Annotated in this window: 156 protein-coding genes, 2 pseudogenes and 1 riboswitch (1 of these 159 cut by a window edge); of the genes and pseudogenes, 65 read left to right on the top strand and 93 right to left on the bottom strand. The window is 70.3% G+C overall.

Annotated elements, in window-relative coordinates:
• Positions 1-2,093 carry the beginning of an amino acid adenylation domain-containing protein gene (locus tag AB0M35_RS19130; RefSeq protein ID WP_363746882.1) on the bottom strand. 3,421 nt of this gene lie to the left of the window's left edge, so 2,093 of the gene's 5,514 nt are visible here — the first part of the coding sequence; it begins with the start codon at positions 2,091-2,093; the stop codon falls past the left edge of the window.
• Between the two features lie 137 nt (positions 2,094-2,230).
• Between AB0M35_RS19130 and AB0M35_RS19125 the strand changes: the two genes are divergently transcribed.
• Together AB0M35_RS19125 and AB0M35_RS19120 are read left to right on the top strand one after the other, a co-directional pair.
• Positions 2,231-5,074 (top strand): condensation domain-containing protein, encoded by a 2,844-nt coding sequence (locus AB0M35_RS19125; protein ID WP_363746881.1) that lies wholly within the window; start codon positions 2,231-2,233, stop codon positions 5,072-5,074.
• Positions 5,075-5,132: 58 nt separating this feature from the next.
• The gene (locus AB0M35_RS19120) at positions 5,133-5,660 is read left to right on the top strand and encodes a DinB family protein (RefSeq protein WP_363746880.1); all 528 of its coding nucleotides are present in this window, start codon (positions 5,133-5,135) and stop codon (positions 5,658-5,660) included.
• On the opposite strand, the gene AB0M35_RS19115 is transcribed toward AB0M35_RS19120, so the two are convergent.
• Positions 5,642-6,082 carry an SRPBCC family protein gene (locus tag AB0M35_RS19115; protein ID WP_363746879.1) on the bottom strand — a complete coding sequence of 147 codons (441 nt, stop codon included), beginning with the start codon at positions 6,080-6,082 and terminating at the stop codon, positions 5,642-5,644. The genes AB0M35_RS19120 and AB0M35_RS19115 overlap by 19 nt on opposite strands.
• A 284-nt stretch (positions 6,083-6,366) precedes the next feature.
• On the opposite strand from AB0M35_RS19115, the gene AB0M35_RS19110 reads away from it, so the two are divergent.
• Positions 6,367-9,183, top strand: coding sequence for a M36 family metallopeptidase (locus tag AB0M35_RS19110; RefSeq protein ID WP_363746878.1), 2,817 nt, complete (start codon positions 6,367-6,369; stop codon positions 9,181-9,183).
• 156 nt (positions 9,184-9,339) lie between these two features.
• On the top strand, positions 9,340-12,162 hold the full coding sequence (locus AB0M35_RS19105) for a M36 family metallopeptidase (RefSeq protein WP_363746877.1): 2,823 nt from the start codon (positions 9,340-9,342) through the stop codon (positions 12,160-12,162).
• Positions 12,163-12,226: 64 nt separating this feature from the next.
• Here the strand turns inward: AB0M35_RS19105 and AB0M35_RS19100 are convergent, their stop codons facing one another.
• Positions 12,227-12,685 carry an SRPBCC family protein gene (locus tag AB0M35_RS19100; protein WP_363746876.1) on the bottom strand — a complete coding sequence of 153 codons (459 nt, stop codon included), beginning with the start codon at positions 12,683-12,685 and terminating at the stop codon, positions 12,227-12,229.
• 38 nt (positions 12,686-12,723) lie between these two features.
• Between AB0M35_RS19100 and AB0M35_RS19095 the strand changes: the two genes are divergently transcribed.
• The 6 genes from AB0M35_RS19095 to AB0M35_RS19070 all read left to right on the top strand — a co-directional run bounded on the left by AB0M35_RS19095 (position 12,724) and on the right by AB0M35_RS19070 (position 17,267).
• On the top strand, positions 12,724-13,098 hold the full coding sequence (locus AB0M35_RS19095; protein ID WP_363746875.1) for a metalloregulator ArsR/SmtB family transcription factor: 375 nt from the start codon (positions 12,724-12,726) through the stop codon (positions 13,096-13,098).
• Between the two features lie 39 nt (positions 13,099-13,137).
• Positions 13,138-13,458, top strand: coding sequence for a metalloregulator ArsR/SmtB family transcription factor (locus AB0M35_RS19090; RefSeq protein ID WP_363746941.1), 321 nt, complete (start codon positions 13,138-13,140; stop codon positions 13,456-13,458).
• Positions 13,458-14,183 (top strand): cation transporter, encoded by a 726-nt coding sequence (locus AB0M35_RS19085; protein ID WP_363746874.1) that lies wholly within the window; start codon positions 13,458-13,460, stop codon positions 14,181-14,183. Before AB0M35_RS19090 ends, AB0M35_RS19085 begins: the two co-directional genes overlap by 1 nt.
• Before the next feature lie 109 nt (positions 14,184-14,292).
• Positions 14,293-14,373: a putative leader peptide gene (locus AB0M35_RS19080; RefSeq protein WP_350697899.1), complete on the top strand. Its 81-nt coding sequence runs from the start codon at positions 14,293-14,295 to the stop codon at positions 14,371-14,373.
• A gap of 122 nt (positions 14,374-14,495) precedes the next feature.
• Positions 14,496-16,940, top strand: a complete 2,445-nt coding sequence (locus AB0M35_RS19075) for a M14 family zinc carboxypeptidase (protein ID WP_363746873.1) — start codon at positions 14,496-14,498, stop codon at positions 16,938-16,940.
• Positions 16,941-17,009: 69 nt separating this feature from the next.
• The gene (locus AB0M35_RS19070) at positions 17,010-17,267 is read left to right on the top strand and encodes a DUF6767 domain-containing protein (protein WP_363746872.1); all 258 of its coding nucleotides are present in this window, start codon (positions 17,010-17,012) and stop codon (positions 17,265-17,267) included.
• Here AB0M35_RS19070 and AB0M35_RS19065 read toward each other — a convergent pair.
• Genes AB0M35_RS19065 through AB0M35_RS19035 form a run of 7 tightly spaced genes read right to left on the bottom strand, consistent with a single transcriptional unit; the run spans position 17,195 to position 23,276 of the window.
• A complete protein-coding gene (locus AB0M35_RS19065; RefSeq protein ID WP_363746871.1) occupies positions 17,195-18,136 on the bottom strand; it encodes an amidohydrolase family protein in 942 nt (313 codons plus the stop codon). The genes AB0M35_RS19070 and AB0M35_RS19065 overlap by 73 nt on opposite strands.
• Entirely contained in the window at positions 18,136-19,071 is a 936-nt protein-coding gene (locus AB0M35_RS19060) for an MBL fold metallo-hydrolase (RefSeq protein WP_363746870.1), read from the bottom strand. Before AB0M35_RS19060 ends, AB0M35_RS19065 begins: the two co-directional genes overlap by 1 nt.
• Entirely contained in the window at positions 19,068-19,865 is a 798-nt protein-coding gene (locus AB0M35_RS19055; RefSeq protein WP_363746869.1) for an ABC transporter ATP-binding protein, read from the bottom strand. Before AB0M35_RS19055 ends, AB0M35_RS19060 begins: the two co-directional genes overlap by 4 nt.
• Complete coding sequence (locus AB0M35_RS19050; protein WP_363746868.1) at positions 19,862-20,659, bottom strand: ABC transporter permease subunit; 798 nt, start codon at positions 20,657-20,659, stop codon at positions 19,862-19,864. The genes AB0M35_RS19055 and AB0M35_RS19050 overlap by 4 nt, the downstream gene beginning before the upstream one ends.
• A complete protein-coding gene (locus AB0M35_RS19045) occupies positions 20,656-21,477 on the bottom strand; it encodes an ABC transporter permease subunit (protein ID WP_363746867.1) in 822 nt (273 codons plus the stop codon). Before AB0M35_RS19045 ends, AB0M35_RS19050 begins: the two co-directional genes overlap by 4 nt.
• The gene (locus AB0M35_RS19040) at positions 21,474-22,484 is read right to left on the bottom strand and encodes an ABC transporter substrate-binding protein (protein ID WP_363746866.1); all 1,011 of its coding nucleotides are present in this window, start codon (positions 22,482-22,484) and stop codon (positions 21,474-21,476) included. Before AB0M35_RS19040 ends, AB0M35_RS19045 begins: the two co-directional genes overlap by 4 nt.
• A gap of 45 nt (positions 22,485-22,529) precedes the next feature.
• Entirely contained in the window at positions 22,530-23,276 is a 747-nt protein-coding gene (locus tag AB0M35_RS19035) for a class II aldolase/adducin family protein (RefSeq protein ID WP_363746865.1), read from the bottom strand.
• A 446-nt stretch (positions 23,277-23,722) separates the two neighbouring features.
• Here AB0M35_RS19035 and AB0M35_RS19030 point away from each other — a divergent pair.
• Positions 23,723-23,917, top strand: a pseudogene (locus AB0M35_RS19030) (MmcQ/YjbR family DNA-binding protein); the annotation flags it as partial.
• 46 nt (positions 23,918-23,963) lie between these two features.
• On the opposite strand, the gene AB0M35_RS19025 reads toward AB0M35_RS19030, so the two are convergent.
• The gene (locus AB0M35_RS19025) at positions 23,964-25,733 is read right to left on the bottom strand and encodes a family 43 glycosylhydrolase (protein ID WP_363746940.1); all 1,770 of its coding nucleotides are present in this window, start codon (positions 25,731-25,733) and stop codon (positions 23,964-23,966) included.
• A 378-nt stretch (positions 25,734-26,111) separates the two neighbouring features.
• On the opposite strand from AB0M35_RS19025, the gene AB0M35_RS19020 reads away from it, so the two are divergent.
• Together AB0M35_RS19020 and AB0M35_RS19015 are read left to right on the top strand one after the other, a co-directional pair.
• On the top strand, positions 26,112-26,873 hold the full coding sequence (locus tag AB0M35_RS19020) for an MBL fold metallo-hydrolase (protein ID WP_363746864.1): 762 nt from the start codon (positions 26,112-26,114) through the stop codon (positions 26,871-26,873).
• Complete coding sequence (locus AB0M35_RS19015) at positions 26,870-27,451, top strand: VTT domain-containing protein (RefSeq protein ID WP_363746863.1); 582 nt, start codon at positions 26,870-26,872, stop codon at positions 27,449-27,451. Before AB0M35_RS19020 ends, AB0M35_RS19015 begins: the two co-directional genes overlap by 4 nt.
• Here the strand turns inward: AB0M35_RS19015 and AB0M35_RS19010 are convergent.
• Both AB0M35_RS19010 and AB0M35_RS19005 read right to left on the bottom strand, forming a co-directional pair.
• Positions 27,384-29,705: an alkaline phosphatase family protein gene (locus tag AB0M35_RS19010; protein WP_363746862.1), complete on the bottom strand. Its 2,322-nt coding sequence runs from the start codon at positions 29,703-29,705 to the stop codon at positions 27,384-27,386. The two genes, AB0M35_RS19015 and AB0M35_RS19010, sit on opposite strands and share 68 nt — an antisense overlap.
• A gap of 183 nt (positions 29,706-29,888) precedes the next feature.
• The gene (locus tag AB0M35_RS19005) at positions 29,889-30,263 is read right to left on the bottom strand and encodes a hypothetical protein (RefSeq protein WP_363746861.1); all 375 of its coding nucleotides are present in this window, start codon (positions 30,261-30,263) and stop codon (positions 29,889-29,891) included.
• Positions 30,264-30,762: 499 nt separating this feature from the next.
• Between AB0M35_RS19005 and AB0M35_RS19000 the strand changes: the two genes are divergently transcribed.
• Both AB0M35_RS19000 and AB0M35_RS18995 read left to right on the top strand, forming a co-directional pair.
• Positions 30,763-31,560, top strand: a complete 798-nt coding sequence (locus tag AB0M35_RS19000) for an SAM-dependent methyltransferase (protein WP_363746860.1) — start codon at positions 30,763-30,765, stop codon at positions 31,558-31,560.
• 60 nt (positions 31,561-31,620) lie between these two features.
• Positions 31,621-33,168, top strand: coding sequence for a hypothetical protein (locus AB0M35_RS18995; RefSeq protein ID WP_363746859.1), 1,548 nt, complete (start codon positions 31,621-31,623; stop codon positions 33,166-33,168).
• 382 nt (positions 33,169-33,550) lie between these two features.
• Here the strand turns inward: AB0M35_RS18995 and AB0M35_RS18990 are convergent.
• A pseudogene (locus tag AB0M35_RS18990) lies at positions 33,551-34,966 on the bottom strand (hypothetical protein); the annotation flags it as partial.
• 244 nt (positions 34,967-35,210) lie between these two features.
• Between AB0M35_RS18990 and AB0M35_RS18985 the strand changes: the two are divergent.
• From AB0M35_RS18985 to AB0M35_RS18965, 5 genes are all read left to right on the top strand, one after another.
• Positions 35,211-35,939, top strand: a complete 729-nt coding sequence (locus AB0M35_RS18985) for a DUF305 domain-containing protein (RefSeq protein ID WP_363746858.1) — start codon at positions 35,211-35,213, stop codon at positions 35,937-35,939.
• Positions 35,940-36,149: 210 nt separating this feature from the next.
• A complete protein-coding gene (locus tag AB0M35_RS18980) occupies positions 36,150-39,308 on the top strand; it encodes a BTAD domain-containing putative transcriptional regulator (RefSeq protein ID WP_363746857.1) in 3,159 nt (1,052 codons plus the stop codon).
• 103 nt (positions 39,309-39,411) lie between these two features.
• A complete protein-coding gene (locus AB0M35_RS18975) occupies positions 39,412-41,046 on the top strand; it encodes a bifunctional 3-(3-hydroxy-phenyl)propionate/3-hydroxycinnamic acid hydroxylase (protein ID WP_363746856.1) in 1,635 nt (544 codons plus the stop codon).
• A 183-nt stretch (positions 41,047-41,229) separates the two neighbouring features.
• Positions 41,230-43,110, top strand: coding sequence for a Xaa-Pro dipeptidyl-peptidase (locus tag AB0M35_RS18970; RefSeq protein ID WP_363746855.1), 1,881 nt, complete (start codon positions 41,230-41,232; stop codon positions 43,108-43,110).
• A 133-nt stretch (positions 43,111-43,243) separates the two neighbouring features.
• Complete coding sequence (locus AB0M35_RS18965; protein WP_363746854.1) at positions 43,244-44,362, top strand: beta-eliminating lyase-related protein; 1,119 nt, start codon at positions 43,244-43,246, stop codon at positions 44,360-44,362.
• Between the two features lie 11 nt (positions 44,363-44,373).
• Here the strand turns inward: AB0M35_RS18965 and AB0M35_RS18960 are convergent, their stop codons facing one another.
• Positions 44,374-44,805, bottom strand: coding sequence for a MarR family winged helix-turn-helix transcriptional regulator (locus tag AB0M35_RS18960; protein ID WP_363746853.1), 432 nt, complete (start codon positions 44,803-44,805; stop codon positions 44,374-44,376).
• Positions 44,806-44,885: 80 nt separating this feature from the next.
• Here AB0M35_RS18960 and AB0M35_RS18955 point away from each other — a divergent pair, with 80 nt between their 5' ends.
• Entirely contained in the window at positions 44,886-46,679 is a 1,794-nt protein-coding gene (locus AB0M35_RS18955) for an ABC transporter ATP-binding protein (RefSeq protein ID WP_363746852.1), read from the top strand.
• A gap of 104 nt (positions 46,680-46,783) precedes the next feature.
• Entirely contained in the window at positions 46,784-47,617 is an 834-nt protein-coding gene (locus AB0M35_RS18950) for a metallophosphoesterase (protein ID WP_363746851.1), read from the top strand.
• A 15-nt stretch (positions 47,618-47,632) separates the two neighbouring features.
• Here AB0M35_RS18950 and AB0M35_RS18945 read toward each other — a convergent pair whose 3' ends face one another.
• Complete coding sequence (locus AB0M35_RS18945) at positions 47,633-48,604, bottom strand: GNAT family N-acetyltransferase (protein WP_363746850.1); 972 nt, start codon at positions 48,602-48,604, stop codon at positions 47,633-47,635.
• Between the two features lie 150 nt (positions 48,605-48,754).
• Between AB0M35_RS18945 and AB0M35_RS18940 the strand changes: the two genes are divergently transcribed.
• Genes AB0M35_RS18940 through AB0M35_RS18930 form a run of 3 tightly spaced genes read left to right on the top strand, consistent with a single transcriptional unit; the run spans position 48,755 to position 51,068 of the window.
• The gene (locus tag AB0M35_RS18940) at positions 48,755-49,684 is read left to right on the top strand and encodes an ABC transporter ATP-binding protein (RefSeq protein WP_363746849.1); all 930 of its coding nucleotides are present in this window, start codon (positions 48,755-48,757) and stop codon (positions 49,682-49,684) included.
• A 38-nt stretch (positions 49,685-49,722) separates the two neighbouring features.
• Complete coding sequence (locus AB0M35_RS18935) at positions 49,723-50,517, top strand: ABC transporter permease (protein ID WP_363746848.1); 795 nt, start codon at positions 49,723-49,725, stop codon at positions 50,515-50,517.
• Complete coding sequence (locus tag AB0M35_RS18930) at positions 50,514-51,068, top strand: TetR/AcrR family transcriptional regulator (RefSeq protein ID WP_363746847.1); 555 nt, start codon at positions 50,514-50,516, stop codon at positions 51,066-51,068. Before AB0M35_RS18935 ends, AB0M35_RS18930 begins: the two co-directional genes overlap by 4 nt.
• A gap of 49 nt (positions 51,069-51,117) precedes the next feature.
• On the opposite strand, the gene AB0M35_RS18925 is transcribed toward AB0M35_RS18930, so the two are convergent.
• The 5 genes from AB0M35_RS18925 to AB0M35_RS18905 are packed head-to-tail and all read right to left on the bottom strand — an operon-like array spanning position 51,118 to position 56,798.
• Positions 51,118-52,296 (bottom strand): acyl-CoA dehydrogenase family protein, encoded by a 1,179-nt coding sequence (locus AB0M35_RS18925; RefSeq protein ID WP_363746846.1) that lies wholly within the window; start codon positions 52,294-52,296, stop codon positions 51,118-51,120.
• A complete protein-coding gene (locus tag AB0M35_RS18920) occupies positions 52,293-53,246 on the bottom strand; it encodes an NAD(P)-dependent oxidoreductase (RefSeq protein WP_363746845.1) in 954 nt (317 codons plus the stop codon). The genes AB0M35_RS18925 and AB0M35_RS18920 overlap by 4 nt, the downstream gene beginning before the upstream one ends.
• A 5-nt stretch (positions 53,247-53,251) precedes the next feature.
• The gene (locus tag AB0M35_RS18915; protein WP_363746939.1) at positions 53,252-54,688 is read right to left on the bottom strand and encodes an aldehyde dehydrogenase family protein; all 1,437 of its coding nucleotides are present in this window, start codon (positions 54,686-54,688) and stop codon (positions 53,252-53,254) included.
• Between the two features lie 2 nt (positions 54,689-54,690).
• A complete protein-coding gene (locus AB0M35_RS18910) occupies positions 54,691-55,755 on the bottom strand; it encodes an oligopeptide/dipeptide ABC transporter ATP-binding protein (protein ID WP_363746844.1) in 1,065 nt (354 codons plus the stop codon).
• Entirely contained in the window at positions 55,752-56,798 is a 1,047-nt protein-coding gene (locus AB0M35_RS18905; RefSeq protein ID WP_363746843.1) for an ABC transporter ATP-binding protein, read from the bottom strand. Before AB0M35_RS18905 ends, AB0M35_RS18910 begins: the two co-directional genes overlap by 4 nt.
• Positions 56,799-56,921: 123 nt before the next feature.
• Here AB0M35_RS18905 and AB0M35_RS18900 point away from each other — a divergent pair, with 123 nt between their 5' ends.
• The 4 genes from AB0M35_RS18900 to AB0M35_RS18885 all read left to right on the top strand — a co-directional run bounded on the left by AB0M35_RS18900 (position 56,922) and on the right by AB0M35_RS18885 (position 61,593).
• Positions 56,922-57,449 (top strand): Lrp/AsnC family transcriptional regulator, encoded by a 528-nt coding sequence (locus tag AB0M35_RS18900; protein WP_363746842.1) that lies wholly within the window; start codon positions 56,922-56,924, stop codon positions 57,447-57,449.
• A 20-nt stretch (positions 57,450-57,469) separates the two neighbouring features.
• Complete coding sequence (gene nikB, locus AB0M35_RS18895; protein ID WP_363746841.1) at positions 57,470-58,417, top strand: nickel ABC transporter permease; 948 nt, start codon at positions 57,470-57,472, stop codon at positions 58,415-58,417.
• Positions 58,407-59,306 carry an ABC transporter permease gene (locus AB0M35_RS18890; protein ID WP_363746840.1) on the top strand — a complete coding sequence of 300 codons (900 nt, stop codon included), beginning with the start codon at positions 58,407-58,409 and terminating at the stop codon, positions 59,304-59,306. The genes nikB and AB0M35_RS18890 overlap by 11 nt, the downstream gene beginning before the upstream one ends.
• Positions 59,307-59,400: 94 nt before the next feature.
• Positions 59,401-61,593 carry a thiamine pyrophosphate-dependent enzyme gene (locus AB0M35_RS18885; protein ID WP_363746839.1) on the top strand — a complete coding sequence of 731 codons (2,193 nt, stop codon included), beginning with the start codon at positions 59,401-59,403 and terminating at the stop codon, positions 61,591-61,593.
• A gap of 178 nt (positions 61,594-61,771) precedes the next feature.
• Here AB0M35_RS18885 and AB0M35_RS18880 read toward each other — a convergent pair whose 3' ends face one another.
• From AB0M35_RS18880 to AB0M35_RS18850, 7 genes are all read right to left on the bottom strand, one after another.
• Entirely contained in the window at positions 61,772-62,752 is a 981-nt protein-coding gene (locus AB0M35_RS18880; protein ID WP_363746838.1) for a D-2-hydroxyacid dehydrogenase, read from the bottom strand.
• Positions 62,749-62,952: a tautomerase family protein gene (locus AB0M35_RS18875; protein ID WP_363746837.1), complete on the bottom strand. Its 204-nt coding sequence runs from the start codon at positions 62,950-62,952 to the stop codon at positions 62,749-62,751. The genes AB0M35_RS18880 and AB0M35_RS18875 overlap by 4 nt, the downstream gene beginning before the upstream one ends.
• Positions 62,953-62,957: 5 nt before the next feature.
• On the bottom strand, positions 62,958-63,830 hold the full coding sequence (locus AB0M35_RS18870) for a tetratricopeptide repeat protein (protein ID WP_363746836.1): 873 nt from the start codon (positions 63,828-63,830) through the stop codon (positions 62,958-62,960).
• A 67-nt stretch (positions 63,831-63,897) separates the two neighbouring features.
• Positions 63,898-65,514, bottom strand: a complete 1,617-nt coding sequence (locus tag AB0M35_RS18865) for an ABC transporter substrate-binding protein (protein WP_363746835.1) — start codon at positions 65,512-65,514, stop codon at positions 63,898-63,900.
• Positions 65,515-65,543: 29 nt separating this feature from the next.
• Complete coding sequence (locus AB0M35_RS18860) at positions 65,544-66,578, bottom strand: membrane dipeptidase (RefSeq protein WP_363746834.1); 1,035 nt, start codon at positions 66,576-66,578, stop codon at positions 65,544-65,546.
• 318 nt (positions 66,579-66,896) lie between these two features.
• Positions 66,897-67,541, bottom strand: coding sequence for a response regulator transcription factor (locus AB0M35_RS18855; protein ID WP_363746833.1), 645 nt, complete (start codon positions 67,539-67,541; stop codon positions 66,897-66,899).
• Positions 67,538-68,641 carry a histidine kinase gene (locus AB0M35_RS18850; protein WP_363746832.1) on the bottom strand — a complete coding sequence of 368 codons (1,104 nt, stop codon included), beginning with the start codon at positions 68,639-68,641 and terminating at the stop codon, positions 67,538-67,540. The genes AB0M35_RS18855 and AB0M35_RS18850 overlap by 4 nt, the downstream gene beginning before the upstream one ends.
• A 109-nt stretch (positions 68,642-68,750) precedes the next feature.
• Between AB0M35_RS18850 and AB0M35_RS18845 the strand changes: the two genes are divergently transcribed.
• Both AB0M35_RS18845 and AB0M35_RS18840 read left to right on the top strand, forming a co-directional pair.
• Complete coding sequence (locus tag AB0M35_RS18845) at positions 68,751-69,488, top strand: ABC transporter ATP-binding protein (protein ID WP_363746831.1); 738 nt, start codon at positions 68,751-68,753, stop codon at positions 69,486-69,488.
• Entirely contained in the window at positions 69,485-70,252 is a 768-nt protein-coding gene (locus AB0M35_RS18840) for an ABC transporter permease (RefSeq protein ID WP_363746830.1), read from the top strand. Before AB0M35_RS18845 ends, AB0M35_RS18840 begins: the two co-directional genes overlap by 4 nt.
• A 74-nt stretch (positions 70,253-70,326) precedes the next feature.
• Here the strand turns inward: AB0M35_RS18840 and AB0M35_RS18835 are convergent, their stop codons facing one another.
• Complete coding sequence (locus AB0M35_RS18835) at positions 70,327-71,532, bottom strand: helix-turn-helix domain-containing protein (protein WP_363746829.1); 1,206 nt, start codon at positions 71,530-71,532, stop codon at positions 70,327-70,329.
• A 154-nt stretch (positions 71,533-71,686) separates the two neighbouring features.
• On the opposite strand from AB0M35_RS18835, the gene AB0M35_RS18830 reads away from it, so the two are divergent.
• The 3 genes from AB0M35_RS18830 to AB0M35_RS18820 all read left to right on the top strand — a co-directional run bounded on the left by AB0M35_RS18830 (position 71,687) and on the right by AB0M35_RS18820 (position 77,523).
• A complete protein-coding gene (locus tag AB0M35_RS18830) occupies positions 71,687-73,957 on the top strand; it encodes an aminotransferase class III-fold pyridoxal phosphate-dependent enzyme (protein WP_363746828.1) in 2,271 nt (756 codons plus the stop codon).
• A 4-nt stretch (positions 73,958-73,961) separates the two neighbouring features.
• A complete protein-coding gene (locus tag AB0M35_RS18825) occupies positions 73,962-75,557 on the top strand; it encodes an FGGY-family carbohydrate kinase (protein WP_363746827.1) in 1,596 nt (531 codons plus the stop codon).
• A 151-nt stretch (positions 75,558-75,708) separates the two neighbouring features.
• Complete coding sequence (locus AB0M35_RS18820) at positions 75,709-77,523, top strand: hypothetical protein (protein ID WP_363746826.1); 1,815 nt, start codon at positions 75,709-75,711, stop codon at positions 77,521-77,523.
• Between the two features lie 61 nt (positions 77,524-77,584).
• Here the strand turns inward: AB0M35_RS18820 and AB0M35_RS18815 are convergent, their stop codons facing one another.
• The 3 genes from AB0M35_RS18815 to AB0M35_RS18805 form a co-directional block, all read right to left on the bottom strand.
• Positions 77,585-79,063: a cation:proton antiporter gene (locus AB0M35_RS18815; RefSeq protein ID WP_363746825.1), complete on the bottom strand. Its 1,479-nt coding sequence runs from the start codon at positions 79,061-79,063 to the stop codon at positions 77,585-77,587.
• 85 nt (positions 79,064-79,148) lie between these two features.
• Positions 79,149-79,376: a potassium transporter TrkA gene (locus AB0M35_RS18810; protein ID WP_203221421.1), complete on the bottom strand. Its 228-nt coding sequence runs from the start codon at positions 79,374-79,376 to the stop codon at positions 79,149-79,151.
• Positions 79,377-79,461: 85 nt separating this feature from the next.
• The gene (locus tag AB0M35_RS18805; protein WP_363746824.1) at positions 79,462-80,946 is read right to left on the bottom strand and encodes a glycoside hydrolase family 43 protein; all 1,485 of its coding nucleotides are present in this window, start codon (positions 80,944-80,946) and stop codon (positions 79,462-79,464) included.
• 288 nt (positions 80,947-81,234) lie between these two features.
• Between AB0M35_RS18805 and AB0M35_RS18800 the strand changes: the two genes are divergently transcribed.
• Positions 81,235-81,996 (top strand): glyoxalase, encoded by a 762-nt coding sequence (locus tag AB0M35_RS18800; RefSeq protein ID WP_363746823.1) that lies wholly within the window; start codon positions 81,235-81,237, stop codon positions 81,994-81,996.
• Positions 81,997-82,077: 81 nt separating this feature from the next.
• On the opposite strand, the gene AB0M35_RS18795 is transcribed toward AB0M35_RS18800, so the two are convergent.
• Entirely contained in the window at positions 82,078-82,539 is a 462-nt protein-coding gene (locus tag AB0M35_RS18795) for a VOC family protein (RefSeq protein ID WP_363746822.1), read from the bottom strand.
• Positions 82,540-82,739: 200 nt separating this feature from the next.
• Here AB0M35_RS18795 and katG point away from each other — a divergent pair, with 200 nt between their 5' ends.
• From katG to AB0M35_RS18770, 5 genes are all read left to right on the top strand, one after another.
• Positions 82,740-84,941: a catalase/peroxidase HPI gene (katG, locus tag AB0M35_RS18790; RefSeq protein WP_363746821.1), complete on the top strand. Its 2,202-nt coding sequence runs from the start codon at positions 82,740-82,742 to the stop codon at positions 84,939-84,941.
• Between the two features lie 265 nt (positions 84,942-85,206).
• Entirely contained in the window at positions 85,207-85,731 is a 525-nt protein-coding gene (locus AB0M35_RS18785) for a sigma-70 family RNA polymerase sigma factor (RefSeq protein ID WP_363746820.1), read from the top strand.
• Entirely contained in the window at positions 85,715-86,803 is a 1,089-nt protein-coding gene (locus AB0M35_RS18780) for a hypothetical protein (RefSeq protein ID WP_363746819.1), read from the top strand. Before AB0M35_RS18785 ends, AB0M35_RS18780 begins: the two co-directional genes overlap by 17 nt.
• Positions 86,800-87,810, top strand: coding sequence for an ABC transporter ATP-binding protein (locus AB0M35_RS18775; RefSeq protein WP_363746818.1), 1,011 nt, complete (start codon positions 86,800-86,802; stop codon positions 87,808-87,810). Before AB0M35_RS18780 ends, AB0M35_RS18775 begins: the two co-directional genes overlap by 4 nt.
• Positions 87,807-88,655 (top strand): ABC transporter permease subunit, encoded by an 849-nt coding sequence (locus tag AB0M35_RS18770; RefSeq protein ID WP_363746817.1) that lies wholly within the window; start codon positions 87,807-87,809, stop codon positions 88,653-88,655. The genes AB0M35_RS18775 and AB0M35_RS18770 overlap by 4 nt, the downstream gene beginning before the upstream one ends.
• Positions 88,656-88,728: 73 nt before the next feature.
• Here AB0M35_RS18770 and AB0M35_RS18765 read toward each other — a convergent pair whose 3' ends face one another.
• Positions 88,729-90,132 carry a PLP-dependent aminotransferase family protein gene (locus tag AB0M35_RS18765; protein ID WP_363746816.1) on the bottom strand — a complete coding sequence of 468 codons (1,404 nt, stop codon included), beginning with the start codon at positions 90,130-90,132 and terminating at the stop codon, positions 88,729-88,731.
• Here AB0M35_RS18765 and AB0M35_RS18760 point away from each other — a divergent pair.
• The gene (locus AB0M35_RS18760) at positions 90,131-91,084 is read left to right on the top strand and encodes a DMT family transporter (protein ID WP_363746815.1); all 954 of its coding nucleotides are present in this window, start codon (positions 90,131-90,133) and stop codon (positions 91,082-91,084) included. The genes AB0M35_RS18765 and AB0M35_RS18760 overlap by 2 nt on opposite strands.
• Positions 91,085-91,101: 17 nt before the next feature.
• Here AB0M35_RS18760 and AB0M35_RS18755 read toward each other — a convergent pair whose 3' ends face one another.
• From AB0M35_RS18755 to AB0M35_RS18745, 3 genes are all read right to left on the bottom strand, one after another.
• The gene (locus AB0M35_RS18755) at positions 91,102-91,917 is read right to left on the bottom strand and encodes an SAM-dependent methyltransferase (protein WP_363746814.1); all 816 of its coding nucleotides are present in this window, start codon (positions 91,915-91,917) and stop codon (positions 91,102-91,104) included.
• Between the two features lie 113 nt (positions 91,918-92,030).
• On the bottom strand, positions 92,031-93,056 hold the full coding sequence (locus AB0M35_RS18750) for a LacI family DNA-binding transcriptional regulator (RefSeq protein WP_363746813.1): 1,026 nt from the start codon (positions 93,054-93,056) through the stop codon (positions 92,031-92,033).
• Between the two features lie 250 nt (positions 93,057-93,306).
• Positions 93,307-96,576 carry a beta-L-arabinofuranosidase domain-containing protein gene (locus AB0M35_RS18745; protein WP_363746812.1) on the bottom strand — a complete coding sequence of 1,090 codons (3,270 nt, stop codon included), beginning with the start codon at positions 96,574-96,576 and terminating at the stop codon, positions 93,307-93,309.
• 386 nt (positions 96,577-96,962) lie between these two features.
• Here AB0M35_RS18745 and AB0M35_RS18740 point away from each other — a divergent pair, with 386 nt between their 5' ends.
• The gene (locus AB0M35_RS18740; RefSeq protein WP_363746811.1) at positions 96,963-98,153 is read left to right on the top strand and encodes a cytochrome P450; all 1,191 of its coding nucleotides are present in this window, start codon (positions 96,963-96,965) and stop codon (positions 98,151-98,153) included.
• Between the two features lie 190 nt (positions 98,154-98,343).
• Here AB0M35_RS18740 and AB0M35_RS18735 read toward each other — a convergent pair whose 3' ends face one another.
• From AB0M35_RS18735 to AB0M35_RS18705, 7 genes are all read right to left on the bottom strand, one after another.
• Positions 98,344-98,976, bottom strand: a complete 633-nt coding sequence (locus AB0M35_RS18735; RefSeq protein WP_363746810.1) for a hypothetical protein — start codon at positions 98,974-98,976, stop codon at positions 98,344-98,346.
• Positions 98,977-99,001: 25 nt separating this feature from the next.
• A complete protein-coding gene (locus AB0M35_RS18730; protein WP_363746809.1) occupies positions 99,002-102,184 on the bottom strand; it encodes a family 43 glycosylhydrolase in 3,183 nt (1,060 codons plus the stop codon).
• A gap of 70 nt (positions 102,185-102,254) precedes the next feature.
• Complete coding sequence (locus AB0M35_RS18725) at positions 102,255-106,991, bottom strand: discoidin domain-containing protein (RefSeq protein ID WP_363746808.1); 4,737 nt, start codon at positions 106,989-106,991, stop codon at positions 102,255-102,257.
• Positions 106,992-107,103: 112 nt separating this feature from the next.
• Positions 107,104-109,056 carry a beta-L-arabinofuranosidase domain-containing protein gene (locus AB0M35_RS18720; protein WP_363746807.1) on the bottom strand — a complete coding sequence of 651 codons (1,953 nt, stop codon included), beginning with the start codon at positions 109,054-109,056 and terminating at the stop codon, positions 107,104-107,106.
• A gap of 2 nt (positions 109,057-109,058) precedes the next feature.
• Complete coding sequence (locus AB0M35_RS18715) at positions 109,059-109,976, bottom strand: carbohydrate ABC transporter permease (protein ID WP_363746806.1); 918 nt, start codon at positions 109,974-109,976, stop codon at positions 109,059-109,061.
• A 5-nt stretch (positions 109,977-109,981) separates the two neighbouring features.
• Positions 109,982-110,899, bottom strand: a complete 918-nt coding sequence (locus AB0M35_RS18710; RefSeq protein WP_363746805.1) for a sugar ABC transporter permease — start codon at positions 110,897-110,899, stop codon at positions 109,982-109,984.
• A gap of 115 nt (positions 110,900-111,014) precedes the next feature.
• Entirely contained in the window at positions 111,015-112,313 is a 1,299-nt protein-coding gene (locus AB0M35_RS18705; RefSeq protein WP_363746804.1) for a sugar ABC transporter substrate-binding protein, read from the bottom strand.
• A gap of 413 nt (positions 112,314-112,726) precedes the next feature.
• Between AB0M35_RS18705 and AB0M35_RS18700 the strand changes: the two genes are divergently transcribed.
• Positions 112,727-113,728, top strand: a complete 1,002-nt coding sequence (locus tag AB0M35_RS18700) for a LacI family DNA-binding transcriptional regulator (protein WP_363746803.1) — start codon at positions 112,727-112,729, stop codon at positions 113,726-113,728.
• 75 nt (positions 113,729-113,803) lie between these two features.
• On the opposite strand, the gene AB0M35_RS18695 is transcribed toward AB0M35_RS18700, so the two are convergent.
• Complete coding sequence (locus AB0M35_RS18695) at positions 113,804-114,847, bottom strand: LacI family DNA-binding transcriptional regulator (protein ID WP_363746802.1); 1,044 nt, start codon at positions 114,845-114,847, stop codon at positions 113,804-113,806.
• Between the two features lie 198 nt (positions 114,848-115,045).
• Here AB0M35_RS18695 and AB0M35_RS18690 point away from each other — a divergent pair, with 198 nt between their 5' ends.
• Entirely contained in the window at positions 115,046-115,231 is a 186-nt protein-coding gene (locus AB0M35_RS18690) for a hypothetical protein (RefSeq protein WP_363746801.1), read from the top strand.
• Here the strand turns inward: AB0M35_RS18690 and AB0M35_RS18685 are convergent.
• Positions 115,215-118,496, bottom strand: coding sequence for a discoidin domain-containing protein (locus tag AB0M35_RS18685; RefSeq protein ID WP_363746800.1), 3,282 nt, complete (start codon positions 118,494-118,496; stop codon positions 115,215-115,217). The genes AB0M35_RS18690 and AB0M35_RS18685 overlap by 17 nt on opposite strands.
• Positions 118,493-119,935, bottom strand: coding sequence for a glycoside hydrolase family 43 protein (locus AB0M35_RS18680; protein WP_363746799.1), 1,443 nt, complete (start codon positions 119,933-119,935; stop codon positions 118,493-118,495). Before AB0M35_RS18680 ends, AB0M35_RS18685 begins: the two co-directional genes overlap by 4 nt.
• A gap of 126 nt (positions 119,936-120,061) precedes the next feature.
• Here AB0M35_RS18680 and AB0M35_RS18675 point away from each other — a divergent pair, with 126 nt between their 5' ends.
• Together AB0M35_RS18675 and AB0M35_RS18670 are read left to right on the top strand one after the other, a co-directional pair.
• A complete protein-coding gene (locus AB0M35_RS18675; protein ID WP_363746798.1) occupies positions 120,062-120,301 on the top strand; it encodes a hypothetical protein in 240 nt (79 codons plus the stop codon).
• Positions 120,302-120,377: 76 nt separating this feature from the next.
• The gene (locus tag AB0M35_RS18670) at positions 120,378-121,610 is read left to right on the top strand and encodes a cellulose binding domain-containing protein (protein WP_363746797.1); all 1,233 of its coding nucleotides are present in this window, start codon (positions 120,378-120,380) and stop codon (positions 121,608-121,610) included.
• A gap of 50 nt (positions 121,611-121,660) precedes the next feature.
• Here AB0M35_RS18670 and AB0M35_RS18665 read toward each other — a convergent pair whose 3' ends face one another.
• From AB0M35_RS18665 to AB0M35_RS18605, 13 genes are all read right to left on the bottom strand, one after another.
• The gene (locus AB0M35_RS18665) at positions 121,661-122,218 is read right to left on the bottom strand and encodes a dihydrofolate reductase family protein (protein WP_363746796.1); all 558 of its coding nucleotides are present in this window, start codon (positions 122,216-122,218) and stop codon (positions 121,661-121,663) included.
• 158 nt (positions 122,219-122,376) lie between these two features.
• Entirely contained in the window at positions 122,377-124,914 is a 2,538-nt protein-coding gene (locus tag AB0M35_RS18660) for a M14 family zinc carboxypeptidase (protein WP_363746795.1), read from the bottom strand.
• Between the two features lie 248 nt (positions 124,915-125,162).
• Entirely contained in the window at positions 125,163-126,764 is a 1,602-nt protein-coding gene (locus AB0M35_RS18655) for a DHA2 family efflux MFS transporter permease subunit (protein ID WP_363746794.1), read from the bottom strand.
• 255 nt (positions 126,765-127,019) lie between these two features.
• Positions 127,020-127,478 (bottom strand): DUF4913 domain-containing protein, encoded by a 459-nt coding sequence (locus tag AB0M35_RS18650; RefSeq protein WP_363746793.1) that lies wholly within the window; start codon positions 127,476-127,478, stop codon positions 127,020-127,022.
• A 19-nt stretch (positions 127,479-127,497) separates the two neighbouring features.
• Positions 127,498-128,961, bottom strand: a complete 1,464-nt coding sequence (locus AB0M35_RS18645; protein WP_363746792.1) for a glycoside hydrolase family 19 protein — start codon at positions 128,959-128,961, stop codon at positions 127,498-127,500.
• 2 nt (positions 128,962-128,963) lie between these two features.
• Positions 128,964-130,727 carry a TraM recognition domain-containing protein gene (locus AB0M35_RS18640; protein ID WP_363746791.1) on the bottom strand — a complete coding sequence of 588 codons (1,764 nt, stop codon included), beginning with the start codon at positions 130,725-130,727 and terminating at the stop codon, positions 128,964-128,966.
• Entirely contained in the window at positions 130,724-132,514 is a 1,791-nt protein-coding gene (locus tag AB0M35_RS18635) for an ATP/GTP-binding protein (RefSeq protein ID WP_363746790.1), read from the bottom strand. The genes AB0M35_RS18640 and AB0M35_RS18635 overlap by 4 nt, the downstream gene beginning before the upstream one ends.
• Positions 132,511-134,010 carry an SCO6880 family protein gene (locus tag AB0M35_RS18630; RefSeq protein ID WP_363746789.1) on the bottom strand — a complete coding sequence of 500 codons (1,500 nt, stop codon included), beginning with the start codon at positions 134,008-134,010 and terminating at the stop codon, positions 132,511-132,513. The genes AB0M35_RS18635 and AB0M35_RS18630 overlap by 4 nt, the downstream gene beginning before the upstream one ends.
• A gap of 29 nt (positions 134,011-134,039) precedes the next feature.
• Positions 134,040-135,269, bottom strand: a complete 1,230-nt coding sequence (locus AB0M35_RS18625; RefSeq protein ID WP_363746788.1) for a hypothetical protein — start codon at positions 135,267-135,269, stop codon at positions 134,040-134,042.
• A 1-nt stretch (position 135,270) separates the two neighbouring features.
• The gene (locus tag AB0M35_RS18620; RefSeq protein WP_363746787.1) at positions 135,271-136,014 is read right to left on the bottom strand and encodes a hypothetical protein; all 744 of its coding nucleotides are present in this window, start codon (positions 136,012-136,014) and stop codon (positions 135,271-135,273) included.
• A 60-nt stretch (positions 136,015-136,074) separates the two neighbouring features.
• Positions 136,075-136,422: a hypothetical protein gene (locus tag AB0M35_RS18615; RefSeq protein ID WP_363746786.1), complete on the bottom strand. Its 348-nt coding sequence runs from the start codon at positions 136,420-136,422 to the stop codon at positions 136,075-136,077.
• 62 nt (positions 136,423-136,484) lie between these two features.
• Entirely contained in the window at positions 136,485-137,162 is a 678-nt protein-coding gene (locus tag AB0M35_RS18610; RefSeq protein WP_363746785.1) for a hypothetical protein, read from the bottom strand.
• Positions 137,159-137,713, bottom strand: a complete 555-nt coding sequence (locus AB0M35_RS18605) for a hypothetical protein (protein WP_363746784.1) — start codon at positions 137,711-137,713, stop codon at positions 137,159-137,161. The genes AB0M35_RS18610 and AB0M35_RS18605 overlap by 4 nt, the downstream gene beginning before the upstream one ends.
• Before the next feature lie 637 nt (positions 137,714-138,350).
• Here AB0M35_RS18605 and AB0M35_RS18600 point away from each other — a divergent pair.
• The gene (locus AB0M35_RS18600) at positions 138,351-139,175 is read left to right on the top strand and encodes a hypothetical protein (RefSeq protein ID WP_363746783.1); all 825 of its coding nucleotides are present in this window, start codon (positions 138,351-138,353) and stop codon (positions 139,173-139,175) included.
• Between the two features lie 172 nt (positions 139,176-139,347).
• On the opposite strand, the gene AB0M35_RS18595 is transcribed toward AB0M35_RS18600, so the two are convergent.
• Both AB0M35_RS18595 and AB0M35_RS18590 read right to left on the bottom strand, forming a co-directional pair.
• Positions 139,348-140,256, bottom strand: coding sequence for a zf-HC2 domain-containing protein (locus tag AB0M35_RS18595; protein WP_363746782.1), 909 nt, complete (start codon positions 140,254-140,256; stop codon positions 139,348-139,350).
• An 89-nt stretch (positions 140,257-140,345) separates the two neighbouring features.
• Positions 140,346-140,915 (bottom strand): sigma-70 family RNA polymerase sigma factor, encoded by a 570-nt coding sequence (locus tag AB0M35_RS18590; RefSeq protein WP_363746781.1) that lies wholly within the window; start codon positions 140,913-140,915, stop codon positions 140,346-140,348.
• Between the two features lie 364 nt (positions 140,916-141,279).
• On the opposite strand from AB0M35_RS18590, the gene AB0M35_RS18585 reads away from it, so the two are divergent.
• Positions 141,280-142,920 carry a ricin-type beta-trefoil lectin domain protein gene (locus AB0M35_RS18585; RefSeq protein WP_363746780.1) on the top strand — a complete coding sequence of 547 codons (1,641 nt, stop codon included), beginning with the start codon at positions 141,280-141,282 and terminating at the stop codon, positions 142,918-142,920.
• A gap of 81 nt (positions 142,921-143,001) precedes the next feature.
• Here AB0M35_RS18585 and AB0M35_RS18580 read toward each other — a convergent pair whose 3' ends face one another.
• On the bottom strand, positions 143,002-144,513 hold the full coding sequence (locus AB0M35_RS18580; RefSeq protein WP_363746779.1) for a S8 family serine peptidase: 1,512 nt from the start codon (positions 144,511-144,513) through the stop codon (positions 143,002-143,004).
• 239 nt (positions 144,514-144,752) lie between these two features.
• On the opposite strand from AB0M35_RS18580, the gene AB0M35_RS18575 reads away from it, so the two are divergent.
• Positions 144,753-147,023 (top strand): hypothetical protein, encoded by a 2,271-nt coding sequence (locus AB0M35_RS18575; RefSeq protein WP_363746778.1) that lies wholly within the window; start codon positions 144,753-144,755, stop codon positions 147,021-147,023.
• On the opposite strand, the gene AB0M35_RS18570 is transcribed toward AB0M35_RS18575, so the two are convergent.
• Positions 147,002-148,603 (bottom strand): hypothetical protein, encoded by a 1,602-nt coding sequence (locus tag AB0M35_RS18570; RefSeq protein ID WP_363746777.1) that lies wholly within the window; start codon positions 148,601-148,603, stop codon positions 147,002-147,004. The two genes, AB0M35_RS18575 and AB0M35_RS18570, sit on opposite strands and share 22 nt — an antisense overlap.
• 270 nt (positions 148,604-148,873) lie before the next feature.
• On the bottom strand, positions 148,874-150,100 hold the full coding sequence (locus AB0M35_RS18565; RefSeq protein ID WP_363746776.1) for a ricin-type beta-trefoil lectin domain protein: 1,227 nt from the start codon (positions 150,098-150,100) through the stop codon (positions 148,874-148,876).
• A 301-nt stretch (positions 150,101-150,401) separates the two neighbouring features.
• On the opposite strand from AB0M35_RS18565, the gene AB0M35_RS18560 reads away from it, so the two are divergent.
• The gene (locus AB0M35_RS18560; RefSeq protein WP_363746775.1) at positions 150,402-150,989 is read left to right on the top strand and encodes a hypothetical protein; all 588 of its coding nucleotides are present in this window, start codon (positions 150,402-150,404) and stop codon (positions 150,987-150,989) included.
• Between the two features lie 9 nt (positions 150,990-150,998).
• Positions 150,999-151,598, top strand: coding sequence for a copper resistance CopC family protein (locus AB0M35_RS18555; protein ID WP_363746774.1), 600 nt, complete (start codon positions 150,999-151,001; stop codon positions 151,596-151,598).
• On the opposite strand, the gene AB0M35_RS18550 is transcribed toward AB0M35_RS18555, so the two are convergent.
• The 13 genes from AB0M35_RS18550 to AB0M35_RS18490 all read right to left on the bottom strand — a co-directional run bounded on the left by AB0M35_RS18550 (position 151,586) and on the right by AB0M35_RS18490 (position 173,501).
• Positions 151,586-154,600 carry an AMP-binding protein gene (locus AB0M35_RS18550; protein WP_363746773.1) on the bottom strand — a complete coding sequence of 1,005 codons (3,015 nt, stop codon included), beginning with the start codon at positions 154,598-154,600 and terminating at the stop codon, positions 151,586-151,588. The two genes, AB0M35_RS18555 and AB0M35_RS18550, sit on opposite strands and share 13 nt — an antisense overlap.
• A gap of 334 nt (positions 154,601-154,934) precedes the next feature.
• Positions 154,935-156,284, bottom strand: a complete 1,350-nt coding sequence (locus tag AB0M35_RS18545; protein WP_363746772.1) for a cytochrome P450 — start codon at positions 156,282-156,284, stop codon at positions 154,935-154,937.
• Positions 156,281-156,853 carry a flavin reductase family protein gene (locus tag AB0M35_RS18540; protein WP_363746771.1) on the bottom strand — a complete coding sequence of 191 codons (573 nt, stop codon included), beginning with the start codon at positions 156,851-156,853 and terminating at the stop codon, positions 156,281-156,283. The genes AB0M35_RS18545 and AB0M35_RS18540 overlap by 4 nt, the downstream gene beginning before the upstream one ends.
• 20 nt (positions 156,854-156,873) lie before the next feature.
• Positions 156,874-157,314, bottom strand: coding sequence for an acyl-CoA thioesterase (locus AB0M35_RS18535; protein ID WP_363746770.1), 441 nt, complete (start codon positions 157,312-157,314; stop codon positions 156,874-156,876).
• A 1-nt stretch (position 157,315) separates the two neighbouring features.
• Positions 157,316-163,054, bottom strand: a complete 5,739-nt coding sequence (locus tag AB0M35_RS18530) for a type I polyketide synthase (RefSeq protein ID WP_363746769.1) — start codon at positions 163,052-163,054, stop codon at positions 157,316-157,318.
• Positions 163,051-164,061 (bottom strand): enediyne biosynthesis protein, encoded by a 1,011-nt coding sequence (locus AB0M35_RS18525; RefSeq protein WP_363746768.1) that lies wholly within the window; start codon positions 164,059-164,061, stop codon positions 163,051-163,053. Before AB0M35_RS18525 ends, AB0M35_RS18530 begins: the two co-directional genes overlap by 4 nt.
• 6 nt (positions 164,062-164,067) lie before the next feature.
• On the bottom strand, positions 164,068-166,017 hold the full coding sequence (locus AB0M35_RS18520; RefSeq protein WP_363746767.1) for a CRTAC1 family protein: 1,950 nt from the start codon (positions 166,015-166,017) through the stop codon (positions 164,068-164,070).
• Between the two features lie 371 nt (positions 166,018-166,388).
• On the bottom strand, positions 166,389-167,384 hold the full coding sequence (locus AB0M35_RS18515; protein ID WP_363746766.1) for a DUF1702 family protein: 996 nt from the start codon (positions 167,382-167,384) through the stop codon (positions 166,389-166,391).
• Positions 167,385-167,442: 58 nt separating this feature from the next.
• Positions 167,443-168,501 (bottom strand): carboxymuconolactone decarboxylase family protein, encoded by a 1,059-nt coding sequence (locus AB0M35_RS18510; RefSeq protein WP_363746765.1) that lies wholly within the window; start codon positions 168,499-168,501, stop codon positions 167,443-167,445.
• The gene (locus AB0M35_RS18505) at positions 168,498-170,153 is read right to left on the bottom strand and encodes a GMC family oxidoreductase (RefSeq protein WP_363746764.1); all 1,656 of its coding nucleotides are present in this window, start codon (positions 170,151-170,153) and stop codon (positions 168,498-168,500) included. Before AB0M35_RS18505 ends, AB0M35_RS18510 begins: the two co-directional genes overlap by 4 nt.
• Positions 170,150-170,680, bottom strand: a complete 531-nt coding sequence (locus AB0M35_RS18500) for a DUF5987 family protein (RefSeq protein WP_363746938.1) — start codon at positions 170,678-170,680, stop codon at positions 170,150-170,152. The genes AB0M35_RS18505 and AB0M35_RS18500 overlap by 4 nt, the downstream gene beginning before the upstream one ends.
• Before the next feature lie 330 nt (positions 170,681-171,010).
• Positions 171,011-172,513 carry a polyketide synthase dehydratase domain-containing protein gene (locus AB0M35_RS18495; protein WP_363746763.1) on the bottom strand — a complete coding sequence of 501 codons (1,503 nt, stop codon included), beginning with the start codon at positions 172,511-172,513 and terminating at the stop codon, positions 171,011-171,013.
• 40 nt (positions 172,514-172,553) lie between these two features.
• On the bottom strand, positions 172,554-173,501 hold the full coding sequence (locus AB0M35_RS18490) for a DUF1702 family protein (RefSeq protein ID WP_363746762.1): 948 nt from the start codon (positions 173,499-173,501) through the stop codon (positions 172,554-172,556).
• Positions 173,502-173,960: 459 nt separating this feature from the next.
• Here AB0M35_RS18490 and AB0M35_RS18485 point away from each other — a divergent pair, with 459 nt between their 5' ends.
• The 6 genes from AB0M35_RS18485 (at position 173,961) to AB0M35_RS18460 (ending at position 191,469) form a co-directional block, all read left to right on the top strand.
• The gene (locus tag AB0M35_RS18485) at positions 173,961-174,767 is read left to right on the top strand and encodes a TIGR03084 family metal-binding protein (RefSeq protein ID WP_363746761.1); all 807 of its coding nucleotides are present in this window, start codon (positions 173,961-173,963) and stop codon (positions 174,765-174,767) included.
• Positions 174,768-175,228: 461 nt separating this feature from the next.
• Positions 175,229-175,972 (top strand): helix-turn-helix transcriptional regulator, encoded by a 744-nt coding sequence (locus tag AB0M35_RS18480; protein WP_363746760.1) that lies wholly within the window; start codon positions 175,229-175,231, stop codon positions 175,970-175,972.
• A gap of 732 nt (positions 175,973-176,704) precedes the next feature.
• Positions 176,705-178,117, top strand: a complete 1,413-nt coding sequence (locus tag AB0M35_RS18475) for an MFS transporter (RefSeq protein ID WP_363746759.1) — start codon at positions 176,705-176,707, stop codon at positions 178,115-178,117.
• Between the two features lie 64 nt (positions 178,118-178,181).
• The gene (locus tag AB0M35_RS18470) at positions 178,182-178,676 is read left to right on the top strand and encodes a helix-turn-helix domain-containing protein (RefSeq protein WP_363746758.1); all 495 of its coding nucleotides are present in this window, start codon (positions 178,182-178,184) and stop codon (positions 178,674-178,676) included.
• Positions 178,677-178,817: 141 nt separating this feature from the next.
• On the top strand, positions 178,818-190,559 hold the full coding sequence (locus tag AB0M35_RS18465) for an amino acid adenylation domain-containing protein (protein WP_363746757.1): 11,742 nt from the start codon (positions 178,818-178,820) through the stop codon (positions 190,557-190,559).
• 124 nt (positions 190,560-190,683) lie between these two features.
• Positions 190,684-191,469 carry a VOC family protein gene (locus tag AB0M35_RS18460; RefSeq protein WP_363746756.1) on the top strand — a complete coding sequence of 262 codons (786 nt, stop codon included), beginning with the start codon at positions 190,684-190,686 and terminating at the stop codon, positions 191,467-191,469.
• An 82-nt stretch (positions 191,470-191,551) separates the two neighbouring features.
• Here the strand turns inward: AB0M35_RS18460 and AB0M35_RS18455 are convergent, their stop codons facing one another.
• Both AB0M35_RS18455 and AB0M35_RS18450 read right to left on the bottom strand, forming a co-directional pair.
• On the bottom strand, positions 191,552-192,529 hold the full coding sequence (locus AB0M35_RS18455; RefSeq protein WP_363746937.1) for a ribonucleotide-diphosphate reductase subunit beta: 978 nt from the start codon (positions 192,527-192,529) through the stop codon (positions 191,552-191,554).
• A 47-nt stretch (positions 192,530-192,576) separates the two neighbouring features.
• Positions 192,577-194,952, bottom strand: coding sequence for a ribonucleoside-diphosphate reductase subunit alpha (locus tag AB0M35_RS18450; protein ID WP_363746755.1), 2,376 nt, complete (start codon positions 194,950-194,952; stop codon positions 192,577-192,579).
• 133 nt (positions 194,953-195,085) lie between these two features.
• A riboswitch (cobalamin riboswitch) is annotated at positions 195,086-195,294 on the bottom strand.
• A gap of 242 nt (positions 195,295-195,536) precedes the next feature.
• Here AB0M35_RS18450 and AB0M35_RS18445 point away from each other — a divergent pair.
• Positions 195,537-198,914, top strand: a complete 3,378-nt coding sequence (locus AB0M35_RS18445) for an endo-1,4-beta-xylanase (protein ID WP_363746754.1) — start codon at positions 195,537-195,539, stop codon at positions 198,912-198,914.
• A gap of 86 nt (positions 198,915-199,000) precedes the next feature.
• Here the strand turns inward: AB0M35_RS18445 and AB0M35_RS18440 are convergent, their stop codons facing one another.
• From AB0M35_RS18440 to AB0M35_RS18430, 3 genes are all read right to left on the bottom strand, one after another.
• On the bottom strand, positions 199,001-202,069 hold the full coding sequence (locus AB0M35_RS18440; RefSeq protein WP_363746753.1) for a hypothetical protein: 3,069 nt from the start codon (positions 202,067-202,069) through the stop codon (positions 199,001-199,003).
• A 152-nt stretch (positions 202,070-202,221) separates the two neighbouring features.
• Complete coding sequence (locus tag AB0M35_RS18435; protein WP_363746752.1) at positions 202,222-205,101, bottom strand: BTAD domain-containing putative transcriptional regulator; 2,880 nt, start codon at positions 205,099-205,101, stop codon at positions 202,222-202,224.
• Between the two features lie 241 nt (positions 205,102-205,342).
• On the bottom strand, positions 205,343-206,347 hold the full coding sequence (locus AB0M35_RS18430; protein ID WP_363746751.1) for a glycoside hydrolase family 11 protein: 1,005 nt from the start codon (positions 206,345-206,347) through the stop codon (positions 205,343-205,345).
• Between the two features lie 551 nt (positions 206,348-206,898).
• On the opposite strand from AB0M35_RS18430, the gene AB0M35_RS18425 reads away from it, so the two are divergent.
• Both AB0M35_RS18425 and AB0M35_RS18420 read left to right on the top strand, forming a co-directional pair.
• Positions 206,899-207,927 (top strand): 1-aminocyclopropane-1-carboxylate deaminase, encoded by a 1,029-nt coding sequence (locus AB0M35_RS18425; RefSeq protein WP_363746750.1) that lies wholly within the window; start codon positions 206,899-206,901, stop codon positions 207,925-207,927.
• 137 nt (positions 207,928-208,064) lie between these two features.
• Entirely contained in the window at positions 208,065-208,757 is a 693-nt protein-coding gene (locus AB0M35_RS18420; protein ID WP_363746749.1) for a GntR family transcriptional regulator, read from the top strand.
• Positions 208,758-208,832: 75 nt separating this feature from the next.
• Here the strand turns inward: AB0M35_RS18420 and AB0M35_RS18415 are convergent, their stop codons facing one another.
• The gene (locus AB0M35_RS18415; protein ID WP_363746748.1) at positions 208,833-209,480 is read right to left on the bottom strand and encodes an NAD(P)H-dependent oxidoreductase; all 648 of its coding nucleotides are present in this window, start codon (positions 209,478-209,480) and stop codon (positions 208,833-208,835) included.
• Positions 209,481-209,597: 117 nt separating this feature from the next.
• Here AB0M35_RS18415 and AB0M35_RS18410 point away from each other — a divergent pair, with 117 nt between their 5' ends.
• A complete protein-coding gene (locus AB0M35_RS18410; RefSeq protein WP_363746747.1) occupies positions 209,598-210,083 on the top strand; it encodes a MarR family transcriptional regulator in 486 nt (161 codons plus the stop codon).
• A 204-nt stretch (positions 210,084-210,287) separates the two neighbouring features.
• Here the strand turns inward: AB0M35_RS18410 and AB0M35_RS18405 are convergent, their stop codons facing one another.
• The 6 genes from AB0M35_RS18405 to AB0M35_RS18380 are packed head-to-tail and all read right to left on the bottom strand — an operon-like array spanning position 210,288 to position 218,255.
• Positions 210,288-212,684, bottom strand: a complete 2,397-nt coding sequence (locus AB0M35_RS18405) for an RICIN domain-containing protein (protein ID WP_363746746.1) — start codon at positions 212,682-212,684, stop codon at positions 210,288-210,290.
• Positions 212,685-212,737: 53 nt separating this feature from the next.
• Complete coding sequence (locus AB0M35_RS18400; protein ID WP_363746745.1) at positions 212,738-213,589, bottom strand: sugar phosphate isomerase/epimerase family protein; 852 nt, start codon at positions 213,587-213,589, stop codon at positions 212,738-212,740.
• 5 nt (positions 213,590-213,594) lie between these two features.
• Positions 213,595-214,779, bottom strand: a complete 1,185-nt coding sequence (locus AB0M35_RS18395; RefSeq protein WP_363746744.1) for a substrate-binding domain-containing protein — start codon at positions 214,777-214,779, stop codon at positions 213,595-213,597.
• A gap of 13 nt (positions 214,780-214,792) precedes the next feature.
• A complete protein-coding gene (locus AB0M35_RS18390) occupies positions 214,793-215,770 on the bottom strand; it encodes an ABC transporter permease (RefSeq protein ID WP_363746936.1) in 978 nt (325 codons plus the stop codon).
• A 2-nt stretch (positions 215,771-215,772) separates the two neighbouring features.
• Positions 215,773-216,747, bottom strand: coding sequence for an ABC transporter permease (locus tag AB0M35_RS18385; RefSeq protein ID WP_363746742.1), 975 nt, complete (start codon positions 216,745-216,747; stop codon positions 215,773-215,775).
• Positions 216,744-218,255 (bottom strand): sugar ABC transporter ATP-binding protein, encoded by a 1,512-nt coding sequence (locus AB0M35_RS18380; protein WP_363746740.1) that lies wholly within the window; start codon positions 218,253-218,255, stop codon positions 216,744-216,746. The genes AB0M35_RS18385 and AB0M35_RS18380 overlap by 4 nt, the downstream gene beginning before the upstream one ends.
• Positions 218,256-218,763: 508 nt before the next feature.
• Between AB0M35_RS18380 and AB0M35_RS18375 the strand changes: the two genes are divergently transcribed.
• On the top strand, positions 218,764-222,327 hold the full coding sequence (locus AB0M35_RS18375) for a ThuA domain-containing protein (protein ID WP_363746739.1): 3,564 nt from the start codon (positions 218,764-218,766) through the stop codon (positions 222,325-222,327).
• An 86-nt stretch (positions 222,328-222,413) separates the two neighbouring features.
• On the opposite strand, the gene AB0M35_RS18370 is transcribed toward AB0M35_RS18375, so the two are convergent.
• Positions 222,414-222,950, bottom strand: coding sequence for a hypothetical protein (locus tag AB0M35_RS18370; protein ID WP_363746737.1), 537 nt, complete (start codon positions 222,948-222,950; stop codon positions 222,414-222,416).
• Positions 222,951-223,069: 119 nt separating this feature from the next.
• Between AB0M35_RS18370 and AB0M35_RS18365 the strand changes: the two genes are divergently transcribed.
• Complete coding sequence (locus AB0M35_RS18365; protein WP_363746735.1) at positions 223,070-223,585, top strand: TetR family transcriptional regulator; 516 nt, start codon at positions 223,070-223,072, stop codon at positions 223,583-223,585.
• 373 nt (positions 223,586-223,958) lie between these two features.
• On the top strand, positions 223,959-226,256 hold the full coding sequence (locus tag AB0M35_RS18360; protein ID WP_363746734.1) for a cellulose binding domain-containing protein: 2,298 nt from the start codon (positions 223,959-223,961) through the stop codon (positions 226,254-226,256).
• Between the two features lie 87 nt (positions 226,257-226,343).
• Here AB0M35_RS18360 and AB0M35_RS18355 read toward each other — a convergent pair whose 3' ends face one another.
• Both AB0M35_RS18355 and AB0M35_RS18350 read right to left on the bottom strand, forming a co-directional pair.
• Positions 226,344-228,935, bottom strand: a complete 2,592-nt coding sequence (locus AB0M35_RS18355; RefSeq protein WP_363746732.1) for a tetratricopeptide repeat protein — start codon at positions 228,933-228,935, stop codon at positions 226,344-226,346.
• Positions 228,936-229,350: 415 nt separating this feature from the next.
• Positions 229,351-229,881 carry a pyridoxamine 5'-phosphate oxidase family protein gene (locus AB0M35_RS18350; protein ID WP_363746731.1) on the bottom strand — a complete coding sequence of 177 codons (531 nt, stop codon included), beginning with the start codon at positions 229,879-229,881 and terminating at the stop codon, positions 229,351-229,353.
• 407 nt (positions 229,882-230,288) lie between these two features.
• Here AB0M35_RS18350 and AB0M35_RS18345 point away from each other — a divergent pair, with 407 nt between their 5' ends.
• Positions 230,289-230,525: a hypothetical protein gene (locus AB0M35_RS18345; protein WP_363746729.1), complete on the top strand. Its 237-nt coding sequence runs from the start codon at positions 230,289-230,291 to the stop codon at positions 230,523-230,525.
• Positions 230,526-230,686: the final 161 nt, after the last annotated feature.

Genomic DNA, 230,686 nt, shown 5'->3' with positions numbered 1-230,686 from the left:
CCGGTGGCCAGTGCGAGATAGAAGACGGTGACGCTGAAGTCGAACGACATCGACTGCAACAGCCCGTACCGGGCGGCCGGGACGATCCCGAACCGGTCGGCGACCCCGTCCAGATAGCGCAGCACCTGCCGGTGGGCCACGGCCACGCCTTTCGGGGTGCCGGTGGAGCCGGAGGTGTAGATGACGTAGGCGAGGTGTTCACCGGTCGCTACGGCGTCGGGTGCGGTGTCCGGCCCGGCGGCGACGGCGTCGGCGATCTCGTCCAGGCAGGCCGCGTCCACCTGCGCCGGCAGCAGGTCACGCAGCTGCGCGCTGGTCAGCACGATCTTCGGGCGGGCGTCGGCGAGCATCCGGCCCAGCCGAGCGGCCGGCTGCTCCGGGTCCAGCGGCAGGTAGGCCCCGCCCGCGCGGAGCACCCCGAGCAGCGTCGCGGCCAGCTCGACCGACTGTTCCAGCAGCACTCCGACCAGGCTGTCGGGCCCGACGCCGCGACCGCGTAGCCAGGCGGCGAGCTGGTCGGCCCGCCGGTCCAACTCCCGGTAGGTGATCGTCTCCGACTCACCCACCACCGCCGGGGCGTCGGGAGTGGCGGCGACATGCCGGTCGATCAGGTCGGCCAGGGTCTCCGCGCCCCCGGTGACCCCGGTGGTGTCGTCGCTGCCTGGTCGCCCCAGCGCCAGCGTGCGGTCCCGCTCGGCGGGGTCGAGCAGGTCCAGGTCGACCACCGGCCGGTCGGGCTGCGCGACCGCGCCGCGCAGCAGCGTCTCGAAGCTGGCCGCCAGTCGCCGTACGGTGGCGGCGTCGAACAGGTCGGTGTTGTAGACGAACATGCCGCGTAGGCCGTCGGCGCTCTCGCCGACGTACAGCGACAGGTCGAAGCGGGCGGTCGAGGCGTCGGTGCCCACGCCCTCAGCACGCAGTCCGGCCGGCCAGCCACTGCCGCCGTGGTCGTAGTTCTGCAGGGTGAACAGCACCTGGAAGACGGGCGTGCGGCTGACGTCCCGGGCCACGTTGAGTTCGGCGACCAGGCGTTCGAACGGGATCTCCTGGTGGGCCAGCGCCCGTACGACGGTGGTGCGGGTGCGTTTGAGCAGGGCGGTGAAGCTGGGTTCGGTGGCGGGGGTGTCCGGGCTCGCGGCGATCGGCGACAGGTCGGCGCGCAGGGCGAGGGTGTTGACGAACAGGCCGACGAGGTGCTCCAGCTCCGGCACGACCCGACCGGCGACCGGGGAGCCGATGGCGAAGTCCCGCTGGCCGCTGTAGCGGAACAGGACGGCTTGCAGGCCGGCGAGCAGCGTCATGTAGAGCGTGCTGCGGTGGGTACGGCTGAGTCGGCGCAGCCCGTCGGTGAGTTCGGTGTCGAAGGCGAAGCGGTGGGTGCCACCGGCGTACGACAGCACGGCCGGGCGGGGCCGGTCGGTGGGCAGCTCCAGCGGCGGTACGCCGGCCAGCACCCTGCTCCAGTAGGCGAACCCGTCGCCGCTCGCCGGGCCGTCCAGTCGGGCCCGCTGCCAGGCGGCGTAGTCGAGGTAGCTGGTCGTCGGTGCCGGGGGTGCGGTGCCGCCGTCGCGCAGTGCGCCGTAGGTGGCGGCGACCTCGCCGAGCAGGATGTCCAGTGACCAGCCGTCGCCGACGATGTGGTGCATCGCCAGGTGCAGCAGCTGCTGGTCGTCGTCGATCCGGACCACGAGGGCCCGCAGCAGCGGCGCGGCGGCCAGGTCGAACGGGGTGTCGACGGCTGCGTTGACCAGTTCCCGGGCGGCCTGGTCGGACGCGGCGGTGGTGACCGTGACCGGTACCCGCACCTCGGGCAGTACCTGCACGACCGGTTCGCCGTCGGCGCTCTCGGTGAACCGCATGCGCAGGCTGTCGTGTCGGGCGGCGGTGGCGTCGAGGGCGGCCCGGAGCAGGTCGATCTCCAGCGATCCGCGCAGTCGCACCGTCGAGTAGAGGACGTAGGCGGCGGTGTCCGGGGTCAGCTGTTCGGTGAACCAGATTCTTTCCTGGCCGAACGACAGGCGAGGCCGATCGGTGGATCGGCCTGATTCAGGCGATCCGGCACGATTCGATGCCGGCGCGTCAACGTTTGTCACGCAGCGCCTCACTCCGATGACGGATGGGAGCCAGTAGTGTGCACGCCGCATCCAACAGGACGGATCGGCTGAATGGTCCACTGTGTAACACTCGATCGATCGATCCGGCAGCCAGACGGCCCGTTCTACCGTCGGGGATGCGATTCGCCGATGTCGTCATCCCGGCCGAGTGGGCTTCCGAGCCGCTGGCGCACGCCGAGTTCAGCGGCACCGGAGCCGCAACGGCGCCACTGACCTGGGCCCAGCAGGTGCTCTGGCGCTCGATCAGCCGGTTCGGCTCGAACCACCTGTTCCTCAACCTGAGGCGTACCATCGCGATCTCGGCGCGGGCCGCGACGGATGTGGCCACCGCGACCCGGGCGGTGAGTGCGCTGGTCAGCCGGCACGCCGCGCTACGCACCCGGCTTCCGCTGGTCGACGGCGAACCACACCAGGAGGCGGTGGCGACCGGCGTGCTGCCGGTGCTGGTCTGCGCCGGGATGGGCGACGGCGCCGAGGCCGCCCGAGCGGCCGCCGGTCGACTCGGCGACGTCGCGTTCGACCACGCCGCCGAGTGGCCGCTGCGCGTGGCACTGGTGACGGTCGACGACCGGGTACGGCAGGTCGTGCTCGTATTCAGCCACACCACGGTGGACGCCCACGCCGCCGAGGTGGTGTTGCGGGATCTTCGACTGTTGTTGCTACGCGGCCGCCTGTCCACGCCACCCGGCCCGCAGTCGATCGACGTGGCCCGGTTGCAGCACGGTGCGGACCGACGGCGCTCCGAGCGGGCGGCGGCGTACTGGCTGCGGGAGTACCAGCGTCTGCCGCAGGAGCCGTGGGAGGTGACCGGCCCGGGGCTCGTCCCCGTGGTGCGCCGGGGCGTGCTGGTCTCGTCGGCCATCGACACCGCCTCCCGGATGATCGCCGCCCGGCACCGGGTCAGCGCGTCCGCGGTGCTGCTGGCCGGCTATTACGCGGTCGCCGCCCGGCACAGCGGCCGTACGTCCTGCGGCCTGTTCCCGATGGCGCACAACCGGTTCCGCACCGAGTACGCCAACGCCGTGGCGAACCTGGGTCAGGTCGGCTTCTGCGTGGTGGACCTGGCCGGCCGGCCCGACTTCGCCGAACTGCTCGCCCGCGTCTGGACCGCCTCGCTCAACGCTCTGCGGCACGCGTACTACCAGTCATCCACACTGCGCGGGTCCTTCGCGGCGCAGGGCATCGAGTTCGACTCGATGTTCGCTCCGAACTACTACTACAACGACGTACGGCTGTCGGTCGGCGGCGGCGAGGTGGCACCCGAGGCCACCGCCGCTGACCTTCGGGCGGCCATGGCCGACAGCACGTTCTCCTGGACCGCCGGGCTGGAGCAGACGGCCTGGCACCTGCTGACCCACGTCGTGGACGAACCGGGCGGGGTGGGCATCACGCTGAGCGCCGACACCCGGCACATCGCGATGGACGCCGTGGAGACGTACCTGCGGGAGATGGAGGAGCTACTGGTCACCGCGGCCCACGCCGACGTGCCGTGGCCCTGGTCGCCGTCCCCCGGTCCGTCCCCCGCCGTCGCTGCGGCGGCCGATGGTGGGTCAGGTGTCGCCCGGTCGGTCGTGATCGACGGCGAGGAGATCGTCACGGCGCCGTTCGACGGTGGGCACGCCGCCAGCGCACCCCTGACCTGGGGGCAACGGGCGATGTGGCGCAGCCTGGACGAGTTCGACTCCCCCGCCGGGTACCGGGCGTTGAGCGTGGCCCGTCGGCTGCCCCTGTCCGCACGGGCAGAGGTGACCGTCGCGCGAGCGCTTGCGGCGATCGGTGCGCTGGTCAGCCGGCACGAGTCGCTGCGTACCCGGTTCCGCCGCCGCGACGACGAACTGCACCAGGAAGCGGCTGCGGCGGGCGGGCTGCCCGTGCTCGTGCACCCCGTGGTCCAGCCTGAGGCCGATCCCGACGGCCGCAAGGCTGCCGCCGCGTTGACCGACCGGTTGCGTGCGCCCCGCTTCGACCACGTCGCCGAGTGGCCACTGCGGACCGCGCTGGTCACCGTCGACGGCCGGGTACGGCAGGTCGTGCTGGTCTTCAGCCACGCCATCGCCGATTTCCACGCCAGCGACCTCGTGCTGCGCGACCTGCGGGCGTTGCTGGCCGGATCAAGGCTCACCGCACCGGGCCTCCAGTCGCTGGCGCTGGCCGGCCGGGAGCACGATGTCGAGCAGCGGCGCTCGCAGCGGGCGGTGGCGTACTGGGTGCGGCAGTTCGCCGGTCTCCCGCCGAGCCTGGCCGAGGCGGTCGGGCCGGCGCCGGAGCCCCGATACCGACGTGGTTCGCTGGTGTCCCCGGCGGTTCACCACGCGCTGCGGCTGATCGCGGCCCGGAACCGGACCAGCACCGCCAACGCGATACTGGCGGCCACCGTCGCCGGACTGACCGGCGACGGCGGGCAGCGCGCGTGCGGGATCGTCGTGATGGCCAACAACCGCTACCAGCCCGGGCATGCTCAGGCGATCGGCACGCTCAACCAGATCGGGCTGTGCCGGCTCGACCTGTCCGGCCGGCCCGGCTTCACCGAGTTGCTGTCCCGGGCCGGGCGGGCGGCACTGGACGCCTACCGGCACGCCTACTACGGCCCGGCGGTGTGGGAGCGCACCTTCACCGACCTGGGCCACGATCACCGGACCTTCCTGGCGCCCTACTGCTACCTCAACGACGCCCGGCTGCTCCGCGAGGTCGACCCACCGCCGTCGGGTCCGGACGAGGCCACCCTGCGGGCGCTGGTGCCGGACGGGCACTTCCGCTGGCTGGCCGAGCTTGAGCAGTTCCCGTGGCGGTGCCGGCTACAGGTACTCGACGCGGACGACGCGGACGAGTTGGTCGTCACGGCCGACACCCGGTACTTCCCGGCGCAGCGGGTCGAGCCGTTCCTGCGCGGCATCGAGGCGCTGTTGGTCGAGGCGGCCCACCGGGACGTGCCCTGGCCCTGGTCGCCGACCGCCGGATGACACGCACGTACACCGATAACCGCTCGACCAGCGCGCCGCCGGATGTGATGATCCGGCGATGTCTTCCTCCCGTCGCGACCTGCTGCGCTGGCAGTTCGACCTGACCTGGTCGTTGTTCGACTACCACCTGCAACAGGTGACGCCGGGCCAGTTCCGCTGGGAGCCGGTCGCGCACTGCTGGACGGTCCGCCGGGACGCGGCGGGCCACTGGGTGCCGGATTGGGCCGACACCGAGCCCGATCCGATACCCGTGCCCACCATCGCCTGGCTCACCTGGCACATCGGCTGGTGGTGGGGCGTCAGCCTCGACCACCTACAGGGCCGACCGCCACGCGAGCGCACCGCGGTCCACTGGCCCGGCGACGGTACGCCCACCATCGCCTGGCTCGGCGAACTGCGGGCGGAGTGGCTCGACGTGCTGGACCGACTCACCGACACCGACCTCGACCAGATCGCGCCGTTCCCGTGGCCGCACGACCCGGAGCACACCGTCGCGCACCTGCTCGCCTGGGTCAACGCCGAGTTGATGAAGAACGTCGCCGAGATCGGTCAACTCCGACTCCTGCATCAGGCGGCGCCGGCCTGACCGGCCATCCGGCGGGTCAGCTCGGCCGCCCGGTACGCCGCGACCTGACGCGCCTGACCGGCCACGAAACGCCGCAGTAGCGCCGGGGCGGTGGCGGTGATCTGCTCGCGCACCCGCGTGCCGGCCGCCTCGGCGGTCAGGTCGACCACCGCGCGCAGTCGCACCCGCCCTGGGCTGACCACATCGCTGACCAGTTGGGCGCCCGGCCGGGTGGCGACCATGCGTACCCGGATCCGGTTGTCCCAGTGCAGCAGTCGGAGGAACCGGAACCGCTCGACGGCAACGTAGTCGATCACCGTACGTCCCTCGGCGTCCCGGCTGATCCGCACGTCGCTCACCGCAACCACCAACGGCGACAGTCCGATGTAGCTGTGTGGGTCACTGAGATGGCGATACACCTCGTCCACAATGGACGAAACCACGCAGGTGGTCGTGAATGCGATGGAAGGATCCGGCCGCTCGGGCACGCCTCATCATGCCACGGCCACGAGAAACCGACATCTGTAGAAGTGAATCATCGAAATATTTGGTCATCAGTCGGATGACCGGCCGTGAGCTGCGCCGTAGCGTCAACGCGATTCACTTCGCACGGGTTCGGTCACGAAGCGTGACCGTCGTGCGAGTGTCGCGGACAGCCGCGACGGGCCGCTGCGGCGGTGGTGGATCGGAGCCCGCGCTGTCCTTTCAACCCCCAAAAGGAGCAAAGGTGCCCCTACAGCCCCATCGATCTCGTGGCCGACGTGCCGCAGGGGTGGTCCTCACCACCACCCTTGTCGCGTCACTGACCACACTCGCCGCCAATCCCGCCTCGGCCGCGCCCGAGGAGGCCCCGGCCCGGTCGAACCCGCTCTTCCTGACCGGCCCGAACGCGGGTGCCGCCGAGGACATCGCGATTCGCTACCTGCGCGGCAACGCCGCCGCGCACGGGGTGAACGCCGCCGATCTCAGCGACCTGAGCATCCTGTCCAGCTACACCAGCCGGCACAACGGTGTCACCCACGTCAACCTGGCGCAGCGCCACCAGAACCTGGAGGTGTTCGGCGCCGCCGCCACGGTGAACATCGCCAAGGACGGCAGCGTCATCCTGGTCGGCGACACTCTGGTCGCGGACCTGGCGAAGGGCACCTCCGGCACGGCGGACCTCAACGCCGTCGACGCGGTCGAGGCCGCCGCCGACGCGCTGGACCTGGCCGCGCCGAAGAGCCCCAAGGTCCTCAGCCGGGCCGGTGGCGCGGCGCAGAAGACCGTGGTCTCGGAGAGCGGCATCTCCGACGAGCCGATCCCGGCGAAGCTGGGTTGGCAGCCGACCGAGGACGGGCTGCGCCTGGCCTGGCAACTCGTCATCGACGACTCCTCGGACTCGCACCTGTGGAACGCCACCATCGACGCGGAGAGCGGCGAGCTGCTCGACGTCGACGACTGGACGACCCAGCACGAGGCCCACGAGGTCGCCGACAACCTGGACGCCCTGGCTCCGGGGCGGGCCACGACGCTGAACAGCGCCGGGTTCCACACCCATGAGCCGGTGCAGGACGGCTCGTCCTACCGGGTGTACGCCGGACCGGCCGAGAGCCCGAACGACGGACCCCGCACCGTGGTGACCAACCCGGCCGACCAGGTCGCCTCGCCGTACGGCTGGCACGACACCGACGGGGCGCCGGGCGCGGAGTTCACCACCACCCAGGGCAACAACGTCCACGCGTACCAGGACACCGACAGCAACAACGCCCCCGACTTCGGCAGCAGCCCGGACGGCGGGCCGAGCCTCACCTTCGACAACCCGGTCGACCTGAACGAGCACGCGCAGAGCTACCGGGACGCGGCGACGGCAAACCTGTTCTACTGGAACAACATCATCCACGACGTCACCCACCGTTACGGGTTCGACGAGGCGTCGGGCAACTTCCAGATGAACAACTACGGCCGTGGCGGCGTGGGCGGCGACTACGTCCGGGCCGAGGCCGCCGACGGCAACGGCACGAACAACGCCAACTTCTCCACCCCGGCCGCCGACGGCGCCGCCCCGCGGATGCAGATGTACCTGTGGCCGGGCAACCAGTTCGGTGCCCAGAACCAGGTCGTCGTGGACGGCGTGGGCTCGTTCGACGCGGGCTGGTCGCGGTTCAGCCCGGCCCCCTCGGTGGCCGGCCTGCCGGGGCACCGCTACGTCTACGGCGGCACCGGCTGCACCACGGCGACCTACCCGGCGACCCTGCCGGGCGGCAACTGGATCGCGGTCGTCGACGGCGGCACCGCGGCCTGCACCTACCTGCTGCGTACCCAGGTCGCCCAGTCCCTCGGCGCCAAGGCCGTCGTGGTGGCGCACAACGCCGCCGGGACCGCTCCGGTGCTGACCGGCGCCATGACCGGCACGCCGGTCGCCATCCCGGCGGTCGCGGTCACCCAGGCCGACGGCAACGCCATCAAGGCCGCCATCGCCGCCGGTGACGTCACCGGTTCGGTGCGCAAGCACCCGAGCCACCCGGGCATCCGGGACGGTGACTTCGACGCCGGCATCATCATCCACGAGTACGGTCACGGCATCTCCAACCGGCTGACCGGTGGCCCGAACATCAACTGCCTCAGCGGCAACGAGCAGATGGGTGAGGGCTGGAGCGACTACTTCGCGGTCACCATGCTGCTCGACCCGAGCGTCGACACCGCCGACGGGGTGCGCGGCATGGGTCCGTACGCCCTCTTCCAGGAGGACCGCAGCGGTGCCGGCATCCGGCCGCGCCCGTACTCGCGGAACATGGACATCCAGCCGTTCACCTACGACAGCATCAAGACCGGTGGCTGGCTCAACGGCACCTCGCTGGCCGCGCCGCACGGCATCGGTCACGGCTGGGCCGCCGTGCTCTGGGACATGACCTGGGACCTGATCGACCGGTACGGGTTCAACCCCAACGTGTACGACTCGTGGAACACCGGCGGTAACAACCTGTCGCTGCAGCTGGTCATGGACGGACTCAAGATGCAGGGTTGCGGCCCCGGCCTCGTCGCCGGCCGCGACGGCATCATCGCCGCGGACGCCGCCCTCACCGGCGGCGAGAACTCCTGCACCCTGTGGGCGTCCTTCGCCCGCCGGGGCCTCGGCTACAGCGCCGTGCAGGGCACCACCAACCGCAACGACAACACCGAGGCGTTCGACACCCACCCGTCCTGCCGCGGTGACTTCCTCAACCGTACGGGGATGACCACCCTCGACGCCGGCGACGCTGCCCCGATGCAGTTCCAGCTCGCCAGCAACCGGGGCCTGGACATCCTGGCCAGCAACTCCCCGTACTCGCGTCTGGTGGACTGCGACACCCTCCAGACCGTCCACCCCGACGACTCGATCACCCCGCGACCGACCCCCGTCAAGGCGGTCAACCCCGGAAAGTCGAAGATGTCGGTCAACGCCAACGGTCGGTACAACTACGTCTGGAAGACCGACCCCGCCTGGGCCGGCACCTGTCGAGAGTTCGTCCTCACCCTCGACAACGGATTCCAGTACCGCACCTACTTCAAGTTCATCGGCTGAATCCCTAGCAGCTGATCCGAAGTAGAGCCGGAGGGAGCGTCCCGCACGACGGAACGCTCCCTCCGGTGCGTTGCGCCCCTGACACCGTGGCTGACCACGGCCGCGGTGGATCGCGGTGACAAGCCGCCGGTATCCCGTACAGCGAAGGAGCCTTTGGTGTCCTCATCCCCCCGGAGATCTCGTGGTCGACGCAACGCCGCGTTGGTGTTGTCCACGACCCTCGTCGTGTCCCTGACATCGGTTTCCGCGCCCGCCTCCGCGGCGCCGGAGGAGGACGCGGGTAACTCGAACCCGATCTTCCTCACCGGCCCGAACGAGGGCGCCCCGGAGGCCGTCGCCGTGAACTACCTGCGGGCCAACCCGGTCCAGCACGGTGTCGGCGCGGCCGATCTCAGCGACCTCGCGGTGGCGTCGAAGTACACCAGCCGGCACAACGGCGTCACGCATGTGAACCTGGCCCAGCGGTACCAGAACCTGGAGGTGTTCGGCGCGACGGCCACCGTGAACCTGGCCAAGGACGGCAGTGTCGTCTTCGTCGGTGACAGCCTGGTGGCCGACCTGCGGGAGAACGCCGCAGGCGATGCGTCGCTGGACGCGGTCGAGGCGGTGGAGGCCGCCGCCGACGCCCTCGACCTGGCCGAACCGAAGAGTCCACGGGTGATGAGCCGGGCCGGTGGTGCGGCCCAGCGCACCGTGGTCTCCGGTAGCGGCATCTCCGACCAGCCGATCCCGGCGAAGCTGGGTTGGCAGCCGACCGAGGACGGGCTACGGCTGGCCTGGCAGCTAGTCATCGACGACTCGTCGGACCCGCACCTGTGGAACGTCACGGTCGACGCCGAGACCGGCGAACTGCTCGACAGCGACGACTGGACCACCCACGACAGCCCGAAGGACCTGGCTGCCACGCTGGGCCGACCGGAGCAGCAGGCGGCCACCGTCGCCACCCCGGGCATCGAGATCCCGACCGTCCTTCCGCGGAACCCCGCCGTCGACGGGTCCAGCTACCGGGTCTTCGAGTTCCCGAAGAACGACGCCAACGAGGGACCGCGCAACCTGGTGACCAACCCGGCCGAGGGGACCGCCTCGCCGTACGGCTGGCACGACACCGACGGGGTCCCGGGTCCCGAGTACACCATCACGCGAGGCAACAACGCCCACGCCTACACCGACCGGGACGCCAACAACCAGGTCGATCCGGGCAGCTCCCCCGACGGCGGACCGGGTCTGAACTTCGACTTCCCCGCCGACCTCGACGAGCACCCGCAGACCTACCGCGACGCTGCGGTGGTCAACCAGTTCTACTGGTGCAACATCGTGCACGACCTCACCTACGGCTACGGCTTCGACGAGCCGTCCGGCAACTTCCAGGTGAACAACTACGGCCGTGGCGGCGTCGGTGGCGACGACGTGATGTGCGAGGCGCACGACGGCTCCGGCCAGAACAACGCCAATTTCTCCACCCCGGCGTCAGACGGCGGCCGGCCCCGGATGCAGATGTTCCTCTGGCCGGGCAACCAGTTCGGCCTGCCCAACGCCGTGACGGTCGGTTCGGGTGCCACCGCCGCGACCTACCAGGCGGAGTACGCCCGGTTCACGCCCGCGCCCACCCGCGCCGGCTTCGCCGGCGACCTGGTGCTGGTCGACGACGGTGTCGGGGCGGCCGGCGACGGTTGCACCGCGTACAGCCTGCCGGCCGGCGCGATCGCCGTGATCGACCGCAGCAGCAGCTGCAACTACTACACCCAGGTCAGCAACGCGCAGCAGGCCGGCGCGGCCGCCGTGGTGGTCGTCAACAACGTGGCCAGCGCTCCGGTGGTGATGAACGGGTCGATGAACCCGGCGGTCGGCATCCCCGCGGTGATGGTGAGCCAGGCCGACGGCAACAGCATCAAGGCCGCCCTGCCGTCCTCCGGACGGGTGCACCGCAACCTGGACCGGCCGGCAATGCGGGACGCCTCGTTCCGCGCCGAAACGATCTTCCACGAGTACGGTCACGGGGTCTCGCTGCGACTCACCGGCGGCCCGACGGTCAACTGCCTGACCGGTAACGAGCAGATGGGTGAGGGCTGGAGCGACTTCCTCGCGATCGTCTCGCTGATCAACCCGTCGATCGACAATCCCGAAGGCCCGCGCGGTTACGGGCAGTACGCGTTGTTCCAGGACAGCCGCACCGGTGACGGCTTCCGGCCGCGCCCGTACTCGCGGAACATGGACATCCAGCCGTTCACCTACGACAGCATCAAGACCGGTGGCTGGCTCAACGGCACCTCGCTGGCCGCGCCGCACGGCATCGGTCACGGCTGGGCCGCCGTGCTCTGGGACATGACCTGGGACCTGATCGACCGGCACGGGTTCAACCCCAACGTCTACGACCCGTGGAACACCGGGGGTAACAACCTCGCTCTGCAACTGGTGATGGACGGATTGAAGATGCAGGGCTGTGGCCCGGGCTTCGTCACCGGCCGCAACGCCATCATCGCCGCCGACGCCGCCCTCACCGGCGGCGAGAACTCCTGCACCCTCTGGGCCTCCTTCGCCCGCCGAGGGCTGGGCTACAGCGCCGTGCAGGGCACCACCAACCGTGACGACAACAGCGAAGCCTTCGACACCCACCCGTCCTGCCGTGGTGACTTCATCAACCGTACGGGGATGAACACCCTCACCGCCGGATCGGCCGCGCCGATGCAGTTCCAGCTAGCCGGCAACCGGGGGCTGGACATCCTGGCCAGCAACTCCCCCTACTCCCGTCTGGTGGACTGCGACACCCTGCAGACCGTGAACCCTGACGGGCCCGTCACGCCCCGACCGACCCCGGTCAAGGCGGTCAACCCCGGCAGCTCGAAGATGTCCGCCAACGCCAACGGCCGGTACAACTACGTGTGGAAGACCGACCCCGCCTGGGCCGGCACCTGCCGGGAATTCGTCCTCACCCTCGACAACGGATTCCAGTACCGCACCTACTTCAAGTTCGTCGGGTAACCCCTGACGCAGAGCCGGGGAGCGTTCCGCACCGGAGCGCTCCCCGGTCCACAAGTAGGACGGATCAGGCGTAGAAGCCGGTACGCAACTCGATGCCGTGCTCCAGCCACGCCTTGAGGCAGCAGAGCATGTTCGTCCACCCCGCACAGTTGCCGTACGAGGCACGCTGCCCCTGCGGGGTGGGTCGCCAGCCTTCCTCGGCGATGGTGACCAGGGTGCGATCCTCGCCCAGCGGCTCGAACTCCATGGTGACGGTCGTCTGGTAGGCCCCGGTCGATTCCTCCCCGTCGTCGGCCGCCCAGCGCAGCACGATCCGTCGGTCCTGCTGCACCTCGACCACCTCGACCGGAAACGCGCCGGGGAAATCGGCGAAGTCCCAGCTCACGGTGGCACCGGTGGTGAGGCGGCCCTTCGCTCCGCCGGTGGTGAAGTAGTGGGAGAGCTGCTCCGGGTCGACGATGGCCTCGAACACCTCATGCACCGGACGGCTGATCCGGCCGGCGATCTTGAACCGCAGGTCCATGCTGATCTCCTCACGCTGACATGTTGTATTTTTATAACATGTCAGACGGTCGCGCCGAGCCCGACAACCCGGACCAGGATCTGGACGAGGTGTTCAAGGCGCTCGCCTCACCGACCCGTCGGCGCCTCCTGGACCTGCTCAAGGACCAGGCCCGCACCACCGGCGACCTGTGCGAACGGCTGGCCCCCCTGGACCGGACCACGGTGCTGCAACACCTGCGGGTGCTGGAGGCCGCCGGGTTGGTCATCGTCCAACGCAAGGGACGCGAACGGTGGAACCACCTGGATCCGCTGCCGATCAAGCGCATCCACGACCGGTGGATCGGCGCGTACGCCAGCGCGGCCGTGGACAAGCTCGCCGCTTTGAAATCCGCCCTCGAAGATCCGGCGTCGGATCAACGGTCCACCCCCTGACAGTTCAGTGGGCGCTGTACTATCTGCCGGGTGAGCACCATGACCCACGGAGGCGTCCTGTCCCGTTTCGGGCATGCCCTGTCCGACCCGGTCCGGGCCCGACTGCTGCTCGCCCTGCGGGAGAGCCCCGGCTACCCGGCCGAGTTGGCCGACCTGCTCGGCACCAGCCGGCAGAACCTCTCCAACCACCTGGCCTGCCTGCGCGGCTGCGGTCTGGTCGTGGCCGTACCGGAAGGCCGTCGCTCCCGCTACGAACTGGCCGATCCACGGCTCGCCCACGCTCTCGGCGATCTGCTCGACCTCGTACTCGCCGTGGATCCGACGACCTGCCCGCAGGCCGGCACGGACAGTTGCTGCTGATGGCCAGCCCACTGCCGATCGTCCCGATCGTCGTGGACGGGCCGCAGGCCGCACGCCGGGCTGTGCTGATCCGCCGGATCCGTTGGCTCGTCGCCGCGACCATCACCTACAACGTCGTCGAGGCGATCGTCGCGATCGTCGCCGGCACCATCGCCTCGTCCACGGCCCTGATCGGCTTCGGCCTCGACTCGATCGTGGAGGTGGCCTCCGCCGCCGCCGTCGCCTGGCAGTTCACCGCCGCCGACCCCGGGCGCCGGGAACGGACCGCCCTGCGGGTCATCGCCGTCTCGTTCTTCGGCCTCGCCGCGTACGTCAGCGTCGAGTCGCTGCGGGCGCTGTTCGCCGGCACCCAGCCGGAGCACTCCACGGTCGGCCTGGCCCTGGCGGCGCTGTCGCTGGCGATCATGCCGATCCTCTCCCTCACCCAGCGTCGGGCCGGACGCGAACTGGGCTCGGTGTCGGCGGTCGCCGACTCCAAGCAGACCCTGCTCTGCACGTATCTGTCCGCGGTGCTGCTCGTCGGTTTGGCTGTCAACTCACTGTTCGGCTGGTGGTGGGCCGACCCGATCGCCGCCCTCGTGATCGCCGCAGTCGCCGTACGAGAAGGCTGGGACGCGGCTCGGGGCCGGGCCTGCTCCTGCACCCCGGTCATCGCCGGCCAACTCGGCTCGACCGGTGGTTGCGCCGACGACGGATGCGCCGATGACGGATGCGCGAGCAGTTGATCACCGTCCACCGGTGATCGTCGTCCGGCACGTGCGCCACGGCCGTGCACGGTAACCGTCGGCTCATGAACCCTTGACACTCCGACGTGTCTCCATAAAGATCATTGTCGTGCGAAGCGCCTACCTGACGAAGCGGGGTCACATCGACCTCCTGCGCGTCGCCAGCGCTGCCTGTCGACCCTGCCGCTGACGCCGGGTCATCCCCTTCCCGCCCGCAGCGGGCGACTCCCTGCCGTAGGTCTCCGGCCCTATCCGCACGCCCGTGTACGGCATTCGCTCCATCCGACAGGAGAGCTGTCCATCGTGCACAAAATGTCCGTACGCCTGGCCACCGCCGGGCTCTCCCTCGCCCTGCTCGGCACGACAGCCTGGGCCGCGCCGGCCAACGCCTCGGCGTTGCCGGCCGTGCCACCGTCCTCACCGAGCATTCACCAGATCACCGGTTACCCCCGGCAGAACGTGCTTCCGGTCTGGCCGACCAACCCTGCCGACGCCTCCATCCCGATCGGCGTCATCCCCTACCACGAGATCGCGCCGAAGCTGAACGCGTTGCAGGCCGCCAGCAACCGGGTCTCCGCCCGGGTGGCCGGCACCTCCAGCAGCGGCCACGACCTGTACGCGGTCGTCGTCACCGCCCCGGAGTCCCGCCAGCAGGCCCGCCAGCAGGAGGAGTGGAAGCGCCTCATCGAGGAGGACCCGGTCCGGGCGCGCACCGACCGCAAGCTGCTGGCCGGGTACAAGACGCCGTTGTTCGTCAACGCCAACATCCACGGCAACGAGTGGGAGGGCACCGACGCGGCGCTGCGGGTCATCGAGGAGTACGCCACCAGCCGCGACCCCGAGGTGGTCCGGTTGCTGGAACGCAACCGGCTGATCTTCAACGTGACCGCCAACCCGGACGGCCGGATCGCCGGCACCCGACCCAACGGCAACGGGTACGACCTCAACCGGGATCTGACCATCGTCTCCCAGCCGGAGACGAACCTGATCCGCGAGCTGATCATCGACACCAAGCCGATCATCACGCTCGACCTGCACGGCTACGTCAACCCGACGCTGCTGCACCCGAGCACCCCGCCGCACAACGTCAACAACGAGTACGACCTGTTCATCAAGCACGCCCTGCCGAACGCCCTCGGCATCGAGGAGGACCTGCGGGCGCTCGGCTACGCCGAGACGCAGCGGGCCCGCATCCCGTTCCGGGACGACGCGCCGGGGGTCTGGGACGACTTCCCGCCGATCTACGTGCCGTCGTTCGCGTTGTTGCAGAGCAGCATCCCGTACACCATCGAGGCGCCGCTCAACCCGCGCGGGACCAACCTGACCCCGCAGGAGCGGCTCCGGCGTTCGGGCATCAACACCGACGTGCACGAGGTGGCGATCAAGTCGTCGCTGCGCTACATCCAGGAGCACCGGAACCAGCTGATCTTCGACCAGGCGGAGGTCTACCGGCGCGGCTGGGCCGGTGAGCCGCTGCGGGACATCCCCGACGGCTACGTGCCGGGTTGGGGCCCGGAGGACAACTACCAGACGGTCTTCCCCCGGGCGTACGTGATCCCGACCGGTGCCGGGCAGCGGTCCGAGCCGGCCGCCGCGCGCCTGGTCGACCTGCTCATCGGCAGCGGTGGCCGGGTGTGGCGGGCCAAGCAGTCGTTCCGGGCCGACGGCACGAGCTACCCTGCCGGCTCCTACGTCATCGACCTGCACCAGCCCAAGCGTGGCCTGGTCAACTCGCTGCTGGAGCCGGGCATCGACCTGACCGACCGGGTGGACGACCTGTACGCCGGCCCGGCGGCCTGGAGCCAGGGGCTGACCTGGGGCGCCACCGTCGACACGCTGTGGGACAAGAAGCTGCCGAAGGTGCAGCTGACCCGGGTGTACGACGGGGTGGCCACCGGCACCCTGCCGCCCGCCAACACCGACGTACGGCTCGACCTCCAGGACGCCGCCGACCTGCTGGTGGTCAACTCGCTGATCCGCAAGGGCCTGCGGGTCCACCGACTCGCCGACGGGTCGGTGGTGGTGCAGGCCACCCCGGGCAGCCGCAAGCTGCTCCAGGAGGCGGTCCGCACGCACGGCGTCACCTTCGAACGGGCCCCGGCCCGCTGGCAGGGCACCCCGCTGGGCGAGATCGTCGTCGGCTACCTGGGCGGCGTCGAGGCACGCGACACCCTGGCCGCACTCGGCTTCGCGACCCGGGCGGTCACCGCGGCGACGCTGGCCGACACGCTGACCGACGAGGTCGACGTGCTGCTGGTCGCGGGCAACCTCAACGTGGCGAACCTGACCGCAGCCAACCGGGCGGCGTTGGACGCCTTCCTGGCCCGGGGTGGCGGCGTGGTCGGCCTCGGCACCGCCGGGGCGAGCTTCGGCAACGCGACGTCGCTGCTGAACGTCACCGCCACCGCCGGGCCGTCGCTGGCCAGCGGGGTGGCGAACGTGGTGAACCGGGGTGGTCCGGTCACCACCGACGCCAGCAGGTACGCGTTCATCAGTCAGCCGGTCTGGTTCACCAACCTCGGGCCCGGGGTGAGCGTGGAGCAGTCGTACGCGGCGGACCCGCTGCTGGCCGGCTGGTGGGCGGCCACCGGGGCGAACGGGCAGGCCGCCGCCGCGAACCAGGCCAGCATCGTGCGCACGGTGAGTGCCGGTGGCAACGGGGTGGTGCTCTTCGGCACCAACCCGACGTTCCGGCTGCACCCGAAGGGGCTGCAACCGCAGCTGGGCCGGGCCCTGCTGTGGGCCGCGCGGCCGTGAGCTGACCCTGCGGGCCCCGGCGATCTCGCCGGGGCCCGCGTTGCCGTCCAGCCCCCGAACAGGGGCCGAATGGCCTGGTCACCGGGGGTACGCAGCGGACATCATGAGGACATGACGGGCCGTAGACCGGATGCCAGATGTCCGCTCCGCCCCGACCAGCCGTGCACCCTGTGCCAGCTGGACGTGACCGGCCCGCAGGACTGCCCGCTGGTCTACCTGGTGATGACCGACGACGAGTTGCGCGCCGGTACGCGTCAGGCGGCCAACAGCCGCAGGGCGTTGGCACCGGCGACCAGAGCACGCTCGGCCTCGTCGAGCCCGGCCTGAGTCAGGGCCGTCTCGACCCGTTCGCGGCTGGTCTCGCGCGCGCCGATCGGCCAGTCTCCGCCGACGAGGACATGGTCGGCGCCGAGCAGGTCGGTGGCGAACCTGATCGCGGCCGGGACGAAACCCATCGTGTCGAGGTAGACGTGGGCCCGCTGCGACGCCGGCGCCGACGCCGTGATGCGCTCCCCCTCGTCCGTCGCGGCGGCCAGGGAGAGACCTGCCACCCCGAGCATCGGGAACACCACGTGCAGCCCGGGCAACTCGGCCAGCACCCCGTCGGTCAGCAGCGACAGCAGCGCGGCGGCGTTGATGGTGCCGCGGGCCAGTGAGGTGCCGAACCGACCGAGACCCGCGAAGGCGAGGGTCATCGCCGCCGGGCTGATCGGATGCGCGAAGACCGGCACACCGAGTTCGGCCGCGACGGTGAGGGTGGGCCGGGCTGCCGCCGCGCCGAGCAGTTGCCCGTCCGTGGCGCAGTCGACCACCAAGCCGGACAGTCCCAGCTCCCGCACGGCGCGGACGGCCTCGGCGGCGGCGGCGTCACCGGCGAAGGCGTCGATGGTGGCCAGGCCCCGCAGCCGGTCCGGCGCGGTGGCCACCGCCTCGGCGAGATGGTCGTTGAGCCGACGCAGGTCGTCCGGGTGGGTGCGTTCGCCGTACGAGGTGACCAGGGCCGGCGGCGCGCTGAGCACCCGCAGGTCGACGCCGCACCGGCCGGCCTCGGCGAGCAGGCCGTCGAGGTCGGCGATGCGACGGGCCAGCACACGCCAGCGCCGCGCCAATTCGGGTGCGGCCTGGTGTGGTGGCAGAGCCGGGTACGCCGGACAGGCGTAGTGGGTGTGGAAGTCGGCGATGAACAACGGCGGCATCAGAGGTCGATGAAGGTGTAGGTGAAGCCACGCTCGGCCCGCTGCACGTAGCCGGCCGACGGGAACGGGAAGTGCGTCGGCACCAGCAGGTCGCCGGAGTCGGCGGCCCGTTCCAGCAGGCGACGGCGCTGGTCGGCCGAGTCGCCCGGTACGACGCAGTACCGGATGCTCCACTCCGGGCGTTCCAGCTGCACCCCGTGGTGCAGCATGTCGCCGGCGAACAACGCCCGTCGGCCGGCCGACTCGACCACCAGGTAGACGTTGCCGGGGGTGTGCCCGAACGCCGGTACCAGGTGGATCTCCGGGCTGAGCACGTGATCGGCGGGAATCAGGTCGAGCACCCCGGCGCCGCGCAGCGGCAGGATGCTGTCGGCGAGGTAGTCGCCCGTGCGTGCCATGGCCACCGCGCCCTCGGGGCCGGTCCACCAGTCGTACTCCTCGCGGACGACCAGGTAGCGGGCGTTGGGGAAGGTCGGCACCCAGCCGCCGGCGCCGTCGGAGCTGGTGGCGAAGCCGACGTGGTCGACGTGCAGATGGGTGAAGACCACCGTGTCGATGTCGTCGACGCTGACGCCGGCCCGCGCGAACTGTTCCAGGAAGGGCCGGTCGGCGCGGTCGAACACGCCGCCGTTGCGGGGCTTGCCGTTGCCGCCACCGGCGTCGACCAGGATCAGCCGGTCGCGGGTCTTCAGCAGGTGGGCTTCCTGGTTGAGCACGATCCGGCCGTCGCGGGTCCATGGCTCGGTCGTGTAGAAGGCGCCGTCGGTCCAGGGCTCGGTCGCCAACTGGGGAAAGAAGTCCGTCGGAAGCGGGAAGTAGTCGACCTCGCGGATCGGGAACACCTCGACGTCGCCGACGTGGAACGACCAGAGCGGACCGTCCCCGCCGCCGGTGTCCTGCCAGCGGGGCGCGGTGTCGGGCTGCGGGCTGTTCACGGGGCCACCTCTTCCAGTTGCGGTGTGCGGCGTACCTGTGCGTAGACCTGGGCGCGCAGTTCGCCGAAACGGGTGCAAGAGCGGGTGCCGAGCTGGTCGCGCTCGGCCGGCAGGTCGATCGGGAACTGGGCGATGACCCCGGCCGGTGAGGCGCCGAGGACGACCACCCGCTGGCCCAGGTAGACCGCCTCGTCGATGTCGTGGGTGACGAACAGGACGGTCATCGCGTACCGGCGCCAGAGGCGGGCCAGCAGATCCTCCAAATCGCCGCGGGTCTGGGCGTCGACGGCGGAGAACGGCTCGTCCATCAACAGCAGCCGGGGCCGGTACGCGATGGCCCGGGCGATGGCGACCCGTTGCTGCATGCCGCCGGAGAGCTGCCAGGGGTAGGCGTTGCCGACCTGGCCCAGGCCGACGGCGTCGAGCGCCTCGGCGACCAGTTCGTGGCGTTCGGCGCGACCGACGCCCCGGCTGCGCAGCGGCAGCTCGACGTTCTGCCGGACGGTCTTCCAGGCGAACAGGCTGCGCCCGTACTCCTGGAAGACCACGCCCAGGTCGGCCGGCGGTTCGGTGACCCGCTGCCCGGCCAGGAAGACGTCCCCGGTCGAGGCGGGCAGCAACCCGGCAATGATCTTGAGCAGAGTGGTCTTGCCGCAGCCGGAGGGGCCGACGACGGCGACGAACTCGCCGTCGTCGACCGTCAGGTCGACCCCGACCACGGCGTCCACGGTGCGTTCCCGCGACCGGTAGGACTTGCCCAGGTCGACGATCCGCAGCAGAGCGTCGGCGCTCACCACGACTCCTCTCGTCCGGTGGCGCCGCGATGCCACCGCAAGGCGCGCCGCTCGATGAGTTCGAAAATCTTCGCCAGGCCGAAGCCGAGCAGGCCGAGCAGCAGTACGCCGCTCCACATCTGGGGAATCGCGAAGGTGCGCTGGAACCGGATCACCGTGAAGCCCAGCCCGTCGGTGCTCATCAGCATCTCGCTGACCACCATCACGATGAGCGAGATGCCGAGGGCCTGCCGGGCCCCGGCGAAGACCTGCGGAGTGGCCGCGCGCAGGATCAGCCCGTGCCGGGTCCAGCTCCGCAGTCGGTAGGCGGCGGCGGTGTCGAGTTGGACGTCGTCGACGGCGCGTACCCCGTCGGCGGTGTTGAGCAGGATGGGCCAGACCGCGCCCGCCGCGATGACGATCAGCTTGGTGGCGTCGCCGATGCCGACGGCGACCAGCAGCACCGGAATCAGCACCGGGGCGGGAAGCACCCGGAAGTAGGCGAGGATCGGGCCGGTCAGTTCGCGTACCACCGACCAGCGGCCGACCAGGTAACCGACGCCGACGCCGACCAGCAGCGCCGCGGCGTATCCGACGGCGAGCCGCCGCAGGCTGGGCAACACGTCGCGGAAGAACACGTCGGAGAGCCACACCTGGCCGAACGCCTCGACGATGCGGCTCAGCGGCGGCAGGAAGATGTTGGTGCTGTCCGCGCTGAGCACCCACCAGCCGGTGAAGAGCACCACCGGCAGGCCCAGGGCGAGACCGGCAGCGCGAGCGCCCCGGTTCAGGCCGACGACGACGGATGTCTTCATCGGACCGCCACCTCGCGACGGGTCGCCACGTGCCAGTGCAGCAGCCGTCGCTCGGCCAGCCGAGCGGCCATGTCGAGGGCGATGCCCACCCCGCCGGTCAGCAGCACCAGGGCGTACATGCCGGTGAACTCGCCGGATTCCTGGCTGGACCAGATCAGCTCGCCGAGGCCGGCGGCGCCCATCACCAGGCCGCCGGTGACGGCCAGCGCGAGGGCCACCGAGACGATCAGCCGCAGCGCCGTGCCGAGGTACGGCAGCACGGTCGGCCAGGTGACGTGGACGATGCGACCCAGCCGACCCAGCCGGATGGTGCGGGCGGTGTCCACGGCCACCTGGTCGACGTCGCGCAGGCCGTAGAGCACCTGGAACAGCACGATCCAGAAGCAGGAGACGGCGACCAGCAGTACGGTGATCTGCGCGACGTCGAGCACCAGGACCAGCACCGGGATCAGCACGATCGACGGCACCGGGCGCAGGAAGTCCAGGGTGGACGAGGTCACCCGCAGCAGCCACCGTACCGAGCCGACGGCGAAGCCCACCACGACTCCGGCCACCAGCGCGATCAGCAGGCCGACCGCCGCGACCAGCAGGGTACGGCCGGTCGCGGTCCAGAACCGCGCCTCGGTGAGCAGTTCGGCGGCGCGCGGCAGGATGGCGGACAGCGGCGGCACGTGCAGCGGTGAGAAGAACGCCCGGGTCACCGCCTCGTAGCTGACCGCGGCGAGCAGTAGCCCGATGATGCCGAGGATCCGGCGGCTGGCGATGCCGCCGCCGGCCAGCCCTCGGGCGTGGGCCTGCGCGCGGCTGCTGGTGGTCACGGCAGGATCAGCTCGTCGAGGTCGGGTGTCGTGCTGATCAGGCCGTCGCGTTGCGCGTACCCGGCCAGTTTCTCGGCGGCCTGCCGGCTGACCTCGTCCCGCCAGCCGGTGATGGTGATCCGGCCGGCCACCTCCGGGGTGATCTGGGTGAAGGTGGGGATCTTCGCGCGGACCTCGTCCTCGTGCTCGCGGGCATAGGCGTACGCCTCCCTGATCGCGGCGCGGAACGCGGTGACCACCTCGGGCTTGCGCTGCACCAGGGCGCCGGAGGTGTACCAGGCCGAGACGGTGAGGTCCTCGGCGAGGTCGGTGAAGCCCCAGCCGATCGGCACCGCGCCCTGCGCCTTGGCTGCGGACAGGAACGGCTCGACCACCCAGGCACCGGCCACCCGGCCCTCGCTGACGGCGGCGGGCACCTGCGGGAAGGGAATCTCGACCAGCTTCAGCGATTCCGAGTCGCCGCCGTCGGCGCGGACCGCCTCCCGGGCGGCGGCTGCGGCGATGTTGGTGAGGATGTTGACCGCGACGGTCTTGCCTTCTAGCTGTTTCGGGCTGGTGATGCCGGAGTCTGCGGCCACCACCAGTGCGCCGTAGTCGGCGCCGGCCTTGCCGGTCGAGGCGGAGGCCGGCACCACCGCCTTGACGTCCAGGCCCTGGGTGCGGGCGACGATGAGGGTGGTGAGGTCGCCGGTGGCGAAGTCGACCTTGCCGGCGAGCACCGACGGCACCGAGGTCAGGTCGGAGGTCTCGGTGTCCACCTCGACCTTCAGGCCGTGCTTGGCGAAGATGCCCTTGTCCTCGGCGAGGTAGATCGGAGCGAGGTGACCCAGCGGCGACGAGGCCAGGGTGATCCTGGTCAGACCGCCGTCCGTGCCGGCGGCGTCGGCGGAGTCGTCCGAGCCGCAGCCGCTCAGGGCGGTGGTGAGCAGCACGGCGGCGAGCAGGCCGGCGACGCCACGGCGGGGTACGGGGAGAAGGTGGCGGCCGATCGGGTCGGTGCGGAACATGGCTGTGCTCGATTCTCGGGTTGCGGAGGGGATTTCGGCGCCGGGTCAGAAGCGCAGGCGCAGGTCGAGGTCCTTGACCTGGTCGGGGAAGGGCGTCACGCCACCGAGGGCGAGCGCGCCGAGGCTGGACACGGCCGCCTCCTCGATCGCCACCACCAGGCTCGCGGCGTGCTTCGCGTCGTCACCGGCGACGAGCAGGCCGTGGTTGCCGAGCAGCACTCCGTACGTCTGCGGGTGGGCCTGGTAGGTCTCGGCGATGACCCGGACCGCCTCGGCGGTGCCGCGTGGCGCCCACGGCGCCACCGGGACATCCACCGACTGGCCGTGCACCAGCAGCGCCTCGTAGCGGGCGGGAAGACTGACCGAGGCGAGGGCGTAGCTGGTCGCGTGCGGCGAGTGGGTGTGGATGACCGCGTTGACGTCCGGGCGGGTTCGGTAGACGCCGACGTGCATCTTCAGGATGGCGGCCACCGACGGGGTGGGTACGCCGTATCGCACCTCGCCGTCGAGGTCGACCACGACGACCTCGTCGTTGACCGTACGCAGTCCCGGCAGACCGACCCGCAGGTCGCTCGCCGGCCAGGGGCGCAGCAGTTCGCCCGCGTTGACCGCGAGCAGGTTGTCGTGTCCGGGCAGGCGGACGCTGATGTTGCCGTGGCCGCTGGCGGACATCGCCGAGGCGGCGAAGATCCGGTTGATGCCGGTGGTCAGGTCGGTACGGGCGGCGGCCAGTTCGTCGACGCCGAACGGGGCGTTGCGCAGGGCCGAGGGTGTGGGGGTGTGCAGAGTCATGGCGTCGCAGCCTTGTCGTCGATGGGTGTGCCGGATTAGCCCGCCGGGTGGCGGGCAGTGATGATCAGCGGTTTTCGCCGGAAGGCGGGGCGGGACCCGGTGCGGGTCCACGCAGGCCCGGGGCACCTAGGGTGCCGACGTCGGGGGGCGGATCACCGCTCGTCGCCTGCTGGTCGGCCGCAATCGTGGTGAGGGATTGGTGCCGCGCCGATCAGGCGCCGGCGACCGGCGGCCGGGTCAGCGGCCGGTACAGAGCGCGCTGCCGGTGCGACCGTAGTCGACCGCGCGACGGGCGGTCAGCAGCAGGGACATAACCCTAGTATGCCCGTAGGATTTAGGGGTGATCAAGCCGGGTGCCCCTGTGACCTGCACCCCAGCCGGGTCGGGCACCCGACGAGCCGGACAGCAGCCGACCGCGCGGAGGCGAACCCGCGCCGCCCGGCTCGGCCGGCGAGCTGATCGCCGCGGAGCCGGAGATCTACTTCCGGCCGCCCTATGTGGGGCATCGCGGCTGGGTCGGGGTACGCCTGGACACCGGCGTCGACGCCGACGAGTTGGCCGAGGTCATCGAGGACAGCTACCGGCTCGTGGCGCCCAGGACGCTGGTGGCCCGCCTCGACGCCGCCGCCCCGCAGGGCTGAACGGTGGGCCCGACCGGGACGGCCGGGCCCACCGCGGGTCAACCGGTCACTGGAAGGAAACGTCGTCGAGGTAGAGGCCGTCGGTGCCCGAGGCCGTCTCGACGTAGAAGCGGGCATTGGACAGGGTGCCGCTCCACGACACGGTCGCCGTGCCGGTGAGTTGGGTCCAGCCGTTGGCGTTCACCGTCGCCGCCGGGGCCAACTGGATGTAGTTCGTGGTGCCGTTGGCGGTCAGCGCCAGGGTCGGCCGCACCGAGGGCGTACCGCTCTGCGAGCGTACCCAGAGGGTCGTGGTGTAGGTCCGGCCGCTGGTCAGCTGCGAGGTCACGTCCTGGCTGGGGCCGTTCCACGATCCGGTACGCCCGGAGTGCAGCAACGACCGTGACCCACTGCGTACGACGTTGGTGGGCGACGACAGCGTGCCGCTGCCGAACACTGACCAGCCGGTCGTACCGTTCTCCATGTTGCCGTTGGTCAGCAGGTTTCCGCCGCTACCCGAGCCACCGGTGAACCGCCAGTTGTTGATGTTCAACAGGTAGCCGCTGCCGCCGGTGAAACGCAGGTAGAGGTCCCGGGTGCCGGTGGCGCCGCTGACGTTGCACGAGGTGTTGGTCCAGTTCTGCCAGCCACCGGTGCCGGACACGGCGCAGGTGCCGACCAGTGGGCCGGTGGCGCTGTCCAGCCGCAGTTCGATGTTGCCGCCGCTGGACCCGGAGGCCACCCGGGCGGTGAAGGACGACGCGCCGGTGCCGAAGGCGACGCCCCGGACCCGGATCCAGTCGCCGTTCTCGATGAAGCCGACGTTCACCCCACCTTCGCTGGACGCCTCGGTCTCGATGCCGTTGCCCCAGTTGATGGTCTCGGCCTCCTGGGTGACGTACGGGTTGAGGGTGCCGATCTGGGGCGCGCCGGCGGTGGTCATGTTCATCAGCGGAATCGACCCGTCGGCGTTGTAGGAGAAGCGTTCCACCGCCACGGAGCGGGTGTAGCCGCTGCCGCCGGGCAGCGCGCCGTTGTGGTAGAAGAAGTACGAGTTGCCGGCGTAGTCGATGATCCCCGGGTGGTTGGTGAAGCTGGCGCCCTGCCGGGGCATGACGGTCCCCCGGTAGGTCCACGGCCCGGTCGGGCCGGGCGCGGTGGAGTAGCCGATGAACTCGCTGCAACACTCCGCCGCGAAGACGTTGTAGTAGACGCCGTTGCGCTTGTAGACCCAGGGGCCTTCCTCGTACAGGGTCGGGCGGCTGGAGTTGCCGGTGCGGGTGCCGAAGCCCGCGGTGGTCAGCGGGATCTGCGTCGGGCTTCCGGAGAACGAGATCATGTCCTGGTTGAGCCGGACGTACCACAGGTTCGGGTTGCCCCAGTAGAGGTAGGCCTGACCGTTGTCGTCGATGAAGGCGTGCGGGTCGATCTCACCGTTGCCGACCAGCGGACGGCCGAGCGCGTCGCGGAACGGCCCGGTCGGCGAGTTCGACACCCCGACGCCGAGGACCATCTGCCCGTTCGAGCGCTGCCGCACCGGCACGTACCAGTAGAACTGGCCGTTGCGTTCGATGACGTGTCCGGCCCAGGCGTTCGCGTCCGCCCAGGCGAACGTGCCCAGGTTCATCGGCACCCCGTGGTCGGTCCAGTTCGACATGTCCGTCGAGGAGAAGACCCGCCACTCCTTCATGGTGAAGTACGTCGACCCGTCCTCGTCGCGGCCGGTGTAGAGGTAGACCCGGCCGTTGTGCACCAACGGCGCCGGATCGGCGGTGTAGACGTGCTGGACGACGGGGTTGTCCGCCTTCGCCGGTGCGGCGAAGAACGTCACCAGCATCAGTGGGACGGCCAACCAGGCGATCCGACGCCTGGCTGGCGTACTGCGCAGCAGCGGGGGTACGAGTTTCACAATGGACTCCTGAGGGTGGTGGTAGGCGTCGGTCAACCGGCCGGTCCGGGACGGGACCGCTGTGGCCGGGCGGAACACGACGCCGACAGCTGATCGAGCCATTAGAGGTTGTGAATGTTAGCGCCAACATCAATTCGTCGGCCGCTCCCATCACCCGCGCGTCACGCTAACATGTGAGCGATCACATAAACAAGAAACCGGTCGATCCCTACCACCCGCTTTCCGGAGTCGGTGGGTGGCGGGTGCGGCTGGACCGGGAACGCGGACGGATACCGTGGCAGACGTGGCGACGGTACGGGTGACGGTGTGGTCCGACTGACCTGGCACGGGCACAGCACCGTATGGCTGGAGGATTCCGGCACCCGGCTGCTCACCGATCCGCTGCTGCGTGACCGGCTGGCCCATCTGCGACGTCGACGCGGCCCCACTCCCCGACTGCCCGGCACCCCGGACGCCGTACTCGTGTCGCACCTGCACGCCGACCACCTGGACTTCGCGTCGCTCCGCCGGCTGCCCGCGCAGACCCCGCTGGTGGTGCCGGCGGGAGCCGCGCGACTGGTCCGCCGGGTCCTCGGCCCGGCCGCCGACAACTGCACCGAACTCTCTCCCGGCGAGCAGACCACCGTCGGCCGCGTCACGGTCCGCGCCGTACCCGCGGCTCACCCCTCCGGCCGTGGGCCCTGGTCCCGACAGCAGGCGCCCGCCATCGGCTACCTGATCACCGGCCAGGCCCGCACCTGGTTCGCCGGCGACACCGGTCTCTTCGACGAGATGGCCACGATCGGGCCGGTCGACCTGGCGTTGATGCCGGTCGGCGGATGGGGTCCCACGCTCGGTCCCGGCCACCTCGACCCGTCGGCGGCGGCCGAGGCGGTACGCCGCGCCGCCGCGAGCTGGGCGGTGCCCATCCACTACGGCACCTTCTGGCCGCTCGGGTGCGACCGGATTCGCCCCGACCGGTTCCTCCACCCCGGCGACGACTTCGCCCGGCACGCCGAGGCCGTCGCCCCCGGCACCCAGGTGGCGGTCCTGCACCCGGGTCAGTCCGTCACCGTGCGTCAGCCATGACCGCGACGCTCGGCGCGCTGGCCTGGCTCACCCTGGTGGTGTTGTTCGGCGCCGTCGTCCCGGTGGTGCCGACCGGCGCGGCGGTCAGTGGTGCCGCAGCCCTGGCCGCGCACCAGGATCCGGTGATCGTGCTGCTCGTCGTGCTCGCCGGGGCGATCGGGGCGTACGCGGGCGACCTGGCGGTCTACCTGGCACTGTGTTGGGGCGGGGAGCGCATCGCCCGGCGGCTGCGCTGGCTGCGCGGCCCGCACCGACTCGACCGGGTGTCGGCACGGGTACGCGAGGGCGGCGTGTCGATGTTCCTGGTGTCCCGGTTGGTCCCGGGTGGCCGGTTGCCGGTGCTGCTGGCGGCGGCGGTGTCCGGGGTGACCTGGCGTCGTTTCGCCGTGGTCAACCTGCCGGCCAGCCTGCTGTGGTCGGTGCTGTACGCCGTGATCGGCGTACTCGGACGGGCCATCTTCCCCGAACCGTGGCAGAGCGTGGTGGCCGCGATCCTGCTCGTGATCCTGGTCAGCCAGGGACTGGGCTGGTGGGGACGACGTCGGCCGGTGCCGGTTCAGCCACCGACGGCGCCGTAGTCGGCACCCGCTTCGGCCGTTCCACCTGTTCGGCCCGACGCGGCCGGGGCTGATCGGCCACTGGTGGGGCCGGTGAGACCGGCTCCGCCGCGTCGTCGGGCCGGCGCAGGCCGAGCCGGTGCAACCACCCGAGCAGTTGGCGGTGCACCGCGTCCGGTCCGACCAGTTCGCCCTCCTGCGGCCAGTCGGCGGGGTGAATGAGCAGAGCCTCGTTCTGCCACCCGCCGAGCCCGCCGTGGCTGCCGACCAGTTCCTCGAAGGCCGGCACCTCCTCCAGTCCGGGCTCCACCGCGCTGATCACCACGAGGTCACCGACGTGCTCCATCTCCTGGTGGCGCAACAGGTCGTGCCGGGCTCGCGGCCCGTACGGGGTCAGCGGATCATCGCCGTCGACCTGGCCGTCGCGCAGCCGATGGATGCCGCGCGCTCCGATGGCCAGTGGACCGGCGGCGGAGCCGACCACGACCAGGCCGATGCCGCGATGTGCGGTCAGGCCGTGGATCAGCCCGGGGGCCACGGCGTCGACGTGTTCCCGGGTCAGTCGCCCCGGATGGTGGGCAAGGTAGATCATCGCCAGGTTTCCGGAGGCCACCACCACGGTCTCCGGCTCGCTGCGGTCGACCGCCGACGGGTCGGCCGCGTCCGGCGTCCCGCCCGCCGATCGGGCGGCCACCCGGGTCGCCGTGGCGGTCATCCCGCTGTGGCCGGTCACCTCGGTGAGCAGTCGGTCGACCCGGTCCCATGTCTCGGGGCGCCCGACCGCCTCGTCGTCGGTGGGTTCCGGCAGAACCGCCTGCGTCGCGGTCAGTCGCTTCACCAGCTGGGCCAGCGACTCGCCATAGCGCTGGCGGAACGTGGCACCCTGACTCTGCCCGTGGTCGCTGAGCACCACGACGTGGTAGGGCCGGGCCCCCTCGACGGCCAGTCGTTGCAGGATGCCGAGGGTGTGGTCGAGCGTCTCCAGGGCGGCCATCGCCTCCGGACGGGCCGGCCCGGCGTGGTGGGCCACCTCGTCGTAGTCGACGAAATCGCAGAAGATCACCGGCGTGCCGCGGGCCATCTGCTCGGCGATGAGCGCGACGTTGAGGTCGCTGAGCAGGCTGGCCAGGGGCCGCAACGCCAGGTGGGAGCCGCCACGGTCGGCTCTGGGCTGCACGCCGCGCACCCGCCTGCGCCGGGCCCCGTGCAGTTCCCGCAACGTTTGACCGGCGCCGAGCACCACCGCTCGGGCGAATCCGTACGGGCTGGTCATGAACGCCGCGTAGCCCGGGGTGGATCGCCCGGGCAGCCCGGCGCGGCTGACCGTGAACAGGCTGGTGGGGGCATCGCCGGAGAAGGCGGTGCTGATGCTGACGCCGCCGTCGCGCAGCAGACCCCGCCCGGTGGAGATACGTCGCTCGACCTCGGCCGCGTCCCGGGGACGGCTGGTGACCATGAGCCGGCCCGGTTCACCGTCGGCTGTCGCCTTCTCGTACCAGCGGTAGGCCGGCACGTGGTTGACCTCGCCGTACAGCAGGCCCGCCTGCGCGGCAGGGGTGGTGGCCGGCAGCCCGGTGTGCCAGCGGGTCATCCGGTGACTGCCCGAACGCAGCCAGCGACCGATGGTGGGCAGGTTGCCCGCGCGTACCGCCCACTGCACCACCGGGGTGGCCACCCCGTCGAGCTGGATGATCAACAATCCGTCGGGCTGAGGTTCGACCGCCTCGATGGGCGCGGCAGTGGGCCGACGCCGCAGTCGCCAACGCGGGCGGCGGTCCACGCTACGGCGGACCCGACCCATCAGCCGCAGCATCTCGCTGACGAACGAGTCGTCGGTGCCGGCGTCGGCCAGCCAGTTCACCACCGCGGCGAGTACCACGGCCAGCCAGGCGGCGGCGAACGCCACCGGAAACCCGGCCGCCTGCGCCTCGGGGGCCAGCCACAACGCCACGTACATCACGACGGCCTGGACACCAACCCCGATGGCCAGGGCACCGAGCCCGCCCAGGGCGGTGGCCAGCGCCAGCAGCAGGGGGCGTAACACCGCGCCGACCACCGCGACCAGGCCGACCAGCCACAACAGGCCGACCAGGCCGGTGGTGGTCACCCCGGGCAGCAGCCAGAACGTCGCGCTGAGCACCACGAACGAGGTCACCATGCTGCGCAGCAGCGCCCGCATCCGGGCGATGGTCGGCCGATGGTAGTCCCGCAGCATCCGCAGGCCGAGCCGGACGGTCTCGGGTTGGGCCTGTCCGGCAGCCACCTGCGGTTCCATTCCGCCACCATGCCACAGCCGAACCAGCAAGATCCAAAAGGCGGAGTCGGATCAGCGGTGACAGCGCCCCGGAACGCTCCCGGGCGGATGGGCCGCTCGGGAGGTGTCCCCTCCCCTGGCGCCGGGCTGCCAGGTGCGCGGGCAAGGTCAACGGCAGCGCCGAAGTCTGGTCACCGCCGTGCGTCAGCCGGACCGGTCGTCGACCTCGACCGCGACCGACTCCGGGGCGCGCATTCGCCAGGCATCGGTGACCAGTTCGGCGAGGCGCTCGGCGTCCACCCGCGCCAGTCGCAGCATGACCAGGGGCAACCCGTCGTAGCCGGGGGTGGTGAAGAACGTCTCCGGCTCACCCAGCAGCAGCGCCTGCTTCTCGGCCTCGTCGCCGACGTACAGCACGGCGATGTCGGTGCGGATGGTGCGGGGCTTGCCGGGCCGGCGCTCGGGGTAGGACCAGACGAAGCCCTTGTCGGCCACCCGGAAGTCGAAGCCGTCGCTGTCGATCTCCATCACCTGGGGCAACGCCAGCGCCAGACGCCGCACGTCGTCGGCGTCAGCCATCGTGGCTCCCACTGGAGAGTGCCTGCTGCATGCCGCCAAGGCTAGTGGACGGGTCGGACATCACGACGCCATCGCCGCAGCCGACCTCCGCCGCCGGGTCGTCGCACACGGTCCGCAGCCTCGGCGAGGCCAGGTGGCCGGTCATCGCCGACGAACGGATCCAGGGCCGCAGCGGTCAGCGCGGTGATCGACTCCGTTTCGCCGAAACAGCGGTGTCCCACCGCTGCGTACCCCGCCGTTTCGGCGATACGGCGCACGCGTGGATGTGTTCGTACTGCCGTTCCCGCTCGGGGCTGGATCCTGCTGGCATCGGTTTGCTCCCGGTGACCTGGACGGAGACCCTCCCGCTGCACAGATGCCCAGGTCCAGCCGGGTCAAACACATCGACGGCCACCACCGTGGAGCGCCCCTCGACAGTGGACGTGTGCTGGGTAGGATGTGCCGGTCCTACCGCGGGGTGGTCCGCCCACCCGACGACTGCTGTCGATTGGAGCCTGGCATGGCCGGCCCTGACTCTGAACTCGCCACGGCCCTCCAGCCCGAGGTACCACACGCCGCACGGATCTGGAACTACTGGATGGGCGGCAAGGACAACTTCCAGTCCGACCGGGCCGCCGGGGACGCGGTGGCGGAGGTCTATCCCGAGATCGTCGTCATGGCGCGGCAGTCCCGCCGGTTCCTCACCAGGGTCGTACGGCACCTGACCGCCGAGGCGGGCATCCGGCAGTTCCTGGACATCGGCACCGGACTGCCCACGTTGCAGAACACCCACGAGGTCGCCCAGTCGATCGCGCCGGAGTCGCGGACCGTCTACGTGGACAACGACCCGATGGTGCTGGTGCACGCCCGGGCGTTGCTGGGCAGCACGACCTCCGAGGGGGTCACCACCTACGTACCCGCCGACTACCACGACCCGGAGAAGATCCTCACCGAGGCGGCCGCGACGCTCGATCTCGACCGGCCCGTCGCCGTGATGTTCATGGGCGTGATGGGCTACGAGCCGGATCTGGACGTGGTGCGTTCGATCGTGGGACGGGTGATGGCGGCGACCGCCACCGGCAGCCACCTGGTGTTCTGGGACGGCACCGACACCAGCCCGGCGGTCGTCTCCGGTGCCGAGCGGCTGGCCCGAAGCGGCGGCGTGCCGTACATCCTGCGCAGCCCGGAACAGATCGCCGGCTGCTTCGAGGGGCTGACAATGGTGGATCCGGGCCTCGTACCGATCACGTTGTGGCGCCCGGACGACGCCGACGCGGCGGCGATCGACGCCTACGGTGCGGTGGCGCGTAAGCCGTGAGCACTGATTCGTAGGGAAACACCGGATTCGGCGTGACCGCCGACGGCATAGCGTCGGGGGATGCTCAGAGCTCCGTTCGCGGGTCGGCCCGGCACCGGCCGCCTCGACGCGGCCGTCCTGCGTCGCTGGGTGGGCGGCGTACTGGCCCTTACCTGCGCTGTCGTGCTGACCGCCGGTTGCAGCAAGGTCAACCTCCCTGGCACCGGGGACGCCGACGACCGGTACGGGTACGCCCCGAAGCCGGACGACTCCGTGGTCTACCAGCCGGACGTGGTACTCGTCGAGGGCGGCGGCCGGGCCATCCGCTCGGTCAGCGACGACGGGTTCACCTACGTCATCGACGGTGACGCCAAAGGTGCGGACGAGGTCCAGCCCGGCAAGATCATGTTTGCCACCAGTCAGGCCGTCGGTCGGGTGGTGCGGGTGGAGAAGTCCGGCGGCGACCGGGCGGTCACCCTGGCCCCGGTGCAGCTGACCGACGTGATTCGCGACGCGGACATCACCTTCGACCAGCCGCTCGACCTGGCCGCTCAGGAATTCGCACCGCTACCCGACCTGCTCGGCGAGGTGGTCGAGGATCCGGCGCCGGCCACCCCCGTACTGCCCGACGCGGCCGACCTCGGCACGAACGCTATCGGGGTGGGCGGCGGTCTGCTCGGACGGGACGTGGGCCAGGCGTCCGACCTCCGGATCGCCGTGCCACCGATCGCCCTCGGGCCCGCTCGCGCTCCCGGTGGTGCGGGCGCGGCCCACAGCATGGAACGGAAGATCGGCGGGTGGGGCGTCACCGCCTATGTGGGCAGCACCGCGGTGGGCCTGACCGCTCAGCACACCACGGCCGCCTCCGGCCTCAAGGTCGACTTCGACATCCAGTTGCTGCTCAACAATCTGCGGCTGTCGGGCAACGTGAAGGTGACCAACGGGGTGATCCCACATCCTCGGTTCCGCATCGACGGGGTGCACGGCCTCGCCATCACCGTCGCGGCCGGCGCTCAGGGCGGGCTCAGCGACAACAAGAAGGCGCGGATCGAGCTTCCCATCGAACTGTCGCAGCCGATCATCATCGGCGGCTTTCCGGCGACGCTCAAGCAGACGTTCAAGTTTCTCGTCCAGACGGCGTTCACCGCGAAGAACGGCAACATCTCGGGCACCGGCCGGTGGGGCCTGACCGGCCCGATCGGGTACGAGGGGGGCTCGGTGCTCACGCCCACGTTCTCCGTTCAGGAGAGCATCATGCAGTCGCTGCGTGGGGTGTCGGTGGGCGTCGAGGCGATCGTGGTGGCCGCGGAGTTCCGCTTCGGACTGATGCTCGGCCTGCCGGTGGCCGGCGCCGGCCCGTTCGTCGGTGTGGTGGCCTCGCTGGGATTGACCAACGGTTCGGCGGCCGGACGGGTGGGTCTGCCGCTGGCCGGGCCGGCGGTGAAGTGTCGCGGCACCACGCTCGTGGTGACCGCCCGGGCGGGTGAGGGCCTCAACGTCTCCGAGCCGTTGGCCAAGGCCATCGAGATCGTGCTGGATGTGAAGATCCCGAAGGAGGCGACCTTCGTCAGCAAGGACATCATCAACCGCACCGTCGTCGAGCCGGACGTACCGCTGTGTCGGGACTGAAGCGCACCGGCCGGTGAACAGGGCTCCGGCCCGGCGGAAGGCCGCCGGGCCGGAGCTTGTGGTGCTGTTTACCGGTACCGGATCAGTGCTTGTGCACGCCGCCGGTGACCTTGCTCTTGTGGACGTGGCAGTGCTTGTGGTCCATCTCCTCGGTCTTGACCTTGCCCTTGACCGTGCTCTCCACGATCGACACCACCGAGGCCTTCTTGGCGTCGATGGAGCCGTTCACCGTCGAGTTGAAGATGATCAGGCCGGCGCCTTCCTTGACCTTGATCGAGCCGTTCTGGATCGCCCCGTCCATGCAGGTGATGCCGGACTTGACCTCCAGGCTGCCCTTCTTCTGCTTACCGGTCAGGATCTTCGTGCAGGCCGGGTAGCTGGGCTGGGTCTGGACGTTCAGCTCCTCGAAGGCGATCGCCCGCGCGTTGTTGGTACGCGGGTCGTCCAGCTTGAGGACGTCGAAGCCCTTTTGGATGTCGTTCGAGTAGATGTAGCCGTTGTGCCAGTACGCCGACCAGGATCCACCGAGGATGGACCGGGTGTCCGACAGCGGACCCCGCTCCCAGTAGGCGATCTCGAACGGGTTGGCGGAGTCGGTGAAGTCGATCACCGAGATGCCGCCCTGGTACCACGCCTGGACCATGATGTCGCGGCCCATCGCCGGGATCAGCGAGCCGTTGTGGGCAACGCAGTTCTCCCGAGTGCTGTTCTCCCGCGGGATCTTGAAGTAGCTCTTGAAGACCAGCTGGCGGTTGGCCCCGGAGCCGACGATGTCGTAGATCGCGTTCGCGCCCTGGTTGTCCCGGTAGCTGGGCGTGCAGATCGCGCCGCTGCCGCCACCGAGCTCGTCGGTGAACAGCACCTTGGTGCCGGCGTTGTTGAACGTGGCCGAGTGCCAGAACGCGAAGTTCGTGTCCTGGACCTGGCTCAGCACCACCGGGTTCTCCCGGTCGGAGATGTCCATCAGCACACCGTCACCCATGCAGGCGCCGGCCGCGAGGTCCAGCTCCGGGTAGGCGGTGATGTCGTGGCAACCGCTGGTGCGGGCGCCGCCGCCGTCCGGGAAGAGCACCGGAGTGGAGACCACGGCCGCGCTGGTCGGGTTCGCCAGCGGGACCTTGATGATCGAGATCTTGTCGTGCGGCGTCTTGCAGTACGCCGCGGTCGCCGACGGGCTGTACGACTGGACGTAGACGTAGAGGTCCGTCGCCTTGACCGTCTTGGCCTTCTTGCCCTTGCCGACGACCTTGTCCTTGCCGGGGACCAGCGTCAGCGTGTGCGAACCGCAGTCGGTGCGGACCGACTTGATGTACTGCGGGTTCGCCTTGTCGCTGACGTCGAAGATCCGGACGCCCTCCCAGTGGTCCGGGTTGGCCACCGAGCCGGCGCTGCTGTTGCACGAGTCGTCGCTGCGCGCCGAGTCGACCGCGAAGAACAGCAGGTTGCCGAAGACCGACGGGTCGCCCTGTCCACCGGGGCAGATGACCTGGCTGACCACCTGCGGCGAGGCCGGGTTGCTGACGTCGAAGACGTTGAACCCGTTGTAGTTGCCGGCGAACACGTGGTCGCCCTGGAACGCCAGGTCGCTGTTGTACGACGATTCGGCGGCGAGGCCGCCGAACTTCGGCAGGTTGGCGATCTGGGTGAGGTTGGGGCTGCTGACGATCTCGTCAACGCCCGGGATCACGTTGGCGGCCGCGCTCGCCGGCGCCGCCGCAACGGTGCTGAACAGGAGCGCACCGGTGGCGGCCAGGCCGAGGAAGAGCCTGCGCCTTCCACGTGATGTTGGTTGGGACATGTAGGTACACCCTTCGTCGTGGGTGAATCGGGGGTAGCGGGACGATAACCTGGACCACCAGGAATTTTTGTGATTTGGACCACAGTAGACCCGACACCATGATCACGATTAGGCAACACCAGGAGCACGAACAACCGCAGGAACGACTAATGACGCCTTTTCCACGTCCCCAACCCCTGCTGTCATATCCGCAGGTCGCGTTACGATCCCGGCCAACCTCGGGTCCCACGGCGGGAGGCAAGTCGTGCTAGGCGTACGGATAAGCAAGGTTTTCCGCCAGTCGCGGGCGGTCGTGCTGATCGAACTGGCCGTGCTGGCGGTTCTGGTCAGCGTGGCCGCGGTGCTGCTCTGGTTGCCCGAGGACGACACGGAGCCGGCGGCGACGGCGAGCCCGACGCAAGCCATCGAGTTGCCCGGCCTGCCGGACTCCACCGCGCCGGTGTTGATGCCCGGCCGCCCCGGCGAAGAGGCACGGACGGCCCCGGCAAACGAGGTGTCGGCCCTGCCGCGCCAGCCGCACAACAACGCGGACATCCGCTTCGTCACCATGATGATCCCGCACCACGAGCAGGCCTTGGTGATGGCCCGACTGGTCCCCGACCGAGGTGAGAACGAGCAGCTCAAGCGCATCGCGGCGCGCATGCTGGCGGCCCAGGAGCCCGAAATCAAGTTCTTGGAGACCTGGCTGGCCGAGCGCGGTCTGGACCGCAACTCCGGCGGCGACCACCGGCACACGATGTCCGGCATGCAGTCGGCGGAGGCGCTGAACCGTCTCACCGCCGCTCGCGGCGCCGAGTTCGACCGGATGTTCGTCGCCATGATGACCGAACACCACGAGGGTGCGATCAAGATGGCTGACGAGGCGCTCGTGCTCGGCAGCGAGCCCCTCATCAACGAGATGGCCAGCAGCGTGATCGTGGAGCAGAACGTCGAGATCAACCGGATGCGCGCGGCCCTGGCGAGCGCCAGCTAGACGCGGTGAACGGACGCGGCAACGCCGGGCGTGCCGCGCACGCTCATCATCCGCGAGGCCATCGACGGCGCCAAGACCATGGGCTGACCAACAGAGCATGAGCACGGCGGCAGGCCGGAGTCCCCTCAGGGCGTCGGGCTTCAGCTGCCGGGCCTGAAGCCAGGGCTGGCATACTCGGCCGGGCCAGGTCGGGCCGAAAATGGTGGTGGAGTGCAGTTCCGGGTGCTGGGGCCACCGGAGGTGGTCCGGGACGGGCAGGTGGTGCCGCTCGGCGGGCCCAAGCAGCGAGCGTTGCTGGTGCTGCTGCTGCTTCGGCCGAACCGGTTCGTCGCCACCGACTGGCTAGTCGACGCCCTGTGGGACGGCCGACCGCCGCCCAGTGCCGATATCACCCTGCGCACGTACGTGGCGGGGCTGCGCCGGGCCGTGGAGCCGCACCGCTCGCCCCGCGAGGCGGCCCGCATCCTGCGTAGCCAGCCGAAGGGTTACCAGCTGCGGGTCGACCCCGACGACATCGACGCGATCCGGTTCCGGCGACTGGTGGAGCGGGCGGCCGACCGGCTGAGCGCCGGGGAACCGGCGGCCGCCGAACGCGACTACGCCGAAGCGCTGCGGCTCTGGCGGGGCGAGCCGATGACCGGGGTCGGCGAGTTGGCCGTGGTACGCCCCGAGGCGGCCCGGCTGACCGAGCTGAGACTGATCGCCGAGGAGGGACGGTTCACTGCGGCAGTCGCCGCCGGCCGGCACACAGCGGTTCTCGCCGAGCTGCGCCAGTTCGTGGCCGACCATCCGGTACGCGAAGCCGCCCGCGCCCAGTTGATGCTGGCGTTGTACCGGTCCGGCCGGCAGACCGAGGCGCTGGCCGCGTACGACGAGGGACGCCGGATCCTGGTCGACGAGTACGGCATCGATCCGGGCGTGCAGCTGCGTGAGTTGCACGCGCTGATCCTGGACCAGGCGGTCGCGCCGGTCGTGACCGATCCGCTCGTCCTGCCGGGACAGGCCGCTGCCGGTCCACACCTCGTGCCGGTGGTGCCGGGTGACCCGACGGGACCGCTGGTGGGTCGGGGTGCGGAGCTGACCCGGCTGGTGACGGCGCTGACCGCGGCGACCGGTGAGCACGGCCGCAGCGCCGTTCTGGTCGGCGAACCGGGCATCGGCAAGACCAGCCTGGCCGCGACGGTCAGCGCCGTCGCGCAGGCCGAGGGCGTGGCGGTGGTGTGGGGGCACTGTCCCGATCTCGGGCAGGCGCCACCGTTCTGGCTGTGGCGGCAGGTGGTGCGGGCCCTCACGGCCATGCCGCAGGTCGGGACCAGCGGATCGGTACGCGGGCTCGACGGGTTCGCCGTCGGGCCGGCACCCGACTCGCCGGGCGAGGCGACCCCCGATCCGGCGGCCCGGTTCCAGGCGTACGAGGCGGTGGCGGAACTGGTACGCGCGGCGGCCGAGCCGACCGGTCTGCTCGTCGTCCTGGACGACCTGCATGCCGCCGACCCGGACTCGTTGCTGCTGCTGCGGTTCCTCGTCCCGGCGCTGGCCGGCACCCGTGCCCTGGTCCTGGCCACGCTGCGGCCGTACGAACACGACGCGACGCTGGTGGCGACGGTGGCGGAACTGGCCCGCGGGCCGGGCTTCGGTCAACTGCGGCTGGCCGGGCTGCCCGCCGACGCGGTGGCCGATCTGGTGCGTCAGCGCACCGGCGCACCACCTTCCGAGCCGATGCTGGCGCGGCTGGTCAACCGGACCGGCGGCAACCCGTTCTTCATCACCGAACTACTGCGGGCCCCAGCCGATCCGGCCGGTACGGACCTGCCGCCGAGCATCCGGGACACCGTCCGGCTGCGCCTCGGCGGGCTGCCCGCACCGGCCCGCGACTGTCTGGCGCTGCTCGGCGTGGCCGGCAACGATCTGGACGCGACCACGATGGCCGAGGTCCTTCGGATGCCGGCGGAGACCGTCGCCGAGGCACTGAGCGCGGCCTACACCGCCGAGTTGGTGACCGAGGCCGATCCGGGCGGGGTGCGGTTCCGTCATCCGCTCTTCGCCGAGGTCGCCTACGCCGAGTTGACCCCGCCCCGGCGGGCCGTCCTGCACGCCCGGCTGGCCGACGCCTACGAGCGGTCCGGTGCCGTCGGCCCGGCCGAGTTGGCGCGCCACTACGGGCAGGCGGTCGGGCTCGGTCACGAGGCGGAGCATCTGAAGTGGTCGCTGGCCGCCGCCGACGACGCCACCCGGCGGTTCGCCTACGAGGACGCGCTCGGTCATCTGGGGCGGGCGGCACACCGGCTGGCCAGGGCCGCCGGTTCCACGGCGGCCCGCACCGAGCTCGACGTGCAGCTGCATCGGGCCGCGCTGCTCCAGATGACGGTGGGCGTCGGTGCCGACGCCGTCGACCAGGTCTGCGCCCGGGCCCGCGAACTACTCGGGCTGGTGGAACCACACACCGACGTGCGGCCGGCGTTGTGGGCCCTGGGTGAGCTGGCCGCCAATCAGGCCGATTTCGCCGGCTGCGTCGAGTTGGCCGAGCGGCTGGTCCGGGCCGACGCCGCCGACACCGACACCGACACCGACACCGACACCGACGGTATGGACCTGACCGTCGCGGCCGGCGAGTACCTGCTCGGTGTGGTCGACTATTTCACCGGGCGGCTGGGCGGGGCCGACGAACGGCTCACCGCCGCGATCGACCGGCTCCGGACACTGGACCCGCAGCTGCTCGGCCGGCAGGTGGGTCGCCTGCCGGTGCTGGCTGCCTACAACTTCCGGGCCCTGGCCAGGTCACTGCGCGGTGACCGGGTCGCCGCCCGACGGGACATCCGGGCCGCCGAACTGCTCGCGGAGCAGCTGGACGACCCGTACGGCCGGGCCAATGCCGCGTTGTTCGCGGCCTGGACGGGGCTTCAGGAGCGGGACGTGCCGACGGTGCGTGCCGCCGCCACCCGGTGCCAGGAGATCGGTGCGACGAACGGCATGCCGCACTTCGTGACCACCGGCGGCTTCTTCCTGGAGTGGGCCGCCGCCCGGGACGGCGCACCCGAGCGGCTGGCGGCGATGCGCGCCGCGGCGGAGGGCATCTACCGTCCCGGGCTGCGCGCCACCCGCACCGTCACCTTCAGCGCGATGGCCGAGGCGTACCTGGCTGCGGGTGACCGCGACACCGCGGCGGCGCTGGCGGAGGAGGGCCTGGTTGTGGTGGACCGGCTCGGTGAGACGGTGCTCGCCGCCGAACTGCACCGGGTGCGCGGTCTCGCCCGCGACGACCCGGCCGCCCTGGCGACCGGCGCCCGGCTCGCCGCCGACCAGGGCGCCGGCCTGCTACTCGCCCGATTCCCAGAGCCACTCACCGGCTGCTCCACAGCCGGTTCCTGATCTTCTCCACGCCATCTCCACGCGCCCTCCACACCCGGCTGTTGTGCTGACCACCGTCAGATCCGAGCCCGGGTACCCGGGCGGTCCTGTGGGAGGAACAGTCATGAAGCCCGCTCAGCCGGCAGCCGTAGAGGTCGACGTCGTGGTGGTCGGTTGCGGTCCGGTCGGCGCGTTGACCGCGAACCTGCTCGGCCTGCGCGGGGTGAGCACACTGGTCGTGGAGCGCAGCACGACGCCGCACGGTCAGCCCCGGGCGTTCTCCTGCGACGACGAGGCGTTGCGGATCTACCAACAGGTCGGCCTGGTCGACCGGATCGGCGACGACCTGCACCAGCCGACGCGGGCCGACTACGTCAACGCCGCCGGGCGTACCTTCGCCACCATCGACTTCTCGCAGGTCGACTTCGGATTCGGGCACGCGCCGCTGAACTTCTTCGACCAACCTCGACTGGAGCACGTCCTGCGGGGCGGGCTGGACCGGTTCGACCACGTCGAGCTGCGGCTGGGCACCGAACTGGTCAGCCTGTACCAGGACGACGACCGGGTGCACCTGGTGCTGCGCGACGTGGCCACCGGGCAGTCGTACCCGGTGCAGGCCCGGTACGTACTGGGTTGCGACGGGGCCCGCAGCACCACCCGCGCGGCCGTGCACATCCCGCTGGCCGGGGCGAGTTACGCCGAACCGTGGTTGGCCGTATCCGGTGACGTGCCGCCGGAGGCGATCCGCACGCCGCACACCACCTTCGTCTGCGACTGGCGGCGGCCGGCGTTCGTCTCCCCCGGTGCGCGGGGCAGCTACCGGGCCGAGTTCATGCTCCAGCCGGGCGAGACCGAGGCCGACATGACTCGCCCGGAACGCCTCGCCGAGTTGGTCGAGCCGTACGTCGATCCGGCGCGGTTCACCGTCACCCGGGCGGTGATCTACACGTTCCACCATCTCATCGCGCAGCGCTGGCGGGAGCGTCGGGTGTTCCTGTTGGGCGACGCCGCCCACCAGATGCCCCCGTTCCTCGGGCAGGGGCTGTGCAGCGGGCTACGAGACGCGGCGAACCTGACCTGGAAGCTCGCCCTGGTGCTCGACGGCGACGCCGACGCGGCACTGCTGGACACGTACGAGACCGAACGGCGCCCGCACACGGCGGCGATGGCGGACACCAGCGTCCGGCTCGGGCGGGTCTTCCTGGCCCGCAGCCGTCGCGCGGCCTGGCTGCGGGACACCGCGCTGCGGGCCGCGCAGACCGTGCCCCGGGTCCGCCGGTTCGTGCGGCGCTTCGAGTTCAAGCCGCTGCCGGCGTACGACTGTGGTCTGTTCGCCGGCGGGCGACGGTACGGTGCGGTGGGCACGATGTTCCCGCAGCCACGGGTCACCCTGCTCGGATCGACCACTCCGGTCCTGCTGGACGAGGTGCTTGGTGCCGGCTTCGCGCTGCTGGCCACCGCTGTGCCGGCCGAGGGGCCGGGATCGTCGGGGCTACCGGTGCGCACCGTCGTGGTGCATCCGGCCGGCACCGGATCGACGGCCCCGCCGTCCGCCGAGCCCGACGGTGCGCAGCTGCACGTCGTCGACGTCGACGGTGTGCTCATCTCCTGGCTGCGCCGGCACCGGAGCACGGCGGTGGTCCTGCGGCCGGACCGCTTCGTCTTCGCGCTCGGTTCCGTTGCGGACGATGCGCTGCTCCCCCGGCTCGCTGCGGCGCTCGGCGCACCCGAGTCGGTCGGCCAGTCCACGCCGATCTGAGCGTACGGCGAGGGCGCCGACGTCGGGTGGAACGATCGCCGCGACACCGTCCCTTTCGGACTTACCGCCGGTCAGCGGGCTGTGCGGGGGTGCCGCCGACGGGGTGACGAGGTCTAGCATGTGGATCATCAACCCTCACCCCTGGTTGACTTCGGCCAACAGCCGAGCGAAGGGACAACACACGTGCGACGAACCCCCCATCTAGCCCTGGTGGGCGTGGGTGTGACCGGTGCGCTGGTGCTCAGCGCCAGCCCGGTCGCCGCGAAACCCACGCCCTCCACCACCACTGGCATCGTGGTCAGTGACGGCATGACCCAGCCGGTCTTCTCGCTCGCCGACGCGATCGAGGAGCGGGTGTACGTCGAGACTCCGGTGGACACCGACGGCGACGGCCGCCGTGACCGGGTGGCCATCGACATCTCCCGTCCTCGGGAGACCGCCACCGAAGGCTTCAAGGTGCCGGTCATCTTCGAGCACAGCCCGTACCGCAAGGGCACCTGGGGCAGCGTGCCGTACCACAGCGTGCTGGTGGACGAGCTGCCGCAGAACGGGCTGACCCACCGGTCCGCGTCGCTGGCCGCCGACGTCGAGGTCCAGGGTGCGGTGACCAAGCCCAACCTGCCCGGCCAGCTGGACGACTACTACGTGCCGCGCGGGTACGCGGTGGTGCTCGGCCAGAGCGTCGGCACCGGCGACTCGGACGGCTGCTCGACCAGTGGCGACCAGGCCGAGACGCTCGGCACCAAGGCGGTCATCGACTGGCTCAACGGTCGGGCGAAGGGGTACGACGCCAGCGGCGCGCCGGTCACCGCCGGCTGGAGCACCGGCGCGGTCGGCATGACCGGCGCCTCCTACAACGGCACCCTGCCCAACCAGGTCGCCACCACCGGGGTCAAGGGTCTCAAGACCATCGTGCCGGTCGCGGCGATCAGCAGCTGGTACGACTACTACCGGGCCAACGGCCTGGTCGTCGCGCCTGGCGGCTACCAGGGTGAGGACGCCGACATCCTGGCCAAGTACACCGCCGGTCGGGCCCGCTCCGAGGGCCACTGCGCCGACGAGATGGCGAAGCTGACCGAGGAGCAGGACCGGGTCACCGGTGACTACTCGAAGTTCTGGGCCGACCGCGACTACCTCGACGCCAAGAAGGTCAAGGCGAGCGTCTTCGTGGTGCACGGCCTCAACGACTGGAACGTGCGTACCGAGCAGTTCGCCGGCTGGTGGGACGAGCTCACCAAGCACGACGTGCCGCGCAAGCTCTGGCTGCACCAGGGTGGACACAGCTCGCCGGGCAACACCGCCGCGGTGACCCTGCCCGACGGTCGGACGTGGACGTACAAGCAGACCGAGAACCGCTGGTTCGACTTCTGGCTGTGGAACGTGCCCAACGGCATCATGGACGAGCCCACCGCCGTGGTGCAGCGCGAGAACCGGGTCAACACCACGTACGCCAACTGGCCGGACCCGGCCACCCGTGAGGTCAAGCTGGCGCTCGGCGCGACCGACGCGACGAGCCCGGGCACGCTGATCGCCGGCAAGCGTCCCAAGGACGCCACCGTCGAGCAGAGCTTCGTCGACAACGGCCGGACCCTGTCGCCGAACGCGCTGGTCGCCGCGCCGGACGTGGCCAGCCCGAACCGGTTGGTCTACCGCACCCCGGAGCTGACCCAGGAGGTACGGATCTCCGGGCGCGCGGAGATGCGGCTGCGGATGGCGATCGAGAACAAGCCGGACGCGAACCTGACCGCGTACCTGGTCAACTACGGGCCGGCCGGCTCGACCGCCGCACCGACCGTGGTGACGCGCGGATGGCTGGACCCGCAGAACCGCAAGAGCGCGTCGCGCAGCGAGCCGCTGAAGCAGGGCAAGCTGTACGACCTGAAGTGGACCCTGGAGCCGAAGGACTACGTCTTCCCGGCGGGTCACCGGATCGGCGTGGTGATCTTCTCCACCGACCAGGCCTACACCCTGCTGCCGTTGGGCGGCACCGAGTTGCGGGTCGCGCCCAAGCACAGCGAGCTGCGCCTGCCGGTGGTCGGCGGAAAGAAGGCCCTCGCCTTCTGAGTTTCTGGCCCACCACGTACGACCCACGGGTCCGCCGCCGGTACACCGGTGGCGGACCCGCTCGTTCGCGCCGAGACCCCCACACATGATCACGCTTGTTGCCAAAGATTGGCAACAAGCTAGGCTGCTCGGCATGAGCCCCGAACCCCCTCCGTCGCAGAACTCCGGCCAGCACCAGGTGCCCGCACCGGCCCGGGCCGTACGACGGTCTTTGTTCCTGCACTCCGCACTCCATCGCCGACCGCAGGAGATGTTGCGGGGCATGCTGGAGCAGGTCGACGCCGACACACCACCCAACGGGCCGGACGGGCCGGTGGCCGTCCTGGAGCGGCGGATCGCCGCACTGCTCGGCAAGCAGGAGGCGCTGTTCTTCCCGTCCGGGACGATGGCGCAGCAGGTAGCCCTACGCATCCACGCCGACCGCCGGGGGCGCCGGGCGTTCGCCGCCCACCCGCAGGGCCACCTGGAGGTCTGGGAACATCGGGGGTACGCCGTCGTGCACGGGTTGCGTTGCCACCCGGTCGGCGACCGGCACCGCCTGATGCGCCTGGCCGACCTGGCCGCCGTCGGCGAGCCGCTGGCGGCGGTGGTCTGGGAACTTCCGCAGCGCGACATCGGCGGCCTGCTGCCGGAGTGGGACGACCTGGTCGCCCAGACCTCGGCGATGCGCGAACGCGGCGCGGCGATCCACCTCGACGGTGCGCGCCTGTGGGAGGCCCAGACGTACTACGCCCGACCGTTCGCGGAGATCGCCGGATTGTTCGACACCGCGTACGTCTCGCTCTACAAGGTGCTTCAGGGCACCGGCGGTGCGGTGCTCGCCGGGCCGCCCGACATCCTCGCGGAGGCCCGGATCTGGCGGCGCCGGCTCGGTGGCGACGTCTACGACGCCTGGCCGGTCGCGCTCGCCGCCCTGCACGGCCTGGACACCCACCTGCCCCGGCTGGCGGCCTACCGCGACCACGCGGTGGCGATCGCGGCGGCCATCACGGCCGACGGGGTGGCCCGGGTGGCGCCGAACCCGCCGCAGACGCCGCTGTTCCACGTGCACCTGCCCGTCGGCCCGGCCACCGCCGACTGGGCGGCCGAGGCCCTGCTCGCCGACACCGGGGTGGAGTTGTTCGGTCGCACCCGGTCGGCGCCGGACCCCGACCGGTGCTCGTTCGAGGTCACCATCGGGGAGAACGCCATGGCGTTCACCCCCGACGAGGTCGTCGCCCTCCTGCACCGACTGCTCGAATACGCGACCTGACGGTCAAGGATTCAGATCCGCAGGGTACGCAGGATGCGGGTCAGCTCGGCCCGGTCGGCGTCGTCGAGGTGCCCAAAGAAGCGGTCCGCCGCCGCCCGGCGGGCCGCGCGGATCTCGGTGCCGACCCGGTGGCCCTGCTCGGTGAGCGCGACCAGGGTGGCCCGCCGGTCGGCCGGGTCGGGGCGACGCCTGACGAGCCCACGTTGCTGAAGGTCGTCGATGACCTCGGTGGCCGAGCGGGGCGCGATGCGTAGGTGCTCGGCGATCGTGCCGGGGCGCGCCTCGCCGAGCCGCGCCAGCACGCCGAGCGCCCGGGACTGGCTGGGGGTGACCGCCCACGGCGCGAGGGCCTCCCGCGTCTGGCGGCGCAACCGCGAGGCCACCGCCCTGAAGATCTCCGCCAGGCTCTCGTCGTCGACGCTGCCGGTGGTGGGCTCGGTCACCGGAATACGGTAGCACAAGTTACGGTTGCAACCTCATAGAGAGGTAACCTCAACAGTATTCCCGACGGAAGGCGGTTCCCTTGGAACCCATCCCCAGCGGCCGCGATCGCGGCCACCGCACGCTCAGCGCCGCAGAGAAGGCGCAGGCCCGCGAGGTGTCGCTGCGCCGCATCGGCCGCCTGTTCACCCCCCACCGGTCCGCGCTGGCCGGCGTCACCGCGATCATCGTGGCCTCCTCGATCATCGCGATGGCCACCCCCTTCCTGCTGCGTACGGTGATCGACCGGGCCCTGCCGGAAGGCGACGTGACCCTCCTGGTCTGGCTGGTCCTCGGCATGGTCGCGGTGGCCGCCGTCACGGCCGTCCTCGGCGTCGTGCAGACCTGGATCTCCACCCGGGTCGGTCAACAGGTCATGCACCGGCTGCGCACCGACGTCTTCCGCCACCTCCAGCGGCAGTCACTGGGCTTCTTCACCCGAACCCGCACCGGGGAGGTGCAGTCCCGGATCACCAACGACATCGGTGGCATGCAGTCGGTGGTCACCTCCACCGCCACCGCCGTGGCGTCCAACCTCACCACCGTGGTCGCGACCGCGGTCGCCATGGTGGCGCTCTCCTGGCAGCTCTCCCTGGTCTCGCTGGTCGTACTGCCACCGGCGATCTGGCTGACCCGCCGGGTCGCCCGGATGCGGCGGGAGATCACCGCCCGACGCCAGCGTGAACTCGCCGACCTCAACGTCACCGTCGAGGAAGGGCTGTCGATCAGCGGGGTGCAGCTGGCCAAGACCCTCGGGACCGGGCCCGCCCTGATCGACCGGTTCACCGCCTCCTCCGCCCGGCTGGTCGACCTGGAACTGCGCAGCGAGCTGGCCGGCCGCTGGCGGATGGCCTCGATGAGCGTCATCTTCGCCGCCGTACCGGCCGTCATCTACCTCGCCGCCGGCCTGCCCGGCACCGCCGGCACGCTGAGCATCGGCACCCTGGTCGCCTTCACCGCCCTGCAGAGCGGTCTGTTCCGGCCGCTGACAGGGCTGCTCAACGTGGGTGTCTCGCTCGCCGCGTCGCTGGCGCTGTTCGCCCGGATCTTCGAATACCTGGACCTGCCGGTCGACGTGGCCGACCCCGCCGAACCGGTCCGCCTCGACCCCACCCGGGTACGCGGGCAGTTGCGCTTCGAGGACGTCACCTTCACCTACCCGGGCAACGACACCGCCGCGCTCGCCGGGATCACCCTCGACGTGCCCGCCGGGTCCAGCCTCGCCGTCGTCGGCGAGACCGGCTCCGGCAAGAGCACCCTCGCCGGGCTGATCAGCCGGCTGTACGACCCGACCGCGGGCCGGGTCACCATCGACGGAGTCGACCTGCGTGACCTGCGCCTGACCGAGCTGGCCGCGATCGTCGGCGTGGTCAGCCAGGAGACGTACCTGCTACACAGCACGGTCCGGGAGAATCTGCGCTACGCCCGGCCGGATGCGTCGGACACCGAGATCGAGCAGGCCGCCCGCGCCGCCCAGATCCACGACCTCATCACCGGCCTGCCCGACGGGTACGACACCATGGTCGGCTCGCGCGGCCACCGGTTCTCCGGCGGCGAGAAGCAGCGGCTGGCCATCGCTCGTACGCTGCTGCGTGACCCGCGCATCCTGGTCCTCGACGAGGCCACCAGTGCCCTGGACACCGAGACCGAACGGGCCGTCCAACGGGCGTTCGACGCGCTCGCCGAGGGGCGTACCACGATCACCATCGCCCACCGGCTCTCCACGGTCCGCGACGCCGATCAGATCGTGGTGCTCGACCACGGCCGGATCGCCGAGGCCGGCGACCACCACAGCCTGCTGAACCGCCAGGGCCGCTATGCCACCCTGGCCGCCTGAGCGGCCGGCCCCGACTGTCGGAGCTGGACGGTGAAGCGGTCCGACCGGCATTACGGTCCTTTCAGGGGCTGCCGGTGGGCGGGCGGGCTGGGATGATCGACGGGATGGCTGGATCACTCTTCGCAACCAGCGACCTACACGTCGCGTACGCCGAAAATCGACAGATCGTCGACCGGGTCGAACCGGAGTCCGTCGACGACTGGCTGATCGTCGCCGGTGACGTCGGCGAACGCTTCAGTGACGTCGAACGGACGTTACGCCTGCTGCGCAGCCGGTTCTCCCAGGTGATCTGGGCGCCCGGCAATCACGAGTTGTGGACTCACACAGCCGATCCGGTACGCCTGCGCGGCGAGCACCGTTACCGGGATCTGGTCCGGATGTGCCGGGACATCGGCGTGCTCACCCCCGAGGACGACTACGCCGTCTGGCGCGGGTCGGGCGGACCGGTGACGATCGCACCGCTCTTCCTGCTCTACGACTACACGTTCCGGCCGGCAGGCGCGGCCACCAAGGAGGAGGCGCTGCGGCAGGCGTACGACAAGGGCGTGGTCTGCACCGACGAGATGCTGCTGCACCCGGACCCCTATCCGGACCGGGAATCCTGGTGTCATGCCCGGGTGGCGCAGTCGCAACGCCGCCTCCAGGAGACGGACCCGCAACTGCCGACCGTGCTGATCAACCACTGGCCGTTGGTGCGCCAGCCCACCGAGGTGCTGTGGTATCCGGAGTTCGCGCAGTGGTGCGGGACGGTCCTCACCGCGGACTGGCACGTACGGTTCCGTGCCGCCGCGGTGGTCTACGGCCACCTGCACATCCCGCGGACGACCTACTACGACGGCGTACGGTTCGAGGAGGTCTCGCTCGGCTATCCCCGGGAGTGGAGCCGCCGGGGCGCAGCGCCGAACCCGCTCCGCCGGATCTTCGGGACGCACCCGTGATCGGCGGCCCGGCTGTCAGTAGCCGATCGTGCGATGCAGGCGAAGGAACGACTCGCTGAAGCCGAGTCTCGGCCAGGTGCGCGATGACAACAGGTTGGTCACCCGCCAGTCGGTGACCACGCAGTCGAAACCGCTGTCGACGGCCCATTCGACGACGGCCGTGCCGAGCGCCCGGCCGGCACCGGCCCCACGGGCCGGTGGGAAGACCGCGGCGTAGCCGAGGAACCCGGCGTTGTCCGGGCGGGCCGGGCCGAGGTGGCTGCTCGACTTCTCCAGCGCACACCCGATGGCGGAACCGATCACCTTGCCGTCGCGTACGGCGACGAAGGTGGCGTACTCCGGGTTGTCGATGTCGTCGGCCCAGTCGTCGAGGCTCTCCTCGACCGTGCCGACCCGACCGGCCGAGAAGGTCGGTGACAGCCCCTGGTGCACCGGTAGTTCGAGGTCGAGCCGGGCGAGTTCCGGGATGTCGGCCCGGGTGGCCCGGCGCACCGACAGGCCTTCCACCAAGGGCACCACCGCCGGCTTCGTCGCCGGTCGGACAGCGTGCGCGTGCTGCTGGCCGAAGCCCAGCCGGAACCAGGCCCGGACCAGATCCTCGTCGTACGCCGGCACCACGACATAGTGCGCGGTACGGCCCTCGTCGACCCAGCGGGTCGCGGCCGCCGCGTACAGGTCGCGCATCACCTCGGCGTCGGTGGCCGCCTGCCCGGCCGCTTCGACCCAGATGTTCGGCCCCCACAGCGGCGAGGGCTTCGGCGCGCCGAGCACGAACCCGACCGGTTCGCCGGCCCTGGTCGCGACCGCACCGGAGGCGTCAGGGGTCTCGAACGCGGCGGTCACCTCGGCGACGGCGGCCTCGATCGCCTCGAAGCGCGACGACAGCAGCGGCTGCGCGACCCGGTGCCGGCGGTGCCGCTGCGCCAGCAGCGCGCCGCAGGCAGTCAGGTCACTGGCCACGAACGGCCGGATCTTGATCGGGGACATGGACGGCAAGGTAGTCCGCAGGACCACGCCCGGCACCCGATTTTCCGCGCCCACCCGCCGACCTAGGGCGGATCGGGAGTACGGGTCGGTCCCGGTGAGGTGACTCACCCCGGGACACGCACCCTACCTACCGATAGGTAGGCTCGACCCATGACCTTCGACCCGATCGTGCACGTCGTCGAGCTGACCAAGATCTACGGAACCCGTACCGCCCTCGACGGCCTCACCCTGACCGTCACGCAGGGCAGCCGATTCGTCGTACTCGGGCACAACGGCGCGGGCAAGTCCACGCTGCTGGAGATCGTCGCGACGCTGCGCGTGCCGACCTCGGGCTCGGTGCGGGTCGCGGGCCTCGACACCGCCACGCAGGCGCGCGAGGCCGGGCGCCTGATCGGCCTCGCGCCGCAGTCGAACGCCCTGGACCCGCTCGCCTCCCCGGCGGAGGTGCTCGACTTCCAGGCAGTGGCCCTGGGGCTGGGGCGCCGTCAGCGCACGCGCCGCACCCGCGAACTTCTCGACCTGTTCGGCCTCGGCGAGCATCGCGCGTCCCGGGTGGCCAAGCTGTCCGGCGGCACCCGTCGCAAGCTGGACCTGGCCGTGGCGCTCGTCGCCGAGCCGGCGTTGGTGATCCTGGACGAGCCGACCACCGGCCTCGACCCGCTTGCGCGCATCGACTTCTGGGCCGAGCTGACCCGGCTCAACCAGGGCGGCACCACCCTGCTCATCTCGACCCAGGACCTGCACGAGGCGGACGTCCTCGCCACCGACATCGCGGTGCTGCGCGAGGGCACGGTCGTTGCTCAGGGCACCCCGGCAGCACTCAAACAACGTGTGGGTACGCGCACGCTGACCCTCGACCTGTCCAGCGACGTCGCCTCGAAGGCCCTCGTCTCGTCCTCCCGGGTCGGTTTCCGCGCCGACTCCGACCACGGCAACCGGGTACGCCTCGGCGTCTCCGACGACCCGGCGGCGTTGAGGAACGCCTTGGCCGAGATCAGTGGCGTGGCCGGCGAGATCACCGGACTCCACCTCGACGAGGCGTCACTCGACGACGTGTTCGTCGCCCTGGCCGCCCGCTGACCCGTCACTCACTTCCGCTGCCACCCGAAAGGCGTCCGATGACCCTCCCGCTGGCTGTTGCCGCGCCTCGCCGTTCCCCCGCTCCGGTCGTCCTCGCGGCCGTGCGGCGATCCACCCGAGCCGTGCTCCGCTCCCCCGCGCTGCTGATCGCGCCCGTCGCGCAGAGCCTGTTCTTCCTGCTCGTCTACGCCGGACAGCTCACCACCGTGGGCAGTTCCTACCTGGGCGGGACAAGCTTCATCACGTTTCTCCTGCCGCTGATCCTGCTCACCGGGGTCGCCACCGGCGCGGGTGCCGCAGGCACGCTCGTGCTGCGCGACATCACCAGTGGATACCTCGACCGCCTCCGCCTGGCCCACGGCAGCACGACCCCGTTCCTCGTCGGCCCGGTCGTCGCCGCGCTGATCGCGGTCATCCTGCAGATGGCGGTCACGGTCGTCGGCGCGGCGGTGATCGGCTACCGGCCGGCCAGCTGGCCCGGGGTGCTCGCGATGCTGATGCTGATGCTGATGCTGGGGCTCGGTGTCGCGCTGCTGAGCACCGCGCTCGCCATCCGGACGGTCTCGGCGTCCACCACCGGGCTGGTCACGCTCGCCGTGTTCGGCCTGTCCTTCTTCACCGGCGTCTTCGCGCCGGTGGACGACCTCGCGACCTGGATGCGGTTGATCGCCACGGTCAACCCGCTGACCTATATCGTCGAAACCGCCCGTCAGCTCGGCAGCGGCGACCCGCTCACCGCTGCCCCGATCGGCGTCGCGGCAACCGGCACCCTCGCTGTCGCCGGGATCGCCGCCTGTGCCCTGGCCCTGCGCACCGCGAGGAAGAACCGATGAGCCCCAGCGCCGACACCCGTGCCCAGATCATGGACGCCTTCGCCGAGCAACTCGCCGCGACCGGTTACCAGGGCATCTCCCTCGCCGCGGTGGGGCGTACCGTCGGCATCCAGAAGCCCTCCATCTACCACCACTTTCCGGGTGGCAAGGAGGACCTCTACATCGCGGTCGCCGAACGGTACATCCGAGACGTCGGTGGGCGGCTTTCCGCCGCCCTGGCCGACCATCGTGATTTCGAGCAACGGCTGCGCACGCTCGCCGCTGTGGTAGCCGAGCAGAAGGGTGAGTCGATCACCTTCGAGCAACGCATCTACGACGCGCTCCCGCTGGTCTCCGACGAAACCCGTGAGCATGTCTCGGCCAGCTACGTCGCGCTGCTGCTGGATCCTGTCACCGGGTTCTTCACCGAGGCGCGGGACGAGGGCGTCGTCGCCGGTGAACCGGCGTTCCTGATGAACGCGTTCCTGCACCTCGCCCGCGCCGCGGACCTCACCGACGACACCGGCCCCGCCCGGATCGTCGCGCTCTTCCTCGACGGCGCACGCCGGTGAGGCGGCGCCCGGCGCCCCTACCCCCTCGCGAGGCGCCGGGCGCGCCGGCTCAGCGGAAGGCGGAGTGACCGGTGAGCACCTGCCCGATGATCAGCTGGTGGACCTCGGAGGTGCCCTCGTAGGTCAGTACGGATTCGAGGTTCGCGGCATGCCGGATGATCGGGTAGTCGAGGGTGATGCCGGCCGCGCCGAGGATGGTTCGGCACTCCCGGGCGATGGCGATGGCCTCCCGGACGCTGTTGAGCTTGCCGAGGCTGACCTGCCGGTGGTCCAGGGTGCCGGCGTCCTTCGCCGCGCCGAGGTGCAGCGCCAGCAGCATGCCCTTGCCCAGTTCCAGGCTCATGTCGGCGAGCTTGAGCTGGGTGGCCTGGTATGCGGCGAGCGGCCGGTCGAAGATCTGCCGGCTGCGGGCGTACTCGACGGTGGTGTCCAGGCAGTCCTGGGCCGCACCGAGCGCCCCGAAGACGATGCCGAAGCGGGCCTCGTTGAGGCAGGACAGCGGCCCGGACAGGCCCGCCGCCTCCGGCAGCATGGCGTCGGCGGGCAGCCGGACGTCGTCGAGGACGAGTTCGGAGGTGACCGAGGCGCGCAGCGACTGCTTGCGGGTGATCTCCGGGGCGGTGAAGCCGGGTGTGCCGGCGGGCACCAGGAACCCTCGGACACCCTCGTCGGTACGGGCCCACACCACCGCGACGTCCGCGATCGAACCGTTGGTGATCCACATCTTGGTGCCGCTGAGCACCCAGTCGCTGCCGTCACGGCGAGCCCGGGTACGCATGCCCGACGGGTCCGAGCCGAAGTCCGGCTCGGTCAGCCCGAAGCAGCCGATCGCCGCACCGGCGGCCATCGGGGGCAGCCACTGCTGCTTCTGCTCCTCCGAGCCGAACCGCCAGATCGCGTACATGGCCAGCGACCCCTGCACGGAGACCAGGGAACGCAGGCCCGAGTCGCCGGCCTCCAACTCGAAGCACGCCAGCCCGTAGGCGGTGGCGGAGGTGCCGGCGCAGCCGTACCCCTGCAGGTGCATCCCGAGTACGCCGAGGTCACCGAGCTCACGGGCCAGTTCCCGGGCCGGCAGCTGACCGCTGTCGTACCAGGTCGCGATCTCCGGACGGACCCGCCGGTCGACGAACGCGCGCACGGCGGCCTGCAGCTGCCGGGTGTCGTCGTCGATCAGCGAGTCGATCCCGAAGTAGTCGAGGGTGGACGCGGGAACGGTCAGGGTCACGGTCGGCTTCCTTCCGGCGCGGTCAGGTGCGCGATCACGCCACGCGCCACGGCGACGGCCATGGCGTCGAGCGCGTCGTGGGTCATCGCCGCCATGTGCGGGGTGGCGAAGACCCGAGGATGGTGTAGCAGGGGGTCGGTGGGATCGGGTGGCTCGGGGTGGAAGACGTCGACGGAGTACCCGCCGAGCCGCCCCGAGTCCAGCGCCGCGAGGACGGCGGCGACGTCGACGACGCCGGCGCGGGCCGTGTTGACCAGCAGTGCGTCGGGACGCATCCGGTCCAGCGCGGCCCGGCCGATCAGCCCGGTCGTCCGTTCGGTCTGCGGCACGTGCAGGCTCACCACGTCGGCGACACCCAGCAGGTGGTCCAGGTCGACCAGGCGTACGCCCTCGGGTGGGGTGACCGCCGCGACGTCGTACCCGATCACGGTCATGCCGAGCCCCTGGGCGCGGGCGGCCACGCCCCGGCCGATCGCGCCGAGCCCGACCAGGCCGAGGGTGCGCCCGGCGAGCATGGTGCCGGTCAGTCCCGCCCGGACCACGGCCGACGGCAGTGACCGGCCGGCGGGGAAGGCGCCCTGGGCCAGCGAGGCGGCAGCCAGCGGCGCCCGCCGGGCCAGCGCGAGGGCGGCCAGGATGACGAACTCGGCGACCGACTCGGCGTTGGCGCCGGGGGTGTTGACCACCCTGACGCCCAGGCGCTCGGCGGCGGCCAGGTCGATGCCGTCGAGTCCGGCGCCGTGCCGGCCGACGACCTTCAGCCGGGGCGCGGCCTCCAGCATGGCGGCGGTGACCGGTGAGGAGCGCACCACCAGGGCGTCGGCGGTGGCCAGCGGGCCGGCCAGCGCCATCGGGTCGGTGGCGTGGGCGATGTGCACGTCACCGGCCGCGCGCAGCAGGTCCAGCCCGGCTGCCGCGATCGGTTCGGTGAGCAGGATCGTCGGTGTCATGGCCTTCACCAGCCCGTGTAGCAGGTCACCGGGACGGTGTAGAAGTCCCGTGCGTAGCCGCCCTGTTCCCGGGGGCCGTGGTTGGAGGCGCCGGTGCCGCCGAAGGGCAGGTGCAGCTCCGTGCCGGCGGTGGGCAGGTTGACCGTGAGGATGCCGGCCCGGGCGTCCCGCTTGAACCGCTCGGCCGAGGACAGCGAGGCCGTGACGATACCGGCGGAAAGCCCGTACGCGGTGTCGTTGGCGACCTCGATCGCCTCGTCCAGGTCGTCGACCCGGATCACGCAGGAGACCGGCCCGAAGATCTCCTCGCGGGCCACCCGCATGTCGTTGCGGGCGGCGGCGAGCAGGGTGGGGCGCATGAACTGCCCGTCACCGGGTCGGTGCGTCCCGCCGGCCACCGCCGTCGCCCCCTCGTCCAGGCCGATCCGGACGTACTCCAGGTTCTGCGCCAGTTGTTCCGGGCTGACCACCGGCCCGAGCTGGCTGTGCGGGTCGAGCGGGTCGCCGACCCGCAGCGCGTCGGCGGCCTCGGCCAGCGCCGCGACGAACCGGTCGTGGATGCCGGCCTGCACGACGAGTCGGCTGGAGGCGGTGCACCGCTGCCCGGTGCTGAAGAAGCTGCCGTCGAGGGCGCAGCGGACGGCGACGTCGAGGTCGGCGTCGTCGAGCACGATGAGCGGGTTCTTGCCGCCCATCTCCAACTGGAACCGCTTGTTGCCGTGGTCAATGCAGCGGCGGGCCACGTGCGCGCCGGTGGTGGTGCTGCCGGTGAAGGAGATGCCGTCGACACCGGGTGCGGTGAGCAGCTCCTCGCCGACGGTCCGCCCCGGCCCCATGACCAGGTTGAACACTCCGGCAGGCGCGCCGGCGTCGACGATGATCCGGGCGAGTTCACCGGCCGAGGCGGTGACCAGCTCGGCCGGTTTGAGCACGACCGTGTTGCCGTACGCGAGGGCAGGCGCGACCTTCCATGCCGGGATGGCCAGCGGATAGTTCCACGGGGTGATGATCCCGACCACGCCCAGCGGGCGGCGGCGTACCTCGGCGTGCACGTCGTCGCGGGTGGACAGGTACACCTCGCCGGCCGGTTGCAGCAGTTGGTGGGCGTAGTAGCGGAACGTCTGGCCGGCGCGGGTCACCTCACCCCGGGCCTCGCCGAGCAGCTTGCCCTCCTCCCGCGCGAGCAGTACGGCAAGGTCGTCGATCCGGGCCAGGATGGCCTGACCGATCCGGTCCAGCAGGGCGATCCGCTCGCCGACGGGTTGGCGGGCCCACCCGGGCGCGGCGGCGCGGGCGGCACCGATCGCCGCCCAGACCGTGTCCGGGTCGGCCTGGGCGTACTCGCTGACGATCTCGTCGGGTCGGGCCGGGTTGGTGTTGGCCTGGCGGGGGCCGTCGACCCACTCACCGCCGACGAGGTTGAGGTGCCGGGGCGGATGCATCGTCACTCAGCACCCGCCCCGGTGGCGACCGGTTGGTCCTGGGGGCCGGAGTTCTCCGGGAAGTGGCAGGCCACCTGGTGACCGTCCGGCGTCGCGGTCAGCTGCGGCTGCTGGGTCGCGCAGATCTCCTGCGCCTTCCAGCAGCGGGTGCGGAACCGGCAACCACTGGGTGGGCTCAGTGGACTGGGTACGTCCCCGGTCAGGATGCGCCGTTTGCGTTCCACCTCGACCAGCGGGTCGGGGATCGGCACCGCCGACAGCAGCGCCTGGGTGTACGGGTGCCGGGGCTGGGTGTAGAGATCCTCGCACTCGCCGACCTCGACGACGGTGCCGAGGTACATCACCGCGATGCGGTCGCAGAGGTGCCGGACCACCGCCAGGTCGTGGGCGATGAACATCATGGTCAGCCCCAGTTCCTCCTGGAGCTGCTCAAGCAGGTTGACGATCTGCGCCTGGACCGAGACGTCGAGGGCGGAGACGGGCTCGTCGGCGACGATGAACTCGGGATTGCTGACCAGTGCGCGGGCGATGCCGACCCGCTGGCGCTGGCCGCCGGAGAACTCGTGCGGGTAACGCTCGTGCCACTGCGGGCTGAGTCCGACCAGTTGCATGGTCTCCAACGCCTTGGCCCGACGCCCGGCGGCGGGAAGGTCGGAGTGGACCAGCAGCGGTTCCTCGATCAGTTCGCCGATGCTCATGCGGGGATTCAGCGAGGCGTACGGGTCCTGGAAGACCATCTGCATCCGTCGCCGCATGGCTCGCATCGGGGACCGACTCAGCGTGGTCAGCTCGGTGCCGTCGAAGGTCACCGTGCCGGCGCTGGGCCGCAGCAGTTGGAGGATCGCCCGCCCGGTGGTCGACTTGCCGCAGCCGGACTCACCGACCACGCCGAGGATCTCGCCGCGCCGGATGTCCAGGTTGACGCCGGAGACGGCGCGCAGTCGACCGGCCCGCAGCGCGCCGCGCACCGGCACCTTGAAGTCGACGGCCAGGTCGCGTACCCGCACCAGGGTGGTGTCCGACCCGGCGACGGGTGTGGTGGGCGTGGCGATTGCGGTCTCGCTCATCGGCTCTCCTGTGTGACGGGGATGGCGTGCCGGTCCCGGGTGGAGAGCCATCCACCCTGCTCGGCGGGGCGCATGCCCCAGCATCGGGTCAACTGGCCCCGAGTCGGGGTCTCGTGCACCGTGGTCAGCGGGGGTGGGCTCTCCTGGCACAGCTCGCGGGCGTGTGCGCAGCGGGGGGCGAAGCGGCAGCCGGGCGGCATCTCCGACAGCTCGGGCGGGCGTCCGGCGATCGGGCGCAGCCGGCCGCCTCGGGCCAGGTCCAGTCGGGGCACCGAGCCCAGCAGTCCCCAGGTGTAGGGCATCTGCGGGCGGTGGAACAGGTCGACCGTCTCGGCCCGCTCGACGATCTGGCCGGCGTACATCACGTTGACCCGTTCGGCCATCCCGGCGACGACGCCGAGGTCGTGGGTGATGAGCAGGACCGCGGTGCGGGTCTGCCGGGCCAGGTCGCGCAGCAGATCCAGGATCTGTGCCTGGATGGTGACGTCGAGGGCGGTGGTGATCTCGTCGGCCAGGATCAGGCGGGGTTCGCAGGAGAGCGCCATCGCGATCATGACGCGCTGCCGCATGCCGCCGGAGAGCTGGTGAGGGTACGAACTCAGCCGCGTCTCGGCGGCCGGGATGCGGACCAGCTCCAACAGCTCGACGGCGCGCGAGCGCGCGGCCCGACGGCTCAGCCCGAGGTGCAACTGAAGAGACTCGGTCATCTGCCGGCCCACGGTCAGCACCGGGTTCAGCGACGTCATCGGGTCCTGGAAGATCATCGCGATGCCCTTGCCGCGTACGGCACGGAGCTCACGTGGTCGCAGGCGCAGCAGATCCTGGCCCTCGAACATCACCTGTCCACCGGTGACCTGCCCGGCCGGCGGCACGATGAGGCCCATGATGGACTGCGCGGTCGCGGACTTGCCGCAGCCGGACTCCCCCACCAGCGCCACCATCTCACCCGCGTCGACGGTGAAGGAGACACCGTCCACAGCGGTCACCGAACCACGGGCAGCGCGGAACTCGGTCCGCAGGTCCCGCACCTCCAACAAGGCCATCGAACCTCCTGGGATAGTTCTCCCGATCGCCGTCATTCGTCAACCAGGAGTGTTGCACAGACGATGTTCGTCGTCTAGGCTCCCAACAGCGACGAATTCCGTCATCACATCAGTTGGAGCGAGATGGCATCCAAAAGCTCGATCGAGAAAGATCGCAGCATCATCCGCGAACTGGTCCAGGACCCGAGGCAGACAAATGTCGCATTGGCGGCGAAGGTCGGCCTCTCCGAGGGATCGGTGCGGCGCCGGCTGGACCGGCTGATCACCGAGGGACAGGTGCACTTCGCGGTAATCCCCAGCGCCGCCTTCATGGGCCGCCCGGTGCACACACTCTTCGAGATCCAGAGCGCTCCGGGCACCACCGAGCAACTCATCGACAAGCTCGTGGCCATGCCGGAGATCGCGTACGTCTACCACGTGACCGGGCAGTTCAACATCATCGCCGTCGGCTACTTCTCGTCCAGCAACGCCATGCGCACCTTCTGGACAGAACAGCTCGGCCGCCTCGACGGGCTGATGGAAAGCCGGTCGGTCATGGTGCTGCGAGTCGCCAAGCGTGCCCACGAGTGGGCGCGCGACATCGCCGCCTCCGACGAGGAAGCCACATCGGACTCAGGACCGGAACCGGCCACAGCCGGTCCCGAGTCCTGACGGAGCAGGGAGCCTAGCCCGTGCTGCGCATCACGCTCACCCGGCTACTGTCGGTCATACCGGTCCTGTTCGGAATCTCGGTGATCTCGTTCCTGGTCATCCGCATGATTCCCGGCGACGTCATCAGTTCGATCATGGGTCAGGATTTCGGCGACCCCGTGGTCGAGGCGGAGATGCGCCGCTACTTCGGGCTTGACATGCCCGTCTACGAGCAGTTCCTGCGCTGGCTCGGCGCCCTGCTTCAGGGGGACCTGGGCACCTCGATGCGGACCGGGCAGCCGGTCCTTGAGGAGATCTGGCAGCGCTTCCCGTCGACCCTGCTGTTGGCGGTCTCGGCGCTGGTGGTCTCGATTCTCATCTCGATCCCGCTCGGGGTGCTCAGTGCCACCAAACGCAACGGGCTGCTCGACGCGGGCACCCGGATCGGCTCACTGATCGGCCTGTCCCTGCCGAACTTCTGGCTGGGCATCCTGCTGGTGTACGTCTTCTCGGTGTCCCTGGGCTGGTTGCCGTCCCAGGGTTCTGGCGATGGCGAGGGCTTCCTGGCCAGCCTGAAGTACCTCGTCCTGCCTGCGGTCACCCTCGGCGCCAGCCTGGCCGCGATCAGCATGCGGATGACCCGCTCCTCCATGCTGGAGGTCCTCAACCAGGACTACGTCCGCACCGCCCGAGCCAAGGGGCTCTCCGAGCGCCTCGTCGTCGCCCGGCACGCGCTGCGCAACTCGCTGATCCCGGTGGTGACCGTGCTCGGCATCCAGGCCGGCGCCCTGCTCGGCGGCACCGTCATCGTCGAGCAGGTCTTCGCCTGGCCGGGCCTGGGCACGATGGTCATCCGCGGCATCAGCCAGCGCGACTACCCGGTCGTCCAGGGCACCCTGCTCTTCCTGGCCTTCTTCTACGTCGTGGTCAACCTCCTCGTCGACCTCATCTACACCTACCTGGATCCGAGGCTGCGCAGTGGTCACTGAAGTCACCCCCGCCCGCCGCGCCCAGACCACCGGCAAGGCAGACCGTCGCAGTGTCCAACTGCTCCGGCTGATCACCCGTGACCGGGTCGGCGCGATCGGACTCGTCATCGTCGTGCTGATGACCGCTGCCGCAGTCCTCGCCCCGGTCATCGCGCCGTACGACCCGACCGCGATGTCGAACCAACGCCTCGCCCCACCCGGAGGCGACTTCCTGCTCGGCGCCGACGAGGCCGGGCGGGACCTGCTCAGTCGGGCACTCTACGGCGCGCGTACCTCACTGACGGTCAGCCTGGTCGTCGTACTCTGCGCCGGAGCGATCGGCGTGGTGCTGGGGTTGCTCGCCGGCTTCTACCGGGGCGTACTCGACGCGATCATCACCCCGGCCACCGACATCATGTTCTCCTTCCCCACCCTGCTGCTGGCCCTCGCGGTGGTGGCCGCCCGCGGACCCGGCACGGAGAACCTCATCCTGGCCCTGATCATCGTCTTCATCCCGAGCTTCGCCCGGATCGTGCGGGGCACCGCCATGTCGGTACGCCGGGAGCCGTACGTGGAGTCGGGCCAGGCGGTCGGGCTGAGCAACACCCGGCTCATCTTCAAGTACATCCTGCCCAACTCGGTGGCCCCGATCGCGGTGCAGTTCACCACGAGCCTCGCCTACGCGATCCTGATCGAGGCGTCGCTGGGCTACCTCGGTCTCGGCGTCCAGCCGCCGCAGGCCTCCTGGGGTTCGATGCTCTCCTCCGGCAAGGCGTTCATGGAGATGTCGATCTGGCCGTCGGTGGTCCCCGGAGTCTGCATCATGATCACCGTTCTCGGCTTCAACCTGCTCGGTGACACCCTCCGCGACATCCTGGACCCGCGCCTGCGCGGACGCTCCGGCCGCTGAGCCCACCGGCGGTTCGGGTGGTCGCCCCTACCGGCCACCCGAACCGCCGGTTCACCCGTACCGAACCCGGTTCGCCGACCCGCGAGGAGCACCCTTGGAAACCATCGACGAGCATCTGATCCGCCAGCTCACCGAGTGGTCCACGGGTCAGTCGACACCCGAGGAGACCTCCCCGGAGGTCGACGTCGATCCCGGACTGCTGCTGGCCTACCTGGACGCCCAGGTGCAGAGCCGGCACCTCGACCTCGCACTGCGCTGGTTGCAGTCGCAGCGCGAGGGCTTCTACACGATCGGCTCCAGCGGACACGAGAGCAACGCCGCCGTCGCACTGGCCCTGCGGCCCACCGATCCCGCTCTGCTGCACTATCGCTCCGGGGGCTTCTACGCCGCCCGCGCCGGCCAGGTGCCGGGCAGCAGCCCGATCACCGACGTACTGCACTCGGCGGCGGCCTCCCGCCAGGACCCGATCTCCGGCGGCCGGCACAAGGTCTTCGGCCACCGAGGGCTCAGCATCATCCCGCAGACCTCGACCATCGCCTCACACCTGCCCCGGGCGGTGGGCATGGCCTTCGCCCTCGGCCGGGGCGGCACGAGCACCGGCCACCCGGACGACGCGCTGGTGGTGTGCAGCTTCGGCGACGCCTCGGCCAACCACTCCACCGCCGCCGGTGCGTTCAACGCCGCCGGCTGGTGCGCCCACCAGGGCCTTGCGCTGCCGCTGCTGTTCGTCTGCGAGGACAACGGCATCGGCATCAGCACCCGTTCACCGCAGGGCTGGATCCAGCGGATGCTGTCCGCCCTGCCCGGTATCGACTACGCCTGCGCCGACGGCACCGACCCGGCGGGTCTCCTGGCCACGGCCGCCGAGGTGGCGCACCGGGTACGCACCGGCCGCCGTCCGGCCGTGCTGCACCTGCGCACCGTACGCTTCATGGGGCACGCCGGCTCCGATGCCGAGCTGGCGTACCGGACGCGTTCGGAGATCCTCGCCGACTACGCCCGCGACCCGATCCTGGCCACCGCGGCGGTGCTGGCCCGGCGCGGCGTGCTGAGCCCGGCCGAGACCCTCGCCCGTTACGAGGACGCCCGCAAACTCGTGATGGACCAGGCCCGGATGTTGTGCGGCCAGGTGGCCCGGCTGGACAGCCCGGCGGCGGTGACCGCGCCGCTGACCACCCGCCGGGTGGCCGAGGTCGCCGCGGCGGCGCAGCGCGGCGGCGCCGGACGGGAGCGGGTGTTCGGTGGCAAGCTGCCGGAACAGCGCGGCCCGCTCACCCTGGCCCAGTCCATCAACGCGGCGCTGCACGACGCGCTGCTGACCTGGCCACAGGCACAGGTCTTCGGCGAGGACGTGGCCCGCAAGGGCGGCGTCTACGGCGTCACCCGAGGGCTGCGCCGCACGTTCGGGGCCGCCCGGGTCTTCGACACGTTGCTCGACGAGCAGACCATCCTCGGGGTGGCGCTCGGCGGAGCGCTGGCCGGTACCCTGCCGATCCCGGAGATTCAGTACCTGGCGTACCTGCACAACGCCGAGGACCAGTTGCGTGGGGAGGCCGCGTCGTTGCGGTTCTTCTCCGCCGGGCAGTACCAGAACGGCATGGTGGTACGCATCGCCGGCCTGGCCTACCAGAAGGGCTTCGGCGGCCACTTCCACAACGACAACTCAGTGGCCGTACTGCGCGACATTCCCGGTCTGGCCCTGGCGGTCGCCGCACACCCGGCCACCGCACCGGCCCTGCTGCGCCAGTGTCTCGCGCTGGCCGAACAGGAGGGCCGGGTCTGCGTATTCCTCGAACCGATCGCCCTCTACCACCAACGTGACCTGCACGTCGACGGCGACGGCGGCTGGCTGGCGGAGTACCCGGCACCGTCGGACTGGGCCGCGACCGAGACCCCGCTGGGCGAGGTGCGCACCGTCCGCGAGGGCTCGGACCTGGCGATGGTCACCTTCGGCAACGGTGTCGCGATGAGCATGCGGGTCGCCGGCGCCCTGGCACGCGAGGGCGTCCGGACCCGCGTCGTCGACCTGCAGTGGCTGGCACCGATGCCGGCGGCGAGCCTGCTCGCCGCGCTCGACGGGATCAGCCGGGTGCTGGTGGTCGACGAGACCCGCGACAGCGGCGGGGTCTCCGAGGCGGTGGTGACCGCGCTGGTCGACGCCGGTCACCCCGGTCGGATCGCCCGGGTCACCAGCGTCGACAGTTACGTACCGCTGGGCCCGGCGGCCGACCAGGTGCTGCTGAGCGACGCCGACGTCCTCGCCGCAGCCCGCACCCTGCTCGGCTGACCGCCGCCGCCGCGGAGCTACCCGCTTCACCGGCCCCGACCGGGCCTGCCTGTCCTGGGCAGCCCCGGTCGGGGCCGGTTTGTCGTGACCGTCAGCGGTGCCGGTGGTGGCACCCACGGCACCGCCCAACACGTCGACGGCCCGCGCGTTGCCACGCGCGGGCCGTCGAGTGCCGGGATCAGTAGCCGAGATCCGGCTGGCGTTTCGTGCCGATCAGCTGCTCTCCGGCGAGGTACCGGTCGAAGTTGGCGCAGAAGTCGGCGTAGAGCCGTTGCAGGTTGCCCGATCCCCGGAACGATGTGTGCGGGGTGAGCACCGTGCGCGGCAGGTCCCACAGCCGGCTGTCAGCCGGCAGCGGCTCCTGCTCGAACACGTCGAGCACGGCACCACCGATCACCCCGCCCCGCATGGCGTCGACCAGGGCGTCCTCGACGATCAGCGCGCCCCGGCCCACGTTGACCAGGACCGCGCTGTCCTTCATGGCCGCGAAGTGCGCGGCGTCGAAGAAGTACTGGTTCTCGCTGGTCAGTGGCATGGCCAGGACCACCGAGTCGGCCTCGGGCAGCAGCGCGAGGTGCTCGGCGAACGGCACCACCCGGGTGAACCCCTCGGCCGGGGCGCCGGTCCGGTTGACCCCGATCACGGTGGCGCCCAGCGCCTCGGCCCGCCAGGCCACCTCGCGTCCGATCGCGCCGGTGCCGAAGACCAGCATGGTGCTGCCGATGACGTCCTGGCCCATCACCCGGATCCACTCGTGGCGCTGCTGCGCCGCGGCCAGTTCCGGAAACGCCCGGGCGTGCAGCAGCACCGCGCCGATGACGTACTCGGCGATCGGCACGTTGTACGAGTTCGGGGACCGGGTGTAGATCAGCCCCTCGTCGAGCCGGCGATGCCAGGCCTCACCGCCCACCCAGTCGAACCCGGCCGCGGTGATCTGGACCCAGCGGAGCTGGTGGCACTTGCTCAGCAGCGCGTCGAAGAGGTCCTCGTTCATCGCGCTGCGCAGGACCACCTCGGCGTCGAGGTACTCCTCGCGGATCGGCTCGTCGTCGGCGACCGCCGTGAACCGGCAGTGCGGGTACCGCTGCCGCAACTGTGGCAGCAACCCGGCCAGGTTCGGGGTGATCAGGACGTGCGGGCCGAGACCGTCGACGGTCACGACGATTCCTTCGCCTGCGCCGCCCGCCTGGTGTACGTCAACCCACCCTTGGCCCAGTTGTCGTGGGAGACCTCGTAGAGCAGGACGTGGGTGTTCTCCCGGGGGGAGCCGTACTTGACCAGCACGTCGGTCAGCTCGGCGATGATCGCGTCCTTGGTTTCCTGGTCACGCGGGCTGATCTCAGCACGGATGATCGCCATGGTTGTCAGTTCTCCTTGCTAGCCGTGGCCCCGGCGAAGTCCGGGTTGCGGGAGTACTCGGCCTGCACCGCCAGGTAGGCGAAGCCGTACCGGGCGTTGGTGTTCAGCACCTCGTCGAAGACCTTGCGAGCGGCGTCGATGTCGCCGTTGTAGTAGTACCAGTTGCCCAGGCCGTAGCCCTGGGTGACGGTACGCAGCGCGTTGCCGTCACACATCGCCCACAGCTCGTCCGGGGTGATCTGACCGGTGTAGAGCTGCATCCGGCCCTCGTACCCGACCAGGTGGTCCTCCTCGATCAGTTCGATCTTGCGGAACCGGTCGAGCACCTGCTCGGCCTCGTCCGGGCGGCCGAGCCGGCGCAGCGCCATGTACTGCCAGTCCTGCGAGGCCACCGTGCCCTCCTGGTGCCGCGAACAGCGCTCGGCCTCGCGGAAGCTGGGCAGGCACCCCTCGAAGTCACCGCTCAGGTACTGGGCGACGCCGAGGTGGTACCAGACGGAGGTGTGCAGGGTGGTCATGTAGCGGTCGAGCACCTGCGGGTTCTGCGCCGCCATGGTGTCGGTGAGGTGCTGCGGGCGTACGTCCTCGGGGCGGCCGAGGATCAGGCTGACGACGTCCTTCTCCACCTCGACCTGGTACATCTCGTACTCGTCCTCGACGTCGCCGAGCTGGTCCGCCGCGGCGCGCAGATCCTCGATGGCGCCGGCGTAGTCACCGAGGGAGATCCGCCGGTGCCCCCGGAAGCGCAGCAGGCGCGCGCTGCCAGGCTCCTGCTCCAGCGCCTCGGTGAGCAGCGCCACCGCCTCGGTGGGCTTGTTGAGATAGCCCTTCAGCCGAGCCGCGATGATGTAACGGTCGGTCAGTGGTACGGAGGTCATGGACTTGCCTTTCGTTACAGCCGGTGGTGGCGGGGGCAGCCGGGTCGGCCACCCCCGCCACGTCGCGTCAACGGTCGAGCCAGAGGTTCTTGTAGAACCGGTAGGTCGGGGTGGGGTCGCCCCGGTAGCCCATGACGTCCTTCTGCACAACGTCGAAGTCGGCGTTGAGGAAGGTCATGGCGACCGGTCCGCGCTCGGCGAGGATCTTCTCGGCCTGCTGGTACAGCTTGGCGCGCTTGTCCTGGTCCAGCTCCGAGCGGGCCTGCACGACGAGGCTCTCGTACTCCGGGTCGCTCCAGTTGCCGTAGTTGAGCCCACCGCCGGCGAGGAAGCTGGCGCTGAAGCGCTCGTCCGGGTCGTAGGTGAGACCGAAGCCGGACTGGTACATGTCGAACTCGCCCGACTTGGTCTTGGTGTCGGCGATGGTCGCCTCGACCGACTCGATCGTCACCTTGATGCCGATCTTGGCGAGCTGCTGCTGCTCCACCTCGGCCGAGCGCACCTGGAACGCCGAGGTGGCGATCACCATGAGTTTGGCCTCGAAGCCGTTGGGGTGGCCGGCCTCGGCCAGCAGCGCCTTCGCCTTCTCAATGTCCGGCTTGCCGTACACCGGCTCGGTCAGCGCGCCGAACCGGTCCGGCGGCAGGTAGCCCGCGTTGAGCGCGGTGCCGAAGCCGGAGTTCGCCACGTTGAGGATCTCCTGCCGGTCCAGGGCCAGGTAGATCGCCTGCCGGACCCGCACGTCGTCGTACGGGGCCTTGGCGGTGTTCAGCCGCAGGTGCAGCGAGAGCGAGCCGGACCCGCCGTACCACTTGAGCGCCTCGTCGCGCTTGAGCGCGTCGATGAACTCGGGCGCGGGCCGCCAGAGGAAGTCGACGGTGCCGCTACGCACCGCGGCGGCGCGGGCGTTGTCATCGGGGTTGAAGGTGAAGTCGATCCCGTCGAGGTACGGGACACCCTGTTCCCAGTACTTGTCGTGCTTGTCGAGCTTGATCGCCTGCCCGGTGACCCGCGACGCCAGCTTGAACGGGCCGCTGCCACCGTCGACGCTGCTGTTGAGGCCACCCTCGGCCTCGACCACCTCCTGGTCCACGATGGACGAGGCGGCGGTGGACAGCAGAGTCAGGATCGCCGCGTTCGGCGCGGCCAGGGTCATCTCGACGGTGTGCTCGTCGAGCGCCTTCACCTCGGAGATTCCCTCGTAGCTACGGGCCCGGGGAGCCCGGGTCGCCGGGTCCTGGATCCGCTCGATCGAGTACTTGACGTCGGCCGCGGTCACCTTGCGCCCGCTGTGGAAGTACGCGTTGTCCCGCAGCTTGAACGTCAGCTTCGTGCCGTCGGGGCTCTGCTCCCAGGACTCCGCGATCGCCGGCTTGATCTCGCCGCGGTACGACTGCACCAGCGACTCGTAGATCTGCTCGTTGATGACGAAGGCCGAGGTCTCCGACATCTTGTGCGGGTCCAGTTCGTTGGCGTCCAGCCGGATCATGATGCTGAGCCGGCCACCGGCCTTGGGGGTACCAGTCGGCTGCGACTCGTCCTCCAACCGGACGTTGCTGGTCAGGCCGTCGGAGCCGGTGGTCCCGTTATTGGTGGACGGAGGTTCACCGCCACCAGAGCAGCCGGCTGCGAGCGCCGCCACGACGCCCACCGCCAGCACCCTGGTCAGAATTCGGGTTTTCATGGTTCTCCTTGCGTGTAACGATGCGGCGCTTACCGATTGCCCGGCTTCCATGCCTCGCCAAAGACCCGAAGCCAGTTGCCGCCGAGGATCTTGGTCACCTCTTCCGGCGAGAAGCCGCCGGCGAGAAGCGCCTCGGTCAAGTTGGGGAACTTCGAGGCGTCGTCCATGCCGATCGCCCGACGCTCGTCCCACTTCCAGTCGCCGAGCAGACTCTTGAACTCACTGGCCTTCATCTGCTCGGCCCGCATCGCCTCGGTGAGCGTCTCGTCGTAGTCGGTGGCGATGGCGACGTGGTCGACGCCGGCCACCTCCACCACGTGCGCGACGTGCTCCACGAAGCGAGCCAGATCAGGACGCCGGGACGGGGCGTCCGGGTAGTAGAGGAATCCGGACAGGGTGGTGATGCCGATGACGCCGCCCTGCTCGGCGAGGCGACGCAGGTATCCGTCCGACTTGGCCCGGATGTGCGGCGACAGCACGTCGCAGAACGAGTGGCTGACCACGACCGGTTTGCTGGAGGCGTCCATCGCGTCCAGGCCGGTGCGCTCACCGCAGTGCGAGACGTCGACCAGGATGCCCAGCTCGTCCATGGCCTGGACGAAGGTGCGTCCCCGGTGGGTCAGTCCCGGGTCGACCCGCTCCCCGCAGCCGGCGCCCAGCAGGTTCTGCCGCTGGTAGGTCAGTTGCAGGATGCGGACACCCAGGTCGTAGAAGGCCCCGAGCAGGTCGAGGTCGACGCCGATCATCTCGGTGTCCTGCGGACCGAAGATGACCGCTTCCTTGCCCTCCGCCTTGGCCCGCTCGATGTCGGCCACGCTCAGCGCGAGCAGCACGTCGTCGGAGTGCTCGTCGATCCACCGGCGGCAGCGGTTCACCTCCCGCAGGGCGGTGGCCGTGTCCACGTACGGCGTGGTGACCGTGTGGTTGACAGCCGTGACGCCGCCACGCCGGATCCGGTCGAGGTGGGCGTCGCTGAGCTCGATCACCGTGCTGCCGTCCACCACGGTTGCGGCGGCGTGCAGCTCGGTTGCCGAGCCGGTGGCTTCGGCGGCGGAAGTGTTCACGTCATCTCCAGGATCCGGATGCAGAAGATGGAGCGACTCTACGAGGAACACCGTTTCATGTCCATAGAGCTGAAGAAACTCGTCGTATATTGATTCCAGAACGACGAAATTCGTCGTTTCAGCACTCTGAACATGCCCACGTAGATCAACTTTGAAGACCGCGACATCAAGCCGCTGAGCAGCGGATACGCAAAGAACGTCAATGGGCGGCCCGCTTGCGTCGCGAGCGGGCCACTGCTGCGGCGGTCACCCGACGGGCAGATGTCGGTACGCCGTCGACGAGTTCCCGTCCGGCGGGCCGGCATCGCCCGCGGTGGGTCAGTCCAGGATGCCCTCGTGCAGGGCGCGCAGCACCGCGTTCGTCCGGTCCCGGGCGCCGAGCTTGGTCAGGATCGTGGAGACGTGGTTCTTGACGGTGCCCTCGGCGAGAAACAGCGCACCGGCGATCTCGCGGTTGCTGTAGCCATGCGCGACCAGTCGCAGCACCTCCCGCTCACGCTCGGTGAGGCTCTGGACGGTGGGCGCGTTCGGGCCGGCCGGCGAGGGACCGGAGCGGATCGCCCGGAGCATCCGATCGGTGATCGACGGGGCGATGAGCGTGCCGCCCTCGGCGAGTGTGTGGATCGCCCTTGTGAGCTGTGCCAGCGTCACGTCCTTGAGCAGGTAGCCGCGCGCCCCCGCGCGGAGCGCTCCCAGCACCAGCGCGTCGTCGTCGAAGGTGGTCAGCACCAGCACCGGGATGTCGATGTCGGCGGCCCGGAGCTGTTCGATCGTCCAGATCCCGTCGAAGCGGGGCATCCGCAGGTCGAGCAGGATCACGTCGGGTGTGGTCCGCTCGATCACGGCGAGGGCGGCCCGACCGTCGGCGGCCTCGCCGACGACATCGACCTCGGCGACCTCCAGCAGCCCACGGATGCCCTGTCGAACGAGGGTCTGGTCGTCGACGACCACCACACGGATCATGACGCCGGCACCCGCGCGGTCACCCGGAACCCCGCCGCTGAATCGACGACCAGGTCGCCGCCGAGGGCCTCGAATCGTTCCCGCAGGCCACGCAGCCCGTTGCCGAACGTCGGGTTCCGCGCGCCGCGCCCGTCGTCGCGGGCGTCGAGCACGGTCATGGTGTCGTCACCGGTGACCGAGATCCGCAACTCGTACGCCCCGGCGTGCCGGATGGTGTTGGTGATGATCTCCTGCGCCGCACGGACGAACGCCGCGCCGCGCTCCTCGTCCACCCGCACGTCGGCCGACACGTCGATCGACACGTAGAGTCCAGGCAGGTCGCGCGCCATCCGGCGGAGCGCCTGTTCGAGATCGACGGTCTCCGTCCTCAGCTGTCCGACGGTGGCCCGGACGTCGCCGAGCAGTTCCCGGGCCACCCGGTCGGCCCGCTCCACATGCCCCCGCGCCGCGGCGCCGTCCAGGTGCCGGGCGGTCTCCAGCTCCAGGGTCAGCACGGTCAACTGGTGGCCGATCAGGTCGTGCAGCTCTCGGGAGATCCGCAGGCGTTCCTCGGTCCGGGCCGACTCCTCCAGCCGCAACCCGGCGGCTTTCAACTCGACGTGCGCCGCGGCGAGTTCGCGACGCATCCGCTGCTCCCGCAGCAGGGTCATCGAGCTGAGCAGCGAGGCCACCTGGATGAGCAGGTAGAAGCCCACGGTCAGGGTCAGCTCCGCCAGGGTGCGGGTGACCGGCACCGCGACGAGAATGATCACTGCTGTGTTCAGACCGACGACGGCCAAGCCGGCGTAGAAGGGCACCACGTAGACGCTCACCGCGGCGGTGAGCACCAGCAGCACCGGCAGGAGGCCCAGGGGACGCGCGGTGAGCACCAGTGCCCAGGAGGCGACGACGGCCACGCCGTACGCCATGTGGCGCCACCGGCCGGGCTCGGGTGCGGCGGTCGCGGTGAGCAGTGCCACCAGCAACACGACGAACAGGGTGATCCACCAGCCCCGCCCGATCAGCAGCTCGACAGCACCGAACAGACCTGGGACAGCGACGGCGACCGCCACCACGAGCATCGCGAGACCAGACCACTCATCGGTGCCGACCCGTCGCATGTCCCCACCCTAGGTGGGGTTCGTCCCGGTTACCGGTGCCGGAAGTCATGGTCGCGGGTGATGACTTCCGGCACAGGAATCGTCGTGGCGGCGCTCGTAGCGTCGGGGCATGACCAGTTCCGAGCCGGCGATCCTCGCCGAACACCTCACCAAGAGCTACCGCCACGTCCAAGCGGTCGCCGAGGTGAGCCTGCGGGTCGAGTCCGGCGAGACGATGGGCATTCTCGGCACCAACGGTGCGGGCAAGACGACGACAGTCGAGATGATCGCCGGGCTACGGGTCCCCGACCGGGGGCGGGTACGCGTGCTCGGCCTCGACCCCCGCCGCGACCGCGCCCGACTGCGGCAGGTGCTCGGTGTCCAACTTCAGGACGCCTACCTGCACCATGCGCTGCGCGTCAGCGAGTTGGTCGAGCTGTACCGCAGCTTCTACCCCGGCCCCCGCCCGGCCGACGAACTGTTGGACATGGTCGATCTGACCGCACAACGCCGGACCATCTTCGAGAAGCTCTCCGGTGGGCAGAAACAGCGACTCTCGATCGCCCTCGCGCTCGTCGGGCGGCCGCGTGTCGCGATCCTCGACGAGCTGACCACCGGCCTGGACCCGACGGCCCGGCGACGCATGTGGAGCACCATCGAGCAGCTCAAGTCCGAGGACGTCACCGTCCTGCTGGTCAGCCACGCGATGGAGGAGGTCGAACGGCTCTGCGACCGGGTCGCCGTCCTCGACGCCGGCCGGGTCGTCGCGGTGGACACGCCCGCCGGTCTGCGTACCCGGGCCGGCACGGACACCCTCGACGACGCGTTCGTCACGTTGACCGGCAAGGACCTGGAGGAGGCAGCATGACCACCGCGAGCATGCCGTACCGGCCCGGGGTGCGAGCCCTGCTCGTCCTCGTCGGCTGCGAGGCCAAGATGGTCGTACGGGACACCGCAGGGCTGGTCGTCCCGCTGGGCCTGCCGCTGCTGATCCTGCTGACCAGCGCCGGTTCGGCGAGCAACCAGGTCGTCGCCAACGGGCGTACGGCGTTGGAGGTCTTCGTCCTCCCGCTGGTGGTCACCATGGTCGTGGCGATGATCGGCATCATCAACATGCCGAGTTTCCTGGCCTATTACCGGCGTTCGGGCATCCTACGGCGGCTGGCGGTCACCCCGGTCTCGCCCGCTCTGGTGCTGGCCGCCCAGGCGATCGTGAGCGTCGTGCAGACGATCGTCGGCATCACGGTCGCCGCCGGGGTGGCGCTGCTGGCGTTCGGTGCCCGACCGCCGGCCGACGTCGCCGTGGCGCTCGGCATGGTGGCACTCACGATGGCGGCGATGTACGCCATCGGCATGCTGGTCGCGGCGGTCGCACCGACACCGAACTCGGCCGTGGCCATCGGGTTGGTCGCGTTCTTCCTCCTCGGCGCCCTCGGCGGCATGTTCGGCGGCCGGGACGCGTTGCCCGATCCGCTCGCCGAACTCGGTGGCTGGCTGCCCTTCGGCGCCGCCGTGGAGGCCATCTCGTCCGCCTCGACCGGCTCCGCCATCGACGCAGCACACCTGCTCGGTCTCGGCGCTACAGTCCTCGTCGGCACCCTGGTCGCCGGTCTGCTGTTCCGCTGGGAATGACCCCGACGACGTGTCGTCCGACAGTGCAGACCGGCCGCTTGCCGGCGTTGCTGCACGTCGTGCGGGCCGGCTGTTCAGGCGTCCGACCGACGGGCCGCGCTCTGCCCAGGACGCGGAGTACCGAAGTGGCTGGCCAGGACCACCAGCAGTTCGAAGCGGACGGCCGGGTCGTCGAGATCGGTGCCGTACCGGTCGCGGAGGCGTTTGAGGCGGTAGCTGACGGTCTGCGGGTGGACGAACAGTTCGGCGGAGATGTCGGCGCGCGAACCCCAGTGCCGCAGCCAGGCGTGCAGGGTTACCAGCAGGTTGTCCCGTTGCGCCGGGCGCAGGTCGTGCAGCGGGGCCAGCCTGCGGTCGGTCAGCACGGCCAGTGCGCCGGGTTCGCCGCGCAGGGTCAGCGACACGAGGTGCTCGTCGACGAAGACCGGCCCCGGGTCCGGGCCGACCAGCCCGGCGGCCTGTTCGGCGAGGCGTACCGCCGCGGGGACCTGCGACCAGGTCAGCGCCGGGGCGACCACCGCCCACCGACCGGCCAGCGCCGTGGTCAGGGCGGCGCGGGTCGTCCGGGGGCCGGCGTGCAGCAACAACACCGCGTCCCGGCCGCGCTCGACGACCAGGCCGTCCGTACCGAACCGGAACCGCGCGTCGCGGGCCTGCTCAAACGGCAGCAGTACGGGCACCACGGTGCTCAGGTCCGGCCAGCCGATCCGCGCGGCGGCGGCCTCGACGGCGCTCGGCATGCCGTCGCCGCGCAGCAGCAGTTCGGCGAGTTGCCGACGGCGGTCGTCCTGGCCGGCCTGCTCGCGGACCTGGAGGGCGTACCCGTCGGTGCTGGCGGCGGCCAGTTCGGCGACGTAGGCGCTGACCGCGTCGGAGAGGTCGATCAGTTCCTCGGTGTCGACCGGGCGTAGCCGGGCCAGGGACTGCGACGCGGTGCGCAGCAGGAGCCGGGCCGCCATCCGCAGCGCGGCGAGCAACGCCTCCGGGCCACGGTCCTCGCGTGCCTCGGCGGCGCCGAGCGCGACGAAGACCTCCCGGAAGCGGGGTGGCAGCGCCGGTTCGTCGGTGCCGACCAGGTCGAGGAAGCGGTCGAGGGCGACCTGGACGGCGGTGTGCACGTCGCGGGTGAACTTGTCGTCGGCGATGGCCGCGAAGGCGGGGGTGGCCTCGGTGACCGCGACCGCGACGGCGGGCACCGTGGCGGGCAGGTGCGGGCGCATGGCGGTGGCCAGGTCGGCGGGCAGGCGCTGCCAGGGGGTGGCGGACAAGGGCGCGCTCATCCGGCCGATTTTGTCACGGCAGGACAATTTCGGGCCGGATTCTCGCTGCCGAACGGACGGTGTCTCGGCCAGGCGGACCGGGCGAGGATGGAGCCGCCGCACGCCCTGCCGCTGTGCGACGGCAACGGTCAGGAGTCGACGGAGGAGAAGCGCCGTGCAGCATCGCCTGTCCCGCCAGCACGTGGTCGACATGTGCCGCACCATGCTCGCCCGTGGCTACCTCAAGGCGACCGAGGGCAACGTGTCGGTGCGGGTGCCCGGCCACCGGCTGTACGCGGTGACGCCGAGCAACTACGACTACGACCGGATGCGGGTCGAGGACATCTGCATCGTCGACTTCGACGGCAAGCACGTGCCCGACGACTCCGGAGTCGACCTCAAGCCGTCCATCGAGTGCGGAATGCACGCCAACATCTACCGGGAACGCCCGGACGTCAACGCGATCGTGCACACCCACCAGCCGTACGCCTCGGCCCTGGCCTTTCTGCGCAAGCCGATCCCGGCGCTCACCGACGAGCAGGTGCGGTTTCTCGGCCGCGAGGTGGCCATCATCGACTACGCCCCGTCGGGCACCTCGTTCCTGGCCCGCAACGTGCAGAAGAAGGTGGCCGGCGGGGACAACGCGTTCATTCTCGCCAACCACGGGGTGGTAGCGGTGGGCACCGACCCGGACCGGGCGGTGTTCAACATGGCGCTGCTGGAGAAGGTCTCCATCGCGTACCTGCTGGCGTTGACCAGCGAGGCGGGCAAGGTCTTCACCATCCCGACGGCGATCCGGGAGATCGCCTTCGGCAAGCTGCGCGCCGACGAGAAGCGCATCGCCGCGCAGATCACCGAGGCGGTCGAGCCGCTGCGGGTGCCGGCCGACGAGCAACTGCCCAGCGCCGACGCGACGGCCGCCGGCATCACCACCGCCGAGCCGGTCGAGGCCGACAGCGCAGCGGCGGGCGCCGCGACGCCGGCTGCCGAGTCGGCTCGGCTCGGGTACGCGATCAGCGAGTATCCCGACGTCGACGACGTGATGCGGCGGCTCAAGGCGTTGACCGCCCAGCCGATACGCGGGCTGCGCCACGACGCACTGCTCGACGTGTTGAACTACTTCGACACCAGGTGCCGGGCCAGTAAGGAGATCACCGACCGGGCCAAGCGGCGCATCCCCGGCGGGGTGCAGCACAACCTGGCCTTCAACTACCCGTTCCCCCTCGCGATCGAGAAGGCCGAGGGGGCGTACCTGGTCGACCGGGACGGCAACACCTACATCGACTTCCTCCAGGCCGGCGGGCCGACGATCCTGGGCAGCAACTACGGCCCGGTCAACGAACGCGTCGCCGAGGTGGTCCGCGACTGCGGGCCGGTGACCGGCCTGTTCCACGAGTACGAACTCAAACTCGCCGAGATCATCCACCGGTTCATGCCGCACATCCAGATGTACCGCTCCCTCGGTTCCGGCACCGAGGCGGTGATGGCGGCGGTACGCGGCGCGCGTGCCTTCACCGGCAAGAAGATGGTGATCAAGGTCGGCGGGGCGTACCACGGCTGGTCCGACACGATGGTCTACGGGCTGCGGGTGCCCGGCACGTACCGGATGAACGCCAAGGGCATCCCGTTCGGCGCCACCGCCCGCACCCGGGAGGCGTTCCCGCACGACCTCGGGCAGCTCAAACGCAAGCTGATCGAGAACCGGCTGCGCGGCGGCACGGCGGCGGTGGTGGTCGAACCGGTCGGCCCGGAGTCCGGCACCCGGCCGGCACCTCGGGACTTCAACGCGAAGGTCCGCGAGTTGTGCGACGAGTTCGGCGCGCTGCTGATCTTCGACGAGGTGGTCACCGGGTTCCGGCTCGGCCTGGGCGGCGCGGCCGGCTACTTCGGGGTCACCCCGGATCTGACCGTGCTGGGCAAGGCCGTTTCCGGCGGCTACCCGATGGCCGGTGGGGTCGGTGGTCGCGCGGACGTGATGGCGGTCTTCGGTTCCGGGCTCGACGGTAAGAGCGGGGCACACATCCAGGTCGGCGGAACCCTGTCGGCCAACCCGCTGTCCTGCGCGGCGGGTTACTTCGCCATCGAGGAGATGGCCCGGACCGGAGCGCCGGTGATCGCCGGGCGGGCCGGCGATCGGCTGACCCGGGGCCTGCAACGGCTGATCGACTCGTACGGGCTGCCGTACGTCGCGTACAACCAGGGTTCGATCGTGCACCTGGAGTGCAGCGGCGTGATGCTGCTGGACATGCGCAACCCGGTGAAGTTGCTCAAGGAGAACAAGGCCCGTAAGCGGCTGATGGAGCAGATGGGTGCGGCGTACACCGCACACGGCATCATCACCCTGGCCGGGTCCCGGATGTACACCTCGATGGCCGACACCGACACCGTCATCGACGACGCCCTGGCCCGCTTCGATCAGGTCTTCGCGCTGGTCGAGGGGGTCTGAGCCGGTGGCCGCCACCCCACCGCAGATCCTCGCGATCGACCTGGGCACCTCGGCGTTGAAGGCCGCCCTGGTCGCCGCCGACGGCACCGTCACCGGCTGGGCCGAGCGGCCCGTCCCGCTGCGGGTGCTGCCCGGAGGCGGCGCCGAGCAGGATCCGGCGACCTGGTGGGCGGCGCTCGGCGCGGTCGCCGCCGAGTTGGGTCACACCCACCCCGACCAGATGCGAGCGGTGACCGCCGTCTGCGCCTCCACCCAGGGCGAGGGCACCATCGCCGTGGACGCCGCCGGAGCACCACTGACCCCGTGCATCTCCTGGCTGGACATGCGCGGCGCACCTCACCTGCGTCGGCAGTTCGGCGGCTTCCCCGCGTACCAGGGGATGTCGGTACGCCGCATCGCGCGGTGGCTGCGGCTCACCGGCGGGATGCCCTCGCCGACCGGCAAGGACCCGGCCGCCCACATGCTGTTCGTCCGCGACGAACTACCCCAGGTGTACGCCCGCACCGCCGCGTTCCTCAACGTGCTCGACTGGATCAACCTGAAGCTCACCGGGCGGACGGTGGCCACCGTCGACTCGATCCTCACCTCGTGGGTGACCGACAACCGGCGCCCCGGCGACATCCGCTACTCCCCCGCCCTGGTCGCCGACTGCGGCATCGACGCCGACAAGTTGCCGCCGATCGTCGCCTGCACCGACGTGCTCGGCCCGCTGGCCCCGGCCGCCGCCGCGCACCTGGGGCTGCCCGAGTCGGTTCAGGTGGTCGCCGGGGCGATCGACAACAGCGCGGCGGCCATCGGCGCCGGCACCATCGGTGACAACGAACCGCATCTGTACGTCGGCACCTCTTCGTGGATCGCGGCGCACGTACCCCGGAAGAAGACCGATGTGGCCGCCGGCATCGCCTCGGTGCCCTGCGCCATCGGTGACCGTTACCTGATGACCGCCCTACAGGCCACCGCCGGAGCCAACCTGACCTGGCTGCGGGACAAGATCGTCGAGTACGACGACCCACTGCTCGGTGCCGGTCGCGTCAGCCGCGACGAGGGCACGATCTTCGACGCTTTCGACACGATCATCCCGACCGTGCCGCCGGGCGCCAACGGCGTGCTGTACACCCCGTGGCTGTACGGCGAACGCGCGCCCGTGGACGATGCGAACCTGCGGGCCGGTTTCCTCAACATCTCGCTGGACACCAACCGGTCGGACCTGCTGCGGGCCGTCTTCGAGGGAGTCGCGTTCAACACCCGCTGGCTCACCGGCGCGGTGGACCGGTTCCTGGGCGCGCCGGTCACCTCGATGGCCATCACCGGTGGCGGGGCGCTGTCCGACTCGTGGTGCCAGATCTTCGCCGACGTGCTAAGGGTGGAGATCCGTCGCGACGCCCGGCCGCTGGCGGTCAACGCCCGGGGCGCGGGCTGGATCGGTGCGGTCGGCACCGGGCTGCTCGACTTCGCCGACATTCCCGACCTGATGCGCACCGATCGGATCTTCACCCCGACGCCGGAGCACCGGGCGACCTACGACGAGATCTTCGCCGTCTACCGGGACCTGCACAAGCGGCTGGCCCCGGTGTACCGCCGGCTGCACCGTACCCGCTGACGCGGACCGGTGGGCGCCGCACGTCTCCCATCGAGTGGGATGATCAGCCCGACCAGTCGGCCCCGGAAGTTTCGGTATCCATCGATGATGGCGTTTCCCTGTCAACGATGCGAGGCTAGGACGCCGACGCTGGCCATCGACAGGAGGGTACGTGGAGACGATACGCCGGAAGTTTCTCGGCACCGCTCCCGCCGACGACCAGCAGCCGCCCCCTGACCAGGAGGAATCGGCACCGGAGTCCGATGCCGGTCAAGGAGGTCCGGCCGGTGCCCGCCGGACGGCGTCACGGCTGCTGCGTCACGAGTGGACCTTGGCGTCGTTGGCCGGTCTGGTGTTGGCCGTCGTCCTCACCTGGCCGACCTTGAGGCATCCGTGGACGACCATCCCCGGCGACATCGGGGATCCCACATTGCAGGCATGGCAGGTCGCCTGGGCCGGGCACGCCCTGATCACCGACCCACTTGCGCTCTGGCACTCCAATGCGTTGTTCCCGGAGGCATACACCTACGCCTACACCGACACCCTGCTCGGGTACGCGCCCGCCGGCATGCTCGGCGGCAGCATGGAAGCGGCCGTGTTCCGCTACAACCTGCTCTACGTCTTCGCCCACGCACTCGCCTTCGTCGGGGCGTACGCCCTGGTGCGTCAGCTGGGTGGCATCCGGACGGCGGCGGCGGTCGCCGGCATCGCCTGGGCCTTCGCGCCGTGGCGGCTCGCGCACAGCGGCCACCTGAACATCCTCTCCACCGGCGGCATCGCGTTGTGCCTGGCGATGCTGGCTCGTGGTCACGGCTGGTCGCTGCGGGAGGGGCACCGGCCGGCGCTGCACCGCCCGGGCTGGATCGTGGCCGGCTGGCTGGTCGCCACCTGGCAGGTGTGTCTCGGCCTCGCGATCGGCCTACCACTGATCTACATCCTGGCCGGCGCGGTGCTGGTGGTGTCGGCGGCGGTCGGTTGGCGCCGGTGGCGCAGCGGTCGGTGGGTCCTGGGTCGCCGGATGGTGCTGGCCAACCTGTTCGGTGGCGTCGTCTTCGGTGCGGTGTGCATCTGGCTGGGGACCACGTTCCTGCGGGTGGTGGAGCTGTATCCGCAGGCTCGCCGGGATCTGTCCTGGACGGAGATGTTCTCCCCGCCCCTGCGGGGTTATTTCATCGCTCCGGCGGACTCCTGGCTGTGGGGGGACTACTTCGAGCCCGCTCGGGCGCAGTTGACCTGGCCGCCGGAGATGACCCTGCTGCCCGGCATCACGTTGATCATGCTGGGGGTGGCCGGGCTGAGCTACTCGGTGTTCCGCCTCCGGCACCGCCTGCTGCTCGGGCTCGGTGTGCTGGTCAGCGGTGCACTCGGGCTGGGCAGCAACCTCATCGGTGACGGCGATCCGGGATACATGACGTTGTCGCGCCTGCTGCCCGGCTGGGACGCGCTGCGAACCCCCGGCCGGCTCATGGTGTGGACGAGCCTGCTGCTCGCCATTCTCGCCGCCGGCGCGATCACGGAGTTCGGGCGGCAACTGCCCACCATGCGGTGGCCGCGAGTGGTCGGGCGGATCGTGCTCCTGGTGCCGCTGCTGCTGGTCCTGGTCGAAGGCGTCAACCGGACCCCGCACCCGGTCGCGCCACCGGCGCCGACGGCGATCCGGTCGGCCCCCGAACCGTTACTGGTCCTGCCCGCCGAAGGCATCTCCGAATTCCACGTCATGCTCTGGTCCACCGACGGGTTCCCCCGGGTCGCCAACGGTTTCGCCAACTTCGTGCCGCCCCACCAACAGCAGATCCGCACGGTGAGCATGACCTTCCCCGATGCCAACAGCATCGCCTATCTGCGGCAGGTCGGCATCCGGTCGGTGGTCGTGCTGCCGGATCGGCTCTTCGGCACCCCCTGGGACGGCGTCACCACCCGACCGTTGGACGGTCTCGGCATCACCCGCGAGGAGGTCGACGGCGCGTTCGTCTACCACCTCGGCTGAGACGGACGGGCCGGCGGCGGCCGTGCAGGCGGGCCGCGGTGGCGCCACGCGGCGGCAGCACCTACTCCCGGGTCGCGCCCATCGGCTCGCGGACCAGGGCACCGTCGATGTAGCAGTAGCGCCAGTGCTCGCCGGGCTCCAACGACCGGATCAACGGGTGGCCGGTCTGCCGGTAGTGCTGCTCGGCGTGGCTGTTGACCGAGTCGCTGCAACAGCCCACCGCTCCGCAGGTCAGGCACATCCGCAACTGCACCCAGTCGTCGCCGGACTCCACGCACTGCGGGCACGCCTCGGCGTCGGACTCGGTGATGTTGATCCGGTCCAGGTGGGTGCAGGCGGTGCTGATGGTCTCTTCCCGCACGTACCGCCAACTGCCGTGCAGCAGCCGGTCGGGGATGATCCGCGCCAGGTAGCGGGAGTTGGCCGCGAGCAGCGGGCTTGCCACGGCCAGCACCAGCACGTACAGGGCGATGAACGGGCCGAGGCGGGCGTCCAGGCCGGCGGCGAGCGCGAGAGTGGCCAGGATCAGGGAGAACTCGCCACGGCCCAGCACGGTCAGGCCCACGTTTGCCGCGCCACGTTGGTTGAGCCCGAACAACCGACCGGCGATCAGACCGGCGAGCACATTGGTCACCACGGTCAGCAGGACGGCCAGCAGCACCGGCAGGGCCACCGAGCCGATCGCGCTGACGTTGATGCTGAGCCCGAACGCCACGAAGAACACCGCCGCGAAGACGTCACGCAGCGGCAGGACCAGCCGTTCCACCCGTTCCCGGATGGGAGTACGGGCCACCACCAGACCGATCATCAGGGCACCGATCGCGTCGGAGACGCCGATCTCGGCCGAGATGCCGGCCACCAGCACCACCAGCCCGACCATCAGGATGGCCAGCAGCTCGTCCTCGTTGCTGTCAATGATCTTGCCGACCAGCCGGGCACCGTACCGGGCCACGGCGAAGAGCGCCACCAGGTACGCGAAGCTGAGCCCGATGCGCAGCGCCAGTTCCCCCGCCGACCCGGCGCCCGACAACAGCGGCGACAGCAGCGCCAGGTACAGCGCGAGGAACAGGTCCTCGATCACGATGATGCCGAGAATGACCGGGGTTTCCGCGTTGGCCAACCGACGTAGCTCGATGAGCAGCTTGGTGGCGATGGCCGACGAGGAGATGCCCAACGCCCCGGCTATCACGAACGCCTCGTAGCCGCCCCAGCCGAGCGCGAACCCGAAGATCAGACCGGCGCCGATGTTGAGACCGATGTACGCGCCGGCCGCCACGAACAGTCGCTTGCCGCTGCCGAGCACCTGCTCCACTGGAAACTCGACGCCGAGATGGAACAGCAGCAGGACCAGGCCCAGCGAGGCGAGCAGACCCAGATCCTCGGGATGGGGAACCAGCACCGGGCCCGGGGTACCCGGGCCGAGCAGGATGCCGGCGAGCATGAAGAACGGCACCGTGGGCAGGTTGATCCGGCGACCGAAGCGGGCCAGCAGGCCCGCGATCAGCACAAGGGCACCGAAGCCCACGAGGTCGGCGTGCACGGTGAGGACTCCCGGGTGGACTCGACGGGCAGGGGCGGGGCGACGCGGGCCGTCGAGGTCACACCCGGGCCCGCGGCAGGACCGACTAGTCGGAGAAGTACGTGCCGGTCAGCAGCGCGCCCACCTTGCGGGCCTGCTCCTCCGACATCTCGATCACCGCCACCGGATCGTCCGCGCCGGCGGCGAAGACGTACAGGTCCCGGGCACCGTCACGGCGTACGACGATCGAGATCCGTTGGGTTTTGCTGCCCAGGTCGACGTCGTAGCGTTTACCGATGCCCGGCAGTTCCTGCACGTAGATGCCTTTACCCATGACCTCTCCCGCCGCCGCTGCGCGATCTCCTGCGCAATCGTACGAGCCCGACCGGCCGCCACAACTCAGGCAGGGTGGCTGAAAGTCACGACATCAACCGGAACGTTGCGTCGTTACGGCCCTGCGTGTCGGTGATCGGATCGAGGCGCAGCTGGTAGTCGTAGTGCCGGATGTACCGGTCGGGGTAGTTGTACGACTGGAACGACGACCAGCCGCTGTTGCCCAGCCCGGCGACCTGCCGGAAGGTGGCGTCGGCGGCGAAGACCGAACTGCCGTCATTGGCCGCCAGCACGAAGTCGAAGCCGTAGTGCCGCAGGTAGTAGCCGGGATAGTTGACCGACTCGAACGACACGTACCCGACGTTGTTGGCCAGGCCCGGCACCACCCGGAACTGGGCGTCCTGGCCGGGGTTGACGTTCGCGTCGATGCGTACGTCGTAGTTGGCGTGCCGTACGTAGCGATCCTGATGGGTGTACGCCTGGATCCGGTGCACCGGGGCGTTGCTGGGCCAGCGGGCGAGCACCCGGCTCTCCTCGGCGGCGGTCAGGTTGAGAATCGAGCCGTGCCGCTTACGGCTGGCCCCCATGTTGTAGTCGGACCTGGTCCGGAAGTTGTGCACGCTGCCCAGGTTCGTCGAGGTGATGGGCAGGTAGCCCCGGCCGGTGGCGTACTGGTCGAGATACAACGCCCACTCGTCGCGGCCGTTGAACTGCATCCACATCGGCCCCTCGACGACGTTGCCGCCGCCGGTGCCGTTGGAGATGCCCAGGTGGGACAGGTTGCCCAGGCTGGTCCAGGTGCCGAGGATCGAGTTGCTGGCCTCGATCGCGATGTGCCCGTCGGCGGAGGCCCGGTAGTAGCGGTAGCCGCCGACGCTGTTGGGCACCTCGATGATCTGGGTGTCGATGATGCCCTGGCCGCCGCTCGGACGCTCGATGTACAGCTGCGGGGCGGTGAAGGTACGGAAGTCGGTCGTGCGCACGTACCAGATCCGGTGCTTGGTGACACCGTTGCGCGGGGAGTTCGTCGCCCAGTAGATGACGTAGTCGCCGGTCGCCTGGTTGTAGATGGCCTCCGGCGCCCAGGCGTTGCCCGCGCCGGGGATCGCGCCCGCCACGTTGATCAACCAGGGGGTGGACCAGTTCACCAGGTCGCGCGACTCCCACACCACCAGGGAGGTGCTGCCCCGGTTGGCGGCGTCGTTCCACGAGGTGCCGCTGGCGATGCGCAGGTCGGTGGCGACGATCCAGTACCGGTCACCGGCGGGCGAGCGGACCAGCGCGGGGTCGCGGACACCACGCGTACCGAGGGTGGAAAGCAGGACGGGTCCGCCGTTGTTCAGGTCGCGCCAGGTCAGCCCGTCGCGGCTGTGGGCCAGGTAGATCTGCTCGCCGTTGGCGGACTCCCCGGTGAAGTGCGCCATCAGGTACCCGGTGAACGGGTCCAGCGCCGCAGCCTCGGCGTCCGCTCCCTGTGCGGCGGCCTCGGCGTGGGGTGCCTGCGCGGCGGGTAGCAACAGCAGGCAGGCGGCGGCGAGCAGCGCACTCATCCGACCCAGAACTCTCGACATCCGTTGCTCTCCTCGCCGGCGGGGTCCAGGGACGGCAATGCACGGCCGGGACGCTTGTGAGCGTTAACAACAGCCACCGGCAACCCGCCGGAATCACTGTTATCGGCTTGTTTCGCAAGTGTTGACGGCCACCCTCGCACTGTCAAGACATCGATGCGCATCGGTTGCCGCGAGGCCCACCCGAGCGCAGATCAGACCCGGCGACCGGGGCTCATCCCTCCGGGACCGCGGTACTACGACGTGGGCGGGTCAGACTGGTCAGGACATCGACCGGAACCGGGGGTACGGGTGAAGACGACCGAGGAACGGATAACGCCGAACGAGACCACCGTGCCACTGCTGCCCTGCGCGGCGGTGGACGAGACGATCACCTTCTGGCGGGCACTCGGCTTCGCGGTGACCTGGGAGCAACGCAAGCCGTACCTGTACCTGGCCTTCCGGTTCAGCGGCTTCGAACTGCACTACGGCCGTCCGCCGGGCGGATTCGACCCGGCCGGACAGACCGTCGGCTGCCTGGTGATGGTCGACACGGTCGCGCCGTACCATGCCGCGTTCGTCGCGGGGATGCGCGGCACGTACGGCAAGGTGCTGTCCCAGGGGTTGCCCCGGATCACCCGCTACCGGCCCGGCGCGTCCCGGTTCAGCGTCGTCGACCCGTCCGGCAACACCGTCACCTTCATTCGCCGCGACGAGCCGGTCGAGGTGGAGTACGGCGGGTCGAAGGAGCTGGCCGGTCTGGCCCGGGTGCTCGACAACGCCCGTATCCTGCGCGAGTTCAAGGGCGACGACCAGGCCGCCTTCCGGGCGCTGAACTCCGGACTGCGCCGCCACGGCGACGAGGCCCCTGCCGTGGAGCAGGCGTTGGCACTCGCCGCGCTCATCGAGTTGTCGACCGCGCTGGGCAAACTCGATCTGCTGCCCGCCTGGGGCGACCGGCTACGCGCGCTGTCGCTGACCGCCCCGGAACGCGAACAGATCCGCCAGTCCATTGCCAACCCCGACACCCTCACCCCCTGGCTCCCCCACCCCGACCGCCTCCCGCCCTGTTGATCAAGAGGTTTGGTCTCGGGAAGCGCATACCCGAGACGCAAACCTCTTGAGCAACAGCGACGGGTCCCCCGGGGTGGGCGGTTAGGGGTTGGTGGTGAAACCGTCCAGGGTGGCGCGTTCGTCGGGGGTGTGCAGTTCTTGGAAGACGGTGATGTGGAGGTCGGCGGGGGCGTCCAGGCGGGCGTTGACCGAGTGCCAGGGGGTGGTGGTGGGCGGGGCGACCTGGGTGGCGCCGGCGGCGACCAGGCGGTCGGTGGTGGTGGCGGTGTCGTCGACCTCGAACGCCACGCGCAGTCGGGGGGCGACCTGCTGTCCGACCTCGACCTCGTCGATCATTCGCTTCTGCGCCGGGTTGGCGATCTCCAGGGTGGCGCGGCCGGCGTCCAGGATCACCACCCGGGCGTCGTCCTCGCCGGAGTAGGCCGCCTGCTCGGGTAGGCCGAGCACGTCGCGGTAGAAGCGGACCGCCGCCTCGTAGTCGTCGGCCTCGACCACGAGCCGCAACTGGCGTACCGGCGACGCGGGTAGCTCAGACGGATTCACGTTTCGGTCTCCTACGCATCGGGGTGGACGCCCGTCACCGAGCGGGCGTCGATTTCGGCGTCCACCGGCGGCGCGGGCACGGCGTGCGCAACGCTACCGAAGGCGACTGCCGCAGCGGACGCATCCTGGCCCGGCACGCAGTGACTCGTGACCGGGACGGCCAGTTGACATAGGCGAGAACCCGTTTGAAGAGGAGAGACGTGTCCGAAAGCGAGAACCCGGTAATCCCCTCCCCGGCGCCGAAGCCGGGTCGACCGAAGACGAATCAGGACTGGTGGCCCAACCAGCTGAACCTCCAGGTCCTGCATCAGCACTCGCCCCGGGGCAACCCGCTGGGGGCGAGCTTCGACTACGCGGCGGAGTTCGCCGGCCTCGATGTCGAGGCGCTCAAACGCGACGTCTTCGAGGTGATGACCACGTCGCAGGAGTGGTGGCCGGCGGACTACGGCCACTACGGGCCGTTGTTCATCCGGATGAGCTGGCACTCCGCCGGCACGTACCGGATCGAGGACGGTCGGGGCGGTGCCGGCGACGGCGCGCAACGCTTCGCCCCGCTCAACAGTTGGCCCGACAACGCCAACCTGGACAAGGCCCGCCGGCTGCTCTGGCCGGTCAAGCAGAAGTACGGCCGGCAGATCTCCTGGGCCGACCTGCTGGTCTTCGCCGGCAACTGCGCGCTGGAGTCGATGGGCTTCAAGACCTTCGGCTTCGGCTTCGGACGCGATGACGTCTGGGAGCCGGAGGAGATCTTCTGGGGCCCGGAGGACACCTGGCTCGGCGACGAACGCTACAGCGGCGACCGGGAACTGTCCGGCCCGCTCGGCGCGGTGCAGATGGGACTGATCTACGTCAACCCGGAGGGCCCCAACGGCACTCCGGACCCGTTGGCGTCCGCCCGGGACATCCGGGAGACCTTCCGGCGGATGGCGATGAACGACGAGGAGACCGTCGCCCTCATCGCCGGCGGTCACACCTTCGGCAAGACCCACGGCGCCGCGCCCGCCAGCTACCTCGGGCCCGAGCCGGAGGGCGCGCCGCTGGAGGAGCAGGGGCTGGGCTGGCGCAACAGCTTCGGCACCGGCAAGGGCAACGACACCATCACCAGCGGCCTGGAGGGCGCCTGGACGCCCACCCCGATCACCTGGGACAACAGCTACTTCGACACCCTCTTCGGGTACGAGTGGGAGGTGCACGAGAGTCCGGCCGGCGCGAAGCAGTGGCGACCCAGGAACGGCGCCGCCGCCGACGCCGTGCCGTCCGCCCACGACCCCTCGATCCGGTACGCCCCGATGATGGCCACCAGCGACATCGCGCTACGCGCCGATCCGGCGTACGAACAGATCTCACGACGCTTCCATGAACACCCCGACCAGCTCGCGGAGGCGTTCGCGAAGGCCTGGTACAAGCTGCTGCACCGGGACATGGGACCGCTGTCGCGCTACCTCGGGCCGTGGGTGGCCGAGCCGCAGCTGTGGCAGGACCCGGTGCCGCCGGTCGACCACGAACTGGTCGACGCCGCCGACATCGACACCCTCAAGGCCGCCCTGCTCGCCTCCGGGCTGACCGTCGCCCAACTGGTCCGTACGGCGTGGGCCTCGGCGGCGAGCTTCCGCGGCACCGACCAACGGGGCGGGGCGAACGGGGCGCGGATCCGCCTTGAGCCGCAGCGGAACTGGGCGGTCAACGACCCGACCGAGCTAGCCACGGTACTGCCGGTGCTCCAGCGGGTGCAGGAGGATTTCAACGCGGGGCAGTCCGGTGGCAAGCGGGTCTCCCTGGCGGACGTGATCGTGCTCGGCGGAAGCGCCGCCATCGAGCAGGCGGCCCGCAGCGCCGGGTACGACGTCACGGTCCCGTTCGCACCCGGCCGTACGGACGCCAGCCAGGAACAGACCGACGTCCAGGCGTTCACCGTGCTCGAACCGAGGGCGGACGGATTCCGCAACTACGTACGGGAGGGTCAGAAGCTGTCGCCGGAGACGCTGCTGCTGGACCGGGCCAACCTGTTGACGCTGACCGCACCCGAGATGACCGCCCTGATCGGCGGCCTGCGGGCACTCAACGCCAACACGGGACAGGCGCAACACGGGGTGCTCACCGACCGGCCCGAGATGTTGACCAACGACTTCTTCGTCAACCTGCTCGACATCGACACCCGGTGGAAGGTGTCCGCCTCGACCGAGAACGTCTACGAGGGCCGCAACCGGGTCACCGGCGACCTCGTCTGGACGGCCACCGCCGTCGACCTGGTCTTCGGGGCGAACTCCCAGCTGCGCGGCATCGCGGAGGTCTACGCCAGCACCGACGGGCAGGAGAAGTTCGTCCAGGACTTCGTCGCGGCCTGGGTCAAGGTCATGAACCTCGACCGTTTCGACCTGCGGGCGACGGCCCAGCGCCGATAGGCGGCTCCGCAACGGCACGGGTAGCGCGGCGAACACTGCCGCGCTACCCGTTCGCGCTGCGCACGAGGCGGCCCGCCGGTGGGCGCGGCGACTGACCGGCGAGATTCGCGGACCGGTGTCACTTCCGGGTCGTCGGCGGTGCTTCCTAGGTATGGAGGAGGAAGCTGGTCTCGTCGCGCCGGGTCGGATGACCACCGTACCGACGGTCCGGTCCGGGCGCGGCCACGACGGGTCCGCAGGGCGAATCGCGCGGGGGGAGGACGGCGTGGTCAGGTCGGCCGCCGCCGGACGGGACGGGGTCCGCGCCGACCTCGAACAGGTCTTTCGGGCCTGTTATCCCCGGATCGTCGGGGTCGCCGCCCGGGTACTCGGCTCCCGCGTCGAGGCCGAGGACGTGGCGCAGGAGGTGTTTCTCGCCTTCGGGCGTTCCTCGGTGCCGGCCGGGCAGGCGGTGGGCTGGCTGTCGGTCGCCGCGGCGCACACCGCGCTGAACCAGGTCCGGTCCCGCCGTCGACGCGCCGCCCGGGAACAGTTCGCCGGTGACCCGCAAGCCGTGAGCCCCGACGTCGCCGACGCGGTGGTCACCCGCGACGAGCGCCGGCAGGTGCGGGTGGCGCTGGCCCGGCTGCCCCGCCGGCAGGCCGTCGCCCTGCTGCTGCGGCACAGCGGTCTCAGCTACGCCGAGGTCGCGGCCGCCCTCGACCTCTCCCCCGGCAGCGTCGGCACCACCGTACGCCGCGCCGAGTCCGCCCTACGCAAGGAGTTGAACCGTCATGCGTCATCCGACTGACGGCACCCTTCGCCGGCTCCTGGACGAGCCGGCCGGTGTCGCCGACGCCGACCGCGAGCACGTCGCGCACTGCCCGGTCTGCCTGTCCGCGCTGGCCGCCGCCCAACAGGACGCGACGATCGTCGCAGCGGCGTTGGCCGGGCCGCCGGACGTCGACGTCGACGCGGGCTGGCAGCGGCTGAGCGGTACCGTCGGCGACACCGGCCGCCGACGGACGCCCGCCGCCCCCCGGGCACGGCGGTGGCGGGCCGCGCTGCGCAGCCCGGTGGTCGCCGCCGTCGCCGTCCTCGCCCTGGTGGGCGGGGCCGGTGCCGCAGCGGCCGGCAACTGGTTGCAGATCTTCCACACCGAGCGGATCGCCCCGGTCACGATCGCCCAGGCCGACCTGGTCGCGCTGCCTGACCTGTCGGCGTACGGCGACGTCGAGATGACCGAGCCGGCCGACGTACGCCAGGTCGCCGACGCCGCCGAGGCGCAGCGGATCAGCGGCCTGACCCTGCCTCGGGTCGACCAACTGCCTCGGGGCGTGACGGGCGAGCCCACGTTCCAGGTCGGTGACCGCACCAGTGCGGTGTTCACCTTCTCGGTGGAGAAGGCGGCGCGCACGGCCGCCGCGGCGGGCGAACCGCTGCCGGAACCGCCCGCCGGTCTCGACGGCAGCCAGTTCCGGTTGAGCGCCGGCCCGGGGGTCGCCGCGGTGTGGGCGGCCGAACGCGGGGTGCCGAACCTGATCGTGGCGCGGATGGCCGCGCCGACCGCGTACTCCTCGGGAATCGAGTTCTCCACGGCCCTGGACTATCTGCTGTCCCTGCCGGGTCTGCCGGAGAACGTCGCGTCCCAGCTACGCAACTTCACCGGCGACGGTACGACGTTGCCGCTGCCGGTGAACGCCCGCTATCTGACCGCCACCACCGCCGACGTCCACGGAACGCCGGCCACCGTGCTCACCTCGCGCGACGGCGTACTGGCCGGGGTGGTCTGGGTCGACGACGCGACGGTCACCGCGGTGGCCGGGCCGCTGAGCGCCGACGAGGTGCTGTCGGTGGCGCGCGGGCTGCGGTGGGACCGATGACCGGCCCCGACACCGTCCGAAGCGACCCACCCGCCGGGCAGGTAAACGAGGCTTCTCTCGGTGCGGCGGGGCGGTTGGTGGCCGAGTTGCCACCCGCGCCGGCGGTGTGGTGCTCGGGGCTGCGCAAGCGGTACCGGCGACGCAGCGCGGTCGACGATGTTTCCTTCACCGTCGACCGGGGTGAGGTGGTGGGGCTGCTGGGCCCCAACGGCGCCGGCAAGACCAGCGTCATCAAGATCCTGCTCGGTCTGGTCCGGCCCGACTCGGGTGAGGTGCTGCTGCTCGGCCGGCCGGCACGCGACCCGCGGTCCCGGGCCCGGGTCGGCTACCTGCCGGAGCTGTTCCGGTACCAGCCGTGGCTGACCGCAGCCGAGGTGCTGGCCCTGCACGTCCGGCTCGCCGGCGCCGGGGTGCCGCAGCAGGAGCGGCAGGAGTGCCTGGCCGCCGTCGGTCTGGCCGACCGGGCCGATGACCGGGTGGGCGGCTTCTCCAAGGGCATGCAGCAGCGCCTCGGGTTGGCCGTGGCGCTGGTGGCCCGCCCGGAACTCGTCATCCTGGACGAGCCGACCAGCGCCCTGGATCCGCTCGGCCGGGCCGACGTGCGGGATCTGCTGCTCTCCCTCAAGGCGCGGGGCGTCGCCGTACTGCTCAACTCACACCTCATCGGCGAGGTGGAACGGGTCTGTGACCGGGTGGTCATTCTGGACTCCGGGCGGGTCGCCGCCGCCGGCACCCTCACCGAGCTGCTCGGCCGGCGGGAGCTGCGACTGCGACTCGACGGGGTGGACGAGTCGGCCCGCAACCGGTTGGCCGCCGCCGGTCCACTCGCCCAGGAGGGGAACCTGTTCACCGTCACGCTGCCGACCGATCCGGAGCCGAGGACCGTGCCGGACCTGGTGGCCGACCTGGTCGGCCTCGGCGTGCGCGTACACGCCGTCGAGCCTGGGCGGGTCAGTCTCGAGGAGCGGCTGCTGGCCATCCTCCGTGCAGGAGGTGACCGGCGATGACCGTCCGGACCGTACTCACCGTGGCCGCGCTCACCTTGCAGGAGGCCGCGCGGCGGCGGGTACTGCGCTCGCTCGGCGCGCTGAGCATCGTGCTGCTCGCGCTCAGCGCCTGGGGATTCTCCCGGATCGACGCCGAGTTCGGTGGGCTCACCAGCGGCGAGGCCCGACTGGTCGCGGCCATGGTGCTCAACCTGGTGATGTTCGGCCTGAGTCTGATCGCCGCGCTCGGTACGGCGTTCCTCGCCGGCCCCACCCTGGCCGGTGACATCGAGTCCGGGGCAGCACTGGCGATCCTGGCCCGACCGGTGCGCCGCTTCGCGGTGCTGCTCGGCAAGTGGTTGGGGCTGGTGGTCTTCGGTGCCGGCTTCGTCGCCCTGGCCGGCCTGGCCCAACTGCTGGTCGTCCGGGCCACCGTGGGCTACTGGCCGCCGGGGCCGGTGACCGGCCTGGCGCTGCTCGCCGCGCAGACCGTCGTCCTGCTCACCCTCGGTCTGCTGCTTTCCAGCGTCAGCTCACCGATGGCCTCGGGCGTGGTGGCCGTCGGCCTGTTCGGGGCCACCTGGATCGCGGGCGTGGTGGGCGCGTTCGGCACCGCCCTCGACAACGACGGCGTGGCCCGGGTGGGCACGGTGTCCCGGATGCTGCTGCCGACCGACGGGCTGTGGCGCGGCGCCATGAACGCCTTCCAGGACCCGACCGTGCTGATGCAGTTCGGCCCGGCCATGCAGGGCCACCCGTTCCTCAGTGACGCCTCGCTCACCCTCACCTATCTCGCCTGGGCCGGGCTCTGGGTCGCGCTCGTGCTCGGGCTCACCGGGATGGTGTTCCGGCGCCGCGACCTGTGAGTCGTGGGGCGCGGGCTCGTGCGGCAGCGCTCGCTGCCGCACGGGGCCTACCCGGGGTGCTGCCGCACGGGGCCTACCCGGTGTGCTGTCGTAGGGCACGGGACAGCCGACGGATGGCCTCGTCCATCAGTTCCGGTGGCGCGGCGGCGTAGGTGAGACGCAGGTGCGCGGCCGGGGGTTCGGCGGCGTACCAGGGTCTTCCGGGGAAGACGACGACGCCTTCGGCGGCTGCGGCGGCGGCCAGCGCGACGTCGTCGGTGCCCTTGGGCAGGCGGAGCCACAGGTGCAGGCCGCCACGGGGCACCGACTGCTGGCCGACGAGGTCCGGCAGGTGCCGGCGCAGCGCGGTCAGCAGCGCCTCGCGCCGGGCCCGCAATGCGGTGCGCAGCGCCCGGCGGTGACGTGCCCAGGCCGGGGCGGTGACGAACTCGATGGTGGCCTGCTGCAGGGGGCCGGCGACGAAGAAGTCGTCGAGCAGTCGGGCCGCACGCAGCCGGGCACCGGCCGGGCCGTGTGCCCCGATCGCGGCCACCCGCAGCCCGGGTGCGGCGGATTTGGTCAGCGAGCGCAGGTAGACGACGTGTCCGTCCGGGTCGTCGGCGGCCAGCGGCGGCGGGGCCGGCCCGTCGATGGTGAGGTCGCGGGCGTAGTCGTCCTCGATCAGGAACGCCCCGGCGTCGCGTACCGCCTCGGCGACCTGGGCTCGGCGGTGGGCGGCCAGGGTCGCGCCGTGCGGGTTGGCGTACAGCGGTTGGCAGTAGAACAGCCGGGCGCCGGTGCGGGCGAACGCGGCGGCGAGCTGGTCGGGTCGTACTCCGTCGGCGTCGGCGGGCACCGGCACCACCCGCAACCCGGCCGCCCGGGCGGCGGCCAGCGTGCCCAGGTAGGTCGGCGATTCGACGAGCAGGGCGTCGCCGGGTGCGGCGAGCGCCCGCAGCGCCGTCGACAGCGCGGCCTGCCCACCTGGACAGATGACCATGTCCTCGGCGCGCAGCCCGCCGCCGACCTCGCGGGCGAACCAGGCGCGCAGGTCCGCCCGTCCCTCGACGGGTCCACGCTGCCACGAGGCGGGTTGCCGGGCGGCGCGGGTGAGCGCGGCACCGAGCGCTGCGGCAGGCTGCAACTCCGCGTCGAGATAGCCGCCGGAGAGCGGGATCGCCCCGGCGGGCGGTAACGCCAGCAACGCCTGCATGTCGTCCTCGCCGGGACGGCGTGGGCCGAGGGCGACGGTCTGCCAGGAGAGGTCGACGGCGCGGGGCTCGGCCAGCCGAGCGGCGACATAGGTGCCTCGGCCGGGCCGGGTCTCGACCAGCCCTTCCCGTACGAGGTGCCGGATCGCCTCGGCGACGGTGACCGGCGAGGCCTGATGGCGGCCGGTCAACTCGCGCACCGACGGCAGCCGGGTGCCCGGTCCGGCGGAAGCTGCCAGCCGGCGCAGATCTTGGATAACGCGTCCGCTTGCGTTACCGTCATTCATGAGAGATCAGAGTAGCGCTACTGCGCGGCCGACGGTAACGCCCGGTCAGGCGGCCGGCTTCACTCTCGGCGCGCTGGGTGTGCTCGCGTTCAGCATGTCGCTGCCGGCCACCCGGATCGCCGTGCAGCAACTCGACCCGTGGTTCGTCGCCTTCGGCCGTTGCGTCGGCGCGGCCCTGCTGGCCTGGGCCTACCTGCGGATCACCGGAGCGCCGCGCCCGAGCCCCGGCCAGTGGCGTCGGTTGTCACTGGTCGCCCTCGGTGTCGTCGTCGGTTTTCCGCTGTTCACCTCGCTGGCGCTGACCGCCCAGACCGCCGCGCACGGCGCGATCGTCATCACCGTGCTGCCGGCCATGACCGCCGTGTTCGCGGTGCTGCGCGCCGGCGAGCGCCCACCGCCGCTGTTCTGGATCGCCAGCACCGGCGGGCTGCTGGCGGTGCTCACCTTCCTGATCGCCAACGGCGCGGCACTCGGTACGCCGGCCGTGGCCGACCTGTTCCTGCTCGCGGCGGTCGCGCTCGCCGGCCTGGGGTACGCCGAAGGCGGCGCGCTCGCCCGCGAACTGGGCGGCGCCCGGACGATCTGCTGGGCCCTGCTGCTCTCGCTGCCTGCCACGGTGCCGATCACCGCCGTCGCCGCCCTGGCCAACCCGCCACAGGCCGACGCCGGAGCCTGGTCGGCGTTCGGCTACCTCACCGTGGTCTCCATGTTCCTCGGCTTCTTCGCCTGGTACGCCGGGCTGGCCCGCGGCGGCATCGCCCAGATCGGCCAGATCCAACTCGCCCAGCCGGTGCTCACCCTGGCATGGTCGGCACTGCTGCTCGGCGAGCGGGTCACCCCGGCGTCGATCGCGGTCGCCGCGGTGGTGCTGGCCTGCGTCATGCTGATCCAGCGCACCCGCACCAGCAGGCAGGCGATCGTGGTTGCTCCGACGGCGACCCGACAGCGTTGACGGCGCCACCCGCCGGGTTACGGCTTGCGGCCGACCGCGCAGTACTGGTCGATCTCGGCGGGCTCGACATCCGTGCTGTCGGGTCGCCATCGGGTGACCGAGACGACACCGGGCTCGACCAGTTCCAGGCCGTCGAACAGCGCGGCGATCCGCTCGGGGCTGCGCAGGTGGTACTTCGGGTTGGCGGAGATGTTCCAGATCCGCACCGCCTCGGTGACCGCCTCGCTGGTGTCGCTGCCGTCGTACATCGCCAGGTAGCTACCGGACGGCAACTCGCTCATCACGCTGTCGATGATCGACTTCGCTTCGTCGTCGGACTCGACGTGGCCGAGGATCCCCATCAGGATGAGCGCGACCGGCTGATTCAGATCCAGCGTCCGCGCCGCCTCCCGGAGGATGGTCTGCGGATCCCGCAGGTCCGCGTCGACGTAGTCGGTGGCGCCCTCGGGCGTGCCGACCAGCAACGCCCGGGCGTGCGTCAACACCAGTGGGTCGTTGTCGACGTAGACGATGCGCGCCTGCGGGTCCACCGACTGGGCCACCTCGTGGGTGTTGTCGGCGGTGGGCAGGCCGGTGCCGATGTCCAGGAACTGCCGGATGCCAGCCTCACCGGCCAGGTAGCGCACCGCCCGGGTGAGGTAGGCCCGGGAGAGCCGGGCGTTCTCCGCCATCTGCGGCAGGTTCGTGATGATCTGGTCGCCGACCTGACGGTCGGCGGCGAAGTTGTCCTTGCCGCCGAGCAGGTAGTTCCAGATCCGAGCCGTCTGCGGCACACCGGTGTCCAACTTGGGCCTGTTCTGTTCGCCGCCGGCCACAGCCGTACCGTCCGCCACGATCGCACCTCAGTCTCGTCTGGACGAATGTCGAAATATGGGCAAGCTTAGAACGCAGGCCCTTACCGCGCGCTCAGCGGCCCCGCCACCGTGGGCGGTGACAGGGGTTTGTGCTAGCCGACCGGCAGCGTCGACTCGCGCATCACCACGCGACAGGGCAACTCCTCCGAGCGGGGTGTCGCGCCGTCGATGGCTTCGAAAAGCCGCTTGCCGGCCACCGCCCCCAGGTGCTTGAGGTTCATGTCGACACTGGTCAGGCGTGGTCGGGAATCGGCGGAGATGGCCTCCCAGTTGTCGAAGCCGATCACCGATATCGTGCCCGGCACGTCGCGTCCGAGGTCACGCAGCGCGTCCAGTACACCACGGCCGATCTGGTCGCTGCCGCAGAAGATCGCATCGACCTCGGGATGCTGCTCGACGATCATGTGCGCGGCGGCCCGGCCCCAGGATTCCTCCCACGAACCGAAGTAGGGCCGGTCGCCGACCATCCGCAATCCGGCTGCGGCGAGCGCGGCGGCGGCACCCTCGACCCGGTCCCGGGCGGCCTGGAACCCGGCTTCACCGGTGATGTGGGCGATGTTGCGCCGCCCGCAGGAGAGCAGGTGTTCGATGGCGAGGCGCCCACCGCCGACGTTGTCGGCGGTGATCGAGATGTCGGCCGGGTCGGCCGAGGGGGCGTAGACGTAGACCACCGGCACGGGGATGTTGCCGGCCAACGGCGGACGGGGGTCGGTGCGGGAGCCGACCACGATCAGACCGTCGACCCGGCGGGAAAGCAGCGCCTGCACGTGGTGCTTCTCGCGAATCGCGTCGCCGCGCGCGTCACACAGGAAGACCGAGACCTGCCCGGCCCCGAAGGCGTCCTCGGCGCCCATCAGGATGGGGATCGAGAAGCGCCCCTCCAGGTCGCTGGTCAGCAGGCCGACCGTGCCGGTGCGACCGCTGAGCAAGCCACGGGCGAGCGCGTTCGGCGCGAACGACAACAACTCCGCGGCCTCCAGCACGCGGACCCGGGTGGTGGCCCGCACCTCACCACGACCGTTGATGGCCTTGGACGCGGTCGCCACCGACACCCCGGCGAGCTTGGCCACGTCGGTGAGCGTGGGCGGACGCTTGGCGGGGACCTCGGACTCGGTCATGCGGTGCGTTCTCCTGACGCCGTCGGTCACTGAAACCTTTCCGGTAGTTTCGGCCGGGTGGCGGCTCGGCGCCCGACTCAACCCTGGTGGCTGGGCCGAACACTACACGGAAATTGTCGCCGGACGGCGCCGGGAAGCCGTGCCGTGACCGGCATCCCGAAAGCACTTTTCGGAGTTTCGTCGCAGCCGCGCGGTGACCGGCCAAGGCCCGCCGGGGGCGGCGCTTTCCGGGCGCCGCCCCCGCCCGGAATCAGGAGGCGCTGACGGCCGGATACGCCGCCTCGATCCGCGTCGTGACCGGCTCGCCGTCGACCGACCCGGTGACCACGACGGTCACCGTGCCGGCCGGCACCGCCGCGAGACGGGTGTTGAACGACTGGTACGCGGCCTTGCCCGCGGCGACGTCGGCAACCGTCCGGGAGCCGTACGCGGTGTTCAGCTCGACGGTCAACGGCACCTCGTCGGCGTTCACCGCGTTGACGGAGAGATAGACCCGGCCGCCGATGAGCTGCGTACGCACCTGGACCTCGACGTTCCAGGTGTGCCCCGGATCGAGTTCCTCGTTCGATCGGGCGGCCTGCGAGACGACGAGGTTACGCTCCGCCGTGGTGAACACGCCCGCCTCGACGAACTCCCCGGCGATGCGGGTCACCGTCGACACGAACCGGCCGTGGTTGGCGAACGGTGCCTCGTCCCAGACCAGGTCGAGGAAGGTCGGACCGTCGGTGCCGGGCGACGGGACGCCGGTCACGGGTACGTCGTAGTTCGGCAGGCCGTCGTTGCGCTTCCGGTTGGGTACGCCGGTGTCGACGGCACCGAACACGATCGTCGGCTCCACCCGCCGGAAGTACGACGAGGCCGCCTGCGTGTCGCCGATGTAGTACGGCCGCAGCGTGAAGCCGTGCGTGGCGAACAGCTGGTCCCCCGCCGCGGTGGTAGCCGCCGGGGTGATCGCCGCACGGGCGTAGTCACCGTCGCGCTTGAGATGGCGGTACAGCGACAGTTCGCGGTAGTTGCCGCTGCCCGGGTTGCCGAGGATCTGCAGCAGGACGGGCCCCCAGAACACCGACTGGGTGTCCGGGCGGTCCAGCGCCCGCTCGATGCGGATGCTGAACGGCATCCGGATCTCGACGACGTCGCCGGGCTGCCAACTGCGACGCAGGGTCAGGTAGCTGCCGGCGGTGGCGGTGACCTGTTGGGCGACTCCATTGATCGTGACGAAGAAGCCCTTGCGCACCCAACCCGGCACCCGCAGTTTGATGTCCAGCGGGCCACTGCCGTCCACGGTCAGCCTGGTGTGGTCCGCGCGCGGGTAGTCGGTCTGCTGGGTGATGGTGAAGTCGCGTTCCGCCCAGGTCAACGTCGAGGCGGCGTACAGGTTGACCCAGAGGGTGTTGCCGTCGGCGGATTTGAAGTAGATCGCTTCCTGGTACTTGGTGTGGTTCTCGACGCCCGTTCCGCCGCAGCAGGTCCCGGTGTTGCCGTAACTGCGGTTCGCGCCCGGGGTCAGCGGCTGGAAGTAGGTGACCTGCGGGTTGTTGACGCTGGTGCTGTCGGCGCGCGAGCCGGCGATCTGGTTGATCAGGCCCCGCTCGTAGTAGTCGAGGTAGGCCACGTTGTGCTCGTGGAAGAACAGGTTGCGGGCCAGTTTGAGCAGGTTGTACGTGGTGCAGGTCTCCGCGCCGCCCTGGGCGATCGAGTTGGCGATGTTGTCCCGATTCTGGAACAGCTCGATGTTGTTGTTGGAGCCCGGGTAGTTGCCGCCGGTGCCACCGTTGGCGTACATGCGGTGCGGGACGACCATGCCGAAGAAGTTCTTCGCGGCCTGGAAGTACTCGGCGTCCCCGCTGTGCTCGTAGACCCGCAGGTAGCCGACGAACTGCGGCACGTGCGAGTTGGCGTGCAACCGATCCGGGCGGCGGCGACCAGGGTTCGCCTGCGGGGTGACGACGAGGATGTCGCGGTTCTCGACGCAGGCGTCGAAGAGCGATTCCCGGTTGTCGAAGAGTTTGGCGGTCTCCAGGTGCTTCTGGTCGCCGGTGAGCGCGTAGATCTCGGGGAACACCTCGTTCGCGCCACCGGTCTCCCCGGCGATGTAGAGGTCCCACATGTAGTTGAGGTTGTCCCGGGTGATCGGACCGGCGTACGCGGGGTGGTTCTTGTCGCCGACGGTCAGTGCGAGATGCGCCCAGCCGGCCATCTTGGCCACGACGTCCAGGGCGGTGGCGTTGTCGGTGTGGTAGTACGCGTCGAGCAGACCCCGCATGATCTTGTGCTGGGTGTACCAGGGTGCCCAGGTGTTGGTGGTCGCGTTGCTGCCGTACACCGCCCAGCGGGGCGGACCGAGCCGCAGCACCGCGTCCTCCGGGATGGCACCGAGGTAGCCGGGGTGCGTCGGCACCCACAGGGCGCCTCCGCTGCTCTGGCTGGCCACGATGCCGCCGTCGCGGCCGTTGGGCGAGGCGTCGCGGATGGTGGTACCACCCTCCTCCTCGAACCGGTACCAGGCGATCGACCCGCCGCCGGTGCTGCCGGCCGGCGAGTCCTGCAGGGACTGGATCTCCTGCTGGCTCAGCGCCCGGTCGAAGATGTGGAACTCGTCGACGGTGGCGTTGAGCATCGCGTCGCCGTACTGTGACCGCCCGATCCACCGGTTGCCGGGGTTGCCGAGGTTCGCCGGGCTCAGTGTCATGTTGGTGTTCTGGCCGACCTGCTCGCCGTTGACGTAGAGCGTCCCGGTCTGCTGGGTCAGGGTCACCGCCAGGTGCACCCACTGGTTCGTCGGCAGGGCCGAGGTGCCGTCGATGCGCTGTTCGCCACCGCTGCCGCTGACGGTGATCGCGAATCGCGGCACGTTGCCGGTGACTCCGGCCCGCGGGGTCAGGAACATGTTGACCGTGGCGTTCTGACCGAAGTCGAACAGTCGGCTCCAGTTCTGCGCGGCGGCGAGGTTCACCCAGGTGGCGATGGTGAAGTCGGTGAGCTGGCTGATCGCCTCCTGGGGCAGGGTGACGTGTTCGGCCCGGCTGGGGCCGTTGAGCCGCAGCCCGCTGCCGAATCGGCCCGGCACCCGACCGATCTGTGGCACCTCCGGCTCCTCGGGCTCCTCGGGCTCCTCGGGGCCGGTGCCCATCCGTGCGGTGATCGCCGCCTGGCACGCCGCGAGTTCGCCGACCATCCAGTCGAGCTTGGTCTTGAAGATCGGCTCACCGTGATCGGCGTAGCCCTGCGCCAGAGCTGTCATGACGTGACCGGCCCAGTGGCCGCTGAGCAGACCACCGTCCTCCCAGCCGCCGGGGGCGGTGACACCGGCCGGGTTCGGTCGACCGGCCTGGTTGTTGAACAGCACCAGGAAACGTCGCTCGTCGAGCTGCCGGAGGTAGTTCTTCATCCGGTCGCGCTTCTCCTGGAACAGTCCCTCGCCCAGGGTCACGTCACGCAGGCGGAACGGCCGGACCGGGGCGGTGGCGCCGGGACCGAGATCGGTCGAGGTCACGGCGAACGCGGTCGGGGAGGTCACGGCCCCGGTCGTCGCGCCGGTCGTCGGACCGGCCTGGACCGCGGTGGCCGGGAGGGCGCCCGCGGCGACACCGACGGCTGATGCCTGCAGAACCTGGCGTCGGCTGACGGGGAGCTTGTCGAATTGCGCCACAGAGGATCTTCCTTCCAGGTGGGGGCAGCTGCGGATCCATCGCGGCTCCCCATGCGGCCCGGAACGCTCGCCGCGAGCCGGTGCCATGGCAGCCGGGTCCGAGCCATCGATGACGACGCTAGGTCGGGGGTGATCGATTGTTAACGCTCACCTTAGGCTCGGCGGAAGCCGAGATCAAGGAAAAGTCCCAGGATTGACACCTGCCGGAAACATACTTATGTTAGCGCTAACTGATTGACGGTCCGGGAGGTTCGGTGGCCGCCGCCTTTGGTGTCTCGGAGTTGTGGGATCCCGCCGTCCGCCGCGACCCGCACCCCTTCTACGACCGGGTACGAGCCAGCGGCGGGCCGGTGCCGCAGATCGACCCCGCCGGGAACCGGCTGTGGGTGGTCGCCGGGCACGCCGATGTGCTGGCCGGTCTGCGGCACCCCGAGATCGGGCACGAGGTGCACCGGCGGGACCCCGACGGGCGGCAGCCCAGCCCCGACGACCTGTCGGAGGCGGCGCGGATCGAGGCCCGCCAGCTCATCAACCTGGATCCGCCCGACCACACCCGACTGCGCGGGCTGGTCAGCGGCGGCTTCACCGCACGGGCCGTGGCCCGGCTGGAGCCCTGGATCACCGAACTCGCCGACCGGCTGATCGCCCGCGCCCGCCGCCTGGGGCACATCGACGCCATCACCGATCTCGCCGACCCGGTGCCGGTCAACGTCATCGCCGAACTGGTCGGCATTCCCGAGCCCGACCGGCCCCGGTTCCGCGCCTGGTCGGCGGCGATCGTGTCGGCCAGCGCCGAGGGCCCGGCGGCGACCAGCGCCTTCGGGGCGTACCTCGACGAGTTGGCCGCCGCGCGCCGGGCGGCACCGGCCGACGATCTGATCACCGCGCTGGTGGTCGCCGGGGACCGGGACGACCGGCTCGACCGGGACGAGTTGGTGGCCCTGGTGCAACTGCTGCTCATCGCCGGGCAGGAGACCACCGTGGACCTGATCGGCAACGGACTCCGGCTGTTGTTGACCCATCCCGAGCAGTGGCAGGCCCTGCGGGCCGACCCGTCGCTGGCCGCCGCGGTGGTCGAGGAGACGTTGCGCTTCCGGGGGCCGGTCGAGATCGTGCCGCCCCGGTTCGCCTTCGCCGACATCGAGTTGGGCGGCGGACGGATCCCGGCGTACGACCGGGTGGGTCTGTCGTTGTGGGGCGCGAACCGGGATCCGGCGGTGTTCGAGCGGCCGCACGAGTTCGACATCCACCGCACCGACGTGGGGCGGCACATCGCGTTCGGGTACGGCATCCACTTCTGTCTCGGCGCCCACCTGGCCCGGTTGGAAAGCCGGATCATGTTCGAACGGATCGCCGAGCAGCTGCCCGGCCTGCGTCTCGCGATCGACCCGGCGCAGCTCGACGGCTTCCGGCTGCATCACGACGGGCTGCCGATGCGGGTCTGAATCCGGGATGGGTGGCACCACCGGTCGGGATGCGGCGACGCGCCCGGCCGGCCCGACCGTTGCGTGGGTTGAAGCAGAGCAAAGGGCGCGCGTGGCACACCGCGGTCCGGTCCGTCGCACTCTCATGCCCACCCCCTGCGGCCACAGGTGACGGTCGGGGGCCGCCGGGCGGCGGCCCCCGACCGCCGTATCACTCGAACAGGGACAGGGTCAGCGTCGAGGTGTACGCACCCGCCTCGACATCCCCCGGAGTCCGCAGGAACAGATCCGCGTCAACCGTGTACTCGCCAGGAGTCACCGCACCCGAATCGAAGGTCGACACCAGCAACTCCTGATCCACCAGACCCACGTTGTTACCCGGCTGCGTCGGCTCGTCCAACACCGTCACGACCTCTTCACCCTCACTGACCAGACCGGTGTCACCACCGTCGATCAGCTTCGGCTTCCAACCCAGGTGACCGGCACCGATCGGCGCCTGCTCGGCGTCACCGACGAAATCGGTAGCGCTACCCAACACCGCCCACGCCGCACCCTCGGGCACCTCGTCGGGCGTACGGGTGTCGGTGACCGTCACCGTCGGCAGGGTGCCGGTGAACTGGCGGACCAGCAGCGTCGACCCGTCCTCCGACAACATCACCGAGTCGGCGGCGACCGACATGGCGAGGACACCCGGCTCCCGGATCTCCTCGATCTCGACGGTCACCTCCACCCCGGCCTCGTCACCCGGCTCGGCGAAGGCAGGCGAACCCACCGCCACCACACCGGCCAGCAGCGCACCGGACGCACCGGCGGCCAGCAGCCGCTTACGACTCCATGTGTTCATTCGCTTCTCCGTTGTTCATCGGTGATTACTGGGCTTGTCGGGGGTCGGCGGCGCAGTCGACGCCGGGGGGTTGCGCGGTGACGACAGTCGTCACGCCCTTACCGTCGACCGAGCCGCTGACCCGGACGGTCGCCGTACCGGCCGGCATGGAGGCGGTACGGGTGGTGAACTGCTGGTAGGCGTTGCCACCGGGTGCCACGGCGGCGAAGACACGTTCGCCGTACGCGGTCTGCACGGTGACGTCCACCGGTGCGTCGTGGTCGTTGCGGACCTGCACGGCCAGGTACGCCCTGCCGGCCACGCACCGCGCCTGAGCGGTCACCGTCACCGGCAGCTCCGGCGTGACGCCCGGGTCGTCGGCGAAGACCCGCCACTCGGTGATCGCCACCGCGGAGTAGGTGCTGCCGTTGCCGTTGGCCCGGACCGTGGCGCGCACCCGCGAGGTGGTGACCGGGTCGAAGGAGACGGTGTTGAAGGCGGTGGTGCTGGTGCCGTAGCCGGACGCCCCGGTCACGTCGCGCCAGGACGAGCCGGTCTCGTCCCAGTACTGGAGCACCCAGCCGTCAGGTTGGGCGACCCCGTCACCGGAACCCTGGTTGGAGTCGCGCCAGAACTTCAGCTCGGTGCCGGTGATCCGAACCGGACGGGACCAGGTGTACTGAACCCACTGGGTGGCCGGGCGGGTGCCGGACCAGGTACCCCAGATCTGTGCCTGGCTCGGGTTGTTCGGGTCGGCGCTGTCGTTGAGCGCGGTGACGCTGTTCCAGCTCGCCGTGTAGGAGGCGGTCGGGGTGGCGATCGGCGCGATGTTGCCGGTCAGCGGCCCGGACAGGTCCGCCGGGATGACCACCGTCCTGGCGGTCTCCAGGTTCCCGGCCACGTCGAGCGCGCGGAACGACAGGGTGTGCCGGTTGGCGTCCGGTGCCGCGACGGCACCGGTGTAGGTCTGCCACGCACCCGTGCCGATGGCGTACTCGATCCGGGCGACTCCGGAGGTCGCGTCGGTCGCGGTCACCGTGACCGCGCGGGTGCTGCTGTGCACGGTGGCCGTACTGACCGGCGCCACGGCGTCGATGCGTACGGCGAGACTGGCCGGCGCCGAGACGTTGCCGGCGCGGTCGGTCGCGGTCGCCGTGACGGTGTGCTCGCCGTCGCCGGTGACGGTGACGTCGACGTGCCGTACGTCGTTCGCGACGGCCGACTCACCGTCGTCGACCCGCGAGGAGATGGCCAACCGGCCACCCCGGTCGTCGGCACCGGCGATCCGCACCCGCACCGCCGAACGGAACCAGCCGGCGCTTCCGGCGCTGCCACTGGGCGTGAGGGTCACCGTCGGCGCGGTCTCGTCCCCCTCGGTGTCGTCCGGGGAGATCACGGTGAGCTGCGCGGAGACCCGCCCGGCGGCGTAGCCGAGCACGGTGCCACCGATGGCGAACGTCCGGGGTGTCGCTACATCGTCCGGCGTGACCTCGTCCCAGTAGACCGGTACGCGCAGCGTCTCGGCGCCGAAGGAGACCGGCAGGGTGTCGGGCAGGTCGGTCTCCCCCACCTCCACCGTCATCGCCGGCGCGCTGACCGACTCCGGCTGCGCGGCGAGGACCTTCCACTCCTCGACCGCCACCGCGGAGTAGGTGCTGCCGTTGGTGGAGGCGTCGAAGACCGCCCGGACCTGCGTGGTGGTCACCGGGTCGAAGGTGGTGTTCTGGAAGCCCTGCGTGCTGGTCGGGTAGCCGCTCGGGTTCGACGCGTCGGCCCACTGCCCGGCGTCGAGGTCCCAGTACTGGATGCGCCAGCGGGCGGGCGCGGCCACCCCGACTCCGGTGCCCTGCGGTTGGTCGTTCCAGAAGTCGATCTGCGAACCGGTGATCCGCATCGGCTGGTCCCAGGTGTACTGCACCCACTGCTGCGGCGGATTGTTGCCGGTCCAGGTGCCCCACATGTCCGGCGGCAACGGATTGCGTCGGACGATCTCGTCGTTGAGCGCCTTCACCCAGTACTGGGTGGGTACCGGCTCGTTGGAGACGGTGACCCGCGCCGCCTGGGCGATGTTCGGCCGGGGAGTGAGGTCACGCTCCTTGGCCGGGGTCGGCGTGACCAGCTTGATCCGCGGCGGGGTCTGCGTGTCGTCCCATTCGAGTGGGTCGATCGCCACCGACCGGCGGAAGTGGCCACCGTCCACGGCGTCGGCGGTGTGGTACGCCAGGTACCACTGCCCGTCGAACTCCACCACGCCCGGGTGGCTGGTGGTCGAGGAGACCGGCCGCAGGAAGGTCCCCCGGTAGGTCCACGGTCCCTGCGGCGACGACGCCGTCGCGTAGGCGAGGCAGGCGTGGTAGTTCGCGGGGGTGCACTGCGAGGTCGGGCCGGCGTTGTTGCCGGCGTACGCCAGGTAGTAGGTGCCGTTGCGCTTGAAGGCCCAGGCACCCTCGAAGAAGCCGGTCAGCCCGGTGACGGTACGCACCGCGCCGATCGGCGTCTTCATGTCCTGGCCGAGTTCGAGCATCCGCAGCTGGCTGAACGAGCCCCACCAGAGGTACACCCGCTGGTCGGGGCCCTCGCCGTCGACCAGGATGGTCGGGTCGATGTTGTGGATGGTGTTGGCGGTGGGCACCCGCTGCGAGACGATCGGCCCGCCCGCGTGGTCGGTCCACGGGCCAGTCGGGCTCGCCGAGACGGCCACGCCGATGGCGAACTTGTCCGACACCGGGCTGTCCCGCTCGTGGATCGGGACGTACCAGTAGTAGCGACCGTCCACCCCTTGGACCACCTGACCGGCGTACGCCCGGCCGGGCGTCGCCCAGGCGAACGTGGTCTCCGGGCGCATCAACGACGGGAAGTGGGTCCACTGGCCCGCCTCGACGTCGGTGGTCCGCAGTGCCCCCCACTCGTTCATGATGAAGTCGTTGGTGGCCGGTCCGGCCTGGTCGTGGCCGGTGTAGATGTAGAGCTGGTCCTGCGCACCCGGGTTACCGGGGGCACCGGCCGGCACCACCATGGGCGCCGGGTCGGCGGAGTAGTAGCTGCCGTCGCCGATGATCGGGTTGACGGTGTTGGTGAAGGTGTACGACTCGGGTTCCGAGGCGTGCGCCGGGCCGGCGACGCCGGCCAGGCCGCCGGCGAACAGCCCGGCGGCCACCGCCACGGCGAGCGCCCGGCGCGACGGCCGGTGGGATGGTGGGGCGGCGCCGCGCCCCACGGTGGTGTTCACGGTGTCGTTCTCCTCACTGGGACGAGGGGTGGTGGCGGCGCCGATGCGTCGGCGCCGCCACCAGAGGGGGTCAGCCGCAGGTGAGCGCGCCGAACGGTGCCTCGAACTCCACGGTGACCGGCTCGCCGTCGACGGTTCCGGTGGCCTTCACCGTCGCCGTGCCGGCCTGCACCGACTTCGCGCGGGTGTTGAACGCCTGGAAGGCGGACTTGCCGGGTGCCACGTCGGCGACCGTCCGCGACCCGTACGGCGTGACCAGCTCGATGGTGAGCGGCACGTCCTCGGCGTTGCGGGCGTTGACCGTGACGTAGACGTTGCTGCCGGTGCAGCGGGTGCTGGCCTGCACCTCGACGTCCCACGTCGGTGTCTCGGGCGGGTTGCCCACGGTGAGGGTCAGCGTGGTCCGGGTGGCCCCGGCCTGGCTGACGTACGGCGGCAGGATCAGGTCACCGATGACGGTGTACCGGCCGGGGACGTTGGCGATGTTCTCGTCGAAGTTCCACTCGACCCCGATGGCCTGGTTGTCCCTTGAACCGTCGTTGTAGGAGACCGCCACCTTCTCCGGCAGCCAGGGCAGCTCGCCCACCTCGACGGCCTGCTCGAAGGTTTCGGCACCCTGGATCGAGATGCCGCCGGTGGACATCTCCGGTCGCACGTAGATGCGGGCCTCGGCGATCAGGCCGTACGCGTCGTTGGTGCCGTAGACCACGAACGGGTCCACGTTCGGCTCCGCCACCTGCTCGGGCGTGATCTCCTGCCAGTTGAACGCCACGGTGCCTCGGGCGCCGCTGGCGTAGACCGCGTCGAGCGTGGCCGGCAGGGTCGGCACCTGACCCACACCGGTGCGGATGAGCACCGGTGCGCGCACCGAGTCGACGGTCTCGCCGTTGGCCCGCCACCGCAGCACACCGGTGCCGGCCCCGCTGCCCTGCAGACCCCAGATGCGGATACGCAGGTGGCTGGCGGTGATCGGCGCGAAATCGAAGTGGTTGTAGCGGTTGGTGGCCAGCCCACCGGCGTACGTCGAGTCGCCGGTGAGGGTGACCAGCGTCCAGGTGGTGCCGTCGGTCGACGACTCGATGGCGTACGTGCTGGCGTTGGGGCGGCGGGTGCCGCCGTTGTCGTCGTACCAGTAGATGTCGGTCGAGGACAGCCGCACCGGCGCGTCCCAGCGGTACTGGATCCAGGCCTGGCGTTCGAGGCTGGTGCCGTTGGCCGGCTGGCCCCAGTTGCCCCAGCCCTGGCCGGTGCCCGGGTTCGAGTTGGCCGGGTTGGTGGGCGCGTTGACCCGGGAGTGGTTCTCCCACGAGGCGGTGCCGCTGGTGCTGATCGTCGCCGAGGCGCCGAACTCCGCGCTGACCTCCCGCTCGGTGAGGGTCACCGCGACCGTGGCCGTCGACCGCTTCTCGCCGTCGTCGGCGAAGAACCGGAACACGTACTCACCGGCGATCGTGCCGGTCACCCGGGTGGACAGCGCCTGCGCGTCGGCGAAGATGACGCCGGCTCCCTCCGGGGCGGAGACGGTCTCCCAGCCGAAGGTCAGCTCGCTGTCGTACGGGATGCCGTCGTCGGTGGCGGTGGCGACCAGCCGGGTGGACAGGTTGCCGTCGCCGGAGTTGTCGCGGGCGGCGGTGACGACCGGCGCCTGGTTGGTGACCTCCGGCACGTCCCGGCCCGAGTCGAACACCTGGATCTCGGAGATCGCGGTGAAGAGGGTCGGGTTGTTGGTGAAGGCGATGCGGACCTTGTCCGAGGTGACGGTGTCGAACAGCGCCTCGTTGAACTTCGCCGAGGGGACGGTCGGGTTCTTGAACTGGTCCGGCACCTCCCGCCAGCCGCCGTTGCCATCGGGCACCTGCACCCACCAGCGGGCGGGCTCGCGGTAGCCGCCGGCCTGCCGGTCGCTGACGAAGTAGACCTTCACGTTGTCGAAGGACTTCGCCGCACCCAGGTCCAGCTCGACGTAGCCGTTGCGCTCGGTGGTGCCGTAGTTGCCCCAGTACGGCTCGTTGGCGGTGACACCGTCGGTGACGGCCGCCAGCGACACCGGTCGCTCGGTCACCGAGATGGCGCCGGGGGTGTGGTTCATCGAGGTGCTGCTCCAGCCGGGCGTGTGGAACTGCCGCCACGGCGTGGGCCGCACACCCTGCTGGGTGTACGAGGAACTCAGCTGCGCGCCCTGCGCCAGGTTCGGCGCGTCCTCGGTCAGGTCGATACCGGCCGTCTTGAGGTAGCCGACGACCCGCTCGTCGGCGATCGGGGTGTCCACCGCGGCCGGGAAGTCGGTCCCTTCGCTCGCGGTGAAGGTGACGGTGAGCCCGTCTTCGGCCTGGACCTGGTTGGTGTTCGGGTCGTAGGTGAGCTTGCCGAGCTTGTCGGTGCTGACCTTCCTCTCCCCGCCCAGGAACAGGCTGTAACCGGCGCCGAGGCCGTACTCGCTGCCGTCCGGGTCCCAGACGATGGTCACGTCCTGCCCGTGGTAGCGCAGGTTGTTGACCATGAAGTGCTCGTACCCGAAGTTGATCGGCCAGAGTTCGATCTTGTCATCGGAACGCGGCTGGATGCCGCCCATGTCCTCGATGAAGATGTAGTTCATGTTGCCGAGCATGATGTGGTTCTGGTTGTTGCGGTTGTAGGTGCGGGTGTTCGGGTTCCAGTTGGAGTAGTACTCCGCCTGGTTGGCGACCCGCATGTCCGCGTTGGGGTAGATGCTCCAGGCCATCCAGTCCAGCAATCGCTTGGCGTACGCAGGGGTGATGTACTTCTGCTCCGGGTCGTAGTGCCGCAGGGCGGAGCGGACACCGCGGTACTGCACGGTGAAGTTGATGTTCGAGAAGTTGTTCGAACCACCGATCCCGTAGGCCGCCCGGTCGTACTGGTTGGCGGTGTAGAACGGGAAGATCGGGAAGTTGTCGCCGTAGGTCAGGAACCGGAAACCGTCGACGTAGGTCTGCCACTGGTCGGTCGGGATCAGGTTCTCGGCGTAGATGTCGTAGAGGTTCGACTCCTTGGCCGGGATCAGGTTGCGGGCCGACGCGGGCAGCGGGTTGGCCCGCCCGTTGGCGCTGGCCGCACTGGTGGCGCCGTGCGACGTGCCGGCCAGGAACATCCGCATGTCCGGGCTCCACAACCGGTTGAGGATCGCCTCACGGATCTGGTCGGCGTTGGTGGCCATCTCGTCGACCTTGGCCTGGTCGGCGTCGGCGAGCTGGTAGAGCTGCCGGGCCGCGTCGAAGGCACCCCAGACGTACGCCGACTCAGGCCGCTCGATGGTCCGCGCGCCGGGGGCACCGGCGTTGGACTTCGGGAAGCCGAAGGTGATGGCGTCGGCGTCGTTGCCCGGCATGTAGTTGGTGTCGTACGCGATCAGCTTGTCGTTGTTGCCGTCGTAGTGTTCGAGTTGGCCGACGCCGTCGCCCTCGAAGTACTTGGCGAACTTGCGGGCGATCTCCTTGCCACCACCGTGCACGTTGTACGCCTCAAGCCCGGCGGTGCCGAGGTACTGCGAGTAGTGGTTGTTCCAGCTGGTGTGCCCCGGGCTGTCCAGGAAGGCCGACGAGCCGGACAGCTCACCGATGTTGAGGATCTGCCCGTACGGCAGGTAGGGCGTACGCAGCCACTTGGTGTCCTGCAGGTGCATCGGCTGGGTCAGCGCCACGGCGTTCTGGTAGAGGTTGACCCCCTCGATCGTCGTCGGGTACTGGTAGACGTGGCCTGCGGCGTTGGCGTCGAGGGAGTTGTAGCGCTCACCCCACCAGCGGTAGACGATGGCCTTCTCCAACGCCGGGTCGGGGACGTTGATGTAGGGGATGTCCTGCGCCCAGCGACGGTTGAACGCGGTGATGCCGGTCCGCACGGCCTGCGCCGGCGACAGTTCGGCGTACTCCTGATAACTCTGCACCGTCTCCGGCAGGGTGGCCGAGGAGACGGCGCCGACGACCGAGAGCGACACCGAGCCACCTGCCGGTACGGTGATCTCCCGGTCCAGGTTGCTGCCGCTGCGGGTGAAGCCGGCACCGGTCAGGTCGATCCGGATGGTGTCCCACGCGGTGTCGACCAGCCCGTTGTTGGAGCCGCTGGTGATGGTCCGGGTGCCGGTGAGCGCGGCATCTCCGGCGGCCTGGGTGGCCAGCGGCGACGCGGCGCGGACGGTGAAGGTGGCCGCCTCCTCGCCGGGGTTGTTGAAGTCGATGGCGGTGACCGCCACGTTGTCGTAGGTGATGAGCTTGGTCAGGTTCGCGGTGACCCCGGTGGTGCCGATGTTGTACCGGCTCCTGGCGTGGCTGGGCGCGTTGAACCGGTTGGCGTTGACCTCGCTGACGGTCTGGCCGGGCACCGTGACGGTGTAGAGGTTGCCGAGGTTGTTGGGGCCGCCGACGAACGCGCTGCCGGCAAAGCCCATGACGGTGAAGTTGTTGTTGCTGGCGCCACGCATGTACAGCGAACGGCCTCGGGTCATCAGCACCGCTGACCCGAGGGCGCCCTGCACGCCGAGGATGCGGTCGAGGTAGTAGTCGGTGCCGCCGTCGGCGAGATCCTTCTCGAAGATCGACTGGTGCATGCTGCCGGCGGTGAACGGCACCCCGGGAAGCAGTTGGTTGGCGACGTCGCCGACGTTGCTGTACACCGGGTCACCGATGTCCATGACGTGGCTCTGCCCATTGGTGTAGACCCCGACGTCGCCCTCGTTGCCGGGCAGGATCGGGCTGGCCGCGTGAGCCGGGGAGGGTACGGCGACCGCCCCTCCCACCACTAGCGCGGCAAGGGCGGCCCAGAGAGGCACCCTCCGCACGCGTCTACGGATCATTTCCTTCCTCCTTGTTATCGGCGCGAGGGGCGGGTGAGGCGCCCTGGTCGCACCTTGGGGGTGATTCGAGCGGCTTGTGAGCATCGGCACCAATTTGGTGTGAGCGCTAACATCAGCTGCGCCCCCGAGCCGGGGCCAGCAGGTCGATGTCGGTGGGCAGCCAGACGCGCATGGTCGAGGGCCCCCGGTTGGCCCAGGCGTGATAGGGCACCAACGGCACCTCGTCGAACTCGTCGACCGGCACCGGCGCCGCCTCGGCGATGTCGGCCCGGTAGGGCCACTCGTGCTCCTGCGGGCGGACGCGACGGCAGCGAACGACGACCCGACCGTCGACCAGGCGTGGCGGCCGACCGGCGTCGACGCGCACTTCGTCGACGCCGACCATGCCCGGCACGTCCACCGATTCCAGGGCGTAAACCAGCGGACCGCGCTCCACCGCGACACAGCCCCGCACCGCGTCGATGCGGCTGTCCGGGTGGATGAACCTGGGCTCCATCGGCAGCCGGAGGACGAGTTCGTCACCGCGCCGCCACACCCGCTGCTCGGTGAACACGCCCGGAGCCACCGGCCGGGTCACCCCGTCGAGGGTCACCGTCGCGCCCTCGACGGCCCACCCGGGCACCCGCAACGACAGCGACCAGGGGTGGTCGTCGTCGCTGTCGATCCGTACCCGGATCTGTCCGTCGTACGGGTAGTCGGTCTCGATGCGCAGGCACCGGTCGCGTCCGTCGGCGAGGTGGTGCTCGACGGCGCCGGGCAGGTACTGGTGCAGTTGAACGCCCTCGTCGTCGCAGGTGGCGACGTACGCCGACAGGCTGGCCAGGGTGCGGGCCACGTTGGTCGGGCAGCAGGACACCTCGAACCAGGGCGCCCGCAGTGACGCCGCCGCCCGCAGGCTGGGCCGGTCGGTGTCGGGCAGCGTGCCGAGTTCCCGACGGTGCAGAGTATTGGTGTAGAAGAAGCTCTGCCCGTCGGCCGACGGCGAGGTCGACACCACGTTGAACAGCGTCCGCTCGATCAGGTCGGCGTACCGGGGGTCGCCGTCGGCGAGCAGCAGCCGCCAGGCCAGCATCACCGAACCGATACCCGCGCAGGTCTCCGAGTAGGCACGATCGGGAGGCAGCATCCAGTCCCCGCCGAATGCCTCGTCCTGATGCCGGGAGCCCTGTCCCCCGGTGACGTAGGTACGCCGCGACACCGTGTTGCGCCACTGGCCGCGCACCGCGTCCAGCAGACTGGCGTCCTTCAACTCGACGGCGACATCGACGGCACCGGCGGCGAGGTAGTTCGCCCGCACCGCGTGCCCGCGCAGCACGGTCGCCTGCCGGATCGGCTGGTCGTCCTGGAAGTACTCCCGACCGAACTCCACGTCCTTGAGACGGCCATGGCCGCGCCGGTCGACGAAGAGTGCGGCCTGGGCCAGGTAACGGTCCTGACCGGTGGTGCGCGCGAGTTCCACCAGCGCGGGCTCGATCTCCGCGTGCCCGCAGACGCTGTCGATGCCGTCCGGCCCGAACGTCCGGCACACGTTGTCGGCGGCCCGGCAGGCGATCTCCAGCAACCCGTCGTCGGCACCGGGACGGGTCCGGGCCCGGGCGACCGCAGCCTGGAGCAGATGCCCGACGCAGTAGAGTTCGTGCCCCCATTCGAGGTCGGACCAGCGCGGCGCCTGCCCGGGACGACCGAACTTGGTGTTCAGGTAGCCGTCCGGCTCCTGAGCTGCGGCGACCCGCCGCACGATCGCGCGGAACCGCGAGTCGAGTTCGACGTCGTCGGTGCGGCCGATCTCCCAGGCCATCGCCTCGAGGAACTTGTAGATCTCCGAGTCGGAGAACTCGCGTCCCCGGCGTTCGCCGCTGAGGTCCCCGTTCGCCGCCAGGTCGAAGTTACGGATCCAGCCCTCGCGCTCGAGCCAGTGCTCGATGTGGTGCAGAGTGGCCACGCCGTTGATCGATTGACGTTCACCCCAGAATCCACCCGTGATCCGGACGTCCCGCAGGCCGAGGGGCCGTAGTCGACCCTGCACCGGCAGGACGGGGGCGGCCGAATGCGCGTTGCCGCTCATGGTCATCCTTTCAGCGCGCCGGACATGAAGCCGCGCACGTAGTGTCGTTGGAGCAGGAGGAACAGGACGATGCACGGAAGGGCGAGAACGACGACGCCCGCCTCGGTCGCCCCGTAGTCGACGACACCTTGGACCTGGCCACGCAGATTCGACACCGCGAGCGGGAGGGTCATCCGCTCGGAGTCGTTGATCAGGATGAGTGGGGCCATGAAGTCGTTCCACGCGGCGAGGAAGCTGAACAGCCCGACGGTGATCAGGCCCGGCTTGACGGCGGGCAACAGCACCCGCCACAGCGCGCCGAACGAGGAGCATCCGTCGACCATCGCGGCCTCGTCGAGTTCGCGTGGCACCGCTTCGAAGGAGATGCGCATCAGGAAGGTGGAGAACGGCAGCTGGAACATCGTGAGCACGAGAGCCACGCCGACCAGGGAGTTCTGTAGGCCAACCTGGTTGAGCAGCACGTAGAGCGGGATCAGCAGGGTCGCGTACGGAACCATCAGGATGGCGAGCGTGACCAGGAAGAGGATGTTCTTCCCGGGGAAGCGGAACCGGGCGAACGCGTAACCGCCGAGGAAGGAGACCAGCAGCGTCAGGGCCACCGTGAGCAGCGAGACGAACGCCGAGTTGGCGAGATAGCGCCAGATGCCGGCCTGGTAGGCGGCCAGCGTCTGGTAGTTGCCGAAGCCCCAACCGTCCACCTGGTTCGTGCCGGGCTGCGGGGAGACCGAGGCGACGGCCGTCCAGGCCAGCGGCGCCAGGAAGATCAGCGCGACCGCTCCGGTGAACACCCAGTACGGCGTACGCAGGGCGATGCCGGCGATGGTCATGCCGTCCGTCTTCTTCCGACCTGCGGGTTCGGCGGAGTTCGGTGACGCGGGCCCGTCGGTGGGGGTCGATCTGGTACTGGACACGACTGTCATCGGCGTCAGTTCTCCTCGGACCGGAAGGCACGCATCTGCAACGCGTTGATCGCTATCAGGGCCAGCAGCACGATGACGGAGATGGCCGCCGCCACACCCAGATCGTTCTGACCTTGGAACGCCACCATGTAGATGAGCTGGACGACGGTGATCGTGCTGTTGTCCGGGCCGCCCTTGGTCAGGATGTAGAACTGCTCGAAGGCGAGCAGCGAGCCGGTCACGCAGAGCACGGTCGTCAGCGCCAGGGTCGGGCGCAGCAGCGGCAGGGTGACCTTCCGGAAGGTCTGCCAGCGGCTGGCGCCGTCGGTACGGGCGGCCTCGTACACGTCCGCCGGGATGCCCTGGAGGCCGACGAGCATGAGCACCATGTAGAACCCGGCGTAGCGCCACACGATCAGGAAGGTCGTGGAGAACAGCGCCGCGGTCGGTGAGCCGAGGAAGGTGAAGCCCAGCCGGTCCATCACCGGCGCCAGCGGGCTCGCGTACGGCGAGTAGAGCACGTAGAACAGCAGGGACGCCGAGGCCAGCCCGAGGGCGCTGGGGATCAGGAACGAGGCGCGGAGCAGGTTGTTCCACCGGCTCGACTCCTGCACGAGCAGGGCCAGTCCCAGGCCGAGTGCCAGCAGCAGGACGGTCGCGAGCGCGGTGTACTTGAGGGTGAACACCACCGAGTCGGTGAAGAAACGGTGGTCGACCGCCTTCACGAAGTTGTCGGGAGCGTTGATCCCCTGGTCGCCGGTGAGCAACGGCCATCTCGACAGGGACATCCTGATGACCAGCAGCAGCGGCACGGCGAACAGCAGCACCACGAAGACCGCCGTCGGCGTCGCGTAGAGCCAGCCGAGCAGCGCTTGTCGGCCACGAGGACGGGCACGGCGCCGGGTCGCCGCACTCGGCGACCGAGACGGTGCGGTGACGCTCATGGAAACCTCTCGTTCGTTCGGTGGCGGGGTGGATCGTCGACGTCCGGATCGCGCCGCAGGCGTGTGCCGACCGGTAAGCGGGGTCGTCGGACGGCGCACGCCTGCGGGGCGTCGCCTACTGCTTGAGCACGGCGGTGATTTCGCCGTTGTCCTTCTGCACGTCACCGCTACCGTTGAGCACCTGGTTGCGTACGAGGGTCAGCCACGGGCTGTTCGGCGCGTTGAACGCCTGCTGGAAGTTCAGCGCGACCGGGGTGTCCCCCTTGCCGGCCACCTCGTTGATGGTGACCAGGCGCGGGTCCTCGGCGGCGTACTTGTTGTTGGCGAGATCGGCGCGCGAGACCACGTCCTTGTTCTTGGCCAGCACCTCGACCTGGGCCTGTTCCGACATCATCCAGCTGAGGAAGTTCCAGGCCTGCGCGGCCTTCTTCGAGTCCTTCGAGATCCCGATGCCGTCGCCACCGACGAAGGTGGAGGCACCGCCGCCCGGTCCGGGGATACCGGCGACACCGGCGTCGAACGGGGTCGAGGAGAGCAGCGTCGCCGGGTAGAACATCAGGCCGACCTTGCCTTCGGTGAACGCGGCCGTCCAGGTCGGACCGGTCTCCCCGGCCGAGGCCGGCAGTACCGCCCCCGAGCGCCACAGGTCGTGCCAGGTGCGGTAGACCTGCTGCGCGGTGTCGTCGGCGAGCTTGGACTCGCGGCCGTCGTCGCTGAACACCTGGCCGCCACCGGCCCAGATGGACGGGAACCAGGTGAACACCAGGCAGCCGCCGCAGTTCAGCCCGGCCGCCGTGCCGTAGACGCCCTCCTTGCCCAACGCCTGGATCGCCTTGGCCGCGGCGGCGTACTCCTCAAGCGAGGCTGGCGCCTTCTCCGGGTCGAGCCCGGCGTCGGTGAACAGTTGCTTGTTCCAGAACAGCATCGACAGGTCCAGCACGAAGGGCAGGACGTGTTCCTTGCCGTCGCGGGTGCCGGCCGACAGGTGTCCCTTGTTGATCGAGTCCTTGAAGTCGAGGCCGTTGATGTTCGTACTGAGGTCCTGGAACAGGCCCTGGTCGACCCAGTTCGGCACGTAGACGATGTCCGCGGCGAAGAGGTCCGGCAGGCCGTCGGAACCGGCCGCCGCACCGACCTTGGCGACGTAGTCGTCGTTGGGTACGACGGTGAGCTTGACCTTGTTCTGGTGGCTGGCGTTGTACGCGTCGACCAGCAGCTTCGCCTGCTTCTCCATCGGAGCGCGAGTCCACAGTGTCAGTTCGCTGCCGTCGTCGACGCCGGTGGGACCGGCCTCGGCCGCACTCGGGCCGCTCGGTTCGTCGCTGCCACACGCCGCGACGCCGAGAGTCAGCGTCGCGGCGAGGACTCCCGCCAGCGAACGTAGGGCAGTCCGCCTGCCCAGGGGATTGCTCATGGTCATCTCCTAGGTTCATCGTCCGGGGGGCGAAACCGTCGAGCGGTCTCCGCCAGCCGGGGTGTGCTCTCTCGAATTGCCGCGTCAGGTCGGACGGTCAGGCGGTGACATCACGGTCGGGCGTCACACAGGTCGAGCGACCCGCGACGCGGTTTCTGCGCGCACCGCCACTGTGGTCACCGCCGCCGCCGAGGTGGTACGCATCACGTTCCGCCGCTAGGGTGTCCCACGAAAACGGTTTCGGCAAGATGTCGCACGGGTAAAACCCGAGACGATTTCCCGCCATAACCCCGCCTTCCCCCGCAAGCAGTCTTCGCACTACGCTGGCCGCAACCGCGGGGACGGCAGGCAATTGCCAGCACCCTGAAAATGTTGCGAAAGGCTTTCGGGTGGGCCGACGACGATCGCAGTCAGTGACGCTGAGTGATGTGGCGAGCCATGCCGGCGTCTCGGTGGCCACCGCGTCGAAGGCGCTCAACGGCCGCGCCGAGGTCGCCCCGGCCACCCGCGAACGGGTACTGCGTGCCGCGGCGGAGCTGTCCTTCCAGCCGAACGCGCTGGCCTCCGGTCTGATCTCCGGTCGCACCCGCACGGTCGGGCTGCTCACCGACGAACTCGGCGGCAGGTTCGCCATGTCCATCCTGCTCGGCGCCGAGAACGCCCTCGGTAACGGGCAGATGTCCGTGCTGCTCTGCGACGCGCGCGGTGACGCGATCCGCCGCCAGCACTACATCCGTACCCTGCTGGCCCGTCAGGTCGACGGGTTCCTCGTGGTCGGCGACAGCAACGAGGTGAGCCCCTCGGTGACCCAGCACATCCCGGTCCCGGTGGTCTACGCGTACGCCGAGTCCACCGACCCGCACGACCTGTCGATCGTCGCCGACGACGAGGGCGGCGCCCGACTCGCCGCGGAGCACCTGGTCTCGCACGGCCGGCGACGGATCGGGCACATCACCGGCCCGGACAGCTACCGCGCGGCCCGCGATCGGGCCGCTGGGCTGCGCACGGTGCTCGCCGAGGCGGGTCTCACCCCGGCCGGTGACCCGCTGTTCGGCGAGTGGTCCCAGCGGTGGGGCCGGCACGCGGCACGTCTGCTGCTCGCCGCCCAGCCGGACGTGGACGCGATCTTCTGCGGCAACGACCAGGTGGCCGCCGGCGTCGCCGACACGCTGCGCGATCTCGGCCGCCAGGTCCCGGACGACGTGGCGATCGTCGGCTACGACAACTGGGAGTTCTTCGCCGAGGACTGTCGCCCGCCGCTGACCACCGTGGATCTCAACCTCGAACAGCTCGGCGCCACCGCGGTCCAGCACCTCATCGCCGCGCTCGACGGCAACGCCGGCGGCGGGGTCATCCGGCAGCAGGGCCGCCTGGTCGTACGCGAGTCCACCGGTCCGGCGCTGCCTCGTCGCTGAAACCGCTGAACCGCTGAAACCGCTGAAACCGCTGGACCGTCGGTACCGTTCGCAGGCGCTCGGGCACCCGAAGGCTCAGGCACCGCGCGCCGGCCCCGACAGCGTCAGCCCCGCCGTCGCGCGGTCGCCGTCGCCCGGTGCCGCCGCGCTGTGCCGGACGACCAGTTCCGGCACCAGCAGATCGCGCCGTGGCAGCGGCCCCGACACGGGACGGTCGAGTTGTGCCAGCAACAGCCGCAGGCTGCGCCGGCCGAGTTCGGCGAAGTCCTGCCGCACCGACGTCAGCGGTGGCAGGAAGTGGGCACCGTCGGCGGTGCCGTCGAAGCCCACCACGCTGACGTCACCCGGCACCCGGCGGCCGGCCTCGTGCAGTGCCCGCAGCACACCGAGGGCGAGTTGATCGCTGGCGCAGAAGATGGCCGTGACACGTGGGTCGCGGGCCAGCCGCTCACCCTGCTCGTAGCCGGTACCGGCGCTCCAGTCACCGGGCACCACGGCGGGCACCGGCGCCCCGGCGGCCCGCAGCGCGGCGCGCCAACCGTCGACCCGCTCCCCCGCCTCCGGCCAGTCCTGCGGGCCGGCGACGTGATGCACGGTGGTGTGCCCCAGGTCGAGCAGGTGCCGGGTGGCGAGCCGGGCGCCCTCGACGTTGTCGATCTGCGCGCTCGGGAGGGCCTCCGTGCAACCGCCGCCCACAGTCACGGCCGGCAGCCCGCACGACGCCTCCGCCAAGGCGCTGGCCATGGCGGGCTTGGGCGCGATGGCGATGATCCCTTCGACCGACTGCCGACGCAGCCAGTCGACGGCGTCGAGCACCGATCGGCGATCCAGGTGACGCAGACTGGCGACGCTGACGAAGTAGCCTGCGGCGCGGGCGGCGCCCTCGATCGCGTACAGCATGGAGGTCGGTCCGTAGAGCGGGCTCTCGTAGCCGACGATCCCGAGGGTGCCGGACCGTCGGGTGACCAGCGCGCGGGCGGCCGGATTCAACCGGTAGTCGAGCCGACGCATCGCGTCCAGAACCCGCTGCCGGGTGTGGTCGGCGACGTACGGATGCCCGTTGATGACGCGGGAGACCGTCTGGGCGGACACCCCCGCCAGTTCCGCGACGTCCCGCATGATCGAACGGCCCGAACCTCTGACCGGCCGTTCGGCTTCGTTGCCGCGTGCGGGTACGGACGGGGCCGTTCGCTCCCTGCCCGACCGGGCACGGCCGTCGTTATCGATCACCCTGCTCTCCTCGTCAGGAGGTTCCCCACGACGCGCGGCGGAGGAAGCGGTGGTCCTTCCACCACCGATGTCGCCTGGCCTCTGACAATGAACGCCGAAAGCGATTTCGGCAATGCCTGTCAGGAGATTTATGGCAAAACATTGAGCTGGACAATGGTCGATTTCGACAACGATGCCAGCAGTTGCGGTCCGGTGCCGTCGGCGGCCCGGCGATGGTGGGCCGGTGTCGCACCCGCCCACCACGCCGGATCGCTGCTCAGCCCGTCGCCTTGACCTCCAGCAAGCCCACCGAGGCCGTACCGGACGCCAGGAGCACCCGCAGCCGCGAGGTGCTCACGGCCGGGAAGGTGACCCGGTTGTACTGGTTGATCGCCGTGGGGTATCCGCTGACCCCGGGAAGGTCGGCGTACGCGGTGCCGGTCCAGTACTGCAACCGCCACGACGCCGGCAACCGCACGCCACCGTTGTCGTCGAAGAAGTACACCTCGGCCGCGCTCAGGGTCTGCGCGGACGACCAGGTCAGCTCCGCCCACTGTTGCCCCTGGTTCGGCCAGGTCCCCCAGCGCGGGTTGACCGTGTCGTTCGACGACGGCGGGTCGATGCCGTCGTTGAGCGCGGCCACCGACTCCCAGGGTGAGGTGTACGACGCCGACGGTGTCGCCGAGCCGGCCAGGTTGCCCGACGGTGGCGGGCTGCCGCCCCGGCCGTACAGCTTCACCTCGGTCAGCCCGGTGCGGAAGCCGGCGGCGTGGGTGACCTGCACCCGGATCCGCTGGGTGTTGACCGGCGTGAACCGGACCCGGTTGTGGTTGGCCCTCGGCACCGCCGGGGACTTCACCTGGCTCGCGGCGTTGACCCAGCTACTGCCGTTCCAGTACTGCACGGTGTACGACGCCGGTGCCCGGTAGCGGTTGCCGGCCCGGTCGTCGCGGAAGTACAGCCAGGCGTCGTCGACGGTACGGGTCTGACCGAAGTTGACCTCGTACCAGTCGGTGCTGTTGGACGACCCGGAGCTGCCCCAGATCGGCGCGTTGGTGGGGAATCCGTCGACCGCCGCGCCGGTGGAGGTGCCCGAGGCGGTGTACGACGCGGACGTCGTCGCGCCCTGGGCCAGGTTCGGCGTGGTCGAGGTCAGGTCGACGCCGGCCTTGGCGAACATGTCGACCATCCGGTCGGTGGTGTGGTTGACCTGCTGCGGCAGTTGCAGCCCGGAGAACGCGGCGCTGAAGGTGGTCGTGCCACCCGCCGGCAGCGTCACCGCCCCGGTGGCCGGGTCGTAGAGCAGCCGGGTCAGCCGGTCCACGGTGGTCACCCGGGTGCCGTTGAGATAGACGGAGTAACCCTGCGGTACGCCCGGGTAGCGGCTGATCCCGTCGGCCGGGTCGTCCCAGACGACGCTCAGGTCCGCGTTGCGGTAGCGCAGGTTGTTGACCGCGAAGTGCGACCACCCGATGGGGATCGGGTGCAGCTCGATGGTGTTGTCGTTGCGCGGCCGCAGACCAGCCACGTCCTCGATGACGGTCCAGTTGCTGCTGCCCAGGATGTTGTGGTGGATCCAGGACCGGTAGGTGATCGACGAACCGTTCCAGTTGGACCAGAACTCGTTGGCGTCCGGCCACTGGGTGTTGCCGTTGACGTACTGCGCCCAGACGTTCCAGTAGAGCAGCTTCTTGTAGTGCTCGGCGGTCATCCACTGGTTGGGGTAGTTGCGCAGCACCGAGGAGTAGAGCCGGAACTGCACGGTGGAGTTGATGGTGGAGAAGTTGTTGCTGCCGGGGTTGCCGGCCGCTGCCGCCGCGGCCTTGTCCCGCTGGTTGGCGGTGTAGAAGGGGAAGATCGGATACTCGGCCGGGTCGTTGAACAACCGCAACGCCTCACGGTAGGTGGCGGTGTTCGGCATCAGCCCGACGGCGTACGGGTAGTAGTTGTTGATCTCCTTCCACGGCACATGCGTGTTGGTGCCGACGTGCCGGTGTTCCAGCAGCTGCCGGCTCGGGTTCCACAGCACGTTGACGATGCCGTCGCGGACCCGGTTGGCCAGTGTCTGCATCTCGGTGGCCTTGGCCGTGTTGCCCAGCACCGTGTACGCCTGCGCGGCGGCCAGGGCGTTGCTGTAGAGGTACGCCCCCTCGGCCCGGTCCAGGTTGCCCGAACGCCAGTGGAACGACACCGCGTCGGCGTCGTTGCCGGTCATCGCGCCCCAGTCGTACTCGATCACCCCGTTGTTGTTGGTGTCGTAGGTGGCGAGTTGACCCTTGACGTCCATCTCGGCGTAGCGGGCGAAATTGTGCAGCATCGCCGGCTGCCCGCCGTGCAGTTGGTACGCCCGCCAGGCCGCCTCGGACAGGTACTGGGTGTAGCTGTTCGACCAGTTCTCCGGGTCACCGGGGTTGTCCATGAACCGGCCGTTGGCCGAGGACTGCCCGACCGACAGCCACGGCCCGTACGAGTAGATCGGGTTGCGTAGGTACTTCAGGTCGTCGACGTGCATCGGCTGGGTCAGCACGATGGCGTTGTTGTAGCCGGTCACCCCCTCGATCGAGGTGGGGAACTGGAAGTCCTGGCCGGGGATGTCGACGTCCAGGTGGTTGAAGCGCATCAGCCACCAGCGGTAGTAGATGTTCTTCTTGATCGCCGCGTCCGGCACGTCGAGGTACGGCACGTTCTCCGCCCACCAACGGTTGTAGGTGCGTACGTGGGTGGCGAAGGCGCTGGTCGGGGTGGCGTTGCGGTAGCTGGTGTACTCGGTCAGCGACTCGGGGATCTCGTCGGTGACGAAACCCAACTGCACCTTGGTGGTGACGCTCTGCCCCGCGCCGAGGGTCACCGAGCGGTTCAGGCCGCCGCTGCTGACGGTGAACCCGTCGGCGGAGAGCCGGGGCCGGATGGTGGTGAGGTTGTTCTTCACCTGTCGGCTGCCGGTCAGCTCGCTACCGCTGCCCGAGGTGGCGTACGGCGAGGTGACCCGCAGTTGCACGGTGCTGCTGGCGCTGCCGGTGTTGGTGACGGTCAGGTTGGTGACCGCGACGTTCTGGTTGGTGATGAACTTGGTGACGTCGACCCGCAGCGAGCCCCCGGTGTGCACGCTGCGCCAGTGGCTGGGCGCCTGCCAGCGCTGCGCCACCTGCTCGGTGAGGGTGCCGGAGCCGACCGTGACGGCGTAGGCACCCTGGCTGCTGATGTTGTCCCAGTAGGCGGTGTTGCCACCGAAGCCGATCACCGACGGGTTGTGGGTGTACATGAACACCCCCCGCCCCCGGGTCATCAGCCAGGTGCCGGCCGGGTCGTTGCCCGGTCGGGCCAGCAACCGGTCCATCCAGAAGTCGGTGCCGGCGCTCTCGGCGTCGTAGATGGCCTGCATGGTGTTGCCGGTGGAGTAGCCGACCGGTGGCGCCGGCACCGCCGGGCCGGAGAAGGTGGGATAGCCGATGGTCTGCTCGGCGTACGCCGGGCCGCCGGTGACCGCCAGGGTGCCGGCCACCAGGGTGGCGGTGACGATCGCGGCCAGGCTGGCGCGTACGGGCTGGATTCTGCTCATGACTGGAACGCCATCCATTCCAGGACTCCGGTGGAGTAGCCGCTACGGGAGGTGATGTTCAGCCGGAGCCGGGTGGTGCTGACCGAGCTGAACGTGGTGACGTTGTAGGTGTCCCCGGCCACGCCGCAGGTCGACTGGTTCGGCACGTCGACGTACGTGCTGCCGTTCCAGTACTGCACCTGGCAGGAGGCGGGCAGGTCGATGCCCTGGTTGTCGTCGAACCAGTAGGTGGCCGTGCGGTTGATGTTCTGCGCGGTCGGCCAGCGGTACTCGATCCACTGGGTGCCCTGCTGGGGCCAGTTGCCGTAGGCCAGGTTGCCGCGGTCGGCGGAACTGGTCGGCACCCCGCCGTTGTTGATCGCGGCCAGGTTCTCCCAGGCGGAGACGTGCGAGGTGGAGGCGGTGGCGGTGGTCGCCAGGTTGGTGCCGGCCGGCGGCTGTACCCCGCCGCCAGGGTTGGCCGGCGGGCCGGTGGTGGTCTGCACCACCGGTTGGATGGTCCCATCGGCGTTGAAGTACATCCGGTCCACCGCAACGGATCGTCGGAAGTTGCCGCCGCCGGGGGCGTTCGCGTTGTGGTAGACCATGTACCACTGGCCGTTGAGCTGCGCGACGCCCGCGTGGTTGGTGGTCGAGGAGACCTGGCCGAGCACGACGCCGCGATGCGTCCACGGGCCCATCGGGTTGGTGGCGGTGGCGTAGCGCTGGCAGGCGTAACTCGACGAGGTGACGCAGCCCTGGGTGTCGTTCGCCGCGTAGATCATGTAGTAGAGGCCGTTGCGCTTGAACATGAACGGCGCCTCCCAGAAGTTGGTCAGCCCCTGCGGCGTGACCACCGAGCCCACCGTGTCGATCATGTTGCTGGCCAGCCGGACCGCGCGGGCTCCCCAGTAGCCGCCCCAGTACAGGTACGCCTGGCCGTCGTCGTCGACGAAGACGGTGGGGTCGATGTTCAGCGGCGATGAGTTCGGGGTGCTGTCGCTGATCAGCGGCCCGCCCTTGGCGTCGGTGAACGGGCCGAGCGGGCTGTCGGCGACGGCGACGCCGATGTTCATCCAACCGGGGCCGTTGCCGTTGACCGAGGTGTACCAGTAGTACCGGCCGTTGCGGTGCTCGACCTCGCTGGCCCAGGCGTCGGCGCCGGCCCAGCCGAAGGTGCCGATGTTCGCTCGGGCACCGTGGTGGGTCCAGTTCGCCGCGTCCGTGGTGGACAGCACGTGCCACTCGCGCATGACGAAGTTGTTGGTGCCCACCGGCGCCTCGTCGCGGCCGGCGTAGACGTACATCGTGTTGCCGACCACCAGCGGCGCGGGGTCGGCGGTGTAGACGGTGGTGATGATGGGGTTGGCAGCCGAGGCGGGCGGCGCCACGACCAGGCTGATGGCCAGCGTCGCGGCGCAGCCGGCGGCCGACGCACGAACGGCGAGTCGTCGTCGCATGGATGTCTCCTGTCGACGGGGTGGGACGGGCGATGTCGGCGCCCCCGGGGCGGGCTGGCGCCGGCTGCTGGCCAGCGTGGCGCGGGCCAACGGATCAGCCGCGGAACAACGCGGACGGATCACACAGTGATCGACATCTATCGCTTCCGCCGCCAGGGTGCCCCACGAAAACCATTTCGGCAAGATGTCGATCTGGTTACGCCAACATCGCGCACCTTCGACTTCACCGACCTCACCCAGCGGTGGACGACACGCCGCGCCACCCTTCCTGACGAAATCCTTTTCGGCAAGGTGCCGGCTCGATTACGTCGGTGCCTGCGAAACGGCGACCCGAAACGATTGCCGGCACTCAACACGCCAGCTTAGTTTGTATGGAAGTCAATCTATCTCCCCTCGGTGGCCGGTGCCGGCGATCACCGGGGCCCGACAGTGAAGGAGCCTCATGACATCGTCCAGAACAGGCGCGCGGATCATGGTGGCGATAGTCGCCACGCTGGCCACCACCGGCGGCGCCGCACTCGCGGTCACCGGGGCGCAGGCCGCCGCCGTGGGCTGCCGGGTCGACTACCGGGTGACCAATCAATGGTCCGGCGGCTTCGGTGCCGACGTCACCGTCACCAACCTCGGTGACCCGCTCAACGGTTGGACGCTGACCTGGACGTACCCCGCCGGGCAGCGCGTCACCCAGGCGTGGAACGCCACCGTCACCCAGAACGGCACCCAGGTCACCGCCACCAACGTCAGCTACAACGGCGCCCTGGGCACCGGAGCCGGCACCGCCTTCGGCTTCAACGGATCCTTCAGCGGCAGCAATCCGGTACCGACCTCGTTCGCCCTCAACGGCGTGACCTGCACCGGCACGCCGGGCACTCCGCCGCCGACCACCCCCGCACCGACGACGCCGCCGCCGACCAGCCCACCGCCGACCAGCGGCTGGAATCCGCCGGCCCACCTGGTGTCTCCGCTCAACCAGGTGTGGCAGCACGTCGAGCAGACCTACAACAACGGCAACCTGTACGGCTTCCGTAACTACGGCTGGGACCAGGTCATGGCCAACCGGGGGTACCTCAACTTCTGCGTGCGCTGGGACTCCTCCGCTCCCGTCACGGCGACCCAGCGAGACCAGATCCACGCCACCCTCGCCCGCCAGTACAAGAAGTGGATGGACGTGATGGTCGGCCACAACGCCTGGCCGTACCAGAACGTGCCCATCCGGGTCGTCGGCTGGGCGGTGCGTGACCGCAACCAGTTGCAGTGGAACGACAACTCCGTGGACATCTACGTCAACAACATCCGGGAGAACGCGCCACAGTGCGCCCCCGAGTGTGGCCGGTTCTTCAACCAGGGCGGCCAGTATCCCAACTGCCCCGGTGGGGCCGCCCGGCACTACGACCAGTCACTGTGGTTGACCGACGGGTTCGGCGGCGGCGCCGGTGGCGACTGGGGCCAGCGGATGGGCCGCGAGTACTACATGTCGAACCTCAACGCCGAGAACATGCACATCCTGCTGCACGAGATAGGCCATACCTTCGGCCTCGACGACTTCTACGACTGGACGCCGTCGGGCGTCGGAGGGTTCCTGATGCGGGCCGGCAGCGCCAGCTCGATCACCGAGTTCGACGCCTGGATGTTCCGGGACTGGTGGCGCCACCTCAAGAGCCGCTACGGGTACTGACCGCGTTGGCGCGCCCCCGGCCCCGTGTCCGGGGGTGCGCCGCGCCCGGATCAGTGGTTGACGTCGTAGACCGCCAGCTGCACACCGTTGCCGTACGTGGCGTGCTCGACCAGCGTCAGCCGCTGCTTGTCGGCCCCCTCCGGGGCGAACAGCCGCCGTCCACCGCCGAGCAGGATCGGGAAGACGAGCAGGTGGTACCGGTCGACCAGGCCGGCGGCGGCGAGCCCCTTGGCGAGCGTGGCGCTGCCGTGCACCAGGATCGTGCCGCCGTCGCCCTGCTTGAGCGCGGCGACCTCGTCGAGCGACCGCAACACGGTGGTGTTGTGCCACTGCGGGTCGGTGAGCGTGGTCGACACCACGTACTTCGGCATCGCGTTGTACGCGGCGAACTCCTCCATGGTCGGCCAGACCGGCGCGAACTCGTCATAGCTGACCCGGCCGATCAGCAACGCGCCCGCCTCCTGCTCCTCGCGGGCCTTGATCTCCCACACCGCCTCGTCCATCGGCACGTCCTTGAACGTCCAACCGGCGTGCGGGTGACTGCCCCCGCCCGGCGAGTCGATCACGCCGTCCAGGGACATGAACTCGGTGACGATCAGCGTACGCATGGTTGTGGGTCTCCTTCATCGGCGATCAGTGGTGCCTTCACCAGAACGTCGAACGGGACCGGCCGGATTCGACAGCCGACGGAGAATTTTCCTCGCCGACGAGCAGTGCCCCGTCGGTACGAAAGCTCGCACCGACGGGGCACCGATACCCTCAGGGACTACTTCTTGGGCTTGCCCTTGCCCTTCTTGGGCTTCTTGGGCTTGTCCGGGTCCGCGTCACCGATGGTGATCGTGGCCTTGTTGAAGTTGTTGCGCTTGTCGGCCTTCGACGGGTCGTAGTTCTGCTCGATGTTGCCCGCCGCGTCGACCGAGAACCAGTGGAACGTCGTCGTCTCGGTCACGTGGAACACCTCGCCGGGCTCCCGGAACTCGGTCGCCTTGTAACGGGGCGAGTCGAGCGTCGGGCGGCTGCCGTCGGTGGTGTAGTAGATGGTGGCCGGCTCGCTGACCTCGAACCGCACGTCGACCGGGCCGGAGAACCGGCCGGAGCCCGGCACCAGCTTGGAGGTGGGGTTCTTCTTGTCCTTGCCCCACTCCGCCGCGATCCGGAACATCTCCATGATCCCGTTGGCGTACTCCATGGTCTCGGCGTGCCCGCTGACCAGCTCGGGGTTGCCCTCCCACGGCGGCTGGAACGAGCCACCCTGCCAGTTGCCGGTCGCCGGGTTGTAGACCGAGCCACCGACCTCCCAGCCGAAGGAGAAGATCCCGTAGGTGTGGTACAGGTCCTCGCGGACGTTGCCGGCGGACGAGTAGAGCACGTCGGAGGAGCCACCCACGTTCTCGGGCGTGACCACGGTCTCCCGGTACGCCTTCACCTGGGACAGGATCCGGGAGGCGGCCTGCCAGTAGAACATCTCGTCACCCAGCGGCGGACGAGGGGTGGTGACCCGACCGTCGGCCTTGTAGGCGCCCGGCTGCCAGAACAGCTGGCCGCCGTTGGAGTGCACCGACATGAAGAACTTGATGTTCGAGTACGTCTCGGCGAGCCAGACGATGTTCTTCGCCTCCGGCTCGGACAGCTTCTCCGGACCCTGGTACGTGTTGCTGGTGCAGACGAACGAACCGCCCGAGTAACCGTCCTGAGCGGAACCCACCCGGTAGTTACGGTTCAGGTCGACGCCCCACGAGTTACGACGAGCCGGGTCGGCGTCCGCGTCCGGGCAGTGGTTGGTCATGTTGCGCCGCTGCGAGGCGAAGTTGTAGAAGCTGTAGTTCGCCCCGTCGGGGTTGTTGCTCGGGATCAGGAAGATGTCGGTGTTGTCGACGATCTTCTTGGTCTCCTTGTCGGTCTTGTAGTTGGCGACGAGCCGCTCCGCGGTCTCCAGGGTCGTCGTCGCCGGCACCCACTCGCGGGCGTGGTCCTGCGCCTGGATCAGCACGCCGGGCTTCTTGCCGTCACGGTGCTTGCCGATCCGCAGCACGCGGACCGTGTTCTCGCCGCGCGGCACGTCACCCTCGGGCGCACCGACACGCTTCTCGTCCAGGAAGTCGCTCAGCGCCACCGGCGCCGTCGGCGCCACGATGCCGGTGCCGGCGTTCGTGCGGTACGGGTGCGAGCGGTCGATCAGCCCGTTGGACTGGGTCTTGAGCGCCGTCGCGACCTGGGCGGCGGTGCTGGCCAGCGCACCGGAGGAGTCCTTGGCGAGCAGGACCCGCACGGCCTTGCCGTTGACCTCGACGGCCAGCGGCAGGTCGGCGCCGGGCCGGTCGACGAACTCGACGGTGATGTCGTTGCCGCCCTCGTGGCCCCAGGCCGCGGAGGTGACGACGACCGCGGACTGACCGGTGCCACCGATGGTGGCCTGCGCCTTCCGCTGGTAGCCGTTCGTCTTGTACGGCAGGTAGACGATCTCGGCGATCTTCGGGTTCTCCCGAGCGATCTCCTCCATCCGGTCGTGCAGCTGCTGCGGATGCTTGTAGCCGTCGACCAGGTTCCACTTGTAGCCCGGCTTGTCAGTCAGCGGCGGAGCGCCGTCCTCCAACCAGTCGGACACCGGGCCGACCACGACGCCACCGGTGGAGCTGGTGACCCGGATCTGGCTCGGGCGGGTGTCGAGCTTGAACAGGTTCCGGTGGAACATGTACTGGCCGGAGTCGATGAAACGGCTCATCGTCCGGGCGAAGGCGAAGTCGGTGCCCCGGCCGGAGTCGTTCTCCAGCTGCATGCCGACGATCGGGTTCGTCTGCGCGCCCTCGGTGGTGCGGGCCTCGACGTAGAGGAAGCCCTGGCCCTTGGTGGTGAACCAGTCGGCGCGGGCGATGCGTACCGTCGCCTGGTGGCTGTAGGTCGACGTGCTCGTCGCCACGGTGCTGTCGGTCGACGCGGCCGCCACAGCGGACCTCGCGGCGACTCGCGCGCCGGCGGCGGCGAAGCCGCCGTCAGCCTCATCGCTCCAGGTGAAACCCTCACCCTCGGCCAGGACCCGGACGCCCATCGCCTGGAGTTCGGCGAGCTGCTCGGGCGTCACCACCACCTCGGCCTCGATGCCGTCCGGCACCCGCGTCAGGCCGTGTTCCAGGTCGAAGCCGGCGGCCGCCACCTCGTCCAGCATGTCGGAGCCGGTCAGGTGGACGCGCACCACGTCGGCGTGGTCCGGGTGCTCCAGGTGGGAGCGCTCGGCCTCGGCCGACGGCGCCGGCGCCGCCGCGGGCTCGGCGACCGCCGGCTGGCCCGCCAGCAGGACGCTTCCCACCAGAACAGGTACTACGAGAAGAGCGATGCGTTGTCGAGTGCGCCGCATTCTTCCCTCCTTCTGCTTGTGCAAGTGTGGGAAGCAACGTATCGGCGGCGACCGCCCTCACCGGCCCACCTCCTGCCCGGTTGACCGAATCTTGAGTTTCGCGGGTGCCGGGAGGGGTTGACAGCGGGCCGGAGCCGGTCCTAGGGCGAAACGCCGACGGGGCCGCCGGAGTGTTCCGGCGGCCCCGTCGCGACAGGTGATCAGTGGATGACGACAGGTGCCTTCGGCTGGTCGCCGGGCTGGTCGTCGAGCAGGTGGGACCGCTCGCGCCGCCGGGGCAGGAACGCTGCCGGGATGAGCGTCAACACGACCAGCCCGAACGCCACCCAGAAGGTGGTGGCGAAGGCGTTCGCGGCGAAGTCCAACCCGCGCTCGATCAGCGACGGCTCGACCGGGAACTGCTGGAGCAGCTCCGGTTGCTGCTGCGCCGCGATGGCCAGGCCGGTCTCGGTGACCGGGTTGCCGTTCGGGTCGGTCACGCCCGGGATCGGACGGGAGTTGTTCAACTCGTTGGTGAGGATCACCGACATCACCGCGGCGCCGATGGATCCGCCGATCTGCTGGAGGATGTTCACCAGGGTGGAGCCGCGGGCCACCTCGTGCCCGGTCAACGTCCGCAGCGCCGAAGTCATGATCGGCATCATGGTGCCGCCCATGCCCAGGCCCATCACGAACAGCGAGCCGCAGATCAGCACGTACGAGGTGTCCGCGTCGATCTGGGTGAAGGTGGCGAACCCGGCGATGATCAGCAACAGCGCGAACGGCACCGTCCGGCCGACCGGCACCTTGTCGGCGAGCATGCCGGCGATCGGCATGGTCAGCATCGCGCCGATGCCCTGTGGCGCGATCAGCAGACCGGCGGCCAGTGTCGACTCACCCCGTACCTGGAGGAAGTAGCTCGGGAACAGCAGCCCGGCGCCCATGAAGGCGATGATGAACACGAACATCGTCACCGCCGCCACGGTCAGTCGACGGTTGCGGAACAGCCGCAGGTCCAGCAGCGGGTGCCGGGGGCGGAACGAGTAGATGACGAACGCCACCACCAGGGCCGCACCGATCAGCATGGGCAGCCACACCCCGGTGTCGGCGAAGGTGCCGGTCTCGGGCAGCGTCGAGACGCCGTAGAGGAACAGGGCCAGTCCCGGCGAGAGCATCAGCATGCCGAGGAAGTCGAACGACTCCGAGGGCTCGGGATTGTCCTTCGGCAGGGCCTTCTGCGCGTACACCAGCGCCACCAGGCCGATCGGCAGGTTGATCAGGAAGATCCAGTGCCAGCTCGCCACGTCGATCAGCCAGCCGCCGAGGATCGGGCCGCCGATCGGGCCGAGCAGCATCGGGATGCCGAGCACGGCCATCAACCGGCCGATCCGGTGCGGTCCGGCCGCCCGGGTCATGATCGTCATGCCGAGCGGCATGAGCATCCCGCCGCCGAGGCCCTGCACCACCCGGTACGCGATCAACTGCCCGATGGTGTCGGCGGTGGCGCAGAGCCCGGAGCCGATGGTGAACAACGCCAGGGCCATCATGTAGAGGCGTTTGGTGCCGAACCGGTCGGCGGCCCACCCGCTGAGCGGGATGACCGTGGCCAACGCGAGGGTGTACCCGGTCATCGTCCAGGCGACGCGGGCGTACGAGGCGTCGAACTCGCTCTGGAAGGTCGGCAGGGCGACGCTGACCACGGTCACGTCGAGGATCGACATGATCGCGCCGAGCACGACGACGCCCGCCACCTTGAGAACCGCAGCGTCGAGCTTGTCCGATGTCGGGACAGGCTGCGACGCCGCGACAGATTGCTGTGTCACGAGGTCTCCTGAATCGAAAAGCGCCCGTCGGGCGTCGCTGGCGGCACCAGCCGGCGGTGGCGGGCATGACCATTGGGCGCGAACCCGCAGCGCAGATTAACCCGCGCCGGCGACGAAACACCCATGGATTAACGCTCAGCAGACCAACCCGTCACGTGTTCCTGATCACGGCGGGTGGGCGGCCAGTCCGGGAACGCGGACGGGCGGCGGCCACGGACCCCTCGATCGGATCAGGTGGCCGCGCCGGTCACCGACTCACCCGTCGTCCCCCTGGACCTGAGGTCGCTCCTTCGGGCGGTGCGATCCGGGTTTGCAACCCGCGAAGGGACCGTTGGGGCTGCGCAGCACGTCCATGGTCGGCCAGAGATAGCTCTGGTGCCACGTGGCCGGATCGGAGGCCTGCGCCTGCGGGCCGGTCCGTTCCTGCCAGGCGAGCCAGAGCCCATGCAGGTAGGCGATCGCCTCGGCGTGCTCACGCCAACGGGGACACCACGGCGACGAGGAGGTGACCTCCCCGCCGTAGACCGGGAGCAGAAGGGCTTGCACCCAGTACGAGAGCCGGCGCAGTTCCTCCTCGTACTCCGCACCGTGGAGATAGAGGATGAAGAAGGGCCGGCTCTCGTCGGCCTCCGGTGCGGCGGCCACCGGCTCGTCGTCCGGTGGCGCAGCGGTCTGCGCCACAGCCCTCTCGGCGGTCGGCGTCACCTGCGTCATCACTGCCCTCCACTTCCTACTAGCACCTCAGGGTGCTCTCGTCGCCGGGATCGACGCCCAGGCCGGCGGCGAACCGCTGGTACGCGTCGACCCGGGCCTGCACCTGGGCGGGATTGCGTCCGCCACATTCCAGGGCGCCGTTGATGGTCCGGATGGTCTCGCCGAAGCCGCCGCCACCGGTGATCGCGGAGTGCGCGGTCATCGTCCCCGCGCCGGACTGGGTCATCCAGAACCACAGCGCGGTCTGCCAGGCGACCGAGGCGTCGTTGCGCACCAGGTCCGGCTCGTTGAGCAGGTCCAGGCCGAGCGCGTCACCGGCGGCCTTGTAGTTGGTGTTCCAGCTGAGCTGGATCGGGCCGCGCCCGTGGTACGCGGTCTGACCGGCCGGGCACCCGTACGGCTGGCTGGTGTCGCAGTAGTCGCCCCAGGCGGCCTGGTTGATCTCCTCCACGTGCACCAGGCCGCCGGATTCGTGGTTGATGTTGGCCAGGAAGGCGGCCAGCTCGCGTTTGCGGGTCTGCTCGTCGCCGGTGCCGGCGAAGGCGGGGAACTTCGCCATCGCGTCGGTCAGCCCGGCGTAGCTGTAGAAGGAGTTCCGGTTGGGGAACATCGCGACGAACTCCGCCTCGCTGAGCAACGCCGACCCGTCGTCGTCCGAGCCGTCCTGCCCGGGCGGCGCGGTGGTGGTGTCGTCGTCGGGTACCGGATCCGGTTCGTCGGTGGTGGAGTCCGAATCGGGATTCTCGTCGCCGGTGGTGGTGTACTTCTCGAAGAGTCCGCGAACCTGGAACGGGTAGGCGCCCAGGGCCAGCACCGGCATGCCGCCCTGGGCCTCGACGGTCTCCAGGCCGATGTCCCAGGCCATCAGGGTCAGGCTGAGGTGGTCGCCGACCACCTTCTTCTCCTTCAGCAGCTGCCCGGTCCGGTCGGCCAGGTGACAGAAATACCGGGCGTGCGCGTGGATCGAGTCCTCGGCGTCGAGCACGGAGGCTTCACCGCTGTCGTCGTCGTCCTCACCGAACTCGTCGAACACCTCGGGCGTCAACTGGGAGAGTCCCTTGCGGCCCTGCGGGCCCTCCTTGTCCGCGTCGAAGGCCGAGGCGTAGTCGATCTGTGCCGCGAGGATCACCGGGGTGAGCAGGTCGCACTTCTTGGCGGCGGCCCGGATCGGTGCGACCAGATCCTGATCCGGCACGTTCGTCGGGTCGAAGGTGCCGCGGCCGTCACCGCCGGAGAGTTCGATCAGCGCGTTGATGCGGGAATTCTGACCGTTGGTGTCCGACGGGTCCGACGAGGCCGAGGTCATCTGCGAACCGCCGGCCATGGCGAAGATGATGAGCAGGACTATCAGGGCCAGCATCGCCAGGACGATCAGCGGGAACAGTCCGACCACCGAGATGACCAGCCAGAGCAGCTGCGACGCGTCGAGCTTGAAGATCGAGCTACCGGCCTGCCGGGCCGCCTGGGCCTTTCGCAACGCCATGGTCAACCGACCCGGCGGGACTCGCGGCGGCTCCAGCTCGCCGCGGCACGGTCGGTGATGGCCTGCACCTCGGCCTTGGCCGCCGCGGCGATCGGCCCGGCGTTGGGCTCCTTGAACCAGGGGCGCAGCCGGATCAACGCCGGGCGTACGCCGGTGGCCAGCAGCAGGGCGGTGCCCTTCGGTAGGGCCCTGATCTTGTCCGCCGGCAACACCTGCTCCTGCCGGTACGACACCGACCGGGACGAGCCGTCCTTGGACCGGGAGTAGCTGGGGGTACGCACGTCGTGCTGGCCGACCAGGCGGGCCACCTTGTCCACGAAGTCGGCGTCGTCGAGCCCGGCGCCGAGCAGCTTGATGGTGGCGGCGCTCCACAGCGCGTCCATCCCCGCCTCGCCCCAGACCCGCACCCCCTGCCGGTAGCTCTGCAACAGGGTCACCACACTGATCCCGCGCGAGCCGAGGTGGCTGTAGAGGTCGGGCAGATCCGAGATGCGGCACACGTTGGCCGCCTCGTCCAGGATGGCGGTCATCGGCGGGTCCAGTCGTCCCCCCATCCGTTCGGCGGCGACCACGCCGGCCCGGATGACGGAGTCGGCCAGCCCGGCGATCACCCCGGCCGCCGAGCCGCCGCCGTCCTTGGAGAGCAGGTAGAGCGTGTCCCGACCGAGGACGTGCTGCTCCGGGATGAACTGTGGACGGTGCGGGTCGGGACTGACCCAGGCCAGGATCTCCGGGTCGAGCAGGCAGGCGACACACTGCCGGGCGGTCTCGTAGATGCCGTCGCGGGTCTCGACGGCGCCGCGTACGGTGCCCTGCAACTGTTCGGCCATGGCGGTCATGCCGACGTCGCGGAGCAGATCGACCGGCGTACGGTCGGCCGGGTCCGCAAGCCAGGCCAGCAGGTCGTTGACCGTGGCGCCGCTGCGGGAGGCGGCGAGGAAGAGCGCGGTCAGCGTGTTCTGGGCTGCGGCGATCCAGAAGTCCTTCTTGGACGAGTCGTCGTTGACCGAGCTGACGAAGTGACCGGCCAGCCGCCGCGCGCCCTCGATGGTGTCGCAGCCGCTGAGCATGTCCCACCACATGTCGCGCTCGGTGTACGCGATGCCCTGCGGGTCGAAGGTCCACACCCGGCCGACCTTGGTCCGCTCCTGCCGGGTGACGGTGAACACGTCGGACTTGTTCGAGGTCAGCAGGACCGGCCCGGGTGCCCGCAGCACGCGCGGGATGGCGATGCCGGTGGACTTGCCGGCCCGAGGTGCCATCAGGTCGAGCTCGACGTCCTCGTAGGAGGACCGCAACTCCGGCCCGGCGGGCATGAGGTCACCGAGCAGGTTGCCGGTGTCGTCGGGGCTCAGCCGGTCGACGCCCTTGAGCCCGGGGCGCAGGTCGCGGGCGCGGGCCTCGATCCCCTTGCCCATCATGGCGCTGAGCTCGCCGGCGCCGGCCAGGCTGCGCGGTTTACGGCTACGGCGCACGAACCGCCGGACGAGCAGGGCGACCGGGGCGGCGCCGGCCAGGACCAGCGCGACCGCCCCGCCGTAGACCAGGTGCGACGGTACTGCGGGCCAGACCTCCTCGGTGGCTCCGCTTACCAGGCGCAGGTAGACGTGCAGAGTGAACGACGGAGGCTGCCAGCCGTGCCCGGTGAGCAGGGCAGCGAGGGTGCCACCGAGCCACAACGGCACGAAGATCACCAGGTTGATGAAGGCGAAGCCGGGAATCAGCCACGGCAGGAAATCTCCCCCGATGCCACCCTGGCGGCTCATCGCCGCCCCGGTTCGCCGTGCCGCCAGCCGTCCGGTCCGGCCGTGGGAGCGCCGACTCCCGGCTGGTCCCCACCGGTCACCGCGCGCACCGCGGCGGCGCGCTCGGCCAGCAGTCGGTCCGCCTCGCCGTTGGCGATCCAGCGGGTGTTCGTGTCGTGCAGGTGGCGTTCGGTGTCGGTGATCGCGACCCGGATCGGGATGCCCGGACGACCGCCGACCTTGATCAGGAACCGGCCCCGGCCGGGCGGCTCCTCGTTCCCGCCGTCCTGTGCCCAGCCCGGCGGCGAGGACCAGGACGACACCAGGTCGATCTCCCGTCGGGACAGCCCGACCACCCGGCCCAACTCCTCCATCTCCGCCCGGGGCAGGCCGGCACAGGCCACCATGCCGGCCCGCTCGACGAAGCCCCGGGCCTTGGCCTTGTCGGCCTCGCTGCCGAGTGCCTCGGCGTCCTTGAGAGTGTGGGTGATCTTCGCGTCGGCGAGGCCGAGCGACCGGTTCAGCCGGGTGAGCGCGTCGATGCGGTCGACGATGCCGGAGGCGGCCCGCAACGGACGCCACAACTCGTCGAGGACGGTGAAGAACCAGCGGCGGGGCGCCAGCCCGGCGTCGGCCAGGGCGTGCGAGGCGGCCACCGTACCCAGCCCGTCGGACCAGGCGGCGAGCATCGCGGCGGCGGTCAGTTGCCCGTCGGCCTCGCCGATGCGGGAGATGTCGATGCAGACGGCGGTGGCGTCCGGGTCGATCCGGGTCGAGGTCTCCGAGGCGAAGGTGTCGCCGAGCGGGCCGTCGAGGATGCCGAGCAACGACCGGTGCAGTGGGTCGACCGCGTCACGGTAACGGGACTCCTGGCCCCGGTCGAGGGTGACCTGCCGGACCCGGGGCGGCCCCTCCTCCAGCACGGCGAGCAGTTGCGGCAGCCGGAACGTCTGTCCCTGCGGGGTACGCTCCCGCAGGTGCCGCAGGCAGGCGGAGAGCACCGACTGCTCGTGGTCGCTGATCGGCCCGCCGCGGACGATGGTGAGCAGGGCCGCGACCATGTTGAGCACCCGACCGTGGGTTTCGGCAGCCAGGGCGTGACCCGCCTGTCCCCCGATCTTCGCCGCGGCGGCGCCCATCGCGCCCGGGTCCAGGATGTTCAGGCCGCCGATTCCGCGGGCGATGGAGATGACCTGTCCGCCGAGGGCCCGGACGGTGTCGGCGTAGTCGGGTTTGAGGTCGCCGAGCACCAGCGGCACCACACCCTGCGCGCTCAGCCCGATCAGCATCCGGTTGATCAGCGTCGACTTGCCGAGACCGGGCATGCCGAGCATGAACAGCGACGGGTTGGAGATGTACCGGGCCCGGGTGAACCAGTTGAGCGGGTCACCGCAGACCGTGGCCCCGGTGTTGATGTGCTGCCCGAGCGGGATCCCGGTCATCGGGGCACCGGAACCGGAGGCGAAGGGCCAGAGCCCGCAGGCCTGCACGGTGGTGGCCCGCCACATGGTGGGTGGGTCCAACGCCGCCACCCGACCGCCACCCAGGGCGTACGAGCCGCGATGTGGCACGTTGTCGTCCCGATTGGCCCGCGCCAGTCGCCGCAGGTAGCGCTGCTCGGCCGCGTCCTGCTGCGCCTGCCGCCGCTGTGCTCGGCGCAGCGCCCGGTGCGACTGCCTGCCGCCCTCGTCGGGTTCCCGGTCCTGTTCCTCGGCCGCCGGCACCACCAGGTCGGACATCGCGTTGGTGGGCCCGGACGCGCCACGTGGCCAGCCCGCACCGAGGCGGAATCGGGTGCCGGGCGTCACAGCGCCTCCTTCAGTTCGTGCGGGAGCATCGTCTGCTCCCAGGGCAGGATGCCGACCGGAAGGGCGCAGGAGAACGCGGCGGCCTGCATCCGGTCGGCCGGGCGCATGGCGATCCGGGTGGCACCGAGCAGGTTGCGCATCGTCACTTCGGCGTCGCGGATGTCGGCGACCGAGTCGACGGTCAGCGTCACCAGCATCGAGAACTCGACCAGGCCCGCCCCGGAGGCCTCCTCCGCCGCGGTCTGCTCGGCGGCCTCGATCTCGGAGATCGCGCGAGCCCGGACCAGCCCACGGGTCGAGTTGGCCATGAACTGGGCGGATCGGCGGTCCGACTCGACGATCTTCGCCGACGTCGCCGGGTCGATCGGGCGGTAGACCAGGGCGACCCGTTTGCGGCGGATGCCCAGCGCGGGGTCGAGCAGGCTGCGCAGCACGCCGGAGCGCACGGTGCCGCGCGGCGCCAGGGTCAGCAGCCAACTGCGGGAGACCCCGGAGTCGTGCTGGTAGTGACTGACCGTCTCGACGGTCGCGGCCGGCCCGGCATCGGCCCAGTCCAGCCCGGTGTGGCCGTGCTGGGCGCGTACGTCGAGCACCTCCGCGGCGACGGCCGGGTCGTACGCGACCCGGACGACCTCGGCGATCCGCTCGGCCGACAGCGGCTCGGCCGACCCGCCACCGGCCGCCACGAGGCCGCCCAGCACGCCCGGAAGCCGCAACGCCAGATCGGCCACCATCGTGTCGTGGTCGCGCCGGGCACCGCCGGGTGCCGAGTAGGTGAGGGTGAGGAAGGTGTTCATCTCCGACGACGCGTCCGGGTAGCTCTGCACCACCTCCTCCATCACGGCCCGCGCGGCGGGCGGCGCGTCCGGTGAGATCCGCCCCAGCACCTCGGTGGCCAGCCGGGTACCCGGATCCGGTGCGGTCTCGACGACCACGGCGGCACCCCGCAGCCCGGGCTCGTGCGCCAGCCGGGACAGCCACTCGCCCCACAGCGCCACCCAGGTGTCGACCTGGTCGGAGTCGACCAGCGACCCACCGTCCGGCTCGCAGCTGAGCACGACGGTGTACTGGTTACGGTGGCGGTGGTACAGCACGCCGAACGGGCGGTCGTACGGGTCACGCCCCTCCAGCATCGTCACCCGGCTCAGCAGTCCCGGTGGACGGAACCGGCCACCCGGACGCGCCGACAGCGGACCGGAGGCGTACAGGTGCCGCCCCAGGGACTTGCGACGCAGCCAACCGATCCGTACAGCGGCCATGTTGTAGACGTTGCGGCCGTCGGCAGTCCGGATCGCCAGCGGTGCCAGCATCAGCGCGAACGGTAGCCCGACCACCAGTGCGGTGTTCAGGGAGACCATGGAGGAGATCAGGACCATCACGAGCCCACCGAACAGGCCGACGGTCCCGACCAGGCCCAGCGAGCCCAGCCCGGCTTTGCGGGGGCGGCGCCAGTTGCCGTACGTCGGTGTCTTCATGGATTCCGCGGTCGTACTCACGATGGTCCTTCTCCTTGTCGCGGCATCGGCTAGTCCCGGTCCCCGAGGGCACCGCTGGCGATATCGCTGGCGTGTTTGTGGGTGCTGCGCGCCCCACTGGCGGTCTTCTGCACGACGCTGGCGCCCTGGCCCACCGTCCAGGCAGCAGCGCCGACGGCGCCACCGGCGACGCGCCGCGCCGCCGTGCCGGCTGCGGCCAACCGGCTCCCGGAACCACCGGACGAACCGCCACCGGAACCACCGGAGCCACCGCCACCGGACGATCCGCCACCGGACGATCCGCCCGAGCCACCGCCAGTGGGTGTGCTGTTGCCGCTCGGCGGCTTGGGCTTGCCCGAGATGGCGCCGGCGGCCTGGCCGCCGGCTCCGGCGATCTTCTTGGCTCCGGTCGCGACGGCACCCGCCGCGGCGGCGCCGGCCGCCATGCCCGTACCGGTGCTGTCCCGCGAGCCGAGCGTCGCCATCGCCGGCACGACCAGCCGCATCAGTGCGGGCAGTGCGACCGCGGCCATCAGCAGGACGGCGGCGCCAGCGAGTTTGTAGTGTTTGGCGTTGTCTCCGGTGGCACCGATCATCGCCGCACCCGAATACATGATCAGACCGACCACCGGTTTGAAGGCCAGCCAGGCGACCATCCAGGCGATGTGCTTGCGCCACCAGCCCCCGCCCCACTCGGACATCGAGGCCGCGGCGGCCAGCGGAAGCGTGCCGGTGAGCAGCACCATCACGCCGAGCCGGATGTACATCAGGATGATGTGGACGCAGCCGGCGATCAGCAGTAGGAGGCCAACGATGATCAGCAGGAAGGCGGTGAGCCCGTCGGTGCCGCAGTTGGCGATCAGCTTGAGCTGTGCCTTGATGCCCTCTTCGTAGAGGTGGTGCGAGTAGACGTCCGCCTCGCTGGCGAGCCAGTTGGCCACGGTCCACGCGGCACCCACCGTGAGGACCATCCGGACCAGGCCCATCAGCGCCACGGTCAGCGGCTGCCCCTTCCGTTCCAGCGCCACCCGGAAGGCCGCCGCCAGCAGCGAGGCGACCGCGATCGTGACGACCAGCCAGTCGGTCTGCATGTGGATGCTCTCGTTGAGCTGCTGGTCGCCGAGCGTGGGGATGTCGCCCAGATTGGCGAAGAGTTCGACGGCGGCACCCATGATCGCGCCGGCGATGTCGCTGAGAATGCCGTCGATGCCCCGCTCGAAGAAGCCGACGACCTGCCCGATCGTGCCGATGTAGACGGCGTCACCGGTAGCGCACTCCACGTCACACCTCGTCCCAGAGCACGAAGCCGACGAGGGAGACGACGGGGGCGGCCCGGGTGTGCAGGCCGCCCGAGTTCAGCGGCCGGAGCTGCCAGTCGACGCCGGTCCAGTCCACCGTGTAGTCGACGGCGGCGTACAGGACGTTGGCCTGCCGGATCAGCACCCGGACGGTGGCCGTGGCCGGCGAATACCGCAACACCAGGAACCCGGCCAGCGTGTTGACGGTCTGCACCGGCCCGGTCTCGCCCATCGACGCCCGCATCGCGTCGAAGTAGTCCCGCCCCAGTCCGGGCACGAGTTGCTGTTGGCTGACCGTACGCCAGTCGGGGCCACTCATCTGGCGGGAAATGGTGTGCACCGCCATCACCGCCCCCATCGGGGTGTGCGCGAAGCACCACAGCAGCGGTCCGGTGGTCTTCCGGGGCCCCGCCGAGGCGGAGCGCGGCACCTGCGCCCCGTTGAGCGGCCGCCACGAGATGTCGGTGGGTGCCGTGGTCGGGAGGCGCTGCTCGGAGTCGTCGGTGCGGCAGCCCTGCGGCCGGGTGCCGTCCGGTCCGAGTGCGCCGATCACCGGCCCAGGAGCGGCCGCGACGCTCGGGCTGGCATCCCGGCCGCCCCCGATCGCGGCGACCGTGCCGGTACAGAGGGCGAGGGCGAGAAACCCGGCCGACAGCTGCCAGCGGCGGTGCTGCCAGAACGGCTTCTCCTGATCCGCCTCGTCGTCGGATGCGTATCTCAGTCTCATGGCACCTTCCCGGTTCGCCGTGACCGGCTGGATCCTGTGGTCCTCGCGTGGTCAGTCGGTCTAGGTGCCGGACGTTCCCGTACCGAACACCCAGCTGACGATGGGCCCGGCGGTGGCGACCAGGATGCAGCCGCCCAACACCATGCCGAGCCGGCTCATGTGCTCCGAGCTCTCGCCACGCTTGTGCGAGATGGCCATCACCGCGCCGGTGATCAGGACACCGACCACACCGGCCGCCGTGCCTCCCCAGGCGATCAGGCTCAGCACCTGCTGGACCTTTGTGGCGAGACCGGTCGGCAGCGTCCCGTTGATCGAGGGCTGCGGCACCGTGCCGCCGGCCGGGTCGGGTGCCGCGAGCAGGGTCGTGACCCGGGCCAGGCTGCTGTAGTAGATGTCGGAGAGGGACACTGCGACTCCTTGAAATCGGACGTTGGTTGTTTCGGCTGGCTCGGCGGTGCTGCGCCGAGTGGTCAGTCGGTGAGGGCGAGCCACCTGACGAACGGGCCGGCGGTGGTCGCGATCAGGCAGGCGGTGAAGACGAAGGCGATGCTTCTCGTGTACTCGGTTCGCTCTTCCATGGCGCCCCGACGCAGCTGCGCGGCCAGCGTCGCGCCGGTGATCAGCAGGCCGGCCACTGCGGCGGCGCTCACCAGCCACGCCATCAGGTTGAGCAGGTTCGCGACCGACTTCTTCGGATTCGTGTTGACGGTGTACGCCTCGATCACCGGCGGCTCGAAGTTGACCGTGTTGATCGGGCTGTCGCACTGGAACTTCCCGGCGTGCACGGCACCCGAGAGCGTGCAGCTGCGCGCTCCGGTGATGTCGACGTTGTCCTTGGTCACCGACTCACCGGCGAGACCGGTGTGCATCTCGATGTCGATCTTCACGCTGTCGCCCGGCGTGTACGGGGCACTCATGTCGAAGGTTCCGTGGGTCGATCCCCGCTTGCCCGTACAGACCCGGTCACTGCCGCGCGGGTTCTTCATGGTGGTGTCGGTCTTCAGGCAGAGGGTGTAGAGGAAGGCAGCGCCGCCGGCATGGACCTGCAGGGTGTACTCGTCCGCCGCCACGGCAGCCGGAGGTGCCAGCAGGCCCAGCCCCAGCACGGCAACGGCGACGACGAGTACGTTGCGGACGATCCTGCTCACGACCGCCTCCGTACGTCGGAGTGGTCAGCCACAAGCGTGGACAGCCGGCCCAGTTGCCTCGGCAGCCGTTTCGGCCCCTCGCCCACCCGCAAGCAGGCCATCCAGGGCACCCGGTGCACCGGGGCGATCGACCGCAGCAGGCGGATCCGGCCGAGCAACGGCGCCGGCAGCCGAACGGGAGCGTCGGCGATCAACACCACCCCGACCAGCTGCATCCCGGCCGGGTGACGACCCTCCCGCAGGGCGTGCAGCGCGCGGGAGACCGCCCGCAACCCCTCCAGGTTCGTCCGCCCGACCACCATGACCCGGGCGGGTTCGGCGAGGGCCGGATCCGGCCAGCGGCAGCCGATGTCGGTGCCGCCCAACAGCCGGGCCAGCGTGGTCGCGCCCGCACCACCGTGCGCGCCGATCCACCCGATGCCGTGCTCGGAGAGGCTGTCGCGCCGCCAGGCCGGGCCGTCGTCGTACGCCGGCCCGGCGAGCGGTTCGTCCAGCCCCGGTCGGCCGGCCGAGACCCCCGGTCGCCGTACCGCCACGGACCCGTTGCCCACCTGCCCCGCCTCCCTTCTCTGCTCGCTCTCTCGCTCACCGGGCACACCCCACGCACCGGTGACGGCCGCTTAACGGCGCGGGCGGTCAGTCGGTTCAGGACGAGTTCGGAGTTTTTTCCTCGACCCGCTCTCGTCCCCGCCTCTCTCCCGCCAGAACGCAGACGCATCCAGCCGGATCCCGCGACGCCGACCACTGCCTCACCGCCCGTGGCCCTCCCGCCCGTAGCGGTCTCGCTGGCTGCGGCCCTGGTCAGCGTCGGTCGCGTACCCGCCGTCGAGAGTCTGTGGGTGGAGCAGACGCACGCCCGTACGACGGACCCGCTCAGCACAGCGCGCGACCACGCCTTGAGCCGCGCCCACCAGGCCAGAGCTCTTAGCGTGAAGGAGTACCTCGATCACCGCGCTACCCCGGCCAGCCATCCAGCCGAGGAGAAGGAATCGCACGAGCACAACTGGACCACCGCTGAATACACGTGTGTGGCCTGCCACACCCGACAGCGGTGCGAAAACTCGAGCGAACGGGTGAACCGACGTTCCGGGCGCCCCGTAGTGCGTGCATCGCCCGCTCCGAAGGACGAACCGCTCCGGCCGGGGCGGCGGCAGCGGGGAATCTCGTTCGATCAAGCAGGAGGATCAGGTGGATCCAAACGAGGACAGTCCAAACAGCAGCGACTACGAGAGCGCACAAAGCCACTTCACCGGCGGCAGCGGCGGTAACAGCGACGACGGCTTGGAATCAACGGCGCCCAATCTGGCGTACGAGCCGAGCATCCAGCAGCTGGCGAGGGCCTTCACTGGTGAATCGTGGCAGGTGAGTAGTCGTCGGGGCAGCGAGACGGTGGCCCTTCAAGATCGGGCTGATCAACAGGGCTTCGATGTCCTGCGTTGGCGTGGTCAGGCGTGGGAGGTCGTCTCAGACGAAGGCCGGCGTAACCAGATCCTGTCCGGTAGCGCGTTCCTCTTGCAGGCCGGGGGCCTGCTGGCCAACAACACGCAGGCCTATGCCGCCGGTGTCGCGGCTGGCGGTGCACAGGGGCTCAACACCATCTTGACCGCGGCGTGGAACCGCTGGCAGATCCAGCGGCATCCCGACCAGTCCCACCAGAACCCGAACTACTGGCAGGCGGCAGTCGCTCTCGCCAACATGGCTGGCCAGATCGCCTACGGCAGCCTGACCCCCTCGAACCCGCAGGCATCCGGATACGGCGCCGCCATCGCGGGCGTGGCCTATATGGCAAGTGGCGTGGTCCCCTCGGCCGGCCTGTACCAACCGTCACCCGATCAGCAGCAGGCGCCCCGCCAGCACGACCTGGAGTCCGGCGCGCGATCCAACGCTTCGGTCGCCAGCGCTGCCGGGCAGGGCAGCGCCCGTTCTTCCGAACATAGGGAGCGCAGGAACTCGGCACAGACTTCGGGTCACAGTTCTGGGCAAGGCGGTGAGAGAAGGCGCGGCCGACGGTAGCTGATACGAGCGGCGCGCGGCGGGTTGCTCGCCTTCACCTCGTTCGTGGGCCCGGGTCAGAAACATGGCTCGGGTCCACTCCAGTTGGTGCCCGACACCGTGGGCCCCCAGCCCGGCTGCCGACGCCCCCACGACTCGGCTTCGAGCGCGGCGGCCGAACCAACCGTGTCGATCAGCGCGGCGAGGCCGGGTTGCGGGCGATCGGGGCTGTCACGATCGCGGAGCCGTCGGTCAGCCCGACGGTGATGAAGGACAGCTCGTCGACCGGGAGGGACGTCTCGCCAGCCACCTCCTGCGGCCCGGACGTGGCGGTCCAGTCGCGAACGACGTGGGTGGCACCGTCGCGGGTCACCGCGAACAACCGGTATCGGGTGCCCTGCCGCAGGCCGGTGGCGGTGATCCGGATCGTGGCGCTGCCCTGCTCTCCGGCGGTGATCACGACGGAGAGGCCGGCCCCGTAGCCGGGCGCCTCCCCCGTGGCGGTCAGCACCGGATCGGTACGGCCCGTCCATTCGTTGACCGCCACCACGCCGCCGGCCAGCGCCAGGACAACCGCCGCCGCGCCGGCCCAGAGCGCCCGTCGTCGACGCCAGGAGCCGGCCGTCGTTCCCGGACGCGTGCCGGAGGTACGCCTACCCGCCGGACGACTGCCGGCCGGGCGGGCCGGGCCGGCACCCGACACGTCGCCGCGCTGCCTCGTTATCGCCGCGTCGTCGGCCGCGGCGGCGCTGTCGGGATCATCGGAGCGCTGGAGATCGCCGGTGCCGGGTGACGGCGCATCGGCGGAGACGGCGGGGGTGGCGCCGAGCGCACCCGTCGACGCGGCAGCGCCGGACGCGGAGATGCCCGACGCGGGCGGCGTCGTGCCGGCGTCGGTGGAGGGCTCGGACAGGAGCGGGTCGTCGGTGGGCAGTGACCAGTCCACGTCGTCCAGCCCGGCCAGGCCACTGATCGACGGGCCGATCTCGGCCGCCTCGTCCAGGCAGTGCCAGCAGTCGGCGAGGTGCGCCTCGAACGACTCGCGCTCGGCGTCGTCCAAGGCGCCCATCAGGTAGAGGGCCAGCCTCTCCTGATCGGCCACGGAGTGATCCCCGCCTACGCGCATCCAGCCCTCTCCTCAACGGGTCGGCACCACGCGGTGTGTCTGTCTGGGTCCGGGCGACCTCGGGATCAGGACGACTCGGTCGAGCCGATCGCGGCATGCAGTGCGCGTACCGCGTAATAGGCTCTGGATTTTACCGTACCCTCGGGTATCCCCAGCCGCACCGCCGCCTCGGCCACCGAGGCGCCCCGGTAGTACATCTCGATCAGCACGGCCCGGTGCTCCGGGCTGATCTTTCCGAGCGCGAGCCGCACCGCGTGCACGTTCACCACCCGGTCCATCTCGTCGTCCGTGGTGGGGACCCGGTTCAGGTCCGGCAGGCTGACCTCGGGCGGCCGGGCCTGCCGCGCCCGCATCGCGTCGATCGCCACATGCCGAGCCACCGTGTAGAGCCACGGAGCGATCTTCGACGGATCGGCGGCGAGCCTGTCCGCGTTGCGCCAGGCACGCAGGAACGTCTCCTGCACCAGGTCCTCGGCGAGTTCCTGCTGCCCGAGCAACAGGCGGGCGAGGAAGCGGTGCAGGGGTCGACGGTACTCCTCGACCAACTGTCTGAGCAGAGCCTCGGCGGTGGACGGCTCGACGACGACACCGTCCGAAGCAGACGACCCGACCGCCTCATTGGGCACCGCCGACACAGACCGCCTCCCTGACGGACGGATGGCATCCTGCCGGCCGGGTGGACGTTGCTCGCCCTCGCGGCCCTGATGACGAGCATAGTCGTACGGATTCGGGGGGACGGCGTTGAGGTCGCCCGTTGCCGGGTCGCAGCATCGACGAAGGTAGACACGAGTGAGTCGATCCTGGTCAGCATGGCTAAGCTCCACTTGGGTCGGTACAGTCCGGTCTGTCGCTCGCACGGCGGTGCTGTCCCATAGACGGATGGATGTGGCCACCGGTTCAGATTCGTCCGGCACCGATTGAAAGAATCCACATCGGCTTTGAACGCCAGACGGTGGAGATCCGTCACGACAGGTGTCGCCACGCCGAAAGGGATGGCCCGTGACAACCGACCTCGTACCCAAGAAGTTCAGCTTCGGCCGGACGCCGCGCAAGGTGCTCGCGGCCGTGCTGGCCGCGCTGGCGATCCTCTCCGCCGTCGTCGCCACCATCAACTGGGGCGTCGCCTCGGCCCGCGACGACACCGTGATCGGCGCGAAGGTCACCGAGAAACAGCTCAACGCCATCGTCGCCGCGGCCCGCTCGTGCCCGATGCTCACCCCGGCACGGATCGCCGGGCAGCTGATGGCCGAGTCCGGGCTCGACAACCGGGCGCGGGACACCGCCTCCGGCGGTAAGGGCATCGCCGGCCTGAACGACGACGACTGGAAGAGGTGGAAGCCGTGGCCGGACGCCCGCCGCTCCGACATCGCCGCCAACGTGCTGGCGCTCGCCCATCAGATGTGCGATTTCAGCGGCCAACTCCGACAGGCCGGCATCGCCGGTGACCAGTGGCGGGTGGCGGTCGGCGCCTTCCACAGCGGGATGCCTGCGGTCATCCGGGCCAAGGGCGTACCCGTCGACACCGTCGAGTACGTCGACCTGGTCAGCGGTTACGCCGGGTACTACGGCCAGCTCAAGCAGTTCGGTGGGCCCGGTGTGCCGGCCTCGACCGCCCCGCCCGCCAGCGACACGAAGGGGGTGCCCGCCCCGTACGTTCCGCTGGTGGTCACCGCCGGGTCGGTCTGCGAGCAGGTCACCCCGGCGATGGTCGCCGCCCAGGTGATGGCGTTGTCCGGATTCGACGCCCACCAGCTCGGTCCGGACGGGCAGCGCGGGATCGCGCAGTTCCTGCCCGAGGTGTGGCAGAGCTACGGCCCGAGCCGTGGTTCGGCCTGGGACCCGGAGACGGCGATCCCGGCGGTGGGCAACGCGATGTGTGGTCTGATCGATGAGCTGTCCAAGCTCGACGGTGACCCCTACCTGCTGGCCCTGACCGCCTACCGCAACGGCCCCACCGCCGTACGCCAGAGTGGTGGCAGTTTCGACCAGCCGACCGAGACGTTCCTGCGTGCGGTGAAGGCGCTCACCGACCTCTACGTGCTGGACACCCGACTGGCCCGGCCCACGCCGGCTGATACTCCCACCACGACGCCGCCGTCCTCGAAGGCGCCCGACCCGGACGCGAGCGAGCCGGCGGCAGATCCGGACAGGTCACCGTCGCCGACTCCGACTTCGCGTGCCACGTCGCCGTCGACCAAGCCCCCGGCCGAGGCGAAGCCGACGACCGCCGCGCCGAAGACGACGGCACCCAAGCCCGAGCGCCCTTCCGGGGCCAAGCAGATCTTCCATCCGCGTACCGGGCTCTGCGTCAGCTCCGGCAGCACCGGCGACGGCACTCGGCTCGAGTTGCGCAGTTGCAAGGAGGATCCGGCGCAGTGGTGGGTGGTCCGCAACGACGGCACCATCCGCTCGCGCGGGTTGTGCATGGACATCGCCTGGGGTGGTTCCGACGACGGCACCGCGATCCAGGTGGCCTACTGCAGCGGCAACCCGGCACAGTCCTGGAGCATCAACGACAAGGGCGGCATCATCAGCAGGCTCAACGGCAAGGCCGTCGACGTCGAGATGGGCGCCAGCAACAAACCGCTCGAACTCTGGATCTACGTCGGCAACTCCGAGCAGACCTGGAAGCTGCGGTAACCACTGACCGATCCGAAAGACACGGAAACGGGGTACGGACGGCGTCCGTACCCCGTTTCCGTGACCGGGGAGCGTGGCGGTTCAGCTGTAGGCGCGACGTCGGTGCAGGCCAAGCGCCAGGAAGGCACCACCGCCGAGCAGAGCGACCCCGATCAGGACGAGGGTGGCCATGCCGCCTCCCCCACCACCATCGCCGCTCGAACCGGCTCCGGTGGGCTGCTCGCCCTCCAAGGTCCGGGCGAGCGACACCGCCGGGTTGATCATTCCGGCGCCGTACCTGCTGTCCGGGGTCTCCTCGCCCAGCGCGTCGGCGGTGCCCTGGATGCGCTCCTCGACCTGGGTCGCGCTCAGCTCCGGATAGGCCGACCGCACGAGTGCTGCCTGCCCGGCCACGAACGCGACGGCGAAGCGGGTGCCGCTGTAGCTCAACGTTCCGGCCTTGCCGGGTCCGATGCCGATCACGTCCGCGCCGGGGGCGACCACCTCCACCGCGTCCGGTTGGTAGTCCTCGACCAACTTGTTGTCGGCGCCGACCCCGCCGACCAGCAGCAGGGCGCCGGTGGCCTTGGGCTCGCTGGGCGACGGCAGCGTGACCGGCTTGGTCGGCGCGCCCGCCACCACGACCACGTCGTGGTTCAGGGCGGTGGTGAGTGAGGCGGTGACCGCCGGAGCCGACAGGTCGACATGTGAGCCGAGTGCGACCACCGAGGCACCGGCGCTCACCGCCACCTCGATGGCGTTCGCCGCGTCGGTGGCCCGGGCGGTGCCCGACCTGCCGACCATCCGGACCGGCAGGACCGTGGCGTCGGGGGCGAGACCGACCGGCGTCTGCTGGATGCCGGTGTTCGCCGCGATGATGCTCGCCATCGCGGTGCCCGTTCCCAGACAGTCGGTGTCCCCGCGCCCGTTGCCGACGGTGACGTCCGCGCCGACCGTCACCCGGCCGCTGAGCTGTTCGAGCCGACCATCCACACCGGAGTCGACGACGGCAACCATGACGCCGTTGCCCCGGCTGAGGTCCCACGCGCCGTCGACGGCCAACCGCAGTTGAGCCCAGTCCGAACGGCTGCTGGATCCGGCGACCGCAGTACAGCCGGCGGTGCTGCCCGTACCGCTGGGCGACGGGCTCTGGCTGGGGCTGCCCGAGGGCGTCGGGGTGTTGGCGGGCGTCGGGGTGTTGGCGGGTTTCGCGGTGCCGGTGGGCCGGGGCGACGTGGTGGGCGTCTTCGGTCCGGACGGGATCTGCCCGTACTCCACCCCCTCGCCGACCGCGTCCCACGGCAACACCAGATACCAACCACGGTTGAGCCGGGCCGGGTCGGTCAGGCTCGCCCCGTCGGGCTGCACCCGACCGGCGTTGAGGTTGTAGATCTCTGCGGACCGTTCACCGCTGCCGAGGAACCGGGTCGCGATCTCGGTGAGATTCTCCGGCTGTCCCTGGTACGCCGCCGTGACGACGTAGTACTTGACGTATGCCTGCGGGTCCAGTGGAGCCTTCCGGGCCGTCGCCGTACCGGCCATCGCCACGACCATGCAGCAGACGGCCACCACGCCCGCGATCAGGCGTCCTATGTTGGGGCGCTTCGCCAGCACTGATGTTCCTCCTTCAGTAGCCCGGCCGAAACCCCGGCCGACACCCTCTACAGCGGATTTGGACGGTATCCGTTCAAACCGATCGAGAAAAAACGTTCAAACTCAGCTGAACCAGCGTCCCGTGACCATCGTCATGATGACGTAAGGGCCACGAGACCAGATGATGTGGTGGTTCGCCGGCCGTCACCCGCACGCTGAAACCCTGCGGACGTTGGTGAAAGCAGATGTACGCCACGACCATGACGATCGACGCGGACGACAACCAGCCGGTGATTGCTCACCGCTTCGACCCTCGCCGGCACCGGCGGATTCCCGGCCTGTTCGATCTCTGGCTGGCCTCCGGCGCACGCGGGGGTCTGGTGCTGCCGGCCAGCCCCGGTCGGCCGCTGACCGCGCGGGCCATCACCGATTTGGTTCTGCGCTCCGGTGAGGCTGCCGACGACGTGCGGATCCTGACCGACGACGGCGCCCGGCACGCCGAACTGTTCAGTGAGGTGGCCGGGCTACTCGCCCACGACGTCCTGGTCAGCCCTGAGGGCGCGGAGATCCGGCAGCACGGCGGGCGCGGTGGACCGCTGCACGCGGTGCCGATCGACCGCAAGGCCCGCCGGGCCCGGGACTGGCTGGTGATCCAGCCGCCCGATCTGGCCACGCCGTTGCCCGGCTGGTTCACCGTCGAAAGCGGTCTGGTCCGCCCTCGCACGGGCGTGGTGAGTCTGCCCCTGCACGGCGGTGTGGTCCTGGCCACCCGGGCCGACTTCGTCACCCGCCGGGCCACCGCGCACCGGCTCGGCGCGGCTGCCGACGGGCTGGTCACCGTCGCGGTCACCGCCCGCGCCGGCGGCTTCCTGATCGGTGACTACGGCGGTACGCAGCGGGTCTACCGCGGCGATCAGCTCGCCGCGCTCCTCGGCGATCTCCCGCTCTACGGCAGCGACCTGCGGCTCTGGCTGACCTGGCCATCCGATCCGGAGGAGCAGCAGAGCCTCGGTGTGCATGCCCGGGAACTGGCCGAGACGACCGGAGCCACGGTCTGGACTCCCCCGCCGGGTGGCAGCGCCGAGTTGATCGACGGCCGGCAGGACCTGCGCGCACTCGACCATGCGGGTCGACCCGCCGAGTGGCACGCGTACCGGCCGCCGTTCGCCGCCGGCCCACCGGCGCTGCGTTCGACCCCGACCGGCCTGCTCGTGCCGACGTCGGCTCGGCTCAGCGTCACGGCGCACCCCACGTCGCCACCCACCGTCGATCCGGAGGAGACCGAGCAGCCACCTGAGCTGTCGGCCGGGGGGACAGCCAGCACTGCGGCGGCGACCGACGAGTCGCCCGCCCGCCAATCACCCGAGCCGCCAGAGGACCAGGCCGAACCGCCGGACCAGGCCGAACCGCTGGCGGAGCAGGTCGAACCGCCGGACCAGGCCGAACCGCCGACGGAGCCGGAGAAGAAGCCGGCGGAACAGGTCGACGAGCCGGCAGACCAGGCCGAGCAGCCGAACCAGGCCGAACCGCCGGTGGAGCAGGTCGACGAGCCGGCGGAACAGGACGAAGCGCAGGCGGAGTCAGCCGACGAGCCGGCGGAACCGACCGCGGAGCAGGTACGGACCGCAGCGGAGGCGGCGGAGCCGACCGCCGTTCCGACGACTCCGCTGCCCCGTCCCGCCCTGACCGGTGAGGACCGCCGGGCCCCGGCGTACGGCCTGGCCTGGCTCTCCCCGAGGCAGCAGGTCAACGCCGAGCGGTTCGAGGCGTTCGTCGCCTCGCCGGTCGACGCCCAGGCGGTCGGCGACGGACTGCCCGGTGCCGAACTCTTCCTGCTCGCATTCCTCGATCCACGGTCGGTGCCCGACGGTCGCCAACTGCTGCGGGTGCGGGTGGAGCCGGGCGGGGCGATCCCGATGGCCGCGCTCCGCGCCCACCTGCCCGCACGCCTGCAACACCTACGTGGTCTGCGCGAGGCGTACCTGCTGCCGGCGGCGCGGTTGGATCGGGCCAGCGCGGTGGACACGTTCACGATGGACCACGCCGGCCGGCTGACGTCGGCCGGCGATTGTGCGGGCGAGCCACTGTCGATCCGCTGTGCCGCTACCGCCCGGTCGATCGCTGGGCTGCCCAACGAGGTCCGACGCTGGCCGGCCTTCGGCACTCGTCGGGCCTACGCTCTGCTGCCCGCCGACCGCGTCCGTCTGCCGCGTCACTGGCTGCGGCTGTACCGCCACCAGCCGCCGGTGCGGGCGGGACGGCTGATGGTGGAACTACGGGTGCCGAGGGATCGCGCGATCGACGTGACGGCAACGGCCGACCTGCTCGCCCCGCTGGACCGGGTCCGCAGCCGGGCCGAAGCACTACGTGCCGCACAGGTGGAGCTGATCCTCGCCAGCCGCTCCTACCCCCGGGTGCGGGTCCGCCGTCTGTACCGCGCCGAGGCAGGTGCCTGGCAGCGGGTACCGCGCCTGGAGCCGGGTCCGCTGCCGAGCGTCCTGAACCGGCTTCAGTCCCCGCCGCCGAGCTGAGCCGACCACCGGCCGTACGGGACCGGACCGATCACCAGCGGAACGCAGCGACCGCCGGAGCCGGCGGCGAGCCCACGCATGCCCGCGCCCGCGTCCGCCGGCAGACCTGTGATGATCACGATGTACGGCTCCGATCCGAAGTCGTCCGGCGCGGGCCAGGAGGTCAGGCGACGGCAGCCGTCGAGGCTCTCGACACCGAGCGCGTCACCGACGACGGCGACGACGACACCGGCCTCATGCAACTGCCGGGCGTACGCCGCCGCCAGCCGGCGACACTCGTCCACGGCGCCGACCAGGGTGAACACGTCCGGCGCCCGCCCCAGGTCGATCTGCAACCGCCACGGCCCCCGGCGTCCCAGCACCAGCGGCACGGCGGCGGTGGGCGTCGGCTCGTGGTCGGCGAGCCAGGCATAGGCGGCAGTTGTCGGGCCGGTCGTGACGCCGACCAGGCGTACCAGGATCGGGCCGAGGTCGGTGCTCAGTTCGGTTCGGACGTACGGCACCTCACCGTCGACCGGCAACGCCGGCCGGGGCGGTCCTGTCTCGTCCGGTGTTCCTGGCTGTTGCGCTGCCACCGACGGGCCGGCGGGTGTGGCTGTCGCCGGACCGGCAATCGGAGGCCACTCGGGCGGGGACGCCGACGGCATCGGACCCGGCCCGGAGGCTGGCCGGGCCGCCGCCCCTGGATCGGGGGCCGCCGGCGTCCTCGCATCGGAGGGCTCGGGCGTCCCTGCACCCGGGGCTGCCGGCAGCGGCGGCTCGGCGGTCGCCGCTGGGCCGGGTGCCGGTGCTGGGGCCGGCTCCGTGTCCGCCGCCACGGTGACCGACACCCGTGGCGCCGCTGCTGGAACCGGCCTCGGGCCAGGTCGGGGTGCCGACGGGGTGGCGCCGGTGCGTGCGGCGAGTTCGGCCGGTGTGGGGGTGTGGTGCCGCTCCGGCGGCCACGGCCCGTCATCGAGGGTCACCGAACGCATCCGGTAGGCCCGTCGGGGCAGCACCAGGATCGCGACGACGGCGAGCGCCAGTGCCAGCGCACCTGCCCCGATCCGCACCATGCCGGGAGTCACATCGGCCAGGATCGACGGCCCGGCCTCTGCCCGAGGTCCGCTCGCGGCCGGAGCCGTCGGTTCGGCTGCCGAAGCTGCGGTGGCCGACGGCGATCCGACGGCGCTCGGCGAGGGTGACGGGACCCTCGGTGTCGGTGACGCGGAACTCGGCGAGGGGGTCACCGGGCTCGGCGTCGAGCGTGGGGTCGGCGGTCGGATCGCCGGTAGGCGGCCGGTCCGCACTCCCGGCCCGTCCGCGTCCTTCGGCAACACGAGGATCCAGCCGGGCGCGAGTTCGACGCCGTCGGTGAAGGTCGCCCCGTCGGGCTGTTCCCGACCCCGGTTCAGCTCGATGATCTCCCGGAACCGGTTGCCGTTGCCGAGGGTGCGCAGCGCGATGCTGTACAGATAGTCCCGCTGGCCGTTGACCGGCGGCCCGACGACGTAGTACTTGCCGGTTTCCTCGGGGGCGGCGGCGGTGACCGGAGTCCCGGCGGCGAGTGGGACGAACAGGACCGTCAGCAGCAGCGACAAGGTCCACCAGTGGCTCGCCCGCCAGCGGCGTATCCGGTGCGACCCCGCCGATGTCTGCGGGGCCGACCTCGACGCCCGGCCCCGACCAGCTGACTGCATTGCTGTCCTTTCGTTTCCTCGCGCTCCGCGGCACCCGATGCAAAGGCCCGGCGAACCGTGCATGCCCGTCATGTCGGCGGCGTTCCACTGCGGACTGTTCCTACCAGTCACTTCCGCTGCCCTCCGCAGTGGACGAGCAGGATCCTGCCACCGGCTCGGACCCGGTCGGGTTCAGCGGCCCACCGGTTGCCAGGTCTGGTTGGCCTGCCCGGGAGCGCACTTCCAGATCTGTAGGGCAGCACCGTCGGCCGACTTCCAGTCACGGACGTCGACACACTTGCCCGAGTGCGGGTTGCGCAGCATGCCGGCCTCGACGACCCAGACCTGCGCCGGGCCGCCGTTGCAGTGCGCCAGTTGCACCTTGGCGCCGTTGTCCCGGGACGCCCAGGCGACGTCCATGCACTTGTCGAGCGCCATCAGGGATCCGTTGGGTCCGTTCGAGAACGACTGCGCCGGGCTGTTGTTGCACTTCCAGAGCTGCAACTGCACGCCGTCGGCGGAGACGCCCCTGGGCACGTCGATGCACTTGCCCTGGTATCCGCGCAGGGCGAAGGCGGCGGCGTCCGAGACGGCGGGCTGGTCGACGGTCTGCCGTACGGGGGCCCCGCCGTTTCGGAAGGTGACCACGAAGTCGGCGCATCCGGGGCAACTGAGCACGGTCTCGTTGCCCGGCACCCGGTCATGGGTGGACCACAGGTAGGCGCGTGGCCCGAAGGGGCGAAGTGCGGCGGTGTAGGCGCTCTCCGCGTCCCGCTCGGGGTTGACGCAGTTGATCCGATCCCCGCGGTTGGGATCGATCACAGCGTGCGCCTCGGGGCAGGCGGCGAGCAACTGTCCACCGGAGCAGTCCCACCTGACGCAGGTTCCCGCCACCGGGGCGGGCGGCCCGCCGGGCGCCTCGATCGTGATCGTCAACGAGAGCGCGTCGACGTAGCTGACGTTGTACCAGGGCGCACCCGAGTTGTTCTGGTCGAAGTTGAACTCGGCCAGGCTCACCGGTTCCGCGCCCCGCTCGCAGCGATCCGGAAAGACCCCGCAGTCACCGACGAGACATTTGAAGGTGCTGCCCGGCTCTCCGCTGCACCGTTGCCGGGCGAAGAACCTTCCGCGCCAATGGCCGGGATCGCCGTCGTCGGGAATGACGAGCGTTTTCGACTCCCCGGGTCGCAGGACGGGCAGGCCGCTGATCGGTCGTGAGCCGTCGCCGCTCTCACCGGCACCGATCCACAGCGTCTCGCCGGTGGAGTTGACGAACTTCACGCGTTCCCCGACGACCGCGTCCGACCTGCTCGACATGACCACGACCAGACCGAGGGCGAGCACCATGATGGTCAGGAGCGCGACCCTCCTGCCCAGCCGAGCCTTGCGGCCCGAGAACAAGCCCGTACCCACCGTCATACTGCCCTCCGTTGGCTCAACAGGCGGACGCACCAGGTCCGTTGAATGTGTGCGGCAGGCGCACGCCCGCATGACGGCGCGCGAGGCCTGCCGGTTCAACCGCACCTGCCCTCGGTTGGCAGACATCGACCGGGATTCGTCCTTATCGCAGTTCACCGTCGACTCCGGTCGGCCCGGTCGGGTCTGCCCTGTGGTCCCGCCGCCCGTAATGATCGGAAAGTGCGCACTTATGAATAAGCGCACCCGGGCCCGGTCACCTAACGTGTTCGCTAAATTACCCAGCTCTCTGGATGGAGTCCACATGACAGTGGCCAAGGAGCATGCCGCTCGGCGTGGGGTGATCGGTGCGATCAACGAAGCGCATCACCGTGCGGTTCTGGGGCTGTACATGATCATCGTACTCGCCCACTGGGCCGAGCACCTGGTTCAGGCCTACCAGATCTGGGTGCTGGGCTGGGCCCGGCCACAGGCCCGCGGCGTCCTGGGCATGCCGTTCCCGTGGCTGGTCAGCTCGGAGTGGATGCACTACGCGTACGCGATCGTCATGTTGATCGGCCTCTTCGCCCTGCGTCCCGGTTTCGTCGGTCGAGCCCGCACATGGTGGACGATCGCCCTGGCAATCCAGTTCTGGCACCACATCGAGCACCTGTTCCTGCTCATCCAGGTGCAGGCCGGCTTCCTGCTGCCGGGCACGACCGTGCCGACGAGCTTCGCCCAGTTCCTGATCCCCCGCGTCGAGCTGCACCTGTTCTACAACTCGATCGTCTTCCTGCCGATGCTGGTCGCGATGTACCTGCACCTGCGTCCCAACGAGCGGGAGTTGCAGCTGCAGAAATGCAACTGCACCCAAGAAGGCCGCCAGCGGCTTGCCGCCAACTCTGGCAGCTGACCGGCCATCATGTCTGCCGGGCGCCGCACGCTGGCCATCGTCACCGCCCTCGCCTCCGTGGGGGTCGCCCTCACCATCGCCGCGGTCGCCCGGCAGTCCGACGGCACCCCCGCCCGGGTCCTCACCGTGGACCCGGGCGACGGTGCCGTCCTGACCGCCGCACCGGACGCAGTCACCCTGCGACTCTCGACCGGCGCCGACTCGGTGCTGTCCCATGTCACCGTGCGCGACAGCACCGGGAACGCGGTCAACGAAGGCCGGGTCCGAGGTGACGGCAAGACCGGGCTGCGCCAATCGGTGCGGCTCACCGGCCCGGGCGACTACAGCATCGCCTACCACATCACCTTCACCAACGGGCAGGACGCCACCGGCGTCCTGCGCTTCAGCGTCGGCACCGGCGCTCCGCCTCAGGGCATCGCGGACGTTCCCGACCCGATCCTGGACGAGGCCGACCACGCCCACGGCATCGACCCGCTGGGCGCGACTCTCCTGGTCCTCGACGGTCTGGCGCTGGTCGTCGTGCTCATCATGCTGCTGCGGCCGAGGCGGCGATCACCTGCCGCCACCGATCCGCCGACCGCGCCGGCCGGCTCCGGTCACCAGCGCTGAGTGCTGCCGAGCCGGCGGCGATCCACCTTGCCGGCCGCCGTGCGGGGCAGTCGGTCGGGCACCATCTCGATGCCGACCAGTGGCCGTGGACCTGCACCCCGCCCCGGCTGCATCGCGCTGCCGAAGTGTTTGCGTAGCTGTGCCCGCCACTCGGTCGCCCCGGCCAGCGGGTCGCCGTCGGCGCCGCGACGCGGCACGACGTACGCGGTGAGCCGGACGACCAGACCGTCGTCGTCGGTGACCGGTACCACCGCGCACTCGGTCACCCCGTCGTGCGCCGCCAGCGCCGCCTCCACATCGGTCAACTCCACCCGGGTGCCGAGGAGCTTGACCTGGTGGTCACGGCGGCCACGAAATTCCAACAGACCGTCCCACCGCCAGCGGGCGAGATCACCGGTGCGATACCACCGCAGGTCGGTGTCGTCGTCCGGACCACCTGCGGGGGCCCGGAAGGCCGCCCGCCGTCCGTCGCCGTCGCCGTCGCCGTCGCCGTCGCCGTCGCCGTCGCCGAGATAGCCGTCGCAGACGTACCGGCTGCGTACCACGATCTCACCGGTGACGCCCGTCGGGCAGGGCTGGTCCGCCTCGTCGAGGACCAGCACCTGCCGTCCGGAGATGGGACGGCCGATCGGCACGCTCGCCGGCACCGGGCCGGTGATGTCGTGCCAGGTGGCCGCGATGGTCTCGGTTGGTCCGTAGATGTTGGTCAGCCGGGTCGCCGGCAGCACCCGCCGGAAGCCGTTGACCAACTGGTCCGACAGCGTCTCGCCCATCAGCACCAACCGGCGCAGGGCGGTGGGCCGGTCGGCCGGCTCCCGGTCGGCGATGACGGCCAGCAACTCCCGGGCGAAGCTCGGCACCGTCTGCAGGAAGGTGATGCGCTCCCCCACCAACCAGTCGACCAGCTTCTCGGGGTGCGCGCGGATGCGTACCGGCACCGGGTGCAGGGTGCCGCCGCCGACCAGGGTGGCGAACGTCTCGCACAGGCTCGGGTCGTGCTCCGGGCTGACCCACTGGGCCACCCGGGCGCCGGGCGCCAACTCCAGGGTGTCGGCCATCCAGGTGACGAACTGGGCGAACGCTCGATGATTGTGGACGATGCCCTTCGGCCGCCCGGTGTAACCCGAGGTGTACGCCACATAGGCGGTGCGGAGAGGGTCATCGGGCGGTGCCGGTGCCGGCTTCGTCGGCGGGCGGGGCAGACAGGTCACGTCGACCAGTCGGCCGTCCAGCTCGTCGCGGAACCAGCGGGCCAGGTCGTCGTCCGGATCCTCACCCACGCGCAGCAGGCAGGCCGGGCGCAGCTCGGCCAGGATCTCCTGGCCCCGCTGACCGGCATCGCCGGTACCGAACCAGACCAGGTGGCCACCGGCGCGCAGGACACCCAGGGACGCGGCGAGCTGCCACGGTCCAGCTGTCATCCGCACCGCCACCGGCGCCCCGTCGACGGCCAGCCCGCGCAGGTACCGGGCCACCGCCGCGGCCCGGCGGTCCAGATCGTCGTACGTCCATCGGCCGTCCGGGCCGGTGACGGCGACCGCGTCCGGGGTCCGTACGGCATGCCGGCGTACGATCTCGTGCACGGCCAGTGGTTCGGTGGACGGGTCGTCGTCGATCGAGCCGACCACGGTCGGACCGTCCAGAGGCAGCCGGTGCAACGGCGTGTGCGGTGCGTCGAGCGCGGCCGACAGCAGTGTCCGCACCTGCCCGAGCAGGCCCGCGGCCGAGGCGGAGGCGAACCGGTCCGCCCGGTAGCTGAGGGTACCGGCCACCGAGGGCCAGGTTCTACGTACGGTGATCGCCAGGTCCGCGACGGCGGGACCGACGTCGGTCACCGCCGCCGACACCACAGTGGCGCCGGTCAGCCGCAGCTCCACCTCCGGGCCCGGTAGGGCCAGCAGGACGCCGCAGAACGGCAGCCGACTCGGCTCCCGGTCGACGGGAAGTTCCCGGACCAGTCGCGCGAACGGCAGCTCACGATGGGCGGTGGCGCGTCGCAGCACGGCTGCGGCCCGGTCCACCGCCTCGCCGAAGGTGGGACCGTCGCCGAGGTCATCGCTGAGCACCAGCAGGTTGTCGCAGGGGCCGACGAGCGCGGGGAACCCCGGCGGTGGCACCGGCACCGGCATCACCACCGTGACCTGGTCGTCGTCGCCGTACCGGTGCAGGACCGCCTGCACCGCCGCCAGCAGCACCGCCGCCGGGTTGGCCGACCGGGTCAGGCAGTACGAGGCCAACCGGTCGGCCAGGGTGGCGCCCCAGTCGAACGGGACCAGCCCGGCGGGCCCGGTCGGGCGGGCGGCACCGTCGTGATCGGTGGGCAGCGACATCGGTGGCGGCAACGGGGTGAGTTCCGTGGTCCACCAGGCCAGCAGCCGGCGACCGACCGGGCTGTCCACCAGGCCACGCTGCCAGCGGACGTACTCGGCGTAGCGGAGCACCGGGGCCAGTGACGCGGCAGTGGCCGGCCCGGGGCGTGCCTGGGCGGCGTAGCAGATGGACAACTCGTCGACGATGACCGAGATCGAACGGTCGTCGGCCACCGCGCGGTGCAGCGCCAGCACCACCCGGTGCGTGGTGGGACCGGTGCGCACCAACATCAACCGGGCCAGCGGGGTGTCGGTGGCCCGATCCGGGACCGAGGTGGCCGCCGCGCAGACCCGGTCGGCGGCGCGCTCGCGCTCCGGGCCGGCCAGGTGGCCGAGGTCGACGTGGACGAACGCGCCCGTGGTGTCGGCACAGACCACCGGCACCACAGCGCCGTCCGTCTCGATCAGCCGGGTCCGCAGCACCTCGTGCCGGTCCAGTAGCGTGTGCCAGGCCGACCGCAGCGCCGGCGCGTCGATCGTCCCGTGGACCTGCCAGGTGCGTACCAGCCGGTGCGCCTCCCGGTACGGGGCGAACTGCTCCAGCGACCCACCGTCCTGCATCCAGGAGGTCGGGCCCGGTTCGGCTGCCACGTCGGCGGTGCCGGCCAGCGTCGTGTCTCCGCTCGCTGCCACAATCGAATCCTGGCATGTGAAATTACAATTACCTTCTCAACAGTTGCGATCCCGAATACAGATCACCGCAATTATCCGGACAGCAATTCTGGCGGCCATGAAGGCTCGACAGAGGACGTCGCAGGATCCACCGAACGCGACTTCGCTCGAATCGCAGGGACGGTCCACCCTGGCGAATCCCGCTTCGCCCATCCGTCACCTTTCCGGCGTGCCGCCGCCGGCGGCACGCCGTACGCCGACCGGTCCTCGGCCGCTCGTCGCCGCGCATCCCGCTGCCGGTGCGGCGTCCAGAAACGTTGGCGGTGCCCCCGCTGGACCGTTTCTGGACGCCGCGCTAGGAGACCGCCGTGACCCGCATCGGCAGTCCACCCTTGATCCGCAGGGAGAGCATCGGCTCGGGCACCACCTGGTATGCCGGGTCGCCGGTGAGCCGCAGTTCCCGCACCACCATGGCGGTCACGAAAGTGGCCTCCATCAGCCCGAGATGGTTACCCACACAGAATCGCGGTCCGGCGCCGAACGGCACATACGCGTAGCGGGGGCGGTCATTCGGGCGGGTGGGATCGAACCGGTCCGGGTCGAAGCGATCCGGATCGTCCCAGAACTGCGGGTGACGGTGCAGGGTGTACGGGCAGATCAGCACGTCCGAGCCGGCCGGTACGTGGTAGCCGCCGATCACGTCGGGCTGCTGGGCGATCCGGGAGAGCATCCACACCGGCGGGTAGAGCCGCATCGCCTCGTTGATCACCTGCGCGGTGAACCGCAGCCGCGCCAGGTCCTCGTACACCGGCAGCCGGTCGCCGAGCACCTCCACCGCCTCGGCGCGGACCCGTTCCAGCACTTCCGGATGCCGATCGAGCAGATGGAACGTCCAGCCCAGCGTGCTGGCCGTCGTCTCGTGTCCGGCCAGCAGCAGGGTGACCAGTTCGTCGCGCATCCGCAGCCGACCGACCCGGGGGTCGGCCTCCTGTCGGGTCGAGACGATCAGCCGGGACAACGCGTCGTCACCCTCATCACCCCGGGCCCGCCGCTCGGCGACCAACGCGTCGACGACCCGTTGCAACTCCTGCCGGGCCCGCCGGAACCGCAACTGGTGCGGCAGCGGCAGCCAGGTCGGCACGGAACCCATGGTGACCATCTCGAACATGGCCTGGTCCTGCATGACCTCGAAGGAGTGCCCCACCGAGCTGTGCCCGCTGAGGTCGCTGTCGAGCAGGGTGCGACCGAGCACGCCGAGGGTGAGCCCGGTCATCTCCTTGACGATGTCGACCGGCGCGCCGTCGCGGTGCGCACGCAGCCGGTCGACCAGCCCGGCGGCCTCCTCGACGACCACACCGGCCTGCCCGGCGATCCGTTTGGCCTGGAACGCCGGTTGGATCACCCGCCGCTGCTTGCGCCACAGCTCACCCTCGCTGGTGAGCAGGCCGTCACCGAGGGCCCGCCGGGCCTGGGCCAGCCCGACCCCCTTGTGGTAGTTCTGGCTGTTGTCGGCCAGCACGTACTTGGCGTGGTCCGGGTGGTTGAAGAAGTAGAGCCGCTTGAAACTCGGCCCGAGCCGGACCACGTCGCCGTAACTGGCCGCGGTGCGCATCATGCCCAGCCGGTCCCGGGCGAGCTGCCAGAGCGTACGCAGCATCGCCGCTCCGGTCGGCCCGGCCGTGACCCGCGACGCCGTGGAAGTCATCCGGTCACCCCGCCTCGGGCGGCGGCCTGCCGGGCCGGCAGGCCGTCCGCCAACTCGATTCCGTCCCGGTTGAGCTGCCGGAACTTGCCTCGTACGAACAGCACCCCGTCGGCCTCGGGCTCCCGGCGTACCGAGAGCAGGCTGCCGACGAAGATGGTGTGGTCGCCCCCTTCGTAGGATCGCCACAGTTCGCACTCGAAGTGTGCCAGCGCCCCGGTGATCAGCGGTGCCCCGGTGACCTGACCGGGAACCCAGTCGACCGCGTCGAACTGGGCGGCGCCCAGCGGACGCCGACGGTCGGCGAAGTGCCGGGCCACCGGCTCCTGGTGTGCGGCCAGCACGGAAACCCCGAACTGGCCGCACTCGATCAGGCTGCGGTGCATGATGGCCTGCTGGTCGACACAGATGAGCACCAGGGGCGGATCCAGGGAGACCGACGTGAACGAGTTCGCGGTCATCCCGTGTGGACACTCACCGCCAACGGTCACCACGGTCACACCTGTAGCGAACGTGCCGAACGCGCGGCGCAACTGGACCGGATCGACGGTGGGCTCTGGCTGTTCGTTCACGTGTACCTCCCGTGGGATCGCTATGCCGCCCGCGCCCGTACCCGGTAGGGCGCCAGGGCCCGGGCCAGCGCGTCCGGCACGCGGGCCGGACTGGTGCGGTTGTTCGGCCCCCGCATGCAGGCCACCCGTTGCCGGCCGCGGGCGACCAGCACCTCGCCGTCGGGATGCATCCGGACGTAGTCGAAGCTGAACTCGACCTGCGTCTGGGCCAGTTCGACCAGCCGCATCCGGATCGCCAACTGGTCGAAGGCGGTGATCTCCGCGAAGAACTCGCAGTCCACCTTCAGCGTGAACAGCTTCAGGTCGCTGCGCAGGTCGTCGAGGACGTCGTTCGCCTTGTCGTGCAGGAACATCTCCCGGCAGCGCCCCTGCCAACGCAGGTAGTTGACGTAGTAGACGTTGCCGACCAGGTTGGTCTCCTCGAAGCCGACCGTGTGCCGGTACTCGTAGTAGTCCTCCACCTCACAACCCTCCGTCGGTGCCGACGGTGAACACGACCGGCGTGGCCGTGTCGACCACAGTGGTGGCGAAGGTCGCCACCCGCGTCGCGCCCGCGGCGAAGACCAGCCATCCGTCGCGTTGGACCGGGGTCAGTGCCACCGAAAGGTGCTCCGGCAGGTCGACCTGGCGCAGGCAGTCCAGCACCGCCTCGACCTGGGTCGCGGCGGTGTCCCGGTCGACACCGAGGTCGTTGACGACCTGGTCGACCAGCACTCCGTACCGGCCCAGGGCCGTCGACCAGCTGTCGACGGGCCGGGTCGAGACGGGCCGTACGTCGCAACCGACCTGGGTACGGGCCGCCACGGCGAGACTGAGCTCGGCGCCGTGGGAGACCGCGACGAACCGGTCGCCGACCTGCTCCGGACGCCTGTCCGGGGCGTGCCGCAGTTCGACGGCGTGCCCGAGGGCCCGCCCGACCGCCAACTCCGGCCGGTCGCCGGCGTCCGGCTCCACCGCCACCGCGATCGAGGCGCCGATCAGGTCGCCCAGGGTGCGTTCCAGGTAGGAGCCGAGCAGCGGCGCCACCCAGGGGCCCCGGCCGTCCTTCTTACGGACCGCCCGCAGTTCCAGGCCCTCCCACCGCTCGACGATCTCACCGGTGCCGGTGCGCAGCGCGATGTCGTAGATGTAGGTGTCGCCGTCGCGCTCCCGCTCGGTGGCGCAGTATCGCAACGGCTCGCCGGTGCCCATTCGGGATCCGGCCGGGTAGAGCCGCTCGATCGCCACCGGCAGCAGCGTGGCGTCCGGTACGCAGACCTGGTTGCCGTGCATCAGCGCGTCCCGGACCCCGGGGTCGCCGAGCACGAGGGTGTCCGGCAGGTAGGCGCTGAACCAGTCGGTCTCCGGCACGGTCGCCACGTCGGCGTCGACGTCCCGGGCGGCGGCCCGGTGGAAGCCGCGCAGCCGCTGGAAGCGCGCGCCCTGGAACAGGGTGTCGCCGTACAGATCCCGGGCCGGGTCCAGCGGCACCGGGGGCAGGTCGTCGGCGACCTGCTCCGGCGGTCCGACCGGCACCGGGCTCTCGTCGAAGCGCAGCGTCGCCTCGAAATGGTCCGCGGCGAATCCGGTGTCCGCAGTGCGGATCACCGCACGTACCGTGTCGTCGGCGGTCACCAGGGCCGCGACCCGGATGGTCGCGCTGCCGTGCGGTGGCACCACGATCGGCCGGGCGAACCGGGCCTGCTCGATGACCGGCACCTCGCTACGGCCGGTGACCGCCATGGCGGCCTGCGCCATCGCCTCCATGCCCATGACCGCCGGGAAGAGCAGGTTCCCGTCGAGCAGGTGGTCGGGCAGGTACAGGTCGCTGCCGGCGGTGAGTTCGATGTCGGTGATCAACTCGACGCCGTGGTAGCGCACCTGCGGCCGGTCCACGAAGCGCAGCAGCGGCAGTTCCGGCTCCTCGAAGCGCAGCGTGTCCAGGCCGTCGGCCCGGCCGCTGACCACCACCACGGGCGGGGTGTCCGGGTCGGTGACCAGTCGGCGCAGCACCGCCACACCCTGTTCGGGGGTGATCGGGGTGATGCCGTCGCGGGTCAGCGACTCGACGACGGACAGCCGCTCACCCATGCCGACCCCCGACCAGACCGACCACTCCATGCAGATCGAGCGGCAGTTCGGGTGGGCGGCGCCGAAGCGACGGGTCTGTTCGGCCAGCCGGTCGTTGGCCGTGGCGTAGTGCGCCTCGCCCCGCAGACCGGCCCGGCCGATGATGCTGCCGAAGGTGACCAGCAGCTTCAGCCGCTCGGCGTCGACCGCGTCCAGGACTGCGGCTAGACCGCCGACCTTGGGCGCCAGCGCGCCGTGGAAGCCGTCCATGCCCAGCGAGGTCAACCCCGCCGGTTCGTTGCGTCCGGCACCGTGCAGCACCCCGGTCACCGGGCCGAGCAGACGCTCGGCCTCCTCCACCGCGGCCCGTACCGCCGCCGCATCGCTGACGTCGGCCCGCAGGTAGCGCGCCTCGACGCCGGCGGCGGCGAAGCGCTCCAGGTTGGCTGCCAACTCCGCGTCGGTGGCCAGATCGGAACGACCCAGTACGGCGAGCTTGGCACCGGCGTCGGTGGCGAGGGCGAGCGCGCACTCCGCGGTGATGCCCTTGCCACCGCCGGTGACCAGTAGCACGTCACCGGCGCCGAGCGACGGAGCGGTGCGACCAGCGTCGACCGGCAGGGCCCGCAGGACCTGCTGTCGACGGGCGCCGGTGACGTCGTAGTGGACCTCGTGATAGGTCTCGGTCGAGGCGACCTCGATCAGCACCCGATCGGCGACGTCCAGGGTGGCCGGTAGGTGCACCACCGTGGTCCGGATCCGTGGATCCTCCAGCCGCAGGGTCCGGGCCAGGCCGCTGGCGCCCAGGCCGTGCTGCACCAGCACGAAGCGGTCGCCCGCCCCGCCGGCCAGCACCGCCCGAGCCCCCTGCAACGCCGGTTCGAGTTGCTCCGGGGTGCAGTCCGCCGGCAGCCAGACCAGTACGCCGCCGCCGACTCCGCCGGTGGCCAACGTCTGCCGAGCCTGCTCGGCGCGCGGGTCGGTGTGGCCACCGAACAGTTGCCATGCGGCGTTCGCCTCGGCCAGGCCCGGTACCGGGGTGGGCGCCTCGACCAGGTCGACCGCGAACGCCCGGATGAAGGTGTCCACACCCGGCACCGACGCGGGCTGCGTCAGATCCTCGGCCAGCCCGGTGCCGACCAGCGCCTCCAACGCTTCGGCGACCTCCCGTACGGTCGCCGTGGCCACGTTGGTGGGCAGCCGTGACGGCGGTACGCCGAGCTGCTGCGCGGCCTGGTTGACCACCTGACTGACCGTGATGGAACTGAGGTGCAGGTCGTCGAGGAGTCGGCTGTCCTCGCCGACCATGTCCAGCGGCAGTTCCGCCCGGGTGGCGACGAGCTGGCGCAGCACCAGCGCCGCCGGTTCCCCGGTGGGCGCGGCATCGACCGCCGTGGCCCCGGCGGCGACCAGCTGCGGCGAGTCGGGCAGTACGACGTCCGAGTCGGTCTCGCACGGGCTGGCGAAGAAACTGAACTCGTCGACGTCCTTGAGCGGCCGGACCAGCCGGCCGTCGAAGAGCTGCGGATGCACCCGCGCCGCCCCGACGACGTACGCGGCCGCGACGACGCGCAGCACGCTGGCCAGCGTCTCGTCGTCGGTGTCGAGCGCCACCGTCGGCACCGAGGTGTCGGTACGACCCAGGTCGGACAGGATCCGTCCGGGACCGACCTCGACGAACAGGTCCACCTCCTTGGCAGCCATCGCGATGGCCTGTGCGAACAGCACCGGTTCGGTGATCTGGTCACGCAGCAGGACGCCCAGGTCGACATCCGTCGGCAGGACGGTGCCGGTGACGGTGGAGACCACCTGCCGCTGCAACGGGTGGAACCGCTCGTCGGCGAGGTAGTCGCCGAACGCCTCGGCCGCCTCGGCGACCAGCGGCGAGTGGAAGGCGTGCGAGACCCGTAGCCGCTTGCCGGCCACACCGGCGGCCTCGGCCCGCTGCAGCACCCGTTCGACGGCGTCGATCGGACCGGAGACCACGGTCTGCCGCTGGCTGTTGTAGCCGCCGATGACCACCGATTCCCCGGCGATCAGGCGGCGTACGGTCTCCGGGTCGGCCGGGATGCCGGCCATCGTGCCACCGGGGCGGCCGTGTTCGGCCATGGTGCGCCCTCGGGCGGCGGACATCCGCAACACCGTGGACAGGTCCATCGCCCCGGCCCAGTGCAGCGCGGTGAGTTCGCCGAGGCTGTGCCCGACGGCGACGTCGGCCTCGATGCCGAGCGCGGCCAGCACACTGAGCCCGGCGACCGAGCCGGTGACGATGCGCGGCTGGGCGACCTCGGTGGCCACCACGTCCCCGGTGGGCAGCGCCGCCTCGGTGACGATCCGGTCGGCCTGGACGAACCGGCGGCGCAGCGCCTCGGCCGGTCGACCCCGGCCGGTGCCCTGGCCGGGAAAGAGGAACCCGACCCGGGCGGTGCCGCGGACGTGGCCGAGGAAGGCCCGGCCGTCCGTGGCGTACAGCCGGTTCTCGCCCGCCTGGAGCGCGGCATGCACCCGCAGCAGTTGGCGCTCCGCGTCCTCCGGCGAGCGGGCCACCACCGCGGCCCGGTACGGCCGGTCGGCCAGCTCGGCGTAACGGCTGGCGGCCAGGTCGCCAAGCTGGGCGTACGAGAGCCGGATCACCTGCTCGGCCAGGGCGTGGACCCGTTCGGCCAACTCCGCCGGGGTGTCCGCGTCCAGGACGAGCAGCTCGACGTTCTGCGCCCGGGCGGCGATCGTGCGGGTCCGGGCCTCCGGCGCGCGGCGCGGGGCGTCGTCGCCCTGCACCACCAGGTGGGTGTTGATGCCGCCGAAGCCCATGGCGGTGATCCCGGCGCGCAGCGGCGCATCGGCCGGCCACGGCTCGGCGGTGGGCAGCACCCGCAGCTTCGCCTCGGCCGAGGTGAGCACCTCGTGCGGCTCCTCGCAGCCGACCGTCGGCGGCAGCATCTGGTGATGCACCGCGAGGACCGCCTTGAGCAGACCGGCGACCCCCGCCGCCGCCTTGGTGTGCCCGATCATCGCCTTGATCGAGCTGATCGCGGCCGGGGTACCGGAGGCGCCGGCCAGCCGCCGCGCCTCGGTCAGCGCCCGCAGCTCCGTCGCGTCACCGACCTCGGTGCCGGTGCCGTGCCCCTCGAACATCGCCACGGTCTCGATGCCGAATCCGGCGCGGGCGTACGCCCGGGCCAGCGCCAGTCGGTAGCCGTCCTCCTCCGGCCGGGTGATGCCACCCTTGCCGTCGGAGGACATCCCCCACCCGGCGATCGAGGCGTAGATCCGCCGACCCTGCGCCACCGCGTCCTCGTGGCGCATCAGGACGACCATCCCGCAGCCCTCACCGGGCCAGAAGCCGTTGGAGCCCTGGTCGTAGACCTTCATCTCGCCACGCGCCAGCGCGCCGGTCTTGGCGAAGCCGATGATCTCGAACGGGTCGATCGACAGGTCGACCCCGCCTGCGACCGCGACGTCGAGTTCGCCGTCCACCAGGTTGCGGCAGGCGGTGAGCACCGACAGCAGCGAGGAGGAGCAGGCGCCGTCGACGGTGTAGCCGCCGCCCTTGAGGTCGAAATAGTTGCAGATGCGTCCGGCGATGGTGTTGGACAGGCCACCGGCCAGGGTGTCCTCGTCGATCGCCGGGAACGGCGCCTTGTACCGCTGCTCCAGGGTGCCGAGGAAGTCGGCCAGCTGGTCGTCGTCCCAGCCCTGCTCGCGCAGGGCTGCACCGACCGTGCGCCGGACGTACGGCCAGCGCAGCCGGAGCACGTTGGCCCGGGAGAATTCCCCGGTGAGGGTGTTACCGACCACCACACCGGTCCGCTCGCGGGGCAGCTCCGCCCCCATCGGGAAACCAGCGTCGCTGAGGGCCCGGGCGGCGGTGTCCAGGGCCAGCCAGTGGGTCAGGTCGGTGGAGCGGTACGTGCTGCCGGCAATGCGGTACTTCTGCCGGTCGAACTCGTACCCCTCGATGACGGCGGCGTTGCGGGCGTAGAACCGGTCCGGGACGCTCCGGTCGGCATCCCAGTAGTCGGCCAGCCGCATCCGCTCGTCCGGCAGGCGACGGAAGGCTCGCCGGCCCGTGATCACGTTCTCCCACAGTTCGCCGGGGGAGGCGGCGTCGGGATATCGGCAGGCGAGGCCGACGACGGCGATCTTGCTCATGCCGGTACCGCTTCCTTGTGCGAGTTCGGACCCGCAGCGAGAGGTCCGGTGGTGGCGGCGGCCGCAGGTGGCACCTCGTCGCCGGCCGTCGCCGCGGCGGCGGCCTCCCGCTGCTCACGGGCCTTGTTGGAGATGTGCAACGCCCACAGGAACATGCCGCGGATGAGACATATCGCCGCGGTCGCGAAGAACAGACCGTACGCGATGCCCATACCGGTGATGAGGCCGTAGAGGCTGGCCACCCCGGCGCCGAAGGCGATCTGCGAGGCCGGACTGGACGGGCTGGTACCGGGGTCGGTGATCATGTAGTTCGTGAACAGCACGAACGCCACGCTGGTCATCATGCCCAGGGCGCCCAGGATGGAGACGTCGAGGATCAGGCCACGAACCACCGCCTGGAGCACGAACGCGGACAGCCATCCCATGATCAGCCACATCCGGCCGGTGAGCTTGGCGTTGAGCATCGTCCCGGCGGTGAGAATGATCGCCGGGACAAGCCAGTCGCCCAACGCCGGAGTGTGCTCGGTGAAGTGGTAGGGAGGCGCGATGCTGGCCCACGGGAAGAGAACCAGGATCATCGCGATGCCGAAGTTCGACGGGTTCATGTAGTGCCGCAGTCGACCCCGGACCGGGGCTCGCAGGATCCACTTCGCGGCGATCGCCACGGTAACGCCGAACATCATCACCCAGACCCGGTCGTTGACGTAGGTCAGCATGTTGACGGCCAGCGAGGTGATGTGCGCCGGGAAGAGGAACTCGATGAAGCCGCGTCTTCCGTTACCGAGGAAGCGGGGGGCGCGACCTTCGGCTCGGGCACCGATTATCTCCAGCACGATCTCCACGGTGTAACCGGTGGCGAGTGCGATGAACGGCCACAGCCAGGCCTGCTCGAAACCGAGGTAAACGTAGCCGACGATATTGAAGATCGTAATCGAGATCGCGAAGCGGCGGAGGGCCGTCGTGGTCTTCGCGTCGTGTCGGACGGGGCTGGTCTTGGTCTCGGCCATCTCCGTTTACCTCTCGTTGGCCTGCGAGCCGAGCTGCACGTTGTGCCAGCCCGGGGTCAGTTGAAGGTCCTGCTCACGGATTTGTCCGGTGCGGTCGCGCCAGCAGAGGGTGACCTGCAGCGGACCGGTGACGTCGGCACCGAGACCGATGTGCACCTCGTTGCTGCGCTTGCCGGAGTGCCCGCCTCCGCCGTCGACCCGGGAGACGAACTGCCGCCCGTCTGGAGTGGTGACCATGACCTGGGCGCCCACTGCCGGGGAGCCGGAACCGGCCGGGTCGGCGGTCTCGTGGGTCAGCCGCAGGCCCAGGAAGGCGCCGGGTTCCGGGCTGGTGTTGCGGTAGAAGATCGGCTCGGCCCACTGCCGGGCCACCGCCAGGTCGAGCCGGCCGTCGCCGTCGGCGTCACCGGTGGCGATACCGCGGGTGGGCAGCGGAATGTCGAGGCCGAGTTCGGGGGCGATGTTGACGTACCGGCCGTCCTCACCCCGGACGAAGAAGTGCAGGCGCTGGCTGCCGCCCAGGTCGTCACCGGCCCGCACGTTCGGCCACCAACTCGGGTGGCGCACCAGCGTGTCGTTGGTGGTGGCCAGTTCCTGAAGCTGGGGCCACCGGTTGACCTCGCCGCGCACGAAGCCGGTGGCCTGGGCGATGGCGAGCCGGCCGCCGTTGTCGAAGTCGGCCATCTTGACGTCCCAGCCCCAGCCCGACCAGGCTAGGCCGAGGTCGGCGCTACGGTCGCGGAACGGGGCCTTGCCGCTGCTGAACGCGGTCTTGACCTCGCTCTTGTCGGCGGCGGTGTTCATGAAGGTGTAGTTGCTCTCCTGGATACCGAACGGCGTGGTGATGTTGCTGACGAACAGGTCGATCAGTCCGTCGCCGTCGATGTCACCGAAGTCGGCGCCCATCCCCTTGAAGGAGTCCTGACCCAGCACCTTCGACTTCGGGATGGTCGCCGTGCGGACCCCCTCGACCAGCGCGAACTCGATGTTGCCCGGAGTGGAACGGTTGTAGAGCAACCGGTCGGGGCCGAAGTCATGAGCCAGGTACAGCTCGGGCAGCATGTCGCCGTCGAGGTCGGCGGCGGCGGCGGCCAGCGCCCACCCCTTGGAAGCGCTGCGCGGGATCACGTTGTCCACCCGCTCGAAGGCGGCGGTGGGTTCGGCACCCCCGGTACCGCCGGCCCACCGGAAGACGTAGTCCTCGCCCCCGTTGAGGCCGTAGGACATCGAGTCGTTCATCTCCACACCACCGTTGACGGTGTCGTCGAGGACCGGGCTGTGCGGGAAGTAGTTGCCGACGTAGATGTCGACGTGGCCGTCACCGTCGAAGTCGTCGATCGCCACCGCGTTGGTGTTCCACAGCGGGCCGTTGTACTCCTCGGCGCCGACGCCGGGCACCAGCTCGACGGGGCGGTAGGCGGCGGCGCCTAGGCTGAGGGCCCCGCCGTTGTTGAGGAACAGGATCGGGGTCCGGGCCCAGTAGTAGACCAGCAGGTCCATCCGGCCGTCCTCGTTGAAGTCACCCGGCGCGCACCCCATCGGTGCGGTGATCCGGCTGATCGGCAGCGGGGCGGCGTCCAACGCGAACGGCTTGTACCGGTGCTCACCGAGGCCCGGCGTAGGGGTGATGATCGTCTGGTCGGTGCGCGGCTCGGTCAGGCACAGGTCGTTGGCCAGGCCGTCACCGTCCAGGTCGTTCATCGCGACACCGGCGCCCACCGAGGAAATCCAGGCGTCGATGTGGGTGTACGCCTGATTCACCTTGCGCACGGTCTGCTGGTTCTGAGCTGAGGGCAACGCGATGCCCATGGGCTCGAACGCGTACCGGGACGCCAACTCCGTCCGCTCCGCCGCCGAGGAACTGGGCAGGCGGACAGCGAAAAACATCCCGACCACGAGTGCGAGGCCGATGATTCCGGCCAACTGCCTACGCAGCAAGCCAATCGTCATTGACATGAACTCAAGACCTCCCATTGGTGACGGACTCGTCGGTGTCGACTCCACCGCTCGTCACGGTGGACTACCGGCCGGACCGGTCGGATCGCGGGCCTCTCGACCACCCGCATCGCCGGTGGCTGGCGCCCTCTCCGGTTGACGGGCGGCACGTGGCGCCCGCTGCGAGATGCTCGTGCGGACCCCTTTGCGCCGTCCCGCCATTCGAGGGGGCGTGTCAGCAGATCCTCACAGGAGGCCAGAAAGTCGGGCTACTCGAAAATTGCCGATGATTGCTGTTCATGGAACTGATGACACATAAAGACACGCCTTCCCAATCCACGAGGAACTGAGTCCCCAAAAAGGACTGGGAAGGACGTGTAAAGGTCGGGCATTTACTCCGCTGCGGTGGTCGCCGCCCGGTCGAAATGCCGACGGATGTTGGCCCGCCACCGCTCATAGGGTGGGACGGAGCCGCCGGCGTCCGGCCCCGGCGCGGTGTCGTCGGCCAGGGCGACGGCCGCCGACACCGACAGCCCGGTCAGCGTCGCGGCGGCGGCCGCCGAGTGTTCCGGCACGAAGCCGGCGTGCACCCGCGCACGCAGGGCGAACACGCTGCCCAGCGCCAGCTCCGAGGCGTACTCGCCGGCCATCCGGCGCAGCGTGGCCAGGTCCGCGTCACCGCAGCCACCGGCGAAAGTGGCGGCCAGCCCGACACCACTGAACAGGTCCGCCCGGCGTTCCGGGGCGAAGCGCCGCACGGCGGCGTCGACATCGAGGACCCGGGCACCGTGGATGAACCACAGGGCTCGGCCGATGCCCTGATCCACCGCCCGACCGAAGTAGTCCCGGTGCCCCTGCCAGTCGTACGGTGCTGGTACGCGCTGCTCGTCGACCCACTTGCGGACGTCGAAGTAGGCCAGGTCGAAGCCGTACCCGTCCACGGCCAGCCAGGTCATCGTCGGGTGGAACGGGCCGGGCTCCAACTCCGGCACCACCTTGCGCCACAGTGGTCGAGGCAGCCGGGCCATCGCGAAGCCGATGCCGATGTAGGCCAGGAACAGGTGCGGGGCGCCCGGGCCGAGCAGCAGCTCACGGGTCCGGCGCCGCCGGCCAGTACCCATCGCGTCGAGCACGGTGAAGGCCATCGTGACGCCCTCGTAGGCGAATCCACGCATGCCCTCGTCGACCAGCTCGACCCGCTGTTGCACCTCGTCGAGGCCGCGACAGTCGATCCCCCACTCGAAGCCGCAGATCACCGCCCGCGGAATCGCCTCCAGCCGCGCCGTGGCGGGCGACGGCGGTCCCGGGAAGCCCCGGCGGGCGAAGCCGACCTCACTCAGCGCCGGTGCCAGCGCCAGCCTGCGCAACGAGCCCATAACGGTGGACATCGTGTTCCTCCCCTGGACGGAGTCGTACCGGACAGCATGCCCGCCAACGGCTCGGCGGTCACGAGGATGCGGGGGCGGCCGGGTCGAGCGGGACCCAGGCCGCCACCCGGCGAGCCGCAGCCATGCTGGCCCAAGCGGTCAGCTCGACCAGCGCCCGGTCGTCGGCTCCGGCGGCGCGTACGTCGGCGACCACCTGGTCGTCGACCTGGTAGGAGGCGAAGGCGGTGAGCAACGCCAGTCGCGCCGCCGGGTGGTCGGCGGCGGGCAGGTCGCGCAGCGCCTCGCCGACCCAGGCCCGACTGATTCCGGGCGGTCGACCGTCCCAGCCGTCGAGCCGGGCGGTGACCAGCTCGCGGACCGACCCGGGCACCGACCGCTGGCCGGCAGCGTCGATGGCCGCGCCGCCCCGGGCGAGAGCGTCGGCCAGCACGGGGTGGCCGGCGCTCCAGGCGAGATCCGGGGTCAGTGGCGCGGCCGGCAGCAACTCCTGGGCGGCACCGGCCGGCCGGTCGCCGCGGGCACCCCGGGCCATCAGTCGGCCGAAGACCCGGCGGACGCCGCCACGCAGCACCGACGGCAGGCCGGGCGGCAGCGGTGACGGTTCGAGGAAGACGTTCACCATCCGGTTCAGGTAGTGGAAGACCAGGGCCACGCCGAGAAGTTCGACGGCCTCGACGGCGGCGACCGGCGGCACGGCGTGCCGGGCCTGCGACCGGTCGGTGCCGGCCCGGGCCCACTCGGCCACCCGGCTCCGACGGGTGTCACCGGCCGGGTCCGTGGCGGAGCCCAGCAGGCCCGCCATCGTCGCCGAGTGCACCTCGACGCAGTACGGGCAGGAGTTGACCGCGGAAACGGCGGCGGCCACCGCCTCCCGGGTGGCCCGGTCCACCCGGCCGGCGGCGACCAACGTCTCGCGCAGCACGATCCAGCACGCGGCCATCACCTGCGGCGCGGGCGAGTGCAGGCTCACCGGTGGGGCGAGCATGCCGAAGTCCCGCTCCACCTGCCCGTACACGACGGCGGTGAGGCCGTCGGCTTGCTCGATGGGCACCGGGGTGACCCGGCGTACGTGTCCCCGGGAGGGACGCCGGGCCACCCTGGCGTACAGGCCACTCATCGGCGCAGTGTGCCGCGCACCAGCGGCAGCACGGCGTTGCGGCTGCTCGTGGCCCCGTCCGGGGCGGGAGCACCGTAGCGGACATCCACCCCACGAGCCCGCGCCGCCGCGACGATGCCGGGCACCGCCCGCTCGGCCAACGCGGCGATGGTCATCGCCGGGTTCACGGTCAGGCCGCCCGGTACGGCGGAGCCGTCGGTGACGAAGATGCCGGGGTGGTCGCGCAGTTCGTGCCGGTCGTCCAGGGCCGAGGTGGCCGGGTTGTCACCGATGCGGCAGGAGGCCAGCGGATGCACCGTGTACGCCCCCACCACGTCGTTGGTCCACGGCATCACCCGGGACAGCCCGTCGCGTTCGAGGATGTCCCGCACCTCCGCGTCGGACAGCGCCCAGCCGCGCAGCGTGTTCTCGGTCGGCTCGTAGCGCAGCGAACCACGGGCCAGCATCTGCTGGGACAATCGCACGGCGTTGCCGCTGGGCGGCAGGGCACCGAACTCACCCTCGTTGTCGTCCTCGCTCATCGTGAAGACTGTCAGCCAGGACTGCCAGGTGCGCAACAGCTCCTTCTTCTCCGCGCCGAACCAGGTCGGCCCGACGGCGTCGGGCACCTGGGCCAGGATGGTGCCGAAGCCGGGCGGGAAGTACAGCTGCTCCAGCGAGTACCGTTCGTACTCGGGCAGGGAGCCGTCCAGCCGGTCCCAGTTGGCCACACAGGGGCCCTTGCCGATCTGGTACGCCTCGTAGGGCACCCCGTCCGGCCGGCTGAGGCCGAGCACCTCGCGGATGCGCTCCTCGTCGAAGATGGCGGTGTTGAGCCGCTCACCGTTGCCGGAGAAGTATCGGCCGACGGCGTGCGGCATGGTGCCGAGGGTCGGCTCGGAGCGCTGGAGGATCACCGGTGTGGCTCCGGCCCCGGCCGCGATGACGACAATCTTCGCGTCGATCGTGCCGCTGCCCACCTCGACGCGGTAGTCGACGTCGTCCAGGACGGTGTAGTGCACCCGGTAACCGCCGTCGTCGGTGCGGGTGAGGTACTGCACCTCGTGCAGCGGACGGATCTGCGCACCGTGCGCCAGCGCGGCGGGCAGGTAGTTCAGCAGCAGCGAACGCTTGGCGTCGAACCGGCAGCCGGCCATCATCCAGTTGCAGTTGGTGCACTTGGCCTGGTCCAGCGCCACCGGCACCGGGTTCGCGGTCCGCCCGGCGTGGTTGCAGGCGGCGCCGAACAGCCCACCGGAGAACGGCACGGTGTCCCAGCTGGTCTGGGTGACCGGCAGCGCCTCGGCGACCCGGTCGTACCAGGGTTCGAGCGAGTCGCGGGAGATCGTGGCCGGCCACATCCGGTGGCCGAAGCGGCCCTGCCGGTCGAAGACGAACCGGGGCGCGCGGGGCATCGCGGCGAAGTAGACGACGCTGCCACCGCCCACGCAGTTGCCGCTGAGCACGCTCATGCCGTCGCCGACGACGAAGTCGAAGACCCGCGTCGAGGACGAGCCGAACTTGAAGTCGTGCTCGAACTCCTCACCGGACAGCCACGGCCCGCGCTCCAGCACGACCACTCGCGCGCCCCCGGCGGCGAGGTGGTACGCGGTGATCGCGCCGCCGAAGCCGCTACCGATCACAAGGACGTCAGTGCTCTCGGAACTCGTCATGCAGGGCTCCCGGAGGCGGTGGTGTCGGGGTGCGGCTGGGCCAGTTGCCGGCCGTAGCTGTAGGTGTCGAACCGCCACAACCCGTCGGAGTCGGGCGGACGGAAGCCGATGATGTTCAGCCCCACGTGGCCGGCGGCGAGCGCCTCCACAGTGTTGGAGTGTGCGGCGGCGTCGAAGGCGATGACGCTGAACATGGCGAGACTGATCCACGCCTCCCGCTCCGGGTGCGTCGGGTCGGTCAGGCGCTGCACCAGCCGGATCCGATCGGGGAAGTCGAGCGAGACGAACGCCGGCACCTCCGGGTCCAGGTCGATCCCGGTCTCGGCGGCGTACGCTCGGGCGTGCTCTTCCAGTTCGTCGGCCAACGGGTCGAGCGCCGGAGCCATGCCACCCTCGACGGACCGCAGCGCCAGCAACGCGCCGGCAGCGACCGCACCGCCGTCGGACGAGACGCCGGCCACCGCCCGATCTCCCGGCCATCGCTTGTCGCCCGGTAGAATAGTGTCGGCGTACGCCTCCAGCACCATCGTTCGTCCCTGGTTGGTTTCGATTGCCGGGGGCACGGGCATCACCTCTGACGCTCAACTCGAATTGACAGGAAACGCAGGGCGCGAATCGGCGACCGAGCACAATTCAGGTCACTTCCGGGGGGCGTCTGACGCCCCGCCAAATCCATTCAGCCTGGCGTACACCAATCGTGTACGGCGATCAGTGATTCGACATCTCGCGTCATGCTGTCCGTATCTATAAAGGACGGTCGCGAGATGGGAATGGCACGGACGCGATAATGCGTCGGCCGGTCCCGGCAGGCGATGACAATTGCCCGGACCGCAACCGACTGTGCACGGGCGGCTGGTTCAGCGGGCGGAGGCGACCGCCACCACCAGTTCGTCCGGTCCGCCGCGCAACCCGACGGCACAGGTGGCCACCCGCCATCCGCCGGCGGTGAACAGCAGCCAGCCGTCCGTGGTGTCCCGGTCGAAGGTCAGCGGGGTGAACGCGGTGACACCGACCTTGTGCAGTGACTCCAGTGCCGACCAGACCCGGGTCCCCGCCCGGTGCGGTGACTCGCCGGTCTCGGCGACGATCAACTCGGCCAGAGCGACGTGCGCGCCGAGCAACTGGCGCCACTCGGCGGGCTCGCGCCCCACGACTGGTTCGAGATCGCAGCCGACCGGCGTGCGGGAAGCCACCGCGAGCGTGTGCCCGGCGCCGTGCGCAGCCGAGATCCACCACCCGCCGTCCACCTCGGGGCGACCGTCACGGCGGTAGCGCACGGTCGTACCGTCGCCGAGCAGCCGGGACACGGCCAGGGCGGTGTGCTGCCGACGCCACCCGCGGCGCAGTCCCGGCTCCAGCACGGCGGTCACGTCGCGGGAGATCAGGTCGGCGAGCCTGCGGTGCAGGTACGGTCCGAGCACCTGTGCCGGCCATGGGCCGGGGGCCCGGCGCGCGGGCAGCAGACGCAGCCGAAGCCCGGTCCACCGCTCCACGATCCGCCCGCTGGCCAGCGTCTCCAGGTCGAACCGGTGCACCTCGTCGTCCTGGACCCGGCGTGTCGCGCGGAGCGTCACCTGTTCGTAGGGGCCGGCGCCGGCCAGCCAGATCCGGTCGACACCCAGCGGTTGCAGCACCGTGTCGGGCGCCCAGGGGCGCAGGGCGCGCAGGAAGGCGTCCCGTACGCCGGGGTCACCGAGCACCAGGGGGCCCGCCATGGCGGCCAGCGATCCCGCCGCACCGCCCCCGGCCAGTTCCAGCACCGCGCCCGACGCGGTGATCTCGCGGTAGCGCAGCCGTTGACCCGGTGCCCCCACACCGGCGAACAACGCGCGGGGCGGCCGGTCCATGGCTGGGCCGCCGGACCGGGCCGGCGCCACCGGCAGCGCGGTGGGCACCGGCACGCTGGCTGCCGGACGCACGCCGGTCGGAGCCGGCACATCCGACCGGCCGGCACCCGGGTGCCGCAGCCGGGCGTACGCGTACGTCAACTGCCGGCCCCGGTGCTCACCGCGCAGCGTGACCACGACGGCGTTGGTCGCCGGCTCAGCCGCCGCCGTCAGCCGCAGCCGTACGACGCCCTCGTGGGCCACGAGCGGCACACCGAACTCGACCGCCTCGAACACCGGCGGACCGCGGTGTCCGGTGAGCGCGGCCCATCCCTGCGCGAGCGCCTCCAGGACGTACGCGGCCGGCAGCAGCGGACAGGCCGGATCCGTCGGCTCGTCGAGGCCCGGAGCCTCGCCGGGGCTGAGGGTGGTCGTGGTGACCAGCAACCGACCTGGCTCGTGGACCAGCACCGCGCGGGTGAAGCGCGCGGCGAACGCCAGGGTGTCGGACATCCCGTCGTGTGTCGTCGCCATGGGCTCCACCGCGTCCCACTCTCTCCGGCAGTTCGCCGCCTCAGGCGAACTGCGCCTGGATCCGCTGGCGCCACACCTCGTAGGCCGGTTCGGTCCCGTCCGGCGGAAGGTCGTCGCGCGCCCGATCGGTGACCGCCGCAGCCTCCTCCGGGCTGCACCCGCAGAAGACGTCGGTGGCCAGCGGCGTGTGCTCGGTGACCAGTCCGGCGCGTAGTCGTGCCTGCGCGGCGAACGCGGAGCCCTGGGCGAGCTGCGGGCGGTACCGGCCGGCGTGGACGTACAGCTTCTTCAGGTCGTCGGGATTGGCGCCGCCGGCGTAGGTGGCGGCCAGGCCCATGCCACTCCACAGGTCGCCGTGGCGTTCGGTCTCGAAGCGGCCGATGAGTTCGGCGGCGACGTCGGGATCGGCCCCGGCGACGAACCAGCTGGCCCGGCCGATGCCCTGGTCGAGCGCGCGCCGGGGGTAGTCACCGGGCACGTCCGGCGGCCACGGCACCGGTGCGACCGCCTGGCGGCGGACGAACCGGTCGGTCTCGAAGTAGGCCCGGTAGAAGCCCAGTCCGTCGAGCACCAGCCAGCGCAGCAACGGGTCCGGTGCGGCCACGGCCCGCCAGCGCCAACGGGGAAGCTTGGCGTACGCCCAACCGATTCCGACGTAGGCCATGTAGATGTGGGGGGCGCCGACTCCGGTCAGGAACCGGGCGGTACGCCCACCGCCGGTCACCCCGTCGAGAACGGCGTACCCCATGGCGGCCCCCTCGTAGGCGAAGCCACGGAACTGCCGCTCGATCAGGTCGAGCCGGCCGATGTCGGCCTCGTCGCGGGCCTCGACCGCGGCCCGGAAGCCGGTGAGGAAGCTGGCACCGACGGACTCCAGCCGGTGCCGGGTGGGCTCGTCCTTAACATGGAATCCACGCCGGCTCATTGTCGTCTCGGCCGTGTCCGGCGTGATTAGCTGCGCACGGATGCTGCGCCACAGGCCTGCCATGGGGCCCTCCCCAGGGAAGACGGACGCGATCGCGTCCGGGTCCTCGTCCGGTATCTCCAGACGAGCCGAGGCTATGGGAATCGCCCGACGGCCGCCTACTTCACAGTTGCTAAGAGTGACCGCCTAATCACGCAAGTTTGCCACGACTGGCCGACGCCGACGCGCACAACCGGTTGCAAATAGGAAGCGGGTCAACTGCCTGACGGCACGAACAAAGAAGGAATACGGTCGCCGACTGGGGCACACTCGGAAAGTCTATTCGACGTGATCACACACCCGGGGCGCATCGTCGCACGCCAAAGAACTTTCTCCGCGCATCGACTGCGCCCACAAAAATCACTATATCCACCCAACAGCAATCATGATGATGCCCACCAATTGGCGAGCATGCCGCAATACGCCGGACGAACCGCGCGGCGGAACGGGCCGCCGTCCAACCATTCAGGAAGAGGTATCGACGTGGCACAGGCACCAGATGTAATCGCCGATCTCACCGCGGACAGTGCGGCTCTCGACGCCATCGTGGCCGAGCTGTCCGACGACCAGTGGGACATCAGAACGCCGGCTCCCGGTTGGGCGATCCGGCACCAGATCGCCCACCTGGCCGCCACCTTCCGGCTCGCCGGACTGGCCGCCGCCCAACCGGCCACGTTCCAGCAGATGGCCTCCCGACTCAGCAACGACTTCGACGCCAACGTGGCGGCCGCGATGGCCGACTTCGTCGTCGAACCGCCCGCGGTCCTGCTGTCCCGCTGGCGGGCCGAGCGGGCCACCGCGGAGAAGGCGCTCGCCGCGGTCCCGCCCGGCCAGCCAGTCCCGTGGCTGGTACGGCCGCTGCCGGCGCCGGTGCTCGCGGCGGCCGGGATGATGGAGGTCTTCGCGCACGGCCGGGATGTCGCGGACGCGCTCGGCATCCGGCCGACGCCCACCGACCGGCTCGGCCACCTGGTCGGATTCGCTGTGCGGACCTGGGACTTCGGGTATCTGGCCCGGGGCTTGACGCCACCGGACGTGGAGTTCCGCTTCGAGATCACCGCCCCCTCCGGCGCGCTGTGGGCGTTCGGCCCGCAGGACGCCGAGCAGCGGATCACCGGCCCGGCCGAGGACTTCTGCCTGCTCGTCACCCGCCGCCGGCACCGGGACGACCTGGCTGTCCAGGCTGTCGGCAGCGACGCCGAACACTGGCTGGACATCGCTCAGGCGTACCGGGGCCCCGCCGGGCCGGGACGCAGCCCGGGGCAGTTCGCCCGCGCAAACCAGCCGTAGGCCGTTCTGTCAAGCAGATATCACACAAGAAGGCGTCGGATGACCGTCTGTCGCAGTTCTGTCCATCCGCCGGGACGTCGGATCGTCCCATTTACCAACGTTCCGTCGGGTGGGCATCCGACAAACTGGGTGGAACAGTCAGTCGCCGCCCGCAACAGGCGCTGCTGTCGCGGCATACGAGGCAAGCGTCCAGTTTCTCCTGCCCTGACCACTCTCGGCGGGAAGCCCGCATTGACCTGCATGACTTCGCAGTTGATTGCGGCGCCCGGTCCAGATAGCATAACCCTGCGTCATCGCGTAGTTTCCCTCCGTCAACCGTCAATGTATCTTCCCGCAATTAGAAGCCGCGTTAACAGAACCGGTCTGCGGGATGGCGTATCGCCACGCGCCACATCTGACGTGTCCATGCCACAGACACAAAAACCGTCGCCACAAGCGCAGCCATCGGATTGGGGGATGCGATGGAAGACAGTATCCAACGAGCCGTCAGTCGGGTAATCGAAGCCATCCGGGAGGACCTATCGGAGCAACACACCGTGGACGGTATGGCTCGAACAGCCATGTTCAGCAAGTTCCACTTCACCAGGATCTTCCAGCGCACCACCGGCATCTCCCCCGGACGCTTCCTCATGGTCATGCGGCTGCACCGAGCTAAACAGTTGCTGCTGTCCACCTCGATGAGCGTCACCGAGATCACCCACGAGGTCGGCTACGCCAGCGTGGGTACCTTCAGTTCCCGCTTCAGCAGCAGCGTCGGCGTCTCACCGAGCACCTACCGCAGACTGCGCGGGGTGACACCACAGGTCCCCCTCGACCACCGGCCCGTATCCCAGCCGCCGGTCACGGCGATCCAGGGCATGGTCCACGCACCTGAGTCCGAGCAGAACGAAGACCGGCTGACCTTCGTCGGGCTCTTCCGCGATCCGGTACCGCTCGGACGTCCCGTGCGGTGCACCATACTCGACAAGCCGGGACCCTACCGATTGGACAGTCCGCCCCCAGGGCAGTGGTACGTGCTGGCCTGTTCCCGGCTACGGGAACGCCAGGACTACTGGCTGGCCAACTCGACGGACGACGATGCCCTGATCGGCGCACACGGGCCACTGACCATCTCCCGCCGGCCCGGATCCATGGAGGCTGACCTGCATCTACGCCGGATGACCCCGCTCGACCCACCGATCCTGCTCGCCCTCCCGGTGCGCTGAGCCTCGTCCCGGAGCACGACCAGACCATCACCGCCACCCACCTCGACCACCCCCGCCGATTCAGGCAGCGTCGGCCCGGTGCCAGCACACCGGCGCCGACCTGGAGCACACCCCGGGACGTGGGGTTCCACCCAGGAGCCAGGCCGCAACGGCCCGGCGCCCTGGTACGCACCGGCCGGATCCGCCCTGCCGGCGCGGCCATCCATGACGTCGCGGCCCCACCCGGCCCGCCGGTCCCACCCGGTGGGCCGGTCGAAGCGGTCGCTGTCACGTACGCGAGCAGGCCCCGAGGGGGCCGCCCGACCTCTGCGCACTTTGCCACGTGCGAAGAATCCACGCTTTTCCCAGATGGAGCAATTGCGCTCGGGCCAGCGTCCGAGGGGCACCAAATCGCCACGAACTGCACTCAGCGGTCGTGCTCCAGGGGCCCTCTTTGGTTCGACATAAGCGCAAGGTGGGTAAGGCTTGGCGGGAACCCAGAAACGACAGGCTCGTGTTGGGGACGCACGGCTGCTATCTTCATTGGCCCACGTAAGTTTCAAAACCGGACCGACGTGGCTGTGGCGATTCTGCGTATGCGGCAGCCTGGGCCATCCACCCAGACACAACCCGGTCGTATCCCGGGTTCGTTCGTCGTACCCGTGGCCACTCGGTCGTGAACTGCTCATGGCACGTCTGACACGCGCGCCAGACGCGACTAGCTCCCGCAACAAGGGGGAACCAAGGGGCTGGATGGTGGACAACTTCAGCGGAGCGGCGGCGGCGCATCTCGGCGTACGGCAATGGCTGGCCCTCGGGGCACTCGGCGCGTCGTTCCTGATGGTGGCGGTGGACAGCACCATCGTCTACGTCGCGATTCCGAGCATCCAGCAGGCCCTGGCCATGTCCACAGCGACCGTGCAGTGGCTGATGTCGGCCTTCCTGATCAGCTTCGGTGGCGTACTGCTGATCAGCATCCGACTGGCCGAACTGTTCGGCCGTCGCCGACTCTTCACCATCGGCCTGGCGCTGGTGACCACCGCCTCGCTGCTGTCGGCGGCAGCCTGGTCGGCCGGGGTGCTCATCGGGGCCCGCGCGTTGCAGGGCGTCGGCGCGGCACTGGTCGCGACAACCGCGCTACCACTGCTCGCCATGGCCTTCCGCCCCGGCCCGGTCCGGGCCCGCGCGCTCGGCCTGTGGACACTGATCGGCGCCTTCGGCGGCACCGCCGGGCTCCTGCTCGGCGGGCTGCTCACCGACGGTCTCAGTTGGCGGTGGGTGTTCCTGGTCAACGTACCGGTGGGCGTCGCCGCCGCACTGCTCGTCCCGATCCTGCCCGCCGACGGATGCACCCGCTCCGGCCATCCGCTGGAGGTGGCCGGCGCAGCCAGCCTGATCGGCGCCCTGGCCCTGATCGGTTGGACGGTCGTCGCGGCATTCGTCCCCGGAGGCTCGACCGGCATCGCTCTGCTGCGGCTGGCCGGTGCGCTGGTGCTGCTGCTGCTCTTTCTGGCCATCGAGTCACGGACCGCCCGGCCGCTGTTCCGTCCCGGACTACTGCGGTCCCGAAGCCGGATAGGCGGCCTGGTCGTGCTGTTCACCGCCGGCACCGTCGTCGACGGGCTGCTGCTGCTGATCACCCTGTACGGGCAGGAGACGTTGGGGCTGTCCGCCACCGGGTTCGGTGCGCTGATGGTGGCGCTGACCCTGCCCTCGGTCATCGGCTCCTACCTCGGTCAGGCCGTGGTGCTGCGGCACGGGCTGCGGGCGGTCGCGCTGACGGGCATGTCCCTGGCCGGTGCTGGCCTGCTGGCGCTGGCCATGGTCAACGGCCCACTGTCCACCGGGAACTTCCTCAGGGTGCTGCCCGTGGTCGGCATCGGTGCCGGCGCCGCCTTCGTGGCCGCGCAGATCGCCGTGACCCTCGGCGCCGACGAGGCCGATTCCGCCGCCGCTTCCGGCCTCACCGACGTGTCGTTCAGCCTGGGCGGGGCGCTCGGCCTGGCGGCCATCTCGGCCGTACTCGTGGCACACCAGGCGGCACCCTCGGCAGCGGTGGACGCCGGCCTGCGCACGGCCTTCGTGGTGACCGCTGGTCTCGCCGCGGTCGGCCTGTTGGCCGCGCTGCTGCTGTTGCGACACAAGACTGCCCCCGTACCCAGGTAGTGAACGTGAGAGCTGCATAACGTTCGCTCGGTCCGGCCGCTCCGGTGACCTCTACGATGCATCAATGGCACTTCGCGGGTACGGACAGGACTGCTCGATCGCACGAGCTCTGGAGGTCGTCGGCGAGCGCTGGACGCTGCTCATCGTCCGCAACGCGATGGCGGGTGACTGCCGCTTCGAGTCGCTGCTCGACAGTCTCGGCATCGCCCGCAACGTCCTCGCCCAGCGACTCAACACTCTGGTCGAGGTCGGAATCCTCGAACGGGTCCCCTATCGGGACCGGCCGGTACGTCACGAGTACCGCCTCACCGTACGCGGGCGGGAACTGTCGCCTGTGCTGGCCGCGCTGATGCAGTGGGGAGACCGGCACTGCCCCGCCGAACAGCCACCCGGCCACCTCATGATGCACACCCCCTGCGACCAGCCGATCGAACTGGTCGTGCTCTGCCCGTCCTGCGAGGGACCGATCCCGGGACGCGAGATCGTCTCCCGCCCGGTCACGCGCTCGGCCCCGGTCGCCGGGCAGCAGTCCCGGGAGTGGACACTCGAACACCGGTGACCTCCGCGCCGGCCGTTTCCGACACTGATCCGCCCGCGACGGCAGAACCCGGCCGAGGAGCCGGGCCGCCGGGCCATCCACTGCTGACGATCGACAAACGCCGGGTCTCGCCGCAAGATCTCGGCCACCTACCATCCTGCTGTGTCGACTACGATCGGGCCCCGGGGCCTCCGAGGCCTGCTAGGCGTACTCCTCGACGCCGCCGACCGGGCCCCCGAGCAGGTCATCGTGCACGTCCGGGAGGACGGCACGGAACGTACGGTCAGCTTCCGCCAGCTGCGCGACGAGTCGCTGCGGGTGGCCGGCGGCTACCGGGCAGCCGCGGTCCCGCCCGGCGCTCCCGCCCTCCTGCTCGCCGACGCCGGCGACGACTTCCAGCCGATGTTCTGGGGTGCGCTCGCCGCCGGACTCGTGCCGGTACCCCTGCCCCCCGAGCCCAACCGGGTACGCGCCGTGCGGGAGTTGCTCCCCGACGCCGTGGTGGTGACCGACGACGCCACCGCAGCCGTGGCGTCCGGCCTGCCCGAGCCGGTGCTGCGGCTGGCCGACCTACGCACCGCAACCGCACCGGCGGACCTGCCCACCCCCGCCGGAGACGACATCGCGTTCCTCCAGTTCTCCTCCGGCAGTACGGGTACGCCCCGGGGTGTGGAGCTGACCCACGACAACGTCCTGGCCAACCTCGAACAGTCCAGGTCGGCCAGCGAGGCCCGCCCCGATGACGTACTGGTCAGCTGGATGCCGTACTTCCACGACATGGGGTTGATCGGCACCCACCTCACGCCGCTCGCCGTCGGCCTCAAGCAGGTGCGTATCGGTCCGCTGGCGTTCGCCAAGCGCCCGGCCCTGTGGTTCACCACCGCCCACCGGCACCGGGCCACCCTGCTGTCCGCCGCGAACTTCGCGTTGGCCCTGGCGGTGCGCCGGGTGCCGACGGAAACCCTCGCCGGTCTCGACCTGAGCGCGGTGCGCTGTGTGGTGGTCGGGGCGGAGCCGATCTCACCTGCGGTGTGGCGGTCCTTTCTGGCCCACACCCGGCCGACCGGGCTCGACCCCGCCGCCCTGCGACCGGTGTACGGGCTCGCCGAGGCGACCCTCGCGGTGACCTTCCCGCCGCCCGGCGAGGTGGCCGTGCCGCAGGTGCTGGACCGGGCCGAGTTGAGCCGGGGCGTCGCGGTGCCGACGCGGCCCGGTCCGCACGCGGTCGAACTGATGGACCTGGGCCATCCGGTGGCCGGCTGCGCGGTACGCGTCGTCGACGAACACGGCCGAGGGCTGCCCGAGCAACGGGTCGGCCAGATCGAGGTACGCGGCCCCAACGTGGCCCGTGGCTACCACCGCGATCCGCAGGCCAGCCTGGACACCTTCGTCGGCGGCTGGCTGCGTACCGGCGATCTGGGTTTCCTGCGCGACGGGCGGCTCTGCGTCACCGGCCGGGCCAAGGACGTGGTGTTCGTCAACGGCCGCACCTTCCATGCCGCGGACCTGGAAGCCGTGGCGGTGGCCACCCCCGGCCTACCCGGCGAGGTGAGCGTGGTGGTCGGCGCGACCGATCCGGATTCCGGTGGGGAACGGATCGTGGTGTTCGTGCCGTGGGCCCGTCCACCGGCCGACGCCGGGACGGCGCTCGCCGCGGTGCGGGCCCGGGTGGTCGAGGCGTGCGGTCACGACGAGGTCCGGGTGCTGCCGTTGCCGCCCGGCGCGTTCGCCCGGACCACCAGCGGGAAGTTGCGCCGACGCCGGATGCGCGAGCGGTACCTGGCCGGCGACTTCGCCGACCGCGAGCGGCGCTGGTGTGCGCCGGTCGCCAGGGATTCGGCGGGTCATGCCCCGTCCGCCGCCGGGCGGTCCGGACCGGAGTTGGCGGCGCTCGTCCGCGACGTCTGGGGTCGGGTGCTGGGCCGTCCGCCCGAAACGATCGGCCCGCACGACCGGTTCCTGGCCATCGGCGGATCGTCGCTCAAGGCCATGGAGGTGCTCGCCGGGTTGGAGGATGCCCTGGGTACCCCGTTGAACCCGGCCGACCTGCGGGACTGTCCGACCGTCACCACGCTCGCCGACCGGCTGGCCGACGCACCGGTGTCCCGGCCGACCGGTGACGCCTCCGGTGCCCCGGCGCCGGGCCCGGCGCCGGTCGCGGTGATCGGCATGGCCTGTCGGTTTCCCGGCGCGGACACCCCCGAGCAGTTCTGGCGGCAGTTGGTCGACGGTGTCGACAGCGTCGACGTGGTGCCCGCACACCGGTGGACCTCGTCGGACGGGACCGTCCGGTGGGGTTCCTTCCTCGACGATCCGATGCTCTTCGACGCCGGGTTCTTCGGCCTCACCGACGAGGAGGCGCGGCTCACCGATCCGCATGCGAGGCTGTTCCTCGAGATCGGCCACGAGGCGCTGGAACGCGCCGGGTACGCCGGGCCACGTCGGCACCGGCACCGCATCGGCGTCTTCGCGGCCGTCGGGGAGAGCGCGTACCCGCAGATGTTGGCGGCAGATGGTCTGGCCGGCGGGGCGACGGCGCTGGTCGGGAACCTGCGCAACCTGATACCGGCCCGGTTGGCGCAGACGCTGGATCTCACCGGGCCGGCGATCGCGGTCGACACGGCGTGCTCGTCGGCGTTGGTGGCGCTGCACCTGGCGGCCCGCAGCCTGGCCGCCAGGGAGTGCGACATCGCGGTGGTCGGCGGGGTGAACCTCAACCTCACCGAGACCGGATACCGGCTGCTGGACGCCGCCGAGGCGCTCTCCCCCACCGGACGGTGCCGCGCCTTCGCCGCCGACGCCGACGGTTTCGTCCCCGGCGAGGGCGGTGCCGCGCTGGTGCTGCGCCGCCTCGGCGACGCGCAGGTCGACGGGGACGAGGTGCTGGCCGTGGTCGCCGGGACCGCCGTCGGCAACGACGGGCGGGCGCTGAGCATGCTCGCGCCGAATCCGCACCGGCAGTGGGAGGTGATCACGCGGGCGTACCGGGAGGCGGGCATCGACCCGGCGCAGGTGTCGTACGTGGAGGCCCACGGCACCGGCACCGAACTCGGCGATCCGGTGGAGGTCCGGTCACTTGCGGCGGCGTACCCACCGCCCGTCGACGGAGTGCCGCGTGGGCTGGGTTCGGTGAAGACGAACCTCGGTCACCTGCTCAACGCCGCCGGCCTGCCGGCGCTGGTGAAGGTGGTGCTGGCCCTGCGGCACCGGCATCTGCCGCCCGCCCTGCACCACGCCCGGCCCGCGGCCCGCTGTGACCTCACCGGAGCCGGCTTCGCCGTGGTCACGCAGGGACGGCGGTGGAGCGCACCAGGTCCACTGATCGCCGGAGTGAACGGATTCGGCTTCGGCGGGACGAACGCCCACGCGATCCTGCGGGAACCCCCGCCCGGCGGGTCCGGCGGGTCCGGCGGGTCGGAGTTCGGCCTGGCCACCCTGAGCGCACACTCGGTGCCGGCGCTTCGGCAGGCGGCTCGGGACCTCGCCGCCCACCTGCGGGCCCATCCGCACCTGGCCGAGGCGGACGTCTGCGCCAGCGCCGGTACCGCCCGCGACGACGCCGCGTACCGGCTGGCGTTGGTCGCCGACGGCGAGCTGGCCGTCCGACTCGACCAGGCCGCCGACACACTGGGCGAGCACGTCGCGCCGGTCAGCCGACGACCTCGCGCGGTGTTCGTCCTCACCGACGACGGCGCTACGGTGCCGCCGGCGGCGGTACGTGACCTCTACGACCGGTTGCCGGCCTTCCGTGACCGGCTGACCGAGGTCACCGCCACGCCGGTACAGGGCCGACCACTGCTGACCTGGTGCCTGAGCGGCGCCGACGATCCGCAGGTCGTCCGGCAGGTGGCGGTGGCGGTCGGGCTCGCCCTGCTCGGTCAGCTCACCGCCTGGGGCGTACGGCCGGACCGGCTGCTCGGCTTCGGCGTCGGTGACCTGGCGGCTGCGGCAAGTCGAGGCGAACTGGAGCCGGCCGAGGCGATCCAGCGCGCCGCCACGGCGACCCCACCGACCGAGCCGGAGCTGCACGTCGCGCTGAAACAGCTCTGCGCCGACGGGTATGACACCATCGTCGACCTAGGGGCCTCGGGCCGGCTGCGCGCCGTGTCGCCGCACGTCGGCGTCGACCCGGCGCGGGTGGTGACCGTGCTAGACGGGCCGCAGGCCAGCGGGGCCCTGCTGGCGGCGGTGGGACAGCTGTGGGCCCTCGGTGGCCCGCTGGACCGGACCGCTCTGCACGCCGGCCGACGGCGGGTGCCGGTGCCGACGTACCCGTTCCAACGACGGTCCCATCCGCCGTCGCCGGTGCTGCCCCTGCACCGGGTCACCTGGCGGGAGACGCCGTCGACCAGCAGCGGGCCGGGGGCGGCAGTCGGCCGCGACCTGCCGGCCCGGGTGCGGTTGCGCGGCCCGGGCGCAGGCGGTGACCTGGCCGCCCGACTCACCACGGCACTGCGCGAACGTGGCGTCACGGTCCAGGTCGCACCGCAGGTCGACGACGGTACGCCGCCGGAGCTGACCGTGCTGCTGGCCGGCGCCGCGGTCGACCTCTCGGACGTGGCTGACCTCGATCGCGCCGTGGCCGAGCAGGTGGGCACGCTGCGTGCTTTGCTCGACGAGCCGGACACCCGGCTGGGTCGGCTGCTCGTGGTCACCGAGGACGTCCAGGTCACCGGGCACGACGAGCATCCCCGACCGGTGCAGGCGGTGCTGAGCGGGCTGGGCACGGCGTTGGCCGACGAGCGGCCGGGCCTGCGTGCCCGGGTGGTCGACCTGTCCAGCATGGACGACCTGGCGGTCCGGGTGGAGTCGGTGTGCCAGGAGTTGTCCGACCTGCACCGGGCCGAAGCCACGGCGCACCCCGTCGACCAGTTGACCGGGCTGGCCTGGCGGGCCGGACGCCGGCTCGGCCGGCACCTGGTGGCGGTCCCGCACCCGGTCTCGCGGCCGGGTGCGGCGCAGCCCGATGACGTGCACGTGATCCTCGGCGGTGGTGGCGGGCTCGGTGCCGAGTTGGCCCGTACCCTCGCCCGCCGGGGACGACCCACCCTGCTGCTGGCCGGGCGGTCGGCCCAGGCACCGGCGGGCCTGCTCGACGAGTTGGCCGCAGGCGGCACCACCGTGACGTACCAGCGGTGCGACGTGACCGTGCCGGCCGACGTCGACGCGCTGCTCGCCGGGCTGCCCCGGGTAGGGACCGTCTGGCACGCCGCCGGCACGGTCCGGGTCGGCACCCTGGCGGCGAAGTCGCTCCCCGACATCCTGGCGGTACTGGCGCCCAAGGTACGCGGCAGCTACCTGGTGGCGGAGTCACTACGCCGGCACGGTCACGACCGGGCGGCGCTTGTCGGTTTCTCCTCGGTCAGCGCGGTGCTGCCCGGCCTGGCCGCCGCGATCGGCGACTACGCGGCGGCCAACACCTTCCTCGACGCCTTCGCCGCCGCCCAGCGGGCAACCGGCCGCCCCTTCCAGGCCGTCGGCCTCGCCGCCGTCAGCGACACGGGGATGGCGGCCCGAGGCGGCGCCCGCCACGACATCCCCGGCTCGCTGACCGCGCGGGCCGCGCTGGACGCGTTGCTGGCTGCCCGGGACGTCGACGCCGCCCACCTGATCGTCGCGGACCGGCGACCGTCGACCGCACCCCCGGCGGGCATCGCACGCGCCGACCGGACCACCGGTCCTGCCACCCAGCCGGTCGACCCCGGGACCGCCGAGGTCCCGGCCACGATGCCGGAACGTCATCAGAAACCGGACGTCGAGGAATTGGCGCGGTTGCTGCGCCGACTGCTCGCGGAGCCCCTGCACCGCGCGAGCGGCCAGATCGCCGACGACGACTCGTTCCTCGCCCTCGGACTGGACTCGCTGGCCGCAGTCGACCTGGTCAAACGGCTGGAGGACGAACTCGGGCGGCAACTGCCGGTCACCCTGTTCTTCGAGTACACCACGGTCGCCACGTTGGCCGCCGCGCTGGCGGAATCCCTCCCCGGGCAACCCCCGGCCCAACAGGCCGCACCACCGCCGGAGGCGACGGGCGAGGAATCACCGGCCGGTGCGTTCGCCGACGGGGAGCCGTTCGCTCTCACTGCGGTGCAGCGGGCCTGGTTCGTCAACGAACGACTGCATCCGAGCGTGGCCGGTTACGCCTTCGTCCGGCAGACCGTCACGGGTCCACTCGACGTGCGGCTGCTCGACCGCGCCCTGACCGGCCTCGTCGCCCGGCATCCGATGCTGCGGGTGCGCTTCCTTGCCGACGTCACCACCCCCCAGCAGGTGATCGTGCCCCCGGCCGCCGCCGCCATCAGTCTGTACGTGCGGCCACTGACCGGCGAGCTGACCGCACTGCAGGAGCAACTCTGCAACACCCCGGTGGATCTGACCCGGCAACCGCCGCTGCGGGCGGTGCTCGCCCAGGAGCGACCCGACCGCTCGCACCTGATCCTGGTGCTGCACCACGCCGCCGCCGACGGGTTCAGTCTCAACGTGCTCAGCGAGCAACTCTGGGCGGACTACAGCAGACTGGCGATCGGACGCACCCCCACGGCGCTGCCCGCCACCGGCAGTTTCGCCGCCTTCGCCGCTGACCTCGCTCCGCCAACTGAGACGGATCTGACCTACTGGCGTCGGACGTTCGACGATCCCGGGTGGACGCTGCGACTGCCGTACGACGGCGACCCGGCGGGCCTGCCCGCCCCGCCCTGCGTCACCCACCCCGATGAGTTGGACGCCGCGCTCGTGGCGCGGCTGCGCGAGCGGGCCGCCGAGGCCGGTGTCTCCCTGTTCCACCTCTTGCTCGCCGGATACCTGCGATGCCTGGCGAGGTGGAGCGGGCAACGCCGGGTACCGGTCAACGTGGCGCGGGCCGGCCGGGACGCCCGGATGCCCGGCATCGAGCGGCTCGTCGGTCCGTTCGCCGACACCCTGCCACTGCTGGTCGAGGTGGATCCGACCGAGTCGGCCGCCCGGCTGGCCGACCGTCTCCGGCAGTCCTGGACCGAGGCACAGCGACACGGCTCGGTATCCAGCCTGGACCTGGCTCGGCTGCTACCCGCGACCGACAGCGGCCCGCGCACCGCCAGCCCGGCCGGATTCAGCTTCGCCCGGTTCCCGGTCGACACCGATCCCGACTGCCCGGTGACGGTCACCCCGACGGCGGCCGGCTCCGGTTCCGCCGCCACCGGGCTCAGCCTGCTGTGGTGGGAGTCGGGGACGACACTGCGGCTGTCCTGGAACTTCCCGCTGCGGTTGTTCCGACGGCAGACGGTGGCCCGGCTCGCCGCCGAGCACCACCGGGAGCTGGTCGATCTCGCCGCCGGGCGGCAGCGGTCCGACGATCAGGATCGGAGCGTACGGCCGGAGCCCGACGCCGGGGACGTCAGCGCCCGGATCCGGGCGGTCTGCCGGCGTACCCCGGACGCGACGGCGGTCACCGACGGCCGGCGTACGGTGACCTACCGGGAACTGGACCAGGCCGCCGACCTGGTGACGGCGCTGCTGGTCGCCCACGGCGTACGCCCCGGCGAACACGTCGGGCTGCTCACCGCGCCCGGCCCGGATTCGATCATCGGAGTGGTCGGGATCCTGCGCGCGGCAGCGGCCTGGGTGCCGCTGGACGCCGCCCATCCCCCGGCTCGGCTCGACGGACAACTGCGCCGCGCCCGCGTGCGGGTGGTGCTGCACGACGACGACTGCGCGACCGCAGTCACCCGACTCGACGGCACGGCGGTCCCGCTCGACGGCACGATGTCCCGGCTCGACGGCGCGGCGGTCCGGCTCGACGGCACGGCGGTCCGGCTCGACGCGGACGGAAGGCAGGCCCCGGCGGTCGGGCCGGACGACACCGCGTACGTGATCTTCACGTCGGGCTCGACGGGACGGCCGAAGGGGGTGCCGATCACCCACCGGTCCATGACGAACTACCTCGACTGGGCGATCGACACGTTCGGCTACCACGCCGGTGACCGGCTGGCCCAGACCTCGTCGATCTGCTTCGACGCCTCCGTCCGGCAGATCCTCGCGCCGCTGCTGGTCGGGGCCACGGTGGTCACCTTCGCCCGGTCGGAGCTGCGCGACCCGCAGGTGCTGCTGTCCCGGTTGGAACGGGACCGACTCACTGTGTGGAGTTCAGTGCCCACCCTCTGGGAGCGGCTGCTGCGGGCCGCCGAGGACCGCACGACCCGCGAGGGCGTACGGCCGGATCTCAGTGCCCTGCGCTGGGTGCACGTCGGCGGGGAAGAGTTGTCGCCGGTGCCGGTACGCCGCTGGTTCGACCTGTTCGGCGACGGCTGCCGGATCACCAACCTGTACGGCCCCACCGAGGCGACGATCAACGCCACCTGGCATCTGATCGACGAACGCCCCGACGAGGCGGTACGCCGACTGCCCATCGGTCGACCCGTCGGCGGGGCCCGGATCCGCGTGGTCGACCCGCACGGGCACCCTTGCCCGCCTGGGATGGCCGGTGAGCTGCTGATCGGCGGTGTCGGCGTCACCGCCGGCTACCTCGACGAACCCGAGCTGACCGTCGCCGCCTTCACCCGGCTCGACGGCGAACGGTACTACCGCAGCGGCGACCGGGTTCAGGCCACCGCAGACGGCACGCTGGAGTTCCTCGGTCGGCTCGACGACCAGGTGAAGATCCACGGGTACCGGCTGGAGCCAGGTGAAATCGCGGCGGTGCTGCGTACCCATCCGGCGGTGAGCGCCGCGACGGTGCTGCACCAGGCCGAGCCGCATCCACGGCTGCACGCCTTTGTCGCCCCCACGGCGGAAGCCGAGCCGACGGTGGCTCAGTTGCGCGAACATCTCGCCGACCGGCTGCCGGAGCAACTGGTCCCGGCCCGCATCCACCTGCTCGACACGCTTCCGTTGACCCCCACCGGAAAGGTCGACCGGGACCGGCTGCGTGCACTCGGCGGCTTCGCACCCGCCGCCGTACCGAAGCGGCTCCCGGCACCCGCCGCTCCGGAGCGGCTTGCGGCACCCGCCGGCCCGAAGCGACTCCCGACACCCGCCGGTCCGGACGCCGCTGCCGGCGGATACACCGCAACCGAGGCGAGACTGGCCCGGATCTGGGGTGATCTGCTCGACCTGCCGACGATCGCGCCCGACGACGACTTCTTCGCCCTCGGCGGCGACTCCATCCTGGTGCTGGAGGTCTTCGCCCGCGTCCAACAGCAGTTCCCGGCCACACCGAGCCCCACCGTCATCTACCAGCACCGAACCCTGCGGGACCTCGCCGCCGAGATCGACGCCACCGCTGCCACGCGCCGTACCACCGACGGTACGGGCCGCACCACCGCAGCCATGGACCGGGTCACCGGCCCGGTGGACGCCGGTGCGGACGGGCCCTACCCGGTGACGGCCACCCAGCGCGGTTTCCTGCTCGCCGACGCCATCGCACCGGGCGACGGCACCGCCTGGCTGGCCCGGCTACGACTGCGCGGCCAGCTACGTCGCGACGTCTTCCAGCGCGCCGTCGACCTGCTGGTGGCCCGGCACCCGATGCTGCGTACCGTCTTTCCCGCCGGGGCCCGTCCCCCGGTCCAGCAGGAACTTCCCGCCTCGCTACGGCTGCCGGTCGGCTACCGGGCGGTCGGCGGTCCCGCCGAGGTGGGCGCCCTGGTCGCCGAGGAGCGCCGCCGTCGCTTCGAGCCGTGGGCCTGGCCGCTGCTGCGACTGCGGCTGCTGGGGCTCGCCCCCGACGACCACGTCCTGCTGGTGCACGGCCACCACCTGATCGGTGACGGTTACAGCGCCGCCCTGCTCGGCCAGGAACTGCTGACGGTCTACCACCGGCTGGTGGCAGACCAGCCCGACGGACTGCCTCCGCTGCGCACCCACTTCCGCGACTACGTCGATCTGCTGGCCGACCGGGCCGCCGGCCCACCCGACCCGGACGCCCACGGCTGGTGGCGCGGACGCTTCGGCACCCCGTACCGGCCGCCGGTGCTGCCCGCCCTCGGCAGCGCGCCCGACCCGGGCGGTACGTCCGAGCCGGTCTGCGGCTTCACCCTGGACGGGACCGTGGTCGCCGGGCTGCGCCGGCTGGCCGCCTCGGCGGCGACCACTCTGTACGCCCCGGTGCTGACCGCGTACCACCGGGCGGTGGCCCGGTTCACCGGACAGGACGACCTGGTCTTCGGCCTGGCGCTGACCGGTCGGGATCATCCGCTGCCGGACCTGCACCGGATCTTCGGCCCGTGCGCGGCGATGCTGCCGCTACGGCTGGGCGGCTCGGCTGGCTTCGCCGAACAGCTCGCCCACGTCGGGGCCGAGGTCGCTACCGCCCGCCGGTACGACGACCCGCCGTCGATCGCGGCGGCCGTGCCCACCGGCCCGGGCGGCACGCCCATCGGAGCGCAGTTCTTCTTCAGCTTCCTGGACTTCTCCGCCCGCACCGCGCCACCGGCCGCCGCAGCGGACACGGCAGCGCGCGACGCCGTCGATGCGCCATCGCCAGCGGTAGTCGGCACGCCGCACCCCGAGCCGACCGATGCCGATCGGCTCAGCCTCGACTGGGACGCCGACAGTGAACTGGCGCCACCGCCCCTCGGGACCGACCTGTTCCTGACCGCGCGCCCCGAGCGGGACGGGCTCCGGGTCACCCTGCGCGGCTGTCCCGCCACAGTCACCCCGGCCGAGCTGCGCCGGCTCGCCGACTGGCTCCGCACCGACCTGACCGCCGCCGCCGAGCACACCGACCCGGCCCTTGGGAACCAGCCGGCCACGCCTGCCGTGGTCACCGGTGACGCCGCCGCCGTGCCGGCGACGACGGCCATTCCCGGCCGACCGACCAGGCTGACCGCGGCCATCGTCGGCTACCTGCCGCCGCCGGCCCAGCTCGCCGCGATCGCCGGGCTGCCCGCCGGCAGCCTGCCCCGGGCCCAGCTACGCGAGCTGCTCTTTCCCGGTGGCCGTCCGCGTCTGCTGGAGCAGCTGACCACCCCGCTGGGCGTCTCCGGCTTCGTCTGCCTGCCCCGGTTCGCCGACGAGCTGACCGCCGCCGGGGACGCCCTCGCCGACGAGGCCGCCGAGGCGGTGGACCTGGCCGCCCGCCTCGGCGCCCGCTGCGTGTCGCTGGCCGGGATGATTCCCGCCCGCACCGGCTACGGCCTCGGGGTGCTGCGCCGTACCCACAGCGGGGTGGCGGTGACCACCGGCCATGCCGTCACCGTCGTCTCCGTCGTCCGCACGGTGCAGGCCGCGCTGGCCGCCACCGGCCGCAGCCTCGCCGGCCGCGACCTCGCCGTGGTCGGTCTCGGTTCGATCGGGTTCTCCGCGCTGCGGCTGTTGCTCACCCGGGCCGACCAGCCGCCCGCGCGACTCGTGCTCTGCGACGTTCCCGCCGCCGCGCCCCGACTGGGCGAGCACGCCGCACGGCTGCGGGCGGACGGCTTCGCCGGCACCATCGAGGTGTGCCCGTCGGCACCGGGAATCGCCCCGGCCGGCTACACGGCGGACGTGATCATCGCGGCGACGAGCGCGGCCACCACACCGATCGAGATCGACCGGCTGGCACCCGGCACCATCGTGGTGGACGACTCGTTCCCGCCCGCACTGGACACCGCGAAGGCCCTGACCCGGATGCGCCGCGACCACGACATCCTGGTGGTCGGCGGTGGGCTCCTGCACGTCGGCGAGACCGAACGCGACATACCCGGGGACCTGCCGCCGGTGCCGGTCGACGGCAACGTGCTCGGGCTGCCCGGGACGATCGCCTCCTGCCGGTTGGAATCGCTACTGTGGTCGACCGCTGCGGACCTGCCGCTGGTGCACGGCCTGGTGGACGACGCGACCGCGGCGGCGTACGCGCGGACGCTCACCGAGGCCGGCATCGACGCCGCGCCCTTGCACCTGCTGCACCACCCGATCGGGCCGGAGCTGCTCGGGAGGTTCGGACGCTGACCGCTCAGGCCAATTACTCAGCTGCGCCCGTCGTGGCTCGGCCTTACGCTTCCGTCCAGCGATGGTCGGTCGACGGTGACCGGACCGGCGGTGCGGTCGACGATGGTCGGTCTGCGGAGCGGAGATGAGCAACGAGATGGCATGTCACCTGTTCGCGCTCTGCGTCGACGCCCATCAACCGGCGCGGCTCGCGCGCTTCTGGTCGGAACTGCTGCAGTGGAACGTGACGGACGATCCACTCGACGGAGTCGCCCTCCTGCCCACCGACGACACCGGCTTCCGGCTTCGCTTCCTCGCGAGCCAGGAGCCCAAGATCGGCCAGAACCTGATGCATTTCGACCTGACCAGCACCTCCTTGGAGGACCAGCGGCAGACGGTGGCCAGGGCGTTGGCGCTCGGCGCGCGGCACGTCGACGTCGGGCAGGGCCCCGAGGATCAGCACGTGGTCCTCGCCGATCCCGAGGGCAACGAGTTCTGCGTCATCGAGCCCGGCAACAACTTCCTCGCCGAATGCGGGTTTGTCGGCGCGTTGGCCTGCGACGGTTCGCAGCAGGTCGGCTACTTCTGGGGTGCCGCACTCGGCTGGCCGCTGGTGTGGGACCAGGACCAGGAGACCGCGGTCCGATCGCCGCACGGCGGCCCGAAGATCACCTGGGGCGGCCCACCACTGATGCCGAGGTTGGGCCGTAACCGCCTGCACTTCGACCTCGTTCCCCCGCCCGGCGGTGACCAGCAGGCAGAGGTCGATCGCCTCCTCGCCCTCGGCGCAACCCGAATCGACGCCGACCTGGCTGAGACCCGCCGGAGCGAAACCGGCCGGGTGGCGATGGCCGACCCCGACGGCAACGAATTCTGCGTCCTGACTCCACCCTCTGCTTCAACCCATGAGCGGGCAAGCCGGCCTGGCTGAGGCCGTTTCGGCGGGATGGCGGTATCCGGGTGGGTGGGGTGACCGCCATCCCGCCGAAACGGCGGATCGGATGAGACCGAGATCAGAAGTCGTCGTCGAAGGCCACCGTGCCGGTCACGCCCACCTGGTAGGCCGACACCCGGCGTTCGAAGAAGTTGGACAACTCCTGCACGTCCTGCAACTCCATGAACGCGAACGGGTTCGTCGAGCCGTACATCGGCGCGATGCCGAGTACCGCCAGCCGCCGGTCGGCCACGTGTTGCAGGTATTCGCGCATGTCGGCCAGCGGCATGCCGGAGACGCCCTGTTCGAGTAGGTCGGCGGCGAACTGGACCTCGCAGTCGACCGCTTCGGCGAGCATGTCGCGCACCTGCTGCTCCAGCTCGGCGTCGAAGAGGTCCGGCTCCTCGGCGCGTACGGTGTCGACCACGTCGAAGGCGAAGGCCATGTGCATCGACTCGTCGCGGAACACCCAGTTGGTGCCGGAGGCCAGCCCGTGCAGCAGGCCCCGGGACCGCAGGAAGTACACGTAGGCGAAGGCGCCGTAGAAGAACAGCCCTTCGATGCAGGCGGCGAAGCAGATCAGGTTGAGCAGGAACGCCCGCCGGTCCGCGCGAGTCTTCAGCTCGCGCAACTCGAAGATCGAGTCGATCCACTTGAAGCAGAACTCCGCCTTACGGGCGATCGACGGGATGTTCTCCACCGCCGCGAACGCGGCGAACCGTTCCCGTTCGTCGGGCACGTAGGTGTCGAGCAGGTTCAGGTAGAACTGGACGTGCACCGCCTCCTCGAACAGTTGCCGGGACAGGTAGAGCCGCCCCTCCGGGGAGTTGATGTGCTGGTAGAGGTTGAGCACCAGGTTGTTGGCGACGATGGTGTCGCCGGTGGCGAAGAAGGCGACCAGACGGGACACCAGATGCTGTTCGGCCGGGGAGAGCTTGGCCAGGTCGGCGAGGTCGGCGTGCAGGTCGACCTCCTCGACGGTCCAGGTGTTGCGGATGGCGTCTTTGAAACGGTCGAAGAACTGCGGGTAGCGCATCGGCCGCAGGGTCAGGTCCATGCCCGGGTCGAGCAGCAGGTGCCGGGTGTGGGGCTCGGAAACGATGGTCACTGGCAGGCCTCGCAGCTCTCGGGGTTCTCCAGGGAGCAGGCCAGCGCCTCGTCATCGCCGACGGCGACGATCGGCTGGACAGCCGGGGTGACGGCGACGGTGGCCTGCTGGATGCGGGTCGCGGGACGCGAGCGCAGGTAGTAGGTGGTCTTCAGCCCGGACTTCCAGGCGTACAGGTACATCGAGGAGAGCTTGCCGATGGTCGGCGCGCTGATGAACAGGTTCAGCGACTGCGACTGGTCGATGAAGGGGGCACGGGCGGCGGCCAGATCGATCAACGCCCGTTGCGGCAGTTCCCACGCGGTACGGAACAACTCCCGCACCTGTTCGGGCAGCTCGGCGATGCCCTGCACCGACCCTTCGGCGCGCTTGATCTGCTCGCGGATCGACGCCGTCCACAGCCCGCGTGCCTTCAGCTCGCCGACCAGGTACGTGTTGATCTGGAGGAACTCCCCCGACATCGTCTCGCGTTTGAACAGGTTGGACACCTGCGGCTCGATGCACTCGTAGCAGCCGGCGATCGAGGCGATGGTGGCCGTCGGCGCGATCGCCACCAGCAGCGAGTTCCGCAGGCCGTGCGCGGCGATCGTCTCGCGCAGCGCCGCCCACCGCTCGACCTGGACGACGTCGGCACCCCACAGATCCGGGTGCAGCTCACCCCGGGCGGCCCGGGTTTCGGCGTACGCCGGATGTGGGCCGAACCGCTCGGCCAGCCCGGCGGACGTCTCCAGGGCGGTCAGCAGAATCTCCTCCTGCACCCGGGTCGACAGTTCCCGGGCCGGCGCCGAGTCGAACGGCAGCCGCAGGGCGAAGAAGGCGTCCTGCAACCCCATCAGCCCGAGCCCGACCGGACGCCAGCGCGGATTCGACGCCGCCGCCTGCTCGGCCGGGTAGTAGTTGATGTCGATCACCCGGTCGAGGAAGAGCACCGCCGTGCGTACGGTCGCGCGCAGTCTGTCCCAGTCGATGCCGTCGGTGGTGACGTGCGTGGCCAGGTTGATCGACCCGAGGTTGCACACCGCGGTCTCGGTGTCGCTGTTGACCTCCAGGATCTCGGTGCACAGGTTCGACAGGTGGATCGTGTTGCCCGGGACGCCGGTCTGGTTGGACAGCCGGTTCGCGGCGTCCTTGAACGTCATCCACCCGTTGCCGGTCTGCGCGAGGGTACGCATCATCCGCCCGTACAGGTCGCGGGCCTTGACGGTGCGGACCGCCTTCTTCTCGGCCGCGCGGTACGCCTCGTCGAACGCCTCGCCGTACAGGTCGGGAAGCTCGGGCGCGTCGGACGGGTCGATCAGCGACCACTCACCGTCCGCCTCGACCCGCCGCATGAACTCGTCCGGGATCCAGTTGGCCAGGTTCAGGTTGTGGGTACGCCGGGACTCCTCGCCGGTGTTGTCCCGCAGTTCGAGGAACTCCTCGACGTCCGGGTGCCAGGGCTCCAGATAGACACAGGCGGCACCCTTACGACGGCCGCCCTGGTTGACCGCCGCCACCCCGGCGTCGAGCGTCTTGAGGAACGGCACGATGCCGTTGGACCGGCCGTTGGTGCCCCGGATCAACGCACCACGCCCCCGGACCCGCGACCAGGAGATGCCGATCCCGCCGGAGAACTTCGACAGCTTCGCCACCTGGTGGTAACGCTCGTAGATCGAGTCGAGTTCGTCACGCGGCGAATCGACCAGGAAACACGAGGACATCTGGGTGTGCCGGGTGCCGGAGTTGAACAGCGTCGGCGAACTCGGCAGGTAGGCCAGGCTGGACATCAGCCGGTAGAAGTCGATCGCCTCGCCCGGCGACTGCGACAGACCGCAGGCCACCCGCAACAGCCAGTACTGCGGAGTCTCCACCACCAGCCGGGTCTGCGGGTGCCGCAGCAGGTACCGATCCGCGACCGTACGCAGTCCGAAGTACTCGAACCGCAGGTCACCCTCCGGGTCGACGGCGTCGTCCAGCTTGCGGGCGTTGGTGGCCACGAACGCGGCGGTGGCGTCGCCGATCAGGCCCAGGCCGTGCGCGTACCGGATCGACTGGCTGAAGCTGGCGACCTGCTGGCCGCGCACCTCCTTGTCGACGAAGGCCGCCAGCAGCCGCGCCGCCAGCTTGGAGTACTGCGGTTCCGCACCGATCAGCTCGGCGGCCGTCTGGATCGACAGCTTGTCCAGCTCGGCGGTGGTCGCACCGTCGTACAGACCGCTGATCGTCTTCGTCGCCACCCGCAACGGGTCGACCTCGTCCAGGTCGCCGACCCAGCGTTCCACCGCCCTGACGATCTTGTTCACGTCCACCGGCGCGGTGTCGCCGTCGCGCTTGCGGACCTGCATCACCTGCCGGCGCTGCTCCGGCCCCGCCTGCTCCCGGGTCACCGTCATGTTCCCCCTCCTCACGCCTGCTCCGAAGGTCGACGGGCACGCGGGAGGACGCCGCCGGCCACCCGACGGCACCTGCCGTCACTGACCAGCTGCTGGCGTCGGCCGTCCCACGCGGCCTTCGACCGCCGTACACGAACGCGTACGGCGCACTGGCAGGTCTTCGGACTCGTGGGCGTGGTGCTCGCGTCTACTGGCCGTCGCTTCCCAGACCTCACGGTCCAGTGCTTCGTTGACGGCGGTCGTTCCCACTCACCGCTGCGGGGCAGTCCCGGAATCTCACCGGGTTCCCTCTTGCCTCGACCATCGTGGAGCGATGGCCGAACCAGCTGCGAGCGACACTATATCTGGGAACGCGCCAGGAATCTCAACACCAGATGCTGTGTCGCCATCGGCTTCGACATCGGCGTACGACCGAGTGCGACAACACGCACCGGCAGGGAGGGCACCACGTAACTTTCCGAAAACTTCCGGAAGTTCTGGTCATGCCGATGGGCTCGACATAGCATGCACGCGCTTGGATCCGTCAGGAAACCCGATGTCAGGCACCCCCCATCACCATCCAATTCGCGTAAAGGGACCAGCCGATGCGCCTGTGGAATCTGTCCCATCGATCACGACGCCGATCACGAACTTTCGCCGTACTCTGCTCGGCCGCCCTCGTCGCGGCCATCACCGTTGCCCCCACCCCGGCCGCCGCCGCCGAAGTCGTGCTCAGCAACGACTTCGAGGCTGGCTCGTACGCCCCGTGGGGGCCACGCGGTGACGTGACCCTCGCCATCGCCGACGAGGGGCGCGACAGCGACAGCAGCCTGTCGGTCACCGGCCGGACCGCCAACTGGCAGGGCCCGGCGACGAACGCGACCACGCTGCTGCGCCCCGGCATCCAGTACACGGTCAGCGCGTGGGCGAAGCTTCCGGCCGGCACCGAGGGCAGCGCCGGGGTGCACTTCACCGTCGAGTCGACCCCGGCCGGTGGCGGTGACAACACCTACACCTGGATCGGCGGCAACGTCACCACCACCGCCGACGAGTGGGTACGCATCGGCGGCGAGTACACCCTGCCCACCGGGCTGGACGCCGCCACCCTCTACGTGGAGGCGGAGGGCAACACCTCGTTCCTGCTCGACGACGTCCTGATCACCGCGCCGGAAGACGGCGGCGGGGGCGGACCGGAGCCGGGCACGATCGTCATCGACACCGACTTCGAGGACGGCCTGGACGGCTGGGGACCGCGCGACGGCGGTCCGGGCGCCCCGAGCGTCACCCTCACCGACGTCGCGCACGGCGGTACCTCCGCCGCGCTGGTCAGCGACCGGGTCAACCAGGGCGCCGGCCTGGGCCGCGACGTGACCGGCTTGTTCACCGCGGGTGTGACCTACGAGCTCAGCGCCTGGCTGCGGTTCGCCGAGGGCCAGCCGACCGATCAGATCTGGCTCAGCCTGGCCAGCACCAGCGGCGACAGCCAGTCGTTCAGCACCCTCGCCCAGTTCGACACGATCACCAACTCCGGGTGGACGGAGGTGACCGCGCGGTTCAGCATGCCGGCCGCGGACAGCGCCTTCCTCTACTTCGAGACCCGCTGGCAGGGCGAGGACGTGACCGGTAACACCAGCGACTTCCTCGCCGACGACATCGTCGTACGAGTGCCCGAGCCGCCGGTCATCGAGGACCTCACCCCGCTGTACGAGACCACCGACTTCCCGGTCGGCGTGGCCATCGACAGCCGGGAGACGATCGGTGCTCCCGCCCAGCTGCTGACCCGGCACTTCAACCAGATCACGGCCGAAAACCACATGAAGCCCGAGGCGTGGTACGACGAGGCGGGCAACTTCCGTCCGCACGAGCAGGCGCTGACCATGATGGACTTCGCCCGCGACAACGACCTGCGCGTCTACGGCCACGTGCTGGTCTGGCACAGCCAGACCCCGGCCTGGTTCTTCCAGGACTCCGCCGGGCAGCCGCTGACCACCTCGGCGGCCGACCAGCAGGTGCTGCGGGAGCGGCTGCGTACGCACATCTTCAACGTCGCCGAGTCGCTGAGCGAGCGGTACGGCAGGTTCGGTTCCTCCACCAACCCGCTGTACGCCTTCGACGCGGTCAACGAGGTGGTCAGCGACAGTGGTGAGTACAGCGACGGTCTGCGGCGCAGCGAGTGGTACCGGATCCTTGGTGAGAGCTTCATCGACCTGACCTTCGAATACGCCGACGAGGCGTTCAACGACGTGCACGCCGCCGAGGGCGCCGAGCGTCCGGTCACCCTGTTCATCAACGACTACAACACCGAGCAGAGCGGCAAGCAGGCCCGTTACCTGGCGCTCGTACAGCGACTGCTCGCCCGCGACGTGCCGGTGCACGGGGTGGGTCACCAGTTCCACGTGTCGCTGGCCATGCCGGTCAGCGCGCTGGAGGCCGCGCTGGAGGCGTTCGCGGACCTGCCGGTCACCCAGGCCGTCACCGAACTCGACGTCACCACCGGCACCCCGGCCACCCAGGCGAAGTTCATCGACCAGGGCTACTACTACCGGGACGCCTTCCGGATCTTCCGGGCCTACGCCGACGACCTGCTGGCCGTCACGGTCTGGGGGCTCACCGACGGCCGTTCCTGGCGCTCCGCCAACGGTGGGCCGCTGCTGTTCGATGACAACCTGCGCGCCAAGCCCGCCTACTACGGTGCGGTGGACGGTGAGCTGCCCGCTCGCTTGCGGACCGCGAACGTCTTCGCCGGTGACGTGCCGCTGAACGCCACCGCACCGACGGACCTGACCTGGCGCAAGCTGCCGCTGCACCTGATCGAGGACACCGCCCGGTTCCAGTTGCGGTGGGCGCCGGATCACCTGACCGCGTACGTCACGGTCGACGACACCACGGTTTCCGACAACGACCGGGTGAGCTTCGTGCTGGGCGGCGAGACCTACCATGTCGCCCGCGACGGCAGCGGTGACGTGCCGGCCGTGGCGGCCGGCCGCGACGGCGGCTACCACCTGGTCGCCCACCTGCCGCTCTCCGGGGTCAGCGAGGGCGACACCCGCACCCTGGACGTGCAGGTCCGCGACAACGACACCACGTCCGGGTGGAACACCCCGGGCGCGGTGGGCACCCTGACCCTGGTCGAGGAGCTGTCGTACGTGGAGGTGCGGCAGGCCGCGCAGGCGCCGGTGATCGACGGTGCGGTCGACGCCGCCTGGGCGAACGCCACCACGGTGACCACGGCCAAGCAGGTCTCCGGCACCGACGGTGCGACCGCGCAGGTCCGTACCCTCTGGCGGGGCCAGACGCTCTACGTGCTGGCCGAGGTCACCGACCCGGTGGTGGACGTCTCCGGTTCCGACCCATGGATCCAGGACTCGGTGGAGATCTACGTCGACGCCGGCAACTACAAGAACGGCAGTTTCCGGTACGACGACACGCAGATCCGGATCAACGCCGACAACGTGGTGTCGTTCGGCACCGGCGACGAGGGGTTCCAGGCGAACCGGCTGGACAGCGCGACGGTGCGTACCCCGACGGGCTACACCGTCGAGGCGGCGATCAGCCTGCTCGAATACGGCGGCCTGGACACCTTCCACGGCCTGGACTTCCAGGTCAACGACGCCTCCGACGGCGCCCGCACGAGCATCCGCAACTGGGCCGAGCAGGAGGGTGCGGGCTACCAGAGCACCGCACGCTGGGGGGTCGGCCGGTTGGTGGCCGGGTCGAACGTGGAGGTGGCGCTGAAGCAGATCACCCGGTGGTACTCGGACAGCGGTGGCGGCTACTGCGCGACCATCACCGCGACCAACACCGGCGACAAGCCGGTCGACTGGTCCGCCGTCGTGCAACTCGAAGGCGACATCTACGACGCGTGGAACTTCAAACGGGAGCGCCTCGACGACGGTAGCTACCGGATCAGGGGCGTGGACTGGAACCGCACCCTGAAGCCGGGGGCCAGCACCTTCAGCGTCGGCTACTGCGCCAACCTGTAACGGCAGTACGACGGGAGGGCACATCCATCGGATGTGCCCTCCCGTGCTACCCGGGGCCCGTCAGCCAGCCGGCGGACCCCCGACCACTACGCGTTCGACCCCTTGGCGATGCGCTCTGCGGTCTCGATGCTGCGCAGGGCAAGGTCCACGGCGGGCAGCCCTTCGACGTACTCGCCGTTCTGGATCTTCTCCGACCAGAAGTTCAACCGACGCATCATGGTGTCGGTCCGGTCGTACATGAGCCACTCCGCGCAGTACGAGATCGGATCCGTCTTGGCGGGGTTGGCACAGCTGAACATGACCTGGTTCTTCTTGGGCCCTTCGATGGTGTCCTTCAGAGTGCACGGCGACTGCCGGTCCGCACAGTAGTTCGCGCGGGCCCGCTCGAACGAGTCGGTGATCATGTTCCGCCCGTCCAGGTCGGCCGGGAACCGGTCGACGCCGAGCAGGTTGAGGGCCAGCAGCTCGTCCTGGGTCAGGGCGGTGGCGAAACCCAGCTTCAGGTACGTCTGCATCAGCCGTGCCTGCGAGGTGAACTGCGTGTTGAGCCGATGCAGGGTCTGCACCTGGGGGTTGGCCGGGTTGGGGTTGGCCAACTCCTCGGTGATGGTGGTGTAGTAGCGGGCGGCCTGACCGTAGAACCAGTCCCGCGACCGCTCGCGCGCCTCCTCGGTGTTGTCGACAGAGCTGGCGGACTGTTGGAAGTCACCCCGGTAGGTGCTGTCCCACTTGGCCAGTTCCTGGTCCAGGAAACGGCATTCGCCGGTCTGCGTCTCGTGGGTACGGCAGATCACGCCCTGCTTGAAGACCTTGCTCCACTCGCGCACGATCCGGTTGCTGCCGTTCCAACGCTGCCGGACCTGGAACTTGATCTCCAAGTCGGCGGTGGTGACCTCCCAGCCCCCCATGTTGCGGGTCAGCACGTTGACCCAGTCGGAGGCGTGGCAGAGGGTCACCTTCGAGTCCGGCTTGCCCCACTGGGCCACCCACAGTTCCTGCGGCAGGTCCGTGTAGCCAACCTGGGCCGGTCGGGTGAGGGCGGGCGAGTTGCCCGCGCAGGAGGGCACCGTCGTCGGCTCGGCGGTCGGCTTCTCGTTCGCCGGCACCGGCTGGGTGGGACTACCGAACATGTCGTGCTGACCGCCCTGGGCGATCTCGTCGCGGATGGCGGCCATCCGCTGCGCCATGTAGTACCCCGTCCAGCGATAGGCCATGATCGCGTCGTACAGGAAGTCGTTCATCCAGCGCGGGTTGTCGGAGGTCGGTTCCCGTGGCTCGCTGAACGCCCTGACCGCGTCCTGGATCGCCTCGCCGGAGGTGACCACCGTCTCCGCCTGACCGCTCATCTGGGCGGCATGCTGCGGGTTCTGCGCCAGCAGCATCTGGTATCCGGTCGCCGCCAGCAGCCACACCTCCGGGTTCGCCGGAGTGCCCACCGACCCGCTCAGCTTGCCCTTGCGCACCGCGTCGGCGTGCAGGTAGCTGATCGAGCCGTACGGCCCGTAGAGGTCGAGCGCGGCATCCGGGTCACGCGGAAAGTCCGGATTTCTCGGGTCGCTCGGAGCCGCGAAGAGCAGCGACTTCGCCTCGGTCGTCAGGTCGAAGGTCAAAGCGGAGGAAGCCGGCTCATAGTGATTGACGTAGTCCATCTCGCGGCCGACCCGGGTACGGTATCCGACGAACCTGTCGACCAACTCCTTGGTTTCGTTGATCTTGTCGTCCCGTTCGACGTTGAGCAGCAGGCTGCCCCAGAGGTCGATCCGCTCGGTGATCCGGGCGAGCTGAGTGTTGATCTGCCGCAGCTGCGCGTTCGTCGCGTTCTGCAGGTTCACGACGACCTCGAACTGTTGCAGCATGTCGACGTAGATACGTGCCAACGCCCGGTCGACCCGGTCGAAGCGGGCGTGCATGTTGGTCTCCAGCTGCGCCACCTGTTGCCGCAGGGCGATCAGTTCGGCGCGGATCGCCGGATCCGGGTTGTTGCCCCCGCCGAAGATCGGCAACAGGGCGGAGATGGCGCCCGCGATGTTGCCGGCCAGCGCCTGCGAGGTGAACGCGGTCAGCAGCTTGCCGAGGTCCTTCGAGGCGGTGGTGGTCTGGTACCCCATGATCGCCGAGGCGATCTGCATGGCTCCCTTACCCACTCCGGAGATCACCTTGCCGGCCGCCGGATTCGCGAATCCGACCAGCAGCGCCAGGATCTCGAACGCGGTCGACGCGTGGCTGTGCCACTGCTGAGCGGTGGTGGCCTTCGCCATCGTGGCCTGGTAGACCTGCTCGCTCGGCTTGGCGCCGCCATTGGTGAGCGGGTACTGCTCCGACAGCGTCAACAGATCCTCGTTGTAGTCGACGATGCGGGCGTTGACGCGGCTCATCAGCTCCGCGGCCTGCCGCTCCCCCTCGTCGGTCCACGCCACCGTGTCGTTTCTGTTCTCCATGATCGCGGGAATGTCCACCCAGTCGGCCAACTGCGGGTCGGCGCTGAGGGTCTCGACATCGGCGGCGGCATCCACGCCGTACCGGGTGCCGAACTGGGCGTTCCAGGCGGCACGGAAGGTGGCGTCCGCCAGAGCGAGATCGTGCACGTACTGCCAGACCTGGTCCTGGACGCCGTACTGCTGCAGGTACCAGGAGTGCTGGAACTGCGACGCCTTGACCTGGTCGAGCATGTCGCCGTAGTTGTTCAACTGGGTGCCGACGGTAGCCTCCAGCAGCTCCCGCATCACCGGCGCGTTCTTCACCGCGCCGGGTGCCAGCGCGGTCAGCTCCAACATCCGCAACGCGAACTGGTACGCCGGCCGCTGGAGGTCCCCGGCAGTCAGTTTGCTGTCGTAGTAGTTACGCAGGGCCACCACGTGGTCGGTGAGTTGCTGCTCGGTCGCGGCAGGGTTCGCCTGCCGGAAACCGACCAGCGATGCGCTGGCCATCAGATCCTTGAAGCCGTCCACACCGGCCAACCGCGCCCGCATGTGCAGGCCGAACAGGCCGGCACGCAACTCATCGTTCTTGATCAGTACCCTGGTCGCCTTGGTCGCCGCGGCCGGCGGGGCCACCGCGAACCCGGCCACGGTCATCACCATCGCCGTGACCAGTGCGGTGACGACCCGCCCTGCGCGTACGCCGGGTCGGCGGCGGCCGGCCCGCAACAACGACATCCGGACCTCGTCACCAGCCGGATCGGAGCCCCCCCGAACCGCTGTCTGTCTTGCCATGTTCCCCTGTCCCCCCAATCTGCAAGGTCGTTCTCACGACCGCCGTCCACCCTGGGACATGGCATTGGGAATCCAATGGGAACCGATTGGGAGGCTCAGTTCAGGCTGGCCGACCACCTGCCCTCGTCGGCGACCAGGTCGGCCAGGTCGGACCAGCTCAGCTGCCGACCACTGGCCAGCCCGGTCTGGTACGCCTGCGGATCGAGAGCAGCTGCCACGGCCGCGCGGTTGCCCGGTCCGTCGTGCGGGTCCATCTGCTCCGGGTGGTATCCGATGAGCTTTCCCAGCGCCTCGACCGCGCCGAGCAGGACCGCACCGGTGCCGGCCCGGCCCGTGCGGCCGAGCGCCCCGGCCATCGAATGCACCAGCGCGAGCCAGCTTGAGCGGTCCTGCTCGGGGTCGATCTCCCGGGCCAGGTCGGCCAACGTGCGCAGGGCCCGGTCCGGCTCACCGAGATCGGTGCTGACCTTGCCGTCCATCCACCCGGACGACAGAATCGCCCACTGGTGGCCGCAGGATCGGGCCAGTTCGTTGGCGCGGGCCAGTTCGTCGCGGGCCCGGGCCAGGTCTCCGCAGGCTCGGCTGAGCTGACTGCGTACGGTCAGCGCCTCGGCCTGCGCCCACGGCTCCCCCACCAGGTCCGCCAGCCGCACCGCCTCGTCGGCCAGCGACAGCGCCCCGGCGACGTCACCGCCGATCGCGGTCACCGAGGCCAGGTAGATCGCCGCGGTGGTGTGCGGCTGCCGGGCCGCGACCCGAGCACAGAGCTGAGCCGCCTCACTCAACGCCGCGACGCTGCCGGCGTGGTCCCCGCTCAGATACGCGCAGCCCCCGACGGCCATCAACAGCCGCGCCCGGGCCAGGGTCCACTCCGCCGACTGTCCGCTACCGATCGGATCGGCGGCTGCGAGCCGACGGGCATCGAGGGCGGCGAGGGTCCGTCCGCCCCAACGCTCGCCTTCGGCGATCTGCCCGGTGCGGTACCAGAACCAGGCGAGTGCCCCGCAGATCCGCGCCGCGGTCAGGTCCTCACCGGCGGCGAGGGCGGAGACCAGGGCGGCCCGGATGTTGTCGCGTTCCGCGCTGAGCCGCCGCAGCCACTGCGACCCGTCGGCGGTCGGCAGCCGCTGTTCCCCGGTCTCCACCAGTCCCAGCAGCCATCGCCGGTGCCGGGCCAGCGCCTGCGCCCGCTCGGCACCGGTCAACAGGTCGGCCGCGTACTCGCGGACCAGTTCCAGCATCCGGTAGCGGCGCGGCACGGTGGCGGCGTCGGCGATCACCAGCGACTTGCGGGCCAGCCCCAGCAGGGCCGGCACCGGCTCCGGCAGGTCGGGGCCGGCACCGACCTGCCGGGCCGCGTCCAGGTCGAACCCACCGTCGAAGACGGAGAGTTGCCGCAGCAGTGCCTGTTCGGCGCCGGTGAGCAGCTGATAGCTCCAGCCGATCGCGTTGCGGACGGCGGCGTGCCGGTCCTCGTCCTCGCCGTTGCCGGTGGTGAGCAGGCCGAGCCGGTCGTCGAGCTGGAAGGCGATCTCCCGCAGGGAGAGCATCCGGCACTGGGCGGCAGCCAGTTCGATCGCCAGCGGGAGGCCGTCCAGATCCCGGCAGACCCGTGCTGCCAACGCCGAATCCGGCTCGCCGGCGCCCACCGCCAGGTTGGCCGTGTTGATCCGGTCGACCAACAGCTCGACGGCCTCGGTCAGGGGCAACGGCAGGAGTTCCAGGACCGCCTCGCCGGGCACACCCAGCGGTTGCCGGCTGGTGACCAGCAGACGCAGTCCCGGGCAGCCGCCGAGGACCGTCCGGGCCAGGTCGGCGACCCCGTGGACCAGATGTTCGGCGTTGTCCACGACGAGCACCGCCTCCCGGTCGACGAGCCGTTGGGCAAGTTGCCCCGCCGTGGCCACCCCGGTCAGACCGAGCACGTCCGACACCGCCCGGGGCACCTCCGTCGGGTCGCGCAGGCTGGCCAGTTCCACCAGCCACGGGCCGTCCACATCGGTACGGGTCCGACAGTGCTCCAGCACCAGCCGAGTTTTGCCGACCCCGCCCGCCCCGGTGAGGGTGACCAGCCGGTGTTCGGCGAGGGCGCGACGCAGCACCACCAGTTCGCGCTGCCGGCCGACGAAGGACGACAGGGCCGCCGGGATGTTGCTCCGGAGCGGCGCGAGGACCGGCGTCCGAACGGCGGAGGGCCGTGGCATCTCCAGGGAGACGTCCTGGCTGAGCACCGCCGCCTCCATCCGGCGCAGTTGCGGACCGGGGTCCACCCCGAGTTCGGCGATCAGCTGTTCGCGGGCCCGGCGCAGCACGGCGAGGGCATCCCCCTGTCGGCCGGTCCGATAGAGGGCGAGCGCGAGCAGTTCCCAGCCCCGTTCGCGCAGCGGCTGTTCCGCCACGAGGGCCTCCAGGTCGCCGAGGACCCGCTGGTGTTCGCCGTCGGACAGGGCGACCGCCAGCCGCTGTTCCCGGGCGGCGACGTGCAGGGCGTCCAGCCGGGCGATCTCGGCGACGGCGAAGTCCGCGTCGACGAAGTCCGCGTACGCCGCGCCACGCCACAGTCCCAGGGCCTCGTCCAGGGCCGTCGCGGCCGTACTGAAATCGGCGGCCGAGGCTGCCCGGTCGCCCTGCATCACCAGGGCGGTGAACCGTTCGGCGTCCACGGCGGCCGCCGGGGCCCGTAGTGCGTAGCCCGGCCCCTCCCGAACCAACACCTGGGCCGGGGTGCGGGCCGCTCGTCGGGGTTCCAGCGCCCGGCGCAGGCCAGCGATGTACCCGAACAGGGTCGCCGGGGTCGGCGGCACTGTGTCGTCCCATACCTGCGCCATCAGTCGCTCCACCGAGACGATCCGTCCACGGGCGGCGACCAGACAGCCGAGGACCTTACGTTGACGTGGTCCACCGAGATTGACGGGGTGATCGTCCACGCTCGCGATGAGCGGACCCAGCACCCCGAAGAAGACATGCGCCGACACTCTGCGCCCCCCAAACGGCGTCGAATTGACCGCGCTGGCGATTCGCGATGAAGGCCCCCCAGCCCATCCGAAATCGGATCTCGCGAAACGAAACCAGGCGTAAGATCATCGTAACAAGCCGTTGTCCTGTGTGGACGCTCAGCGGTGGCGGCAGCACCCGACGGCGATCGACCGCGGACGGGGGCAGACACGGCGATGGGGTGCCGGCTGTCGCCGGCACCCCATCCCATGGCTGGTCAGATCAGCCGGTCGAGCACGTCGCGGTGGGCGTCGTGTTGTTGCCGTTCTTGTAGAGCGTGATGCCGAAGTTGTTGCCGTTGCCGTTCGGGCGGGCCGTGAGCGTGCCGCTGTTGCCGCTGACCGAGGCGTTCCAGCTGTTCTGCAGGCTCTGGCCACCGTTGGTGCGGATGGTGACGACCCAGTTGTTGGTGCCGCTGACCGAGAAGGTCGTGTTGAAGCGGTCACCCCACTCGTCGGCCCGGTTCACGCTCACCGAGCAGCCACCGCTGCCGGGCGGCGGGGTCGTGGGCGGCGGGTTGCTGCTACCGCCCTCCTGCACCGTGATGTTGGAGCTACCGCTGCTCTGGTACCCCTCGGTGGCCATGATCTGGTAGTAGTGGTTGCCGAGGTTCATGCCACGGCTGGCCCAGGCGTCGAAGTGGTTGGCCGTGGTGATGGTGCCGCCGACCCGCTTCGAGGTCCGGACGCTCCAGTACTGCGAGAACGTCCGGGTGCCGTCGATGGACGGCTGGTTGACGCGCTCCGTGCGGTAGATGTCGTACGTGCCGCCATCGGTGTGGACCTGGCCCATCGAGTTCGCACCCGGGGGCCGCCAACTGCCCCAACTGTCCACGATGTAGTACTCGACGAGCGGGTTCCGGGTCCAGCCGTAGAGCGTCAGGTACGAGTTGCCGTTCGGGTTGAAGGAGCCCGAGTAGGTCACGCTGCGGCGCGTGCCCGGGTTCCAGCCCTTACCGGCGACGAAGTTGTTGACGTTGCTCCACTGGGTGCTGTACTGGCCACCGTTCCCCATGGTCATGGAGACGTTGCCGCTGTCCTTCCAGAAGGAGAAGAAGAAACCGCTGTGGTTCCCCTCCTGGTTGCTGGTCACGGTCTGGGCGTGGGCAGGGCTGGCCACGATCGCCGTGCTACCGGTCGTGATCAGCGCTGCCGCGCAGGCAGCACCGATGAGAGACCTGAGGCGCACGCGTCCGCGGCGTCTCCTCTGGACGAGCCCCTCGTGCATACTTCCTCCTCATGACGGCTGGCTGAAGGCCAGCAACGCTACGAGCCGGCGAGATCCGGCGCTCTGACGACCGCCATCGCTGTCGGCGTCGTACCGTGGTGGTGGTGGGGTGCCGATCGTCTGCTGCATGACCGGCGCAGCAGGTCGCAATGGTTAGCGATTGAGCTGCGTCGATGGTCAGTATCGACACGCCCTGGTCGACGCGTCAACAACTTCCGGAAATACTTCCGAAACCTATGGCCGGACAGCCCGTCGATCAGCGCAATCGTTGCGGCTGCCCAGTAGCAGCAATCCGAGCTCACAGGCGACAGGTGTGCATTCGGTAGTCGGCCGATCACCAGGCATCAAGGTCGACAGCTGCGAAAGTTCCAGGCAGCTTTCGAGGTGCACCGATCCGACGTCGAGTCACCGTAGCGCCGCTGCGAAAACGCTGCCGCGTGGCTTGAGCGGGGCCCTCATCCCAGGTCAACCTTGACAAGGTCAACCTACGATGTGCAATATTTTGCATTCCTCACTGCATCTCCGGTGCAGCACCCCCTGAAGGAGAGCCCATGCCCCTCGACGCGTTCGAGCGCTTTCCCCTGCTGTTCGGCCCCAGCCCGGTCCACCCGCTGGACCGGCTCACCGATCACCTCGGTGGCGCCCGGATCTGGGCCAAGCGGGAGGACTGCAACAGCGGGTTGGCCTTCGGCGGCAACAAGACCCGCAAGCTGGAGTACCTGTTGTTCGACGCCCTCGCCCAAGGCGCAGACACCCTGGTCAGCATCGGCGGTGTGCAGTCCAATCACACCCGGCAGGTAGCCGCGGCCGCCGCCCGGGCCGGCCTGAAGGCCGTGCTGGTGCAGGAGAGTTGGGTGGACTGGCCCGACCCGGTCAACGACAAGGTCGGCAACATCCTGCTGTCGCGCATCATGGGCGCCGACGTGCGGCTGGCGAAAGACGGCTTCGGCATCGGGTTCAAGGAAAGTTGGCAGCAGGCGCTGGACGAGGTCCGGGCCGGCGGCGGCGTACCCTACGCGATCCCGGCCGGCGGGTCCGACCACCCCTTGGGCGGACTCGGCTTCGCCAACTGGGCCTACGAGGTCCAGCAACAGGAACGCGAACTCGGCGTCTTCTTCGACACCGTCGTCGTGTGCAGCGTCACCGGCAGCACGCAGGCAGGCATGATCGCCGGATTCGCCGGTCAGGACCGACCACGGCGGGTGATCGGCATCGACGCCTCCGCGAAGATCGACGACACCCGCCGTCAGGTGGAGAAGATCGCCCGCAACACCGCCGCGCTCATCGACCTGGGGCGCGACCTTCACGACGACGAGATCGTCGTCCTGCCCGGCTGGGCCGGCGACCGCTACGGCATTGCGACCCGGTCGACGCTCGACGCCATCCGGCTGACGGCGATGCTGGAAGGCGTGATCCTCGATCCGGTGTACGAGGGTAAGTCGATGGCCGGGCTCATCGACCTCGTCCGCAGCAACGACATCCCGAAGGACTCCAACGTGCTCTACGCCCACCTGGGCGGCCAACCCGCACTGAACGCGTACAGCAGTCTCTTCGAGTCAGGCGATTCCGCACAACGCTGAGCGACACAGCGCGGTTCGCGGACCGGTCACGGCGCTGGCCCGATGCCCGTGACGTGGGGGTTCGCCGGCGAGAAGGGCCAGCGTGGGGTGAGGCGAGTCCGGTTGACAGTGGGAGCAACCAGTGCACAACATACTGCATGCCTGTTCCACAAGGTCGCGGACTCGCTCCCAGATCACTTCTTCGGGATGACGCCTACCGGGCGATCCGCGACGCCATCGTCGGCGGCACGCTGGCCCCCGGCGAACGCCTCAACGACAGCGATCTGGTCGAGTGGCTCGGCGTCAGCCGCACGCCGGTCCGGGAGGCGCTGGCACGCCTGGAACAGGCAGGTCTGGTCCAGACGAAGCCGGGCCGATACACCATGGTCAGCCCGCTGGACGTCCGCGCCGCCCGCAACGCCCAGGCGGTCACGTCCGCCATGCACGAGCTGGCCGTTCGCGAGGCCCTGCCCAACCTCTCCGGCACCGAGATCGAGGCCATGCGCGAGGCCAACGCGCGCTTCGCCGACGCCCTGCGACGCAACGACGTCGACGCCGCGACCGCCGCCGACGACGACTTCCACGCCGTACTTGTGATCGCCAGCGCCAATCAGGCCCTGCACGATGTGCTCGAACAGTTCACCCCGATGCTGCGTCGCCTGGAGCGGCTACGCTTCTCCTCGCTCAGCGGTCGAGAGTCGGTCGCACAGCACGATCGGATCATCGCGCTCTGCGAGGCCGGCGACGTGGCTGGTGCCACGGCCGCCACCCGTGCCAACTGGGAGACTCTCGCCCCCTTGCTCGACAGCCTCGACACCGACGACGCCGGTCACCCCGAATCAGCCGGCTGATGCCGGTGAGTTCGGGGATCCCAGCCTCTGATTCCCCGACCGACTGCCCGCCGTTCTCCCGATGAGGGCAGCCCTTCAGACCGGGACGCGCAGCGCGCCGAGGGCGCGACCGGCCTCCCGGGCGGATTGCAGGGCTCCGGCGTGCATCTGCGCGGCCTGGTCGGTGAAGGAGTCGAGCGCGGGGTTGACCCCGACGAGGGTGAACTCGCGTTCGATCACGGTGAGGTCGGCGCCCCAGCAGTCGGCGATGATCCGGCGCAGGTACGGCGTCGAGTGGTCCCAGCCCTCTCGGGGCGTGCCGGCACCGTACGCGCCGCCACGCACCGTGGCGAGCACGACGGGCTTACCCGCCAGGAAAGGCTTTCCGGTCGTCCGCGGGTCGGCCAACACCACATCGACGTACGTCTTGAAGTGCTGGGAGACACCGTAGTTGTAAAGCGGCACCGCGAACAGCACGGCGTCGGCGGCCAGCAGCTCGTCCACCAACGTCGTGGCGAGGGCGACGGCCTCCCGCTGCTCGGCAGTCTGCTGCTCGACCGGCGTCATGGAGGCGGACACCGCCGCAGCCCAGACGGTCGACGGCAGGGTGTCCACGCCGACATGACGGCGCTTGACGGTGTCACCGGGATGAGTGACCAGCCACTCCTCCTCGACGATGTCGGCGATCTCGCGACTCGCCGAGTCGTGGGAACGGATGCTGGCATCAAGACGGAACAAGGTCACAGGTACTCCCCGGGTACGAGGTTCAAGGTTGAATCCAGCCTAGACTAGATTGTTCAAGCTTGAACAGGAAGAGACATCCCTCACTCTGCCGATCGATCCGGCCCGTACTCTTGGGGCATGCCTGACGAACCTCGGTGGTTGACCGACCACGAGCGCGACGCCTGGCTTGCGCTGGCCAAACTGATGTTCAACCTGCCGAGCGCCCTCGACGCCCAACTCCTGCGGGACAACCACCTCACGCTGTTCGACTACTTCGTGCTCAGCGGCCTGTCCATGGCACCCGGACGAACCATGCGGCTCAGCGACGTGGCCAACCAGATCAGCTGCTCGCTGTCCCGACTGTCGAACGTCGTCAAGCGCCTCGAACAGCGCGGACTGCTCCGTCGCGCGCCAGATCCGGACAATCCCCGCTACACCGCCGCCACGCTCACCGACGCGGGATGGGATCTTGTGGTCACCGCAGCCCCCGGTCACGTGGCAGCCGTCCGTCACTACGTCATCGACGGCCTCACCCCGAGCCAGATCGAAGCCCTACGCGAGGTGGCCTGCCACGTGACCCAGCAGATATCCCAGACCTCGGAGGCCGGCCCGCGACCGCGGTGACACCGGATCCGGTCGGCAACGACAACGTCACGGCCCTCGTCCACGTCGCCTCGCTCGCAAGTACCACAGGCACTTGCGGCCGACCTGACGCCCGAGCAGGCCGGTGACAAATCGTCGAGCGGAAACGCGGTACCCGCCTGCCGGGTAGGGCGGCCGCGGAACCGCGTGGTGGGGTGGGCCCGACCCCCACCCCACCACGCGGGGTCAGTTGCGCATGCTCCACTGCTGGTTGGTGCCGCCGTGGCAGGCCCAGAGGTGGACCTTGGTGCCGTTCGCGGTGCCGTAACCGCTGGCGTCGAGGCACAGTCCGGACTGGACTCCGGTGATGGTGCCGTTGGTGTTGACGTTCCACTGCTGGTTGGTCTGGCCGTTGCAGTCCCAGATGATCGCCAGCGTGCCGTTGGCGGTGCCCTGACCGGACGCGTCGAGGCACTTGTTGCCGTACACCATCAGTTGTTTGCCGGCGGTGTACGTCCATCGCTGGTTGCTGCCGCCGTGACAGTCCCAGAGCTGCGCCTGGGTGCCGTTGGTGGTGCTCGAACCGCCGATCTCCAGGCAGCGGCCGGACTGTCCGCCGACGATCTGCACGGCCTGCGGTGGCGGGCTGCCGTTCTGCGGGCCAGCGGCGGCCATCACGGCCTGGGCGCCCGTGGGCCAGTTGCCGTTGGTGACCGTCACGTTGCCGGAGACGACGTTGCCCCGGTCACCGTTGGTCACGTTGGTGCTGCCGTTGGTGGACCAGTTGCTGGTGACGGTGAAGTTGCCCATGTTCTCGGCGAACCAGTAGTTGGCCGTGGCCCACGTGCCGGTCGACGAGAAGACGTTGTTGCGGGCGGTGAAGTAGCGGGAGCCCTCGTCGAAGTAGAGCCCGAAGTGGCCGTTGGTCCGCAGGCAGTAGTTGTCGCTGATCAGCCCGCCGGGGTTCGCCGACAACGTGTAGATGCAACCGCCGTCGTTCATCTGCTGCATGACGTCGTGCACGTAGTTGCCGATCAACCGGTTGTTGGACGCGGTGGTGGCGGTGGTGTAGCGCGGCTGGTAGTTGTACAGGCCACGGTCGGCGTAGTGGTTGCTACCACCGGCGTCGTTGGAACCCCAGCCGTATCCGACGGACATGCCGGTGTACGGCATGTTGTAGACCTCGTTGTACGAGATGGTGGCGTTGGTGACGTAGGTGGTCAGCACCGAGACGATGCCCCGGTACTCGATGCCCAGGTCGTGCAGGCGGTTGTTGCTGATGGTGATGTCCCGGTTGACCATCCGCTGGTCGCTGGGGTGGTGGGCGTCGGCACGTACCCCGCCGACGACGATGCCGCCGGCCACGTTGCGGGCGATCTCGGACCTGGTGATGGTGATGTTGCTGGCCCCGAGGCCGACGCCGCTGGCGTGGGCGTTGGCGTCGTTGCCGATCCCGATGGCGGTCTGGCCGAGGTTGACGAACGCGGAGTCGCTGAAGGTGATGTTGTCGGCGGCCGAGATCTGCACGGCGGCCGGCATCTGCTGCCAGTTCGGGCGGGTGGCCTCGAACTGCGGGCAGCCGTTGTGACACGAGGTGAAGCTCGGCCAGTTCCAGTTGCCGTAGATGTACGCGCCGGTCTGCTGGTCCACGTAGCCCTGGTTGCTGCTGGCGCCCAGCCAGCTCGTGCCGGTGAAGGTGATCCCGCTGAACGTCACGTGATGCGCGGGTGCGGCGTAGGTGCCGCCGATCTGGATCAGGGATTGCAGGGTCGGCAGCTCCACCCGAGCGGTGTTCATGTCCTGCCCGGCAAGCGGGATGTACGACAGTGCCCCACTGGCGGGGTCGAGATACCACTCACCCGCAGCGTCCAGGAACTCGTAGGCGTTGGTCAGGTAGAGCGGGCCGGGCCGGTGCGGGCTGGTGAAGGTGTCGTACCCGAAGTTGTTGTTGCTCCAACCGGGCTGCTGCATCCTGATCAGGTTTCCACTGATGCTCTGCACCGAGACGTACCGGTCGGTGAACGAGTTGACGCTCTCCATCTGGATCCGGCTCTGGTTGGCCAGATTGTTCAGGTAGCTCAACGCGCCGTTGGTGAACCGCATGCCGGTGCTGTCGGCGGTGAAGTCGGCCCGGTTGACCTGGGTACGCGCCCGGGTGGCGACGGCGCCGTCGACGTACAGCTGCCGGCTGTCCAGCCCGGCGCCGACGTTGGCCCGCCAGATGTTGCGTCCGGCGTCGACCAACGACCATCCGGTGACCGCGCGGGCGCCGCTGATCACGGGTCGGGCCGACGGAGCGGCCTGCCACAGCACGCGGTACCCATTGGTGCCGGAGTCGGCGGCGGTCAGCCGCAGCGGTGACGTGAGCCGGTACACCCCGTCGGCCAGTTGCACCACGATGTCGCCGGACATCGAGCTGTTCAGCGCCCGGACGGCGGTCTGCGCGCCGGTCAACGAGCAGGGCTGGGCGGCGCTGCAACTGCTGCCGCCACCGGTCGGTGCGGCGTACAGGGTGGTGGTGGCGGCGAGGGCCGGTGCGGCGGAGGTGGCCACGACGGCGGCGGTGACGACGCTGGTGAGCGCCACCGCCGCGATCGCGGCCAGCACCCGTCTGGGTGCGGTGGCAGGGGGAGGTACGGACACGAGGGTCTCCTTACCCGGGACGGAGTGTGGTGGGGGCGGTGGATCGGCGCAGTTCAACCGAGGATTCCGCGTAGATGCGCCAGACCGTCGAGGGCGAGTCGGTCCGGCGAGGGGGCGAGCGGTCGCCAGATGGAGGCGGCGGTGGCGATCGTCTCGTTGTCCGGGGTGAACGACTCGATACAGACCGCACCCCGGTATCCGGTCGTGGCCAGGACGGCGAGAAACCGGGGCCAGTCCAGGTGGTCAGCGCCGGGAGCCCCCCGGTTGGTGCCACTGACCTGCACATGCTTGACGTGCGGGCCGGCGACGGCGAGTGCGGCGTACGGGTCGGCCTCCTCGATGTTCATGTGATAGGTGTCGATCATGAGGCCGACGTTCGGCGGCAGACCGTCGATCAGGTCCAACGTCTGCTCGATGGTGTTGACCACGCTCGTCTCGTAGCGGTTGAGTGCCTCCACACCGATGGACACGCCCTGCTCACCCGCGTGGTCGGCGACCGGTGCCAGGGCGCGACGGAAGTCGGCGTAACAGGCGGCGCGCTCGGGCACGGTCATCCGCCAGGTCCGGCCCACCGAGGCGTAGACCGGCCCACCGACGGTAGGTGCGCCGACCGCCACCGCGGCGTCCACACAGCCCCGCAGGTACGCCGCTGTCGCCTCCACCACCGCCGGCGCCGCGTTGACCAGGTCCCGTCCGGGCGGGGTGACCGCGCAGACGCCGGCCGCGGTCAGGCTGTGGGCCGCGAGCAGGTCCCGGGTCCGCGACGGATCCCAGTCCCCCGGCTGCTCGATCGGCAGTTCGACCGCGTCGAAGCCGAACCGGGCGATCCGGGGCACCAGCTCGGCGAGGGCCGCGTCGTCGACCGGAGAGGCCCATACCCACGGATTGACGCCGATCTCGTACATCGGGCCTACTTCCAGCGCTGGGGGTATCCGGGCAGGTCGGTGCAGCCGCACATCGCGTAGTGCAGCGGCGGCATGTCCGCGTCCAGGTAGTTGTCGAGGTTCTCCTGCGTGATCGTCGGCTGGGGCAGCTTCCACGGGCTGGACACCTGCTGGCCGTCGAGGATCCGCAGGGCCGCGATGATCGGCGTACGCCACTGGTAGGTCGGGTAGGTCGGCGCGATCGCGGTGAGGCCGACCTCCTTCCACACCTTCAGGAAGTCGAGCTGGTCCTCGCCGTTGATCGGGGGCACCGGCTTGCCGGCGTCCTGGAACGCCTCCACCGCCGCGACCGCGACCGCACCGGCGTCCATCCAGACGCCGTCGATCGTGCCGTACCGCTGGAGGTAGTCGTCGACGATCTTCTTGGTCTTGGCCGGGTCGCCGTCGGTGAACTCGACCCCGACGACGTCGACGCCCGCCTTGTCGAAGGCGACCTTCGCGGCCGACCAGCGCGTCTCCAGCACGTCCACGCCGGGCAGGATGCGCAGGGCGAGCAGCTTGCCGCCGGGCTTCATCCGCTGGCTCACGAACTCGGCGCCGACGTGACCGAAGCCGTACCCGCCGATGGGGTTGATGAAGGTCACCGGGCAGTCGGTGTCGACGCCACGGTCGAAGACGACGACCGGCAGACCGGTGCGGCAGGCCGCTTCCACGGCCGGGGTGAGGGTGGCGGTCGTGTTCGGCGAGACGATCAGGGCGTCGCAGTCCTTGCCGAGCAGGTCGTTGATGTCGGCGATCTGCTTCTGGTCCTTGCCTTCGGCCTCGACGTGCACGAACTCCTTGATCAGGCTCCCCTGCGCCGCCACCTCGGCCTGCATGGTCTTGAAGCCGACCTGCCGCCACGGATTGTTCAAGGCCGCGTTGGAGAAACAGATCTTGTACGGGCCGGGTTTCTTGAATGTCGCGGTGTCCACCATCGTCGGGTTGAGCATCTGCTCCCACGGTTTGTCCGCCGGCCCGGTCGCAGCGGCGTCCAGCAGGGCCAACTCGTTGTCGTAGTCGGTCTGGTCGAAGAACTTCGACTGCTCGCCGGTACCGGCTCCGGCGGGTGCGGACCCGGTGCCCGATCCGGTGGCCACCGGCGTGTCCGTGGCGCAGCCGGCGAGCGTCAACAGGGTCACCGCGGCGAGCGCGGCCAGACAACGTTTCATCAGGCAATCCCCTTTATCTGGACGGGAGACGCCGGGCCGAGACCGCCACGGCGAACAGGATGATGGCGCCTTGAACGGTCGGTCTGAGCGCGCCGGAGACGCCGTAGAAATTCATCAGTGCGAAAAGCAGTTCGAGGGTCAGTGCGCCGAGCATCGCGCCGACGACCGAGCCTCGGCCGCCGCCCAGGGCGACCCCGCCGAGGACGACCGCGGTGATGGCACCGAACTCCAGGCCCGCACCGGCCTGGAAGGAGACGCCGCCGTAGCCGCCGATCAGGATCGCCGCGACCGCCGCGGCGAGGCCACTGAGGACGAAGGCGATGGTGCGGGTACGCCAGACCCGCACTCCGCTCAGCTGTGCCGTGCGCGGGTTGTCGCCGACGGCGACCAGGGTCCGGCCGAAGTCGGAGCGGGTCAACAGCACCGCAGCCACCGCGAGGACCAGCAGGATCAGCAGCGCGTACGGGACGCGGCCGAGCACCGGCACGTCCTCGACGGCACGTCGGCCGAGTTGGCGGAACTGCTCGGAGAGGCCGCCCTTGGGTGCGCCGTCGGACCAGAGGTAGACCGCGCCGACGAGGATCAGGAACATGCCGAGGGTGGTGACGAAGGAGGGCACCCGCAGTCGGGTGGTGATCAGACCGTTGACCAGGCCGACCAGCGCGCCGCCGGCAAGCAGCACCAGCACCACCGGCCAGGTCCGCGACCCGTCGCTGTCGATCAGCCGGGCGGCGACCACCACCTGCGCGGTGACCAGGGAGCCGACGGAGAGGTCGAACTCACCGGACACGATCACGAAGTACTGGCCGGCGGCGAGCAGGATGATCGGCGCCGACCGCCCGAGGAACGACATCAGGGACGGCGGGGTGAGGAAGTCGGGCTGACGGGCCGCGATGAGCGCCAGGAGCACCATCATCATCGCGAGGATCGGCAGCAGTCCACCGGACCACCTCCACCGCAGCGGCAGGGAGCGACGCTGGACGGTCTGCATGGTCACCGGGCCGCCTTCCGCAGGTGTTGACGGGCGTAGACGGCCACGGCGGCGATGATGATCACGCCCCGGACGACCTGCTTGGCGAAGGCGTCCACCGCGAGTTGGTTGAAGATGGCGTCGATGCCGGCGAGCAGCAGCACACCGCCGACGGTGCCGACGACGCCGCCCCGCCCGCCCGCGAGGGCGGTGCCGCCGATCACCACGGCGGCGATCGACTCCAGGTCGTAGAGGCCCTCGGTGCCGACCCGGGGCGCCCCGGAGCCGAGTCGGCTGGCGAGGTAGATCCCGGCGAGCCCGGCGCAGAGGGAGCAGAGCACGTGGGCGGTGACGCGTACCCGGTCGTTGCGGACACCGGAGAGCCGGGCGACCTCCGGATCACCGCCGACAGCGACCAGATGGTGGCCGAACCGGGTCCGCGACAGCAGGAACCAGCACGCCCCGGCGACCACGACCAGCAGCAGGAAGGACAACGGTACGGGCCCGACACGCTGGTAGCCGAGGGTCTGCACGAGAGCCGGGGCGGTGCTGCCGGCCGGACCGTCGTAACTGCTGTCGAGATAACCCTTGAGCAGCAGCCCGACGCCGAGGGTCGCGATGAACGAGTTGATCTGAAGTTTGGTGACGAGCAGTCCGTTGAACAGCCCGATGCCGGCACTGACGAGCAGCGTCAGGCCGATCGCGGGCAGCAACGCGCCGTCGCGGCCGTTCATCGTCTCGGCCGCGACCAGCGTGCTCAGGCTGACCACGTACGCCACCGACAGGTCCAGCGAGCCGCCGAGGATGACCAGCGTCTGGCCGACCGCGACGAACCCGAGCCCGGCGGCGACGTGCAGCAGGCTCACCGTCGTCGACTGGTTGAACAGTTGGCCGCCGTCGATCGCGACGACCAGCCAGCCGATCGCCAGGGTGAGGCCCAGCGCCACGAAGACGCCCGGCAGCGGCCGGCGGGCCGACGACAGGGGCAGGGCGTTCACGCCGCCGTCTCCCGTACCGTCCCGACCGCGAGCGCGACGACGTCCTCCTCGGTCGCGCCGGCCGGCAGTTCGCCGGCGATCGCACCGTCGCGCATGACGATCATCCGGTCGCTCATGCCGAGCAGTTCGGGCAGGTCGGACGAGATCATCAGGACGGCCGCACCGTCGCGGGCGAGGCGGCGCACCAGGTCGTGGATCGCCGACTTGGCACCCACGTCGATGCCCCGGGTGGGTTCGTCGAAGAGCAGGATCCTCGGGTTCACCGCGAGCCAGCGGGCCAGCACGACCTTCTGCTGGTTGCCGCCGGACAGGTAGCGGATCTCCTGATGGTCACCGGCGCAGCGGACCTCGACGGCGGCGAGCAGTTCCCGGACGCGTACGGTGCGGGCGGCGCGACCGGAGCGGATCGCGAAGACGGCGCGGCTGGCCAGCAACGCGTTGTCGAGCACGGATTGGCGGGCGACGATCCCCTCGCCTTTGCGGTCCTCGCTGACGTAGGCGACCCCGGCCCGCATCGCCGTACGCGGGGAGTGTAGCCGGATCGGGATGCCGTCGACGGTGACCTCGCCCGTGGTGAACGGCGCCGCCCCGAACAGGGCCCGGGCGAGCGCGGAGCGACCGGAGCCCTGGAGGCCGCCAACGCCGAGCACCTCCCCAGCGCGCAACGTCAGGTCGATGTCGCGCAGCTTCCGGTTACCGCCCTGCCGGACGGCGAGCCGGATCGGGCCGATGTCCTGCCGGGTGGCCCGGTCCGGGTAGTAGTGGGACAGTTCCCGCCCGACCATGTGCCGCACCAGTTCGTCGGGCGTGGTTTCGTTGGTGCGCAGGGTGATCACCCGACGGCCGTCCTTGAGCACGGTGATCCGGCTGGACAGGTCGAAGACCTCGGTGAGCCGGTGCGAGACGTAGAGAATCGCGATGCCCTGCTCCTGGAGGCGGCGCACCAGGCCGTAGAGCAGGGTCACCTCGTGGTCGGCCAGCGCGGCGGTGGGCTCGTCCATGATGATCAGTCGCGCGTCGAGGGCGAGCGCCTTGGCGATCTCGACGACCTGCTGCTGGGCGACGCTGAGCCGGCCGACCGGCGCGTCGGCCGGCAGGGCCGTCTCGCCGACCGAGGCCAGCAGGCGCCGGGTCGAGTCGCGCATCTGGCGCCGGTCGACCAGGCCGCGGCGTACCGGCTCGTGGCCCAGGTAGACGTTCTGTGCGACGGTGCGCTCCGGCAACAGGTTGAACTCCTGGTGGATGATGCCGATGCCGGCCCGTTGCGCGTCGCGGGGGCTGCCGAACACCCGTGGCTGCCCGGCCAGGGCGATGGTGCCGGCATCCGGGGCGTACCCGCCCGAGACGATCTTCATCAGGGTGGACTTGCCGGCGCCGTTCTCGCCGACGACGGCGTGCACCTCCCCGGCCGCGACGTCGAGATCGACGCGATCGAGGACACCGACGCCGAGGAAGGACTTGCTGATGCCTCGTAGGGCGAGCAGGGCATCCTGGCGTCGGTCCGACATCGACAATCCTTACTCATAGTAGTCAGCAGCGAGGGCCCGCCCGGTGCACGGGGCCATCGTCAGGCCGACAGCCCGCCCGGTTTCACTGTCGAAGGCGGCACTTTCTGTGGTCGTGCTCAAACTTTCGCTTGACATGACCAAAACATCACACGTATGAAGATAGATGTTCGGGAATGAGTTCGCAATCCCCTACCTGGCAGCGACTTTCGATCAAGCCGCAGCCCAGGTGACCGCGCACCGGAGCACACTCAGGAAGCGCGCAACCGCTACGCGCATCATCGTGATGTTGTCGCTAACATCAGCGATTTCCTATATAGAGAGCCAGACCCAACCCCTCACGACCACGGGTCGGCAGCCGTCCCTGGCATGACGCTGCGTGACTGAAGGCAGCTCGATCTGCCGACACCAGGCACGACGACGCGACCGGGTGTCCACGCCGTGCCCGGTCCGGTGACCGGCCCGTGGTCGCACCACCACCAGTTGCTCCGCCCGCCCAGAAGGAGACGGTATGCGTCGTAAAACAACAATCATCGGGGTGATCGTGGGTCTGTTACTGGCCCTCGCGCTGGTGAACCCCGCATCGGCGGCTCCCGCCTTCCGGGCGCTGTTGTTCACCAAGACCACCGGCTACCGGCACGACTCGATCCCCGCCGGGGTCTCGATGTTCCAGCAGCAGGCGGCGGCCGACAACTTCGAGCTGGTGCACAGCGAGGACTCGAACGTCTTCACCCCGGCCAACCTGGCCACCTTCGACGTCCTCATCATGTTCCAGACCTCCGGCATGGTCTGGACCTCGGCCGCCCAACGCCAGGCGGTGGAGGGCTACCTCGCCTCCGGCAAGGGAATCGTCGCCATCCACAACGCCACCGACATGGGTATCGAGGGCGAGTACCCGTGGTGGGACCAGACCATCAACGCCGGCGCGCACATGCCCGAGCACTCCCCCGGCGTCCTGCCCGGCACCGCGATCGTGGCCGACAAGAAGCACCCCTCCACGGCCGGCCTGCCGGACCGCTGGAACCGCAGCGAGGAGTGGTACAACTTCGACAAGAACCCCCGCGGCGACGTGCACGTGCTGGTGACCGCCGACGAACGGACGTACAACCCCGGTTCCCGGGCGATGGGCCCGGACCACCCGATCTCCTGGTGCCGCAGCGTCGGCGGCGGTCGGGTCTGGGCCACGGCCATGGGTCACGCCATCGCGTCCTACAGCGAGACCCACTTCCGCAACCACGTGCTCGGCGGCGTCAAATGGGCCGCCGGCAACGAGCCCGGCGACTGCGGTGGCACCGTCTGGGGCAACTTCGAGAAGCGCACCCTCGACGACAACACCGTCGACCCGATGGCGCTGGCGGTGGCACCCGATGGTCGGGTGCTCTACGTGCAACGCGGCGGCCAGGTCAAGATCTTCAAGCCGAGTACGAACAGCACCGTCACCGCCGGCACGCTGAGCGTCTACACCGGCGGCGAGGACGGGCTGACCGGGTTGGCGCTGGACCCGAACTTCGCCAGCAACGGGTACGTCTACCTGTACCACTCGCCGGCCAGCAGCAGTACGGACGTCAACCGGGTGTCCCGCTACACCCTGACCGGCGACACGTTGAACATGTCCAGCGGTGTCACCGTCATCGACATTCCGGCGTACCGGGACCGGACGTACCCGGAACCCGGCCACACCGGTGGCTACCTCGACTTCGGCCCGGACGGCAACCTCTACATCGGCACCGGCGACGACGTGGCACCGAACCTCGACCCCAACTGGCAGGGCTACGCCCCGCTGGACTGGCGGTCGGGCAAGCACATGCTCGACGCCGCCCGTACCGCCGGCAACACCAACGATCTGCGCGGCAAGCTGCTGCGGATCCGGCCCTCGGCCGGCGGTGGGTACACCATTCCGTCGGGCAACCTCTATCCGCAGGGCACCGCGCAGACCCGCGCGGAGATCTACGCGATGGGCTTCCGCAACCCCTTCCGGTTCTCCATCGACCCGGCCAACGGCTGGGTCTACCTGGCCGACTACGGGCCCGACCGCAATCCCCCGACCACCAACCGGGGCCCCGAAGGTCTCGTCGAACTCAACGTGATCAAGGCACCGGGCAACTACGGCTGGCCGTTCTGCCACGGCGACAACCAGCCGTACGCGCCGTACAACCCGGACACCGGTGCGGTCGGCGCCAAGTTCAACTGCGCGGCGCCGGTCAACAACTCACCCAACAACACCGGCCTGACCAACCTCCGGCCGGTGGTCGCCCCCAACATCTGGTACGGCTACGGCACCTCGCAGACCTTCCCCGAGCTGGGCTCCGGCGGCTCGGGGCCGATGGGTGGACCGGTCTACCGGTACGACCCGGCGAACCCGTCGGCGACGAAGTTCCCGCCGTACTACGACGGCGTGCATTTCTTCTACGAGTGGTCCCGCAGCTACCTCAAGGAGGTGCACTTCGACTCGGCCACAGCGGTCACCCGGACCAACCCGTTCCTGCCGAGCACCCGGTTCAACAAGCCGATGGACCTCGAATTCGGCCCGGACGGATCGCTCTACCTGCTGGAGTGGGGCACCAACTTCGGCGGCGGCAACAGCGACTCGGGCCTCTACCGGATCGACTACGTCCAGGGCGGACGATCGCCGATCGCGAAGGCGACCGGTACGCCGACCAGCGGCAACGCCCCGCTGACCGTGCAGTTCTCCAGCGCCGGGTCGATGGATCCCGACCCCGGCAACACGATCAGCTACCAGTGGACCTTCGGTGACGGCACCACCTCGACGGCGGCCAACCCGTCGAAGGTCTACACCAGTAACGGCAACTACACCGCCCAGCTCAAGGTCACCGACAACACCGGCAAGAGCGGCTTCGCCAACGTCCAGATCACCGTCGGCAACACCGCTCCGGTGGTCACCATCACCACCCCGGCCAACGGTGGCATGCTCACCTTCGGCGACCGGGTCTCGTACCAGATCAGTGTCTCCGATCCGGGTGGCGCACCGGTCGACTGCGCCAAGGTGTTCCTCAACCCCGCTCTCGGGCACGACGACCACGCGCACGAGACCACCGACTACGCCGGCTGCTCGGGCACCATCCCGACCGACCTGCTCGGCGGGCACCCGGACGGAGCAAACCTGTTCTACGTGCTCAACGCGCGGTACACCGACGACGGCGGTGCAGGTGGGGCGGCGCCGCTCACCGGCCACGCGCAGGTGATCCTCCAGCCCAAGCACAAGCAGGCCGAGTACTACAGCAGCCAGTCCGGCACCCGCGTGATCGACCAGGCGGGCGCGGAGAGCGGCAAGCGCATCGGGGACATCTCCAACAACGACTGGGTGGCGTTCACCCCGATGAGCCTGTCGGGGATCAACACGGTCAGCTACCGCCTGTCGTCGCCGTCGGGCGGCGGCACGATCGAGCTACGGGCCGGTTCACCCACCGGTACGTTGCTGGCCACCACACCGGTGCCCAGCACCGGAGGGTGGGACAACTACCAGTCCACCCAGCCGGTGAACGTCACCCCCCTGGCCGGCACCCACACCCTGTACCTGGTCTTCAAGGGCAGCGGAAACAACTGGTTCGACCTCGACTCGCACACCTTCGGCGGTCCCGGCGTCGGCACCGGCGGCCCGGTCACCCCTCCTCCCGGTGACGGGGTGGCAGGCAAGACCTGGACGCTGACCGCGCAGCACAGCGGGAAGCTGATGGACGTCAGCGGGGTCTCCACCGCCGACGGCGCCCAGATCCACCAGTGGGCGGCGACCGGCGGCAACAACCAGAAGTGGCAGGCGGTCGACGCCGGTAATGGCGCGGTCTACCTGAAGGCGGTGCACAGCGGAAAGTGCGCCGAGGTGATCGGTGGCTCCACCACGCCGGGCGCCTTCCTTCAACAGGCCACCTGCAACAACAGCAACCAGCAGAAGTTCACCGCCACGCCGACCGGCACCTCCGGCATCTACACGGTGAAGAGTGTGCCGAGCGGCCTCTGCGTGGACGTCAACAGCGGCGCCACCACCGACGGGGCCCGACTGTTGCAGTGGAACTGCCACAGTGGCACCAACCAGCAGTGGCGGTTCAGCCCGGCCTGACCGGCCACAGCTGACCGGTGACAGCACCGATCGGGACCGGCGTCGCACCACGGCGCCGGTCCCGACACCGTTGGTTCCCGAGTCGCTCAGGGGAGCAGGCGGCGCCCCTCCCAGGTTCCGTGTTCGGACAACGGGCGGAACCGCATGAACGCGGATTCGTGGTGGAAGTCCCGGCGACGCTGTTCCACCATGGCGACGGCGTGGGTGTCAGCCTGCGGGACGGCGCTACGGCCGTGGACCATGTCGGTCATCTCGCGGACGCTGCGCCAGATCGTGAAGGTGGAGAAGGTGTGGGGCGGGCGCATCGCTGCGGTGGCGAAGGTGGTGCCGGGGTGGCTGGCGACCAGACGCTCGACCGGCCGCCCCCATTTCAGGAACCGGGGCAGCTCCGGCAGCTTGAGCCGGGCGAGGGTGACCGCCACCATCGGCTCCTCCGGATCCCACCGGCCCGCCCGCACCGGCAGGCCGGCGAGCGCGGCCACCCCGCCGTAACGCCGCAGGTACTGCAAGCGCACATGCCATCCGTCGGCGAGCCGCCGCCCCAGCGCGTCGTCTGCGAGGAACCTTTCCAAGGCCGACTCGTCGTCCCACTCGGCGAACATCGCAAGGCGTCGCAGCTGCATCCGTTCCACCGACAGCACCGGGGAGCCGAGCCGCATGAGCGGGAAACACTCGGCATGCCGCAGCCCAGCCGCCCGAGGCCCACGACCCAGGGTGCGCAAGGTCAAGGCCGGCGGAAGCAGTGCGAGATGAAACGAATGGATCATCGGCCCATCATCCCAGCCCGCCGCACCCGCCTCCCCGCTCGGATCGTGCCGCCGGCGACGGCGGTGCCGGGCGGGACGATCTCGTCGATCCGGTCGAGGATTTCGTCGGTGAGCGTGACGTCGACGCCTGCGCCGACGCGGCCCCGGCGCTGGCCGCCGCGCACGAGCCGGGGGTCGCCCTCGCGAAGTGGCTCGACCGGTTCACCGCGTTCGTCGCGACCAAACGGGGATTCGTCGCAGCCCTACACTCCGGCGATCCGGCGTTCGACGGCCTGCCCGGATATCTCATGCAGAAGCTAGGACCGGCCCTCGAGTCCCTGCTCGAAGCCGCGACAGCCAACGGCGACATCCAGGCCCGGATCAGTGCCCAGGACCTGCTGTACGCCGTAGCGAAACTGTGTGCGCCCATGCCGAACCAGGAACCCGACTACGGCCGGCGCATGGTCGCGCTCCTCGTCGACGGACTACGATCCGGCGAATCCCCACACTGACATAATCACCCTCGGTCGGCCACGCCTGGGGCGCCAAGGCAGACGCCGGTGCACCTGCGGCTCGTCCAGTCCGATTCTCTTGCCGGTTTGGAAGCAGGTCTCCACGTTCCAGCGGGTTCCGGTCACCTTGACCAAAGCGTGTAGCGGAACTGGGCGTGGTGACCAGCAGCGCCGGCGGCACCGTACAGCGGCGGCCCACCCCCGTGGTCTCCGGTCACCTGGTGCGTCACATGGCTGGGAGTGCCAGCATCACGAAGGCGTTTATGGGTTTGTATGGGATTTCCCCACCCTGCCCCCCACCGCGCGACCCTCGTCAGCAAGACCCGCCCGCAGACGGGCGCGAGGCGGTTTCACATGCGCTGGGGAGGAAACGATGCTGAGATTGCTACCGCGAAAACGCCGAGCACGACTCGGGCTGATCGGTGCCACGATCGCGGCTGTCCTACTGACGATGGGAGTCCACGCCAGCAGTACAGCGGAGCAACCCGCCACACAGGAGAACCTCCTGACCTGGAACGCGCAGATCGTCGAGGCCCCGCGGCCATCGCTTGACGGGTGCTTCGACGCGACCTATCCCAAGGTGGTATGGCGGGAGACCGCGTGCGTGGACCAGCCGGCGATCCCGATGTCCCCGAACCGTGTACCGGCTGCGCGGAGGGACATCGGTGGTGGCACCGGGATGGGCATCGTGACGGAGCGACCCGCGGATGCCGGTGACATCACCAGGGCGACCGGCACGTTCGAGGATGTCAAGGACAAAGACCTGCTGACGGTGAACTCCTCCCCGACCAGCGGGCCGGCGATGGCGAACAGCTACACGCTCCAGCTCAACACCAACCACCTCAAGGTCAGGGAGTGCGCCAGTTCACCGACTCCCGCGTTGTGTGAGGGCTGGAAGCAATTCATCTTCGCCAACACCCCGCAAACCGTTCCGAATGAGCCACCCAGCCGTCTCTACATCGACTACTGGTTGCTGGCCTACAACCCGGATGCGAGCCAGGGCAAGCCCTGCCCGAGGGACTGGACTGAGATCCCGGACGACGGCGAGGTCCACTGCTGGCTGAGGCGCGAGAGGGCGGCGGGCCCGCTTCCCTACGTACCGATCGGGAACATCGCGCTTCCGGGCTTCAAGCTGGAAGCGCAGACGCAGACGATCGGCGCGGACACCGTCGTCGACGTGGTCACGTTCAACGATGGAAACCAAAACGCCGCCTCGACGTCCAGTTCGGACGTCCTTCACGTCCTGCCAGGGGAATCCCGGCCGGACCAGGCGGGACCGGGATGGACGCAGGTCGAGTTCAACGTGTTCGGCTTTGGCAACGGATCCACAGCCGTTTTCAACAAGGAGGCCGACTTCAACCTTCGCACGACGATAGTCGACGGCAGTCCGAAGGCGCCCGAATGCAAACAAGTCGGCTACAGCAAGGAGAGGAACAACCTCAACTTCGCCAAACCGAGTGCGACCCCCACATCGCCGGCGCCAGCCCTCATCATCAACCAGGCAGCCAAGAATCGGGAGCTGGCGGGCTGCAGGGCCGCCGTCGCCGTCGGCGACACTCACCAGTACACCTTCGCCGGTACGTACTACGACTTCCAGGCTACGGGTGACTTCGTCGAGGCACGGGCCGGTACCACGTTCGAGGTGCAGACACGCAAGAAGTCTGGCGCCCCGACCTGGCCCAACGCATCGATGAACCAGTCAGTCGGCGTGCGGATGGGCAACACCAGGCTGGCGGTGTGCGCCGGGACCCGTCTGGTCGTGAACGGAGTCGACACCAACTTGCCCTCCGGCGAGTCACTGCTGCTTTCCACCGGAGTGGCGATCGACCGTGTGGGCGACGTCTACACGTTCAGGGACCCGTCCGGCAACCTCGTCCGCAGCACCGCCATCGCCGGCACCGTCCCGTACGTAAACCTGGGCATCAACCTGGGGTCCGAGACCCCGGCGGTACGGGGCCTGCTGGGCAACCACAACGGTGACCCTAACTTCCTCGAAGCCAGCAACGGCGACCCCCTGCGCGTGCCGCTCTCCTTCGCCGACATGTACGGGGTCTTCGGCAACAGCTGGCGGGTCAGCCACACCACCTCACTGTTGCGCTTCTGCGAAGCCGTAGACGTGGGCAACCCGGCAGCGCCGTTCTACTCCCACAACCTCCCCGCGGATGTTCTTCAGCGGGCGAAGGAGTACTGCGCCACGCTACGCCTCGAGCCGACGTGGAATATCTCGTGCGAGCTGGATTTCGCCGTACTCGGCCGGAAGGCTGCTGATGTCTTCGATGGACTTCCGAAGCCCACGGTGGACGGCAACCCCAAGCCACCATCCCCGTCCCCATCGCCCACCGGAGGCAACAGCGCGTGCCGGATCGCCTACACAGTCAACTCCAACTCGGCGTCCGCTAGCTTCACCGGCAACGTGACCATCACGAACACCAGCAACACGCCCGTGAACGGGTGGACGCTGACTTTCTCGTTCACGAACGGGCAGCGGATCACCAGCAGTTGGAACGCCAGCGTGACGCAGTCCAACGCGTTGGTGACGGCACGGAACCTCAGCCACAACGGCACGCTCGCACCCGGCGCCTCCACGTCGTTCGGCTTCCTGGGCAATGGCGGCATCTCCAACCCGCCACCGGTGGGGTGGACGCTGAACGGCTCCCCCTGCACCACCTGACCCACGGGGTTGGTCATTCTCGACCACTCCCGTAAACGCGAGATCCCCGGGTTGAGAGCCACCGGGCGGGCTTCCCGGGGATCTCGCTCAGGTGTGGATACCGGCGTTGTCGAGGGCGGTGAGGCAGGCGCGGATCTGGTCGACCTCGGGCGTACCGAGGTCGATGAAGATGGCGAGGGCATGGTGGTAGTGAGCACGGACCTCGTCGGGATGGCCGAGGGCGCGGTGGGCATTGGCCAGCCCAGTGTGGGCGCGGGCTTGCTGGTCGCGGGCACCGATCTCGGCGGCGATCCGCTGCGCGGCGGTGTGATGGCGATGAGCGTCGGCGGGGCGGCCTGCGGCGAGCGTGGCCTCGCCGATGCCGTTGAGCGCGTATGCCTCGCCGTGCCGGTCGCCGGTCGCCCGCAGGATCGTCAGGGCCTGTTGGTGGTACTCGGCGGCCTTGGCGGGCTCGCCGCGAGCAGCGTGGAGGGTGCCCAGCCCGTCCAGCGTCCAGGCTTCGCCGTTGCGATGCCCGGCATGACGAAACAGGACAAGCGCCTGGGCCAGGCTTTCGGCGGCCGCCCCATGCCGGCCCAACCGCGTGTCGACCTCCGCGAGGTTGACCAGCGACACCGCCTCGCCGGCCCGGTCTCCGGTCTCTCGGAACAGGGCGAGCGCCTGCCGCAGGTGTGTGGCGGCCTCGCCGTACTGGCCCGCCTTCTGTTCGATGTCGCCGAGGTTGGTCAGCGTGCGGGCCTGACCGACCTTGTTGCCGGCTCGCCGGTGCAGGATCTCGCCCTGCGCGAAGTGGGCGGCGGCCTCGCGGTAGCGGCCGAGCCGCTGTTCGGCGATGCCGAGGTTGGTCCGGGTCCGGGCCTGCCCGGGAGAGTCGCCGGTCTGTTCAAACAGGAGCAGAGCCTCGGTGAAGTGTTCGGCTGCGGCCTGGTGCTGGCCGCCCCAGAGGTGGGCGACGCCAAGGTCGGTGAGGGCGTGGGCCTGTTCGGTGAAGTCGCCGATGCGGCTGGCGGCACGGCGGGCGTGACTGTGGACGGTGATGGCGTCGCTGTTGTGGCCACCGGCGAAGTACTGGACAAGGACGCGGGAGAGCCGGATGGCATGGGCGGGCCAGCCGTGGGTGGCGGCGTGGGCCACGACGGTGACCAGGGATGGCCGTTCGGTGTCGAGCCAGATGCGGGCGGTGTCCGGGTCGGTCAGCTCGGGGACGCGGGTACCGGACGGGGCGATGTGGGGTCGAAGATGCGCCTGGGCAGGGTGCAGAGCGTCCATCGCGGAGGCGGCCGTCGCGAGATAGTAATCGAACAGGCGGGTCAGGGCGGCGCGACGGTCGCGTGGGCGGACCTCGTCGTGGGCTCGGGTGGTGGCGTACGTGCGGACGAGGTCGTGGAAGGTGTACCGGCCCGCGTTGGACTGGTGCAGCAGGTGGTCGCGGCACAGGCGGTCCAGATGGGCACGGGTGACCTCGATGTCGGCGCCGGTCAGGGCAGCCGCGGCGTAGGCCTCGCTGTCCTGCCCGGGGTGCAGCGCCAGCAACCGGAGCAGCTGGCGCTGGTCGGCGGGCAGGCGGTGGTAGGACAGGTCGAGGGCGAGCTCGACACCGGTTTCCAGGCGTCGCTGGTCGTGGCGTTCGTCGAGCCGGTCGGCGTGATCGGTGAGGGTCCAGTCGGGTGTGGCCCGCATGTGTCCGGCCGTCAGGTCCAGCGCCAGCGGCAGGTAGCCGCAGCGCCGTGCGATACGGGCGGCAGCGGTGCGATCGTCGCCCACCGGGACCTGGCCAGCGGCGTGGGCCAGGTATCGAACGGCCTCGTCCGCTGCGAACACGTCGATCACCAACTGCGTGGCCGAGGGCAGGTCGGACAGGCTTCGCCGGCTGGTGATCACGGTGAGACAGCCGGGCACCTCGGCGAGCAGCGGGCGGAGTTGGTCGAGGTCGGCGGCATTGTCCAGCACGATCAGGGTGCGGGTACCGGCGAGCCGGTCACGGTAGGCCGCGGTGCGGGCCTCGAGAGCGTGGGGGATGCGCTGCGGCGGTACACCGAGCAGCCGCAGGAAGCCGTCCAGGACGGCGGCCGGGTCCGCTGGAGGTCGAGCGGGGTCGGGGTGAAATCCGCGCAGGTTGACGAAAAGCGCCCGATCAAATTGACGTTCCCGGATGAGGATATGCCCGGCGTGAATGGCGAGCTGGGTCTTACCAACGCCTGCCATCCCCTCTATCGCCGAGATCGCCACCGCGCCGTTGCGGCCGAGAGCGCGGCGGAGCTGATCGAGTTCGGCGGTACGACCGGTGAACCCGGCCAGGTCGGGTGGAAGCCTGTCCTGGACCTGTACCACCACGGCGGCCAGAGCCTCCCCGCCGACCACCCGCAGCGCCTGGCGCCACTGGTGCACGTACCCCTCGTCCGGGTGCAGTGCCTGCACGACCGCGGTCACGAGGTCGGTGTTCAGCCGTCGCCGACCGGGTTTGAAGCAGTCCACGACCGTGGGTCGCTTGGTCAACTCGCCGGTCGGGCGACCGGCGGCCCGCCACGCGTTGTTGACCTGGCCGGTGATCCATTCGTAGGACGGGTTTCCCGCCCAGACCTTCAACGACCGCAGCCCTGCGACCAGCTCATCCAGCGTGCGGGCCCGACCCGGGTCGGGCATCGCGGCGGACGCATCCTCCGCTCGGGTAGCGGTCATCGATAATCCCACATATACATTGACGCGCAAAAATATTTAGCTCATTGTAGCCGCGCCGGCGCGGAGGGCGCGCCCCCCTACGAAAGGCGGACCCCCGCCTGGATCACCATCACCCCACCCGAAGGCGAGACCGGCGGGCATCACTGGCTGCCGATCCGCCGACGGATCAGCGACGGCGAGCTGGCGTTCTACCGCTGCTGGTCACCTCCGCCCGGGGATCTTGGCCGGGTCGCCGGCCGTGACCGGCGGACGTTTCCCGACGAGCTGAAGCTCGTCCAGGACATCGCGGATGCTATCGGCCTGTCCGAAGCGAGCAGGCCGCCTCCCGGCTTGAACGGGTCGCCCTTGGCTAGACGGTAACGAGACCTCTGACGAAGCGGATCTTGGACGCGCATCGGTTGGCCGGTGCTGTGGATCAGGGCCGGGACGCCACGGTGAGCTTTGCGATGTCTGGGGCATAGACGGTCATCCAGTGCGGATGCAGCCGGTAGTAGACCACGTCGTTGTCCCAGTCGAAGGGGTCGTCGCCGTAGAAGTCCTTCAAGTACGCGAGCACGTCCGGCCAGTCCGTGGCCTGGTCGCCGTTGCGGGGGTTGAGGATCTCCACCTTGCCATGTGTGAAGACGCCGAGGTCCTCACCGCGCATATGTGCGGCGCTGACGGCGGGCCGCGCCGCGAGGTGGCGCGCCTTGGCGGCGTCGGGCGCCGTGCCGAAGTACCACTTGCCTCGCAGGAAGTGCCCGTCGACACCGCTGATCCGCGGCTCACCCTTCGCCGTCACGCTGGACAGAGCGAGGGTGCACATGCCGGTGAGGACCTGGGTGAGCTGCTCCGCGTTCAGTGTGCGCGCGGTGTTGATGATCGAGCGGAGGTGGGAGGTGGAGCCGGCGAGGGAGGCGTCAAGGAGGGCTTGGAGCTTTTCGAGATCTTCTGGGGTTTCGCGCATGGAGGCCTTGTCTCTCCGCATCTATCTGTGCCCTGGTCCGCGCCTCTCACCGGCGCCGACCGATGAACCCATGCTCCACCCAAAACCTGACACCTTGCGTCATATTTCTTCGACTGGCTGCGGACGCCAGCGGGCCGCACGGCAGCCGGCATGACAGACCGGCGGCGCGACGTGACGGCTCCCGGCTGGCGACGCGCGCGCTCCGCGGCATGAGCGCGCACCCGAACTTGCGGCCAGTGCCACCCGTACACGGCATGAGCAAGTCCAGAGGCGCGTCCTGGTCGCCAGCGAAGTTGACCACAGGGGGCTGCGGGATCGACGAACAGCCTACTCGGATCTACGCTGTCAGAACATGCCGGTCTGGCGAGTGTCGCTGTAGCCTGTGGCTGGGCTCGGAGGAGGAATATATGCCGAGAACCTTCGGGTATGCGGAGGCCGTCTACCAGTTCATTCAGGAACACGCCACTATCGAAGATGGTCGCCGGGTCTGTCGCGAGCCGCTCTACCCCTGGATGATGGCAGAGTTTCGCCTTGATAGGCGTCAGGTCAAAGGTGTACGTACCGCAGCAGTCAAGGAACTTGAACGCCGCGGTCTCGTCCGTCGCCCTCATCCCAACAGCGTTTTGCTGATCCTGACGGCGTGATCTTGCGGCTTGCTTCCCCGGGAAGCCAACACCATCGGACTTCCTGCCACCATGGCAATTGAGCAGTGAGCGTTTTTCATCCTGGGTAGGTCGGGTTCTCGACGTGGTGCAGGACGAGGATGGCTTGCACGATCGCGGTTGTGCGGGATGGGCTGCAGCGC

The organism is Micromonospora sp. NPDC051196, from assembly GCF_040682415.1.
Taxonomy (GTDB): domain Bacteria; phylum Actinomycetota; class Actinomycetes; order Mycobacteriales; family Micromonosporaceae; genus Micromonospora.
Note: the sequence above shows the minus strand (reverse complement) of the source record. Positions and strands in the feature narration are given on the sequence as shown.

What these genes read in the sequence shown, in the direction of transcription:
- AB0M35_RS19125 (WP_363746881.1), top strand. Translation starts at nt 2,231, where the DNA reads ATGCGATTCGCCGATGTCGTCATCCCGGCCGAGTGGGCTTCCGAGCCG.
- AB0M35_RS19120 (WP_363746880.1), top strand. Translation starts at nt 5,133, where the DNA reads ATGTCTTCCTCCCGTCGCGACCTGCTGCGCTGGCAGTTCGACCTGACC.
- AB0M35_RS19100 (WP_363746876.1), bottom strand. Translation starts at nt 12,685, where the DNA reads ATGGACCTGCGGTTCAAGATCGCCGGCCGGATCAGCCGTCCGGTGCAT.
- AB0M35_RS19095 (WP_363746875.1), top strand. Translation starts at nt 12,724, where the DNA reads ATGTCAGACGGTCGCGCCGAGCCCGACAACCCGGACCAGGATCTGGAC.
- AB0M35_RS19090 (WP_363746941.1), top strand. Translation starts at nt 13,138, where the DNA reads ATGACCCACGGAGGCGTCCTGTCCCGTTTCGGGCATGCCCTGTCCGAC.
- AB0M35_RS19085 (WP_363746874.1), top strand. Translation starts at nt 13,458, where the DNA reads ATGGCCAGCCCACTGCCGATCGTCCCGATCGTCGTGGACGGGCCGCAG.
- AB0M35_RS19075 (WP_363746873.1), top strand. Translation starts at nt 14,496, where the DNA reads ATGTCCGTACGCCTGGCCACCGCCGGGCTCTCCCTCGCCCTGCTCGGC.
- AB0M35_RS19070 (WP_363746872.1), top strand. Translation starts at nt 17,010, where the DNA reads ATGGCCTGGTCACCGGGGGTACGCAGCGGACATCATGAGGACATGACG.
- AB0M35_RS19065 (WP_363746871.1), bottom strand. Translation starts at nt 18,136, where the DNA reads ATGCCGCCGTTGTTCATCGCCGACTTCCACACCCACTACGCCTGTCCG.
- AB0M35_RS19050 (WP_363746868.1), bottom strand. Translation starts at nt 20,659, where the DNA reads ATGAAGACATCCGTCGTCGTCGGCCTGAACCGGGGCGCTCGCGCTGCC.
- AB0M35_RS19040 (WP_363746866.1), bottom strand. Translation starts at nt 22,484, where the DNA reads ATGTTCCGCACCGACCCGATCGGCCGCCACCTTCTCCCCGTACCCCGC.
- AB0M35_RS19035 (WP_363746865.1), bottom strand. Translation starts at nt 23,276, where the DNA reads ATGACTCTGCACACCCCCACACCCTCGGCCCTGCGCAACGCCCCGTTC.
- AB0M35_RS19025 (WP_363746940.1), bottom strand. Translation starts at nt 25,733, where the DNA reads ATGCTGGTGACGTTCTTCGCCGCACCGGCGAAGGCGGACAACCCCGTC.
- AB0M35_RS19015 (WP_363746863.1), top strand. Translation starts at nt 26,870, where the DNA reads ATGACCGCGACGCTCGGCGCGCTGGCCTGGCTCACCCTGGTGGTGTTG.
- AB0M35_RS19010 (WP_363746862.1), bottom strand. Translation starts at nt 29,705, where the DNA reads ATGGAACCGCAGGTGGCTGCCGGACAGGCCCAACCCGAGACCGTCCGG.
- AB0M35_RS19005 (WP_363746861.1), bottom strand. Translation starts at nt 30,263, where the DNA reads ATGGCTGACGCCGACGACGTGCGGCGTCTGGCGCTGGCGTTGCCCCAG.
- AB0M35_RS19000 (WP_363746860.1), top strand. Translation starts at nt 30,763, where the DNA reads ATGGCCGGCCCTGACTCTGAACTCGCCACGGCCCTCCAGCCCGAGGTA.
- AB0M35_RS18995 (WP_363746859.1), top strand. Translation starts at nt 31,621, where the DNA reads ATGCTCAGAGCTCCGTTCGCGGGTCGGCCCGGCACCGGCCGCCTCGAC.
- AB0M35_RS18975 (WP_363746856.1), top strand. Translation starts at nt 39,412, where the DNA reads ATGAAGCCCGCTCAGCCGGCAGCCGTAGAGGTCGACGTCGTGGTGGTC.
- AB0M35_RS18965 (WP_363746854.1), top strand. Translation starts at nt 43,244, where the DNA reads ATGAGCCCCGAACCCCCTCCGTCGCAGAACTCCGGCCAGCACCAGGTG.
- AB0M35_RS18950 (WP_363746851.1), top strand. Translation starts at nt 46,784, where the DNA reads ATGGCTGGATCACTCTTCGCAACCAGCGACCTACACGTCGCGTACGCC.
- AB0M35_RS18945 (WP_363746850.1), bottom strand. Translation starts at nt 48,604, where the DNA reads ATGTCCCCGATCAAGATCCGGCCGTTCGTGGCCAGTGACCTGACTGCC.
- AB0M35_RS18940 (WP_363746849.1), top strand. Translation starts at nt 48,755, where the DNA reads ATGACCTTCGACCCGATCGTGCACGTCGTCGAGCTGACCAAGATCTAC.
- AB0M35_RS18935 (WP_363746848.1), top strand. Translation starts at nt 49,723, where the DNA reads ATGACCCTCCCGCTGGCTGTTGCCGCGCCTCGCCGTTCCCCCGCTCCG.
- AB0M35_RS18930 (WP_363746847.1), top strand. Translation starts at nt 50,514, where the DNA reads ATGAGCCCCAGCGCCGACACCCGTGCCCAGATCATGGACGCCTTCGCC.
- AB0M35_RS18920 (WP_363746845.1), bottom strand. Translation starts at nt 53,246, where the DNA reads ATGACACCGACGATCCTGCTCACCGAACCGATCGCGGCAGCCGGGCTG.
- AB0M35_RS18915 (WP_363746939.1), bottom strand. Translation starts at nt 54,688, where the DNA reads ATGCATCCGCCCCGGCACCTCAACCTCGTCGGCGGTGAGTGGGTCGAC.
- AB0M35_RS18910 (WP_363746844.1), bottom strand. Translation starts at nt 55,755, where the DNA reads ATGAGCGAGACCGCAATCGCCACGCCCACCACACCCGTCGCCGGGTCG.
- AB0M35_RS18905 (WP_363746843.1), bottom strand. Translation starts at nt 56,798, where the DNA reads ATGGCCTTGTTGGAGGTGCGGGACCTGCGGACCGAGTTCCGCGCTGCC.
- AB0M35_RS18900 (WP_363746842.1), top strand. Translation starts at nt 56,922, where the DNA reads ATGGCATCCAAAAGCTCGATCGAGAAAGATCGCAGCATCATCCGCGAA.
- AB0M35_RS18875 (WP_363746837.1), bottom strand. Translation starts at nt 62,952, where the DNA reads ATGGCGATCATCCGTGCTGAGATCAGCCCGCGTGACCAGGAAACCAAG.
- AB0M35_RS18870 (WP_363746836.1), bottom strand. Translation starts at nt 63,830, where the DNA reads ATGACCTCCGTACCACTGACCGACCGTTACATCATCGCGGCTCGGCTG.
- AB0M35_RS18865 (WP_363746835.1), bottom strand. Translation starts at nt 65,514, where the DNA reads ATGAAAACCCGAATTCTGACCAGGGTGCTGGCGGTGGGCGTCGTGGCG.
- AB0M35_RS18855 (WP_363746833.1), bottom strand. Translation starts at nt 67,541, where the DNA reads ATGATCCGTGTGGTGGTCGTCGACGACCAGACCCTCGTTCGACAGGGC.
- AB0M35_RS18850 (WP_363746832.1), bottom strand. Translation starts at nt 68,641, where the DNA reads ATGCGACGGGTCGGCACCGATGAGTGGTCTGGTCTCGCGATGCTCGTG.
- AB0M35_RS18845 (WP_363746831.1), top strand. Translation starts at nt 68,751, where the DNA reads ATGACCAGTTCCGAGCCGGCGATCCTCGCCGAACACCTCACCAAGAGC.
- AB0M35_RS18840 (WP_363746830.1), top strand. Translation starts at nt 69,485, where the DNA reads ATGACCACCGCGAGCATGCCGTACCGGCCCGGGGTGCGAGCCCTGCTC.
- AB0M35_RS18835 (WP_363746829.1), bottom strand. Translation starts at nt 71,532, where the DNA reads ATGAGCGCGCCCTTGTCCGCCACCCCCTGGCAGCGCCTGCCCGCCGAC.
- AB0M35_RS18810 (WP_203221421.1), bottom strand. Translation starts at nt 79,376, where the DNA reads ATGGGTAAAGGCATCTACGTGCAGGAACTGCCGGGCATCGGTAAACGC.
- AB0M35_RS18805 (WP_363746824.1), bottom strand. Translation starts at nt 80,946, where the DNA reads ATGTCGAGAGTTCTGGGTCGGATGAGTGCGCTGCTCGCCGCCGCCTGC.
- AB0M35_RS18780 (WP_363746819.1), top strand. Translation starts at nt 85,715, where the DNA reads ATGCGTCATCCGACTGACGGCACCCTTCGCCGGCTCCTGGACGAGCCG.
- AB0M35_RS18775 (WP_363746818.1), top strand. Translation starts at nt 86,800, where the DNA reads ATGACCGGCCCCGACACCGTCCGAAGCGACCCACCCGCCGGGCAGGTA.
- AB0M35_RS18770 (WP_363746817.1), top strand. Translation starts at nt 87,807, where the DNA reads ATGACCGTCCGGACCGTACTCACCGTGGCCGCGCTCACCTTGCAGGAG.
- AB0M35_RS18760 (WP_363746815.1), top strand. Translation starts at nt 90,131, where the DNA reads ATGAGAGATCAGAGTAGCGCTACTGCGCGGCCGACGGTAACGCCCGGT.
- AB0M35_RS18765 (WP_363746816.1), bottom strand. Translation starts at nt 90,132, where the DNA reads ATGAATGACGGTAACGCAAGCGGACGCGTTATCCAAGATCTGCGCCGG.
- AB0M35_RS18750 (WP_363746813.1), bottom strand. Translation starts at nt 93,056, where the DNA reads ATGACCGAGTCCGAGGTCCCCGCCAAGCGTCCGCCCACGCTCACCGAC.
- AB0M35_RS18735 (WP_363746810.1), bottom strand. Translation starts at nt 98,976, where the DNA reads ATGAACACATGGAGTCGTAAGCGGCTGCTGGCCGCCGGTGCGTCCGGT.
- AB0M35_RS18725 (WP_363746808.1), bottom strand. Translation starts at nt 106,991, where the DNA reads ATGATCCGTAGACGCGTGCGGAGGGTGCCTCTCTGGGCCGCCCTTGCC.
- AB0M35_RS18720 (WP_363746807.1), bottom strand. Translation starts at nt 109,056, where the DNA reads ATGAGCGGCAACGCGCATTCGGCCGCCCCCGTCCTGCCGGTGCAGGGT.
- AB0M35_RS18715 (WP_363746806.1), bottom strand. Translation starts at nt 109,976, where the DNA reads ATGACAGTCGTGTCCAGTACCAGATCGACCCCCACCGACGGGCCCGCG.
- AB0M35_RS18710 (WP_363746805.1), bottom strand. Translation starts at nt 110,899, where the DNA reads ATGAGCGTCACCGCACCGTCTCGGTCGCCGAGTGCGGCGACCCGGCGC.
- AB0M35_RS18705 (WP_363746804.1), bottom strand. Translation starts at nt 112,313, where the DNA reads ATGAGCAATCCCCTGGGCAGGCGGACTGCCCTACGTTCGCTGGCGGGA.
- AB0M35_RS18695 (WP_363746802.1), bottom strand. Translation starts at nt 114,847, where the DNA reads ATGCGGGACGTCGCGGAACTGGCGGGGGTGTCCGCCCAGACGGTCTCC.
- AB0M35_RS18690 (WP_363746801.1), top strand. Translation starts at nt 115,046, where the DNA reads ATGAACGCCGAAAGCGATTTCGGCAATGCCTGTCAGGAGATTTATGGC.
- AB0M35_RS18685 (WP_363746800.1), bottom strand. Translation starts at nt 118,496, where the DNA reads ATGAGCAGAATCCAGCCCGTACGCGCCAGCCTGGCCGCGATCGTCACC.
- AB0M35_RS18680 (WP_363746799.1), bottom strand. Translation starts at nt 119,935, where the DNA reads ATGCGACGACGACTCGCCGTTCGTGCGTCGGCCGCCGGCTGCGCCGCG.
- AB0M35_RS18670 (WP_363746797.1), top strand. Translation starts at nt 120,378, where the DNA reads ATGACATCGTCCAGAACAGGCGCGCGGATCATGGTGGCGATAGTCGCC.
- AB0M35_RS18665 (WP_363746796.1), bottom strand. Translation starts at nt 122,218, where the DNA reads ATGCGTACGCTGATCGTCACCGAGTTCATGTCCCTGGACGGCGTGATC.
- AB0M35_RS18650 (WP_363746793.1), bottom strand. Translation starts at nt 127,478, where the DNA reads ATGACGCAGGTGACGCCGACCGCCGAGAGGGCTGTGGCGCAGACCGCT.
- AB0M35_RS18645 (WP_363746792.1), bottom strand. Translation starts at nt 128,961, where the DNA reads ATGGCGTTGCGAAAGGCCCAGGCGGCCCGGCAGGCCGGTAGCTCGATC.
- AB0M35_RS18640 (WP_363746791.1), bottom strand. Translation starts at nt 130,727, where the DNA reads ATGAGCCGCCAGGGTGGCATCGGGGGAGATTTCCTGCCGTGGCTGATT.
- AB0M35_RS18620 (WP_363746787.1), bottom strand. Translation starts at nt 136,014, where the DNA reads ATGAGACTGAGATACGCATCCGACGACGAGGCGGATCAGGAGAAGCCG.
- AB0M35_RS18575 (WP_363746778.1), top strand. Translation starts at nt 144,753, where the DNA reads ATGACGATCGACGCGGACGACAACCAGCCGGTGATTGCTCACCGCTTC.
- AB0M35_RS18565 (WP_363746776.1), bottom strand. Translation starts at nt 150,100, where the DNA reads ATGACGGTGGGTACGGGCTTGTTCTCGGGCCGCAAGGCTCGGCTGGGC.
- AB0M35_RS18560 (WP_363746775.1), top strand. Translation starts at nt 150,402, where the DNA reads ATGACAGTGGCCAAGGAGCATGCCGCTCGGCGTGGGGTGATCGGTGCG.
- AB0M35_RS18555 (WP_363746774.1), top strand. Translation starts at nt 150,999, where the DNA reads ATGTCTGCCGGGCGCCGCACGCTGGCCATCGTCACCGCCCTCGCCTCC.
- AB0M35_RS18545 (WP_363746772.1), bottom strand. Translation starts at nt 156,284, where the DNA reads ATGACTTCCACGGCGTCGCGGGTCACGGCCGGGCCGACCGGAGCGGCG.
- AB0M35_RS18530 (WP_363746769.1), bottom strand. Translation starts at nt 163,054, where the DNA reads ATGAGCAAGATCGCCGTCGTCGGCCTCGCCTGCCGATATCCCGACGCC.
- AB0M35_RS18525 (WP_363746768.1), bottom strand. Translation starts at nt 164,061, where the DNA reads ATGGCCGAGACCAAGACCAGCCCCGTCCGACACGACGCGAAGACCACG.
- AB0M35_RS18520 (WP_363746767.1), bottom strand. Translation starts at nt 166,017, where the DNA reads ATGTCAATGACGATTGGCTTGCTGCGTAGGCAGTTGGCCGGAATCATC.
- AB0M35_RS18515 (WP_363746766.1), bottom strand. Translation starts at nt 167,384, where the DNA reads ATGTCCACCGTTATGGGCTCGTTGCGCAGGCTGGCGCTGGCACCGGCG.
- AB0M35_RS18510 (WP_363746765.1), bottom strand. Translation starts at nt 168,501, where the DNA reads ATGAGTGGCCTGTACGCCAGGGTGGCCCGGCGTCCCTCCCGGGGACAC.
- AB0M35_RS18505 (WP_363746764.1), bottom strand. Translation starts at nt 170,153, where the DNA reads ATGACGAGTTCCGAGAGCACTGACGTCCTTGTGATCGGTAGCGGCTTC.
- AB0M35_RS18500 (WP_363746938.1), bottom strand. Translation starts at nt 170,680, where the DNA reads ATGGTGCTGGAGGCGTACGCCGACACTATTCTACCGGGCGACAAGCGA.
- AB0M35_RS18495 (WP_363746763.1), bottom strand. Translation starts at nt 172,513, where the DNA reads ATGGCGACGACACACGACGGGATGTCCGACACCCTGGCGTTCGCCGCG.
- AB0M35_RS18490 (WP_363746762.1), bottom strand. Translation starts at nt 173,501, where the DNA reads ATGGCAGGCCTGTGGCGCAGCATCCGTGCGCAGCTAATCACGCCGGAC.
- AB0M35_RS18480 (WP_363746760.1), top strand. Translation starts at nt 175,229, where the DNA reads ATGGAAGACAGTATCCAACGAGCCGTCAGTCGGGTAATCGAAGCCATC.
- AB0M35_RS18475 (WP_363746759.1), top strand. Translation starts at nt 176,705, where the DNA reads ATGGTGGACAACTTCAGCGGAGCGGCGGCGGCGCATCTCGGCGTACGG.
- AB0M35_RS18470 (WP_363746758.1), top strand. Translation starts at nt 178,182, where the DNA reads ATGGCACTTCGCGGGTACGGACAGGACTGCTCGATCGCACGAGCTCTG.
- AB0M35_RS18460 (WP_363746756.1), top strand. Translation starts at nt 190,684, where the DNA reads ATGAGCAACGAGATGGCATGTCACCTGTTCGCGCTCTGCGTCGACGCC.
- AB0M35_RS18455 (WP_363746937.1), bottom strand. Translation starts at nt 192,529, where the DNA reads ATGGACCTGACCCTGCGGCCGATGCGCTACCCGCAGTTCTTCGACCGT.
- AB0M35_RS18450 (WP_363746755.1), bottom strand. Translation starts at nt 194,952, where the DNA reads ATGACGGTGACCCGGGAGCAGGCGGGGCCGGAGCAGCGCCGGCAGGTG.
- AB0M35_RS18445 (WP_363746754.1), top strand. Translation starts at nt 195,537, where the DNA reads ATGCGCCTGTGGAATCTGTCCCATCGATCACGACGCCGATCACGAACT.
- AB0M35_RS18440 (WP_363746753.1), bottom strand. Translation starts at nt 202,069, where the DNA reads ATGTCGTTGTTGCGGGCCGGCCGCCGCCGACCCGGCGTACGCGCAGGG.
- AB0M35_RS18430 (WP_363746751.1), bottom strand. Translation starts at nt 206,347, where the DNA reads ATGCACGAGGGGCTCGTCCAGAGGAGACGCCGCGGACGCGTGCGCCTC.
- AB0M35_RS18425 (WP_363746750.1), top strand. Translation starts at nt 206,899, where the DNA reads ATGCCCCTCGACGCGTTCGAGCGCTTTCCCCTGCTGTTCGGCCCCAGC.
- AB0M35_RS18420 (WP_363746749.1), top strand. Translation starts at nt 208,065, where the DNA reads ATGCCTGTTCCACAAGGTCGCGGACTCGCTCCCAGATCACTTCTTCGG.
- AB0M35_RS18410 (WP_363746747.1), top strand. Translation starts at nt 209,598, where the DNA reads ATGCCTGACGAACCTCGGTGGTTGACCGACCACGAGCGCGACGCCTGG.
- AB0M35_RS18400 (WP_363746745.1), bottom strand. Translation starts at nt 213,589, where the DNA reads ATGTACGAGATCGGCGTCAATCCGTGGGTATGGGCCTCTCCGGTCGAC.
- AB0M35_RS18395 (WP_363746744.1), bottom strand. Translation starts at nt 214,779, where the DNA reads ATGAAACGTTGTCTGGCCGCGCTCGCCGCGGTGACCCTGTTGACGCTC.
- AB0M35_RS18390 (WP_363746936.1), bottom strand. Translation starts at nt 215,770, where the DNA reads ATGCAGACCGTCCAGCGTCGCTCCCTGCCGCTGCGGTGGAGGTGGTCC.
- AB0M35_RS18380 (WP_363746740.1), bottom strand. Translation starts at nt 218,255, where the DNA reads ATGTCGGACCGACGCCAGGATGCCCTGCTCGCCCTACGAGGCATCAGC.
- AB0M35_RS18375 (WP_363746739.1), top strand. Translation starts at nt 218,764, where the DNA reads ATGCGTCGTAAAACAACAATCATCGGGGTGATCGTGGGTCTGTTACTG.
- AB0M35_RS18370 (WP_363746737.1), bottom strand. Translation starts at nt 222,950, where the DNA reads ATGCAGCTGCGACGCCTTGCGATGTTCGCCGAGTGGGACGACGAGTCG.
- AB0M35_RS18360 (WP_363746734.1), top strand. Translation starts at nt 223,959, where the DNA reads ATGCTGAGATTGCTACCGCGAAAACGCCGAGCACGACTCGGGCTGATC.
- AB0M35_RS18355 (WP_363746732.1), bottom strand. Translation starts at nt 228,935, where the DNA reads ATGACCGCTACCCGAGCGGAGGATGCGTCCGCCGCGATGCCCGACCCG.
- AB0M35_RS18350 (WP_363746731.1), bottom strand. Translation starts at nt 229,881, where the DNA reads ATGCGCGAAACCCCAGAAGATCTCGAAAAGCTCCAAGCCCTCCTTGAC.
- AB0M35_RS18345 (WP_363746729.1), top strand. Translation starts at nt 230,289, where the DNA reads ATGCCGAGAACCTTCGGGTATGCGGAGGCCGTCTACCAGTTCATTCAG.